Origin of the sequence: Streptomyces sp. NPDC046805, assembly GCF_040645355.1 — a bacterium.
Lineage (GTDB): Bacteria > Actinomycetota > Actinomycetes > Streptomycetales > Streptomycetaceae > Streptomyces.
This window is the reverse complement of record NZ_JBEYYC010000003.1, coordinates 113,251-328,604: the sequence shown is the minus strand read 5'-3', so window position 1 is coordinate 328,604 and position 215,354 is coordinate 113,251. Positions and strand designations below refer to the sequence as shown.

202 protein-coding genes, 2 tRNA genes and 2 pseudogenes (1 of these 206 running past the window's edge) are annotated in these 215,354 nt (G+C 70.7%); 92 read left to right on the top strand and 114 right to left on the bottom strand.

What is annotated here, in order from left to right; genetic code table 11:
* Positions 1-895: hypothetical protein (locus tag ABZ910_RS06045; protein ID WP_361359906.1), on the bottom strand; the 895-nt coding region annotated here is incomplete at its 3' end.
* 1,106 nt (positions 896-2,001) lie between these two features.
* Here ABZ910_RS06045 and ABZ910_RS06040 point away from each other — a divergent pair.
* Positions 2,002-2,946, top strand: a complete 945-nt coding sequence (locus ABZ910_RS06040; protein ID WP_361359903.1) for a 5,10-methylenetetrahydrofolate reductase — start codon at positions 2,002-2,004, stop codon at positions 2,944-2,946.
* A 48-nt stretch (positions 2,947-2,994) separates the two neighbouring features.
* On the opposite strand, the gene ABZ910_RS06035 is transcribed toward ABZ910_RS06040, so the two are convergent.
* The gene (locus ABZ910_RS06035; protein ID WP_361359900.1) at positions 2,995-4,248 is read right to left on the bottom strand and encodes an IS256 family transposase; all 1,254 of its coding nucleotides are present in this window, start codon (positions 4,246-4,248) and stop codon (positions 2,995-2,997) included.
* A 1,466-nt stretch (positions 4,249-5,714) separates the two neighbouring features.
* Positions 5,715-6,695: an AraC family transcriptional regulator gene (locus ABZ910_RS06030; RefSeq protein ID WP_361359897.1), complete on the bottom strand. Its 981-nt coding sequence runs from the start codon at positions 6,693-6,695 to the stop codon at positions 5,715-5,717.
* A 524-nt stretch (positions 6,696-7,219) separates the two neighbouring features.
* Here ABZ910_RS06030 and ABZ910_RS06025 point away from each other — a divergent pair.
* Together ABZ910_RS06025 and ABZ910_RS06020 are read left to right on the top strand one after the other, a co-directional pair.
* Entirely contained in the window at positions 7,220-8,440 is a 1,221-nt protein-coding gene (locus tag ABZ910_RS06025; protein WP_361359894.1) for a styrene monooxygenase/indole monooxygenase family protein, read from the top strand.
* Between the two features lie 77 nt (positions 8,441-8,517).
* Entirely contained in the window at positions 8,518-10,239 is a 1,722-nt protein-coding gene (locus ABZ910_RS06020; RefSeq protein WP_361359891.1) for a styrene monooxygenase/indole monooxygenase family protein, read from the top strand.
* 54 nt (positions 10,240-10,293) lie between these two features.
* Here ABZ910_RS06020 and ABZ910_RS06015 read toward each other — a convergent pair whose 3' ends face one another.
* Both ABZ910_RS06015 and ABZ910_RS06010 read right to left on the bottom strand, forming a co-directional pair.
* Positions 10,294-10,905 carry a hypothetical protein gene (locus tag ABZ910_RS06015; RefSeq protein ID WP_361359888.1) on the bottom strand — a complete coding sequence of 204 codons (612 nt, stop codon included), beginning with the start codon at positions 10,903-10,905 and terminating at the stop codon, positions 10,294-10,296.
* A gap of 33 nt (positions 10,906-10,938) precedes the next feature.
* On the bottom strand, positions 10,939-11,433 hold the full coding sequence (locus ABZ910_RS06010; protein WP_361359885.1) for a hypothetical protein: 495 nt from the start codon (positions 11,431-11,433) through the stop codon (positions 10,939-10,941).
* Positions 11,434-11,648: 215 nt separating this feature from the next.
* Between ABZ910_RS06010 and ABZ910_RS06005 the strand changes: the two genes are divergently transcribed.
* The 4 genes from ABZ910_RS06005 to ABZ910_RS05990 all read left to right on the top strand — a co-directional run bounded on the left by ABZ910_RS06005 (position 11,649) and on the right by ABZ910_RS05990 (position 14,185).
* A complete protein-coding gene (locus tag ABZ910_RS06005) occupies positions 11,649-11,975 on the top strand; it encodes a hypothetical protein (RefSeq protein WP_361359882.1) in 327 nt (108 codons plus the stop codon).
* A gap of 21 nt (positions 11,976-11,996) precedes the next feature.
* Positions 11,997-13,118: a PE-PGRS family protein gene (locus ABZ910_RS06000; protein ID WP_361359879.1), complete on the top strand. Its 1,122-nt coding sequence runs from the start codon at positions 11,997-11,999 to the stop codon at positions 13,116-13,118.
* Positions 13,119-13,214: 96 nt separating this feature from the next.
* A complete protein-coding gene (locus ABZ910_RS05995; protein WP_361359876.1) occupies positions 13,215-13,604 on the top strand; it encodes a hypothetical protein in 390 nt (129 codons plus the stop codon).
* A 140-nt stretch (positions 13,605-13,744) separates the two neighbouring features.
* Entirely contained in the window at positions 13,745-14,185 is a 441-nt protein-coding gene (locus tag ABZ910_RS05990) for a hypothetical protein (protein ID WP_361359873.1), read from the top strand.
* Here ABZ910_RS05990 and ABZ910_RS05985 read toward each other — a convergent pair.
* The gene (locus tag ABZ910_RS05985; protein WP_361359993.1) at positions 14,175-14,636 is read right to left on the bottom strand and encodes an ATP-binding protein; all 462 of its coding nucleotides are present in this window, start codon (positions 14,634-14,636) and stop codon (positions 14,175-14,177) included. The genes ABZ910_RS05990 and ABZ910_RS05985 overlap by 11 nt on opposite strands.
* A 143-nt stretch (positions 14,637-14,779) precedes the next feature.
* Here ABZ910_RS05985 and ABZ910_RS05980 point away from each other — a divergent pair, with 143 nt between their 5' ends.
* A complete protein-coding gene (locus ABZ910_RS05980) occupies positions 14,780-15,700 on the top strand; it encodes a helix-turn-helix transcriptional regulator (protein ID WP_361359990.1) in 921 nt (306 codons plus the stop codon).
* Positions 15,654-15,794 carry a DUF397 domain-containing protein gene (locus ABZ910_RS05975; RefSeq protein WP_361359870.1) on the top strand — a complete coding sequence of 47 codons (141 nt, stop codon included), beginning with the start codon at positions 15,654-15,656 and terminating at the stop codon, positions 15,792-15,794. Before ABZ910_RS05980 ends, ABZ910_RS05975 begins: the two co-directional genes overlap by 47 nt.
* A 140-nt stretch (positions 15,795-15,934) precedes the next feature.
* Here the strand turns inward: ABZ910_RS05975 and ABZ910_RS05970 are convergent, their stop codons facing one another.
* The 6 genes from ABZ910_RS05970 to ABZ910_RS05945 all read right to left on the bottom strand — a co-directional run bounded on the left by ABZ910_RS05970 (position 15,935) and on the right by ABZ910_RS05945 (position 24,026).
* Positions 15,935-17,320 carry a glycosyltransferase gene (locus ABZ910_RS05970; protein WP_361359867.1) on the bottom strand — a complete coding sequence of 462 codons (1,386 nt, stop codon included), beginning with the start codon at positions 17,318-17,320 and terminating at the stop codon, positions 15,935-15,937.
* 314 nt (positions 17,321-17,634) lie between these two features.
* Positions 17,635-18,894 (bottom strand): nucleotide sugar dehydrogenase, encoded by a 1,260-nt coding sequence (locus ABZ910_RS05965; RefSeq protein ID WP_361359987.1) that lies wholly within the window; start codon positions 18,892-18,894, stop codon positions 17,635-17,637.
* Between the two features lie 687 nt (positions 18,895-19,581).
* Entirely contained in the window at positions 19,582-20,895 is a 1,314-nt protein-coding gene (locus ABZ910_RS05960; RefSeq protein WP_361359864.1) for a hypothetical protein, read from the bottom strand.
* A 117-nt stretch (positions 20,896-21,012) separates the two neighbouring features.
* Positions 21,013-22,080: a glycerophosphodiester phosphodiesterase family protein gene (locus ABZ910_RS05955; protein WP_361359861.1), complete on the bottom strand. Its 1,068-nt coding sequence runs from the start codon at positions 22,078-22,080 to the stop codon at positions 21,013-21,015.
* Positions 22,081-22,194: 114 nt separating this feature from the next.
* The gene (locus ABZ910_RS05950; protein ID WP_361359858.1) at positions 22,195-22,980 is read right to left on the bottom strand and encodes a TIGR03943 family protein; all 786 of its coding nucleotides are present in this window, start codon (positions 22,978-22,980) and stop codon (positions 22,195-22,197) included.
* Complete coding sequence (locus tag ABZ910_RS05945) at positions 22,977-24,026, bottom strand: permease (protein WP_361359855.1); 1,050 nt, start codon at positions 24,024-24,026, stop codon at positions 22,977-22,979. Before ABZ910_RS05945 ends, ABZ910_RS05950 begins: the two co-directional genes overlap by 4 nt.
* A gap of 160 nt (positions 24,027-24,186) precedes the next feature.
* Here ABZ910_RS05945 and ABZ910_RS05940 point away from each other — a divergent pair, with 160 nt between their 5' ends.
* Positions 24,187-26,136, top strand: coding sequence for an NAD-binding protein (locus tag ABZ910_RS05940; protein ID WP_361359852.1), 1,950 nt, complete (start codon positions 24,187-24,189; stop codon positions 26,134-26,136).
* A gap of 301 nt (positions 26,137-26,437) precedes the next feature.
* Here ABZ910_RS05940 and ABZ910_RS05935 read toward each other — a convergent pair whose 3' ends face one another.
* Positions 26,438-28,318 (bottom strand): prolyl oligopeptidase family serine peptidase, encoded by a 1,881-nt coding sequence (locus ABZ910_RS05935; RefSeq protein ID WP_361359984.1) that lies wholly within the window; start codon positions 28,316-28,318, stop codon positions 26,438-26,440.
* Positions 28,319-28,478: 160 nt separating this feature from the next.
* On the opposite strand from ABZ910_RS05935, the gene ABZ910_RS05930 reads away from it, so the two are divergent.
* Positions 28,479-29,306 (top strand): SURF1 family protein, encoded by an 828-nt coding sequence (locus tag ABZ910_RS05930; protein ID WP_361359849.1) that lies wholly within the window; start codon positions 28,479-28,481, stop codon positions 29,304-29,306.
* Positions 29,307-29,421: 115 nt separating this feature from the next.
* Here ABZ910_RS05930 and ABZ910_RS05925 read toward each other — a convergent pair whose 3' ends face one another.
* The 4 genes from ABZ910_RS05925 to ABZ910_RS05910 all read right to left on the bottom strand — a co-directional run bounded on the left by ABZ910_RS05925 (position 29,422) and on the right by ABZ910_RS05910 (position 34,059).
* Positions 29,422-30,471, bottom strand: coding sequence for a hypothetical protein (locus tag ABZ910_RS05925; RefSeq protein WP_361359846.1), 1,050 nt, complete (start codon positions 30,469-30,471; stop codon positions 29,422-29,424).
* A gap of 113 nt (positions 30,472-30,584) precedes the next feature.
* Positions 30,585-31,160: a SigE family RNA polymerase sigma factor gene (locus ABZ910_RS05920; RefSeq protein WP_361359981.1), complete on the bottom strand. Its 576-nt coding sequence runs from the start codon at positions 31,158-31,160 to the stop codon at positions 30,585-30,587.
* Positions 31,161-31,696: 536 nt separating this feature from the next.
* Positions 31,697-32,782: an aspartate-semialdehyde dehydrogenase gene (locus ABZ910_RS05915; RefSeq protein ID WP_361359843.1), complete on the bottom strand. Its 1,086-nt coding sequence runs from the start codon at positions 32,780-32,782 to the stop codon at positions 31,697-31,699.
* Positions 32,782-34,059, bottom strand: a complete 1,278-nt coding sequence (locus tag ABZ910_RS05910) for an aspartate kinase (RefSeq protein ID WP_361359840.1) — start codon at positions 34,057-34,059, stop codon at positions 32,782-32,784. Before ABZ910_RS05910 ends, ABZ910_RS05915 begins: the two co-directional genes overlap by 1 nt.
* Before the next feature lie 238 nt (positions 34,060-34,297).
* Here ABZ910_RS05910 and ABZ910_RS05905 point away from each other — a divergent pair, with 238 nt between their 5' ends.
* Entirely contained in the window at positions 34,298-35,014 is a 717-nt protein-coding gene (locus ABZ910_RS05905; RefSeq protein ID WP_361359837.1) for a sulfite exporter TauE/SafE family protein, read from the top strand.
* Between the two features lie 24 nt (positions 35,015-35,038).
* On the opposite strand, the gene ABZ910_RS05900 is transcribed toward ABZ910_RS05905, so the two are convergent.
* The 5 genes from ABZ910_RS05900 to ABZ910_RS05880 form a co-directional block, all read right to left on the bottom strand.
* Positions 35,039-35,221, bottom strand: a complete 183-nt coding sequence (locus tag ABZ910_RS05900) for a DUF397 domain-containing protein (protein WP_361359834.1) — start codon at positions 35,219-35,221, stop codon at positions 35,039-35,041.
* Positions 35,214-36,026 carry a helix-turn-helix transcriptional regulator gene (locus ABZ910_RS05895; RefSeq protein WP_361359831.1) on the bottom strand — a complete coding sequence of 271 codons (813 nt, stop codon included), beginning with the start codon at positions 36,024-36,026 and terminating at the stop codon, positions 35,214-35,216. Before ABZ910_RS05895 ends, ABZ910_RS05900 begins: the two co-directional genes overlap by 8 nt.
* A gap of 90 nt (positions 36,027-36,116) precedes the next feature.
* Positions 36,117-36,776, bottom strand: a complete 660-nt coding sequence (locus tag ABZ910_RS05890) for a DUF5063 domain-containing protein (RefSeq protein WP_361359828.1) — start codon at positions 36,774-36,776, stop codon at positions 36,117-36,119.
* Positions 36,769-37,368 (bottom strand): recombination mediator RecR, encoded by a 600-nt coding sequence (gene recR, locus ABZ910_RS05885; protein ID WP_361359825.1) that lies wholly within the window; start codon positions 37,366-37,368, stop codon positions 36,769-36,771. Before recR ends, ABZ910_RS05890 begins: the two co-directional genes overlap by 8 nt.
* Positions 37,369-37,461: 93 nt before the next feature.
* On the bottom strand, positions 37,462-37,794 hold the full coding sequence (locus tag ABZ910_RS05880; RefSeq protein WP_361359822.1) for a YbaB/EbfC family nucleoid-associated protein: 333 nt from the start codon (positions 37,792-37,794) through the stop codon (positions 37,462-37,464).
* A 253-nt stretch (positions 37,795-38,047) separates the two neighbouring features.
* On the opposite strand from ABZ910_RS05880, the gene ABZ910_RS05875 reads away from it, so the two are divergent.
* The gene (locus tag ABZ910_RS05875; protein ID WP_361359819.1) at positions 38,048-38,797 is read left to right on the top strand and encodes an SLATT domain-containing protein; all 750 of its coding nucleotides are present in this window, start codon (positions 38,048-38,050) and stop codon (positions 38,795-38,797) included.
* 72 nt (positions 38,798-38,869) lie between these two features.
* Here the strand turns inward: ABZ910_RS05875 and ABZ910_RS05870 are convergent, their stop codons facing one another.
* Positions 38,870-40,273 (bottom strand): M20/M25/M40 family metallo-hydrolase, encoded by a 1,404-nt coding sequence (locus ABZ910_RS05870; protein ID WP_361359816.1) that lies wholly within the window; start codon positions 40,271-40,273, stop codon positions 38,870-38,872.
* 103 nt (positions 40,274-40,376) lie between these two features.
* A complete protein-coding gene (locus ABZ910_RS05865; RefSeq protein ID WP_361359813.1) occupies positions 40,377-42,251 on the bottom strand; it encodes a serine/threonine-protein kinase in 1,875 nt (624 codons plus the stop codon).
* A 181-nt stretch (positions 42,252-42,432) separates the two neighbouring features.
* Between ABZ910_RS05865 and ABZ910_RS05860 the strand changes: the two genes are divergently transcribed.
* The 3 genes from ABZ910_RS05860 (at position 42,433) to ABZ910_RS05850 (ending at position 45,562) form a co-directional block, all read left to right on the top strand.
* Positions 42,433-43,788 carry an aspartate aminotransferase family protein gene (locus ABZ910_RS05860; protein ID WP_361359810.1) on the top strand — a complete coding sequence of 452 codons (1,356 nt, stop codon included), beginning with the start codon at positions 42,433-42,435 and terminating at the stop codon, positions 43,786-43,788.
* A 249-nt stretch (positions 43,789-44,037) separates the two neighbouring features.
* Positions 44,038-44,730, top strand: a complete 693-nt coding sequence (locus tag ABZ910_RS05855) for a GntR family transcriptional regulator (protein WP_361359807.1) — start codon at positions 44,038-44,040, stop codon at positions 44,728-44,730.
* 181 nt (positions 44,731-44,911) lie between these two features.
* Positions 44,912-45,562, top strand: a complete 651-nt coding sequence (locus tag ABZ910_RS05850; protein WP_361359804.1) for a hypothetical protein — start codon at positions 44,912-44,914, stop codon at positions 45,560-45,562.
* A gap of 3 nt (positions 45,563-45,565) precedes the next feature.
* Here the strand turns inward: ABZ910_RS05850 and ABZ910_RS05845 are convergent, their stop codons facing one another.
* Both ABZ910_RS05845 and ABZ910_RS05840 read right to left on the bottom strand, forming a co-directional pair.
* On the bottom strand, positions 45,566-45,865 hold the full coding sequence (locus tag ABZ910_RS05845; RefSeq protein ID WP_361359801.1) for a hypothetical protein: 300 nt from the start codon (positions 45,863-45,865) through the stop codon (positions 45,566-45,568).
* 175 nt (positions 45,866-46,040) lie between these two features.
* On the bottom strand, positions 46,041-47,324 hold the full coding sequence (locus tag ABZ910_RS05840; RefSeq protein WP_361359799.1) for an adenylosuccinate synthase: 1,284 nt from the start codon (positions 47,322-47,324) through the stop codon (positions 46,041-46,043).
* Between the two features lie 196 nt (positions 47,325-47,520).
* Here ABZ910_RS05840 and ABZ910_RS05835 point away from each other — a divergent pair, with 196 nt between their 5' ends.
* Positions 47,521-48,384 (top strand): diacylglycerol kinase family protein, encoded by an 864-nt coding sequence (locus ABZ910_RS05835; protein ID WP_361359796.1) that lies wholly within the window; start codon positions 47,521-47,523, stop codon positions 48,382-48,384.
* Here ABZ910_RS05835 and ABZ910_RS05830 read toward each other — a convergent pair.
* The gene (locus ABZ910_RS05830) at positions 48,376-48,975 is read right to left on the bottom strand and encodes a Uma2 family endonuclease (RefSeq protein ID WP_361359793.1); all 600 of its coding nucleotides are present in this window, start codon (positions 48,973-48,975) and stop codon (positions 48,376-48,378) included. The two genes, ABZ910_RS05835 and ABZ910_RS05830, sit on opposite strands and share 9 nt — an antisense overlap.
* A 74-nt stretch (positions 48,976-49,049) precedes the next feature.
* A complete protein-coding gene (locus ABZ910_RS05825) occupies positions 49,050-49,541 on the bottom strand; it encodes a MarR family transcriptional regulator (protein WP_361359790.1) in 492 nt (163 codons plus the stop codon).
* Between the two features lie 73 nt (positions 49,542-49,614).
* Between ABZ910_RS05825 and ABZ910_RS05820 the strand changes: the two genes are divergently transcribed.
* Both ABZ910_RS05820 and ABZ910_RS05815 read left to right on the top strand, forming a co-directional pair.
* The gene (locus ABZ910_RS05820) at positions 49,615-50,535 is read left to right on the top strand and encodes an ABC transporter ATP-binding protein (RefSeq protein ID WP_361359787.1); all 921 of its coding nucleotides are present in this window, start codon (positions 49,615-49,617) and stop codon (positions 50,533-50,535) included.
* The gene (locus ABZ910_RS05815; RefSeq protein ID WP_361359784.1) at positions 50,532-52,145 is read left to right on the top strand and encodes an ABC transporter permease; all 1,614 of its coding nucleotides are present in this window, start codon (positions 50,532-50,534) and stop codon (positions 52,143-52,145) included. Before ABZ910_RS05820 ends, ABZ910_RS05815 begins: the two co-directional genes overlap by 4 nt.
* 9 nt (positions 52,146-52,154) lie before the next feature.
* Here ABZ910_RS05815 and ABZ910_RS05810 read toward each other — a convergent pair whose 3' ends face one another.
* From ABZ910_RS05810 to ABZ910_RS05750, 13 genes are all read right to left on the bottom strand, one after another.
* Positions 52,155-53,375, bottom strand: a complete 1,221-nt coding sequence (locus tag ABZ910_RS05810) for a cytochrome P450 (RefSeq protein ID WP_361359781.1) — start codon at positions 53,373-53,375, stop codon at positions 52,155-52,157.
* 31 nt (positions 53,376-53,406) lie between these two features.
* Positions 53,407-54,303, bottom strand: coding sequence for an alpha/beta hydrolase (locus ABZ910_RS05805; protein WP_361359778.1), 897 nt, complete (start codon positions 54,301-54,303; stop codon positions 53,407-53,409).
* 85 nt (positions 54,304-54,388) lie between these two features.
* A complete protein-coding gene (kynU, locus tag ABZ910_RS05800) occupies positions 54,389-55,594 on the bottom strand; it encodes a kynureninase (protein WP_361359775.1) in 1,206 nt (401 codons plus the stop codon).
* Positions 55,587-56,435: a tryptophan 2,3-dioxygenase family protein gene (locus tag ABZ910_RS05795; protein ID WP_361359772.1), complete on the bottom strand. Its 849-nt coding sequence runs from the start codon at positions 56,433-56,435 to the stop codon at positions 55,587-55,589. Before ABZ910_RS05795 ends, kynU begins: the two co-directional genes overlap by 8 nt.
* A 145-nt stretch (positions 56,436-56,580) precedes the next feature.
* Positions 56,581-56,994: a DUF3151 domain-containing protein gene (locus ABZ910_RS05790; protein ID WP_361359769.1), complete on the bottom strand. Its 414-nt coding sequence runs from the start codon at positions 56,992-56,994 to the stop codon at positions 56,581-56,583.
* A gap of 12 nt (positions 56,995-57,006) precedes the next feature.
* Complete coding sequence (locus ABZ910_RS05785) at positions 57,007-58,521, bottom strand: MFS transporter (protein ID WP_361359766.1); 1,515 nt, start codon at positions 58,519-58,521, stop codon at positions 57,007-57,009.
* A gap of 101 nt (positions 58,522-58,622) precedes the next feature.
* Positions 58,623-59,654 (bottom strand): class II fructose-bisphosphate aldolase, encoded by a 1,032-nt coding sequence (gene fbaA / locus ABZ910_RS05780; protein WP_361359763.1) that lies wholly within the window; start codon positions 59,652-59,654, stop codon positions 58,623-58,625.
* 145 nt (positions 59,655-59,799) lie between these two features.
* The gene (gene pyrE / locus ABZ910_RS05775) at positions 59,800-60,348 is read right to left on the bottom strand and encodes an orotate phosphoribosyltransferase (RefSeq protein WP_361359760.1); all 549 of its coding nucleotides are present in this window, start codon (positions 60,346-60,348) and stop codon (positions 59,800-59,802) included.
* A 10-nt stretch (positions 60,349-60,358) separates the two neighbouring features.
* Complete coding sequence (locus ABZ910_RS05770; protein WP_361359757.1) at positions 60,359-61,156, bottom strand: aldose 1-epimerase; 798 nt, start codon at positions 61,154-61,156, stop codon at positions 60,359-60,361.
* A 67-nt stretch (positions 61,157-61,223) separates the two neighbouring features.
* Positions 61,224-62,045, bottom strand: coding sequence for an SRPBCC domain-containing protein (locus ABZ910_RS05765; protein WP_361359754.1), 822 nt, complete (start codon positions 62,043-62,045; stop codon positions 61,224-61,226).
* A gap of 60 nt (positions 62,046-62,105) precedes the next feature.
* Positions 62,106-63,746 carry a polyamine aminopropyltransferase gene (locus ABZ910_RS05760; RefSeq protein WP_361359751.1) on the bottom strand — a complete coding sequence of 547 codons (1,641 nt, stop codon included), beginning with the start codon at positions 63,744-63,746 and terminating at the stop codon, positions 62,106-62,108.
* A 155-nt stretch (positions 63,747-63,901) separates the two neighbouring features.
* Positions 63,902-64,423, bottom strand: coding sequence for a DUF2617 family protein (locus ABZ910_RS05755; protein ID WP_361359748.1), 522 nt, complete (start codon positions 64,421-64,423; stop codon positions 63,902-63,904).
* Positions 64,424-64,791: 368 nt separating this feature from the next.
* Positions 64,792-65,100, bottom strand: a complete 309-nt coding sequence (locus ABZ910_RS05750; RefSeq protein ID WP_361359746.1) for a hypothetical protein — start codon at positions 65,098-65,100, stop codon at positions 64,792-64,794.
* A 127-nt stretch (positions 65,101-65,227) separates the two neighbouring features.
* Here ABZ910_RS05750 and ABZ910_RS05745 point away from each other — a divergent pair, with 127 nt between their 5' ends.
* The gene (locus ABZ910_RS05745; protein ID WP_361359743.1) at positions 65,228-66,430 is read left to right on the top strand and encodes a pyridoxal phosphate-dependent aminotransferase; all 1,203 of its coding nucleotides are present in this window, start codon (positions 65,228-65,230) and stop codon (positions 66,428-66,430) included.
* Positions 66,431-66,564: 134 nt separating this feature from the next.
* Positions 66,565-67,695, top strand: a complete 1,131-nt coding sequence (locus ABZ910_RS05740; protein ID WP_361359978.1) for a hypothetical protein — start codon at positions 66,565-66,567, stop codon at positions 67,693-67,695.
* Positions 67,696-67,704: 9 nt separating this feature from the next.
* On the opposite strand, the gene ABZ910_RS05735 is transcribed toward ABZ910_RS05740, so the two are convergent.
* Positions 67,705-68,238 (bottom strand): YbjN domain-containing protein, encoded by a 534-nt coding sequence (locus tag ABZ910_RS05735; protein WP_361359740.1) that lies wholly within the window; start codon positions 68,236-68,238, stop codon positions 67,705-67,707.
* Positions 68,239-68,424: 186 nt separating this feature from the next.
* Positions 68,425-71,022, bottom strand: a complete 2,598-nt coding sequence (gene clpB, locus ABZ910_RS05730) for an ATP-dependent chaperone ClpB (protein ID WP_361359737.1) — start codon at positions 71,020-71,022, stop codon at positions 68,425-68,427.
* A gap of 133 nt (positions 71,023-71,155) precedes the next feature.
* Between clpB and ABZ910_RS05725 the strand changes: the two genes are divergently transcribed.
* The gene (locus ABZ910_RS05725; RefSeq protein WP_361359734.1) at positions 71,156-71,578 is read left to right on the top strand and encodes a TIGR03618 family F420-dependent PPOX class oxidoreductase; all 423 of its coding nucleotides are present in this window, start codon (positions 71,156-71,158) and stop codon (positions 71,576-71,578) included.
* Between the two features lie 150 nt (positions 71,579-71,728).
* On the opposite strand, the gene ABZ910_RS05720 is transcribed toward ABZ910_RS05725, so the two are convergent.
* Entirely contained in the window at positions 71,729-72,064 is a 336-nt protein-coding gene (locus ABZ910_RS05720; protein ID WP_361359731.1) for a hypothetical protein, read from the bottom strand.
* 314 nt (positions 72,065-72,378) lie between these two features.
* On the opposite strand from ABZ910_RS05720, the gene ABZ910_RS05715 reads away from it, so the two are divergent.
* Both ABZ910_RS05715 and ABZ910_RS05710 read left to right on the top strand, forming a co-directional pair.
* Complete coding sequence (locus tag ABZ910_RS05715) at positions 72,379-73,389, top strand: helix-turn-helix transcriptional regulator (protein WP_361359728.1); 1,011 nt, start codon at positions 72,379-72,381, stop codon at positions 73,387-73,389.
* A 93-nt stretch (positions 73,390-73,482) separates the two neighbouring features.
* A pseudogene (locus ABZ910_RS05710) lies at positions 73,483-73,788 on the top strand (helix-turn-helix transcriptional regulator); the annotation flags it as partial.
* Here ABZ910_RS05710 and ABZ910_RS05705 read toward each other — a convergent pair.
* The 7 genes from ABZ910_RS05705 to ABZ910_RS05675 form a co-directional block, all read right to left on the bottom strand.
* Complete coding sequence (locus ABZ910_RS05705) at positions 73,739-74,833, bottom strand: helix-turn-helix transcriptional regulator (RefSeq protein ID WP_361359725.1); 1,095 nt, start codon at positions 74,831-74,833, stop codon at positions 73,739-73,741. The pseudogene ABZ910_RS05710 and the gene ABZ910_RS05705 overlap by 50 nt on opposite strands.
* Positions 74,834-75,004: 171 nt before the next feature.
* Entirely contained in the window at positions 75,005-76,111 is a 1,107-nt protein-coding gene (locus ABZ910_RS05700) for a substrate-binding domain-containing protein (protein WP_361359722.1), read from the bottom strand.
* Between the two features lie 308 nt (positions 76,112-76,419).
* Positions 76,420-76,872, bottom strand: a complete 453-nt coding sequence (locus ABZ910_RS05695; RefSeq protein ID WP_361359719.1) for a helix-turn-helix domain-containing protein — start codon at positions 76,870-76,872, stop codon at positions 76,420-76,422.
* Between the two features lie 5 nt (positions 76,873-76,877).
* Complete coding sequence (gene dnaJ / locus ABZ910_RS05690; RefSeq protein ID WP_361359716.1) at positions 76,878-78,047, bottom strand: molecular chaperone DnaJ; 1,170 nt, start codon at positions 78,045-78,047, stop codon at positions 76,878-76,880.
* A gap of 33 nt (positions 78,048-78,080) precedes the next feature.
* A complete protein-coding gene (grpE, locus tag ABZ910_RS05685; RefSeq protein ID WP_361359713.1) occupies positions 78,081-78,743 on the bottom strand; it encodes a nucleotide exchange factor GrpE in 663 nt (220 codons plus the stop codon).
* The gene (gene dnaK / locus ABZ910_RS05680; RefSeq protein WP_361359710.1) at positions 78,740-80,578 is read right to left on the bottom strand and encodes a molecular chaperone DnaK; all 1,839 of its coding nucleotides are present in this window, start codon (positions 80,576-80,578) and stop codon (positions 78,740-78,742) included. The genes grpE and dnaK overlap by 4 nt, the downstream gene beginning before the upstream one ends.
* Positions 80,579-80,672: 94 nt before the next feature.
* Positions 80,673-81,704: an MraY family glycosyltransferase gene (locus ABZ910_RS05675; protein ID WP_361359707.1), complete on the bottom strand. Its 1,032-nt coding sequence runs from the start codon at positions 81,702-81,704 to the stop codon at positions 80,673-80,675.
* A gap of 321 nt (positions 81,705-82,025) precedes the next feature.
* Between ABZ910_RS05675 and ABZ910_RS05670 the strand changes: the two genes are divergently transcribed.
* Complete coding sequence (locus ABZ910_RS05670; protein ID WP_361359704.1) at positions 82,026-84,314, top strand: (Fe-S)-binding protein; 2,289 nt, start codon at positions 82,026-82,028, stop codon at positions 84,312-84,314.
* Between the two features lie 202 nt (positions 84,315-84,516).
* Here the strand turns inward: ABZ910_RS05670 and ABZ910_RS05665 are convergent, their stop codons facing one another.
* From ABZ910_RS05665 to ABZ910_RS05655, 3 genes are read right to left on the bottom strand one after another with little or no spacing between them, the layout of a single operon-like run.
* A complete protein-coding gene (locus ABZ910_RS05665) occupies positions 84,517-84,930 on the bottom strand; it encodes a DUF3592 domain-containing protein (RefSeq protein ID WP_361359702.1) in 414 nt (137 codons plus the stop codon).
* 52 nt (positions 84,931-84,982) lie between these two features.
* A complete protein-coding gene (locus ABZ910_RS05660) occupies positions 84,983-85,510 on the bottom strand; it encodes a hypothetical protein (RefSeq protein WP_361359700.1) in 528 nt (175 codons plus the stop codon).
* Positions 85,511-85,549: 39 nt separating this feature from the next.
* The gene (locus tag ABZ910_RS05655) at positions 85,550-85,984 is read right to left on the bottom strand and encodes a helix-turn-helix transcriptional regulator (RefSeq protein WP_361359697.1); all 435 of its coding nucleotides are present in this window, start codon (positions 85,982-85,984) and stop codon (positions 85,550-85,552) included.
* A gap of 289 nt (positions 85,985-86,273) precedes the next feature.
* On the opposite strand from ABZ910_RS05655, the gene ABZ910_RS05650 reads away from it, so the two are divergent.
* The 7 genes from ABZ910_RS05650 (at position 86,274) to ABZ910_RS05620 (ending at position 89,301) form a co-directional block, all read left to right on the top strand.
* A complete protein-coding gene (locus ABZ910_RS05650) occupies positions 86,274-86,495 on the top strand; it encodes a WhiB family transcriptional regulator (RefSeq protein WP_361359694.1) in 222 nt (73 codons plus the stop codon).
* Positions 86,492-87,088, top strand: coding sequence for a hypothetical protein (locus ABZ910_RS05645; RefSeq protein ID WP_361359691.1), 597 nt, complete (start codon positions 86,492-86,494; stop codon positions 87,086-87,088). The genes ABZ910_RS05650 and ABZ910_RS05645 overlap by 4 nt, the downstream gene beginning before the upstream one ends.
* On the top strand, positions 87,085-87,273 hold the full coding sequence (locus ABZ910_RS05640; RefSeq protein ID WP_361359688.1) for a helix-turn-helix domain-containing protein: 189 nt from the start codon (positions 87,085-87,087) through the stop codon (positions 87,271-87,273). Before ABZ910_RS05645 ends, ABZ910_RS05640 begins: the two co-directional genes overlap by 4 nt.
* A gap of 291 nt (positions 87,274-87,564) precedes the next feature.
* Entirely contained in the window at positions 87,565-87,900 is a 336-nt protein-coding gene (locus tag ABZ910_RS05635; RefSeq protein WP_361359975.1) for a hypothetical protein, read from the top strand.
* Positions 87,901-87,927: 27 nt separating this feature from the next.
* Positions 87,928-88,524 carry a phage tail protein gene (locus ABZ910_RS05630; RefSeq protein ID WP_361359685.1) on the top strand — a complete coding sequence of 199 codons (597 nt, stop codon included), beginning with the start codon at positions 87,928-87,930 and terminating at the stop codon, positions 88,522-88,524.
* Between the two features lie 85 nt (positions 88,525-88,609).
* The gene (locus ABZ910_RS05625; RefSeq protein WP_361359682.1) at positions 88,610-88,900 is read left to right on the top strand and encodes a hypothetical protein; all 291 of its coding nucleotides are present in this window, start codon (positions 88,610-88,612) and stop codon (positions 88,898-88,900) included.
* Between the two features lie 65 nt (positions 88,901-88,965).
* A complete protein-coding gene (locus tag ABZ910_RS05620) occupies positions 88,966-89,301 on the top strand; it encodes a hypothetical protein (RefSeq protein WP_361359679.1) in 336 nt (111 codons plus the stop codon).
* Positions 89,302-89,326: 25 nt separating this feature from the next.
* On the opposite strand, the gene ABZ910_RS05615 is transcribed toward ABZ910_RS05620, so the two are convergent.
* From ABZ910_RS05615 to ABZ910_RS05605, 3 genes are all read right to left on the bottom strand, one after another.
* On the bottom strand, positions 89,327-89,575 hold the full coding sequence (locus ABZ910_RS05615; RefSeq protein ID WP_361359676.1) for a hypothetical protein: 249 nt from the start codon (positions 89,573-89,575) through the stop codon (positions 89,327-89,329).
* 67 nt (positions 89,576-89,642) lie between these two features.
* Positions 89,643-90,041 (bottom strand): DUF3592 domain-containing protein, encoded by a 399-nt coding sequence (locus tag ABZ910_RS05610; RefSeq protein ID WP_361359673.1) that lies wholly within the window; start codon positions 90,039-90,041, stop codon positions 89,643-89,645.
* A gap of 199 nt (positions 90,042-90,240) precedes the next feature.
* On the bottom strand, positions 90,241-90,633 hold the full coding sequence (locus tag ABZ910_RS05605; protein ID WP_361359670.1) for a DUF3592 domain-containing protein: 393 nt from the start codon (positions 90,631-90,633) through the stop codon (positions 90,241-90,243).
* A gap of 55 nt (positions 90,634-90,688) precedes the next feature.
* Here ABZ910_RS05605 and ABZ910_RS05600 point away from each other — a divergent pair, with 55 nt between their 5' ends.
* The 11 genes from ABZ910_RS05600 (at position 90,689) to ABZ910_RS05550 (ending at position 102,074) form a co-directional block, all read left to right on the top strand.
* A complete protein-coding gene (locus ABZ910_RS05600) occupies positions 90,689-91,321 on the top strand; it encodes a hypothetical protein (protein ID WP_361359667.1) in 633 nt (210 codons plus the stop codon).
* A gap of 94 nt (positions 91,322-91,415) precedes the next feature.
* Complete coding sequence (locus ABZ910_RS05595) at positions 91,416-92,270, top strand: hypothetical protein (RefSeq protein ID WP_361359664.1); 855 nt, start codon at positions 91,416-91,418, stop codon at positions 92,268-92,270.
* Positions 92,271-92,348: 78 nt separating this feature from the next.
* Positions 92,349-93,173, top strand: a complete 825-nt coding sequence (locus ABZ910_RS05590; RefSeq protein ID WP_361359662.1) for a hypothetical protein — start codon at positions 92,349-92,351, stop codon at positions 93,171-93,173.
* Positions 93,160-95,562 carry a hypothetical protein gene (locus ABZ910_RS05585; RefSeq protein WP_361359659.1) on the top strand — a complete coding sequence of 801 codons (2,403 nt, stop codon included), beginning with the start codon at positions 93,160-93,162 and terminating at the stop codon, positions 95,560-95,562. Before ABZ910_RS05590 ends, ABZ910_RS05585 begins: the two co-directional genes overlap by 14 nt.
* Positions 95,555-95,740 (top strand): hypothetical protein, encoded by a 186-nt coding sequence (locus ABZ910_RS05580; protein WP_361359656.1) that lies wholly within the window; start codon positions 95,555-95,557, stop codon positions 95,738-95,740. Before ABZ910_RS05585 ends, ABZ910_RS05580 begins: the two co-directional genes overlap by 8 nt.
* A gap of 64 nt (positions 95,741-95,804) precedes the next feature.
* Positions 95,805-96,455 (top strand): hypothetical protein, encoded by a 651-nt coding sequence (locus tag ABZ910_RS05575; protein WP_361359654.1) that lies wholly within the window; start codon positions 95,805-95,807, stop codon positions 96,453-96,455.
* Between the two features lie 75 nt (positions 96,456-96,530).
* Positions 96,531-97,400, top strand: a complete 870-nt coding sequence (locus ABZ910_RS05570; protein WP_361359651.1) for a peptidoglycan-binding protein — start codon at positions 96,531-96,533, stop codon at positions 97,398-97,400.
* Between the two features lie 103 nt (positions 97,401-97,503).
* The gene (locus ABZ910_RS05565) at positions 97,504-97,758 is read left to right on the top strand and encodes a hypothetical protein (RefSeq protein ID WP_361359648.1); all 255 of its coding nucleotides are present in this window, start codon (positions 97,504-97,506) and stop codon (positions 97,756-97,758) included.
* A 230-nt stretch (positions 97,759-97,988) separates the two neighbouring features.
* Positions 97,989-99,482 carry an FG-GAP and VCBS repeat-containing protein gene (locus ABZ910_RS05560; RefSeq protein WP_361359646.1) on the top strand — a complete coding sequence of 498 codons (1,494 nt, stop codon included), beginning with the start codon at positions 97,989-97,991 and terminating at the stop codon, positions 99,480-99,482.
* 102 nt (positions 99,483-99,584) lie between these two features.
* Positions 99,585-100,940 carry an FG-GAP and VCBS repeat-containing protein gene (locus tag ABZ910_RS05555; protein WP_361359643.1) on the top strand — a complete coding sequence of 452 codons (1,356 nt, stop codon included), beginning with the start codon at positions 99,585-99,587 and terminating at the stop codon, positions 100,938-100,940.
* A 243-nt stretch (positions 100,941-101,183) separates the two neighbouring features.
* Positions 101,184-102,074 carry a Yip1 family protein gene (locus tag ABZ910_RS05550; RefSeq protein WP_361359640.1) on the top strand — a complete coding sequence of 297 codons (891 nt, stop codon included), beginning with the start codon at positions 101,184-101,186 and terminating at the stop codon, positions 102,072-102,074.
* A gap of 365 nt (positions 102,075-102,439) precedes the next feature.
* Here the strand turns inward: ABZ910_RS05550 and ABZ910_RS05545 are convergent, their stop codons facing one another.
* Entirely contained in the window at positions 102,440-102,937 is a 498-nt protein-coding gene (locus tag ABZ910_RS05545; RefSeq protein ID WP_361359972.1) for a phosphoribosyltransferase, read from the bottom strand.
* A gap of 17 nt (positions 102,938-102,954) precedes the next feature.
* Positions 102,955-103,530, bottom strand: coding sequence for a dCTP deaminase (gene dcd / locus ABZ910_RS05540; RefSeq protein WP_018547797.1), 576 nt, complete (start codon positions 103,528-103,530; stop codon positions 102,955-102,957).
* A gap of 573 nt (positions 103,531-104,103) precedes the next feature.
* Here dcd and ABZ910_RS05535 point away from each other — a divergent pair.
* Positions 104,104-104,177 (top strand) — tRNA-Gly (locus tag ABZ910_RS05535).
* A 792-nt stretch (positions 104,178-104,969) separates the two neighbouring features.
* On the opposite strand, the gene ABZ910_RS05530 is transcribed toward ABZ910_RS05535, so the two are convergent.
* Positions 104,970-105,602: a type III effector protein gene (locus ABZ910_RS05530; RefSeq protein WP_361359637.1), complete on the bottom strand. Its 633-nt coding sequence runs from the start codon at positions 105,600-105,602 to the stop codon at positions 104,970-104,972.
* A 127-nt stretch (positions 105,603-105,729) separates the two neighbouring features.
* On the opposite strand from ABZ910_RS05530, the gene ABZ910_RS05525 reads away from it, so the two are divergent.
* From ABZ910_RS05525 to ABZ910_RS05500, 6 genes are all read left to right on the top strand, one after another.
* Complete coding sequence (locus ABZ910_RS05525) at positions 105,730-106,161, top strand: Hsp20/alpha crystallin family protein (RefSeq protein ID WP_093906005.1); 432 nt, start codon at positions 105,730-105,732, stop codon at positions 106,159-106,161.
* Between the two features lie 99 nt (positions 106,162-106,260).
* On the top strand, positions 106,261-106,665 hold the full coding sequence (locus ABZ910_RS05520) for a DUF2267 domain-containing protein (RefSeq protein WP_361359633.1): 405 nt from the start codon (positions 106,261-106,263) through the stop codon (positions 106,663-106,665).
* A 519-nt stretch (positions 106,666-107,184) separates the two neighbouring features.
* Positions 107,185-107,388, top strand: coding sequence for a cold-shock protein (locus ABZ910_RS05515; RefSeq protein ID WP_285556824.1), 204 nt, complete (start codon positions 107,185-107,187; stop codon positions 107,386-107,388).
* A gap of 181 nt (positions 107,389-107,569) precedes the next feature.
* Complete coding sequence (locus ABZ910_RS05510; RefSeq protein WP_361359630.1) at positions 107,570-109,060, top strand: DEAD/DEAH box helicase; 1,491 nt, start codon at positions 107,570-107,572, stop codon at positions 109,058-109,060.
* Positions 109,061-109,189: 129 nt separating this feature from the next.
* Positions 109,190-109,510: a CBS domain-containing protein gene (locus tag ABZ910_RS05505; RefSeq protein WP_361359969.1), complete on the top strand. Its 321-nt coding sequence runs from the start codon at positions 109,190-109,192 to the stop codon at positions 109,508-109,510.
* A gap of 61 nt (positions 109,511-109,571) precedes the next feature.
* A complete protein-coding gene (locus tag ABZ910_RS05500) occupies positions 109,572-109,892 on the top strand; it encodes an SCO5918 family protein (protein ID WP_361359627.1) in 321 nt (106 codons plus the stop codon).
* Between the two features lie 126 nt (positions 109,893-110,018).
* Here ABZ910_RS05500 and ABZ910_RS05495 read toward each other — a convergent pair whose 3' ends face one another.
* Positions 110,019-110,393, bottom strand: coding sequence for a hypothetical protein (locus ABZ910_RS05495; protein ID WP_361359624.1), 375 nt, complete (start codon positions 110,391-110,393; stop codon positions 110,019-110,021).
* A 598-nt stretch (positions 110,394-110,991) separates the two neighbouring features.
* Here ABZ910_RS05495 and ABZ910_RS05490 point away from each other — a divergent pair.
* Entirely contained in the window at positions 110,992-111,342 is a 351-nt protein-coding gene (locus ABZ910_RS05490; RefSeq protein WP_361359622.1) for a MerR family transcriptional regulator, read from the top strand.
* 281 nt (positions 111,343-111,623) lie between these two features.
* Here the strand turns inward: ABZ910_RS05490 and ABZ910_RS05485 are convergent, their stop codons facing one another.
* Positions 111,624-113,798, bottom strand: a complete 2,175-nt coding sequence (locus ABZ910_RS05485) for an acyltransferase family protein (protein WP_361359619.1) — start codon at positions 113,796-113,798, stop codon at positions 111,624-111,626.
* Between the two features lie 294 nt (positions 113,799-114,092).
* Here ABZ910_RS05485 and ABZ910_RS05480 point away from each other — a divergent pair, with 294 nt between their 5' ends.
* Complete coding sequence (locus ABZ910_RS05480; RefSeq protein ID WP_361359616.1) at positions 114,093-114,413, top strand: GYD domain-containing protein; 321 nt, start codon at positions 114,093-114,095, stop codon at positions 114,411-114,413.
* A gap of 31 nt (positions 114,414-114,444) precedes the next feature.
* Here the strand turns inward: ABZ910_RS05480 and ABZ910_RS05475 are convergent, their stop codons facing one another.
* Positions 114,445-114,924: a MarR family transcriptional regulator gene (locus ABZ910_RS05475; protein ID WP_361359966.1), complete on the bottom strand. Its 480-nt coding sequence runs from the start codon at positions 114,922-114,924 to the stop codon at positions 114,445-114,447.
* 554 nt (positions 114,925-115,478) lie between these two features.
* Here ABZ910_RS05475 and ABZ910_RS05470 point away from each other — a divergent pair.
* Positions 115,479-116,102: pseudogene (locus ABZ910_RS05470) on the top strand (molybdopterin-dependent oxidoreductase); the annotation flags it as partial.
* A gap of 315 nt (positions 116,103-116,417) precedes the next feature.
* The gene (locus tag ABZ910_RS05465; protein WP_361359613.1) at positions 116,418-118,016 is read left to right on the top strand and encodes a M48 family metallopeptidase; all 1,599 of its coding nucleotides are present in this window, start codon (positions 116,418-116,420) and stop codon (positions 118,014-118,016) included.
* Positions 118,017-118,041: 25 nt separating this feature from the next.
* On the opposite strand, the gene ABZ910_RS05460 is transcribed toward ABZ910_RS05465, so the two are convergent.
* Entirely contained in the window at positions 118,042-118,833 is a 792-nt protein-coding gene (locus ABZ910_RS05460; protein WP_361359610.1) for a hypothetical protein, read from the bottom strand.
* 208 nt (positions 118,834-119,041) lie between these two features.
* Between ABZ910_RS05460 and ABZ910_RS05455 the strand changes: the two genes are divergently transcribed.
* The 4 genes from ABZ910_RS05455 to ABZ910_RS05440 all read left to right on the top strand — a co-directional run bounded on the left by ABZ910_RS05455 (position 119,042) and on the right by ABZ910_RS05440 (position 124,410).
* Positions 119,042-119,656: a DUF1326 domain-containing protein gene (locus ABZ910_RS05455; RefSeq protein ID WP_361359608.1), complete on the top strand. Its 615-nt coding sequence runs from the start codon at positions 119,042-119,044 to the stop codon at positions 119,654-119,656.
* Positions 119,653-120,432, top strand: a complete 780-nt coding sequence (locus ABZ910_RS05450) for a DUF2182 domain-containing protein (RefSeq protein ID WP_361359605.1) — start codon at positions 119,653-119,655, stop codon at positions 120,430-120,432. Before ABZ910_RS05455 ends, ABZ910_RS05450 begins: the two co-directional genes overlap by 4 nt.
* Before the next feature lie 221 nt (positions 120,433-120,653).
* Complete coding sequence (locus tag ABZ910_RS05445; RefSeq protein WP_361359602.1) at positions 120,654-122,186, top strand: M1 family metallopeptidase; 1,533 nt, start codon at positions 120,654-120,656, stop codon at positions 122,184-122,186.
* A gap of 235 nt (positions 122,187-122,421) precedes the next feature.
* Positions 122,422-124,410 (top strand): peptidoglycan recognition family protein, encoded by a 1,989-nt coding sequence (locus ABZ910_RS05440; protein ID WP_361359599.1) that lies wholly within the window; start codon positions 122,422-122,424, stop codon positions 124,408-124,410.
* 72 nt (positions 124,411-124,482) lie between these two features.
* On the opposite strand, the gene ABZ910_RS05435 is transcribed toward ABZ910_RS05440, so the two are convergent.
* Entirely contained in the window at positions 124,483-125,430 is a 948-nt protein-coding gene (locus tag ABZ910_RS05435; protein ID WP_361359596.1) for an MIP/aquaporin family protein, read from the bottom strand.
* 163 nt (positions 125,431-125,593) lie between these two features.
* Positions 125,594-126,301 carry a DUF4328 domain-containing protein gene (locus ABZ910_RS05430; RefSeq protein ID WP_361359593.1) on the bottom strand — a complete coding sequence of 236 codons (708 nt, stop codon included), beginning with the start codon at positions 126,299-126,301 and terminating at the stop codon, positions 125,594-125,596.
* A gap of 101 nt (positions 126,302-126,402) precedes the next feature.
* On the opposite strand from ABZ910_RS05430, the gene ABZ910_RS05425 reads away from it, so the two are divergent.
* Positions 126,403-127,032, top strand: a complete 630-nt coding sequence (locus ABZ910_RS05425; protein ID WP_361359590.1) for a LysE family translocator — start codon at positions 126,403-126,405, stop codon at positions 127,030-127,032.
* 63 nt (positions 127,033-127,095) lie between these two features.
* Here the strand turns inward: ABZ910_RS05425 and ABZ910_RS05420 are convergent, their stop codons facing one another.
* Positions 127,096-127,521 carry a hypothetical protein gene (locus tag ABZ910_RS05420; RefSeq protein WP_361359587.1) on the bottom strand — a complete coding sequence of 142 codons (426 nt, stop codon included), beginning with the start codon at positions 127,519-127,521 and terminating at the stop codon, positions 127,096-127,098.
* A gap of 237 nt (positions 127,522-127,758) precedes the next feature.
* Between ABZ910_RS05420 and ABZ910_RS05415 the strand changes: the two genes are divergently transcribed.
* Positions 127,759-128,256, top strand: coding sequence for an FxLYD domain-containing protein (locus ABZ910_RS05415; protein ID WP_361359584.1), 498 nt, complete (start codon positions 127,759-127,761; stop codon positions 128,254-128,256).
* 36 nt (positions 128,257-128,292) lie between these two features.
* Here ABZ910_RS05415 and ABZ910_RS05410 read toward each other — a convergent pair whose 3' ends face one another.
* Both ABZ910_RS05410 and ABZ910_RS05405 read right to left on the bottom strand, forming a co-directional pair.
* Positions 128,293-128,979 carry a DUF6445 family protein gene (locus ABZ910_RS05410; protein ID WP_361359581.1) on the bottom strand — a complete coding sequence of 229 codons (687 nt, stop codon included), beginning with the start codon at positions 128,977-128,979 and terminating at the stop codon, positions 128,293-128,295.
* Between the two features lie 396 nt (positions 128,980-129,375).
* Positions 129,376-130,140 carry a hypothetical protein gene (locus tag ABZ910_RS05405; protein ID WP_361359578.1) on the bottom strand — a complete coding sequence of 255 codons (765 nt, stop codon included), beginning with the start codon at positions 130,138-130,140 and terminating at the stop codon, positions 129,376-129,378.
* A 245-nt stretch (positions 130,141-130,385) separates the two neighbouring features.
* On the opposite strand from ABZ910_RS05405, the gene ABZ910_RS05400 reads away from it, so the two are divergent.
* A complete protein-coding gene (locus ABZ910_RS05400) occupies positions 130,386-131,369 on the top strand; it encodes a nucleoside hydrolase (protein WP_361359575.1) in 984 nt (327 codons plus the stop codon).
* A 53-nt stretch (positions 131,370-131,422) separates the two neighbouring features.
* Positions 131,423-133,075 carry a glycoside hydrolase family 13 protein gene (locus ABZ910_RS05395; RefSeq protein WP_361359572.1) on the top strand — a complete coding sequence of 551 codons (1,653 nt, stop codon included), beginning with the start codon at positions 131,423-131,425 and terminating at the stop codon, positions 133,073-133,075.
* A 24-nt stretch (positions 133,076-133,099) separates the two neighbouring features.
* Here the strand turns inward: ABZ910_RS05395 and ABZ910_RS05390 are convergent, their stop codons facing one another.
* The 3 genes from ABZ910_RS05390 to ABZ910_RS05380 all read right to left on the bottom strand — a co-directional run bounded on the left by ABZ910_RS05390 (position 133,100) and on the right by ABZ910_RS05380 (position 136,321).
* Positions 133,100-133,789 (bottom strand): DUF4142 domain-containing protein, encoded by a 690-nt coding sequence (locus tag ABZ910_RS05390; RefSeq protein ID WP_361359963.1) that lies wholly within the window; start codon positions 133,787-133,789, stop codon positions 133,100-133,102.
* 163 nt (positions 133,790-133,952) lie between these two features.
* Positions 133,953-135,014 carry a hypothetical protein gene (locus ABZ910_RS05385; protein ID WP_361359569.1) on the bottom strand — a complete coding sequence of 354 codons (1,062 nt, stop codon included), beginning with the start codon at positions 135,012-135,014 and terminating at the stop codon, positions 133,953-133,955.
* A 146-nt stretch (positions 135,015-135,160) separates the two neighbouring features.
* Complete coding sequence (locus ABZ910_RS05380) at positions 135,161-136,321, bottom strand: PP2C family protein-serine/threonine phosphatase (protein ID WP_361359566.1); 1,161 nt, start codon at positions 136,319-136,321, stop codon at positions 135,161-135,163.
* A gap of 114 nt (positions 136,322-136,435) precedes the next feature.
* Between ABZ910_RS05380 and ABZ910_RS05375 the strand changes: the two genes are divergently transcribed.
* From ABZ910_RS05375 to metG, 6 genes are all read left to right on the top strand, one after another.
* Positions 136,436-136,879, top strand: a complete 444-nt coding sequence (locus tag ABZ910_RS05375; protein WP_361359563.1) for a hypothetical protein — start codon at positions 136,436-136,438, stop codon at positions 136,877-136,879.
* 312 nt (positions 136,880-137,191) lie between these two features.
* On the top strand, positions 137,192-138,112 hold the full coding sequence (locus ABZ910_RS05370; RefSeq protein ID WP_361359560.1) for a hypothetical protein: 921 nt from the start codon (positions 137,192-137,194) through the stop codon (positions 138,110-138,112).
* Between the two features lie 211 nt (positions 138,113-138,323).
* A complete protein-coding gene (locus ABZ910_RS05365; protein ID WP_361359960.1) occupies positions 138,324-139,250 on the top strand; it encodes an endonuclease/exonuclease/phosphatase family protein in 927 nt (308 codons plus the stop codon).
* Between the two features lie 48 nt (positions 139,251-139,298).
* A complete protein-coding gene (locus ABZ910_RS05360; protein ID WP_361359557.1) occupies positions 139,299-141,254 on the top strand; it encodes an FUSC family protein in 1,956 nt (651 codons plus the stop codon).
* A gap of 130 nt (positions 141,255-141,384) precedes the next feature.
* Positions 141,385-143,544: a VWA domain-containing protein gene (locus ABZ910_RS05355; protein ID WP_361359554.1), complete on the top strand. Its 2,160-nt coding sequence runs from the start codon at positions 141,385-141,387 to the stop codon at positions 143,542-143,544.
* Positions 143,545-143,687: 143 nt separating this feature from the next.
* Entirely contained in the window at positions 143,688-145,304 is a 1,617-nt protein-coding gene (metG, locus tag ABZ910_RS05350; RefSeq protein ID WP_361359551.1) for a methionine--tRNA ligase, read from the top strand.
* Positions 145,305-145,394: 90 nt separating this feature from the next.
* Here the strand turns inward: metG and ABZ910_RS05345 are convergent, their stop codons facing one another.
* A complete protein-coding gene (locus ABZ910_RS05345; RefSeq protein WP_361359548.1) occupies positions 145,395-145,745 on the bottom strand; it encodes a DoxX family protein in 351 nt (116 codons plus the stop codon).
* 87 nt (positions 145,746-145,832) lie between these two features.
* Between ABZ910_RS05345 and ABZ910_RS05340 the strand changes: the two genes are divergently transcribed.
* Positions 145,833-146,501, top strand: a complete 669-nt coding sequence (locus ABZ910_RS05340) for a hypothetical protein (RefSeq protein ID WP_361359545.1) — start codon at positions 145,833-145,835, stop codon at positions 146,499-146,501.
* 119 nt (positions 146,502-146,620) lie between these two features.
* Here ABZ910_RS05340 and ABZ910_RS05335 read toward each other — a convergent pair whose 3' ends face one another.
* The 7 genes from ABZ910_RS05335 to ABZ910_RS05305 all read right to left on the bottom strand — a co-directional run bounded on the left by ABZ910_RS05335 (position 146,621) and on the right by ABZ910_RS05305 (position 155,629).
* On the bottom strand, positions 146,621-149,269 hold the full coding sequence (locus ABZ910_RS05335) for an Ig-like domain-containing protein (RefSeq protein WP_361359542.1): 2,649 nt from the start codon (positions 149,267-149,269) through the stop codon (positions 146,621-146,623).
* 294 nt (positions 149,270-149,563) lie between these two features.
* The gene (locus ABZ910_RS05330; RefSeq protein ID WP_361359539.1) at positions 149,564-149,965 is read right to left on the bottom strand and encodes a hypothetical protein; all 402 of its coding nucleotides are present in this window, start codon (positions 149,963-149,965) and stop codon (positions 149,564-149,566) included.
* A gap of 128 nt (positions 149,966-150,093) precedes the next feature.
* Entirely contained in the window at positions 150,094-151,857 is a 1,764-nt protein-coding gene (gene aspS / locus ABZ910_RS05325) for an aspartate--tRNA ligase (RefSeq protein ID WP_361359536.1), read from the bottom strand.
* A 116-nt stretch (positions 151,858-151,973) separates the two neighbouring features.
* On the bottom strand, positions 151,974-153,005 hold the full coding sequence (locus tag ABZ910_RS05320; RefSeq protein WP_361359533.1) for an AI-2E family transporter: 1,032 nt from the start codon (positions 153,003-153,005) through the stop codon (positions 151,974-151,976).
* 172 nt (positions 153,006-153,177) lie between these two features.
* Complete coding sequence (locus tag ABZ910_RS05315) at positions 153,178-154,155, bottom strand: pirin family protein (RefSeq protein ID WP_361359530.1); 978 nt, start codon at positions 154,153-154,155, stop codon at positions 153,178-153,180.
* A 118-nt stretch (positions 154,156-154,273) separates the two neighbouring features.
* Positions 154,274-155,122, bottom strand: coding sequence for a hypothetical protein (locus ABZ910_RS05310; RefSeq protein ID WP_361359527.1), 849 nt, complete (start codon positions 155,120-155,122; stop codon positions 154,274-154,276).
* Between the two features lie 39 nt (positions 155,123-155,161).
* Positions 155,162-155,629: an SseB family protein gene (locus ABZ910_RS05305; RefSeq protein WP_361359523.1), complete on the bottom strand. Its 468-nt coding sequence runs from the start codon at positions 155,627-155,629 to the stop codon at positions 155,162-155,164.
* A 243-nt stretch (positions 155,630-155,872) separates the two neighbouring features.
* On the opposite strand from ABZ910_RS05305, the gene ABZ910_RS05300 reads away from it, so the two are divergent.
* The 3 genes from ABZ910_RS05300 to ABZ910_RS05290 all read left to right on the top strand — a co-directional run bounded on the left by ABZ910_RS05300 (position 155,873) and on the right by ABZ910_RS05290 (position 159,477).
* Entirely contained in the window at positions 155,873-157,699 is a 1,827-nt protein-coding gene (locus ABZ910_RS05300) for an acyl-CoA dehydrogenase (RefSeq protein WP_361359520.1), read from the top strand.
* Positions 157,700-157,788: 89 nt separating this feature from the next.
* On the top strand, positions 157,789-159,117 hold the full coding sequence (locus ABZ910_RS05295) for a M18 family aminopeptidase (RefSeq protein WP_361359518.1): 1,329 nt from the start codon (positions 157,789-157,791) through the stop codon (positions 159,115-159,117).
* 99 nt (positions 159,118-159,216) lie between these two features.
* Positions 159,217-159,477, top strand: coding sequence for a DUF6458 family protein (locus ABZ910_RS05290; RefSeq protein ID WP_361359515.1), 261 nt, complete (start codon positions 159,217-159,219; stop codon positions 159,475-159,477).
* On the opposite strand, the gene ABZ910_RS05285 is transcribed toward ABZ910_RS05290, so the two are convergent.
* Positions 159,465-161,306 (bottom strand): thioredoxin-like domain-containing protein, encoded by a 1,842-nt coding sequence (locus ABZ910_RS05285; protein WP_361359512.1) that lies wholly within the window; start codon positions 161,304-161,306, stop codon positions 159,465-159,467. The genes ABZ910_RS05290 and ABZ910_RS05285 overlap by 13 nt on opposite strands.
* 89 nt (positions 161,307-161,395) lie before the next feature.
* On the opposite strand from ABZ910_RS05285, the gene ABZ910_RS05280 reads away from it, so the two are divergent.
* Positions 161,396-161,890: an LURP-one-related family protein gene (locus ABZ910_RS05280; RefSeq protein ID WP_361359509.1), complete on the top strand. Its 495-nt coding sequence runs from the start codon at positions 161,396-161,398 to the stop codon at positions 161,888-161,890.
* 18 nt (positions 161,891-161,908) lie between these two features.
* On the opposite strand, the gene ABZ910_RS05275 is transcribed toward ABZ910_RS05280, so the two are convergent.
* A complete protein-coding gene (locus ABZ910_RS05275) occupies positions 161,909-162,706 on the bottom strand; it encodes a carbon-nitrogen family hydrolase (RefSeq protein WP_361359506.1) in 798 nt (265 codons plus the stop codon).
* 220 nt (positions 162,707-162,926) lie between these two features.
* On the opposite strand from ABZ910_RS05275, the gene ABZ910_RS05270 reads away from it, so the two are divergent.
* Positions 162,927-163,751, top strand: coding sequence for a maleylpyruvate isomerase family mycothiol-dependent enzyme (locus tag ABZ910_RS05270; protein ID WP_361359504.1), 825 nt, complete (start codon positions 162,927-162,929; stop codon positions 163,749-163,751).
* A 57-nt stretch (positions 163,752-163,808) separates the two neighbouring features.
* Here the strand turns inward: ABZ910_RS05270 and ABZ910_RS05265 are convergent, their stop codons facing one another.
* Both ABZ910_RS05265 and ABZ910_RS05260 read right to left on the bottom strand, forming a co-directional pair.
* The gene (locus ABZ910_RS05265; RefSeq protein WP_361359501.1) at positions 163,809-165,104 is read right to left on the bottom strand and encodes an MFS transporter; all 1,296 of its coding nucleotides are present in this window, start codon (positions 165,102-165,104) and stop codon (positions 163,809-163,811) included.
* Positions 165,101-165,796, bottom strand: a complete 696-nt coding sequence (locus tag ABZ910_RS05260) for a GntR family transcriptional regulator (RefSeq protein ID WP_361359498.1) — start codon at positions 165,794-165,796, stop codon at positions 165,101-165,103. Before ABZ910_RS05260 ends, ABZ910_RS05265 begins: the two co-directional genes overlap by 4 nt.
* A 239-nt stretch (positions 165,797-166,035) precedes the next feature.
* Here ABZ910_RS05260 and ABZ910_RS05255 point away from each other — a divergent pair, with 239 nt between their 5' ends.
* The gene (locus ABZ910_RS05255; protein ID WP_361359495.1) at positions 166,036-166,938 is read left to right on the top strand and encodes a D-alanyl-D-alanine carboxypeptidase; all 903 of its coding nucleotides are present in this window, start codon (positions 166,036-166,038) and stop codon (positions 166,936-166,938) included.
* A gap of 83 nt (positions 166,939-167,021) precedes the next feature.
* Here ABZ910_RS05255 and ABZ910_RS05250 read toward each other — a convergent pair whose 3' ends face one another.
* From ABZ910_RS05250 to pdhA (ABZ910_RS05240), 3 genes are read right to left on the bottom strand one after another with little or no spacing between them, the layout of a single operon-like run.
* Positions 167,022-168,413 carry a dihydrolipoamide acetyltransferase family protein gene (locus ABZ910_RS05250; RefSeq protein WP_361359492.1) on the bottom strand — a complete coding sequence of 464 codons (1,392 nt, stop codon included), beginning with the start codon at positions 168,411-168,413 and terminating at the stop codon, positions 167,022-167,024.
* Between the two features lie 10 nt (positions 168,414-168,423).
* Complete coding sequence (locus ABZ910_RS05245) at positions 168,424-169,434, bottom strand: alpha-ketoacid dehydrogenase subunit beta (protein WP_361359489.1); 1,011 nt, start codon at positions 169,432-169,434, stop codon at positions 168,424-168,426.
* Positions 169,435-169,436: 2 nt separating this feature from the next.
* Positions 169,437-170,633, bottom strand: a complete 1,197-nt coding sequence (gene pdhA / locus ABZ910_RS05240) for a pyruvate dehydrogenase (acetyl-transferring) E1 component subunit alpha (protein WP_361359487.1) — start codon at positions 170,631-170,633, stop codon at positions 169,437-169,439.
* Between the two features lie 525 nt (positions 170,634-171,158).
* Here pdhA (ABZ910_RS05240) and ABZ910_RS05235 point away from each other — a divergent pair.
* Positions 171,159-172,175, top strand: coding sequence for a phosphotransferase (locus ABZ910_RS05235; RefSeq protein WP_361359957.1), 1,017 nt, complete (start codon positions 171,159-171,161; stop codon positions 172,173-172,175).
* A 140-nt stretch (positions 172,176-172,315) separates the two neighbouring features.
* Here ABZ910_RS05235 and ABZ910_RS05230 read toward each other — a convergent pair whose 3' ends face one another.
* A complete protein-coding gene (locus ABZ910_RS05230) occupies positions 172,316-173,878 on the bottom strand; it encodes a protein kinase (protein WP_361359484.1) in 1,563 nt (520 codons plus the stop codon).
* 487 nt (positions 173,879-174,365) lie between these two features.
* Positions 174,366-174,899 (bottom strand): bacterial proteasome activator family protein, encoded by a 534-nt coding sequence (locus ABZ910_RS05225; RefSeq protein WP_361359481.1) that lies wholly within the window; start codon positions 174,897-174,899, stop codon positions 174,366-174,368.
* Between the two features lie 177 nt (positions 174,900-175,076).
* Here ABZ910_RS05225 and ABZ910_RS05220 point away from each other — a divergent pair, with 177 nt between their 5' ends.
* Positions 175,077-175,748: a hypothetical protein gene (locus tag ABZ910_RS05220; protein WP_361359478.1), complete on the top strand. Its 672-nt coding sequence runs from the start codon at positions 175,077-175,079 to the stop codon at positions 175,746-175,748.
* 33 nt (positions 175,749-175,781) lie between these two features.
* Here the strand turns inward: ABZ910_RS05220 and ABZ910_RS05215 are convergent, their stop codons facing one another.
* The 6 genes from ABZ910_RS05215 to pdhA (ABZ910_RS05190) are packed head-to-tail and all read right to left on the bottom strand — an operon-like array spanning position 175,782 to position 182,608.
* A complete protein-coding gene (locus tag ABZ910_RS05215) occupies positions 175,782-176,762 on the bottom strand; it encodes an NAD(P)H-quinone oxidoreductase (RefSeq protein WP_361359475.1) in 981 nt (326 codons plus the stop codon).
* A gap of 43 nt (positions 176,763-176,805) precedes the next feature.
* Positions 176,806-178,161 carry a molybdopterin molybdotransferase MoeA gene (locus ABZ910_RS05210; RefSeq protein WP_361359473.1) on the bottom strand — a complete coding sequence of 452 codons (1,356 nt, stop codon included), beginning with the start codon at positions 178,159-178,161 and terminating at the stop codon, positions 176,806-176,808.
* Entirely contained in the window at positions 178,158-179,066 is a 909-nt protein-coding gene (locus ABZ910_RS05205) for an NTP transferase domain-containing protein (protein ID WP_361359470.1), read from the bottom strand. The genes ABZ910_RS05210 and ABZ910_RS05205 overlap by 4 nt, the downstream gene beginning before the upstream one ends.
* Positions 179,067-179,103: 37 nt before the next feature.
* The gene (locus ABZ910_RS05200; RefSeq protein ID WP_361359467.1) at positions 179,104-180,471 is read right to left on the bottom strand and encodes a dihydrolipoamide acetyltransferase family protein; all 1,368 of its coding nucleotides are present in this window, start codon (positions 180,469-180,471) and stop codon (positions 179,104-179,106) included.
* Entirely contained in the window at positions 180,471-181,475 is a 1,005-nt protein-coding gene (locus ABZ910_RS05195; protein WP_361359464.1) for an alpha-ketoacid dehydrogenase subunit beta, read from the bottom strand. The genes ABZ910_RS05200 and ABZ910_RS05195 overlap by 1 nt, the downstream gene beginning before the upstream one ends.
* Entirely contained in the window at positions 181,472-182,608 is a 1,137-nt protein-coding gene (gene pdhA / locus ABZ910_RS05190; RefSeq protein ID WP_361359462.1) for a pyruvate dehydrogenase (acetyl-transferring) E1 component subunit alpha, read from the bottom strand. The genes ABZ910_RS05195 and pdhA (ABZ910_RS05190) overlap by 4 nt, the downstream gene beginning before the upstream one ends.
* 190 nt (positions 182,609-182,798) lie before the next feature.
* Here pdhA (ABZ910_RS05190) and ABZ910_RS05185 point away from each other — a divergent pair, with 190 nt between their 5' ends.
* Positions 182,799-183,284, top strand: coding sequence for an Lrp/AsnC family transcriptional regulator (locus ABZ910_RS05185; protein ID WP_361359954.1), 486 nt, complete (start codon positions 182,799-182,801; stop codon positions 183,282-183,284).
* A gap of 22 nt (positions 183,285-183,306) precedes the next feature.
* Here the strand turns inward: ABZ910_RS05185 and ABZ910_RS05180 are convergent, their stop codons facing one another.
* A complete protein-coding gene (locus tag ABZ910_RS05180; RefSeq protein ID WP_361359459.1) occupies positions 183,307-183,894 on the bottom strand; it encodes a TetR/AcrR family transcriptional regulator in 588 nt (195 codons plus the stop codon).
* Positions 183,891-185,405, bottom strand: a complete 1,515-nt coding sequence (locus ABZ910_RS05175; protein ID WP_361359457.1) for a 3-hydroxyacyl-CoA dehydrogenase — start codon at positions 185,403-185,405, stop codon at positions 183,891-183,893. The genes ABZ910_RS05180 and ABZ910_RS05175 overlap by 4 nt, the downstream gene beginning before the upstream one ends.
* Positions 185,406-185,565: 160 nt before the next feature.
* Between ABZ910_RS05175 and paaN the strand changes: the two genes are divergently transcribed.
* The gene (gene paaN / locus ABZ910_RS05170; RefSeq protein ID WP_361359454.1) at positions 185,566-187,257 is read left to right on the top strand and encodes a phenylacetic acid degradation protein PaaN; all 1,692 of its coding nucleotides are present in this window, start codon (positions 185,566-185,568) and stop codon (positions 187,255-187,257) included.
* Between the two features lie 10 nt (positions 187,258-187,267).
* On the opposite strand, the gene ABZ910_RS05165 is transcribed toward paaN, so the two are convergent.
* The 3 genes from ABZ910_RS05165 to ABZ910_RS05155 are packed head-to-tail and all read right to left on the bottom strand — an operon-like array spanning position 187,268 to position 190,016.
* A complete protein-coding gene (locus ABZ910_RS05165; RefSeq protein ID WP_361359452.1) occupies positions 187,268-188,023 on the bottom strand; it encodes a TrmH family RNA methyltransferase in 756 nt (251 codons plus the stop codon).
* Positions 188,020-189,228, bottom strand: a complete 1,209-nt coding sequence (locus ABZ910_RS05160; RefSeq protein ID WP_361359449.1) for an HTTM domain-containing protein — start codon at positions 189,226-189,228, stop codon at positions 188,020-188,022. Before ABZ910_RS05160 ends, ABZ910_RS05165 begins: the two co-directional genes overlap by 4 nt.
* Complete coding sequence (locus ABZ910_RS05155; RefSeq protein WP_361359446.1) at positions 189,225-190,016, bottom strand: DUF5819 family protein; 792 nt, start codon at positions 190,014-190,016, stop codon at positions 189,225-189,227. The genes ABZ910_RS05160 and ABZ910_RS05155 overlap by 4 nt, the downstream gene beginning before the upstream one ends.
* Before the next feature lie 298 nt (positions 190,017-190,314).
* On the opposite strand from ABZ910_RS05155, the gene paaA reads away from it, so the two are divergent.
* Genes paaA through ABZ910_RS05130 form a run of 5 tightly spaced genes read left to right on the top strand, consistent with a single transcriptional unit; the run spans position 190,315 to position 193,970 of the window.
* Positions 190,315-191,367 (top strand): 1,2-phenylacetyl-CoA epoxidase subunit PaaA, encoded by a 1,053-nt coding sequence (paaA, locus tag ABZ910_RS05150; protein ID WP_361359443.1) that lies wholly within the window; start codon positions 190,315-190,317, stop codon positions 191,365-191,367.
* Positions 191,364-191,651, top strand: coding sequence for a 1,2-phenylacetyl-CoA epoxidase subunit PaaB (gene paaB / locus ABZ910_RS05145; RefSeq protein ID WP_361359440.1), 288 nt, complete (start codon positions 191,364-191,366; stop codon positions 191,649-191,651). The genes paaA and paaB overlap by 4 nt, the downstream gene beginning before the upstream one ends.
* Positions 191,648-192,373 (top strand): 1,2-phenylacetyl-CoA epoxidase subunit PaaC, encoded by a 726-nt coding sequence (gene paaC / locus ABZ910_RS05140; RefSeq protein WP_361359437.1) that lies wholly within the window; start codon positions 191,648-191,650, stop codon positions 192,371-192,373. The genes paaB and paaC overlap by 4 nt, the downstream gene beginning before the upstream one ends.
* Positions 192,367-192,897, top strand: a complete 531-nt coding sequence (paaD, locus tag ABZ910_RS05135; RefSeq protein ID WP_361359434.1) for a 1,2-phenylacetyl-CoA epoxidase subunit PaaD — start codon at positions 192,367-192,369, stop codon at positions 192,895-192,897. Before paaC ends, paaD begins: the two co-directional genes overlap by 7 nt.
* Positions 192,897-193,970 carry a 2Fe-2S iron-sulfur cluster-binding protein gene (locus ABZ910_RS05130; protein WP_361359431.1) on the top strand — a complete coding sequence of 358 codons (1,074 nt, stop codon included), beginning with the start codon at positions 192,897-192,899 and terminating at the stop codon, positions 193,968-193,970. The genes paaD and ABZ910_RS05130 overlap by 1 nt, the downstream gene beginning before the upstream one ends.
* A 113-nt stretch (positions 193,971-194,083) precedes the next feature.
* Here the strand turns inward: ABZ910_RS05130 and ABZ910_RS05125 are convergent, their stop codons facing one another.
* The 4 genes from ABZ910_RS05125 to ABZ910_RS05110 form a co-directional block, all read right to left on the bottom strand.
* On the bottom strand, positions 194,084-194,413 hold the full coding sequence (locus ABZ910_RS05125) for a rhodanese-like domain-containing protein (RefSeq protein ID WP_361359951.1): 330 nt from the start codon (positions 194,411-194,413) through the stop codon (positions 194,084-194,086).
* 106 nt (positions 194,414-194,519) lie between these two features.
* The gene (locus tag ABZ910_RS05120; RefSeq protein WP_361359428.1) at positions 194,520-195,332 is read right to left on the bottom strand and encodes a hypothetical protein; all 813 of its coding nucleotides are present in this window, start codon (positions 195,330-195,332) and stop codon (positions 194,520-194,522) included.
* Between the two features lie 138 nt (positions 195,333-195,470).
* The gene (locus tag ABZ910_RS05115) at positions 195,471-196,904 is read right to left on the bottom strand and encodes a DUF2252 domain-containing protein (RefSeq protein ID WP_361359948.1); all 1,434 of its coding nucleotides are present in this window, start codon (positions 196,902-196,904) and stop codon (positions 195,471-195,473) included.
* Positions 196,905-197,226: 322 nt separating this feature from the next.
* Positions 197,227-197,310, bottom strand: a tRNA-Leu gene (locus ABZ910_RS05110).
* Positions 197,311-197,833: 523 nt separating this feature from the next.
* Between ABZ910_RS05110 and ABZ910_RS05105 the strand changes: the two genes are divergently transcribed.
* The 6 genes from ABZ910_RS05105 to pknB all read left to right on the top strand — a co-directional run bounded on the left by ABZ910_RS05105 (position 197,834) and on the right by pknB (position 205,989).
* Entirely contained in the window at positions 197,834-198,670 is an 837-nt protein-coding gene (locus tag ABZ910_RS05105; RefSeq protein ID WP_361359425.1) for a DUF3662 and FHA domain-containing protein, read from the top strand.
* Between the two features lie 10 nt (positions 198,671-198,680).
* Positions 198,681-199,211 carry an FHA domain-containing protein gene (locus ABZ910_RS05100; RefSeq protein WP_361359422.1) on the top strand — a complete coding sequence of 177 codons (531 nt, stop codon included), beginning with the start codon at positions 198,681-198,683 and terminating at the stop codon, positions 199,209-199,211.
* 132 nt (positions 199,212-199,343) lie between these two features.
* On the top strand, positions 199,344-200,882 hold the full coding sequence (locus tag ABZ910_RS05095) for a Stp1/IreP family PP2C-type Ser/Thr phosphatase (RefSeq protein WP_361359419.1): 1,539 nt from the start codon (positions 199,344-199,346) through the stop codon (positions 200,880-200,882).
* 27 nt (positions 200,883-200,909) lie between these two features.
* Positions 200,910-202,346: an FtsW/RodA/SpoVE family cell cycle protein gene (locus tag ABZ910_RS05090; RefSeq protein ID WP_361359417.1), complete on the top strand. Its 1,437-nt coding sequence runs from the start codon at positions 200,910-200,912 to the stop codon at positions 202,344-202,346.
* Entirely contained in the window at positions 202,343-203,824 is a 1,482-nt protein-coding gene (locus ABZ910_RS05085) for a penicillin-binding protein 2 (protein WP_361359414.1), read from the top strand. Before ABZ910_RS05090 ends, ABZ910_RS05085 begins: the two co-directional genes overlap by 4 nt.
* A gap of 170 nt (positions 203,825-203,994) precedes the next feature.
* On the top strand, positions 203,995-205,989 hold the full coding sequence (gene pknB / locus ABZ910_RS05080; protein WP_361359411.1) for a Stk1 family PASTA domain-containing Ser/Thr kinase: 1,995 nt from the start codon (positions 203,995-203,997) through the stop codon (positions 205,987-205,989).
* Between the two features lie 137 nt (positions 205,990-206,126).
* Here pknB and ABZ910_RS05075 read toward each other — a convergent pair whose 3' ends face one another.
* From ABZ910_RS05075 to ABZ910_RS05055, 5 genes are all read right to left on the bottom strand, one after another.
* Complete coding sequence (locus tag ABZ910_RS05075; protein WP_361359408.1) at positions 206,127-206,873, bottom strand: class E sortase; 747 nt, start codon at positions 206,871-206,873, stop codon at positions 206,127-206,129.
* A 13-nt stretch (positions 206,874-206,886) separates the two neighbouring features.
* A complete protein-coding gene (locus ABZ910_RS05070) occupies positions 206,887-208,056 on the bottom strand; it encodes a class E sortase (protein ID WP_361359405.1) in 1,170 nt (389 codons plus the stop codon).
* On the bottom strand, positions 208,053-208,691 hold the full coding sequence (locus ABZ910_RS05065) for an aminodeoxychorismate/anthranilate synthase component II (RefSeq protein WP_361359402.1): 639 nt from the start codon (positions 208,689-208,691) through the stop codon (positions 208,053-208,055). The genes ABZ910_RS05070 and ABZ910_RS05065 overlap by 4 nt, the downstream gene beginning before the upstream one ends.
* Positions 208,688-208,849 (bottom strand): hypothetical protein, encoded by a 162-nt coding sequence (locus tag ABZ910_RS05060; protein ID WP_361359400.1) that lies wholly within the window; start codon positions 208,847-208,849, stop codon positions 208,688-208,690. Before ABZ910_RS05060 ends, ABZ910_RS05065 begins: the two co-directional genes overlap by 4 nt.
* Positions 208,850-209,129: 280 nt before the next feature.
* Positions 209,130-209,918, bottom strand: a complete 789-nt coding sequence (locus ABZ910_RS05055) for a DUF881 domain-containing protein (protein WP_361359397.1) — start codon at positions 209,916-209,918, stop codon at positions 209,130-209,132.
* A gap of 140 nt (positions 209,919-210,058) precedes the next feature.
* On the opposite strand from ABZ910_RS05055, the gene crgA reads away from it, so the two are divergent.
* Positions 210,059-210,313, top strand: a complete 255-nt coding sequence (crgA, locus tag ABZ910_RS05050; RefSeq protein ID WP_361359394.1) for a cell division protein CrgA — start codon at positions 210,059-210,061, stop codon at positions 210,311-210,313.
* 270 nt (positions 210,314-210,583) lie between these two features.
* On the opposite strand, the gene ABZ910_RS05045 is transcribed toward crgA, so the two are convergent.
* Positions 210,584-211,507 (bottom strand): rhomboid family intramembrane serine protease, encoded by a 924-nt coding sequence (locus ABZ910_RS05045; RefSeq protein ID WP_361359391.1) that lies wholly within the window; start codon positions 211,505-211,507, stop codon positions 210,584-210,586.
* A 161-nt stretch (positions 211,508-211,668) separates the two neighbouring features.
* Positions 211,669-212,202 carry a peptidylprolyl isomerase gene (locus ABZ910_RS05040; RefSeq protein ID WP_361359388.1) on the bottom strand — a complete coding sequence of 178 codons (534 nt, stop codon included), beginning with the start codon at positions 212,200-212,202 and terminating at the stop codon, positions 211,669-211,671.
* Positions 212,203-212,535: 333 nt separating this feature from the next.
* On the opposite strand from ABZ910_RS05040, the gene ABZ910_RS05035 reads away from it, so the two are divergent.
* On the top strand, positions 212,536-213,249 hold the full coding sequence (locus ABZ910_RS05035) for a DUF5324 family protein (protein WP_361359385.1): 714 nt from the start codon (positions 212,536-212,538) through the stop codon (positions 213,247-213,249).
* A 112-nt stretch (positions 213,250-213,361) separates the two neighbouring features.
* On the opposite strand, the gene ABZ910_RS05030 is transcribed toward ABZ910_RS05035, so the two are convergent.
* The 3 genes in view from ABZ910_RS05030 to pcaB are tightly spaced (at most 2 nt apart) and all read right to left on the bottom strand, a layout consistent with a single transcriptional unit that may run on beyond the window.
* Positions 213,362-214,540: a 4-hydroxybenzoate 3-monooxygenase gene (locus tag ABZ910_RS05030; protein ID WP_361359383.1), complete on the bottom strand. Its 1,179-nt coding sequence runs from the start codon at positions 214,538-214,540 to the stop codon at positions 213,362-213,364.
* A complete protein-coding gene (pcaD, locus tag ABZ910_RS05025) occupies positions 214,540-215,337 on the bottom strand; it encodes a 3-oxoadipate enol-lactonase (protein WP_361359380.1) in 798 nt (265 codons plus the stop codon). The genes ABZ910_RS05030 and pcaD overlap by 1 nt, the downstream gene beginning before the upstream one ends.
* A 2-nt stretch (positions 215,338-215,339) precedes the next feature.
* A protein-coding gene (pcaB, locus tag ABZ910_RS05020; protein ID WP_361359377.1) for a 3-carboxy-cis,cis-muconate cycloisomerase crosses the window boundary here: on the bottom strand, positions 215,340-215,354 show its end. The gene runs 1,329 nt beyond the window's last position; 15 of the gene's 1,344 nt are visible here — the last part of the coding sequence; its start codon lies beyond the right edge, outside the window; its stop codon occupies positions 215,340-215,342.

Here is a 215,354-nt window from a genome sequence, read left to right as displayed (position 1 = left end):
TCGTACCGCCGTTGCCGGTGCCGGTCGTACCGCCGTTGCCGGTGCCGGTCGTACCGCCGTTGCCGGTGCCGGTCGTACCGCCGTTGCCGGTGCCGGTCGTGCCGCCGTTGCCGGTGCCGGTCGTGCCGCCGTTGCCGGTACCGGTCGTGCCGGTGGTGCCGGTACCGGTCGTGCCGGTGGTGCCGGTACCGGTCGTGCCGGTGGTGCCGGTACCGGTCGTGCCGGTGCCGGTCGTGCCGGTGGTGGTGGTGGTGGTGCTACTGCTGCTACTACTGCTGCTGCTACTACTACTGCTACTACTGCCGGTGCTGTTGCTGCTGCCGCCATGCCGGACGTTGCAGTAGAAAGTGCCGTGCCACCAGTGTCCACCGCGGCCGTAGCACTTGTATGGCTTCCAGCCGGAGCCGCTACTGCTGCTACTACTGCTACTACTGCTGCTGCTACTGGTGGTGGTACTGGTGCTGGTGCCGGTGCCGTTAGGGCTGGTGCCGGTGCCGTTAGGGCTGGTGCCGGTGCCGTTAGGGCTGGTGCCGGTGCCGTTAGGGCTGGTGCCGGTGCCGTTAGGGCTTGTGCCGGTGCCGTTAGGGCTTGTGCCGGTGCCATTGGGGCTGGTGCCGGTGCCATTGGGGCTGGTGCCGGTGCCATTGGGGCTGGTGCCGCCAGTGCCGGTGCCGCCGGTGCCGGTGCCGCCGGTGTCGCCGGTGCCGCCGGTGTCGCCGGTGCCGCCGGTGTCGCCGGTGTCGTCCTGGACCGCTGTCTGATGGGCCGTCGCGGCCGCGGGTGACTGTGGGGCCGCTATGGCTGCGGTAGCTCCTGCGGAAATGAGGAATGCGCTGCTGACACAGGAAGCAGCACAGATAAATCGGGGGAGTCGCCCCCGGGCAGTGGTGGTCATGATGACTCCGTGAGCACGTGGGCTTGCACTGGGTGCGATTCGCTTTGCCGCTTAGGGCCGACCTATTGAAGAGGCGACAACTCGGCTGTGGATCCCTCCAGTTCCTTCCTATGCCAATTTTCCTCCTATCTGGACTCCTCTGCATATGGAGCTCTTGCGGAAATGGGTGCGCTGCTGACACAGGAAGCACAGGGGGGCGGTGGCGGACCGGTCACCGTCAGCCCGGCCGGAGTTGGGTCGCTCGCCGTACTCGGCCCTGTTCTTCATATAGCTACGGCCAGGTGGCGAGTAACGCTGGATGACGTTCCGGGCTGTCGTTTCTCGTTTCCCCTAGACGCTCGTCTCGTTGAGCTTCCGCGGGAACACCAAGGAGGACCAAGAACGGCTGGCCAGATGGCTGGCCGCTGAGCTGTGCCCGATGGAGCCGTCACGGGACCGCGACGGGCGGAAAAACCGCGGATTCGTGGCGACTTCACCATTCAGTACGATGTCCGGGCTGGAATTTGGCTATGCAACCCCATGAGGATCGCCATCGCGGGCCTCGGATTGCCTGGCGAGACGTTCAGACGCGGGCGCCCGGTCCTCACCCGATGAGTCTGCGCCCCAGCTGTCGGCATCGTGAGGAATGCTGCCCTCTCCAGGCTCTGCCCACCGCGTATGTCACGCAAGTGCTGACGGCCCCTCGAACACGGCATGAGAGACCCACAGGGTCTCCCTCCGACCGCGCCTACTCGGCCCCTAGCGACCGGGCCTACGCGAACGCGTCCACCACGGCTTGGCACTGCGTCCCGGCCTGGTGGACCAGGCGCAGCCGCTCCAGAAGCGCTGACAATGAGATCCTTGCATTTCTGGTTCAGGATGACCTCTGTTATTCGCCCTTCCTCCGCGCATGCGGCTTTGACAGGCAGTCAGGCCTTCGGGTGGGGGGCCAAACAGAGCAGCCGAACGACGATCATCTCGGACTGAACTAGACGCTGTTGGGAGCAATTGTCAAATTCTGTGGATCTGGTCCGCGCGGCCGGACGTCAGTTGGTTCAGAACCGAGTCCGGTCTCACAGGGTGGTGTTCGCCTGCCGTATGGCGGATGAGCTGCTAACTTCCGCGTCATGGCGAAACAGAGCGACGGCACAGATCTACGAAGCCGGGTGGCCGATGCCGACAGCGGTGTCCTGTTGTTCGGCATTACGCCGCCCCGCCTGAGCAATACTCCCGAGCGGATCCGGGAGATCACCGCAGCCACCCTGGCACGGTTGGAGTCTCTCGATGTCGACGGTCTGGCGCTGTACGACATCGACGATGAGAGCGACCGTAATCCGGCGCAGCGGCCGTTTCCGTACCTGCCGACCATCGACCCTGCCGTGTATCACGCGGACTATCTCGGCAAGTGGAACCGCCCGGTGGTCGTCTACCGGTGCGTCGGCAAGTACTCCCAGACGGAGCTGCGGACCTGGCTGCGGACGGCCGACGCCGACCGGCTGCTCGGCGTCTTCGTCGGTGCGTCCTCGAAGGGGAAGGCGGTGCGGACCGGCCTGTCCGAGGCGCAGGACCTGCGCCGCGATGTCCGCCCAGACCTGCTGCTCGGTGGTGTGGCCATCACCGAACGCCCCGAGGAGCATCTGCGGCTCGTCGCCAAGCAGGTGGCCGGATGCGCGTACTTCATCTCGCAGGTCATCTACAGCGCCGACGCGGCGAAAAGCATGGTCTCCGACTACTACTACGCCTGCCGCGAGCGGGACCTCGAACCGAGGCCCGTCCTGTTCACGCTCTCGGTGTGCGGCTCGGTGAAGACGCTGGCGTTCCTCCAATGGCTCGGCGTCGATGTCCCGCGCTGGCTGGAGAACTCCCTGCGCCATGCGGACGACACCCTGGCCGAGTCATACCAGCACTGCTTGGCGAACGCCCGGGACCTGATCGCCTTCTGCCGCAAGCTCGGCATGCCGTTCGGCTTCCTCGTGGAGAGCGTGTCCATCCGCAAGGTCGAGATCGACGCCTCGGTCGCCCTGGCCCACGAGCTCAGCAGGCTGCTCAGACGAGGTACACCCTCGGTGTGAAGCCGGGCACGAACGTGCGGCTGTCGAATCCCGCGATCGGGACGCGGCTCAGGCCGCGCTGGCGTTCTCCCGTTCGACGAGGACGCCGCGCTTGAAGCGGGCTCCGGCTCGCACGAGGGTGACCAGGTGCGGCGCATTGACCGCGCGCCAGCGTTCCTGGGCGGACTCGATCAGCTTGAACGTCATCGCCAGAGCGGCCGACCGCGACCCGGCACCACGGGTGACCTTGGTGCGCAGCCGCACAGTGGAGAAGGTCGACTCGATCGGGTTCGTGGTACGCAGGTGGATCCAGTGCTCGGCCGGGTAGTCGTAGAACGCCAGCAGCACGTCCTCGTCGTCGACGAGCTTCGCCACGGACTTGGGAAACTTCGCGCCATACTGCTTCGCGAACGCCTTGACGGCGGTCCTGGCTTGGTCTTTGTCCTCGGCAGTGTAGATGTCTGTGATCGCGTTCTTCGCCGCCGGCTGCGCCGACTTCGGGAGTGCGTCCAGGACATTTGCCGTTTTGTGCACCCAGCATCTCTGCTCGCGCGTTTCGGGGAACACCTCGCGCAGCGCCTTCCAGAAGCCCAGCGCGCCGTCGCCGATGGCCAGTACCGGGGCGCGCATGCCGCGCCGGGCGCAGTCGCGCAGCAGGTTCGCCCAGGACTCGCCGGACTCCCGGTAGCCCTCGTCCAGGGCTATCAGCTCCTTGCTGCCGTCGGCTCGAACGCCGACCATGACCAGCACGCATGCCTTGGCCTCGTCCAGACGCACCTTCAGGTGCACGCCGTCGGCCCACACGTAGACGAAGTCGGTCTTCGACAGGTCCCGTTTCTGGAACGCTTTGTGATCGTCGCTCCATTGCGCGGTCAGCCGCGACACGGTCGCCGACGACAGCCCTGCGGCCGAGCCGAGGAACTGTTCCAGTGCCGGGACGAAGTCGCCGGTGGACAGGCCGTGCAGGTACAGCAGCGGCAGCACCTCCGATATCTTCGGGGTCTTGCGGGCCCACGGCGGCAGGATCGCCGAGGAGAACCGTTTGCGCTCCCCGGTCTCGGCATCGATTCGCCGGTCGTTCACTCGCGGCGCTTTGACCTGCACCGGGCCGGCCGAGGTGGCTATCGTCCGCTCTGCATGGAAACCGTTGCGCACGACCAGACGGCGACCACGCTCGTCACGCTGGTCGGCCAGGTCAGCGAGATAGCCGTTGACCTCCGCTTCCAGCGCGGCAGCCAGCATCCGCCGGGCGCCCTCCCGGACGATCTCGTCGATCAGGAAGCGGTCCGGCGTCGTTCCGGCGGCATCAACTACGGTAAGCATGGGCGTGCCCTCCCAGCCGACGCGCCAACGCCGGCCTACTCAGTGACCTTCGAATCGATCACTCGGGAGGATGCGCCCTCACCGAGCCGATCCACAGGTTCTGAGCATTGCTCCGCTGTTGGACGGCGAGCGTGCGTGTCAGGAGTTCACGTCATCGGCATGCGTGCCCGGATCGCGCTCGGGACGAAAAGGTCGTGGGTTCAAATCCCGCCACCCCGACAGCCCCAACACCAGGTGGGCCTCCTCCTAGTCGCTAGTAGGCGGCCCACCTGTTTGGTCTGCGTGTCCAACTGCGTGACTATCGATCCCTGAGTGACTACGGCCGCTGTGGATCAGCGCCGAAGATGCCGTCCACGACCACGGCACCGCTCTGGGCCGAACTCACTGCTCTCAGTGCGGAGGCGGTGGGATTTGAACCCATGGTGACATCGCTGCCACGACGGTTTTCAAGACCGGCCGCATTCACACGTCCAGACGCGCGTTGACCTGCGCCTCAGGCGCCCCGAGCCACATCGGCCGACCGATGGCGGCCAGAGGATGGCCGCAGGGAGCCGCGCGGTTCTCACGTACGCCCCGAACCGATGCGTCGGAGGTAGGAAAAACCAGTGCGGCTGCCCAAGCAGGACTGCAAGGTCAAGTCGCCGGCAAACAGGCCCGCACCCGAACCGCCCTGCCGGTTGATGACCCGGTGTCCGTAAACCCGGTATTTCGCCACGGAGGTCGGGCCCGTCACCGTGACGGTCGTGCCCACCGGCAACGTGGCGAACCGCTGAAATCCACAGTAGTTGTGGCCGACCAGGACCGCCGTACCGCGAGAATCGGCACCCGGCATGGGCCCATTCCACAGCACGGCGTACTGGCACCTATCGACAGCCCCCTGGCCTCCCTCCTTCACCACCCGAGACCACTTTCCGATGTGAATCACCGTCTGCGCAGTCCGCGTGTGACCCGTTCGCACGGCCGGCCTGCGTGAAGCCTGCCGCGTCTTGCGCGTCTTGGATGCGGCAGGGGCAACCCGTCGCGGGGGCTGACGCACAGTGGGTGCGCGGTAGAGAACTGCTGGAGGTAGGGGGCGTGGCTTCTCCTGAACTTTCCGACCCGCCTTGCCGCTGCACTGCAGCCCCGCAGTGAGGCTCTTCGTACAGGGCACGCTGCCGACGAAGTGAAGGCTCTGCGCGGTCGCTGGGGTGATGGCGGCCGTGGTGGCCACGACTGTCAGCAACGCAGTGCTGAAAAAACGTCGCATGGGATCTCCGTTGCTCCGTGATTTCACGGACGAGAGGACTTTCGCCGTCGCCGTCGGGCGTCGGTGCGTCATCCGTGCCACGTTGTGATCTTCAGCGTCCGCACATTGCGACGTGCGGAGTACGAACAGACACCACGAGAGCTATAAGACCTATAATCCGCCCGCCGCAACGCATTGCCGGTTGCCCCGGCCGGCCGCCCCCAGCCACGGCCGAATGCCCCTACGACCGCAGCGTCTCCGAAGGCGACTCCCCGAACTGCTTGCGGTACGCGAGTGAGAAGCGGCCCGGGTGCAGGAAGCCCCAGCGGGATGCGACGGCGGTAACGGTCGTGGCGCCCGGGTCGGAGGCCAGGAGTTCCTTGCGTATGCGGTCCAGGCGGACCTCGCGCAGGTACGCGAGCGGTGTCGTGTCGAGGTGCCGGCGGAAGCCTTCCTGGAGGGCCCGTACGCCGACGCCGACGCAGTCCGCGATGTCCGCGACCGCGAGCGGCTCGGCGGCGTGTGCCTCGATGATCTCCATGGCGCGACGAACCGTGGGTGGTGCGACGCGCGGCTGCTCGCCGAGCAGCGCCGGCGTGTAGTTGTGGGGCTGGGCCATCAACAGCTGGGTCATGAGGAGCGATTCAAGTTGTTTGGTCACGAGGGGCTGGCTTGTCATGCCGCCAGGCCCCTCCGCCTCCCGGCGCATGAGGTCGACGATGTTGAGCCAGGAGCGGGAGCCCGGTGTGGTGAGGTCCATGCCGAGCGAGAAGAAGATCGGGCGGCGCACGGTGCGGCCGAGCAGGCTGCCCAGGTGCGATTCCAGGGACGCTCGGTCGAACCACACGATCAGCTGCGGGTTGCCACTGCCCCAGCGCATGTCCAACTTGCCGGTCGGAGAGGGGACGGAAGCGAGTTCGGGGGAGGAGATGATCTCCTCGCGGCCGCAGGTGATCTCGGCGTAACCGGCGAGCGGGATCTGGACGAGGAAAAAGCTCTCCAGGTCGCCCGGCGTGATCCGGACTTCCGTTCCGTAATCGAGGTAATACAGACCTGTCTGATCAAAGGGTGCACCGTGCAGCCGGGCGTCGAGCGTCGCCGAGCGCTGCGTGATGTGCAGCTCATGCGGGCAGAAGGCGCGGCCGACCTCGGCCCGCGCCTCCCAAATGTCCGCTGTATGAAACCTCTGGTGGTTTGCGAGGGGGTGCTCTTCAGCGGGCATGTAAACCTCCACCGCCGAGATGCGCGATCAGGACAGCAACCCGCGTGATCCGGATAGCGCAGATGATCTTTCCATACCAGAGTTGATTCCCTGCCGCCTCGTACCCAAGAAGGAACCAGGGAATCAACGATGCAGGGAGTGCCGGGCCGGACTGCGCTCGTCACGGGAGCTGAGCCCCGCCCAGCGGACAGCCCGTCGCATGCGCGCCGCGCGTGCCACGCACGACCCGAGGGCCGTCGAGGCCGCACCCCCGCACGTCGCGGCACCGTTGCCTCCGCCGCCCCGGCTCACCGAGTCGGCCAGGCCTCTTCAGCCGGCCGGGTGACCCGAGACCCATTCCCCGGTCCTACGGGTGAGCCGCCTTCCCGCGGCCGGCCATCGGCCCCCTTCCCACGGGCCGCCGTATGCCACGCATCCGAACCCCCCACTCGTTGACGCCGCCACGTCGCCGAAACGCTGTAGCAGCGCACCGCGCCGCACAGCACCTCCCGATACCGCACAACCCAACCCCCGGAGGTCCCCCCATGCGCAAGATCACCATCGTCGGAGCCGGCCAGGCCGGTCTCCAGCTCGGAATCGGTCTGCTCGGCCACGGTTACGACGTCACCATCGTGTCCAACCGCACCGGAGACCAGATCCGCGAGGGCCGGGTCATGTCCAGCCAGGCCATGTTCGGCACCGCGCTGGCCCATGAGCGCAACCTCGGCCTCGACTTCTGGGGCGACGCCTGCCCGCCGATCGCCGGGCTCGGCGTGAACATCTCCGACGGCCAGGGCGGCCGGGCACTCTCCTTCGACGCCCGCCTCGAGGCCACCGCCCGCTCCGTCGACCAGCGCGTCAAGATGCCGCTCTGGATGGGCGAGTTCACGCGCCGCGGCGGCCGTCTGGAGATCCACGAGGCCGGCATCGAGGACCTGGAGCGCTACGCCGTCGAGTCCGACCTGGTGATCGTCGCGGCCGGCAAGGGCGACATCGCCGGACTGTTCCCGCGGGACGCCCAGCGTTCCCCGTACGACGCTCCGCAGCGCGCGCTGGCCCTGGCGTACGTCACCGGCATGGCGCCGCTGCCCGACCGCCCCGGCGTCAGCTTCAACGTCATCCCCGGTGTGGGCGAGTACTTCACCATGCCCAGCCTCACCACCACCGGCCCCTGCGACATCATGTTCTTCGAGGGCATCCCGGGCGGTCCGCTCGACTGCTTCGACTGGCTGACCCCCGACCAGCAGCTGGCGAAGTTCCAGGAGCTGCTGCGGGCGTACGTCCCGTGGGAGGCCGAGCGCTGCACCAACATCGCGCTCACCGACTACAACGGCACCCTCGCGGGCCGCTTCGCGCCGACCGTCCGCAAGCCCGTCGCCACGCTGCCCTCCGGCGCGCAGGTGCTCGGCCTCGCCGACGTCGTCGTCCTCAACGACCCGATCACCGGCCAGGGGTCCAACAACGCCTCGAAGTGCGCGGCCTCCTACCTCGCCACCATCCTGGACCACGGCCAGCGCCCGTACGACGCCGCGTTCATGGAGCTGGCCTTCGGCCGCTTCTGGGACAACGCGCAGTACGCCACGACCTGGACCAACGCGATGCTCGGCGCCCCGCCGCAGCACGTCCTGGAGCTCTTCGGCGCGGCGAGCGCCAACTCCCGTGTCGCCGCCCGCTTCGTCAACGGCTTCGACGACCCGCGTGACTTCTTCAACTGGTTCATGGACCCGGTCGCGGCGAAGAACTACCTGACGGAGATCAGCGCCTGAGCGGCACCAGGAGTAAGCACACACGCACCTGACGGCGCGTCAGCGATACGTACGTAACGAGAGCAGGACAGCAGGACATGAGAAGGATCGCGGTGATCGGCGCCGGGCAAGCGGGTGCTCAACTCGCCCTGGGACTCCAGGCGCACGGCTACGACGTCACCCTGGTCACCGACCGCGGCCCCGACGACATACGTCGCGGCCCGGTCATGTCCAGCCAGTGCATGTTCGACACCGCGCTGCAGAGCGAGCGCGAACTCGGCCTGCACCACTGGGAGGACCGCGCCCCGGACATCTCCGGCATCGCGCTCTCTCTCATCGGTCCGCACGGCACTCCGGACGTATCCTGGCGCGCGCCGCTGGAAGGCCCCGCCCACTCCGTCGACCAGCGGGTCAAGTGCGCCGCCTGGATAGAGCAGTTCGCGGACGGCCCCGGCGAGATCATGCTGCACGAGGCGGGCGTCAACGACCTCGAGTGGTACGCCCGTACGCACGATCTCGTCGTGGTCTCCACGGGCAAGGGCGAGCTGAGCCGCCTCTTCCCGCGCAACTCCGAACTCTCCCCGTACGACCGGCCGCGCCGTGCGCTGGCTCTGACGTACGTCACGGGTACGGCACCGCGGGAGGAGGAGGCCGCCGTCCGCCTTCGCCTGATTCCAGGCGTCGGCGAGTACTTCTCCTTCCCCGCCCTCACCACCACCGGCCCCTGCGAGATCATGGTCTTCGAGGGCGTCCCGGGCGGCCCGATGGACTGCTGGGACGACATCCACAAGCCCGAGGACCACCTCACGCGCTCACTGGAGATCCTCCACCGGTACTTCCCCGACGAGTACGAGCGCTGCCGGCACGCCAGGCTCACCGACGAGGGCGGCGTGCTGCGCGGCAGGTTCACTCCGACCGTCCGGCATCCCGTCGCCCGTCTGCCCTCGGGTCGGCACGTCCTCGGCATGGCCGACGCCGTCGTCCTCAACGACCCCATCACCGGCCAGGGTTCGAACAACGCGGCCCAGGCCGCGACCCACTACCTCGACAGCATCCTCCGCCACGGCGCCGCCGAATTCACCCCGCAGTGGATGCAGCGCACCTTCGACAACTTCTGGCGCGGCTGGGCTCAATGGTCCGTCGGCTGGACCAACTCGCTCCTGACCGACCTGAGTCCCCACCACCTCGACCTCATGACAGCGGCGGCCGAGATCCCCTCGGTCGCGGGCGCCCTCGCCGCCGGATTCGACGACCCGCGCACCCTCTACCGCTGGTGGTTCGACGAGGCCGAGGCGCACCGCTTCCTCGCCGAGAAGCGCGCCCAGCACGCCGTCCGCTTCGACGGCCGTGAACTGCGCCGCGCGCTGGGCCAGTACGCCACCGGCGTGACCGTGGTGACGGCCCGCGCGCCCGACGGCCGCAACGTCGGCATGACCGCGAACTCCTTCACGTCCGTGTCCTTGGACCCGCCCCTCATCCTGTGGTGCCCCGGCAAGAACAGCCCGAGCCTCCCGGACTTCACCGACGCGTCGCACTTCGCCGTCCACGTACTGGCCGCCGACCAGCACCACCTCTCGCGCCAGTTCGCCACCCCGGCCGACGACAAGTTCCGGGGTACCCCCACCACTCCCGGCATCGCCGGCACCCCCCTCCTGGACGGCGCGGTCGCCCGCTTCCAGTGCCGCACCGTCCAGCGCCTCGACGCCGGCGACCACATCATCTTCCTCGGCGAGGTCGAGCAGTACGAGTCCGACGGCGGCGCCCCTCTGGTGTTCCACTCGGGGTACTACCACGTGGCGACGAAGCATCCGGATCTGTGAACGATCCCGCGGATCTGCCCCCGTACCCCTGGGGCGCGGGGGCCGAGGTCCGCGTCACACGAAGAACGTCACCAGCAGGCTGACGACGAAGCCGATCACGCCCGCCGCCAGCAGGACGTAGACGGTGCGGAGCAGGCCCTGGCTCGCCGCCCGCTGGGAGCGGGTGACGTCGGCGGCGCCGCCGTAGGCGAAGCCGGTGGCCACGCCGAAAAGGCCGAGGGCAAGAGGGATCAGGGCGCCGAACCACCACACGCAGCCCACGGCGACGGCGCCGACCCAGCCCTGGTCCTGCTGGTAGGAGGTGTCGCCGGTCTTGCGGGCGTCGAGGACGTCGCCGTGCTTGTAGAGGGCATCGCTCCTGAGCTCGGCGTTGAGGTCCTTGGCGGAGCCGTCGGTGGCGGTGAAGGCGCCGTAGCACCACCTGGTCTTGGTCCGCTTGCGCGCGTGTCTGCTCGACGTGCTCGAGTACTTGTAGTTGATGGAGCAGGTCTCGACGGTGAGCTTGCCCGGTATGGACGTGGCGTAGGTGTAGGGGCCGAGGAAGGCGCCGAGGGCCAGGAGGACGACGCCGACGAGGATCAGGCCCGCGCCGATGAGGCGGCCGCGGCTCGCCCGCTCTCCCGGTGCGGCGGCGGTCGTCGCGGCGTTCCCTTGTGCTTGTGCCATGGAGGGTGACTCCTCAGAGTGCGGATACGGACATCACAGGGCGAGCGCGCAGACCAGCGCCGCCAGGACACCCAGGGCGAAGAGGCCGCCCACGAGGGGGCCGGTGACGGTCGGGGCCGGCAGGCGCTTCCAGGAGGCGGCGAAGCCGGGGCCACCCCGGGAACCGAAGCCGGTGAGAAGGCAGTAGATCCCGGCTGCCAGCAACGACAGACACATCGCGAGAATTGCGGCGTCGTCTCCGGGGTCCCGGTCCTGCGGCTGCTCGAAAGTGCCGTCTACTTGGACGACGGGGATTTTCACGCCGGATTCAAAGCGTGAGGAAGTAGCCACTTCCACATCTCGGTAGGTGGGATTTCCGCCTTGCGCGGTCCAGCTTCCGGTGCAGCTGAACTGCAGTTCCGTGGAACGCCGATGCCTGCCGTAGTGGGTTTTCGTGTGCGCATCACACGAAGAAACGGTGAAGGCCCCCTCGGTGCCCTCGCCGGCGAGTTCACTGCGTAGTTCCGGAATGGTGACCGCGGCGATCACCGCGGCCAGGAGAAGCAGTCCCAGTCCGAGGAGCCTCCCCGCCCACAGACTCGCCGTAGCGCCGTAACGCTGCTGTGCTGTCAACACTGTTGGAGCTCCCCCTGGGCAATTTGACGATCTTTTGGCCGGCAGCCGTCACCGGGTCGCGCGCGAGGAGTCTAAGGTATCGACCTGTCGTGCAATATGAATTGCGACAAGGGGAGCCAGGGGGAGCGATGGCGTTCGACGCCTTTAACGTGGACACGGCTGTACTCCGGCAGCAGGGGCGAAATTTCGCCGACCTGGGGGGCGATTTCTCGAATGCTTCCAAACGGCACCAGAACGCCCTCGAAGAGCTCGGAGAGCCGTGGGAGGACGCGGACTTCGGAGAGATCTTCGGCCAGGTCTACACGCCGATTCGCGACGGAATCCTCGCATCGATGGACAGCCTCGCCGAACGGCTCCAGCACATCGGGCACAACCTGCAGGACATGGCGGGTAACTACGACGCGTCGGACGCGTCGAACAGCGGCCTGATGAACCGGATTTCCGGCCAACTTTAAACAATTTACGGGGCTATTGGCATGGCACTCACACTGCCCAGCGAGCTCGTCTGGGTGCTCGACCTCCTCGGGTACAGCTGGCCCGAGGCCGACGAAGAGGCACTGCACGAGGTCGCCGAGGCCTGGCGGAGTTTCGGTACGGAACTCGAACAGATCCAGGTGCGGGGCGAAGGCCTCGCCGGCATCGTCGTCTCCAGCAACGCCGGCTCGGCCGTCGACGGCTTCAGCAAGGCCTGGAGCGCCTACACCGGCGCGAACGGCCAGGACAGCTACCTCCCGGACGCGCAGACCGCGTGCGAGGTGATCGCCCTCGCCTTCGACGGGGCCGCGGTGGCGGTCCTCACGGCGAAGCTGGCCGTGATCGCCCAACTCGTCGCCCTGGCACTGGAGATCATCGCGGCACAGGCGTCTGCTCCCTTCACCTTCGGACTGTCGGAGATCGGCGGGCTGGGCGCGACGCAGGCGACGCGACTGATCGTCCGCGAGCTGCTGGACAAGCTCAAGAGGGAGGTCATGGAGGCGATCACCAAGGCCATGGAGCACGCTTCCATGGACGCCCTCAAGAAGATCGCCAAGGAGCAGCTCGAAAAGGTCACCAAGGAGGCGGTCAAGGAGCAGGCGAAGAAGTTCGCCAAGGAGAAGGCCAAGGAGATCGTCCAGGAAAAGGTGGTCGACGCCGCCAAGGACAAGGCCCGCGAGGCCGCTGTCGGCATGGTGCAGAACGTCGGCCAGCAGGGCATCGAGACCTATTTCGACGCACGGTCCGGCATCGACCTCGGCGAGACGGCGGACGTCGGCAAGAAGGCGGCCGGCGAGTACGTGGACGGCCTCAAGAACGAGGTCACCGGGGGCGAGGGATCGGCCCTCGCCGACTACGCGGACCCGAACACGTACGTGGACTCCGCGACGGAGGCCGCGAGCGGGGCGGTCGAGGACCGTGCACAGCGCGGTGTCGACGCACTGTCCGGGCAGGGCGGAGGCGACACCACGGGTGCGTCCGACTCGTCCGACTCGTCCAACGCGGCCTCATCCAACACGTCTGGGTCCTCCGGCTCGTCCGGCTCGTCCCACGCGGCAACAGGCCGCAGGAACAGAGGGACTTCGGGGGGCATGGACGAGTGGGCTCGTAACGAGTTCGGGTGACCTCCCTTTCCCCGGCTGATTCTCACTGCCCTCAACTCCTGAATTCCTCATCGCCTCAACACCCACCGCCGCCCACAGGAAGGACGTGCCCGACCCATGACCGCGGACCGGGAGATCCAGGACGAAGAACTCATGGGGATCGCCCAGGACCCCGAGCAGGCCTTGCGGCTGCGTCGCTCCCTGCGCACCATCGCCCAGGCGACATCGCTCGACCCGGTCCTGCGCGACATGGCGGGCGCGGTGCTGGGCGGGCGAGTCGACATCAAGGACGCCTTCCAGGACCCGCACTACACCGAGGCCGTGTACCAGCGGCTCCACGAGATGCGCCGGGCGGCCGACGACCAGACGTACGCGGAACGCCAGCGCTCCAAGGCCCAGTTCACGGAATGGGACGCGCGACAGCAGGCGGAACTGGACCGCGAACGTGCCGAGCGGGACGCGCCCGTGCACATCTCCGACCGCAAAGGGCGTACGGCCCAGCGCTGAGGCTCGAAGAAGTCGCACGCAGGCGAGTTACGGCAGGCAGTACAACCAGCACGCCTGCTGAGGAGTCGTACGCGACGTGTCTGCTGCGACAGCAGGCGCGCACACGCCTGACTGTACGACCGCAAACCCTGAGGACGATCATGAACAACAGAAGGACGCGGCAGCTGCTCGACGCCGTCACCCCCCTCCTCGCCGGTGGCGAGCAGGTGGATCTCACGGGGATGGCGAACGTCGGTTCCGTCTCCGTGAAGCGTCAGATCCTCACCACCGCGGTGGTCGGCGCCCTGACGGCCGGGACGGTCATAGCCACCGTCCAGCCGCGCCCGACGTACTGGGTGCTCACGGACCAGCGCCTGCTGTTCTTCGACGGCAAGACCGCCACGGGCAAGCCGGGCAAGCTGATGGTGACCGTGCCGCGCGAGCTCGTCACCGCGGCCCCGCTGAGCAAGGCGCTGCTCGGTCTCGGCCTGAAGACCGTGCTGACCGTCCAGGGGCAGGAGAAGGGCCTGAAGATGGTGTTCCCGCCCGCCGCCAAGTCCGCCGGCCGCGACTTCGCCACGCGCATTCCCGTCACGGCCTGACACCGGCGTCGGTCACCACTTCCGCCCAGACCGTCTTGCCCACGGGGTGACGAGGGGTCGAGCCCCAGCGCTCGGCCAGAACGTCCACCAGGAGTAAGCCGCGGCCGGACTCGCCGTCGGGGTACGACGTGGGTTGGGCGGCCGGTAGCCGTTTCGTGGCGGCGGCGTCCGCGACCTCGATGCGGATCAGGTCTCCCATCTCATCGCGGGCGAGCCGGAGGCCGAAGTCGCGGCCCGGGACGCTGCCGTGCTGCACGGCGTTCGCCGCCAGTTCGCCCACGATGAGTGCCACCGTGCAGGACGCGTCCGACGCGGCCGGGTGGCCCCATTCCTCCATGCACCGCACCGCCGAGCGTCGGGCTTGCCGTGCGCCTTGGCGTGAGGAGGCGAACTGGGCGGTGAACACGTGGTGTTGTTCACCCGGTGGGGTCTTCGTCGTTTCTGTCAGCACGGCCTGTCCGTCCACGAGTCGTCACGTTCCGTACTCAAGAGTCGTCCGGTCGCCCTACTCTCGAAAGGGGACGCAGCCTTACCTTTGACCTCGTAAGGAACGGACGTGACGCCTTGGCCAAGGGAATTGAGCCCAGCTCGTCTATGGCGGCACTGTTCGGCTCACGGGTGCGCAGACTTCGTACGGAAGCCGGGTTGACTCAGGCCGAGCTGGGCGCGAAGACGCACGTAGTAAGCACCCGCATCACGCAGATCGAGCGGGCCTCGGGCGCGAAGCCCACGCTGGAACTGGCCCGCGCGCTCGACGCCGCCCTCGGTGCGGACGACTTACTGGTCGAGCTGTGGCCGTATGTGTATCGGGAGATGTTTCCGGACTGGGCGCGGATGTTCATGGCGTACTCGGAACGGGCCGTGTCCATCCGGCAGTACGCGGCGAGCGTCGTGCCCGGCCTGCTGCAAACCCCGGCGTACGCACGGGCCCTGCTGAGCCAAGGCTTGACGCTCAGCAGTGACGAGCAGCTGGAGGAGCGGCTCGCCGCCCGGCTCGAACGGCAGAAGCGGCTCCTGGCACCGGACCGGCCCGAGTTGTGGGTCGTCCTCGACGAGGCAGTGTTGAGGCGCCCGTTCGGCGGTGGTGACGTCGTGGTGCGGGAGCAGTTCGAGCGGCTGATCGGTGCGGCGGAGGATCACCATGCCGTCGTGCAGGTGCTTCCGTTCGAGCAGATTGAACATGGCGTCGTGGATGTCTCGTTGACCGTTCTCACGATGCCGGACGGCTCGGAGGTCGCCTATATGGAGGGCGCTCACTTCGGCCAACTCACTGAGGAATTGGAGGAGGTCAGGCGGATCTCGCTGACCTACGATCGGCTGAGGGCAGCAGCCCTGCCCCCGAACATGTCCCTGGACATGATCCGATCCGTGATGGAGGGCAATCACCGTGGAGCGAATGTCCCGTCCCGAGCTGAACGGCGCCGTCTGGCGCAAGAGCAGCTACAGCAATCAGGAGGGTGGCGACTGCGTGGAGGTGGCCGACGGGATTCCCGGCGGGGTCGTACCCGTTCGTGACAGCAAGGCGCCGGACGGTCCTGTGATGACCGTCGCCGCCGCCTCCTGGGCAGTGTTCGTCAGTGAGTTGAAGGGCATCCACGGCCGCATCTGAACGCGCCGGATGCCGGTCGCGAGCCGTCTTCCGGGGCCGCCGGTCCCTTGCCCGCGAGGGGCCGGTGGGCCGCCGGCCTCCCTCAAGGGCCACTGACATGACGCCGCCCCGGGCACGGGGATGGCCCGGGGCGGAGTGGTTCAGCGGGGCTGGGCTGCTGGAGACCGGAACTGCCGCATCTGCAGCGTCGAATCATCGAGCGGGTCGTACGCCTTGGCGTACACCGGCTCGGGTGCCGGGGCGACAACCTCGACGGGCGCCGCCTGGATGCGGTGCTTCCCCCGAGCGCCATGGGCGTTGCCTCTGGTGACCCAGCCCCGGTCCCTCAGCTTGAAGACCGCCCAGTACTTGGCCGGGTAGATCACCAAGACCTTGACGACAATCTCCACCGGCGTCGCCCACAGCCACATCACCAGCTTTGCCATCCAGTGCATCCGGGGGCGCCGGATCATGTACTGGAGCGTCTCCACATACCGGATGGCCAGGTACGAGCCGAAGGCGATGGCCACGTACTCGGGCTTCGTCCGGAAGAACGCTCCGCTGAGCGTCATGGTGAGCAGCACCGGCAACATGATCCACTGAGTGACCGCCAGGAGCGGGAAGAACAGCTTCTTCCACTCCAGGTTGACCACCGCGAACGGCAGGGCCTGCCAGGCCGACTTACCCCACCTCAGGCGCTGCTTGTAGAGCCCTCTGAGGGTCTCCGGCATGGCCGAGTGGACCACCGCGTCGTTGACCACTACCACGTCGCCCCGCAAGAGCGCGTACATCGTCAGGCGGCGGTCGTCGCCGTTGGTTCCGGACTTCACGTAGTCGGCGAGATTGTCGAAGACCACGGGAGCCCGGTAGAGGGCCAGAGCCCCCGACGTGGTCTCCACAGCCCCCAGGGCCGAACGAGACGAGCGGATCATCAGGCACGAGGTGCCGATGTTCAGGTCGGAGATACGAGTGATCCAGTTGTCCCGGTAGTTCCGGGTCAGGATCAGGCCGGTGGCCGCCATGACCTTCGGCTTGCTCATGGCCCGCATGAGCATCTCCAATGCGTCGTCCCCCGGCACCGAGTCCGAGTCCACGGTGAGGATGAAATCCCAGTCCTCACGACGTAGCTTCTGCAGAACTCCGGCCTGCGCATAGCGCTTCCCGCCGTTGGCCTGACGGTGCCAGACCAACTTGGGATGTGCGAAGGGCTGGACCCGGTGCCTGACCGATCCGTCGTCCATCACGTGGATCTCATCGACCGGATACGTCTGCCGAAGCAGGGCGCCGATGGCCGCCCTCAGAAGATGGGGCTCTTCCTCGAAGGCCGGGACGATCGCCACTACGCGCCCCTGAGCCACGGGGAGCTTCGACCAGACCCCGTTGATCTCCAGCGAGCTGATGTAGAACACGATCAGCGCTGCGTCGAAGAGGTAGAGCCCCGTCAAGAACTTCCTGTCCGTATCGCCCAGGGCGAGGTGGTAGGTGGCCGCCCAAGCAGCCACCCCCACCGCGCCGAGGACGCAGGCCGCAAGCCTGCTGACCTTCACTGGTAGCGAGACCCTCTCTTCGCGACCCGGTAAATCACGGCTCCGCCGAAGACCAGCGTGGCTATCGCAGCAATGGTCCACTCGAAAGCAACAGTCGTCCCGAAGAGCGCCACAGTGGCCCCAGTGCTGGCCAGCGTTCCACGTCCGTACATGTTCCCCTCCCCTCTGAGCGTCAGAGACGCTCGATGTCGTTTCCCGAGGACATGACGCCCCGGGGTGTCCAGCACGTACCTCGCCTCGGCAGTGATGCGCTGGAGGTCAAATGCGTCGTGGGGCGCGACTGGCCGCCGCCACGGCTGTGGTTCCTCTGTCCTCTAGAGCCGCTCGACGTGCGGAGCGGGCGCCATGACGCCACGGGTGTCCAGCACGTAGGCGGCCTCGGCAGCGAGCTGGGTGAGGTCGAATTCGCCGTGCGGGGTCAGCAGGACGACGGCGTCGAAGTCGGCAACGCTCATGCCGCTTCCCGAAGTGGCAAAGGGAATGTCCCTGCGCCCGCCGTCGGCCAGGAAGGGATCGACGACGGTGACGTCCGCGCCCATGGCGCGCAGCCGGTCGATGACCTGGACAGCCGGCGACTGGCGGGCGTCGGACGTGTCCGGCTTGTACGCGGCGCCGAGGGCGAGGACGCGAGCCCCGTGCACGCTGCGGCGGAAGCGGCGGTTGAGGGCGTCCTGCAGGCGGCGCACCACGTAGTCGGGCTGGCTCTCGTTGATGTCCTGGGCCAGCTCGATGAGCCGGAAAGTCTGTCCGTGGCGTGCCTTGACGTGGTGGCTGAGGTACACGGGGTCGATGGGCAGGCAGTGCCCGCCGACGCCGGGGCCGGGCAGGAACTTGGTGAAGCCGAACGGCTTGGTCGCGGCCAGCTCAAGGGTGTGCCACACATCCACGCCGAGGGTGTGCGCCATCCGGGAGAGCTCGTTGACCAGGGCGATGTTGACGTGCCGGTAGGTGTTCTCGAACACCTTGGCCAGCTCGGCCTCTTCCAACCCGGAGGCCGGCACGGTGACGTCGGTGACCGAGTCGTAGAAGTCCTTCACGCGCAGCAGGCAGGCATCGGTGAGCCCGGCGACGATCTTGGGCGTGTTCTCCAGGCGCCAGTCCGCGTTGCCGGGATCGATGCGCTCGGGGCTGAACCCGACGTGGAAATCGCGCCCCGCGATGAGGCCCGAGCCCTCCTCCAGCAGGGGTATGAGCACGTCGCGAGTGGTGCCCGGATGCGTGGTCGACTCGAGCACCACGGTGGCCCCCGGCTCCAGCCATCTGGCCAGCACTTCGCCGGCGTCCCGTACGCACGTGAGGTCCGGGGCGCGATCGGTCAGCGGTGTCGGCACGGTGATGACCGCGACGTCGAATCCCTTGAGGTCCTTCGGGTCCGAGCTGGGCGTGTACGCGCCCGATCTCAGCACCTGCTGCAGACGGGCGGAGTCGATGTCCTCGATGTAGGACGATCCGGCGGCCAGGCTCTCGCAGCGGTTCCGGTCAGGCTCGTAGCCGGTCACGGTGTGCCCGGTCTCGGCGGCCCGTAAGGCCAGGGGCAGGCCGACATAGCCCTGCCCGAGCACGCAAACGTGCATGGTCATTTCCCTCCCCTTGGCCAGCCCGCGAGCACGCGCGGACTGGAAAACGGCGCCCCTGAAGTACGGCTGCCTGTTCCTGAAGCAGGCAGCCGCGGCGTCGGGCACTGCATGTACTGAATGAAGCGGTGCCGGAAGCGGCGCGCCGAACCCCCCGTCGGGTTACAGCAGGCGCCCTCGTCGAGCCACCGTGGTGCTACTGATCTGTCCGGGCCACCTGCCCGAACATGCGCGAGGCGCGCTCAGCGACCTTCACGCTTCCCCCTCATTTATGAAGCTTAAAGGTTCAACAAGGGTGCCGCCGCCAAGAATCCACCCTTGTTACCAATTCGGTACTCCTGAATCATCCTCAAGATCCGAATATGGCACCGATGCACCGACCTGTCCTTTTAACTCAGGCCACAGGGGCATCAGTTGTCCCACTTTTCGGCTGGACGTCCAGGCGCCTCCGCGAGGTTCACGCGCCTCCGCGGCGCCCGCTCGCGACGGCTAGACGGACGTGAATTGATCTTCACAAGTTCCCCCCATTCGTGCCGGGCTGAAACTTTAATCATTTCCTGCCAATCGCAAGACTGATTGCGCCCATCGCGGTCAGGCGGACGGATGCACACCGGGAGGAGGCGCGTGCGCCCTTGCGCGCCCCCTGTACCACCGGCAGCACGCAGAGCGGAGGGGCCAGAGGGGACCTCAGGCTGTCGTTGCCTCGACACGGTCGTCCTCGGCCAGGAAGTCCACGATGGCCAGCGCGAACAGCAGGACCAGGGCCACGCCGACGACGACCCAGCCCGTCGGATAGCTCCACAGGAGGTACACCACTACGGCCGCGACGACCAGGATCCACGTGATCCAGTGGCGGTGGCGGTGGACGAACGGGCCCACCGGCCCGGTGCGCATGCCCAGGCTGTCCGCCGTGGAGCGGACGGCCCGGATGCCCGAGCGCCACAGCCGCCGTACGACCACCGCGTAGCGGCCCGGGCCGGACAGCCAGGCCGCGAGGGCGATCACCACGCCCAGCGTCAGCACCGTCCGCACCGACGTGCGCAGGAAGCGGATCAGGGTGTCGTAGACCACCTTGGCGGCCGGCTGCGAGACGTTCGCCGGAAGGTGGTCGAGGTAGACGGCGCGGAAGACGGTCAGGCCGAAGCCGAGGACGAGCGCGGCGGCGGCGAAGCCCAGGGACGCGGCGACCAGTGCCCGGCGGCGCCGGACCGAGAGCAGCACGCCCGCGGCGGCCAGCAGGACCGCGATGACGGGCAGCCAGTTGCCGGCCAGTTGCAGCAGGCGGAAGTACGTCTTGATCCGGCCGATGTCGTCCGACCTGACGACGGTGATGTTGGTGTGGATCTCCGGGATCTTTGCCGCGACCGTCAGGCCGGCGTCGACCAGGCGCATCTTGACCTGGTCGATGACCGGGGCGAGGTCGATGCTCACCGTGTTCTGGTTGAGCACCACCGCCCCGCCGCCCTTGCCGGTCAGCGCCTTGTCCATGGTGACGTGGATTCTGCGGTTGGCGTCGACCCAGAACTTCTGGAAGCGGTCGGAGGCCACCACTTCCTGCGTCTTGTCCTTCACGAAGCCGCCGACGGCGCCCTCCAGCGCCCCGCCCAGCTTGCCGAGCGCCTTCTCCAGGCGGGGGCGGTCCTTCGGGGCGACCCCCTCCAGCAGGCGCGACAGGTCGAGGTGGTTCGTCACGACGTCGGAGACGCGGGTGGCGACGGCCGCCTGGACGGCGGGGTCGGCGGACAGCGGGGCGACCGTCTCCACGTAGCGGTCCGTGTCGCCGATCACGTCGGCCGCCCACGCCGCCACCAGGCCCGGCGGGACCAGGACACAGCCGATGACGATGAGCAGCGCGGCCAGGGCGGACCGCGCCCGGTGGCGGGGAGCGCGGTGTGCCTTCTCGGGCTGCGCCTCCTCCAACGCCCGGACGCGCGCCTTCAGTTCTTCGAGGTCATCCCCTTCCGGGACTTCGTCCGCGCCGGAGGCAGGGCGGTCCGACATGGCCGTCCTCCTCGCTCACCGGTGCGGCCGGTGATGCCAGCACACCCCGGTCCTACGGCGGTGGCGAGCCGAGGCGGTCCGTTGGGATGAACGCGGCCCGTGGGGATGCCCGATCGGTCAGCGCGGCTCGTACGCCTTCGGCAGTCGCATGCCGCGATCGGCCATGATCTGCCGGACGTGGTTGGGGTAGTTGGTGATGATGCCGTCGACGCCCATGTCCATGAGCGCCTCCACGGTCGCCGGGTCGTCACAGGTCCAGGGGATGACCTTCAGGCCCCGTGCGTGTGCCTCGGACACCATCGTCTTGTCGGGGTAGAAGCGGAAGTCCGGGTCGCCGATCTTGCCGTTCTGCGGGAAGCCGTAGTTGGGGGACAGCGCCTTGACGCCGGGAATGGCGGACGCCGCCTTCACGAAGTCGCCGTCGTAGTCGTCCGCGTCGATCCCGCCGAGCCACGGAGAGGCGCCGGGCTTGCCGACCTGGAGGAAGTCGTAGTTCGTCAGCGCCACCAGCGGCCACTTCGGCGCGAGCTTGTGCATCTCCTTCAGCGCGCCCCAGTCGAAGGACTGGATGGTGACCTGGTCCTCGATCCCCGACTTGTGGATCTCCTCGTAGACCCGGCGGACGAACAGTTCGCGCGGCGCGGTCTGTTCGGGCGCGCCCGCCTCGACCTTCGTCTCGATGTTGAGCTTGACCTGCTTGGCGTCGTAGCGCTTGACCAGGTTCAGGACGTCCTTGAGCTCCACCATCCGGAAGCCCTTGACGACCTCCTGCTCCGGGAAACCGGGAAGCTGCTGGTATCCGCAGTCCAGAGTCTTGATCTGGGCCAGCGTCAGGTCCTTGATGTACTTCCCGACGTACGGGTACATCGGGTCGCCCGCCGTGACCGGCGCGGTGTCACGGCACTTCTGGGCGCTGATCTGCCGGTCGTGGTTGACGACGACCTTCTGGTCCTTGGTGATGTGGGTGTCCAGCTCCAGCGTGGTGACGCCGAGACGCAGCGCCTTGGCGAAGCCCTCCAGGGACTCCTCCGTCGTCATGCCGATGCCGCCGCGGTGGGCCTGCAGGTCGAAGTGGGTCTGCTGCGGCGGCACGTCGGAGCCGTCCGCCGTGGACGCGTGGGCGACGGCCGGGAAGGCGAGCGCCGGCACGAGAGCCAGGCTTGCCAGGACATGGCGCGGTGACATCGAAACCTCAATTCCGTTCGTTCTCTTGCCCCGCGGACGCTAATGCCGCGTCTGCCCACCTCGACGGCCTCCACCTGATGGCATCGTGAACGCTGGGGGAAACCTCCCGGGTTCTCAGTTGTTCCACGTCTCGTCGTACGGGTCGTGCGGCGTCGCCACCGGCTCGGCCGCGGTGACGCGGAGGTACGGGATCGGGCCGTGGTTGACGGGGTCCCGGGTCACCCTCGCCGTGTAGGTGCCCGTCACGGTCAGCCAGGCGTCCGGCCTGAGGACCGGCGGGATCCTTCCGGCGAGGGCGACCTTCACCGGCTGGGCGTCCGCGGCACAGCAGTTGAGGGCCATGCGGACCAGGTAGGGGGTGCCGGACCCGTCCACGGCGACGAAGCCGGTGATCCGCACGCTGCGGCCGTCCAGGGAGCGGCCGTGGTCGTAGACCGCGCGGCCCGCGTAGTCGACCAGGTTGAGCGGTACGGGATCGCCGGCGGGCAGTTTCGTGTAGCCGTACGGCTGTTGCAGGGCCGTACCGGCGCGCATCGCGCTGTACGAGCCGAGAGCTGGCGGGGCGACCAGGATCAGGGCGAGGAGGGGGAGGACGAGGAGCCACGCGACGCGGGGTTCGGCATGGGCGTGGGCGTGGGCGTGAGCATGGGTATCGGCATCGGCATCGGTATGGGCATCGGCATGCGGGTGCCCGTCGGCGGGCTGCCGCTTCTTCCGGTGTGCGGTCCTCCACTCGTACCAGGCCGTCGCCAGCGCCGTCACGATCAGGAGCGCGCCCGCGAGCAGGATCAGCGGGCGCAGGCCCGCCTTGACGTAGCGCAGGTAGAGGTCGGTGAGGCCCGCGTGCAGCAGGGCCGCGCCGACCAGGAACAGGATCGCCGCCTGAGCCTGCCGGTTCACAGCAGCACCGCCCCGGTCAGGACCGCGCCCGCGATGGCCAGCGCGAAGGTGGCGGGGGCGAAGCGCAGGGCGAAGCCGCGGCCGAAGGTGCCCGCCTGCATCGCGAACAGCTTCAGGTCGATCATCGGGCCGACCACCAGGAACGCCAGCTTGGCCGTCGGCGAGAACTGGGTCAGCGAGGCCGCCACGAAGGCGTCCGCCTCCGAGCAGATCGACAGCACGACGGCGAGGATCGCGAGCGCCAGGACCGAGAACGCCGGGTTGCCCGCCGCCGTACGCAGCCAGCTCGCCGGGGCCACCGCCTTCAGCGTCGCCGCGGCCATCGCGCCGAGAACCAGGAAACCGCCCGCGTGCATCAGGTCGTGCCGTACCGACCCCCAGAACGCCTCCCCCTTGCCCTGGCCCTCGTGCACCGCGTGCCGTGGCGGGCGCAGCCAGTCGGTACGGCCGGCGCGCTGCCACAACCAGCCCATCGCGCACGCCACCAGCAGGCTCGCGGCGAACCGGGCCAGCACCATGACCGGTTGGCGCGGGAAGGCGACCGCCGTCGCCGTCAGGACGATCGGGTTGATCGCCGGGGCGGAGAGGAGGAAGGCGATCGCCGCGGCCGGGGTGACACCCCGCCGTACCAGGGCCCCGGCGACCGGCACGGACGCGCACTCGCAGCCCGGGAGCACCGCGCCCGCCAGTCCGGCGACCGGTACGGCCAGGGCCGGGCGCGCGGGCAGCGCGCGGGCGAAGAACGACGGCGGAACGAACACGGCGATCGCCGCCGAGAGCAGCACGCCGAGCGCGAGGAAGGGCAGCGCCTGGACGACCACCGCGACGAACACCGTCATCCAGCTCTGCATCACCGGTGTGGACAGTGCCCCGCGGATCGGGCCCTGCGCGACCACCACCAGGAGCAGCAACAGGGTCAGGGCGAGAGGGGAGTTGAGGTGCCAGCCGTCCTGACCGCCGCCCCGGCGGCCGGGGGGCTTGTCGTGGGGTGCGTCGTGGGGTGCGTCGGATGCGGTCCCCGGTGGGGCTTCCTCGGTGATGGCCACGGGTGGGGTACCTCCGGCGTACGTGTCTCCCTCCCCTTCCATACGGCGGTCAGGGCAACGGTGTTCAGCCGGTCCTGGCACCAACTGGCCCGATGAGGCAGGCTTTTCACTCGTGGGGAGCGTTCCGAACCAAGGTGGGTACAGTTCCGGGCACGCGCACATGGTGGTGTGCGGCGACGACGGTCTCGCGCACCGGCTGTCAGCCGAGTTGCGCGGAGTGTACGGCGAGCACGTGACGCTCGTCGTACCGGCGTCCGCGCGTACGGCACAGCCGCCGGTGGTCGGGCGGGCGAGAGCGGCCTCGGCCGCGCTGCTGGACCGGGTGGTGAACGCGGCGGTCGGGCGGCCTGCCGGCAGCGGCAATGACAACGGCAACAACAGCGGTCAGGGGAACGGCAGTTCCGGTGGGGGTGACGGTCGCGCGGCCGGCGCCGAGCGGGTGCTGGAGGCCCTTGAGCCGACCGAGGCCGTGCTCTCCGAGGCGGGGGTGGAGCGGGCCGTCTCGCTGGCGCTCGTGTACGAAGACGACGAGACCAACATCCGTGCCGCCCTCACCGCCCGCCGCCTGAACCCCAGACTGCGGCTCGTCCTGCGGCTCTACAACCGGCGGTTGGGCCAACACATCGAGGACCTCCTCGACCAGGCATCGGCGTTGGCTATCGGAGGCGGCGAGGACGGCGACGGCGGGGCGGGGTCCTCCGGGGCGGGCGGCGACGACGCGTCGACGACCGTGCTGTCCGATGCCGACACCGCCGCGCCCGCGCTGGCCGCGACCGCGCTCGCCGGTACCAGCAAGGTCGTCCAGACGGACGAGCTGCTGCTGCGCGCGGTGGAACGGCCGCCCGCCTGGTCGGGACGGTTCGCCGCCCCCGGACTGCGCACGCTCGCGCTCCTCTCGGCGACCAGCAGCGACCCCGCCGGGGCCGACGGGTCCGAAGCCAGCGGGGAGCACGGACCGCGGCTGCTCCCCGACGACTCGGAGGTCGCCGCCGCCACGGGGCGCGGAGCCGTCGTACTGGAGCAGGTGTCGTACGCCGCCGGGCCGCCGTTGCCCGCGGGGCGCGCCGGGGGCGTGCCGTCGTTCGCCTCGTTCGCCTCGCTGTTCTCGCGGCGGCTGCGGTGGTCGCTGGCCGGGAGCGTGGGGTGTGTGGTCGCGCTGGCCGTGGCCCTGTCGCTGGTGGCGGGGATCCACCCGCTGCGGGCGTTCTATCTGACGCTGCTGGATCTGTTCGCGATCGACGATCCGGCCATCGGGCAGTCCGCCGGGCGGCAGATCCTCCAACTGCTGTCCGGGCTGGCCGGGTTGCTGTTGCTGCCGGTGCTGCTGGCCGCGGTGCTGGAGGCGCTCGGGACCTTCCGGACCGCGTCCGCACTGCGGAAGCCGCCGCGCGGGCTGGGCGGGCACGTGGTGCTGCTCGGGCTGGGCAAGATCGGTACGCGGGTGCTGACGCGGCTGCGGGAGCTGCACATTCCGGTGGTGTGCGTGGAGGCGGACGCGGAGGCGCGGGGGCTGGCGACGGCGCGGCGGCTGGGCGTGCCGGTGATTCTCGGGGACGTGACGCAGGAGGGGGTCCTGGAGGCCGCCAAGATCCAGCGGGCGCATGCGCTGCTGGCGGTGACGAGCGCGGACACGACGAATCTGGAGGCGGTGCTGTACGCACGGTCCGTGCGGCCGGATCTGCGGGTGGTGCTACGGCTGTACGACGACGACTTCGCGACCGCCGTGTACCGGACCCTGCGGGCCGCGCATCCGCGTGCGCTGACCCGGAGCCGGAGTGTCACGCATCTGGCGGCGCCGTCCTTCGCCGGGGCCATGCTGGGGCGGCAGATCCTCGGGGCGATTCCCGTCGAGCGGCGCGTGCTGCTGTTCGCGGCCGTGGATGTGGGCAGACATCCGCAGCTGGAGGGGCGGACCGTGGCCGAGGCGTTCCGGGCCGGGGCCTGGCGGGTGCTGGCGCTGGAGGGGCGGCAGGAACTGGCGCCGGACCATGTGCTGTGTGACGGGGACAGGGTGGTGGTCGCGGCTACGCGGCGGGGGTTGGCGGTGCTGCTGCGAGGCTCCGCCGGGGGCAGGGTCTCGCCCACCCGCCCGCCCGACTCGGTGGGTTGAAAGTCACCCAACCCCTGGGGCTCCGCCCCAGACCCGGGCGGGGACTCCGTCCCCTGCACCCAGCCCTCGCCCACCCGACTCGGTCGGATGAGAGTGCCCCAATCCCTGGGGCTCCGCCCCAGACCCCGGCGGGGACTGCGTCCCCTGCGCCCCTCGCGGGGCTCCGCCCCTGCACCCGTCGGGGGTCCAACCCCCACCCCGTCTGGCCTCGCCGCCGTACACCTCGGGCACCCCGGCACCTCCACCCCCTAGCCCAAAGGGCCGGGGTGGAGGGACAGGGCGCCCTCAGAGGGTCCCCGGGCTATCCGCCCAAGTGACGGTTCGCGAAGTCCAGTTCCAGTTTCACCTGCTTGATTCGTTCCTCCACCACCAGGGAACCGTGCCCGGCGTCGTAGCGGTACACCTCGTGGGGTGCGCCCCTGGATTCCAGGCGCTTGACGTAGTTGTCGATCTGGCGGATGGGGCAGCGGGGGTCGTTGACGCCCGCTGAGATGTAGACCGGGGCCTTGACGTCGTCCACGTACGTGAGGGGGGAGGACGCTCGGAAGCGGTCGGGGACTTCCTCCGGGGTGCCGCCCAGGAGGGTGCGGTCCATCGCCTTCAGAGCCTCCATCTCGTCGTGGTACGCCGTGACGTAGTCGGCGACGGGGACCACCGCGATGCCCAGGGTCCAGGCGGCCGGCTGGGTGCCGATGCCGAGGAGGGTGAGGTAGCCGCCCCAGGAGGCGCCGGTGAGGATCAGGCGGTCGGGGTCCGCGAGGCCGGAGGCGATCGCCCAGTCGCGGACCGCGGCCACGTCCTCCAGCTCGATCAGGCCCACCCGGTGCTTCAGGGCGTCCGTCCACGCCCTGCCGTAGCCCGTCGAGCCGCGGTAGTTGACCCGCACCACCGCGTAGCCGTGGTCCACCCAGGCCGCCGGGCCGGCCGCGAAGGAGTCGCTGTCGTGCCAGGTCGGGCCGCCGTGCAGGTCGAAGACCGTGGGGAGAGGGCCCGTCGCCCCGGCCGGCTTCTGGATCAGGGCGTGGATGCGACCGCCGGGGCCCTCCACCCACACGTCCTCCACCACGACCGACGGCGGGCACTTCATCCCCGGCGGATCCAGGACCACCCGTCCGGTCGTCGAGCGGACCGTCGGCGGCTCGGCGGCCGAGGACCAGAGGAACTCCACGCTGCCGTCGGGGCGCGCCGTCGCGCCGGACACCGAACCCGGCGGGGTCGGGATGCTCGTCAGCTCGCCGGTCTCCAGGTCGTAGCGGAACAGCTCGCTGCGGGCCTCGAAGGCGTGGGCGATGAGGAGGGCCGTGCCGTCCGGGTACCACTCGGCGCTCACGTCGCCCTGGAGGGCCAGCTCCAGGTCCGTCTGCTCCGCCGTCGCCACGTCCCAGATCAGGGGCTCCCAGCGGCCCCGCCTCTGGTGGCCGATGAGCAGGCGCGTGTCGCCGTCGACCGGGGCGAAGCCCAGCACCTCCAGGCCCAGCTCCCGCGTGCCGCCCTCGGTGTCGTCCAGCTCGGCGACCGTCGTGCCGTCCAGGCGCAGGACGCACAGCGCGGAGTGCATCGCGTCGCCGTGCTCCGTGTGCTCGATCGCGATCAGCGAGCCGTCGTGGGAGAGGTCGCCGACGCCCGCCGACTCACGGTGGCGGTAGATCTCCACCGGGGTCGCGCCGCCGCCCGGGCGCGTGACGTGGATGGTCGTACCCTCCTCGTCCGTGGAGCGGCCGACGATCGCCGTACGGCCGTCCCGGGACAGGGCCAGGCCCGCGGGGTAGGAAGGCTCCAGGCCCGGCGTCGCGAGCTCGTCCCGGCCCCGCTCGTCGCCCTTGCCGCCCTTGCCTCTCTCCCGGCCCGCGAACGGCTGGCGGCGCCACACGCCGAACTCGTCGCCGTCCTTGTCGTCGAACCACCAGATCCACTCGCCGTCGGGCGACAGCAGGCCGTCCGTCGTGCCGTTCGGCCGGGCCGTCGCCTGGCGCTGCTCTCCCGTCGCGCGGTCCCAGGCGTACAGCTCGTACGTCCCCGTCGCGTTCGACACGAACAGGGAGCGGTCCGGTGCGTCCTGCGCCCAGTCCGGCAGCGACACCCGCGGCGCGCGGAAGCGCTTCTCCCAGTCCGGCCAGTTCTCGGACCCGCCGCGCCCGCCGTGGCCACCGTGCCCGCTGTGCCCGCCGTGCCCGTCCTGCATCTTGCTCTCGCTCATCGCCCCAGTCATGGCCCCATAGTGCCTGGCCCTGCCGACATCTCGCTGGCGAGCATCCTCAGCCTGTGGATAACTCCCCCGTCACCGCCACATCGCCCCCACCCCCGGCCCGAGCGCTCCGCGCGAGCCCCGTACCTTGGACGGTGTGTACCGGTTTCTGCTGACACCCCGCTGGTGGGGCATCAACGTCTTCGTGCTGCTCGCCATCCCCTTCTGCATCTTCATGGGGTCGTGGCAGCTGAGCCGGTTCGAGGCCCGGGTGCAGGATCACCGGAGCGCGACCGAGCAGGCCGCGTCGGCCCGGAGCGAGGCGGCCCGGCCGCTGGCCGAGCTGCTGCCCGTCGACCAGCGCACGTCGGGCCGGCGGGCCACCGCGACCGGCCGGTACGGCAAGCAGCTCCTCGTCCCCGACCGGCAACTGGACGGCAAGCGCGGCTTCTACGTGCTGACGCTGCTGCGCACCGGCTCCGGCCAGGCGCTACCCGTGGTGCGGGGCTGGCTGCCCGGCACCGCGGACCCGGCGAAGGTGCCCGCCCCGCCCTCCGGCGAGGTCACCGTCACGGGGGCGCTGCAGGCGTCCGAGACCCCGGGGGACAACGGCGTCGACGCCCGCAGCGGGCTGCCGTCGGGACAGACGTCGGCGATCAGCTCGGCCTCACTCGTGAACCTCGTGCCGTACCGGGTGTACGACGCCTGGATCACGCTCGGCAAGGGCGACTCGGGGATGACCGCCGTGCCTGCGAGCGCGCCCACGGGCACCGGGCTGGACCTCAAGGCGTTCCAGAACCTCGGCTACACCGGTGAGTGGTTCGTCTTCGCCGGCTTCGTGGTCTTCATGTGGTTCCGGCTGGTGCGCCGGGAGGCGGAGTTCGCCCGGGACGCGGCGCTCGGGATCGTGCCGGACGAGGCGAACGTGTCCCCCCAGGAGGTCCCCTCCGGTCAGGGGAACGTGTCCGACCCGGCCGGCGCCTGAGGCGGCGGTTCCCCTCCTCCTCAGGCGCCGGCGGCCGACACGGTCCACAGCCTTACGACCCAGCGGCCCTACGACCCGGCGGCCCTGCGCCTCGGCAGAGCCCTACGCTCCGGCCCTACGCCCCCGCCAGCACGCCGGTCCAGTACACGGTCCCCGCGCACGCGTTGGGCACCGTCGTCGACACCCCCGGTGAGCCTGCCGCCGGGGTGTGGGACACCAGGATGCTGCCGTCGGCCGTGCCCTCCTCGGTGACGAGCTGGGGAGCGGGGCCCGACGTGCTGCCGCTCGCGTCGGTGCCGGTGCCACCCGCACCGGCGTCCGCGGGCGGGCTGGGGTCGGTCGGCGGGTCGGTGGTGCCCGTGCCGCCGTCGCTGCCGTCGCCGCTCGGCGGGCAGGTGGCCGAGGGCACGAAGGCGAACTTCTCCTCGTAGGCCGAACCGGGCAGCAGCACCAGGCCGGTGGCCTCCAGGGACGGGTCGGGCAGGCCGGCCGCGGCGTCCCCGGAGACATGGCGGGCCGTGCCGATCGCGGCGGGGTCGGCGGCCCCCTGGGCCATGGCGCTCACGGTGCCCACGCCGCCGACGGTGCAGCCGGTGGCGGAGATGTTGGTGACCCGGAAGGTGCCGTAGACGATGCCCGCGGTGTCGGGGGCGGCGACCGTCGCGGTGGCTGAGCCCAACTGCTCGGCCGTGCACACGGGGACGCTCGCGCCCGTGGAGGCCGAGGGTCCGCTCCCGCCGGTCGCACCGGTGACCGTACCGCCGCTCTTGCCCTTGTCGGCGTCCTTCTTGCCGTGCTTGCCCTTCTTGGCGGACTGGCCGCCGGAGCCGGCCGTGGCGCCGGCGCCGCCGTCCGGGTTCTTCTGGCCGGTGCCGCCCTGGGCCTGGGAGGCCTCGCCCGCGATGGACGTGTTGGGGTCGGAGCCGGCGGAGTTGGAGACGTGGACGAGGGCCGGGATCGCGGTGCCGATGAACAGGGCCGCGGCCGCCATGCCGATGGCCGCCTGTCGCTTGCGCGCCCGCCGGGCGGGGACCGCCCGGCGGAGGTGGTCCAATGTGCCGTCGCTCGGTTCGATGTCGTCGACCGCCGTGTGCAGCATCCGGCGCAGGGCGAGCTCGTCCGAGTCGAGCTCCTCGGGGCCCATTTCGTCGCGGCCGTGGTTCACAGTTCCGTTCCCAGCGTGCGATGGCGTGTGCTCTTGCTCGTGCCCGTCTGTCGGCTCGTGCCAGGCATAGGGCTCATGGCGTTCATGGGAACCGCCGTCCGGGGCGCGGTCGCTCATGCGGACGCCCCCATCGCCACGCGCAGCGCCGCGACGCCGCGCGAGCCGTACGCCTTCACCGAGCCCAGCGATATCCCGAGCGACTCGGCCACCTGGGCCTCGGTCATGTCCGCGAAGTAGCGCAGGACCAGGACCTCGCGCTGGCGGCGCTGGAGGCCCTTCATGGCCTTGATGAGGTCGCGGCGCTCCAGCTGGTCGTACGCGCCCTCCTCCGCGCTCGCCATGTCCGGCATCGGCTTGGAGAGCAGCTTCAGGCCGAGGATGCGGCGGCGCAGCGTGGAGCGCGAGAGGTTGACGACCGTCTGGCGCAGGTAGGCGAGGGTCTTCTCCGGGTCCCGGACGCGTTTGCGGGCCGAGTGGACGCGAATGAAGGCCTCCTGGACGACGTCCTCGCAGGAGGCGGTGTCGTCGAGGAGCAGCGCGGCGAGACCGAGCAGCGAGCGGTAGTGCGCCCGGTAGGTCTCGGTGAGGTGGTCGACGGTCGTGCCGGCCGCCGTGGTCTCCTCGGCGTCGTCACGCTGACTGGGAATGCGGGCGGGCCGCGCAGCGGGCATGGGCGCGATCACCGGCATGCCGCCGGACGCACCGGGCACGCGCGGGCGGAGCGCCGGCCGGGGCGGCCGGAGGGCCGTGCCGCGGGTCGGTTGGGGTATCCCCGGCTCGAAGAGCTTGGGGGAGAGTTCAAGTACCTCTGCCACGCCAGTTGGACACGCTGCACCCCCCTGGGGTTGTACGCGCCGGGCATCACTTTTGCGTCAGGTGCCGCAGCCCGCTGCGTTTCCGTGTCCGGCATCACATCCGACGGTGCCTCACGTGCCGTCATGCGTCCCGCTCTTCCCTTATGTCCCATGTGAAGGGCGCCATGTCCCCCACGAAAAGGGCGCCCTCACGCCCCCGAAGGACGATCGCAAAGACGCTCCCCGCCATCCGCGCGGTTGCGGAGGGCGGGGAGCAAAATCTTGCGGTGCCGAGGGGTCCTTGATCAAGTGATCTTGATCATGCCCTGGTCACCTTTCAAACGATCGTCCGCCGTAGATCCTACAAATGGAGCGGATTCCGGACACGATATTTTGCGCCGACGTGAGGCGGGACACCAACTCGGCCGCCCTCACGCCCACTCGGCGGCCACCAGCTCGGCGATCTGCGCGGTGTTGAGCGCGGCCCCCTTGCGCAGGTTGTCGCCGCACACGAAGAGTTCGAGCGCCGTGGGATCGTCGAGCGCCCGGCGCACCCGGCCGACCCAGGTCGGGTCGGTGCCCACCACGTCCGCCGGAGTGGGGAACTCACCGGCCTCCGGGTTGTCGAACAGCACGACACCGGGCGCGGTCGCGAGGATCTCGCGGGCGCCGTCGACGGTGACCTCGCCCTGGAAGCGGGCGTGGACGGTGAGGGAGTGCGTGGTGACGACCGGGACGCGCACACAGGTCACGGCGACCGGAAGGTCGGGCAGTCCGAGGATCTTGCGGGACTCGTCCCGCACCTTCATCTCCTCCGACGACCAGCCGTCCTCCCTCAGCGACCCGGCCCACGGCACGACGTTCAGCGCGACCGGCTCCAGGAACGGCCCGGTCCGCTCCCCCACGACCCGCCGTACGTCGCCGGGGCTGGTCCCCAGCTCCGTACCGGCCACCAGGGACAGCTGGTCCCGCAGCGTCTCCACGCCGGCGCGCCCGGCCCCGCTCACCGCCTGGTACGACGACACCACCAGCTCGCGCAGCCCGAACTCGGCGTGCAGCGCGCCCAGGGCGACGATCATCGACAGGGTCGTGCAGTTGGGGTTGGCGATGATCCCGTGCGGCCGTACCCGGGCCGTGTGCGGATTGACCTCGGGCACCACGAGGGGCACCTCCGGGTCCATCCGGAAGGCGCCGGAGTTGTCGACCACCACCGCGCCCTTGGCGGCGGCGATGGGCGCCCACTCGGCGGAGACCTCGTCCGGTACGTCGAACAGGGCGACGTCGACCCCCTCGAAGGCCTCCTCGGACAGGGCCGTCACCTCGACCTCCTCGCCGCGCACGGCCAGCTTGCGGCCGGCCGAGCGCGGGGAGGCGATCAGGCGGATCTCGCCCCAGATGTCCGCGCGCTGGGACAGGATCTGGAGCATGACCGAGCCGACCGCGCCGGTCGCCCCCACGACCGCGAGCGTCGGGCGGGCGGTCGGCGCTTTCGGCGCGGTCGGCGCGGTCAGGGCCATCAGCGGCCGGTGCCTCCGTAGACGACGGCCTCGTCGCTGTCGGAGTCCAGCCCGAAGGCGGTGTGCACGGCGCGGACGGCCTCGTGCACGTCGTCGGCGCGCGTGACGACCGAGATACGGATCTCGGAGGTGGAGATCAGCTCGATGTTCACGCCCGCGTCGGACAGCGCCTCGAAGAAGGCGGCGGTGACGCCCGGGTTGGTCTTCATGCCCGCGCCGACCAGCGAGATCTTCCCGATCTGGTCGTCGTATCGCAGCGAGTCGAAGCCGATGCCGCCCCTGCTCTTCTCCAGGGCGTCGATGGCCTTGCGGCCCTCGGTCTTCGGCAGGGTGAACGAGATGTCCGTCAGACCGGTGGAGGCGGCGGACACGTTCTGCACGACCATGTCGATGTTGATCTGGGCGTCGGCGATGGCGCGGAAGATCGCGGCGGCCTCGCCCGGCTTGTCCGGCACACCGACGACCGTGACCTTGGCCTCGGAGGTGTCGTGCGCGACACCGGAGATGATGGCCTGCTCCACCTTCTTGTCCCCTTGCTCGATCGGCTCACTGCTGACCCACGTGCCCTTGAGCCCACTGAAGGACGAGCGGACGTGGATCGGGATGTTGTAGCGGCGGGCGTACTCCACACAGCGGTGGAGCAGCACCTTGGAGCCGGAGGCCGCGAGCTCCAGCATGTCCTCGAAGGAGATCCAGTCGATCTTCTTCGCCTTCTTCACCACGCGCGGGTCGGCGGTGAACACGCCGTCGACGTCGGTGTAGATCTCGCAGACCTCGGCGTCGAGGGCGGCGGCGAGCGCCACCGCGGTGGTGTCGGAGCCGCCGCGGCCGAGGGTGGTGATGTCCTTCTTGTCCTGGCTGACGCCCTGGAAACCGGCGACGATGGCGATGTTGCCCTCGTCCAGCGCGGTCCGGATGCGTCCCGGCGTCACATCGATGATCCGGGCCTTGTTGTGGACCGAGTCGGTGATGACACCTGCCTGGCTGCCGGTGAAGGACTGGGCCTCGTGGCCCAGGTTTTTGATGGCCATGGCCAGCAGGGCCATGGAGATCCGCTCCCCGGCGGTCAGCAGCATGTCGAATTCACGCCCGGCAGGCATCGGGGATACCTGCGCGGCGAGATCGATCAGCTCGTCCGTCGTGTCGCCCATCGCGGAGACCACGACAACCACCTGGTTGCCGTTCTTCTTGGCTTCCACGATCCGCTTGGCGACGCGCTTGATGCCCTCGGCATCGGCTACGGAGGAGCCTCCGTACTTCTGCACGACAAGGCCCACGTGCGCTCCTCGCTCAGTCCGTCTCTTCACCCGCGTATACGACGGTGTACCGCAGGTCGGCTCAGTCTACCGAGCGGCGGTATCTCACCTCTTGGGTGTCGCATGGTGAGATGTCCGTCCGCTGCCGTCGAGATACCCCCTGCCCAATGTCACGCAAGTGATGGCTGTGCATTAAGTTTCAACAATTATTCGCGACCGAGGGTGTACGCACGCGGACCAAGGGTGTAGGCAGCGGACCATGACAGAGATGCTGCTGGCCGGCGCGGTGCTCCTCGGCGCGAGCGTGCAGTGGCTGACCGGGATGGGCTTCGCCCTGGTCGCCGTACCGGCGCTGATCCTGCTGCTCGGGCCCACCGAGGCGGTCGTGCTCGCCAACATCGCGGGCGGGGCGATCAGCGTGGTGGGACTGACGGGCGGCTGGCGGCGGGTACGGCCGGGGGCGATGGTGCCGCTGTGCGCGGCGGCGGCGTGCACGGTCCCGGCGGGCGCCTGGCTGACGCACCACCTCTCCGTCTCCACGCTGATGCTCACCATGGGCGCCCTGGTGACGGTGGCCGTGCTGCTGATCATGTACGGCGCCCGGGTCCCGGCGCTGCGCGGCCGCGGCGGCGCGGTGACCGCCGGCGCGATCGGCGGCTTCATGAACGCGGCGGCGGGGGTGGGCGGCCCGCCCATCTCCCTGTACGCCGTCAACGCGGGCTGGACGGCACGGGAGTTCGTGCCGAACGCGCAGTTCTACAGCGTCGTCGTGAACACCTTCTCGATCGCGGCCAACGGCCTGCCCCACCTGAACATCGTCCGCTGGGCGGCCGTCGCCGCCGCACTGGTGACGGGCGCGGCGATCGGCAGGGCGGTCGCCGGCCGGCTGTCTGAGAGCCGGGCACGTCTCCTGCTCCTGGCGCTCGCCCTGACGGGCGGCCTGAGCACGCTGGCGAAAGGGCTCTGGGGGCTGTGAGGCCGCCGCCTCGCCGCCCGAGACTCAGGCCCCGGGCCGAACTGCGGCGACGAACGCCGCCCAGGCCGGGGCGGGGATGCGGAGTTCGGGGCCCGCGGGGGCCTTGGAGTCACGGACGTGGATGGCGGTGGAGAGGGCTACCTCGACGCAGTTGCCGCCCTCGTCGTCGCTGTAACTCGACTTGAACCACTTCAACTGGTCACTCACGACTGACCACCATCCGCTCGATGAAATCGGCCGACTCGTCGGGGCTGAGAGCCTGTGTGCGGATCATGCTAAGCCGCTCGGTCACCCGGCTGACAACCCCTGGATCGGCCGAAAGCTGGCTCGCGAACTGGCCCTCGCTGAAAGCGAATCGCTCGTGGTCACGCGTCTCCAGAAGAACCATGGGCCCCAGCAGGGAAGAAGGCACCATCCGCTCGAAGGGAAGCACCTGCACCACCACATTGCGCAGACGGGCAACGTCCAGCAAGTGCCGCAACTGCTCGGCGTCCACCTGGGAGTTGCGCAGCACCGCCTCGTAGAGAACGAAGCTCAACCCCACCGGCGGTTTCCGGTCGGTGAGGATGGACTGCCGCTCCATGCGGGCCGCGATCCGTTCCTCCACCGTCTCCTCGTCCAGGGGCGGCACCCGGTTGTCGATGAGCGCCCGCGCGTACCCCCGTGTCTGCAACAGGCCGGGGACGAGCGTGACTTCGTACGACCAAAGACTGATCGCCTCCCGCTCTCGCTCCATGAAGTCCTGCGCCCGCGCAGGGAACCGCTCCCGGTTGACGAACTCCTTCGCCGCGCTCAACATCCCCTGCGCCCCGCACAGTTCGTCCGCCACGTCCAGGACGCGCGACGTCGGCCTGCGCACGCCGCGCTCCATCGACGCGATCGTCTCCGAGGAGTAGTTGGCGGCGGACGCGAGCTTCTCGCGGCTGACGTCCGCCCTCGTGCGCCAGCGTTTCAGCTGGTCGCCGCCGTAACGCCAGGCCATCGGCGGCTGGTTGTTGTAGTCGACCGACATGGCGGCCACCTCCGGCCAGTACGCAACGGAGCCCCTCGTTCACTACTGAGCGTAGAGAGACGAGAGGCCCGGCGTGACCGGAATGGGGTTTTACTTCCCCTGGTGCATCCCCAGCGGACCCGCGATCTCCTCGGCCATGACCTTGCCGGCCTCGGCCTCCAGGGTCTCGTCGCCCATGCCCTGGTCGGTGTCCAGGCCGTCCAGTTCCTCCAGGGGCTGGTCCAGGCGGACGTGGGCCAGCACGGAGTGGAGCGCGCGCAGGGTCGCGGAGGCCGTGGAGCCCCAGTTGGAGAAGTAGGAGAACTGCCACCACCACAGGGCCTCGACGGTGCGGCCCGCACGGTAGTGGGCCATGCCGTGGCGCAGGTCGGTGATGACGTCGGCCAGGTCGTCGGAGATACGGGCCGGGACGGGCGCCGTACGGGGCTCGTAGGGGTCGAAGACCTCCGAGTAGATGTCCACCGGGTCCAGCAGGCGGGCGAGGTTCTCGCGGAGTTCGTCGACGTCCGCCTCCGGGCCCAGGTCGGGCTCGTAGCGCTCGTCGGGGACGATGTCCTCGTGCGCACCCAGGCGGCCGCCGGCCAGGAGGAGCTGGGAGACCTCCAGGAGGAGGAAGGGGACGGTCGAGCCGGGCTCGTCGCCCCTCGCCACCTCCGTGACGGCCACCAGGAAGCTCTCGATCTGGTCCGCGATCTGGACCGCGAAATCGTCCGGGTTCTGCGTCGTGGCATGCAGCGTGGCGTCAGACATCTAGGAGTCGTCTCCCCTCGAAGGCCCGGCCGAGGGTGACCTCGTCGGCGTATTCCAGGTCGCCACCCACCGGGAGGCCGCTGGCCAGGCGGGTGACCTTCAGGCCCATGGGCTTGATCATGCGGGCGAGGTACGTCGCCGTCGCCTCGCCTTCGAGATTGGGGTCCGTGGCCAGGATCAGCTCGGTGACCGTACCGTCGGCCAGGCGGGCGAGGAGCTCCCGTATGCGCAGGTCGTCCGGGCCGACGCCCTCGATGGGGCTGATCGCGCCGCCGAGCACGTGGTAGCGGCCCCGGAACTCCCGGGTGCGCTCGATCGCGACGACGTCCTTCGGCTCCTCGACCACGCAGATGACCGAGGGGTCGCGGCGGGCGTCGCGGCACACCCCGCACAGCTCCTCCTGCGCGACGTTGCCGCAGGTCGCGCAGAAGCGGACCTTGGCCTTCACCTCAAGAAGCGCCTGGGCCAGGCGCCGTACGTCCGTCGGCTCCGCCTGCAGGATGTGGAAGGCGATCCGCTGCGCGCTCTTGGGACCGACGCCGGGCAGCCGCCCCAGCTCGTCGATGAGGTCCTGAACCACGCCTTCGTACAACGGACTGCCTTTCCTTGTGTCTATCGGTACGTACGGTAGTTGGCCGCCGCCTGTCCTAGGAAGGCGTGACGGGTGCCCGGTGGGCGACGAACATCAGAACGGCAGGCCCGAGCCGCCCATACCCTGGGCCAGCGGGCCCAGCTTCTGCTCCTGGAGGGTCTGGGCGTTCTCGTTGGCCGCCTGGACCGCCGCGACGATCAGGTCGGTGAGGGTGTCCGTGTCCTCCGGGTCGACCACCTTCGGGTCGACCTTCAGCGCGCGCAGCTCACCGACGCCGGTCACGGTCGCCGTCACCAGGCCGCCGCCCGCCTGCCCCTCGACGTCCGTGTTCGCCAGTTCCTCCCGGGCCCTGGCGAGGTCCTGCTGCATCTTCTGGGCCTGCTGCAGCAGCTGCTGCATGTTGGGCTGGCCGCCACCGGGAATCATGATCAGCTCCTGGTCCGGTTCTTGGGAGTTGTCGCTCTGCTGTGCATGAGCCTACGTGGTCGACGAAGCCACCGCCCTGCCACTCTTTCGAGTGAGAACCTCCAGGACCCTATACCTGATCAAGGGCCCCTTCTGGGCGAAATGGCAGTGAAAGCTACTTCTTCGCCACCCATTGGGCGGTAGTAAGGGTGCCGCGCATCAGCATCCAATGTCACGGAACGTGACGGGTCGCGAGTCAGGTAGGGAGTGCCGGGTGGGTCAGCCGGAGATGCAGCCCGAGGGTCCGCCTCAGGACGGGCGGGGCGAGGGCGCGGCCGGGCTGCGTCCGGAGGATCTGACCGGGCGGGCGCTTCCGCTCGGCGACTGGGCGGAGCCGGCCGAACGCCTCGACGAGCTGTACCGGTGGGTGGAGCGGGGCGCGCTGGACACGGCGGCCTGGTATCTCACGGACCGGGTGTGGAAGCGGCGGGGCGCCCGGGCGCTGCGCGCGGGGGCGGCGTCGGGCGCGGTGGCGGGCGGCGCGCTGCCGTTGCTGGACCTGACCGGGGCGATCGGCGGGGCCGCGCCCTGGGGATACCTCGCGCTGCTGCTCGCGGTGGCGTGCATGGCCGTCGACCGGTTCTTCGGGGTGACGTCCGGGTGGATAAGGGACGTGGCGACCGCGCAGGCGATCCAACGGCGGCTCCAGGTGCTCCAGTTCGACTGGGCGTCGGAGAGCGTGCGGGAGGTCCTGGGACCGACGGAGGGCACGGCGAGCGAGGCCGCGGAGCGGTGTCTGAGCGTGCTGCGGCGGTTCTCGGAGGACATGACGGAGCTGGTGCGCGCGGAGACGGCCGACTGGATGGTGGAGTTCCGGACGGGGTCGGCCCCGCTCGGCATCCAGAGCGGGGTGACCGCCGGGCCCCGCCCGGACACGGCAAGCACGTTCGGGCGCTTCCCGCTGCCGCCGGGAGCGGGCGCCCGGCCGAACATGCCGCGGCAGCGGCCACCGGAGCCGCGGTAGCGACGGTCGATCCGCGGTGGCGACCGCCGATCCGCGGTGGCGACCGTCGATCCGAGCCTGTGGCCCGGTGGTCTAGGACTGCGGCGCCGGGAACGCCACCGGGCTCCGCTCCCCCGCCCTGTTCACCGCCCGCACGCCGAAGAAGACGTTGTCCTTGGACAGATCGATCTCGTACGTCGTCACGTCGCCCACCGGGATGACATGGGTCCACTCGGGAGCCGTCGTCTCGCGCCACACGACCTCGTAGCCCGCGAGGTCGGGCTCGGTGCCGCGGGTCCACCGCAGCCGGGTGGAGTTGGTCAGCAGGGAGGTGTCGATCTTCGCGTCGCGCGGGGTGCCCGGTGCCTGGGCCAGCGTCCACAGGGCCGCCGCGTTGACCCGGGCGACCCGTGCCACGAACGGGAAGTCGCAGAACTCGGGCAGGTCGCCGAACTGCTTGCCGTCGGCGTCGACCCGTACGTCCTGGTGCTGGTGGGCGAAGTTCTCGGCCGGCTCGGTGAACCGGGCGGCCGGGTAGGCGCGCTCGAGGAAGGGGATGTGGTCGCCGCCCCGGCGGTAGCGGTCGCGGCGGTAGACGACGCGGACGTGCATCCGCGTCGCGTCGTTCTCGGCGACGTCGCGGACGAAGCGGGCCAGCTGGCGCGAGGGCGAGTCGTTCTCACCGCCCACCGACTGGCGTATCGCCGCCTGCTCGGGGGTCTCCGAGGTGGGCACGCCCTCCGCGAACAGCCGGATCGTGTACGGGTCCCGGGTGCCGTCGTCGGCCGTGCTGCTGCCGACGATGTCGTTGGTGAACATGCCCTGGACGTCCGCGCCGGCCGACTTGAACTGCTCCGCCATGTGCGTGGAGCCGTACAGCCCCTGCTCCTCCCCCGCCACCGCCGCGCACACGATCGTCGACGCGGGCCGGCGCTTCGCCAGCACCCGCGCGATCTCCATCGACACGGCGACGCCCGACGCGTCGTCGTCCGCTCCCGGCGCGTCCGAGGTGGAGTCCATGGGGTCCGTGCACCGCGAGTCGTAGTGGCCCGAGACGACGTACACGCGCTCCGGCGTGACCGACCCGCGCAGGGTGGCGACGACGTTGGTGATGCGGGTGGCCGTCGGGACACGGTTCGCCGGCTCCTGGATGTACGACTGGAGCTCCACCGTCATGCGGCCGCCCGACTCGGCGGCGTACGAGCGGAGTTCGGCCGCGATCCAGTCGCGCGCCGCGCCGACCCCGCGTACCGGGTCGTCCTGCGACGAGAGCGTGTGCCGCGTACCGAAGGAGACGAGCTTGCGGACGGTCGCCTCGATGCGCGCGGGGTCGATCTCCTTGAGCAGGGCGCGGAGTTCGTGGGAGGGCTCCTGGGCCGTCGCGGGCGGCTCCCCACCACCGGACACCTCACCGGCCGCGGCCGGGCGTCCCAGTGCGACGGCCCCCGCGCCCGCCGCCGCCGTCGCGGTCAGAATCGTTCTCCTGCTGGGGCGCATGAGTCCTCCCGGGGGCGGTGCGAGCCATGGGTGCCGAATCCCGGGTCGTAATAGTTGTGTACGTGACAATCTCTGGCAAGGGTGCGGACAGGCTTTCCGAACGTCAGCCGCCCTTCGTGTACGTCAACACCTCACCGGACGTCTTGTTCACGCGGCGCAGACGGCCACCCGGCAGGAGGGTGACCTCGGTCGCCTCGCCGGGAGCGCAGGACGACTTCGGCTCGCCGGTGGTGACCGCGGACGGCCCGATCTTCAACGGGCCGTGGCTGCCCGGGCGTTGGGCGAGCTTCGCACGGAACACGCAGTGGTAGCGGCCGTCGCCGGCAGGCCCGTCGGCGACGAGCGTCAGGACCGCGTCGCCCACCTTCCCCTGCTCGATGGTCAGTTCACGGGTGTTGTGGCCGCCCGCGTTGTCGATCGACGTTTTCCACTCCCCCAGGTACGCCGCCGGGACGGCACCGGCAGCCGGCGGCGCGGTCCTGGGAGAGGGCCGGGGGGAGGTGGGGGCCTGGGCCGGGGACGGCCCGGAGGTCGTCCCGGTTCCGCTGCCGCCCTGGTCGTCGCCGCTGCGGCTGCTCGTCAGCACCGCGTACACCGAGCCGCCCGCGCCGAGCGCGACGACCAGCGCGACCGCGACGAGCAACAGCGTGGAGCGGCCGTTGCCGCGCGGGGGTTCCTGGGCCGGGAGCCCGGTCCGGTCACCGGCCTGCTGCGGGTGGCCGTACGCGGGAGGGGGCGGGGACACCGCGGCCGGGAGTGGCTGCCGTAGGCCCATCGCGGGCAGGCCGTCCACCGCGGCGCCGTGGCCGAACGCTCCCGGCGGTCTCGGCGGGCTCGGCCGCCCCTGCGGATGCGGGGCCGCGGGCCGGGCCGGCGCGGAGGCGTCGTCGGCGGCGGGGGCGTGTTCGAGCGAGGCGGAGGAGGCGTACGCGTGATCCCGCACCCCACCGGGAGCCCTTGCCTCGACCACACCACCGACCGCCTGTCCCGCCTCTCCCGCCTCGTCCGTGTCCTCCGTTTCCGCCGTGTCCGCCGTGTCCGCCGTGTCCTCTGCGGTCTCCGAATCCGGCAACCGCACCGCATGCCGCCCCAGTTGGGCCACCAGCGCCCCCGGCAGCCACGGTTCCTTCGAGCGGCCGTCGGACAGCGTGCCCTCCGCTCGCGTCACGTCCAGGATGCGCGCCAGGCTCGGGCGGGCGGCCGGGTCCTTGCGCAGGCAGTCGCGTACGAGGTCGGTCAGGCCCCAGGGGAGGCCCTCCAGGTCGGGTTCCTCCTGGGCTATGCGGAACATCAGGGCGCGAACCCCGCTGTCGGCGGTGCCGAAGGGGAGCGTGCCGGTCGCGGCGTAGGCGAGCACGGAGCCGAGGCTGAAGACGTCGCAGGCGGGGGTGATCCGATCGCCGCGCACCTGCTCGGGCGCCATGAAGCCGGGCGAGCCGAGCAGTGAGCCGGTGCCGGTGAGACCGGTGAGGCCGTCCCCGGTCAGGGGCTCCAGCGCCCGCGCGATCCCGAAGTCGATGACCCGCGGACCGTCGACGGTCACCAGCACGTTGGACGGCTTGAGGTCGCGGTGGACGATCCCGGCGGCATGGATGTCCTGGAGCGCGCGCGCGAGCCCGGCCGCGAGAATCCGTACCGACTGCTCGGGCAGGGCGCCGTGGTCGTGCCCGACGACCTGCTGGAGGCTGGGCCCGGCGACGTACCCGGTGGCGACCCAGGGCACGGCCGCCTCGGTGTCCGCGTCGAGCACGGGCGCCGTCCAGTGACCGCCGACCTTCCGCGCTGCCCGCACCTCCTGCCGGAACCGCGCCCGGAACTCCTCCCGCGCGGCGAGCTCCTCGCGGACCAGCTTGACCGCGACGGTACGGCCCCGGTCGGACCGGGCGAGGTACACCTGCCCCATCCCGCCCGCGCCGAGCCGCGCCAGCAGCCGGTACGCCCCGACCCTGCGCGGATCCCCGGATCCCAGCTCCGCCATGGCTGCGCCCGCCTTCCCCCTGTGTGTGGCGGCCGAGAATAGTGCCCGACGTGAGGGGAGTCGCAGGGGGTGGTGCCCACGGTTCCGCAAACCCGCATCGACAACCTGTCGCGCCAACCCGCCGACCACCGAACAGGACGCCGATGTCGCGTCCGTATCCCGGACATTTACGCTCGGCCGCATGACCCCTCAGCCCAACCCCGAAGCCGGCGCCGCGGTGAAGGCCGCCGACCGCGCCCATGTGTTCCACTCCTGGTCCGCGCAGGAGCTCATCGACCCGCTCGCCGTCGCCGGCGCGGACGGGTCGTACTTCTGGGACTACGACGGCAAGCGGTATCTGGACTTCACCAGCGGGCTCGTCTTCACCAACATCGGATACCAGCACCCGAAGGTCGTCGCCGCGATCCAGGAGCAGGCGGCGAACATGACGACGTTCGCGCCCGCGTTCGCCGTCGAGGCGCGGTCGGAGGCGGCCCGGCTGATCGCCGAGCGGACGCCCGGCGACCTGGACAAGATCTTCTTCACCAACGGCGGCGCCGACGCCGTCGAGCACGCCGTGCGGATGGCCCGGCTGCACACGGGCCGCCCGAAGGTGCTGTCGGCGTACCGCTCGTACCACGGCGGCACGCAGCAGGCCGTGAACATCACCGGCGACCCGCGCCGCTGGGCCTCGGACAACGGCTCCGCGGGCACCGTCCACTTCTGGGCGCCCTTCCTCTACCGCTCGCGCTTCTACGCCGAGACCGAGGAGCAGGAGTGCGCGCGGGCGCTGGAGCACCTGGAGACGACGATCGCCTTCGAGGGGCCCGGCACCATCGCCGCGATCATCCTGGAGACGATCCCGGGCACGGCGGGGATCATGATGCCGCCGCCGGGCTATCTCGCGGGCGTGCGGGAGCTGTGCGACAAGCACGGGATCGTCTTCGTCCTCGACGAGGTCATGGCCGGGTTCGGGCGCACCGGTGAGTGGTTCGCGGCCGACCTGTTCGACGTCGTGCCCGACCTGATGACCTTCGCCAAGGGCGTGAACTCGGGGTACGTGCCGCTCGGCGGTGTCGCCATCTCCGGGAAGATCGCGGAGACCTTCGGCAAGCGCCCGTACCCGGGCGGACTGACGTACTCCGGTCATCCGCTGGCCTGCGCGGCCGCCGTCGCCACGATCAACGTGATGGCGGAGGAGGGCATCGTCGAGAACGCGGCCAAGCTGGGCGCGACCGTCGTCGAGCCGGGGCTGCGGGAGCTGGCGGAGCGGCACCCGAGCGTCGGCGAGGTGCGCGGCGTCGGCATGTTCTGGGCGCTGGAGCTGGTCAGGAACCGGGAGACCAGGGAGCCGCTGGTGCCGTACAACGCGGCGGGCGAGGCGAACGCGCCGATGGGGGCGTTCGCGGCCGCCGCCAAGCAGCAGGGGCTGTGGCCGTTCGTCAACATGAACCGGACGCACGTGGTGCCCCCGCTCAACGTGACCGAGGCCGAACTGGCGGAGGGCTTCGCGGCCCTGGACGCCGCGCTGTCCGTCGCCGACGAGTACACGGAGTAACCAGGCGCCCGGAGTCGGGGCGCGACGGAGGAGACGCGCCGGGCTCGCCGCCGGATCGGACGGGCCCGACGCAACTCCAGGTCCTCGGCGCACGGCTGACGCACAGCCACATGGGCGGCGCATCTCGGGGGCTTCCCGGCGCCGCCCCCGCGTGCGGACGCAACGCCGGGAAGCCGAACGCGTAAGGTGACCTGTTTGAAGACATCAACACGAGTCCGTCACCCGCCCGCGTGAGGAGAGGCCACGACCATGCCCGGCAATGGCGCTGTGACCCGCAGTACCCTGCGCCAGCAGATCGCGGACGCGCTCCGCGACGAGGTGCTGGCCGGGCGGCTCCAGCCGGGGTGCGCGTTCACCGTGAAGGAGATCGGGGATCTGTACGGCGTCTCGGCGACCCCGGTCCGCGAGGCGCTGGTCGACCTGTCGGCGCAGGGCATCCTGGAGGCCGACCAGCACCGCGGCTTCCGGGTCCCGGAGTACTCGGCCCGGGACTACCGGGGCATGATCGAGGCTCGCCGCCTGGTCACCGACGGCATGTTCCAGGCCCTCATCGACGGCCACGAGACCTTCCACGACCCCAAGAGCCCCCGTATCGAGGCGGCCCTCACCACGGTACGGCGGCGCGGCGAGGAGGCGCAGCGCGCGGCGGGCGCCGGTGACCTCACCATCCTGATCGGCTACGACCTGCGCTTCTGGCGTGAGCTCAGCGCGCTGTTCGGCAACCCCTACCTCGCCGACTTCCTGCACCGGCTGCGCCTGCGGTCGTGGGTGTGCGCGGTGCAGCACCTGCGCCGGCTGCCGGACCTGCGCGGCCACCTGTGGTCCGGCCACACCGAACTGGTCGACGCCCTCGCGCGCCGCGACGCCGTGGCCGCCCGCGCGATCGTCGCCGCGGCCAACGAGCACTCCCTCGCCCTCATCGAGCGCCTCGGCGCCGAATGACCCCGCATGACGCGCATGAACGGCGGATGAACGGCAGGCCGGGGCGGCGGTCCGGCACCCGTACGAGGAGGTGCAAGGGGGCACAAGCGGGGCACAAAGGGGGGCTGACTCGGCGCCTCAGCGACTACTCTTCCTTGACACCGTGCCCTGCGCGCCTGCGTGCCGATGCGAGGAGCTCTCTTTGGCCTGTGACCTCTGGCTGGTACCACTCGTCGACGTGTTGTGCCACACCCCCGACAACCCGTTCGCCGAGGAACTCGCGCAGTACAACGCGGTGCTCGCCGAGGCGGGGCTCCCGCCTGTGCCGGTGTACCAGTACATGCCGGGCCTGTCCGGCGAGGTCGCCCCGGTGGCCGGATTCGACTACGACGCACTGCACTTCCTGCGCCGGGTGTACCTGCTGCAGATGTGCGGACTGCAGGTGACGCCGGTGGACGAACTCGGCGGAGACTACGAGCAGTTGCTGGAGATGTTCGAGTCGACGGCCCAGCAGTCGCACCTGGTCTGGCACTACGACCACGCGGGCGCCTACGTCCCCGTCGACTTCCCGAACCCACTGTCCAGCGACGAACTCCTCGCGGGCGGCGGCCCGTTGGGTTCCTCCCACGCCCTGCTCAGGGAGCTGGAGGCGGTGGCGCCGTCGATCGGCATCGACCCGTCCAACCCGCCCGCCGCCCCCGAACCACCGCTCGGCCCCACGGAGTTGGAGGAGCCGGCCGTCCCGGCGCCGTACGACCCGAGCCCCTTCGCCCGCGAGCGGCACGTGTGGCTGGGGCTGCACGCCGCGGCGACGCGCAGCCTGGCGCAGGGGTCGATGATCGTGTTCAGCTGACCGTCAGGTCAGCCGGCTGATGCGGCCGAAGCCCTGCTGCAGGTCGTCCACGTTCATGACCGGGGTGACCTCGATCTCGGCGTTCAGCTGGGTGAAGAACGGTTCGGCCAAGGGCGGCAGCTCCGAGCTGTCCTTCAGGTCGAGGAACAGCAGCACCGTCCGCCGGCCCCCGAGGGACCCGAAGTAGGCGGCCTCGGGCTTGACGCGGTCGACGATCGACTTCATCAGCTCGGCCATCTGGTCCTCGCGGACGATGTCGTTCGCCTTCTCCGTGTCCAGCATCGCCTTGAACATCACGCGCATGCCGTCTCACCCTCTCACTGAGCCCCGAACCGTTCCGGATTCTTCCGGTCACATGCGCTTCGTACGGTTCCATACGGCCCGTCGGCAGGAGCCCCTGACACGCGAACCGCCCCCGTCGGCAGCAGCCGTACGGGGGCGGTTCGCGTGCGGGTTCGCGGATGGGACGATCCGCGGACTACAGGAACGAGTTGATCTCGATCGTCTCGTCGCGGCCCGGGCCCACGCCGATCGCGGAGATCGGGGCGCCGGACATCTCCTCCAGCGCCTTGACGTAGTTCTGGGCGTTCTTCGGGAGGTCGGCGAAGGTCTTGGCCTTCGTGATGTCCTCCGACCAGCCGGGGAGGTTCTCGTAGACCGGCTTCGCGTGGTGGAAGTCGGTCTGGGAGTACGGGAGCTCCTCGACGCGCTTGCCGTCGATCTCGTACGCGACGCAGACCGGGATCTCCTCCCAGCCGGTCAGGACGTCCAGCTTGGTGAGGAAGAAGTCCGTCAGGCCGTTCACACGGGTCGCGTAGCGGGCGATCACCGCGTCGAACCAGCCGCAGCGGCGGTCGCGGCCGGTGGTCACACCCCGCTCGCCGCCGATGCGACGCAGCGCCTCGCCGTCCTCGTCGAACAGCTCGGTCGGGAACGGACCGGCGCCGACGCGGGTGGTGTACGCCTTCAGGATGCCGATGACCCGGCTGATCTTCGTCGGGCCGACGCCCGCGCCGGTGCACGCACCGCCCGCGGTGGGGTTGCTGGACGTCACGAAGGGGTACGTGCCGTGGTCGATGTCCAGGAGCGTGCCCTGGCCGCCCTCGAAGAGGACGACCTTGTCGTCCTCCAGGGCCTGGTTGAGGACCAGCACCGTGTCGGCGACGTACGGCTTGATCTGCTCGGCGTAGCCCAGCAGCTCCTCGACCACCTGGTCGGCGGCGATGGCGCGCCGGTTGTAGAGCTTGGTGAGGACCTGGTTCTTGACGTCGAGGGCCGCCTCGACCTTCTGCTGCAGGATCGACTCGTCGTAGAGGTCCTGCACGCGGATGCCGACGCGGTTGATCTTGTCCGCGTACGTCGGGCCGATGCCGCGCCCGGTCGTCCCGATCTTCCGCTTTCCGAGGAAGCGTTCCGTCACCTTGTCGACGGTGACGTTGTACGGGGTGATGACGTGCGCGTTACCGCTGATGAGGAGCTTGGACGTGTCGACGCCGCGCTCGTTCAGACCGCTCAGCTCGGAGAGCAGGACCGACGGGTCGACGACGACACCGTTGCCGATGACCGGCGTACATCCAGGTGACAGGATTCCGGAAGGGAGTAGGTGCAGTGCGTACTTCTGGTCGCCGACGACCACCGTGTGGCCGGCGTTGTTGCCACCCTGATAGCGCACTACATAGTCGACGGAACCACCGAGCAGGTCCGTCGCCTTTCCCTTGCCTTCGTCACCCCACTGAGCACCGAGCAGCACAAGTGCGGGCACGCGCGTACACCCCTTCCGGGCGGGGCATGTCCAAGGTCAGGGGCGTACGCGGAGGGTCCACCGCCGCGTGCCGCCGCGACCGTCATTGGCCGCCAACCGTCGGACCGGATGCCCCGGAATAGACGAAGCCCCTGGCGCAATAGCGCAAGGGGCTCTTGCACAAAGATGCTACCCGAGGAAGCGAGGCAGGACCGAGGTGGCGACCTTCGCGACGTCCGATCAGCTGCTGGTGGTCATCGATCCGGCTGCCCGCTCCACGGACGGCGAGTCCGTACGGATCGCGAAAGACGTGCTCAGCGCGGGTGCGGCCACGAAAGTGTGCCTGCCGGACGGCCCCGAGGAATTCGCCCGGGCGCTGCGGCGCAGAGGCTCGCGGCGCCCGGTGGTGGTCGGGGACGACCACGCCCTGATCCGCGCGGTCTCGCTGCTGCACCGGCAGCGGGAACTGTCCGGATGCGCACTGTCGGTCGTCCCGGTCGGAGGCGCGCACGCCCTGGCGACGACCCTCGGGGTGCCGACGGGAGCGGTGGCGGCGGCGCGGGCGGTGCTGGACGGGGTCGAGCGCCGGATGGACCTCCTGGTCGACGACAGCGACGGGGTGGTGCTGGCGGCGCTGGGCATCCCGCCGCTTCCCGTGCGGGAGACCCAGCCGGCGGAACCGGTGACCGTTGCCGCCCCCGGGCGTCCGTGGCTGCGGTCGACGTACCAGTCCCTGGTCCGCACCCTGGCGGCGCGCCCGTCCCGTCTCGCGACGACCGTGCCCGCACCCGGGCCCGCGAGGCTGCGGGTGGAGGTCGACGGCGTGACGCTCGTGGACCTGGACCAGCCGGTGGAGGGCGTCTCGGTGACCCCCGGCTCCGCCGGCCTGGCCGAGGTCGAGGTCCGCCCGGCACCGCTCGCAAACACCGACTCCCCGCTCCTGCGGGCCACGGGCCGCACGGTCACGGTGACCGGCGCGGACTTCCGCTACCGCGCGGACGCGGCGGTGTCGGGACCGGTCCGCAGACGGACGTGGCGGCTGGTGGAGGGCGCGTGGGGGCTCACGGTGCCGTCACCGTGAGCCGGGCGCTTCGAAGCCTGAGGTGTCGAGGGTGCAGTCGAAGGGCTTCGGGATATGGAGCTTCTCGCCGAACGGCTTCGTGCAGCGTGACTCATACCCCTTGGCCGAGGGCGTCCAGAACACGGTCACCTGCTCCTCCTGCATGTCGAGGAGGAGATAGACCGGGACACCACCCCTTCCGTACACGGCGACCTTGTCGGTCAGATCGTCGTCCCGGGTGGCGGCGGACGTCAGTTCAGCGACGAACGAGAGAGCCTCACCGTCCAGACGGTTGCTGGCCGTCTCGAAGATTCGCCGCGGAGCTGCATGAATGTCCGGTCCGTACGCGCGCTCGTCCTGTGGGAAGACGTACAGGAACGGCCCGCTACTGATGACGTGCCCTTCAGGCAGAGACGAATGGAGCTGTTGGCACACCAGCCCCATCACACGGAGGTAGTACCCCTTCGACCACGGCGACAAGACGATGCTCCCCCTGATGATCTCGGCCTTGTAGCCCACAGGCGCGACAACCTCATCGAGGTCGTCCAGCAGCGCCTCGAAGCTGCGGGACTCGGTGCCGCTTATCGTCGGTCGCTCAGTCATCAACGTCATGATGCGCCCTCCCTCCGACGCAGACCAGCCACAACTCAGCGTAGCCGTCCATACGCAATGGCGTGATCTGTTTGTCAGTCCCGGCCGAAGGCCCTCTCCCGGTGCGCCCGCCAGCGCTCCATCATGGCCGCGACCTCGCTGTCGATGAACTCGAAGAAGGCGAGCGTCTCGGCCATGCGGCGGCCCGCCGGGGTGTCCGCGCCCAGGCTGGTGACGCCCTGACGCAGCGCGCCTTCCCAGCGCTTGATGACGGCTTCGCGGTTGGTGAGTGCCTCGTACCACTGGTTGCCGTGCACCCGGTAGCGCTCCCGCCGCGAGCCGGGCTCCCGCTCGCGCGCGACCATGTGCTGCTGGGCCAGGTAGCGCACGGCTCCGGAGACGGCGGCCGGGCTGACCTGGAGCAGTTCGCTCAGTTCGGCGGAGGTCAGTGAGCCGGAGTCGGACGCCAGCAGGGCCGCGAACACGCGCGCCGGCATCCGCTGCATCCCGGCCTCGACAAGCTGCGCCGCGAAGCCCTCCACGAACGTCGAGACCGCGTCCGGATCCCGCCCGGCTGTTTCCGTCATACCGTCAGCCTACCCGAGGTTTACACGGTTCCTTAACTTCACAAATTTCTGAACGAAGCGTACGTTCTGAATCATGACGAAGGCAATCAGCGTCCTGGGGCTGCACAAGTCCTTCGGCCGCACCCACGCACTGGACGGCCTCGACCTGGACGTCGAGACCGGCGAGGTCCACGGCTTCCTCGGCCCCAACGGTGCCGGGAAGTCCACCACCATCCGGGTCCTGCTCGGCCTGCTGCGCGCCGACTCGGGCGCCGCGCAGGTGCTCGGCCGCGACCCGTGGGCGGGCGCCGTGGAGGTGCACCGCCGGATCGCCTACGTGCCCGGCGACGTCACCCTGTGGCGCAACCTCTCCGGCGGCGAGGTCATCGACCTGTACGGCCGGCTGCGCGGGGGCCTCGACCAGCGGCGCCGGGCGGACCTGGTCGAGCGCTTCGAACTCGATCCCGCCAAGAAGGGCCGCACTTACTCCAAGGGCAACCGGCAGAAGGTCGCCCTCGTCGCCGCGTTCGCCTCGGACGTGGACCTGCTGATCCTGGACGAGCCGACGTCGGGCCTCGACCCGCTGATGGAGGAGGTCTTCCAGTCCTGCGTCGAGGAGGAACGGGACCGCGGGCGGACCGTCCTGCTGTCCTCGCACATCCTCAGCGAGGTGGAGGAGCTGTGCGACCGGGTCAGCATCATCCGCAAGGGGCGCACCGTCGAGAGCGGCTCCCTGGCCGACCTGCGCCATCTGACCCGGACCAGCGTGAGCGCCGAACTGGCCGGTCCTCCCGACGGGTTGACGCAGCTGCCCGGCGTCCACGACCTCGACGTACAGGGCCACCGGGTCAGGCTGCAGGTCGACACCGACAAGCTCAACGACGTCCTGCGCTCGCTGAGCGCGTCGGGCGTGCGCTCCCTGACGTCGACACCGCCGACGCTGGAGGAGCTGTTCCTGCGGCACTACCAGGACGCGGGTGCCGACACCGCCGAGGCCCGCGAGGTGGCGCGATGACCGCGCCCGCCGTCTCCGTGGCCGCCGCATCACCAGGCCGCGCCCGCCAACTCGCCGGTACCGGCGCCCTGGTGCGCTTCGCGCTGCGCCGCGACCGGACGACGCTCCCGGTCTGGATCGCGGTGAACCTGCTGATGGTCCTCTCCATGCCGAAGTCGCTGCAGGCCCTCTACGGCACCGCTGCCCAACGCGCGGACCTGCGGCGCCAGATGAGCGCCAACGCCTCCCTGCGCGCCCTGGTCGGCCCGGTCTTCGACGACTCGCTGGGCGCGCTGACGGCCTGGCGCGTCGGTGTCTACGCGGGCGCGCTGGCCGCGGTCATGAGCCTGCTCGTCGTCGTACGGCACACCCGGGACGAGGAGGAGAGCGGACGGCAGGAGCTGGTGTCGTCCGCGGCGGTGGGGCGCCGGGCCCCGCTGACCGCGGCGCTGCTCACGGCCGCGGTCGCGAACGCCGTCCTGGCGCTGCTGATCACGGCGGGCCTGGCGGGACAGGGCGCCGCCGGGGCACTGGCCTTCGGCCTCGGCATCGGGGGCGTCGGCATGGTCTTCGCGACGATGGCGGCGATCGTGGCCCAGCTGACGGAGAGCGCGCGGCTCGCCCGCGGGCTGACCGCGGGCGTGCTCGGTGCCGCCTTCGTGCTGCGCGCGGGCGGCGACTCGGCCAAGGACGACGGGTCGTCGGTGCTGACCTGGCTGTCCCCGCTGGGCTGGCTGGAGAACGTACGGGCGTTCGCGGCCGAACGCTGGTGGGTGCTGCCGCTCTTCGCGGCGGCCACCGCCGTGCAGGCGGCCGTCGCGTACGCGCTCGCCGGACGCCGTGACATCGGCAGGGGTTTCCTGGCGACCAGGCCGGGCCCCGCCCGGGGACGGCTGCGGTCGGCGGGCGCGCTGGCCTGGCGGCTCCAGCGCGGCAGCCTGCTCGGCTGGTCGATCGGCTTCTTCCTCGCCGGGGTGGTGTACGGCGGGCTGACGGAGGGCGCGGCCGACCTGGTCGGCGGCAACGCGCAGGCCCGCGCGATGTTCGAGCGCATGGGCGGCCACTCCGGCGTGACGGACGCCTTCCTCGCCTCGATGACCGGGCTCATGGGCCTGATCGCCGCGCTGTACGTCGTCGCGTCCGTGCTGCGCCTCAGCGGCGAGGAGACCTCCGGCCGGGCGGAACCCGTCCTGGCGACCGCCGTGGGCCGCCCGCGCTGGGCCGCGGGACATCTGGCCCTCGCCTTCGGCGGGACGGTGCTCCTCATGCTGCTCACCGGGCTGGGCTTCGCCGCCGGCTACGGCAGGGAGGCCGGCCCGATCCTCGGCGCCTGCCTGGTGCAGGTGCCCGCGGTGTGGGTGGTCGGCGGCGTGGCGGTGCTGCTGTACGGCGTGCTGCCCCGGGCCGCGGGCGCCGCCTGGGCAGTCGCCGGTGCGGTGCTGCTGATCGGCTGGGTCGGCCCCGCGCTGGACGTCCCTCAGGGCGTGCTGGACGTGTCGCCCTTCGGGCATCTGCCGAAGCTGCCCGGCGGGGCGATGGAGTGGCGGCCGGTCCTCGTCCTCACGGCCCTGGCCGTGGCCCTGGTGGGCGCGGGGCTGGCGGGGCTGCGGCGGCGGGACCTGACCACCTGAGTTCCGCCTTCACCCCACCGCCACGCTCAGTCCCGCCAGCCCCCGGATCACGAAGTTCGGCTTGCGCTCCGGCTCTGCCGCCAGGGTCAGGGCCGGGGCCCGGTCGAGCAACGCGCCCAGGGACGCGGCCAGTTCGATACGGGCCAGGGGTGCGCCGATGCAGTAGTGGATGCCCGCGCTGAAGGAGAGGTGCGGGTTGTCCTCGCGGCGCAGATCCAGCCGGTCGGGATCGGCGAACACGGCCGGGTCGTGGTTGGCGGACCCGAACAGCATCGCGATCTCCGCTCCCCTCGGGATCACCGTGCCGTCGATCTCGATGTCGTCCAGGACCCAGCGCTCGAAGAGCTGGAGCGGGGTGTCGTAGCGCATCAACTCCTCGACGGCGGACGGGATCAGGGAGTGGTCGGCGCGCAGCGCGGCCAGTTGCCCCGGGTTGCGGAAGAGCGCCCACCAGCCGTTGACCGTCGCGTTCACCGTGGCCTCGTGGCCGGCGTTCAGGAGCAGGACGGCGGTCGAGATCATCTCCTGCTCGGTCAGCCGGTCGCCCTCGTCGTGGGCCGCGATCAGACCGGAGATCAGGTCCTCGCCGGGCTCCTCGCGGCGGGCGGCGATGAGCTCCCTGAGGTACTGCGAGAACTCGGCCGACGCCCGCACCGCCCTCGCCGCCGTCTCGTCGGACGGGTTCAGCTCGTACATCCCGCAGATGTCCGCCGACCACGGCCGCAGGTGGGCCCGGTCGGACTCCGGGATGCCCAGCATCTGCGCGATCACGGCCACCGGCAGCGGCTCGGCCACGTCCGTCAGCAGATCGCCGCCGCCCGCCTCCACCAGCGCCGACACCAGGTCGTCCGCCAGCGCGTGGACGTACGGCTTCAGACGCTCCACCGTGCGCGGAGTGAACGCCTTCGACACCAGGCGCCGGATGCGGGTGTGGTCCGGCGGTTCCAGGTCGAGCATGCCGTGGTCGTTGAGGACGTGGAACGGCTCGTGCTCCGGCGGGGGCGCGGTGCGCCCGAAGTCCTCGTGCGTGAAGCGGTGCCGGTAGGTCCGCCCGAGCCGCCGGTCGCGCAGCAGGGCCGCGACGTCCGCGTGGTGCGGGACGAGCCACTGGTCGGTCGGCGCGTAGTGGAGCACACGGCCGCGCGCCCGCAGCTCGGCATAGGCCGGGTAGGGGTCGGCGAGGAACCCCGGGTCCCAGGGGTCGAAGGCGAGGTCCGCAAGCGCTGCCATGCAGCGGACGTTAGCCCGCGCGGGCGCCGCCTCACCAGGCCAGCTGCGCGATCTCCTCCGCCACCACCGCGCAGGCGTCCGCCGCCGGGTCGATCAGCGGGAAGTGGCCGACCTCCTCCAGGAGCGTCAGGCCCACCACCTCGCCCGCCTTCGCCGCCGCCTCCGCATACGCGTCGGCGACCGCCTCCGGCACGGTCAGGTCCGCACGGCCCTGGACGAGGGTGGTCGCGATGCCGGTGGGGAGCAGCAGGGCGGGATCGGCGTACGGGCAGCGCTCGGTGAACCGCTCGTCGCCGCCGAGGAGTTGCAGGGCGGCGTGCCCGCACACCTCCAGCTTCTCCGCGACCGTGAAGTCGGCGATCGGAGCCAGGGCGACCACGCCGCGAAGGGCGGCGGGCGCGGGGGTGCGCCAGGGGGCGTCGGCGGGCAGGACGTGGCGGGCCGCCGCCCACAGGGCCAGGTGGCCGCCCGCCGAGTGACCGGTGAGCACCGTGCGGCCCGGGTCGGCCTGCGGGAGCGCCTCCCGGACCAGCGCGGGCAGCGCGTCCAGCGCGGCCGCGACGTCGTCGAAGGTGTCCGGCCAGCGGCCCGCGACCGGGCCCGCGCCGCCTTGGGCCGGGAGCACGCCGCCGCGCCGGTACTCGACGTTGGCGACGGCGAAGCCCCGGCGGGCCAGATGGTCCGCGAACGGGGTGAGGTGCCGGCGGTCGTACGGCGCCCGCCAGGCGCCGCCGTGCAGGGCCACCACCAAGGGGGCGAGCGACGCCGCCGACGGTGACTCCGTACCGTCCCCACGCGGGGCGTAGAAGTCGATCACCTGGTCCGGATGGTCGCCGTACGACGCGGTGGCGTCCGGTTCGACGGGAGGGTGCGAGAACGCCGACTCCTCCTCGGCGGCGGCCCGGGCTGCTGCGGCGTCGTCCGGCATGCTCCAACCTCTCAGCGACGTGACGGGGGCGGTGCGGGTTCGGCGGCCCGGATGTGCGTTCGGCGACCGTCGGCGGCCCCGTACGCTACCGGCTCAGCGTTTCCCCCAATACCCTCGCGGCCCGCTCCGTATCGGCGAAGCCGACGTACAGCGGGGTGAAGCCGAAGCGGAGGACGTCGGGGGCACGGTAGTCACCGACCACGCCCCGCTCGATCAGCCGCTTCATCACCTCACCGGCGTCCGGACAGCGCAGCGCCACCTGGCTGCCCCGCTCCTCATGGGCGGCCGGCGTCAGGGACTCGACCGAGCCGTCCGGTACGTACGCCTCCACGCACTCCAGGAAGAAGTCCGTCAGCGCGAGGGACTTGGCGCGCACCGCCTCGATCGTCACCCCGTCCCAGACCTCCAGCGCCGCCTCCAGGGCGAGCATGGACAGGATGTCCGGCGTGCCGACCCGGCCGCGCAGGGCGCCCGCCGCCGGTTCGTACGACGTCCGCATGCCGAAGGGATCCACGTGGGAGTTCCAGCCCGGCAGCGGCGAGTCGAAGGCGTCCTGCCGGGACCGCCGTACATACAGGTACGCCGGTGAACCCGGGCCGCCGTTCAGGTACTTGTACGTGCAGCCGACCGCCAGGTCCACGCCGTGCTCGTCCAGGCCCACCGGGAGCGCGCCGGCGCTGTGGCACAGGTCCCAGACCGCCACCGCGCCCGCCGCACGGACGGCGGCGGTGAGGGCGGGGAGGTCGCGGAGACGGCCGGTGCGGTAGTCGACGTGGTTGAGCAGCACCGCCGCCGTACGCCCGCCCAGCGCCCCCGGCACCTCAGCCGGCGTGACCGGCCGCAGCGTGCACCCCGTCATCCGCGCCGCCGACTCGGCGATGTAGCCGTCGGTGGGAAACGTCGTCGCGTCGACCAGGATCTCGTCGCGCCCCTCGCCGGCCATCCGCACGGCGGCCACAAGTGCCTTGAAGACGTTGACGCTTGTCGAGTCGCCCACCACGATCTCGCCCGGCGCCGCGCCGACCAGCGGGGCGATCCGGTCGCCGATCCGCTCGGGCGCCGTCCACCAGCCGCTCTCGTCCCAGGAGCGGATGCGCAGCTCGCCCCACTGGCGGCGGACGACGTCCTCGACCCGGCCGGGGACGTGCGCGGGCAGCGCGCCCAGCGAGTTGCCGTCCAGGTAGACCACGTCGTCGAGGGCGAACTCGGCGCGTTTGGGGGCCAGTTCGTCGGCGGCGTCCAGCTTCTCTGCCTTCTCGGCCGTCTCTGCCTTCTCCGTCGACTCAGACATGGGACCTCGCCGTCCACAGCTCGGGGAACACGTTCTTCCGTGCGCGCTTCTCCAGCCAGGCCACCCCGGCCGAGCCGCCCGTGCCGGGCTTCGCGCCCATCGCGCGGCGCGTGGCGACGAGATGGTCGTTGCGCCATCGCCAGACCAGCTCGGCCACGTCGGTCAACGCCTCGCCCAGCCGGGCGAGTTCGGCGTGCTGGTCACCGGAGTAGACGGCCGCCCAGGCCGCCTCGACGGCCTCCGAGGGCTCGTACCGCAGCGACACGTCCCGGCGCAGGACGGTCTCGGGAATCTCCTGGCCGCGGCGCGCGAGGAGCCGTACCGCCTCGTCGTACAGGCTCGGCTCGTGCAGGGCCTTCTCCAGCTCGGCGTGGGCGCGCGGCGCGCCGCGGTGCGGGACGAGCATCGACGCCGACTTCTCGCCTAGCAGGAACTCCATGCGCCGGTACATCGCCGACTGGAAGCCGGAGCCCTCGCCGAGGGCGGAGCGGTAGGAGTTGAACTGGGCCGGAGTGAGCTGCGCGAGCGGCTTCCAGGAGGCGTTCAGCGCCTCCAGCTCCCGTACGGACCGCTTCAGGGCGTCGATCGCCGTCGGCACGTCGTCCGCCCGCAGCGCACCGGCCGCCGTCTCCCACTCGTGCACGAGGACCGTGAACCACAGCTCCATGACCTGGGTGGTGACCAGGAAGACCAGCTCCCCGGGGTCGTCGGAGAGGGTGTGCTGGAGGTGGGTGAGCACATCCGCCCGGACGTAGTCCTCGTACGGCGTGGTGCCCGCGAAGTCGAGATGCGGAGTCTCGGGCTCAACGGCCTCGTAAGGGGGGCGAGCCTGGTGGGACATCGCTGTCTCCTGCTGTACTCCGGGTAGCGGTCCGCCCCTGCCGATGCCGGCACGGGGGCCCCGGTCCCCATCGGCATCGTCCGCGATCACCCTGGATACGGCAAGGCCCGCCTGCCGCCAGACGGGCCACACCGCGTGCGCCCGGTCAGCCCAAGGTCTGGGCCGCCGACGGCGAGGAGTCCTTCAGGAACTGCGAGCAGCGCTCGTACTCCTCCTGCTCGCCGATCGCCTGCGCGGCGCGGGCGAGGGCGTGCAGGGCGCGCAGGAAGCCGCGGTTGGGCTCGTGCTCCCACGGCACCGGTCCGTGGCCCTTCCAGCCGTTGCGGCGCAGGGCGTCCAGGCCCCGGTGGTAGCCCGTGCGGGCGTAGGCGTACGACTCGACGACCGAGCCCCGCTCGAACGCGTCGTCGGCCAGCTGGGCCCAGGCGAGCGAGGAGGTCGGGTGCTGGGCGGCGACCTCGGCGGGCGCCGTGCCGTTCGCGAGGAGCTCGCGCGGCCCCGGGTCGTCGGGCAGGTGGGTCGGGGGCGGCCCCCCGAGGAGGTTTTCGTGAAGGGTCATGCGTTCAGTCTGTCACCGGGGGCCGCCGCCGTCGGACTCACCGGTGCCGGCCCCGCCCACACCCGCACGTCCGGGCCGGGCCGGTTCCCCCTCCAGCGGGGGCGTCGTCAGGCTGCCGTGGGTGCGGCACTCCGGACGGCGGCAGCCGGGCGCCAGGCGACGCACCGTCGCGAAGGCCAGCACGGACCCGGCCACCAGCACGCCCGCGCAGATCGGCATGGCCCGGTCGAACGCGGCGTCGAAGGCGACGGCCGAGCGGTAGGCCTCCGGGCCCATCCCGGTCAGCAGCGGCAGCGCGGCCACCGCGATCAGGCCGGCGGCGCGGGCGGCCGCGTTGTTGATGCCGCTGGCCAGGCCCGCCTGCGCGGTGTCCACGGAGGCGAGGACGGTGGCGGTCAGCGGCGCCACCAGCGTGACCATGCCCGCGCCCATCACCACCAGGGCGGGCAGCACGTCGGCGAGATAGTTCGCGTGCTGTCCCACCCGCAGCATGAGCAGCATCCCGCCCGCGCACAGCAGCGGGCCGACGGTGAGCGGGATCCGGGGGCCGATGCGGGAGGCCAGGGCGCCCGAGCGGGCCGAGAACAGCAGCATCATCACGGTCGTCGGCAGCAGGGCCGTCCCGGCCTGGAGGGCCGAGTACCCGGCGAAGACCTGGAGCTGGAGCGCGGTGAGGAAGAAGAAGCCGCCGAAGGCCGCGTAGACGCAGAGGGTGACGAGGTTGACCGCCGTGAACTGGCGGGAGGCGAAGATGTCGAGCGGCATCATCGGGTGGGGGCGGTGCTTCTCGACGTACACGAAGGCGACGCCCGCCAGGACCCCGGCCACCGCCGTGACCGGTACGGCGACCGAGCCGCTGCGGGCCTCGATCAGCGCGTACGTCACCAGGGCGAGCGCCAGGGCGCCCAGCACCGCGCCCAGCACGTCGAAGCGGCCGCGGCTGTAGGGGTCCGAGGACTCGGGGACGTGGCGCAGGGCGATGGGCGCGCAGAGGAGGGCCAGCGGGACGTTGAGCAGGAACACCCAGCGCCAGCCCGGGCCGTCCACCAGCCAGCCGCCCAGGAACGGGCCGACGGCGGCCCCGACGCCCCCGAACCCCGACCACAGCCCGACGGCCTTGGCCCGGTCGTCCGGATGGAAGGACGCCTGGATCAGGGCGAGGGAGCCCGGGGTCAGCAGCGCGCCGCCGATGCCCTGCAGCGCGCGGGCGCCGATCAGCACACCGTCGGTCGGGGCCAGCCCGCACAGCAGCGAGGCGGCCGCGAACCAGACGACCCCGATCACGAAGATCTTGCGCCGGCCGTAGTGGTCGCCGAGCGATCCGCCGAGCAGGATCAGCCCGGCCAGCGTCAGCATGTACGCGTTGACCATCCACTGCAGGGCGGCCAGGCTCGCGTGGAGGTCGCGGCCGATGGTGGGCAGCGCGACGTTGACGACGGTCGAGTCCAGCAGGGCCATGCTGGAGCCGAGCACCGTGGTGAGCAGGATCCACTTGCCCTGCCGTGAGACGAGCCGGACATCGGGCATGCCCCCAGATATACCGGGGATCCCCCGGGCACGCAGTGAGCCCGGCGCGATCGCGCCGGGCTCACCGGAAAACGCTCCGGGAGTACGTCCCGGGGAGTGTCTTACTTGATCTTCGTGCCGGCCGAGCGCAGGTTGCGCGCGGCCTCGACGACGCGCTGGGCCATGCTCGCCTCGGCGAGCTTGCCCCAGGTGCGCGGGTCGTAGGCCTTCTTGGAGCCGACCTCGCCGTCGACCTTCAGGACGCCGTCGTAGTTGCGGAACATGTGGTCGGCGACCGGACGCGTGAAGGCGTACTGCGTGTCGGTGTCGATGTTCATCTTGACGACGCCGTTCTCCAGCGCGGTCGCGATCTCCTCCTCCGAGGAGCCGGAGCCGCCGTGGAAGACGAAGTCGAACGGCTTGCTGCCCGCCGGCAGGCCGAACTTGGCGGCGACGCCCTCGTTCAGCTCCTTCAGCAGGTCGGGGCGGAGCACGACGTTGCCCGGCTTGTACACGCCGTGCACGTTGCCGAAGGACGCGGCGAGCAGGTAGCGGCCCTTGTCGCCGAGGCCGAGGGCCTCCGCCGTACGGATCGCGTCCTCGGCCGTCGTGTAGAGGGAGTCGTTGATCTCGTGGGATACACCGTCCTCCTCGCCACCGGTCGGGGTGATCTCCACCTCGAGGACGATCCGGGCGGCGTCGGCGCGCGCCAGGAGTTCCTGCGCGATGGCGAGGTTGTCGGCGAGGGTCTCGGCGGAGCCGTCCCACATGTGGGACTGGAAGAGCGGGTTGCCGCCGGCCTTCACGCGCTCCTCGGAGACCGCGAGCAGCGGACGGACGTAACCGTCCAGCTTGTCCTTCGGGCAGTGGTCCGTGTGCAGGGCGATCGTCACCGGGTACTTCTCGGCGACGATGTGCGCGAACTCGGCGAGGGCCACCGCGCCGGTGACCATGTCCTTGCTGTACTGGCCGCCCAGGAACTCGGCGCCGCCCGTCGAGATCTGGATGATGCCGTCGCTCTCCGCCTCGGCGAAGCCGCGCAGCGCCGCGTTCAGGGTCTGGCTGGAGGTGACGTTGATGGCCGGGTAGGCGAACCTGCCTGCCTTCGCCCGGTCGAGCATCTCGCGGTAGACCTCAGGGGTTGCGATGGGCATCTGTCCGCTCCTTGAGTGTGCAGGTTGGCATATGCGTACTAGGCCCCGACCCAGACCTTGGGGGTGACGTCATCGTCGTCCCCATCTTTCCAGACATGCGCCGATGCTCCAGAGCCCCCTGCCGGAAGGTCGCGGCGCCCGTACGTCAGTCCAGCCCGAGGTCTTCCTTCGAGAACGCGAACACGTAGGGAACCCCGGCCTGTTCGGCGATCGCCTCGGCGGCGCCCGTCGCCCTGTCCACGATCGTGGCCACCGCGACGACCTCCGCGCCGGCCTCGCGCAGCGCCTCGACCGCGGTCAGCACCGAACCGCCCGTGGTCGAGGTGTCCTCCACGGCCAGCACGCGCCGGCCCTTGACCTCGGCGCCCTCGATACGGCGCTGCAGGCCGTGCGCCTTGCCCGCCTTGCGGACGACGAAGGCGTCCAGCACCTTCCCGCGCGCGGCGGAAGCATGCAGCATGGCGGTCGCGACCGGGTCGGCGCCGAGGGTGAGGCCGCCGACGGCGTCGAAGTCGAACTCGTCGGTCAGGTCGAGCATGACCTGACCGACCAGCGGGGCGGCCTCGCCGTCGAGGGTGATGCGGCGGAGGTCGACGTAGTAGTCGGCTTCCTTGCCCGACGACAGGGTCACCTTGCCGTGCACCACGGCCTTGTCCTTGATCTGCTGCAGCAGCGCGCCGCGTACGTCCGTCATGCCGCCCAGCTTAGAGGCGGCGCCAGCTCCAGGTGGTGGTGGCCTCCAGCGGTTCGAGCGGGGTGACCAGGCGCGGGAGGGTGTTCAGCCCGTTGGGCGGACCGGTCTGCGGCTCGACGCACACGGCGGCGTCCTGCTCGTCGTACACGACCACCCACTCCTCGCGGCTTCCCACCTTCAGCTCCAGCTGCCCCGGCCAGGTGACCGTGACGTCGACACCGCCGGGCATCCCGAAGCAGTCGTCCCAGGGACCGGGCTTCGGCTCGATGCGCCGCCCGGTGGGCAGATGGTCCTCCCCGCGCTCCTCCTGCCAGGCGGGGCTGAAGTCGAGCAGCGCGTCCTCGGCGTCCTCGCCGCCGAGGTTCCGGTTGAACCACGGGTGCCAGCCGATCTGCGCCGGGAAGGACGAGTCGTACGCCTCCACGGACATGGTCAGCGTCAGGCTGTCCTCGGCCAGGCGGACGACCTGGGTGACGCGGCCGGGGTAGGGCCAGGGCTCGACCAGGTCGTACGTGATCACGGCCTCGTCGTCACCGACGCGGGCGGTGCGCCAGGCGCCGTCGCGGGCCGTGCCGTGGATGGCGTGCGGCGGGGAGTTGAGCGGCATCCGGTGGACGGTGCCGCCGTTCATGAAGCGCCCGTCCCGGATCCGGCCGCACCAGGGGACCATCGGGAAGCAGCCGAAGCGCTCGCCCTGCCGCAGCAGTTCGAGGCCGCCGATCCGGAGCCCTTCGATACGACCGCCGTTCCCCGGGCCCACGCGCACTTCCGCGTCGCCCGCGGTCAGCGTGATGTGTTCGTTACTCACGCAAGCGACCCTACTGGGCCGATCAAGAGGGCGGTCGGCGGACGGGGCGGCGCGCACCGATCGGCGGTCAGTGACGCCTGCGTAGCGCCCGGCCCACCACGATCGCCGACGCCACCACGAGCGCGGCGGCCGGCGCCGCCCAGCGGAGGGTGGTGTTCGCGGCGACGGTCTGCGGAGCCGGTACGGGGGCGTAGCGCCCGCGCGGTGGAGCGTGGTCCACCTCCTCCGCGCTGCGGCCGATCATCGTCCGCCGCGCGTGCGCCGCCTCGGCCGGCGGCTCGGCGGCAGCGGCGAACCCCTCGGGGACACCGTCGTCGACCGCGGGGTCGAGGGAGGGCGGGGGAACCTCGGTGTCGAAGACGGAGGCGCGCGCTTCGGGCGCGGCTTCCGGCTCGGGCTCGGACCCGGAGTCGCCTCGAGCGGCGGCCTCCGTCTCCGTCTCGGCCTCCGACGCCGGTTCCGTCTCTCCCGGTGCCGTCGCGAGGGCCTCCACGAAGCGGTGCAGAAGGCGGGTCGTGGCCGAGGTCACCGACTCCGGGCGCAGTTCCGTGATCCGGCCGTCGGCGGAGGCCGTGCCGTCGACGGTGACCGCGGCGCCGTCCTCGGTGTCACGGAGGCGGAGGGTGAGGGCGAGCTTGACCGAGCCGGTGCCGCGGGCCTCGACCGCGTCGGCCTCGAGGGCGTACGAGCCGTCCTTCCGCGCCGAGACGCGCAACGAACCGCGGTAGGTGATGGAGTGGCTGCCGATGCGCACCTTCAGGCGCCCGGTACCGGGTTCGGCCCCGGCGTCCTGCTGGAGTCCGGGAACCGCCCGGGCGACCCGCGCGGGGTCGGCGAGCGCCTCCCTCAGCCGCTCGGCCGCAACCGGAACGAAAACCTCGTGCTCCATGTCCGCTGAGCCTACCCAGGAGCGGCGGATCCACACCCGCTCGTACACGACGTCGATGGCTCAGTAACGCGGATGCGCCAGCGTCGACGGCGGCAGTCCCGCGAACCGTGTGCGAGCCACTGCGCGGGCGTCCGCCGTGAGGGCCGACCGGCTCAGCGAGCACAGCCGCGGCTCGCGCGGATCCAGGTGCAGCAGGGGTGCGGACGGGCCTGCCGAGGCCAGGATGAAGCCCCAGTCGTGGGGTGTGCGGGAGGCGCCGGCGGAGCGGTCGGGCCCGAGGAGGAAGCCGGAGTCCTGGCCGGGGACGCGGTAGGGCGCGACGGCGAGGCCCGCCGCGCGCAGCGTCGACGCCACCGTCCAGAAGACCCGGGGCCGGGTCGAGACCGCTCCCGCGTGCACCACCAGCCGCCCGCCCGGCCGCAGCACGCGGCGGGTCAGGCCGTAGAACTCCTGCGAGTACAGCTTCGTGCTGGCGGTGATGCCCGGGTCGGGCAGGTCCGCGATCACCACGTCGTACGCCGACGAGCTCGCCCCGCGCAGCCAGCGGAACGCGTCCGCCGTGGTGACGTGGACGCGCGGGTCGTCGTACACATGGCCGTTGAGGGCGGCCAGTCCCGGGTCGCTGCGGGCCAGGTTCACCAGGCCGGCGTCGAGTTCGACGACGTCGACGCGCCGCACGCCCGTGTGCCGCAGCACCTCCCGGGCCGCCAGCCCGTCCCCGCCGCCGAGGATCAGCACGCGCGCGTGGGGGCCGGCCATCGCGGGGTGGACGAGCGCCTCGTGGTAGCGGCGCTCGTCGTGGCCGCCGACCCGCAGCCGGCCGTCCAGGTACAGGTCGAGGGGGCGGCCGCGGGTGCCTCCGGTGAGGACGACCTCCTGGACGTCGGTCTGGAGGGCCACGCGGACGTCGTCGCCGTACACGGCCTGCCGTGCGGCCCGCTCGAAGTCGCCGACGAGTACGGCGGCCGAGGCGAGGATGCCGAGCACGGTGACGTTGGCGACCAGCAGCAGCCAGCGGGCCCGGCGGGTCATGTCGTACCGGAACAGGCCGAGGACGAGGGCGCCGCCGGCCACGACGTTGACGGTGCCGGTGAGCAGCGCGCCGGTCAACTGGCCCAGGAACGGCAGCAGAAAGAAGGGAAAGGCGAGACCGCCGACGAGCGCGCCGACGTAGTCCGCCGCGAACAGGTCGGCCACCGCGCCGCCCGCGTCCTGGCGGCGGACGCGCTGGATCAGCTCCATCAGCAACGGCACCTCCGCGCCGATGAGCAGACCGATGGCGAGGGAGAAGGCGACGAGGAGCCAGCGGGGGCCGTCGGCCCACAGGCCGCCCCAGCCGCCGGTCCAGGCGAAGACGGCGTACAGCGCCATCGCACTGCAGCCGCCGATGAGGGCGAGGGCCGCCTCGAGGGCGCCGAAGCCGGCGGCCGCGTGCCGGCGCAGCCGCTTCGCGGCGAGGGAGCCGATCCCCATCGCGAAGACCATGACGGAGAGCACCACGGAGGCCTGGGTGACCGAGTCGCCGATCAAGTACGAGGCGAGGGCGACGAGTTCGAGTTCGTACACGAGCCCGCAGGCCGCGCAGACGAAGGCGACCGCGAGCACCAGCAGCCGTCCGGTCCCCGCTCGGACGGGCAACCGCGAGGGACCGCCCAAGGGCGGCGGGGCACCCGGGAGGACGGGGGCGTGCGGATCGATCACGCTGCGACGTTACGTCACACACCGGGCACGCTTCGTCACCCACACGTGTGGAACTACCGGTGGTTGACGGGCCGGGCGTTTATTTCACCCCACCCGAGCCGCACCTGCCACCATGTCCCGTACGCCCCACGGGAGTTGCCGATCCCGGGCCTGCCCTAGCCGCGCTGAGCCGCCACCCGCACCCCGACCCGCGTGCGCGTCGCCACCAACTGCCCGTCCTCCGGGTACGCGTGCCAGGTGCGCCAGTGCACCTGGCTCTCCTGACGCTGGGCGAGCATCGCCGTGAAGGCGTGGGGGCTGCCGGGGAAGACGCCGGCGAGGCCGTGCGGGTGGTCCGAGACGAGGGCCAGCAACTCCTGGGCGCGGGCGGCGAAGGAGCCGGGCGTCAGGAGCTCCACGCGCGCCGCGAACTCGTACTCCCAGTCCCCGACCCGCTTGGCCACTCCCAGCGGCAGGGGCGTGCTGGAGCCCGGGATGCACGCCACCGTCTCCGAACAGTCGCCCCGCTCCTCCTCCAGGAGCACCTGGTGGGACGCGCCGAGCAGTCGCAACTGCAGCTTGGCCCCGGCCAGTTCGAGGTCGAGCGTGGCCAGGGCGGGGAGCGGCTCGCGCCCCAGGGCCCAGGCGAGATCCGCGGCGCTTGTATCGGTATAGGAGGTTTTCAGGGTCGTGAGCATGGGTCGGCTCCGCTAGCACGCAAAGAAGAAGAGGGAGTTGGGTCCGGCGCACCTCGGCCGACGACAGGAGATCGGCCGCGTCCGCCCGGCCGGCCCAGCCGGGGAGAAGGTGTCTGCAGGACGTCCAACAAGGGGCTGCGTTGGTGATTTAGAGGGAATCATGAACTGTGGCGCCGCCACAGCGTTTTTACCCAACTTCGCCGGGTTTCCATCCCTCAGAGGGCTCCACAGTTCAACTGTTCAACCACGGCGTGCGCCGGGCGCGGGTTCATGCGCAAACGCGCCCGCCGGACATCCGTTCCCGGCGGGCGCCCGGGGCGCGCCCGGCTGCGGTTCCCCCTGTGTCCTCGGAGCTCAACTGCCCTGTGTCAGCTGCCTCCACCGCATCCGCCGCCACCGCCACCACACCCGCCGCCGCCGCAGGACGAGCCGCCGCACGAATGACCGCCGCCGCAGGAGTGGTGACCGCCCGAGTGGTGCCCGCCCGAGTGGTGCCCGCCGAGCGACGATCCGCCGTCTCCCCCGTCGGCCCACCAGCTGCCGCCTCCTGCGCCGATCCCGCCGCGCACCCCGCCGCCCCGGCCGCTCGCCCGCTTGGCGCCGACCACGTTCGCGACGGTCAGGACGATCCCGAGGCATATGAGCCCCACCAGTATCAGCATCAACACGGTGCCCATGTCGTCACCTTCTTCCCGCCCCCCGAAGCGGCCCCCCGTGGGCGCCTCGTCCGTGGCGTGAACGGCAGATGCCCGCCCGTCTCATCTGTCAAAGCGGAGTTGAGGAACTCCAGAGCTTGGGCGCAGGATGGCCCGCATGACCGCCAGCGCACGTCCTCTCCTCAACCGCCGGCTCGCCGAGTTCGGGACGACGATCTTCGCCGAGATGTCCGCCCTGGCCCTGCGCACCGGATCGATCAACCTCGGGCAGGGCTTCCCCGACACGGACGGTCCCGAGGAGGTCCGGGAGGCGGCCGTGCGCGCGCTGCGCGACGGGCGCGGCAACCAGTACCCGCCGGGCCCGGGCGTCCCCGAGCTGCGCACCGCGATCGCAGCGCACCAGCAGCGCCGCTACGGGCTGCCGTACGACCCCGACACCGAGGTGCTGGTGACGGCGGGCGCCACCGAGGCGATCGCCGCCGCGCTGCTGGCCCTGCTGGAGCCCGGCGACGAGGTGATCGCCTTCGAGCCGTACTACGACTCGTACGCCGCCGGCATCGCGATGGCGGGCGGCAGGCGCGTACCGGTGACCCTCCGCCCGCACATCGACGCCGACGGGGTCGCGAGCTTCCGCCTCGACCTCGACGAGCTGCGCGCGGCGGTGACCGACCGCACCCGGCTGCTGCTGATCAACACCCCGCACAACCCGACCGGCACGGTCCTCACCCGCGAGGAGCTGGCCGCGATCGCCGAGCTGGCGGTGGAACGGGATCTGCTGGTGGTCACGGACGAGGTGTACGAGCACCTGGTCTTCGACGACGCCGAGCACCTGCCGCTGGCCACGTTCCCCGGGATGCGCGAGCGCACGGTGACCATCGGGTCGGCGGGCAAGACCTTCTCGTTCACGGGGTGGAAGGTCGGCTGGGTGACGGCCACGCCCGAGCTGGTCGGGGCGGTCCGCTCGGCGAAGCAGTTCCTGACGTATGTGGCGTCGGGGCCGTTCCAGTACGCGGTGGCCGAGGCGCTGTCCCTCCCCGACACGTACTTCTCCGCCTTCCGCGCGGACATGCTGGCCCGGCGCGACCTGCTGGCGTCGGGGCTGGCGGAGGCGGGCTTCAGGGTGTTCCGGCCCGCGGGCACGTACTTCATCACCACCGACATCCGCCCCCTCGGCGAGAGCGGCTTCGCCTTCTGCCGGGCCCTGCCCGAGCGGGCCGGGGTGGTGGCCATCCCGAACGCGGTGTTCTACGACCACCGGGACGAGGGCGCCCCGTTCGTCCGCTTCGCCTTCTGCAAGCAGACGGCCGTACTGGAGGAAGCGGCCACACGTCTGAAGAGCCTGATGGGCTGAGCGGCCTAGTCGGCGCGGGGCACGGTCCCATAATCACCGGGTACGACCCACTCGTCCCGCAATATGCCCATGTGAACCATGTCAGCACGCCCGTAACCTCCCCTGCCCTGCCTGCACCGGACACCGACGCCGGGATCCGGCCGCTCCGGCTGCGGATCCCGGCCGCGGTCACGGCGGTCGGCCTGTTCGTCGCGGCCCGGATCGCCGGCGTGGCCGTGCTCGCCGTCGCCGCCCGGGCCGACGGCAAGCACCCGCTCACCCTGCTCGCCCGGTCCTGGGACTCGCTCTGGTACCTGGGAATCGCCATCCACGGCTATGGCGCCACCTTCTACAAGCCCGGCTTCGCCCTCAGCAACCTCGCCTTCTTCCCGCTCTATCCCGGCCTGATCCGCGCCGTCACCGCCGTGGCCCCGCTGGATGCGGGCGCGGCGGCACTCGCGCTGTCATGGGTCGCGGCCGTCGTGGCCGCCTGCGGGATCTACGCCGTCGGCACCCGGGTGCACGGCCGCGCCGTCGGCGGCGCCCTGGTGCTGCTGTGGGGGCTGCTGCCGCACTCGGTCGTCCTGTCGACGGCATACACCGAACCGCTGCTCACCGCCTTCGCCGCCTGGTCGCTGTACGCCGTGCTCACCGGGCACTGGGTGCGGGCGGGCCTGCTGGCCACGCTGGCCGGGCTGTCCCGGCCCAACGGGTTCGCGGTGGCGCTGGCGGTGCTCGCAGTCGCGGCGGTGGAGATCCGGGCCGCCCGCGGACGGGTTTCCCCCAGGCTGTGGACGGGCGCCGCGCTCGCGCCCCTGGGCTGGTGGGGCTATGTGCTGTGGGTCGGCCGGCGCCAGGGCGACCTGCTCGGCGGGTACTTCGCGGTACAGGGAGGCTGGGGCTCCCGCTTCGACCTCGGCCTCGGGTCGCTGCACTTCGCCAAGCACCTGCTGACGGACGGGGACGGGTTCTACTTCTACGTGGCCTACGTGCTGATGGGAGTGGCCGCGCTGCTGTTCGTGCTGCTCCTGCGCGACCGCCCGCCGCTCGCCCTGCTCGTCTACAGCGGCGTCCTGCTGCTCGTGGCCCTCGGCGGTTCGAGCTACCACCAGTGCAAGCCCCGCTTCCTGCTGGCCGCGTTCCCGCTGCTGCTCCCCGCGGCCCAGGCCCTGGTGCGTATGGCGAGAGCCCAGCCCTGGCGCGCGGCTCTGGTGGCCTGCGCCCTGGCCGGGCTCTCGTTCAGCTACGGCGCGTACCTCGTGGTGTTCGCCGACGCGCCGCTGTGAGCGGGCGGGCTACTGCTCCTCGCCGCCCTCGGGGCCGTCCGCCTCGTCGACGTCCTGCTCGAGGCCGAGCTGCTCGACGAGCCACTTGTCGAACTCGATCGCGGCCCGCACCCAGCTGACCGTGGAGGAGACGAAGTGGTTGAGGTCGACGCCCGTGCCGATCAGCATCTGGGCCTCACCGATGAGGCGGACGGTGCCGTCGTCGTGGGTGTGGGTGTACACCTTGGGCCACAGGGTCCGCCGGTTCCAGTCGTCGATGGACTCCAGCAGCTGCGGCTTCTCGTCGATCTTGTGGGGCCGGTCGTAGAAGGTCCGCACCGAGAAGACCGCCTGCTCCGCGTCCCCGCGGAACATGAAGTACGTACGGAACTGCTCCCACGGCGCCGCGAGGTCACCCTCTTCGTCGACGACGTACTTGAGCTCCATCTGGTCGAGGAGCTGCTTCACGAGGTCCTGATCCGGGACGACGGGGCCCGTCGGTCCTTGGGGCTCGGGCTCGGGCTGGCCCCCGAAGTTCGGAATCGAGGACGGGTCGATGGACATACTTGGAGACTCCTACGATCGTCTGGCTCGTCCGGCCGTCGCTGAGGCCAGACGTATACGTCCCACCCTCTCTCTCTTGGCCGGTGACCGGCAACCTCCGCCACGGCGATGCGCGCCCCCGACCGCACAGTTGCGTGGCCCCGGGACGGATGTCCCGGGGCCACGCAGGTGAGGACCGCTTCCGGACTACAGCGTCTTGCCCGTCGCCGGCCCGACGATCAGACCGTCGCCGACGGCGTCCACGCAGACCGTGTCGCCGTCCTTGACCTCGCCGGAGAGGATCTCCCTGGCGAGACGGTCGCCGATGGCCGTCTGGACGAGGCGGCGCAGCGGGCGCGCGCCGTACGCCGGGTCGTTGCCCTCCTCCGCCAGCCAGGCCAGGGCCTCGGGCGTGACGTCCAGGGTGAGCCGCCGCTCGGACAGCCGCTTGGCCAGCCGGTCGATCTGGAGCCGCGCGATCCGGGACAGCTCGTCCTTGTCCAGGGCCGAGAAGACCACCAGATCGTCGAGTCGGTTGAGGAACTCGGGCTTGAAGGAGGTCCGGACGACCTCCAGCACCTGCGCCTTCTTCACCTCTTCACTGGTCGCCGGCTCGACGAGGAACTGGCTGCCCAGGTTCGACGTCAGCACGAGGATCGTGTTGCGGAAGTCGACCGTACGGCCCTGTCCGTCCGTCAACCTCCCGTCGTCCAGGACCTGCAGGAGGATGTCGAAGACCTCGGGGTGCGCCTTCTCCACCTCGTCCAGCAGCACGACGCTGTACGGGCGCCGCCGCACGGCCTCGGTCAGCTGGCCGCCCTCCTCGTAGCCGACGTAGCCGGGAGGCGCGCCGACCAGCCGGGCCACGCTGTGCTTCTCGCCGTACTCCGACATGTCGATGCGGACCATGGCCCGCTCGTCGTCGAAGAGGAAGTCGGCGAGCGCCTTGGCGAGTTCGGTCTTGCCGACACCGGTCGGGCCGAGGAACAGGAACGATCCGGTGGGCCGGTCGGGGTCGGCGACCCCGGCGCGCGACCGCCGTACCGCATCGCTCACGGCCCGTACGGCCTCGGTCTGCCCGATGAGCCGGCGCCCGAGCTCGTCCTCCATGCGCAGCAGCTTCTGCGTCTCGCCCTCCATCAGGCGGCCGGCTGGGATGCCGGTCCAGGAGGCGACCACGTCGGCGATGTCGTCCGAGCCGACCTCGTCCTTGACCATCGTGTCGCGGGCGGCCTCCTCCTCGGCCTCCGAGGCGGCCTCCAGCTCCTTCTCCAGCTGGGGGATCTCGCCGTAGAGCACCTTGGAGGCGGAGTCGAAGTCGCCGTCGCGCTGAGCGCGTTCGGCCTGCCCGCGCAGGTCGTCGAGCCGCTCCTTCAGCTCACCGACCCGGTTGAGGGACTGCTTCTCCTTCTCCCAGCGGGCGGTCAGGCCCCGCAGCTCCTCCTCCCGGTCGGCGAGGTCGCGGCGCAGCTTCTCCAGCCGCTCCTTGCTGGCGGCGTCGGTCTCCTTGTCGAGGGCCAGCTCCTCCATCTTCAACCGGTCGACGGCGCGCTGGAGTTCGTCGATCTCGACGGGGGACGAGTCGATCTCCATACGCAGCCGGGACGCGGCCTCGTCGACGAGGTCGATGGCCTTGTCGGGCAGGAAGCGGGAGGTGATGTACCGGTCGGACAGGGTCGCGGCCGCCACCAGCGCGCTGTCGGCGATCTGCACCTTGTGGTGCGCCTCGTAGCGCCCCTTCAGACCGCGCAGGATCGCGATGGTGTCCTCGACCGTCGGCTCGGCGACCAGCACCTGCTGGAAGCGCCGCTCAAGCGCGGGGTCCTTCTCGATCCGCTCGCGGTACTCGTCCAGGGTCGTGGCACCGACCATGCGCAGCTCACCGCGCGCGAGCATCGGCTTGAGCATGTTGCCCGCGTCCATGGCGGAGTCGCCGCCGGCACCGGCGCCCACGACCGTGTGCAGCTCGTCGATGAAGGTGATGATCTGCCCCTCGGAGTCCTTGATCTCCGCGAGCACGGTCTTCAGCCGCTCCTCGAACTCACCGCGGTACTTGGCCCCGGCCACCATCGCGCCGAGGTCGAGCGCGACGAGTCGCTTGTCCTTCAGCGACTCGGGCACGTCGCCCTTGACGATCCGCTGGGCAAGCCCCTCGACGACGGCGGTCTTGCCGACACCGGGCTCACCGATGAGCACCGGGTTGTTCTTGGTACGGCGGCTGAGCACCTGCACCACGCGCCGGATCTCGTGGTCCCGTCCGATGACGGGGTCGAGCTTGCCCTCCCGCGCGGCGGCGGTGAAGTCGGTACCGAACTTCTCGAGGGCCTTGTACTGCCCTTCCGGGTCTGCGGTGGTCACCCGGCGTCCTCCCCTGGCCTTCTGAAAGGCCTCTTGCAACTTCCCGGCGTCGGCCCCCTGCTCCGCGAGCACCTCGCCGGCCGCGCCGCCCTTCGCGGCGATGCCCATGAGCAGGTGCTCGGTGGAGAGGTACTCGTCACCGAGTTCCTTGGCCCGCGCCTGCGCGTCCGCGATGACGGCGAGCAGCTCCCGGCTGGGCTGCGGCGGCGCGACCGTGGACCCGGTCACGCTCGGCAGCCCGGCGAGCACGCGCTCGGCCCCCGAGCGTACGGCGGCCTGGTCCGCGTCGACGGCCGCCAGCAGGTCGGTGATGTTCTCGTTGTCCTGCCCCTGGAGCAGGGACAGGAGCAGGTGAGCGGGGGTCAGGTCCGGGTGCCCCTCGGTCACGGCCCGGTTGCTTGCCGTGTTGATCGCGTCCCGGCTCCTGTTGGTCAACTCGGCGTCCACTTATCCGTTCTCCTCCTCGGCGTCACTACACCATTGCCGCTGAGCCATTTCTGACTCAACCCAAGTTCACAAAGTTGAGTCTACTCCGCTCAAGGTCGTTCCCGCGACACCTTTGGCGTTAGGTTTCGAGCTCATGACCACACATTCCGGATATGCCGTGAACCCGGGCGCACCTGATGCGCCGTACGCCGCCTTCTGGCGGGAACGGCACCTGTGCACGCTCACGACACTGCGACCCGACGGCGGCCCGCACGTCGTACCGGTGGGAGTGACCTACGACCCCGAGGCGCGACTGGCCCGGATCATCACGAACAAGACGAGCGCGAAGGCGGCCAACGTCCTGGCGGCCGGCCCGGCGGGCGCCCGCGCCGCCGTCTGCCAGGTGGACGGCCGCCGCTGGGCGACCCTGGAGGGCCGGGCCTGGGTCCAGACCGACCCGGCCCGGATCGCGGAGGCGGAACGGCGCTACGCCGAGCGCTACGAGCGGACACCCTCGCCGAACCCGTCACGCGTGGTGATCGAGATCGAGGTGGAGCGGGCCATGGGGCGCGCCTGAGCCCGCGAGAGCGGATTTCGGCCACCATGGGAAGCCGCCGATACGCGGAGATGCCCGGCAAAACTGCAGCGGCGTCACCGTGTTCAGGTCACGGTGACGCCGCTGCCGGGGGGAAGCACCTGAGCGATCTGTTACGACGGGGGAATCGCGTCAGGCACTGCGGGGGGTGGCCGAGATGGTCCTCAAGTCCGAGACCTTCGCTCCCGTGAGCAGATGATCCCGTTGGTCCAGGTTCACAAAGATCATTCCATACCGGATGGCGCACCGCACGGGCTTCGGCGCCCCACGCGGCTTACGCAGACACCGGTACGCCCGCACGTCGTCGTCCTCGTCCCGCGTGACGACGACCGGCTCACCGAAGACGGTCACCATCAGCGAGTCACCACTGTGGGGGATGGCGGTGACCAGGTCGATGAAGTGCCAGCCGGAGCGGTAGGCGGTGGCCATCTCGCGGCGGAAGGATCGGTCGTCGGGGGGAGTGGTCACGTCAGCTCACAACTCCTGCTGTGCCGGCTGCCACCGCATCGGCATCGATAGACATGGACACCGACGGCCAGCTGGTGTTTGCCCGAGCGTCCTCCCTCACGTGCGAGAAGCTCGACAATGCACCAATGGCCACGGCAACGGAGAAGGCGGCGACAAGCACCGAGCGAAGCAATTTCCTGCTCATAGTCAGCTTCGTCCTCACTTGAAGGTCCCCTTTCCCCCGCCAGGTATGACGATGGCTCATTCAGGCACGTCATGGCCACACAATCGATGCATCATGTTCCTGCATGTTCAGGACCCTGGGGGGTGGAAGTATGACAACGAATCACACGAAAGCGGCACACCCCCACGCGGTGACGGAGCTGTGCGAAGAAGGTGGCCGCATCTACACCGTGGCGCTGCGCACAGGACGCGTCGCACGCGCGGACACCGCGACCGCACCCTGCTTGATGGAACTCGCCCTGCTCCACCCGGACCCCGACGACCCGAACTGGCTGCGTCCGGTCCCCCCGGCGGTCGCTCTGGCGCAGCGGCTCAGCCCGATTGAGCGCGAGATAACCGAACGTCGACGGCTGTCGATCCAACTCGCCGATGCCTTTGAGCCGTTCATGACTCTCAGTGCACAGGTCTTGGCAACCAGCGACTCGATCACCATCCTCGAGGGCAGCGATCGGATCAATGCGGCACTCAACCTGGCCACGGAGGAGTGCCAGACGGAGGTACGCACGGTACAGCCGAACGATCGCATCTCCGACCGGAGCGTGCTGCGAGGGCTGGAGCGCGACAGACCGCTGATCGAACGCGGCGTGAAGGTCCGCACCCTGTACCAGCACACCGCCCGCTACAACCCGGAAAAACTGGCCTATGCCGCCGACCTCGCCGACGGCAAGGTGGAGTACCGCACCATCGACGAGCTTGTGGAGCGCCTCATCATCTGCGACGAGACCGTCGCGTTCATCCCTATACGCGACGACCAGCAGGTGGCGCTGGAACTGCGCCAGGCCGGCCTGGTTCGCTATCTGACCAAAGTCTTCGAGTTCATGTGGAGCCGCGCCGTCCCGCTGAACATGAACGGGCCCTACGAGGCCACCCCCGACGGCATCACCGAGATCCAGCACTCCATCGCCAAGCTCCTGGTGGAGGGCCACGTAGACGAGGCGATTGCGCGCCGCCTGGGCATGAACGTACGCACCTGCCGCGCCCACATAGCCAAGCTGGCACAAATCCTGGGCAGCGGCAGCCGGGCCCAACTCGGCTATCTCATCGCCCAGTCGGGAATCCTGAACCAGCACTCCTCGGTCCGGGTACAGCACCGCCACCACTAACCGCCGGGGGGAGGCACCACCGTGAACTCGATACCGCACCCGGAGCACAGCGTCGAGGAACTGTGTGCCGCGGGGACGAAGCTGTACGAACAAGCCCTGCTCAAGTACTTCGTCAAAACCTTCGACCGGCTCTGGCGCCTTGCCACCCCCATGTACGCCGAGGCCGTGGAGCCCCCCGACCTCAACGGCATCACCCCCCGCCAACACGCCATCGCCTCCCTCCTCGTCGAAGGCCATACCGACGCCGTCATAGCGGAGCGTCTCGGGATGAACGTGCGTACCGCCCGCGTCCACATCGCCAAGCTCGCCGACACCCTCGGCAGTGAGAGCCGTGCCCAGCTCGGCTATCTCATCGCACGCTCGGGAATCCTGGACCGGAAACCTGATCCGGAAAGCTGACCGCGGCCATCCCGCCCCGGTCGCCCGTGTCGCTCGTGTCTCCCGTACCGTCCGTGTGCGCGGGCCCGTCCAGCCCCACCTGGGCTATCCGCACGCCCAGTTGGGTACGGCTCGCCGCTCCGAGGGTCTCCGACAGGCGGGCGATGTGGGCGCGGCACGTACGGACGCTGATGCCGAGGCGTTCCGCGATCACCGCGTCCTGGTGGCCCTCCGCCAGCAGGGCCGCGATGGACTGCTCGCGGTGGGAGATGCCCTCGATGCCGGTGTCGGGGAGCGGCGCGGTCAGGGGGAGCGCCAGGCGCCACAGGCGCTCGAAGACGGTCACCAGGTAGGCGACCAGGGCCGGGTGGCGTAGTTCCAGGGCCATCGTGTGGTCGTCGTTGGCGGGGACGAAGGCCACCGTGCGGTCGAAGAGGATCAGCCGGTCGATCACCTCGTCCAGGGTGCGGGCCTCGACCGCGTCACCCATCAACTCCAGGTAGTTGAGCAGACCTTGGCCGTGCCGGGCCACGTGCGTGTACAGGTCGCGCATGCGCACGCCCCGGGCGCGCAGCGCCAGCGCGCGGGGCAGCCCCTCGGTGAGCTCGGCCTCGCGCCGGATGCCGCCGGGCTGCACGGTCAGCACCTCGCTCGTGCACGCCTCGGTCGCCTCGTCCATCGCGGCCTGGATACGGGACAGCCCGTCCAGGACGCGGATCGCGCTGCCCTCGGCCGCGGCGGGCGCCGAGGACTGCAGCTGCCGGCCCAGACCGGCGTACCACTCGAAGGCGGCCACCGCCGTTCCCACCCGCCGCTGGCTGTCGCGGACTTCGTCGTACACGCCGCGCAGCAACCGGGTCATGACCTCCTGCGGCGAGGTCGGCACCAGCCAGTCCATGTCGTCGGGGTCCGGGTGCAGCAGGGCCAGTTCCAGCAGGCAGGGCACCGGCTCGGCGTCCGTGCGCGGCACGCGTCCCCTGCGTACGGCGCGGGAGTACACGCGGTCTGCCGCACCGCACAGCCGATCGGCGCCGTGTGGATGCTCCTGAGTCGCGCGCCCGGTCATCGACCATTTCACCCCCGGTGTGCTGCCACTTCCGCAGCGCAACTATGCGCGGCCCGACCGGCCTCCGCAACACGGCTCTCCACGCCGCGTCTTCCGGAGCGCACCGGTTTCGACCGCTTGCCCACCTCCTCTCCCATCTCGTTCCGGCTCCGTACCGGGCTGTCGCGCGGGTTACTTGAGGCCGATCATCGCGCAGGCCGCCCGGTACCTGGGGGTGCAGATGTCGGAGACCTTGTAGATGCCGTCCGCGACGACGGTGTCCTTGATGTTGTGCTTCGTCAGGGCCGACACCTGCACGAGCTGCGCCGGGATGCCCTTGTTCGTGGGGCTGTTCACCTTGTCCTGGGTCAGCGCGTCGAACTGGATGTCCTTGCCCTGGACCTTGGCGACGGCCATCTCGGCGGCGGACTGAGCCTCGTCCGGGTAGGACTTGTAGACGCTCATGTACTGCTCGCCGGTGACGATCCGCTGCACCGCGTCCAGTTCGGCGTCCTGGCCGGTGATCGGCGGCAGGTGGGTCACGCCGGCGGCCTTGAGGGCCTTGATGACGCCGCCCGCCATGCCGTCGTTGGCGGCGTAGACGCCGGCGATGTTGGCCTTGCCGATCTGGTTGATCGCCTGGGTCATGTTGGCCGCGGCGTTCTCCGGCTTCCAGTCCTTGGTGTCGTACCTGGCCGCGATGGTCACCTTGCCGTTCAGCTCGGACAGCGCGCCCTGCTTGAACTGCTTGGCGTTCGGGTCGGTGAGCGAGCCGTTCATCATGACGATCCGGTCGTGGAGGCCGCTCTCCGAGCCCAGCGCGTCCAGCAGCGAGCGGCCCTGGACCTCGCCGACGAGTTCGTTGTCGAAGGAGATGTACGCGTCGATGGGACCCTCGGCCAGCCGGTCGTAGGCGATGACCGGGATGCCCGCGTCCTTGGCCTTCTGCACCGAGCCCGCGATGGCGTGCGAGTCGACCGCGTCGACCAGGATGACGTCGACCCGCCGGTCGATCATCTTCTGCATCTGCCGGGCCTGCGTGGCCGCGCTCGCATCGGCGTTGGCGTACTCCACCTTGCCCCGCTTCGCGGTGAGTTCGGCGACCTTGTCTCTGATGATGGGGTAGTCGAATCTCGCGTACCGCGTGTTCGCCGTCTCCGGCAGGAGCAGACCCACCGTGATGTCGTCGCCCTTGGTGGGGCCCGCGTCGCTCGCGCCCCCCGCCGCGTCCAGTACGCCACAGCCGGCGAGCGAAAGGATCATCGTGGATGCTGCCACAGATATGGCGATACGACGCATTTGGAGGCTCACTTCAGGTGCGTAAGGGACGTGGACGCTTCATTGCGGTCCAGGTGACTGAAAAGCCAACGCGGCATGAACACCTGGCGTCAAGGGAAACTACTTAACGAGTCCGCAACACCACACTCCGCAGGCCTGTGAAGGTTGAGTACAAGCTCCTCCAAACGCCCTTTACGGTCCCCTCACCAAAGGGGCGTTCACGAGGGGGCAAAGAGCCGGCCTGCCGACTCCCCCTCAACTCCCGTCCCGGGAACACGAAACGGGGCCGGGAGGATCACCTCCCGGCCCCGCTCACATGGGTGCGCCGCTCAGTCCGAGGACTGCTGCCGCTTCGGCCGCCACACCACCAGCGCGCTGGTCTGCTGGACCTCCTGGTACGGAACCAGGTCGCGTCGGTACGAGGCGTGGACGGCGGCCTCGCGCTGCTGCATGGCGGCCGCCGCGCCGTCCAGGGCCGACTCCAGCTCCGCCACGCGGGACTGGAGGGCGGCGACCTGGTTCTCCAGTTCGATGATGCGCTTGATCCCGGCCAGGTTGATGCCCTCGTCCTGCGACAACGCCTGCACCTGGCGGAGCAGTTCGATGTCACGGGCCGAGTAGCGCCGCCCCCGGCCGGCGGTGCGGTCGGGGGAGACCAGGCCCAGCCGGTCGTACTGGCGCAGCGTCTGCGGGTGCAGGCCGGAGAGCTGGGCCGCCACCGAGATGACGTAGACCGGGGTCTCCTCGGTCAGTTCATACGGGTTACGTCGACGGCCGTCCATCACTCTCAAGCTCCCTTCGCGGCCTCGAACAGCTCCGCCCGCGGGTCCTCACCGGCGGTCGCCTCGCGGTACGCCTCAAGCGCATCACGAGCCTTCCCCGAGAGGTCCTTGGGCACGCTCACCTCGACGGTGACCAGAAGGTCGCCGCGGGTACCGTCCTTGCGCACCGCGCCCTTGCCCCGCGCCCGCATGGTGCGGCCGTTGGGCGTGCCCGCGGGCAGCTTGAGAGTGACCGCGGGGCCGCCGAGGGTCGGGACACGGACCTCGCCGCCGAGAGCCGCCTCGGCGAACGTCACCGGGACGGTGACGGTGAGGTTGTCGTCCTTGCGGCCGAACACCGGGTGCGCGCCGACGTGCACGACGACGTAGAGGTCGCCCGCCGGGCCGCCCCGCTCGCCGGGCGCGCCCTTGCCGCGCAGCCGGATCCGCTGCCCGTCCGTCACCCCCGCGGGGATACGGACCTGCATGGTCCGGGACGACTTGGCGCGGCCGCTGCCCTTGCACTCCGGGCAGGGATGCTCGGCGATCAGACCGCGGCCCTTGCAGTCGGGACAGGGGTCGGTGAGGGAGAAGCCTCCGCCCGAGCCCCGTGCCACCTGGCCGGTGCCGACGCAGGTCGGGCACACGCGCGGCGTGCCGTTCTTGTCGCCGGTGCCGGAGCAGGCCTTGCACGGCGACTGCGAGGACATCCGCAGCGGGACCGTGGCGCCCTCGATGGCCTCCGTGAAGCTCAGCGTGACCTCGGACTCGATGTCCTGGCCGCGCCGGGGCTGCGTCCGCGTACCCGCGCCGCCTCCCCGGTTGAACAGGCCCCCGAAGACGTCACCGAGGCCGCCGCCGAAGCCTCCGCCCTGGGCTTCCGCGCCTCCGAAGAGGTCGCCCAGGTCGAAGTTGAAGCCGCCGCCGCCCGCGCCCGGCCCCGGGCGGAACCCGCCGTTGCCGAAGAGGGCGCGCGCCTCGTCGTACTCCTTGCGCTTCTTGGGGTCGCCGAGGACGTCGTTCGCCTCGGAGATCTCCTTGAAGCGCTCCTCGGCCTTGACGTTGCCCTTGTTGGCGTCCGGGTGGTTCTCGCGGGCGAGCTTCCGGTACGCCTTCTTGATCTCGGCCTCGGTGGCGTCCTTGGGGACGCCGAGGACCTTGTAGAAGTCCTTCTCGATGAAGTCCTTGGTGCTCATCCTCGACGCCCCTCCTTCCTGTCAGTGTTTACGTCAGCCCTCCTCCGGGCCACCGTTCTCCTTGTCGTCGGCTGCGCCGTTCTCCTCGGCCTCCTCGGCCTTGCCCGCCTGGGCACCGGGCTGGGGCTCGGCGACGGCCACCCGCGCGGGGCGGATGGTGCGCTCGCCGATGCGGTACCCGGGCTGAAGAATCGCCACGCACGTCGTCTCGGTGACGTCCGGCGCGTACGAGTGCATCAGGGCCTCGTGGATCGTCGGGTCGAACGGCTCGCCCTCCTTGCCGAACTGCTGCAGCCCCATCTTCGCCGCGACGGTCTCCGTCGACTCGGCGACGGACTTGAATCCGCCGACGAGCTCGCCGTGCTCCCGCGCGCGGCCGATGTCGTCGAGCACGGGCAGGAGCTCGGTCAGGAGGTTCGCGACGGCGATCTCCTTGACCGTGATCCGGTCGCGCTCGACACGGCGGCGGTAGTTCTGGAACTCGGCCTGGAGGCGCTGGACGTCGGCGGTGCGCTCGCTGAGTGCGGTACGCACCTGGTCCAGCTGGGCGACCAGGCCGGCGATCTGGCTGGCGTCCCCGGCCGGGGCCGCCGCCTCCTCCGAAGAGGGGGAGGCGGCCTGCGGCTCGGCGTCCTCGGGGGTGGCGCCGGAGGGGACGTCGGGCTTCTCGTCGAAGCCCGGGGTCTCCTCCGTCACGCGGCACCGTCCTTGCGCTCGTCGTCCACGATCTCGGCGTCCACGACGTCGTCGTCGGCCTTGGCGCCACCGTCGGCGGCACCCTCGGGACCGCCTGCGGCCTGCGCGTCGGCGTACATGGCCTGGCCCACCTTCTGGGAGACGGCGGCGACCTTCTCCGTGGCGGTGCGGATCTCGGCGCTGTCCTCGCCCTTGAGCGCGGTCTTCAGCTCCTCGACGGCGGACTCGACCTCGGTCTTGATGTCAGCCGGGACCTTGTCCTCGTTGTCCTTGAGGAACTTCTCGGTCTGGTAGACGAGCTGCTCGCCCTGGTTGCGGCTCTCGGCGGCCTCGCGGCGGCGGTGGTCCTCCTCCGCGTACTGCTCGGCCTCCTGGCGCATCCGGTCGACCTCGTCCTTCGGCAGCGAGGAGCCGCCGGTGACGGTCATCTTCTGCTCCTTGCCGGTACCGAGGTCCTTCGCCGTGACGTGCATGATGCCGTTGGCGTCGATGTCGAAGGCGACCTCGATCTGCGGGACGCCGCGCGGGGCCGGCGGCAGACCGGTCAGCTCGAACATCCCGAGCTTCTTGTTGTACGCCGCGATCTCGCGCTCGCCCTGGTAGACCTGGATCTGCACGGACGGCTGGTTGTCCTCGGCCGTCGTGAAGATCTCGGACCGCTTGGTCGGGATCGTGGTGTTGCGCTCGATGAGCTTGGTCATGATGCCGCCCTTGGTCTCGATACCGAGGGACAGCGGGGTGACGTCGAGAAGCAGGACGTCCTTGACCTCGCCCTTGAGGACACCGGCCTGGAGGACGGCGCCGATGGCGACGACCTCGTCCGGGTTCACGCCCTTGTTGGCGTCCTTGCCGCCGGTCAGCTCCTTGACGAGCTCGGCGACGGCGGGCATACGGGTGGAGCCACCGACGAGAACGACGTGGTCGATCTCGGACAGGTTGATGCCGGCGTCCTTGATGACGTTGTGGAACGGCGTCTTGCAGCGCTCCAGCAGGTCGGCCGTCAGCTGCTGGAACTGGGCGCGCGTGAGCTTCTCGTCCAGGTGCAGCGGGCCCTCGGCGGACGCGGTGATGTAGGGCAGGTTGATCGAGGTCTCGGTGGACGAGGACAGCTCGATCTTGGCCTTCTCGGCGGCCTCGCGCAGACGCTGCAGGGCCATCTTGTCCTTGGACAGGTCCACGCCGTGACCGGACTGGAACTGCTTGACCAGGTAGTCGACGATGCGCTGGTCCCAGTCGTCACCACCGAGGTGGTTGTCACCGTTGGTGGCCTTCACCTCGACGACGCCGTCGCCGATCTCCAGGAGGGACACGTCGAAGGTGCCGCCACCGAGGTCGAAGACGAGGATGATCTGCTCGTCCTTGTCGAGGCCGTAGGCCAGCGCGGCGGCGGTCGGCTCGTTGACGATGCGCAGGACGTTCAGACCGGCGATCTCACCGGCCTCCTTGGTCGCCTGACGCTCGGAGTCGTTGAAGTACGCCGGGACGGTGATGACCGCGTCCGTGACCTTCTCGCCCAGGTAGGACTCGGCGTCCCGCTTCAGCTTCTGCAGGATGAAGGCGGAGATCTGCTGGGGGTTGAAGTCCTTCCCGTCCAGGTTGATCTTCCAGTCGGTGCCCATGTGGCGCTTGACGGAGCGGATGGTCCGGTCCACGTTGGTGACCGCCTGGCGCTTGGCGACCTCGCCGACAAGCACCTCACCGTTCTTCGCGAAGGCGACGACGGACGGCGTGGTCCTGGCACCCTCGGCGTTGGTGATGACGGTGGGCTCGCCGCCTTCGAGAACGCTGACGACGGAGTTAGTCGTGCCCAGGTCGATGCCGACCGCACGTGCCATGGTGATTTCCTCCAGCTGACTTGAGTGGAACGGACTCAAGTGTGCACGAGGATCACCGCGCGGTCAACAGACTTGAGTGACATTGACTCAAGTCTTATCCGTTCCGCACACGCAACGAGCCCGTGGCCTGCGCAGACGCGATACGTCGGGCCCGAACAGAGCCGCCGTACACCGGAATTCGCAGCAGGAGCAGTACGACGACGAGCGCGGCGCCCGCCACCCAGAACAGGGCGCCCTCCCCCGCCAGCCCGGCCTCCGCGAGCACCCCGACGAGCACCCCGGAGAAGGACCCGATGGCCAGCAGCACGGTAGCCCCTTGCGGGGTGAGCCCGAGCCGCCGCAGCCGGTGCGCGAGATGGTCGTGCCCGCCGCGCAGCAACGGCCGCCGGGCCGTGGCCCGCGAGAGGACCACGAGCAGCACGTCCGCACTCGCGACGGCGGTGAGCGCGAACAGCACGGCCGCACTGGACCCGAGCCCGTACCCGGCCCGCGTGAAGACGGCGGCCGAGGCGATCAGGAACCCCGTGAACAGCGACCCGCAGGCCCCGAGTCCCACGCGCGCGGGATGCCAGTTGTGCATGAGGAACCCGGTGAGCGCGGCGGCGAACACACTGAGCAGAACGGCGAGTCCGTCCATCACCTCGGCGGCGGCACAGGCCCCGACCCCGAAGGCGGTGATGACCCCGACGGTCCCCGCGAGCCCGTCGGCGTGATCGAGCGCCCGGAAGGCGAGGGCGACGAACACGACCCAGACCACGGCCAGCATCCCGGCGGCCACCCCGGTCTCCTCGTACGGCACGACGCACGCCGCCGCCACCGCCGTACCGGCGACGAGCACCCGCGCCCGCAGCCGCCACACGTCGGCGACCAGCCCGAGCCCGCTGACGGCACCGCCCGCGACGAGCAGCCTGCCGACCCCTTCACCGAGCGGCGCCACCCCCGTCCACTCCCCGACCCCGGCAACCAGGCAGGTCACGAGCACGACGGCCGCGCCGCCGACCAGCGGCAGGGGCTGCGGGCGGCGCCGGTCGACGATTCCGATCCGTCGGCCGGGCCGGCGCAGCAGTGCCGCGAGCGCGGCGGCGAGCAGGAGGGCTGCGATGGCGGCGATGATCCCGTAGAGCACGGCACTAAATTAGGCGTGAATGGAGCAATTCGGTACGAATAACACGATCAGATTGCCTGCCGATTTCCCCACCGGATTCCGGAGCGACCCACAGGGCAGTCGTTCCGGGGTGGTTCTCGGCCGGTTCCGGCGGCGGCTCCCGGCCCGGCCCTCGGGCGGGCTCCGGGGCGGGCTGCCAGGGCCCCTCAGCGACCCAGATCACCCCGCGCCTGACTACAGTGCGAGGAAAGATACGGGTAGTCTCAGACGGACTGCATAAGTTACCGCTTAGTAATTTCGAGGTCTCCCTCGAAAAGACCCTCGCAGGCCCGAGGAGCCCCCATGCAACTCGCCGCGATCATCGTGTCGCTGGTCCTGACCGTGGTCGGTGTTGCGCTGCTCGCACGCGCCATCGGCCAGTTCGTCCGGTATTTCAGACTAGGCCAACCCGTCCCCGCGGGCAGCCGGTCCGACAACCCCTACGCGCGCAGCGTGACGCTGGTGCGGGAGTTCCTCGGCCACACCCGGATGAACCGGTGGGGCATCGTGGGCTTCGCCCACTGGTTCGTGGCCATCGGCTTCCTGACGCTGCCGCCGACCCTCGCCCAGGCGTTCGGCCAGCTGTTCAAGGCCGACTGGGTGCTGCCGGTGCTCGGCGACTTCCTGCCGTTCGAGCTGTACGTCGAGTTCATCGGCGTGATGACCACCCTGGGCATCCTCGTGCTCATGGCGATCCGCCTGATGAACCTGCCCTCGCGCCCGGGCCGCAAGTCCCGCTTCGCGGGCTCCAAGGCGGGCCAGGCGTACTTCGTCGAGTACGTCATCCTCACGATCGGCCTGGCGATCTACACGCTGCGCGGCCTCGAGGGCGCGCTGCACCACGTGGGCCACTACGAGGCCTCGTACTTCGCGTCGTACCCGCTGGTCCTCGCCTTCAAGAGCCTGAGCGTGCCGGCGCTGCAGAACCTGGTCTACTTCACCGCCATGGTGAAGATCGGCACCTCGTTCATCTGGATGATCGTGGTCTCGCTGAACACCAACATGGGTGTGGCCTGGCACCGCTTCCTCGCCTTCCCGAACATCTGGTTCAAGCGCAACGCGACCGGTGAGACGGCGCTGGGCGCCCTCCAGCCGATGACGTCGGGCGGCGAGCCGATCGACTTCACCGACCCGGGCGAGGACGACGTCTTCGGCGTCTCCCAGGTCGAGCAGTTCTCCTGGAAGGGCCTGCTGGACTTCTCCACCTGCACCGAGTGCGGTCGCTGCCAGTCGCAGTGCCCCGCCTGGAACACGGGCAAGCCGCTCTCCCCGAAGCTCCTCATCATGTCGCTGCGCGACCACGCGCACGCCAAGGCGCCGTACCTGCTCGCGGGCGGCGGCAAGACGATGGAGGGCGACGAGAAGGCGTCCGAGGAGCAGCTGAAGGACGTCCCGGCGGCGGCGCTGGCCGAGGCCGAGCGCCCGCTGATCGGCACCGCCGAGGAGAACGGCGTCATCGACCCGGACGTCCTGTGGTCCTGCACCACCTGCGGCGCCTGCGTCGAGCAGTGCCCGGTCGACATCGAGCACGTCGACCACATCGTCGACATGCGCCGCTACCAGGTGATGATCGAGTCCGCGTTCCCGTCCGAGGCGGGCACGATGCTCAAGAACCTGGAGAAGAAGGGCAACCCCTGGGGCCTGGCCAAGAAGCAGCGCCTGGAGTGGACCAAGGAGGTCGACTTCGAGATCCCGGTCGTCGGCAAGGACATCGAGGACCTGTCCGAGGTCGAGTACCTGTACTGGGTCGGCTGCGCCGGCGCCCTGGAGGACCGCGCCAAGAAGACCACCAAGGCCTTCGCGGAGCTGCTGCACATCGCGGGCGTCAAGTTCGCGATCATGGGCGGCGACGAGAAGTGCACCGGTGACTCCGCCCGCCGCCTCGGCAACGAGCCCCTGTTCCAGGAGCTCGGCATGGAGAACGTCGCCTCGCTGAACATGGCGTTCGGCGAGGACGGCGAGGACGAGTCGACGAAGAAGCCGAAGTCGGCCAAGAAGATCGTCGCCACCTGCCCGCACTGCCTCAACACCCTCGGCAACGAGTACCCGCAGATCGGCGGCGACTACGAGGTCATCCACCACACCCAGCTGCTCCAGCACCTGGTGGACGAGGGCAAGCTGATCCCGGTGACCCCGGTCGAGGGCATCATCACGTACCACGACCCGTGCTACCTGGGCCGCCACAACAAGATCTACACGCCCCCGCGCGAGATCATCGCCAGCGTCCCGGGCCTCCGGAACGAGGAGATGCACCGCCACAAGGAGCGCGGCTTCTGCTGCGGCGCCGGTGGCGCCCGGATGTGGATGGAAGAGCGCATCGGCAAGCGCATCAACAACGAGCGCGTCGACGAAGCTCTCTCCCTCAACCCGGACATCGTCTCCACGGCCTGCCCGTTCTGCCTCGTCATGCTGACCGACTCGGTCAACGGCAAGAAGAACGACGGCAAGGCGAAGGAGTCCATCCAGGTCGTGGACGTGGCCCAGCTGCTGCTGGACTCGGTCAAGACCCCGGTCACGGACGAAGGCGACGACGAGCCCCCGGCGGACGACGCGGCATCGGAGAACACCCCGGAGCCGGAGCCGGTGAAGTAACGGCCCCCACGGCGCCTTCCTTACGGAACACGACGCCCCCTGCTCGGTCCGACGAGCAGGGGGCGTCGTCGTACGTTCAGTCGTGGATGCTGCCGACCGAGGTGAAGACGTACACCAGCAGAACGGCCCGCCAGCCCAGGAAGCAGCCCACGTTCAGCGCGGCCCGCACGGTCTGGACCGGCACCGACCAGGCCGCACGCGGTCAAAGGTGCACGGCGACCACCACGAGGATCACGGCCGGGATCAGCATGTACACCACCAGGCCCGCTTCTGCCCATTTCAGCGGGTACAGCCGAGCTCTTGCCGGTCTCCGCCGGTCGTAGACGACGCGGATTTCACCACTGTCCGGCAGGGGGGAGGTCCTGCCCTTCTTGGCGGCTTTCTGTGCCCTGCGGTACAGGTCCGAAGTGAGAATCACTTGGGAACCGCCATGGTGATCCTCGAAGAGGAGCAGATATCCGTGACGCCCTCCGGTCCAGTCCTCGCGACTTCCGGTGATCACCACCGTTTCGCCCCTGCGTTTCAGCATCCAGAGCGCCCACGGCCAGTAAAGGCCAAAGGACATGCACGCAGCGGCCATGACGAGCAGAATCCACTGAACAACGAGAGTGTCCACGGCTCGAACGTATCCCCACTCGCCGAGGACAGAACCCGGGCTGTCGTCCCCCTCACCCCCCGTCCTCGGGCCCGCGCACCGTGTCCGCGTCCTCGTCACGCCCCCTTGCGTGCTCGCCCCCGTTCTCGCGTGCCCGGCGCCGGTGTGGCATCAGTTCGCGTACGCGGGAGTCGCCGGCGCCGACTATGGGGAGGGGGTGGGTCGGCGCGTTCGTGTCGGGGCGGGGGAAGTCGAGCAGGCGGCCCGCGGCGGACAGGGGGTCGGGGTCGGCCGGATGCTCGGACGGGCCCGGCGGAGCCGTCGGTTCGGCGGGGTCGGGGGACTCGGCGGCGGGGCGGATCGCCTGCGCGTGTTCCTCCCAACCAGTGCGATACCACCGTAAGTTGGCGCGCTGCACCTCCTCGTCGGTGAGGATGCGTACGGCCTCGGGGCCCGCCTTCCTGACCTTCTGGCCCAGTTCGATCAGGAGGTCACCCAGTAGTTGAGTCAGCCGGTTCCCCGCGGGACCCTGGCCATCGGTGCCGTGGGCGTCGTAGATGTCGTAGGTGTCACGGTCCGGGTCGTCCCCCTCGCGGTCCATGCGCGCACTCCTTCCCGCCCCTCACCTGCGGCTCCTCCCCTAAGAGCCCTCCGGCAGGAACTGTCTGGCCACCTTCACGAACAGGCCCCGCAGGTCCTCAGGGATTCCCATTCTCCGAGCCGCCTCCTCGGGACTGATCCGCGCACCGGCCCCGCCGCCCCCGCCCAACTCCGGCTCCAGCGGCAGGTCTTGCTCGGACAGTCGTCCGGAGCGGATCAGCATGTCTCGCAGCGGCACCCCGAGCACCACAGCCAGGCGCCGCATCGTTTCCAGGTCCGGCATGCTCTGCCGCTGCAGCAGCCGCGTCACGGCGGCCCGGTGCACCCCGGCGTCGTCGGCCAGTCTGGACTTGCCGCCACCGCGCGGTCCGTCGATGACGTAACCGCGGCCGCGCATGAGGCTCTCCACCCACGCGGCGAACTCCTCGAGTCCGCCGGCGCGCTCCAGGCGTTCCGTACGTTGGCTGGACTCCATGGCCCCGCACTCCCCTCGACGGGGAGAAGCCTACCGCGCGCACGCGCACCGTAAATGTGCGCACACGCACGCAAGGTTTTCCTCATGTCCGCCACCCACCTTCGAATGCATGTTCGCACGACCGCCTCAACTACGCACGTCTCCATGGCGATTGACATGGAGTGAACCTCCCCCCTCTTTCCGCACACCACCCTCTCTAAACACTTGCGCTCGCGCTCGCACGATGTCACGCTGACGAACAGCTGGCATATGTCGAACACACGTTCCTATCGAACGGGAGGCAGTGCACATGACCAGCGAGCTTGACTGGCGCAGGGCTGCAGCCTGCGTCAATCTCCCCCAGCGCTACGTGTTCACCCGTAGCGCTTCCGACGCCAAACATGCGTTGCGCGCATGCAACAAGTGCCCTATCCGGCGCGAATGTGAGGCCGTCGTCGACCCGGCACACACCTGGTTCGACGGCGTCAGCGGCGGTCGGTTGTGGCGCAATGGGCGGGTGGTCGCCGTATGAGCCGCCCGGACTGCGCCTGCAACACCGACACCGACACCGACACCGACACCGACACCGACCGTACGACCCTCGGGCAGGGGCACGACATCACCGTCTGGATCAGCTCCCTGCTGCACCGGTTCCCCCAACTCGTCGCCGAGCTGGCCCCCTTGGCCCGGGGCGGGCCGCGCGAGAGGCGCGGGAGTGGAGCCGTCGAGGGCCCCACCGCCCCCGTACGCCTGCACATCTCCGACGTCGTCCGGGACATCACCGACGGGGTGGTCGAACTCGAGGAGGCCGTACGCGAACGACTCGGCCTACGCCCCGTACGTCCGGCCCCCGTACCGGTGCGACTGCGCCGCATCGCCGGGCTGCTGGAGCGGATCGCGGCCGACCCCGTGCTCGCCGCACACGCCGAGGACGAGACCCGGCGCATGGCCGCACGCTGCGCCCGCGCACTCGGCGACCCCGAGCAGATGGTCCGCCTGCCCGGCCGCTGCCCGGTCTGCGACTGCGTGTCACTGCGGGCGTTTCCCGAGCGGGCGCAGGTGCGGTGCGTGAATCCGGCCTGCGGCCGCGTACTGGATCCGGAGCGAGAGGGCGAACGACCGTGAACTCCCCGCTCATCACCGTCGAGTTGGCCGCCGCGGAAGCCGGTGTCACGCCTGCGGCCATTCGCAAGTGGGTGCAGCGCGGGCATCTGCGACCCGCCGACAAGCAGGGCAGGAAGCAGTTGTACCGACTGGAGGACGTGTTCGCGGCCGAGCGGGCGACGTACCGCTCCCGCGGCAGCCGTTAGCCCCTCGCACCTGCGTACGTCGTCAGTCCCTCGTGCGTACGTCACCAGGCCCCGCCGCTCACTGCGGTGGGGCCTTTGACATGCGACAACTCGGCCTGATGGTACGTCAGTTGCGGGATCCGAGCCCTGGCGTCACACTCGAAGCAGCGGCAGAGCTGCGCCCACTTCCGGGGCGACGGGCCTGCCGCTTTTTGCTGCCCTCGTCTCCCCGAAGGGAGCGTCCATGTGGCGATCCTGAACTTCCCCGACGCCGAGCGGCTCGTCGTCGACTTCCTGACGGCACGGACCGAGATGACCGGGACCACGGTCGACAACCGTCCGCCCGCCGGGTTCGACGGCACCCAGCAGGTCGTCCTCGTCTCCCGCGCCGGCGGCGCCTGGATCGACGACCTCCACCTCGACCGGCCGCTCATCGACCTGGAGGTCTACGGGCCGGACAAGACCACCGCGCTCGTCACGGCCAACGCGGCCCGCGCCTGTGCGCTGGAACTGGTCGGCACGCAGTACGGCACCGCGCTCGTCACGGACGTCGACGAGGCGGACGGGCCGCGCTGGCTGCCGGACTACAACCGGCCGGCCGGCAACCGCTACCTGGCCACGCTCCGGCTGTCGATCCGGCCCGCGTAACACCTCCGCCCCCTCTCTGGAGTACACATGGCAGGCTTCAAGAACACCGAGATCCGCATCGCCGGCACCGGCAACGTCTGGTGGGCCCCGGCCGGCACCGCGTCACCGAAGGAGACCACCGCACTGGCCGCCCCGTGGGTGAACCTCGGCTTCACCTCGTCCGACGGGGTCAAGTTCAACAAGAAGGACAAGAACGACCCGGTCGACACCTGGCAGTCGATGGCCCCGGCCCGCTTCATGCTCTCCGACCGGGACCTGACCCTGAAGTTCCAGCTGCTGCAGATCAACAAGGACACGTTCCCGTTCTACATGGGCCTTCCGTCGTCCTCGATCACGACCTCGGGGTCCACCACGGAGGCCACCGCGCAGAAGATCGACATCACCGGCGCCCCGGGCGGCCAGGACCAGCGGGCCCTGGCCATCGACTTCGCGGACAACAACGGCACCAAGGACCTGCGGTACCGCCTGGTGATCCCGTACGGCGCCGTGTCCGAGGTGGAGGAGCTGTCGCTGAGCCGCACCGGTTCGGTCAAGCTCGGCGTCACCTTCACCGCACTGTCGGGCGACGACCCGACCAAGCCGCTGGCGACCTGGCTGGTGAACGACCCGGCGGCGCTGGCCTGAAGCGCCCCCGCCCCCAAGGTGCCCGGCGTGCGCACGCTCGTGCGCACGCCGGGCACCGCCCCTCCCCTCGGACAAGGAGCCCCACATGGCCGCATTCGACGTCAACGCCGCCCGTGCCCAGCGTCTGGAGGCGCTCGGCCACGACTGGTCCTTCGAGCTGGACGGCGACACCTTCACCCTGCCGACCGAGCTCACCCGCGCCACCGCGCACAAGCTGCGCGATCTCGACGACAACGACGTGGACGGGCTACTCCGACTCCTTCTCGGAGAGCCGCAGTTCGCCCGCTTCGAGCAGCACGACGTCACCATGCAGGACATCGCCGCGATCCTGGAGACCTACGGCAAGGAGACGGGGCTGGGCCTGGGGGAAGGCTGAGCCTCGGCGAGCTGGTCGACGAGCACGCCGAGGCCATCGAGGCCGACCTGCTCCGCCACTACGGCGTGGACCTGCTCGACTGGCACCGCGGCCGGCTCTCCTCGCGCCGGCTCGCGGTGCTCGTCAAGCACATGCCGCGCGACAGCGCCGTCGCCCGGGAACTTCACGGCGAAGCCGCGGACTGGGCAGTCACCGAGCATCTGCTTGCGCATGTGGTCGACCAACTCGCCGAGGCGAACTGGATGTTCGCGACGGTCAACGCAGACGAGGACAGCGACCCCCTCGACTACCCAGAGCCCGTCCATCGCCCCGGGCAGCCACACGAACCGGAGCAGCACACCGCGAGCACGCCGGGGAACTCTTTCCCGCCTCCGGAGGAAGTCCAGCGGTTCCTCGCATAAGACCGCGTTGCCGCGACACACCCGGCTACAGGCCCCACACGACGTAGCCGATGCCAAAGAGCAGGACCCCCAAAGCCACGGCGATCAACCCATTTCGTTTCACCATTGCTGCGGTTTCGATATTCCCTTCCGCTTTGTCGTGGCGCACCTGCCTCAAGAAGACGAGGCCCACGATAAAGCTGACCCCTCCAATTCCACCCAGGATAACCGTTACGGCTCTGGCCACCATGAGGGCAGTGCCTACTTCACGTGCAGCGATCACGAAATCCTCCACCTCGATAGCCCCCTGAGGAAAACACTCGCCAAAGATGGCGCCGGCGCGCCGCCGGGAGGGGCAGGCGTCAGAGGTACGAGAGGCCGGTCAGCACAAGCACCACCGTCGCGATGCCGCCGACGATCCACGGCACGAGTCCACGGCCCAATTCCGACGTCATCAGCGCATACCAGGGGTGTTTGGGGTCGTAAACGACGTCCACTCGCTGGCCGATTCCGGCAGGCGGAAACCTGTAATTCTGGGTCGTGCAGTAGTACTGCGTGCCGTCGACCTCGTACTGAAGGCGCAGGGCCACCGCGCCCTCCTTGTTCCGCGATTGATCGATGCACAGAGCGCGAACGGCAACACCTCGGCGTCGAAGCCCTCCGTCACGCCAGATGGCCAGAATCGACCCGCCCAGAGCGGGGATTCCAAGAATAAGAATGCCCGGACCGTATTCACGTAGACCGTCGAGCAAGTTGCTCACCCCTCCAACGTCGCCGGTGCCTCGGCGGTCACGAACCCTAGGGCATTCAGAGGCCGACAACCAGCGCGCCACCTGCGCAATGTCGGCTGCACGGTGCCGCTGTTCAGGACGGAAAAGGCGTCGACTCCATCGAGTCCGCAGGAGATGACCCGGTCCCTCGCCTGAGACGGCGCCATCGGCCCAAGCGCCACCAGGTGCGTCACCCCAGCGCCTGGAACCCGCCGGCTGTCGCTGCGATCGACGCCGCCACGACGAACACGTACTGCGCGACGCGGTACTGTCCGATGGACTGCCCGCGGTCCTCCAGCAGGACGGCACGTCTCGGATGGTCCGGATCGTAGAGGACCTGCGCCACTTCCCCCACCTCGACCAAAGGGCCCCCCGGGCGACTCACCGCCGCCGCCCTGATCCGTCGTCCGTCCTCGAGTCGGAAGAAGCAGTAGGACGTCGCTTCCCCGTCCTGCCAGCTGACCCACTCGCACACGGCCTCGGCCAACGCCCCGTGCTCGTTCAGCCAGTACACGCGCCGGACTCTGCCGCGAGCCCACAGCGCACCCCACACGAAGACCGCGAACAGCCACCAGGCCGTCATGCCCAACCCCTCCATCCCATGAGCGTCGATCAGGCGCCCAGCAAGGAGGACACCCATGCCCGTCCCGCCGATCCCGCCGATCTCGCCGGTCCCGCCGCCCCCCGCGATACCCCCCGAGCTCGTTCACAAACTGCTGGAGCAGGCAAAGAATAGTGCCGTCGAGGTCGCCAAGACTGTTTTCGCGAACCTCCAGTTGCATAAGGCCGGTGGAATCCAGGCAACCACCGCGTCAGGCCAGGCCTTCAAATTCGACCCTTCTTTGATCAAGTACGACGAGAAGGGGCTGACCATTGCCGGAGTGACCGTCAAAGGAGTTCCGTCCGTTCAGAGCCTCATGAAGCCCCTCGTTGAACCCATGCTCCAACGTTTCAACCTGATGAAGGTCGAAGAACCCAAAGCTGCGCAGAAGGACCTCCACACACTGGCTACAAAGGTCACTTCCGTGGAGCGGTCGGCCTCGACCGCCTCCCGCAAGGCTCACGACGCCGGTGACTCCGTACAGCGCCTCCACCGGACCATGAGCCAGAAACTGGATGGGATCAAGATCCGCATGATCGAGCAGGCCGACCAGGTCCGGAAAACGGGACATGAAGTCGACTCACTCAGAACGGGCGCACGTCACACGATCACGGAAATGGACACCCTGCTCGATCTGATGACAGACCTGGAACATCGCATAGGCCACTGAGGAGGAAACCCTCATGTCCCTCGTACAGAGTCTGAAGGGCGCTACCGGGGCTGTCCGTCAATTCGCCTCCGCGTCCCGCAGCGCTCACGGTTCCGTGAGGCAGCTCAAGGATTCGACGGCCCAGGTGGGCGGCGGAGTCACCAAAGCGAATGCCGCTACCGGCAAGTTCAAGTCCTCCCTCGACCACCTCAAGTCCTCCTCCAACAACGCCAAGAACGCCCTCCGCGACGTCAAGCGTCAGTCCGACGCCGTCGAGCGATCCGTCGGCAGGGCCGGTAAGAACGCCGACCGGGGTGGGCGGTCGATGGGCGGCCTGGGCCGGGGGCTCAAGGGGGCCTCGCTCGCGCAGAAGGGGCTCAACCTGGCCATGGCGGCCAACCCCTTCGGCCTGGTGATGGCCATCCTCGCGCCGCTCATCTCGCAGTTCATCAACATGGACAAGGTCACCGCCCTCGTCGCCAAGGGCGTGAAGTGGGCCTTCAGCCACATCCTCGGGGCCATCAGGAGCCACGCCGGGCCCATCAAGTCCGTCCTGAAGGGCATCATCAACGCCTTCACCGCCCTGCCCCGCGCCTACATCAGCGGCATCAACGCCATGATCAGCGCGCTGAACCGGGTCCACGTCAAGATCCCCGGCTGGGTACCGGTCATCGGCGGCAAGGAATTCCGGATCAACATCCCGCAGATCCCCAACATCCCCACCCTCGCCACCGGCGGCATCGTGCCCGCCCGCACCGGCGGTACCCTCGCGGTGCTCGGTGAGGCCGGCGAGCCCGAGGCCGTCATCCCGCTGTCGAAGCTCGACCGGGTGCTGGGGCCGGGTGGCGGGATCGGCCGCCTGACCGCCGCGGTGGAGCGGCTCGCCGAGCGGCCGGTCGTCGTCCAGGTCGACGCGCAGACCATCGCCCGCGCCGTGTTCCTGGGGCAGCGGCAGCTCGCCCGGCGGTAGCCCGTCGACCGCCACCCTCCCCCTTCGCCGATAGCCCCTCACACAGCCAAGGAACCCACACAGCCAAGGAGTTCCCCCATGGGCAATCTCTGGATCGGCCCGCCCGGCGACCTCTACGAGATCGACCAGGCGGCCAAGTCCTTCGAGCGCGCCGCCGACCTCGGTGTCACCGAGTTCAAGGCGCTCTCCGGCCGTGTCACCCTCACCCGCAACACCACGCCGGTACGGCGCATCAAGCTGAACTGGGACATGCTGCCGCCCCCCACCGCGCGCGTACTCGACCGGCTCGCCCGGCGCGTGGACGGCAGTGCCCCGCTGCTGCTGATCGACCCCGCGGCCGGCAACGTGCTGGAGGCCGCGCAGGCCGGTGGCAAGGGGCCCAGCGGGAGTACGGGGCTGGCGCAGTGGTTCAAGGTGTCCACCAACGGAACCGTCGTCGAGACCGCGCCCGGGGTCTTCGCCTTCACCGCTGCCGACGCCACCAGCAGCGTCGCCTGGCGGTGCGGGCCGTGGTCCGGCAACTTCCCCACCGCCGCCGGACTGCGTGTCTCCTTCCGCGCCCCGACCGCGATCGCCGCGCTCGGCACGGCCGCCGTCGGCATCGACTTCAAGAAGGCCGACGGCACCGTCCTCAGCACCGCCTCCGCGACCGGCCCGTTCGTGGCGGCGACCGTGCCCGCGGGCGCCACCCACCTGACGCCGACCGCGAAGCCCGGCACCGCGGGCACCTACTCCCTCGCCGGCGCCTGTCTGACGTACGGAGGCGACACCGCGGAGGACGACGTGCCCGGCGACGGGCTGCCCCAGATGGCCGTCACCGGCTACTCGGACACCCCGGGGAGCCCGCTGCCGTACCGGAACGTCGGCGTCGATCTTGTGGAGGTGTCCGGTGCAGCGAGCTGACCAGGCGACCAAGACCGCGCTCGCGGCAGGCGAGCGCACCGTCACGCACACCACCCGGCTCGGCGGCCGGGACGTCTCCGACCAGGTGCAGTCCTGGCAGGTCGAGCGTTCGTACGCGACCGATCTGCCCGCCGCTATGCGCGCCTTCTCGGGCAGCTCGGCCGCCCAGTTCACCGTGCAGCTCGGCGGCGACGGCACTCAGACGGCGCCCGCGCTGTACTCGCCGTGGGCGCCCCGCGTCACCGGTGACATCGCGCGCCCCGGCCAGAGCGTCGTGCACGATGCGGGCGTGGGCGGAGCTCCCCTGCCCGCGTTCCGCGGCACCCTGCGCAACCGCAGCGCCGCGTCCGGAGCCGACGCCGTGCAGCTCACCGCCCTCGACGGGGCCGAACGGCTGCGCGCGCCCGCCGAACTCCCGCGGCCGTACACGGGGTTGTACTGGGGACGGACTCTCGGCACCGCGACGTGGTGCGTGGACGAACTGCTGCGCCAGGCCGGGCTGCTGACCTCGCCGCCGCCCCGCGCGGAGGACTTCGTCGCCGGGCAGCCGCTGAGCCTGGTGCACGCCACGCTGCACGGCGGCTTCGCGACACCGTTCGGCATGCCGGAGGACCTGCCGGACCCCCGCCACTACACCTGGTCGCGCGCGGGCGCCCCGTTCGAGATGGCGCTGGTGCCCAAGGGGCTGCCGCCGGGCGAGAGCGGGGTGACGGCGTCCTGGTTCCCCCGCAGCCGGGTCACCGTGCCGGGCAGCCGCCTGTTCGTCGAGGCGTGGGTGAACAACGCGATCGGCATCGGCGACACCGTCCGCCTCGACGTGGAGCTGAACCGCACCGGAAACGCCGTCGGGACGCTGTCCCTGGTGCTCGACTTCGTCAAGGGGCAGGTCGTCATCTGGTCGCTCAGCTCCGACTCCACCCCCGGCAGCGGGCTGGTGTGGAGCGACAACGGCACCAAGATGAAGACACAGCGGGGCCTCTGGCACATGGGCGCGTTCCTCGATCTGACCACGGTCAACAAGGACCCCAACAAAGGGGACAGCGCCCTGCCCGTCGTCACCCCGATCGTCACGGCCCCCGACGGCACGACCTGGACCGGCGTCACAGGCTCGTTCACGCTCGCCAACGGGCCGCAACCGGTCGCCGAGCTGCGCAAGGTGCGCCTGATCACCACCATGGCGACCGAGAACGTACAGGTGACCAGCGGCCTGACGGCCGTCCCGACGCCGAGCGCCTTCGCGCAGTCCGGTACGTGGACCAAGACCGCCGAACTCGACGACGCGATCCTGCCGTTGCGCACCATCCCCAAGGTGTCGGGCTCGCAGTGGGAGGCGATCGGACAGATCGCCAAGGCCGCCATGTCGACGGCCGAACTCGACGAGCGCGGACACTTCCGGTGGCGCAACTTCACCCGGTTCGCCACCACTCCGACGGATCCGGACCTCACGCTGACGTCCGTCCGGGACATCGCCGCCCTGACCGTCACCGAGGAGATCGACGCCTGCCGCAACTTCTGCGTGCAGCCCGCCAAGGACTGGGGCGCGGTCGTGCTGGCCGACGCCGACGCGGTCGTCGACACACTGGTGCGGGAGATCCCCGGCAACGGCACGCTCACCGTCTCGTACACCTTCGGCGAGGACGAGCTGGACATCGGACCGCCGGACACGGCCGACGACAAGACGCCCACCCCCGGCTCCAGCTTCCGGGTCGCCGCCACGCGCGCGGCCGGGGCCACGGCGGTCAAGGGCGCCGTGGACGCGATGGTGCGCCGCGAGGACGGCACGATCGTGCTGCGCCTGACCAACCGCACCACACAGACCCTGTACACCGTCACGACGAACGGCGAGCCGTCCATCCGCATCGTGCCGCTGCGGCCCACCACCGACCCGGTGGAACGACAGGCGGTGTCGTACGTCCCCGACTCGACGAGCGAACGCTGGTACGGACGCCAGGAGTTCTACGGCGACACCAGCGACTGGGTGCAGGACCTCACCGCGGCACACCAGCTCGCTGACGCGATGCGGGCCGCCGGGGAGTACCCGGTGCCGGTCTTCGGCGACGTCCAGGTGCTGTACGACCCGCGCATCCAACTCGGTGACGTCGTACGGCTCGTGGACACTGCGGGGTCCACGCTCGACACGCTCGCCTGGGTCGTGGGCATCACCACCGCCGCCGGCCAGGACGGCGCGATGCAGCAGACCCTGAGCCTGCGCGGCGTCCGCGCGAACGACGTGCCGCAGGACGCCGGCCTCACCCCGGACGTGCCCGCGCTGCCCACACCGGCCGCGCCCGTCACGTACGCCGACGTCACGCGCACGTACGCCACCCTCGCGGCCCTGCTCGCCGCCGAACCGACCTGGAACGACGTGAAGGAGACCGCTCTTGTCTGAGAACCCGCCGGAGCCGCAGCCCGCACCGGTACCGGTGCAGCCGCCGCCCGAGCTGCTGGAGGAGATGGCCGAGGCGGCCACGCCCGGACCCGATCCCGACGAAGCCCCACCGCCCGCCGACGACGGCCTGCTGACGGTCGTCGTCGACGGCCCCGTGCAGTCGGCGCTCACCGCCTAGCTCGACGCACCGACTCTCCCTATCTCTCCCCAGCGCTCACCAACTCGCCGTCCGAGGAGCCCGCATGACCATCCAGTACACCCCGTTGAGCAGCCTGCCCTACCCGCAGGCGACCGATCCCGCCGACCTTCCCGCCCACCTCAAGGCGCTCGCCGACGCGCTCGACGGCCGTACCGTGCTGCGCTTCGCGGACGCCGCCGCCCGCGACGCCAAGGTGACCGCGCCCGTGGCCGGCATGCTCGCCTGGATCGGCACACCGGGCCGGCTGATGTACTACACGGGCTCGGCCTGGGTGCCGGCCGCACCGACACCGGCTTACAAGATCAACGTCGACGCCGGCGACACGACCTCGACGACCTACGTGGAGACGCTGAACAACGCGGTCGGCGACCCGATGGCCGCCTCCTTCACCGCGCCCGCGTCCGGTCAGGTCCTCGTCACCGTCGGCGGATACCTGTGGTCGTCGGCGTCCGGCAGCTCGTCGTACATGTCGGCCAACATCCGCAACTCCGCGAACACCGTGGTGCTGGCGGCCGACGACAACCGGGCCGCCCTGGTCAACAGCACCTCCAAGGCGTCGGTGTCGTCGCAGTTCCTGGTCACGGCCCTGACCCCGGGCTCCGCGTACACCGGGACGCCCGCCTACCGCTCGGGCGCGACCACCAACACCGCGAACTTCGACAGCCGGTTCATCCGGATCGACTCCATTCCGTAAGCGCCCCTCATCCCGTAAGCGCCCCTCAAGGGCCTCGTCGCGGCCCGCCAAGGGCCGCCCAGGAGGTGCCTGTCCATGGCAACACCCCTGTCCGCCGACGCCTTCGTCCGCGCCCTGCGCGACGAGGGCGTCACCGTTCGCGAGCACGGCAACTGGCAGACCCACAACCGCAACCACAAGGGACCCTGGGGGCCCGTCCACGGAGTCATGCTGCACCACACCGCCGGCATCGACAGCCTCCGCCTGTGCCTCGACGGCACCGCGGTGCTGCCCGGCCCGCTGTGCATCGGCCTCGTCGCCAAGGACGGGACCGTGCACCTGGTGGGCTACGGCCGTACGAACCACGCCGGCTCCGGCTCGACGGCGGTGCTGGCCGCCGTGCGCGCCGACAGCCCCGCACTCCCGCCACCCGGCCCGGACGCCGTCGACGGCAACAGCTGCTTCTACGGCTTCGAGATCGAGAACCTCGGCAACGGCCGCGACCCCTACCCCACCGCCCAACTCACCGCCGTGAAGCGCCTGTCGGCGGCCGTCTGCCGGGCCCACGACTGGCGCGCGGCGAGCGTGATCGGCCACAAGGAGTGGACGCGCCGCAAGATCGACCCGTCGTTCTCGATGCCCACCATGCGCACGCGGGTCGAGGCCCGGCTGGGCATCCGCCCCGTCCCGCGCCCGTCCTCGACGTCATCGACCGCGTACGAACCCTTCCCGGGCGCCGCCTACTTCACGATCGGGCGCCGCAGTCCGCTGATCACGGCGGTCGGCCGACGCCTGGTCGCCGAGGGCTGCGGCTACTACGCCGTCGGGCCCGGCCCGGTGTGGGGCACGGCGGACGTCCGCTCGTACGCCGCCTGGCAGCGCAGACTCGGCTACACGGGCAGTGCGGCCGACGGCATTCCGGGGCGCGTGAGCTGGGAACGGCTGCGTGTGCCCCGCATGGGATGAGGAGGGGACCCATGAGCGCTCACGGGACGAGGCCGTCGGCCCGCAGCGTGCCGACGATCGCGGAGAGGGAAGCGGAGGAGGAGGAAGCGGAGGAGGACACGTCATGACCGCGCGGGAGACCGAGGACATGGTGCTGGAACTGGAACGGCTACGACGCTCCGTCGACGTCGGCTTCGCCACCACCCGCGGCGACCTGGCCCTGTTCCTCCAGCGCGCCGACCAGACGGACAAGACCCTCATCGACCACGAGGACCGCCTCGACGCCCTGGAGCGCAGCCGATGGCCCCTGCCCTCGCTGGCGGCCGTGACATCGTGCACCGCGCTGGCGGTCACGTTGTGGACCACGGTCGCCAGGTGAGGTGGCGGGGCGACGAAGCCGAGTTTCGGCGCCTCGCCATCGACCCACCCCACCTCATGGCCCGCGAGAAATCGCCGAACTCACGTACAACCCTTACCCCTTCCTGACCGTCTCCTGATCGCGGACCGCACCGCGAACCCCCGGACAACCCTGGGTGAACGCGAGCGGTCCTCCCACCATCGACAGGGGATGTCCGCCAGACGTCCCCCGCATGCCCAGGAGAACCCCGCATGCACAAGCACCGCCAGCACCACGTGAGACTCGCCCTTGCGACGGCCACCGCTGCCGCGCTGACGGGAGGGCTGCTCACGTTCTCGGCCGCGACGGCGACCGCCGCGGACTCGTTCAGGACGGCGAAGGCCGACTTCAACGGCGACGGCATCGGCGACGTCGTCGCCTCCGCGCCCGGCGCCTACGTCAGCGGCCACGCCAACGCCGGCCAGGTCGTCGCGCTCTACGGCACCACCACCGGCGTATCGGCCGCCAAGCGCACCACGATCAGCCAGAACACCACCGGCGTCCCGGGCACCGCCGAGACCGGCGACTTCTTCGGCGGCGAGACGGCGTACGCCGACTTCAACGGCGACGGGTACGACGACCTCGCCGTGGGCACCCCGGACGAGAAGGTGGGCACCGACACCAACGGCGGCGGCCTCGCCATCCTCTGGGGTTCCGCCAAGGGCCTCACCGGAGCGGGCGTCGACGTCCCGGACCCGGCCCCCTCCTCGCACGACTTCTGGGGCAAGGACCTCGCGGCCGGCGACTTCGACGGCGACGGCAAGGCCGACCTGGCCGTCGGCAGCTCGTCCGCCACGATCTACGTCTACAAGGGCGGCTTCACCACCTCGGGCACGCCCGGTGGCCGTACGACCATCAAGCCCCCGATCCAGTCGGGCACGAACGACAACCCCTTCGGCCCGATGAGCCTCACCGCCGGTGACATCAACGGCGACGGCATGACGGACCTGGTGGTCGACGGCTTCGAGACCCAGACCTCCTACGGCTGGAACACCAACTACTACGTGCCCGGCACGGCGAGCGGCCTGAGCGTCGCGTCCGCCAAGGCCCTCAAGCCCGGCATCATCACCGCCATCGGCGACATCAACGGCGACGGCTACGGCGACATCGTCAGCGGCGCCGGCTGGGACGGCACCACCGAGGACGGCACGCCCGTGCCCGACTCCTCCAACGGCGGCCAGGTGAACATCACCTACGGCTCCGTGTCCGGGCCCGCCTCGACCTCCGGTGTCAACCAGAACACGGGCAGCGTGCCCGGCGCGTCGGAGACCGGCGACAGCTTCGGCTGGGACCTCGACCTCGGCGACATCAACGGCGACGGCTACCAGGACCTCGTCGTCAGCGCCCCGAAGGAGGACATCGGCGGCGTCAGCAACACCGGCATGGTCACCGTCCTGTACGGCTCGGCGACCGGCGTGAACACCGCCTCCGGCGAGCAGGCCTTCGCCCAGAGCACGGCGGGTGTCCCCGGCGCCGACGAGAAGAGCGACCTGTTCGGCGCGGACGTGAAGCTCGACGACGTCACCGGCGACGGCAAGGCGGACCTGATCGTCGGCTCGTACGAGAACAGCTCCGACGGCGCGGTCACCTACCTGCCCTCCAACGGCACGAAGATCACGACGTCCGGCTCCCGGGCCGTCTCGCCCAGTACCTCGGGCGTCTCGACGTCGGGCACGCCGCAGTTCGGCGGCCTGTTCGCCGACTGAGCGCTCCGCTCCGCGGGGCCGGGCCGTGTCCGTCACACCGTGACGACCGGCCCGGCCCGCCGCACACCCGCCCCGTCCCGCCCCGAAGAAAGCCCCCTCCCCATGCGCAGAGCCACCCCGGCGGCGGTCGCCGCCGCACTCCTCGCCGCCGGACTCAGCCCCCTGGCACTGACCACCCCGGCCGCCGCGACCACCGCCAAGTACGCCGACGACTTCAACGGCGACGGCTACCGCGACTACGCCACTCCCTGGCAGGGCGACAGCAAGGGCGGCGGCATCCTGGTCACCTTCGGCACGGCCGACGGCCCGGGCACCACCACGCAGTTCATCAGCCAGTCGAGCCCCGGAGTACCCGGCGCCGACGAGGCGGACGACATGTTCGGCGACGTCCGCACCGCCGCCGACTTCAACGCCGACGGGTACGGCGACCTCGCGGTGGCCGCCCGCGGAGAGGACGTCGACGGGCGCAAGGACCAGGGCGCGGTCACCGTCCTGTGGGGCAGCGCGAGCGGTCTGTCCGGCGGCACGGTCATCCCGAACAAGGCGCCCGCGCAGTCGTACGGCTACATGGGCGACGACCTGGCCGCCGGCGACTTCAACGGCGACGGTCACAAGGACCTGGCCGTCGTCAACGCGTCGAAGACCTACGTCTACCGCGGCGCCATCACCCGTACCGGCGTCCACGGCTCGGTCTCGACCCTGGACAAGGAGACGTCGAGCTTCTCCTCCACGGCCCTGATCGCGGGCAACGTGAACGGCGACTCCAAGACCGACCTCGTCATCGTCGGGGACGTCTGGTCACCCGACGGCGAGACCGCGGACGCCTGGTTCGTCAAGGGCGGCTCGACCCTCACCTCCGGGCCGACGCTGCACGTCAACCCGACCGGTGACGGGGGCGGCGACGGCGTCATCGCCGACTTCGACAAGGACGGCTACGGCGACGTCGCCATCGGCACCCCCGCCTACTCCGGCCACAAGGGCCGCGTCTCCCTCTGGTACGGCTCCTCGACCGGCCCGGCGACCAGCGCGCGCATCAGCCAGTCCACCAGCGGCGTCTCCGGAACGCCGGAGACCGACGACTCGTTCGGCGAGAGCATCTCCGCCGGCGACGTCAACGGCGACGGCTACAAGGACCTGGCGATCGGCGCGTACGGGGAGACGATCGACGGAGTGGAGTACGCGGGCATCGTCCACGTACTGCGCGGCCGGTCGTCCGGCGTCACCGGCACGGGTTCGCAGACCTTCGCCCGCAACACGGCAGGCGTCCCAGGGGCGTTGGGGACGGACGACATGCTCGGCTACGTGACCCGCCTGCGCGACACGAACCGCGACGGCTACGCGGACCTCTACGTGAGCGGCAACGCCGGCTCCCTCCGCTTCCCCGGCTCGGCATCGGGGACCACGACGACCGGGGTGACGTCCGTGGAGAGCGCGATCATCGAGGGGATGGTCCAGTAGCGGGACGCAGGTGACTGTGATCGCCGGCTGGCCGGTGCCCGGAGTGTGCGTGGTTTGTTCGGCGACCGTGGTGCCGTCCCAGGTGAAGTCGGAGTGAGTTCGACCACAACCCGAGAACGCCCCCGGCTCACCCCGAGAACGCCCCTGGACGACCCCCTAGGGGATGTCACAGGTCGGCCGCAAACACCGCGTAGGAGCCCTACCCCGACACGTCACTCTCCGGGACCAGGTACGTTCGATTACGTGGCTGGATTCAGGAACGGACGGGGCGGCCGGAACGAGCGCGCCCCGCAAGCGCGACCGCAACACCCCCCGCACGGACAGCAGGCGCCGCAGGGACCGTCGTACGGCTATCCCTCGGCTCCTCAGCCGTACCCGCAGAGACAGGCCGGTGGCTATCCGGGCGGAGGCGGCGACGAGCCGGAGTACTTCGGCGCCGGTTACGGCGACGGCCGCGGACGCCCGGGCCAGGGCGGTGCCCCGGACCCGTACGCGGCCGACAACCCTGGGCACACCCGGGCGTTCTCGATCAACGAGGACCAGTACGGCGGCCAGGGCGGCCCCTACCCGCCGGCCCCGGCCGGCCCGATCGGCCCGCGCCTGCACTGGAAGGACCTGCTGCGGGGCATCGTGCTGGCCCCGAACCAGACCTTCCTCCAGATGCGCGACTACACGATGTGGGGCCCGGCCCTCATCGTGACGTTCATCTACGGCCTCCTCGCCGTCTTCGGCTTCGAAGGCGCACGCGAGGACGCGATCGGCGCCACGATCTCCAACGCGATCCCGATCGTCCTGATCACGGCCGTGGCCATGGTGCTCAGCGCCTTCGTCATGAGCGTCGTCACCCACACCCTGGCGCGCCAGCTGGGCGGCGACGGCGCCTGGCAGCCCACGGTGGGCCTGTCCATGCTGATCATGTCCATCACGGATGCCCCCCGCCTGGTCTTCGCGATGTTCCTCGGCGGCGACGCGGACCTCGTCAAGATCGTGGGCTGGGCGACCTGGGTGGCCGCGGGCGCTTTGCTGACGATGATGGTCAGCCGCTCCCACGACCTGCCGTGGCCGAAGGCCCTGGGCGCGTCCGCGATCCAGCTGGTCGCCCTGCTGTCGATCGTGAAGCTGGGAACGTTCTGAGAACCGACTCGCGATGAGGTGCCCCCTGGGATCCGGCTGACGCCGGCCAGGGGGCGCCGTTGTCACAGGGGCAGGTAACGGGCCGTTGCAGCGGTGGGCGGTCGGTCTGCCTTCAGGCCAGGCCCGGGCATCACCCCCGTGGACGCCCAGGCCACCGCCCCGTACGTCACACATGGCCGCCGTGCGTCACCCGTCGCGCCCCGCGGGAGCGCCGTACAGCGCACGGCTCCCCGAAAGGGATGTCCCCTCCGGCCACACGCTCATGCACGTCTGCCCGACATCCCCACGGCTTCTCCAACTGATGTGCTGATCACCGCATTTGAAGCCCCGGAATCGGCGCCGCCTCCCCCGTGCGGCCACCGTGCCTAGGCGTCCAGAACCTGCCCGGCCCGCTTGATCACAGGTCCGTCGACACTCCACGGGAAGTTGATCCAGTCATCGGTCCGCCTCCACACGTACTCGCACTTCACGAGGGAGTGGGACTTCTCGTAGATCACGGCGGACCGGACCTCGGCCACGGTGTCGAGGCAGAAGTCGCGCACCAGCTTGAGCGTCTTGCCGGTGTCGGCGACGTCGTCGGTGATCAGGACCTTCTTGTCGGAGAAGTCGATCACGTTGGGGACAGGCGCGAGCATGACCGGCATCTCGAGCGTGGTGCCCACACCGGTGTAGAACTCCACGTTCACCAGGTGGATGTTCTTGCAGTCGAGGGCGTAGGCGAGGCCACCGGCGACGAAGACGCCGCCGCGCGCGATGGAGAGCACTATGTCGGGCTCGTAGCCGTCGTCGGCGATGGTCTGCGCGAGCTCGCGTACGGCGACGCCGAACTGCTCGTAGGTGAGGTTCTCCCGTATGTCCGTCACGGGCTCCGTCACGTCACTCACACCTGCGTCCTGTGGAAGTTGAGGTAGGAGCGGGAGGCGGTGGGCCCGCGCTGCCCCTGGTACCGGGAGCCGTACCGCTCACTGCCGTACGGGTGCTCGGCCGGCGAGGAGAGCCGGAACATGCACAGCTGCCCGATCTTCATGCCCGGCCAGAGCTTGATCGGCAGCGTGGCGAGGTTGGACAGCTCCAGCGTGACGTGGCCGGAGAAGCCGGGGTCGATGAAACCGGCGGTGGAGTGCGTGACGAGCCCGAGCCGACCGAGGGAGCTCTTGCCCTCCAGCCGCGAGGCGAGGTCGTCGGGCAGCGTGATGACCTCGTACGTCGAGGCGAGCACGAACTCTCCGGGGTGGAGGATGAACGGCTCGTCGCCCTCCGGCTCCACGAGCCGGGTCAGGTCGGTCTGCTCGACGGAGGGGTCGATGTGCGGGTACCGGTGATTCTCGAACACCCGGAAGTAGCGGTCCAGCCGCACGTCGATGCTCGACGGCTGCACCATGGATTCGTCGTAGGGATCGATCCGCACCCGCCCGGCGTCGATCTCGGCCCGGATGTCCTTGTCTGAGAGAAGCACGCCCCGAGGATACGCAAGGCGCGCGGAGCCGTGACAATCGTGACGACTCCGCGCGCCGGTGACGGTGCTGCTGTCAGCTGCCTCGGCCGCTGTCCTGCGCTTCCGCTTTCGCGCGCGCTACCGCTTTCGCGCTACCGCTTCTCGAGAGCGTCCACGTGCGCGACGGGTACGGCACTGCGAAGCCGCGCACACCGTGGACACCGGACAAGCCGACCGGGGCCGAGCCGCTCGGCCCGCTGCATCGGGAACGAAGCGGTGCTGAACACGTGCCCTTCGGCACAACGGACGACGGTGCGTTCCATCAAGTCCCAGAGTCCCTTCCCCAAGAGCCTCGTCTGGCCAACTGCCCTGACGACAAAAGCCACGTTACGGGATCAAAGAGACGACTCTCGCAGCGGCACTCCGACCCCGCCCGGGCCTTCCCCCGCATCCCCACCGTACGCCCCAACTCCGTTACCCCGCAGCCGGATCCCTCCCCTGAAACACACTCAGACCCCGCGGCTTCGACGCCGGGGGTCCGGGATGGGGTAGAGTGAGCGAGCGTTCAGACTCCGACCCAGGTCGGCGTCTTACGCGGGTGTAGTTTAATGGTAGAACATCAGCTTCCCAAGCTGAGAGCGCGAGTTCGATTCTCGTCACCCGCTCCAGATTGAAACCCCAGGTCAGCGGCCTGGGGTTTATTCGTTGTCTAGTCCAATTTGGGGGTGGCGTGCCCTCTGCGTGCCCCAAGTCGAGGTGAGGCGATCTCTCAAGGGGCACACGGGCGCCAATATCGGCGACCCGCCCTCGCCCATCTCATAGGGCGAGACGCATTTCGTATGACCTGCGCCACAAGGCGGCGAATGGTGACGAAGTCACTTACGCAAAGGCCGACTTGTGGGCTGGCACGCAGCCGTCGACTATCCGGACTGCACTTCGGTCGTTCCGCAGCGGCAGCGTGAGCGGGTGGTTCACAATGCGCCACGCCCACCAGATACGACCGTTCTCGAAGACATAGAACGTCATCGCGTTGCGGGCGCCCCACGAAGAAGGGGACGCCTCGCAAGCTCCCCCAGGAGATCGGTCGAGGGGTCTGCTGGAAAATGATCTACCCGCTCGTGAAGAGGCTGGCCGCGAACGGGGTTCCCGTCACGGTCGGAGCGGGCGACGATCATCGGGCGGGGCCTTCTGACGGGCAGCGCAGTTCCCTTGAACGGGGCCCGCACCCGAAGGTGCAGGACAGGGGCGACCCCATCGCCGCCCTCGTCGCGGCCCCGACCACCAGGCCGACGAGTGACACCGGTCCGCGTCCCGCGTGCTGGAGTTGAGCCAGGATCCACTCGGCCGCACTCAGTGCCGTGACCGCAGGTTCGCCGGGTTGGCGGTTGGAGCGGTTGGACGGGCGGCGAACCGCTCCGTTCCGCGGGTTTCGCGCCCGCCTTGGGGGCAAGTGGTGGGGTTCAGGGGGGTGTGAGGGTGTCGAGCCGGGCGGCGAGGTCGGGGTGGGTGGTGGTCAGGTGGGGACGGGCAGCGGTCAGGGGGGCGATGAGGTCGGCGGGGTCGTCGTGGGCGAGGGCCGCGTGGAGCTCACCGAGCGGGCGGCGGGCGGCCGGGGGAAGGTCGGTGAGGGCGGTGATCTGGCCGGCGATGCGGCGCAGGTCGGCTGCGTTGTGGCGGGCCCAGGTGGCGGTGGTGCGTTCGGCGGCGCGGCGTTCGCGGGTGGCCTGGACGCGTTGTTCGCCGGTGGTTCCGGCGGGGCCGGGGCGGCCGCGCAGGTAGCGGCGTTCGGCGGCCTGGCGGCTGGCGACGCCGAGGGGGTGGGCGAGGTCGGCCCAGCTGGCTCCCGCGTCGCGGGCGGTTTCGATCAGGCCGGTCTCCCATCCGGCGAGCTCCTCGCGCACCTGCCGCAGCAGCATCAGGGAGGCCAGCGCCTGCTCCGGCCCGGGGCCGGGCGCATCCGGGAGGTCCGGGGACTCTCGCTGGGCGTCGCGCAGGGCGTCGTCTATGGCGTTAAGGGCCGCCGCGGCGGCGAGGAACGACGCTGGACTGTGGGCATTCGTGCTGGTCGTGGACGGCTGGTCGGCTGCGGTCACGGGCACCTCCCTCAGATTGTCATCAGGTAGACGACATCGTGTTTGTCATCCATCGGATGACATGTTACAACGGTGTCAGTGAGCGCATTGGCAGCAACTGCCTGAACCTGCTGGAGGTGTTTTCACGATGTTGATGCGCACTGACCCCTTCCGTGAGCTGGACCGGCTGGCGCAGCAGCTGATGGGCCCGGGCACCTGGTCCCGCCCGTCGGCGATGCCGATGGATGCCTACCGCGAGGGCGACGAGTATGTGGTGGCCTTCGACCTTCCGGGCGTCACCGCGGACGCGATCGATATCGACGTCGAGCGGAACATGCTCACCGTCAAGGCCGAGCGGCGGCCGGTGGCGAAGACCGACGACGTGCAGATGGAACTGTCCGAGCGGCCGCTGGGTGTCTTCTCCCGCCAGATCGTGCTCGCCGACACCCTCGACACCGAGCACATCCAGGCCGACTACGACGCGGGCGTGCTCACTCTGCGCATCCCGATCGCCGAGCGCGCCAAGCCCCGCAAGATCTCCATCGGCGTCGGCTCCGGCCGCAAGGAGATCTCCGGCTGACACCGGCCGGATGGTGCGGAGGACGGGCACCTGATCTCCCCCTCACCCCGCCCTCCGCACCCCTCTCGGGCAAGCCGAAGAAGAGGGGTGGCGGCTGAGATGACTCTGCGACGCGAAGCGTTCCTCGGCCACGTGACCGAACGCGGCGAGTACGACACTCTGGAGGAAGCCGAGCGCGCGGCCCGTGTGGTACTCGCCCTGCTCGGCGCGCATCTGGTCGGCGACGTCCGCGCCCGGCTGGCGGCGCGCCTGCCTGAGGCGTTCGCCCTGATCCTGCTCAACCCGCTGCAGAGCGCCGAGCCGCTGCCCCCGGAGCGGTTCGTCCGCGCAACCGCCGCGTGGATCGAGGGCGCCACCGAGCAGACCGCGGCCTGGGACGTCAGCGCAGTGCTGTCCACCGTCGCCGACGCCGCCGGCGAGGACCTGATGGACCAAATCCTGCTCCAGCTCCCGGCCGGCTATGACCTGCTGTTCGGCCGCGCCGAACTCACCCCGGCCGCGTAGACCTCGAGGCTCGCGAGGAGTAGGCCGTCGCCTTCCTGGCGGGAACGAGCCGGTGCGAACACGGGACTCATCTCACCCGACGCTACTCCCCGTGCCCCCGGACCTCCGGGATCCACCTGACCGACGCGGCCCTGATCCCTTTGTTGCGGTATCGGAGTCTCGGGCGCGTTCGCCATCCGCTGACGACGGTGGCAGCGGCACCTGTCCCGTCGAGGGAGGTCAGAGCGCTGTGGGCGGAAGTCGCGACAGGAAAGCCACGCCCACGGAGAGCAATATCTGTGCCCGTGAAATGAGAAATAGGTGCGGGGTACGGCGAGTAATAGGTGCGGGGTACGGCGAGTATTCCTCGACCGCCCGGCGGAGCGGAATTGTCCACCGTACAAAGCCGGTCGCACCGTGCTACTGTCGGACCCAGTTGCAAGTGTGGTTGCCAGAAGGTTTTTCCGACGGCTGATCATCACGGCGACACGGAATGCGCACAGGGCGTATTCCCGTACACCGCCTCCGAAGGAGAAACACATGGCTACTGGCACCGTGAAGTGGTTCAACGCGGAAAAGGGCTTCGGCTTCATCGAGCAGGACGGCGACGGCGCCGACGTCTTCGCCCACTACTCGAACATCGCCACCCAGGGCTTCCGCGAGCTGCTGGAAGGCCAGAAGGTGTCGTTCGACATCGCGCAGGGCCAGAAGGGCCCGACGGCCGAGAACATCGTTCCCGCCTGACGCACCGGCACTGACGCATACTTCGCAGCTGGGGCCCGCACCTTGGGGTGCGGGCCCCAGCTCGCTTCATTCCCAGGGTGATTCGCCCCTGTCATTTTCGGCCCGTTCTCGCGATTCTCTGCGCCGCTCATTTCTACTGCGGAAATCCCTTGATACGTGCCCGCATCGAGGAAGGTTCCGCATGAACCGCACCCGCTCCACAGGCGCACGGACCACTCGCACATACGACCGCTTCGGAGGAAGTGCCGCCGCGGGCCGCTCGGGCGTTCCGCGCCGCTCCAGCAGTTACGGAAACCGACAGCCCGCGGGGGGCGAGTTCACGCTTCCGAAGACGGCCACGCCCGCGTTGCCCGCTGTCGAGTCGTTCGCCGATCTCGCCATGCCGGCGCCGCTGCTGACCACGCTCGGCCATGAAGGCGTGACCGTGCCGTTCCCGATCCAGGCGGCGACCCTGCCGAACTCCCTGGTCGGCCGTGACGTACTCGGTCGCGGCCGCACCGGGTCGGGCAAGACCCTCGCCTTCGGCCTCGCAGTACTGGCCCGTACGGCGGGCCGGCGCGCCGAGCCGCGTCGGCCGCTGGCCCTGATTCTCGTCCCCACCCGTGAGCTGGCCCAGCAGGTCACCGACGCGCTCGCTCCCTATGCCCGCTCCGTGAGCCTGAGGCTCGCCACCGTCGTCGGCGGAATGTCCATCGGCAGGCAGGCCGGTGCGCTGCGGGCCGGCGCGGAGGTGGTCGTCGCGACGCCCGGTCGACTCAAGGACCTCATCGACCGAGGCGACTGCCGACTCGCCGACGTCGACGTCACGGTGCTCGACGAGGCCGACCAGATGACCGACATGGGCTTCATGCCCCAGGTCACCGCCCTGCTCGGCCAAGTGCGCCCCGAGGGCCAGCGGATGTTGTTCTCGGCCACCCTGGACCGCAACGTCGACCTGTTGGTCCGCCGCTACCTGATCGACCCGGTGGTGCACTCCGTCGACCCCTCGGCCGGTGCCGTCACCACGATGGAGCACCACGTACTCCACGTGCACGACGCGGACAAGCACCGCATGACCACCGAGATCGCGGCCCGGGACGGCCGGGTCATCATGTTCCTGGACACCAAGCACGCCGTGGACCACCTGACGAAGCACCTGCTGAACAGCGGTGTCCGCGCCGCGGCCCTGCACGGTGGCCGGTCCCAGCCGCAGCGCACCCGGACCCTGGCGCAGTTCAAGGACGGTCACGTCACCGTCCTGGTGGCCACCAACGTCGCGGCCCGCGGCATCCACATCGACAGCCTCGACCTGGTCGTCAACGTGGATCCGCCCAGCGACCACAAGGACTATCTGCACCGTGGCGGCCGTACGGCCCGCGCCGGGGAGTCCGGCAGCGTCGTCACCCTGGTGACCCCCGGCCAACGCCGCGGCATGACCCGGCTGATGGCCTCGGCCGGCATCAGCCCGCGCGTCACCCCGGTCCGCTCGGGCGACGCGGAGCTGAGCCGCATCACAGGCGCCCAAGCGCCCTCCGGGGTCCCTGTGGTCATCACCGCGCCTGTCGTGGAACGCACACGCCGCGCGTCTTCGCCGTCCCGGGACCGCCAGGGCCGCACCGGCCAGGGCCGACCCGTCGGCGCGAGGCCGGGCCGCCGGGCACAGCGGCGGCCCGGCAACAACTCGGCTGCCTAGGCCGGCGCAGGCCCAAAGCCCCTCTGGTCTCTCGGGAGACGCAGTGGCCTCCGGGGCCGCAAGGGCCACCAAGCCGACCATCCCTCACCGAAGGAGACACCTTTGACGCCAGCGCGGACGCAGTACGGCATGCCGCACCCCGCCCCCGTGACCTCGGTCGAGGTCATCGAAGGGCACGGGCCTCGGGTATGTGACGACATGACCGTCGAGGTGGCGCTGGCCGTCATGGCGAGTGCCCGGGTCGAGTACCTGACCGTGTGCGACGGGGACGACCAGAGCACAGCTCTGATCACCCGGGTCCGGCTCGCCGTTCTCCGTGACAGTTCCACGTACACGGACCGGATCCGTCTGCGGGACGTCCTCGACGGATCGCTGCCCTCGCCCGGCGGCCGCTCGGGCGGCGTCGGCGGGTACGGCCGGGTTCCGGGCGTACCCGCCCTCTCGTGCTGATCCGTCTCGCCCCAGGCGGCCCGTTCTCCTTCTCCCCGCGACTTCTCCCCTGTGAGGCATCATGCGCTGTGTCATCGCCCGGTACCCGTTCGACCTGACCAGGACCGGGGTGCTGGCCTCGATGAAGGCCGTCAGGCCCGAGCTCGTCACGGGGGCGTCCGTGACCATCGGCCGCCGCCGCTACCCCGTCAAGCAGGTGGGCCAGGTCATCACGCGACAGGACCCTCGTGACTTCACCGTCGGCGAAGTCGTGCGGGCCATGACGCGTCTCGGCTTCACCTGCCACGACCGCCCCGAGGGCGCGCCCGTGGGCGAGGGTGGACCCACTCTCCTCCAAACCGCGTCCGCACTGCTCGGCGGCGACGGCCCCGTGGCCGTATGAGGACGGGCGGGAGACCGCCCTCAGGATCCCCGGTGGGGCCCTGCCGACGCGCGTCGGCAGGGCCCCACCGCTGTGTCGCCGTCCGCTCGGAAAGCGCCGGCCGGGCAACGGGGCAGAGGCAGCGTCTCACCGGTCGAAGTGGATGAGATCTCCTACGGTCCATGCACTGACGTCCTTGATCGCGACTCGGTACATGCCACCCGTCGCCGGGATCCCGAGGCTGCCCTGCAGGATCCGGGCGAGATGAAAGTGCAGATGCGTGGGCGCCTCGTCGCGACCGGACCGGTTCCCTCCCGGTCGGCGGGCGAAGACGTCCGAGAAAGGGCCGAGACGGTCCGAGTCCTTCAGGACCTCCGCCGCCCGCTCCCTCCACACGGCCTCGGGAGCCAGCCGGCCGGTGATGACGGCGCCGCCGACGACCACGGTCAGCGACATCTGATTGCTTCCCTCGGACTCCACCGCGGTGGAGATGGCGACGAGCAGCTCATCAGGGTTCGACATGACAGCAGTCGCGGGACAGAAGTGGTTGCGCGGGAGGCGGCTTCGCCAACCGGTGAGGGCCGATCAGGGCAGGATTCTTCCTCCTCCAGAAGAGTGAAACCTGCTCTCGCTGGAGTAGATTTTCGCTGCTGACATGGATACGCTTCTTCTCGTAGACACGGTCAACGAGACCCGCCAGACACGAACTGGCGGGTGGCTGAATACGAAGTACGCAGGTCAGTGCGGCTCTCGAGCCTCGAAGCCAGAGTGTTCCCAGAACGGTGACGGGACTGAGAGCCGCACTGGGCGGCTCGCATGTCGAGGAGCTGCCAACAGCAGTACCGGTTCACTCAGTGGTTGGCTCAGAGAGGAACGGAGGAGCAGGCGCCATCAGGATCGCCCGGACCCGAGAAGCACTCGGCCCGGGTACCGCAAGACCCCGGAATGGATGGTGGTCCCCGGTCAAGCAGCTGCGATCCCCCGCTCCGCCCTGCCGGGCCGGGTAGCGGAAACAGAAGGTCGGCACAGCAGTAGGGCCGACAGATGGTGTTGAATTTCCTTCGGGGCCCTGGTGCCGTACGGCACCAGGGCCCCTCGACGCGTTGCACAGCGAGGTGACATGACATCGGACAACCCCCTCAATGATCGTCTGGACGACGACGACTACCCCGCGTACACGATGGGCCGGGCAGCCGAGATGCTCGGCGCCACCCCGGCCTTCCTCCGAGCCATCGGTGAGGCTCGTCTGATCACTCCGCTCCGCTCGGAGGGAGGACATCGCCGGTACTCCCGCTACCAACTGCGGATCGCCGCGCGCGCCCGGGAGCTCGTCGACAAGGGGACTCCGATCGAGGCCGCGTGCCGCATCGTCATCCTCGAGGACCAGCTCGAGGAAGCGCAGCGGATCAACGCCGAGTACCGCCGTGCCGCCACCGAATCGGCGGGCCGTGCCGGCTCCGACTCCGCCTGAACACGCGGGCGCGTGCCGTGTCCGGAACGCCGTCTTGCGGTCGACGGAGACAGCGGCGCCAAGCGCAGAGCCCGTTCACGCAAGCGCTTCGGCCGGCGTCCTTCGACGCCGTGCCCACAGCGTGCCCATAAGAGCGGACAACCAGGGCCACCAGCGGTACCAACCGGCCCGTGCAACGGCGCAGGCGTATCCCATCCCCGCAGGTCAGCCGCCATGCGACGGTCCAAGCGCGGTCGCTTCCCAAGCTGAGAGCGCGAGTTCGATTCTCGTCACCCGCCCCCTCACGAACGGTCCAGCGAGCGGGCGAGGACCGGGGCCAGGGCCTCGGCGTAGGACTCGGAGAGGTGGCTGTCGTCGCGGTAGACGGCTGTGTTGCCGACGATCACCGGGCAGGCGCCGGTGCTGCGGGCGCAGACCCAGGGTTCGGGGTCGATGACCGTGGCGCCGGTCGCGGCGGCGGCCTTGCGGACGGCGGTGTGGCGGGTCGGGTCGTGGATCGCGTCCGGCAGGTGGTTCGCGCAGGCGCCCAGGTACAGGGAGTTGTCGGCGGCGCAGTCGACGGGGTCACCCTTGGGCCATGGAGTGTCGAGTACGGCGGCTACGTGGGTGCCGGAAGTGGTGAGGGACCGGAAGGTGTGCTCGAAGCCGACCCTCCACTGGTGGAGGGGGGCGCCGGCCGGGTGGGCGGGGTCGCCCGCGTCCGAGGACGAGACGACGACCAGGGCCGGGTGCAGGGCTTTGATCTTCGCGACGGCGTGGGAGCGCCAGGTGTCGCAGGCCTTGTACGGCTTGTGGTCGTGGACGGTCGTCACGTCGGCGGCCTTGCAGGAGGCCTTCGTCAGCGAGACCAGCTTCCAGCCGCGCGCGGTCGCGAGCCGCTGCAGGGGCGGGAACCACTGGGCCGCGTGGGAGTCGCCGAAGAGGACGACGGTACGGGAGGACGCGCGGTCGCCGTAGACGCAGGGTGGGGTCGCGGTGCTGTCGTAGTCGACGTGGCAGCCGTCCCGGTAGACCGCGGACTGGGTGGCCTTCACCTTCGGCAGGGCCGGGGCGAGGTTGCTCGGAAGGCTGGTGGGGGACGACGCCAGGAGGCCGGCCAGCCGTGCCTGCGGGGCGGGCGCGTCGGCCAGCGTCTTCGCCAGGGCGGGCGCCGGGCCGCCGACCTCGATCGTCGGCGGGACCGCCGCCGCCGTCAGCGACAGCACGGTGACCCCCGCCGACAGCCCGAGCCCGAGCGCCAGAGCCCGGCGCGGCCGCCTCCGGAACGCCCGGTGGAAACGGACCGGGTTCTCGACAAGGCGCAGCGTCAGCCACGCCAGACCCAGCGCCACCGCGCACAGCCCGAGCGCGAGCGGTACCTCGGCGGTGCCGTCCGTACGGCCCAGCGCCACCGGGGCTATGACCAGCAGCGGCCAGTGCCACAGGTACCAGCCGTACGAGAGCCCGCCCAGCCACACCAGCGGGCGCCGCCCGAGCAGCCGTCCCGCCCCGTGCGGGGCCGGCACGCAGCCGCCGGCCAGGACGAGCGCGGTGCCGAGGACCGGCAGGAGGGCGCGGTAGCCCGGGAAGGGTGTTTGGTCGTCGTACCAGACTGCCGCCAGGGTGACGCAGGCCAGACCGAGCCAGGTCAGCGGGCCCGCGAGGGTGGCGGGCAGCCGCAGTTCCAGCTGGGGCGCGGCCAGCGCCAGCAGCGCTCCGGCGCCGAGTTCCCAGCCGCGGGTGGGCGAGCCGAAGTACGCCCAGGGTGCCGAGTGGTTCGTGACGACGACGCTGACCGCGAGCGACCCGAGGCACAGCACCGCGAGCGGCAGCGCGATCAGGAGACGCCGGCCGCGGGTGGCCCGCCAGGTGAGCAGCAGGAGCAGCGGCCACACCAGGTAGAACTGCTCCTCCACGGCGAGCGACCAGAAGTGCTGGAACGGCGATGGCGGGCTGTTCTGGGCGAGATAGTCCGTGCCGGTCGCCGCCAGGCGGAAATTGACGGCGTACAACGCACTCGAGAGGGCATCGCCCGCGTACTCGGCGAGCCGTGCCTTCGACAGGAACAACCACGACCCGGCCAGCGTGACGGCGATGACCAGGGACGACGCGGGCAGCAGCCGCAACGCCCGGCGGGCGTAGAAGGCGCGGACCGACACGCGGCCGGTGGTGGCGAGTTCGCGCAGCAGCAGGGACGTGATGAGGAAGCCGGAGATCACGAAGAAGACGTCGACGCCGACGTAACCGCCGCTGACCTGCGTCACTCCGGCGTGGGAGAGCACGACGAGCCCCACGGCCACCGCGCGCAGCCCCTGGATGTCGAGCCGCAGGGAGTGGCCGCCTCCGCGGTCTTCGCGGCCTCCGCGGCCTTCGCTCGATGCGGATCCGCCGCTCGATGCGGATCCACCCTCCGGCGCGGTTGTCCCGCCTGCTGGGGCGGTGCGGACCTCGGCGGGCGCGGTCGCGGTGCTCGGCATCGGGGAGGAACTCCTTGCGGGGCTGACATGGATCGCGCCTGTACTGTCGGACCGCTGCTCGGAGTTCAGGTGACCATCGCCTCAACACCGCGCGAATTCCCAGCGTTTACCTGTGTCCCAGGCGGCACGAAGACGTCCGGCGCCCCCTGACGGGTTCCGGGAGGCCCGGAACGAGTCGTAGCTGCCAACGAGTGAATCCGGGCCTTCGGTCAGTGGCGGGCGACGCGACAGCGGGAAGGCCATTCCCCGTACATTCTCCGCATATCGAACAAACGACGGTCAGGGAGCGCCCCCATGCCCAAGTTCCTCATCCAGGCCACCTACACAGCCGAGGGCACCAAAGGTCTGCTCAAGGAAGGCGCGAGTGGCCGTCGCGCCGCCGTCGAGCAGGTCGTCACCGGCCTCGGCGGGAAGGTCGAGGCCATGTACTTCGCCTTCGGGGAGGACGACACCGTGCTCATCGTCGACCTCCCCGACCCGGCCTCCATGGCCGCCGTCAGCCTCGCCGTCAAGGCCAGCGGTTCCCTTCACACCCGGGCCACCCCTCTCCTCAGCATCGACGAGATCGACGAGGCCGCCCGCCGGGAGGTCGCCTTCCGCGCCCCCGGCGCATAGGTCCGCATAGGCCAAAGGGCGGGACTGCCCGTCACGGCGCCGGATTGAGCGGGTCGCCGACGAGGCCGGCCAGACGGTCGGCCTCGGTCGACGGGTCAAAGGCACCGTCGAGATCGACGGTCTGCGCCGCGGCGGTCAGGGCCCTGAGGGCCGGGACGAGGCCGGCGCGCTCTCGGGCGGGGAGGCGCTCGACCAACGTACGGATCGCCGTGCGCCGGTGACTGAGGACCTGGTCGACCAGGTCCTGGCCCGTGGGCGTCAGCCGCAGGACGACCTCGCGGCGGTTGTCCGGGTTGGCGCGGCGGTCGATGAGCCCGATGGACTCGAGGCGCTCCACCATGCGCAGGGCCGTCGAAGGGTTGACCCCCAAGGTGGCGGCCATCGCGGCGAGCTTGATCGGGCCGCAGGCGTGCAGGGCCACGAGCGAGCGCAGCTGAGGCAGCGTCAGGGGGACGTCGACCGCGGCCAGGGCGCGGGCGGACAGGGCGACGATCAGCCGGGACGCGGCCATCACCGCGCGGGTGACGTCCTCGGCCTCGCGGTCCGGGCCCTCCTCGCCCGCCCGAAGGCCCGAGGCGGACCACTCCTGGTCGCCGCCCTCGTGCGGTCGGCCCTTGGACATCTCGTTCCTCTTCCCCTCTCCCTCGCTCCGGTCCGTTCCCGTCCGGCAAACCTGGAGTCGTGCGGGCGCGGAGGTTCCGGCGCCGAGGTGATGGTCATGGAGAACGAGCCGATACGCGAAGCCTATTCGGTTCGCTCCCTCCCATCCCGAACCTCTCTGACGGCACCTCGGCACCGGCCCGTCGTCGTCACCGGCGGACGCGCATACGGATGCCGGGATACCGAGATGCCGTACACAACCATTGCAAAGCGCAAGGAAAGCTCCGGACAAGCAACATCAACCCCCTGACGTGTCAGGACTTCGTAGCGTGACGGTGCTCGACGCTGGCTGAAGCGGAACGTCGACCCGGTGGCCGCACCTCGCCATCGGGCCGGCGTGCTTTGCCGACGGCACAGGGAGTGAGCACAGTGGGACGGCGTGGCGCCCGGCGGGAAGCGGAACGAGTGGCGGCGCTGGCCGCCGATCAACTGCTGCGCGCGGGACGGATACTGCGCCGGACCACGACCACGCCCGACCTGCGGGCGGTCTTCCGTGCCGACCAGGGGGTCAACGACGCGCCCTACCGGGAGCGTTGGGCACACGACAAGGTGGTGCGGTCCACCCATGGCGTCAACTGCACGGGCTCGTGCTCGTGGAAGGTGTACGTCAAGGACGGGCTGATCACCTGGGAGACCCAGGAGACGGACTATCCGTCCACCGGGCCCGACCGGCCGGAGTACGAGCCGCGCGGCTGCCCTCGGGGCGCGTCCTTCTCCTGGTACACCTACTCACCGACCCGCGTGCGCCACCCCCATGTGCGCGGCGTCCTCCTGGAGATGTACCGCGAGGCCCGCGCACGGCTCGGCGATCCCGTGGCCGCGTGGGCCGACGTCACCGGCGACCCCGGCCGGCGCCGGCGCTACCAGTCCGTGCGGGGCAAGGGCGGTCTCGTGCGCGTCGGTTGGGACGAGGCCCTGGAGATCGCGGCCGCCGCGCATGTGCACACCATCGCCGTCCACGGGCCGGACCGGCTGGCCGGGTTCTCGCCGATCCCGGCGATGTCGATGGCCTCGCACGCGGTGGGCGCCCTCGACCTGCTGGCCCAGGGTCTCGCCGCCCATCACAGCCCCTACGCCGACGTCGTCGACGCCGTCCGGGCCACCCTCCCCGCCGCACCGCCGGCGGCCGCAACCCCGCACGCGCCCCCCGGCCCGGTGCCGTACCCCCTGCGGCACGCACCGGACGAGGAAGGAGTCCGCCGCTGATGACGCATCTGCACATCGCGCTGTGGGGCGTGCTGCCTCCTCGGCGCGCCGGTCCGGCCGTTCTAGAATCCGATCTCCGCCGTACGCCGTGCGCACCGTCGGGCGCTCGTTCGGTGGGTCCTGTGGGGGGACCTTTCGATGACTGCTTCGCTGCGTGCCGTGCGCGCCCTCCTGCTGCTGGGCGGCTTCTACCTGCTCGGTGTGCTGCTGCTGACGGCCGTCCTCGTGGCCGACTGGCTCCTGCTCACGAACCCTCTGGTGACGTGGTCCGGCTATCTGATGCTCGGCGTGGTGTTCGCCTCCGTCATGCTGGCGATCCCGGTGCTGCGGGGCATGGTCGCGTTCCTGCGGGCCGGACGGCGGCTCCTGGGGCCTGACGGACACCCGGCCGCTCCGGAGGAGCAGCCGGCGCTGTGGGCCGAGGTGCGCAAGGCCGCGGAGACGGCCGGCACGCGTGCCCCGGACGAGCTGTTCCTCGACGCCGACGTCAACGCGGCGGTCGCCGAACAGGCCCGCCTGCTGGGACTGCGGCCCGGGCGACGACGCCTGTACCTGGGCGTTCCGCTGCTGGCCGGGCTCACCGTGCCGGAGCTGCGCGCCGTACTGGCGCACGAGTTCGGCCACTTCGGCAACCATGACACCCGTCTCGCCGGTGTCGTCATGCGCGGGCGGGTGGCGGTCCTGCACACCGTGGACGCCTTCCGCGTGCACAGCAGCGGGGCCCATGTCGCCATCGGAAACCTCTACGTGCGCTACGCCCGCTTCCTCCTGTCGGCCACCCGGTCCGTCGGCCGCCGCCAGGAACTGGCGGCCGACGAACTGTCGGCCCGGCACGCCGGCCGGGACACGACGGCGGCCGTGCTGCGGCGGTTCCCCGTGCTCGACGCCGCGCACGACCACTACGTCGAGGCGTACGCCAGGCTGGGCGTGCCCGCGAAGGCGCTTCCGCCGGTCGGTGAGCTCCACGGCGGCTTCCTGCGCCTGCTGGCCGCGCGGAGCCCGGAGGCTCTGACCGCGCTCGCCGCGGCCCGGCGACCGCGGCGACCGTCTCCCTACGACTCCCACCCGCCGATGTCCGAGCGGGTGGCTCTGGTCGAGGCGCTGCCGGACGACGGCATGCCCCATGACCCGGGGGCAGCGCCCGCCTGGTCCCTCCTCCGGGACCCGGACGGCGTGCTGGCCGCGCTGGAGTCGTCCACGCTGCCGGCGGTGGTGGCGGGGATGCGCCGGCTGGACTGGCCGGAGCTCGTCATGGCGCGGTCCGTGGCCGACGCGGCGAGGTGGGCCGAGCCCCTGCGCACGGCGGTCCGCAGGGCGCTGCGCGCCGCCGCCCCGCCCTCCGCGCCCGGCGGCCCGGACGGGGAGGGCGGCCGGTCCGACCCGCCGGAGCTGGGCGACGTGCTGGACGCGATCGACGCGGGACTGCTGTGGATGGAGGTGGCGGACCGGATGCCCAAACCCGCGCAGGCCTCCCGGCTGACCGGGCTGTCGGCCCGTAACTTCATCCGGCCCGCGGTGTGGGACGGGCTGGCCGGGCTGGTGTACCTGCACCTTGTGGCAGGGAACCTGGCCCGGCCGGACATCGCCTGGTCGGGGACGGCCGGGCTCGCGCTGCCCGAGGAATGGGAGACGGGGATGGACGCCGCGATCGACGCCGCGGTCGACGACACCCCCGACACCGCGGCCCTGCGGCGTCTGCTGGCAGGGAGCTGCCGAAGCGGCCGGGCCGTCGGCTGATCTCCCGCTCTCCCCGACCCCGGCGTCACGCCACGGGGCCGCTGCGGACGTCCTTGCGTGAGAAGGCCAGGTAGCCGACGAAGCCGAGGATCGCGAGCGTCCAGGACAGGGTGACCGGGCCGAGGCCCAGGCCCAGGCCGCCCCGGCTCGTGCCGACGGCCATCCAGTCGGCGACGGAGGCGCCGAGGGGGCGGGTGATGACGTACGCGGACCAGAAGGCGGTGACCGCGTTCAGTCCGATCCAGCGGTGGGCGACGGCCGGGACGGCGATCGCGGCGGCGTACAGGGCGATGGAGCCGAGGTAGCCGAGGCCGATCGTGGCGGTGAGGTCGCCGGCGGCGGTGCCGAGGGCGAACGTGGCCAGGACCGCGGACCAGTAGAAGGCCTCGCGGCGGCGGGTGCGGATGCTGTGGATGGACAGGGTCCCCTCGACCCGGAACCAGAGCGCGAACACGGCGGCCAGCACGGCCAGGAAGCACGGGGCCGAGACGGCGTACGTCACACCGAGGCCGACGTGGAGTACGTCGGCGGCCATCGTGCCGAACACGCTGACCGCGACGATCGCCGTCCAGTAGATCCAGGCGACGTACCGGCGGACGGCGAACTGCACCACCAGGGCGACCACCAGCACGACACCGCCGAGGACGACCGCGGGGACCGGACCGAACACGTGGGCCAGGAAGTCGGAGGCGGCCTCACCCATGCCGGTGGTCAGCACCTTGATGATCCAGAAGTAGACGGTGACCTCGGGCACCTTGCTCGCCGCGCTCCGTACGGGCGCCGTATGTCGAATGGGGGTGAGTAGATCTGTCGTCATGCCATGCACGATTGCATGATCAAAACCGCCTACCACAGGCCTCTTTGCCAGAGTTTTGGCGCCTCTGGTGCTGACGTTGCCCAAAACCCGTCCGGGTCTGAACACAACCTGAACACGGCGCCTTTGCGCTGGTCAGTGGCCTGTTGGTCGTGGTACGGCGGCCGAAGCGGGCCTGTCCTAGCCTGGGAGTAAAGGCGGGAGAAATGACATGACTTGGCACCTGAACGGGACATACCTGGAAAGTTGTAACTGCGACACCGTGTGTCCGTGCACCACCTCGGGCCTCACCGCGCCGGCCGACGACGAGCGCTGCCAGGTGACCTTCGCGTTCCATGTCGACAGCGGCGAGGTCGACGGCGTGGACGTGTCGGACCGCAGTGTCGTCATCTTCGCCGACGCGCCCCGCGTGATGGCGGAGGGCGACTGGAAGGTGGCGCTGTACGTCGACGGGTCGGCCGACGACGCACAGGCGGACGCGCTGGGAAAGGTCTTCTCCGGGCAGGCAGGCGGCCCGATGGCCGTGCTCACACCCCTCATCGGCGAGGTCCTCGGCGTCGAACGCACCCCCATCGACTACCACGACGACGGACGCCGCCACGCGGTGCGGGTGGGGGACGTCATCGACATCGAGGTCGAGGACCAAGTGGCCCCGCAGTTCGGCGCGGACGGCCCGGTGATGGAGGTGACGGGCGTGTTCCACCCGGCCAACAGCACGCTCACGGTCGCCCGGTCGAACCGGGCCACGGGCCGGGACGTCCACGGCCGCACCTGGGACTTCACCGGCCACAACGGGCATTCGGCACCGTTCTCGTGGTCGGCGTGAGTAAAACGCCGAGAACATCGGGAACCTCGGCATCGGTCGCCGTCCGCCACACGGCGCTCTGCACCGGGCTGTTGCTGGTCGCGGCGGCCGCCGCATGGGCCTGGGTGGTGCTGCGGTGGGGCGGCACGGGATCCGGGGCGATGGTCGAGCCCCCGCTTCCCTTCCTCGGCACCTGGACGGTGATGATGGCGGCGATGATGCTGCCCGGCACGGCACCCGTCGCCTCGCTGTACGCCCGGACGGTCACCGTCCACCGGGCGCCGCGCACGCTCGCGTTCGCCGTCGGCTACGTGCTGGTGTGGGCCGCGGCCGGGATCCCGGCGTACGCCCTGGCCGTCGGCACGGCAGAGGTCGCGACCCGGCATCCCGCGGCGGGAACCACGGTGGCCGCCGCCATCTTCGCGATCAACGGCGTCTACCAGCTCACCCCGCTCAAGGACCGCTGCCTCACCACGTGCCGCTCACCGATCGGGCATCTGCTCCGTTACGCCTCCTACCGCGGCCCCTTGCGCGATCTGCGGGCGGGGGCGCACCACGGTGCGTACTGCCTGGGGTGCTGCTGGTCGCTGATGCTGCTGCTCGCCGCGTTCGGCGTGATGAACGTGTGGGCCATGGTGGGCCTGGCCCTCGTCGTCGTCGCCGAGAAGCAGCTGCCAGGGGGGCTCCGCATCGCCCGAGTCGTCGGCATCGTCTCGCTCGCGCTCGCGGTCGCGGTGTTCTGGATGCCCGCGCTGGCGCCCGGCCTCACCGGCGGTGGCGACATGACCGAGATGTGACAGCGGGCATTTAGCGATATAAGCAGCTCTTGGTGACATAGTTCCGCCATGGAGATCACGACCGTCGGCAGCCGCGTCGGTCGCGCAGGGGCGCGGCGCGTGGCGCTCCTGGGCTGTCAGGTGCGCTTGGGCCGCAAGGTGGCCCGCCGGGTCCGCACGGGCCGGGAGATGCGCGAAGTCCGCCGGGCCCACAGGGGCCGCAACGCTCGCCGGTCCCCACGGTGAAGGCCGCGCCCGCGCGCCGCCCCCCGCGCCCCACCGCCCGCCTGGCCCTCACCCTCGCCGCTGCCGCGGCCGTCGGCGTCGTCGGCACCCTGACCCACGAACGGCACCGCACGCCCCCCGGCCCCGCCCGCCCCGGCCCCTCCGCCGCCGCTCCGGTGCACGCCACCCCCGGCTCCCCGGGCATCGGTGACCCGCTCATGCCGCTCGACGGCAACGGGGGTTACACGGTCCGCCACTACACGCTGGACTTCGACTGGCGGGCGCCGCGCACGGCCTTCGACGCCGGAGTCACCATCAGCGCCACCGCCACCCAGGCCCTGTCCCGGTTCGACCTCGACTTCGCGGGCAACACGCTGCGCACGGTCACCGTCGACGGCGTACCCGCGAAGGCCGTACGCGAGGGGGACGAACTCGTCGTCACTCCGGCGAAGCCGATCCCGCACGGCGCCGCGTTCACCGTGCGGGTCGCCTACCTCGCCGACCCGACGCAACACCGGCACCGCGACGACGCGATCCAGGACTACGGCTGGATGCCCACGGCCGACGGCACCGTGCTCAGTCCGCAGCCCGACGGCGCCAAGATGATCTTCCCGGTGGACGACCACCCCAGCCTGCGGGCTCCGATCACCTTCCATGTCACCACGCCACCCGGCCTCAGCGCGGTGGCCAACGGCCGGCTCGTCGAGCGGAGGCGGCGCCCCGACGGACGGGTGCGGTGGACGTACGACTCCGAGCAGCCGATCGCGGCCCAGCTGGTCCAGCTGGCCATCGGAAGGTTCACGTTCGTCGACAGCACCGGCCCGCGCGGGCTGCCCGTACGGGACGTGGTGCCGACGGGTGATCTGGTCGGCGACACCGAGGCGTACCGTGCGCTCACCTCCGAGCATCTGGCGTGGCTCGAACGGCGGCTCGGCCCCTACCCGTTCCACCGCTACGGCGTCCTGGTCGGCGACACCGACCTGTCGGTCGCGCTGGAGACGCAGTCGCTGTCCGTCGTACCGAGCGCCGACCTGCTGGGCGACCGGGTCGACGCCGAACGCAACCTCGTGCACGAGCTCACCCACCACTGGACCGGCGACAGCGTCGCCATCCGGCGCTGGTCCGACCTGTGGCTGAGTGAGGGTCACGCCCGGTTCTACGAAAGGCTCTATTCCGACGAGCACGGCGGCAGAAGCATCGAGGACGCGATGCGGTCGGCGTACGCACAGCACGAGCAGTGGCGCCGCGACGACGGGGCGCCCGCCGAGCCCGCCGAGGACACCCTGTTCCGGCAGATGCGCTACGACGGCTCGGCCCTGGTGCTCTACGCCCTGCGGGAGAAGGTGGGCGAGCAGGCCTTCGAGCGCATCGAGCGGGCCTGGGTGACGACGTATCAGGGCCGTGTCGCCGGCACCCGGGACTTCATCGCGCTCGCCTCGAAGGTCGCCGGCCGGGACCTGACGCCGTTTCTGACGCCATGGCTGTACGGGGCACACACCCCGCCGATGCCGGGTCACCCCGACTGGCAAGTGGACCCCGTCGTGAACTGAAAGCCAGCCGACACGCCGTCAGAGGGCATGCACTGCGGCCGACCGGGTGGCCTGTGCCGGACCACTGGTCCACGCCGGTGACGGTTGGCGCGACGTGGCGCCCGGGGCACGGAAACGTACGAGGGGTGGGCGTGACGCGAGGGGCAACCCTTCTCCGCTGGTTGAACCCTGTCCGAGCCCTGGCTGGATCCCGGCCGAATCCTGGTTCCGACGAGCATGGTTGGAGACGCCCGCGATGAGAAGACCTGTCGCCCCCCGTATCCGCAGCGCCGTACGCGGGCACCGCTGGATGATCGGCGTAACGGCGTCGGCGGCGCTGCTGCTGCCCCTGCTGCTCGGACCGTCCGACGACGACGTGGCGCCCGACGAGCGCCTGGAGCACGACTTCACCTCCGCCGCGGACGAGTACCACGTCCCGCACAGCGTGCTCATGGCCGTCGCCTACCAGCAGTCGCGCTGGGACTCCCACATCGGCGTCCCGAGCGTCAGCGGCGGCTACGGCCCGATGCACCTGGTGGACACGCGCGCGGCCGGAATCCGGGACGACGGCGCCCAGGCGCTCGCGGGAGCGCCCGCGGGAGCGCCCACGGCGAACGGGGGCAAGGCCGCGCTCCCCCCGGCCGAGCGGCCGACCGACCTGCGCCGGGCCGCCCGTCTGATCGGCACCCCGGCGGCACGCCTGCGCACCGACACCACCGCCAACGTGCGCGGCGGCGCGGCCCTGCTGGCGGCGACACAAAGACAGCTCGGCAAGCAGCTCAGCGCGGACCCGGCGGACTGGTGGGAGACGGTGGCGCGGTTCGCCGGCGCGGAGGACAACGAGTCGGCGGCGACGTACGCGAACGACGTCTTCACGACGATCCGTCAGGGTGCCACGCGCACCACCGACACGGGCCAGCACATCACCCTCACCGCCAGCCCGGGCGTGCGCCCGCACACCGTGATGCTGCGGGACACCCAGCGGCCGAAGCAGGTCGAGTGCCCCCCGGAGCTCACCTGCTCCTGGCTCAGCTCGCCGCACGTCAAGATCGACGACGAGGCGTACGGCAACCACGACCTGGCCGACCGGCCCAGGGACCAGAAGATCGAGTACATCGTCATCCACGACACCGAGGCGACCCTGAGCTCCATGCTCCAGACCATCCAGGTGCCGACGGAGCCGTCCTGGCACTACTCGATCCGCTCCAAGGACGGCCACGTCACCCAGCACGTCAGGACCAAGGACGAGGCCTGGCACTCCGGCAGCCAGTTCGTGAACGACCGCTCGATCGGCGTCGAGCATGAAGGTTTCCTCAAGCAGCCCGACGCCTGGTACTCGGAGCGGATGTACCGCGCCTCGGCCCGCCTGGTGCGCTACCTGGCGAAGAAGTACGACATCCCGCTCGACCGGCAGCACATCATCGGCCACGACAACGTGCCCGCCCCGACCGCCTCCACCATCCCCGGGATGCACGAGGACCCCGGCCCCTTCTGGGACTGGCGGCACTACTTCGACCTCCTCGGCGCGCCCCTGCGCGCCACGGCCGGCGCGGACAGCGACATGGTGACCGTGCTGCCGGACTACAAGACCCACAGCCCGGTGTTCACCGGCTGCGTCAAGGAGGGTGAGCGGTGTGCGACGCACGGCTCCAGCGCCGTCCGCCTGCACACCGAGCCGGCCGACGACGCCCCGCTGATCCAGGACCCGGGCAGGCATCCGGAAGGCGACGACTCCACGGACGGCGTGAGCGACCTGGGATCGCGGGTCTCCGCGGGCCAGCAGTTCGCGGTGGCCGACCGCAGCGGCGACTGGACGGCCATCTGGTTCCAGGGCGAGAAGGCCTGGTTCAAGAACCCGAAGAACCGTCCGACGGCCGTCGGCGCCTCCGGCCGGATGGTGACGCCGAAGGAGGGCCTGGACGAGATCCCGGTGTTCGGGCGTCCGCTGCCGGAGGAGAGCGCCTACCCGGAGGGCATCGCGGTGCAGTACGAGTCACCGCTGCCGTACGAACTCGGCGAGGGCCAGCGGTACGTGACGGGCGGCAGCCTGGTCGGCTCCTACACCGACCGGTCGGCCTTCGACACCACACCGAGCCCGGTGGTGGACGGCACGGAGGAGTACTACGAGATCCAGCTCGGCCACCGGCTCGCCTACGTCCGGGCGAGCGACGTGGACGTGGTGAACTCCCAGGGCTCCCCGGTCGCGGCGGCGCCCACGAAGACCGGGCGGACCGCACGGCCCTGATCTCCGGCCCGAAGATCCGGACCTGAGCCGGCCCCCCTGCTCCTCCTGTCCCTCCTGCCCCTCCTGTTCCCCCTATTCCTCCTGAGTGGTCGTCACCGGCCTGGTCCGGCCGGGCTCCGGGAGTTCGCCCTGGCGGGCGCGGACGTACAGGACGTCGCCGATGAACAGGTCGTACACCAGCACCCCGACCACCCCGCCGATCAGCGGGCCGACGAGGGGGATCCAGAAGTAGTTGCTGAACGACCCGGGTTCGGTGCCCGGAAAGGCCAGTGACTTCCAGCCGACGAGCCAGGTGACCAGGCGCGGACCGAAGTCACGGGCCGGGTTGATGGCGTATCCCGCGTTCGCCCCGAAGGACATGCCGATGGCGGCGACCGCGAACCCGATCAGCAGCGGGCCGAGGTTCGACTGCACCGCCAGGTTGTGCAGGTCGATGAGGGCCACGACGAACATGACCAGGAAGGCGGTGCCGACGATCTGGTCGATCAGCGGCCCCCAGATGCCACCGTGGAAGTACGACGCCGGGAAGGTGGCGAAGATCGAGAACGTGGCCAGCGTGTGCCCGCCCGTCTTCGGCGCCTTCACGGCCTGCTCGTACGCGTTGATCGCGTCGTGGTAGACGCCGTAGACCAGCGCCGCTCCGACGAAGGCACCCGCGAACTGCGCCACCCAGTACGGCAGGACCTTGGCCCAGGGGAACTTGCGCCGCACGGCGAACGCCAGCGTCACCGCCGGGTTGATGTGCGCGCCGCTGACCCCGCCGGCCACGTAGATACCGAAGACCACGGCCAGGGCCCAGCCCCAGGTGATCAGCAGCCAGTCGCCGGCGGCGAGGAAGATCGTCGTGGGCCCCTCGGTACGGCCCGAACCCGGCAGCGCCACGACCGCGGTCGCGACCACACCGCAGCCGAAGGAGGTCAGGACGAACGTCCCGAGGAACTCGGCCAGGCATTCGCCGAGCAGACCCCCACGGCTTCTGAGCCGTGAGGGCGAGATCAGGGGAGCGATTTCCACTGCCATCGTGACCCCCTTGAGGGTGCAGACCGGTGAACTTCACCATCCCGGTGAACATCACCATCGTGTGGCGCACAAATGAGGTTCCGCCACCGCAGTCACGGCAGGCAGATCTGTTGACCGCAGGCACAGCTGTCAACAGCAGCCCCTGCGGTCACCGGCGCGGCTGTCACGCCGCCTCGGGCCCCTGGAGGTCGGGTGCCGGGGCCGTCCAGGTCGCCGCCCGCTCCTGCTGCGCCGCGGTGACGGCGCGGACGACGAAGACCGCGGCCACGGCGGCGCCCACGACGGCCGCGTCGTACGCGAGCAGCAGCCACACGCCCGAGTAGGCACGCGCGACGAGTTCGTCGGGGGAGTCGGTGTGCCCGGCTCCGATCCCGACGCCGACCCCGCTCCCCAGGCCGACCAGCCACAGGGCCCACCACACGTTCAGCGCGGTCGGCAGCCGCCTGCCCGGCGCGCTCGCCCGGTAGGCGTCCGCGACGAGCCCGCGCGGCACCCACAGGTTCGCGATCGGCAGGACCCAGCCCAGGTAGACCCAGAACCCCGGGTACCGCGGCCGCTCGCGCGACAGGGCCACCCCGTTGTCCCGGACCCGCCACAGCCACGCCACGAACACGAAGCCGCACAGCAGCACGACGCCATGGCTGACGGCCGTGACGACGTGGTACGCGTTCTCGAGCGCGGTCAGCGGGCGGTGCCAGCCGCCGCCCTGGTCCGGCGGCCCCGACGCCGGCTGTCCCGCCATGGCCAGCCGGACCTCCCACACCGCCCGGGCCGCCCAGGCGGCACCGGCGAGGATCAGGGCGGCGACCGAGCAGTCGGCGGCTCGCCGCACCGGTCGCAGGAGAGGATGGCGCGCTATGTGATCGTCCACGCGGGCATCCTGCCCCAACCGGCGCCGGAGGAAGGGCGGGAGGCGGAAGAAGAGCGGGAAAGGGTATTGCGGGCGCCTGGGCGGCCCCGGATGCTGACCCGATGCTGACTTCCTTCGCCGCGTTCGTCGGAGCGGCCTTCCTGATCGCGATGGTTCCGGGGCCGAGTACGGCCGTGATCCTGCGCCGGGCGGTGGTGAACGGCCGCGGCACCGGCATGGCCACGGTCCTCGGCAACGAGTGCGGGGTCCTGCTGTGGGGCCTCGCCGCGGCCTTCGGGCTCTCCGCCGTGCTGCTGGCCTCCCAGGTCGCCTACGACGCGATGCGCATCTTCGGCGCCGCGGTGCTGGTGTGGATGGGGGCACGCGCACTGTGGCAGGCGCGGCGGAGCGGCGGTACTGGCACGGACGAGGAGGCGGAGGAGGCTCCCGCCGTGTCCCGCCGCCGGGCCTGCCGGCAAGGTCTGGTCACCAACTTCGCGAACCCCAAGGCGGGTGTGTTCGCGGTGTCCTTCCTGCCGCAGTTCGTGCCCCACGGCGCCCCGGTCCTGCCGATGCTGATCGCCTTCTCGGTGATCTGGGCCGTCGTCGACCTGATCTGGTACGTGCCGCTGGTGTGGCTCGCCGGGCGGGCCCGGGGCCTGCTGCGCCGGCAGTCCGTCAGGCGCCGTATGGAGCAGATATCCGGGACGGTCCTGGTCGCCCTGGGGCTGCGCCTGGCCCTCCAGCCGTAGGGAGGGCCTTCGGCCGGAGGGCGGCGCCTGCGCGGGGGACCGGCTTTGCGCGCCTTACGCGCTTTACACGGTGGATCCGGGCGCGGGCCGGTACACCGCCAGGGCCCAGATGATGAAGACGTCGATGGCGATCATGATGAACGACCAGATCGGCGCGTACGGCAGGAACAGGAACTGGGCGATGAGGCTCAGGGACGCGAGGACGATGCCGAGGACCCGTGCCCAGTCGAAGCCCTTGAGGATGCCCGCGCCGACGACGACGGCGATGACGCCCACGATCAGCACGATGATGCCCCAGCCGGTGAGGCTGACCTTGTAGACGTAGATGCCGATGCGGGCCCACACATCGTCCGCGGCGATCGCGGATATGCCCTGGAAGATGTGGAGAATGCCGTTGACCAGCAGGAGGACGCCGGCGAAGACGGCCCCGCCGGTCGCCCAGTCGTTGCGGTGGTCATGCGGCTGGATCGGTTGCGTCTGCTGTGCCATGGCGTGCCTCCGCGGGTCCCGTGCGCGGACCGTGCCGCGCCGTGCCGGTCAGTGACGTGTCGCGTTTACGACGATCCGGCTCGGGCCGGGCCCGCACCACGGGGATTAGGCCATTCGGGTGATGTCGGCATGCGGCCTCGCGGCTTCGGCTCTTGACTGGGGCGAGGACCGAAGCGTGGGACCGCGGTGCACGACGGACGCGCACGGCGGACGCGCGGAACGTGGAGGCGGAGCGGAATGGCCGGTTACCGAATGCGCGCGGCGACGGCCGCGACCGTGGCCGCGCTCGCGGCACTCCTGGGGCTGAGCGGCTGCTCCGACAACAACACCCCGTCGTCCTCCGCCGCCAGCAAGGCGGCGTCGGCGGCGTCGGCCGCCTCCTCGCTCGCCTCGAAGGCCGGAGAATCGGCCGCGTCGGCGAGCGCGGAGGCGCGGCGGCGCCTCGACGAGGTGAAGAACGGCGTCAACGCCAAGGGCGAGGTCGCGCTGGGCACACCGGGCACCGGCTCCGGCGGACATGCCACCGTCGAGGTCACGGCCCACAACACGGCACGCTCGACCAAGTCCTTCGCCGTACAGGTCGATTTCACGGACGCGAGCGGCAACCTCCTCGACGCGACCGTCGTCACGGTCAAGGACGTACCGGCCGGCGGCAAGGCCAAGGCCACCGCCAGCAGCACGCGCAAGCTGTCGGGCGAGGTGAAGACGGACGTGGCGCGGGCGCTCCGGTACTGATCCCGACTCCCGGGTGTCGCACGGGGGTTTACGCCCTCAGGCCATCCAGAAGAAGACCGCCGTCATCCGCTTCTCCTCCAGTGTCCGGCCGGAGTAACCGGTCGCGCTGTGCACCAGGTTGGCGTTGTAGAGCAGCAGGCGGTTGCACTTGTGCGGGACCCGTACGTCCTCCTCGAACGCGTCCGGCGCCACGAAACGCGTCCCCAGGGCCTCGACGAGGTTGTTGTGCGGGGCCTGGACGACATTGCCGCCGAGGCGCCCGCCGGGCAGCGACTGCCGGAAGAAGCTCGTCCCGCAGTCCTTGGGCACGCCGGGGTTGAGATAGAGCACGGCGGCGTACCGGCACAGGGCGCGCGAGTCGGTGTGCGGGCGCGGCTCGCTCTCCCCCTCGCCCACGACCTGGACGCAGTTGTGGTTGAGGGTGCCGCCGCCGGGCGCCCGCTGCACCCACAGCTCCTTGGCTCCCGTCGCCTTCTTCACCAGCCGCTCGACACGGGCGAGTTCACCCGGCTCCAGCCCCGGCATGGCCCGCAGCCCCGGCCAGCTCTCCTGCGTGTACGGGTACCCCTCGACCCAGTCGTCCTTGGCGAGACACCGCTCGCGTACGGCGTCCACGTCGGACAGAGCGTCGTCCAGGACCCAGTAGTCGCGGCCCTTGGTGGGCTTGCGGTAGGGCAGGACGGGAAGCGCGGTGGGGACCCTGGGGGGCGGCTGTGGGGGCATGTGACCCAACGTAGGTCGGGGCTTCATCTGCTCTCGCCCACCAACTGGTCAACATTTCATCAACCGTTGTACGGGACCTGCGGCACGCCCTGGGATGCCGGTCTGCCCGGACCTTCGGCCGCTCGCGCCGGGCTCACGTTCGCCGCCGTGATCAGGGCGACCGCGGCCACCACGGCTGCGATCAGGCCCCTGGCGGTGGGGGTCCCCCCGAGGGAACGGAGTCGGGAGCGGGGAACTGCGGCGGTCCGTCCGTAGCGTGCGGCGGTGCGTCCGAGCACGGCAACCTCGCAACAACAGCGACGTGTTCAGCATGCCTTGATGCGCCGCTCAACCTAGGGGCTCCGCAAGCCCACCGGCAAGGGGAACAGGGGGCGTCGGAGGCGGCCGAGGGCGGAATCAGGCCTGGGCCCGGCCCGTCTCCCGGACCTGGGTCAGGCGCCGGATGCCGAGTTCGAGGGCCTGGCGGGGGACGTCCGCGGGCGGTGTGCCGAGGGCGCCGTCGGTCAGGACGATCGTGTCGTCACCGACGCGCACGGCCGCGACGTCCAGCGTGAGCGTGACGGGTGCGCCGTCCTCGGTCATGTCCTCCAGACCCTTCACCGTGACCCGCAGGGCCTCGCGCGCGTCCCCGAACCGCGGCAGCGCGATCTCGGTGACCTGGACGTCCTGCCGGCCCACGGCGGTCGTGGCCGCCGTGAACTGGGCGCACGTCTGCGGCAGCGTCTTCAGCCAGGCCAGCGTGCGGTCCACGTCCGCCGGGCGCCGGGTGGCGACCTGGTAGCGGAGCTGGGCTTGGTCGTCGCCGTCGTCGAGCGCGGTCACGGCGTACGTCCCGGGCGGCTCGCCGAACAGCTCGTCGGCGTACAGCCCGTCGAGGAGCTGCTGGCAGGCGGGGGCGTCGGTGGACGCCTTGAGCAGCGTGTCCCGCCAGGTCGCGGCCCCGCCGGTCGGCCCCCACGGCACCCCGAGATCGGCCTCGGTGATCAGCGCGGCCCGTGCCTGTGCCTCGGTGAGGGCGGCGGAGTGCCCCGTGGTCTCGGGAGCCGCGGAGACCGCGCCCGCCGGACGGTCCGGCCCAGAGCCCAGACACCCGGAGACACCGAGCAGGACGGCGAAGGCACCGGCGGAAACGGTGAGGAGGCGGGCCTGGGGGAGGGACATGGCGGGAGGCCTCCTGATGCGGTGCCGACGGCGGTGGCGGTGGCGGTGGCGATCTACGCCCTTACAGCATCACCGCGCGGGCCAGGCCACCAGCGCGGCGGGCCGTCCGGGTGAGAGACACCGGGAGCCGCCGAAACCGCCCTCCGCGGCGGGCCGCCGCATAAGGTCGGCCGGGGGACACCAGGGGAGAGAAGACCAGGGAAGAGTCGCAAGGGACCGAGGGACCGGAGCTAAGGAGCCCCGCAGTGACCGACCGGACGAGCATCCCCGTGATCATCGACTGCGACACCGGCGTCGACGACGCCCTGGCGCTGCTCCTCGCCGTACGCCACCCCGCACTGGACCTGCGCGCCGTCACCTGTGTCGCCGGGAACACGGACGTGGACGGGGTGGTCCGCAACACCCTCACCGTGCTGGAACAGGCGGGCGCGCCTGCCATCCCCGTCGCCCGCGGTGCCGAACGGCCGCTGGTCGAACCGCCCCGCTCCGCCCGGCACGTGCACGGCGAGGACGGGATGGGCGACCTCGGCCTGCCCGCGCCGAACCGCGCACCGGCCGACGTGGACGCGGTCACCCTGCTGCGCCGCGAGATCCTCGCCTCGCCGCGACCGGTCACCCTGATCCCGACCGCCCCGCCCACCAACATCGCGCTGCTGCTGCGCACCCACCCCGAGATCACCCGCAACATCGAGCGGATCGTGTTCATGGGCGGCGCGGCGGCCACCGGGAACGCCACACCGGTCGCCGAGTTCAACGTCTGGCACGATCCGGAGGCGGCCGCGATCCTGCTCACCGCGGGGGTGCCGATCACCATGTACGGGCTCGACGTGTTCACGCGGGTCGCCGTGCCGGGAGCGGACGTACGACGGCTGCGCGCGAGCACGGAACCGGGCGCCCGGCTGGCCGGCGAGCTGCTGGCCCACCGCCCTGCCTCCCCCGAACCCGACGGAGACGACCAGGCCGGCGGACTCGGCGACGCCGGTGCCGTGTGCGCGGTCGCCGACCCGGCCGGACTCACGACCCGTCCGCTGCCCGTCGAGGTCTGCCTCGCCCCCGGCCCGGCGCGCGGCCAGACGATCGTCGACCGGCGGCCGCGCCCCGGCGAGTCGGAGATCCACGAGGGCGGACGCGAACGGCCGCTCGTCGACGTGGCGTTGGACGTCGACGTGGAGCGGTACGTGAGGCTCTATCTGGAGACGGTGGCTGGACAGCGGGGCCACGAGGGGTAGGTGTCCGTCTGTCCTGCGGGGCGTGTCCTCGAAGTCGTTGAAAAGGAGTGCGCGTGACCGACCTCTCGTCCAGGAACCCCGACTGGTGGCGGCAGGCCGTCGTCTACCAGGTCTATCCGCGCAGCTTCGCCGACGCCGACGGCGACGGGCTGGGCGACATCAAGGGCATCACCGAACGCCTGACGCACCTGAGCACGCTCGGCGTCGACGCCCTGTGGCTCAGCCCGTTCTACCCCTCCGCGCTCGCCGACGGCGGCTACGACGTGGCCGACCACCGCGACGTCGACCCGCGCCTGGGCACCCTGGACGACTTCGACGCGATGGTCGCCGAGGCGCACCGCCTGGGCCTGAAGGTGATCGTCGACATCGTGCCCAACCACACCTCGGACCAGCACCCCTGGTTCCAGGAGGCGCTGCGGGCGGGGCCCGGCTCACCGGCCCGCGACCGCTACGTCTTCCACGCGGGGCGGGGCGTGAACGGTGAACTCCCGCCCACCGACTGGCCGTCGGTGTTCGGCGGCAGCGCCTGGCGCCGGGTCCCGGACGGCGACTGGTACCTGCACCTGTTCGCCGCCGAGCAGCCCGACCTCGACTGGGACAACGAGGAGGTCCGCGCCGACTTCCGCACCACGCTGCGCTTCTGGTCCGACCGGGGCGTCGACGGCTTCCGCGTCGACGTGGCGCACGGCCTGGCCAAGGACCTCACCGAGCCGCTCCGGGACATCGGCGACCTGGCCGCCACCGGCGAGGACGCGCTCGACCACGTGGCGCCCGGCACGCATCCGTACTGGGACCGCGACGAGGTTCACGAGATCTACCGCGACTGGCGCAAGGTCTTCGACGCCTACTCCCCGCCGCGCACCGCGGTCGCCGAGGCCTGGGTGCCCGGAGCCCGCACCGCGCTGTACGCCCGCCCGGACGAACTGGCCCAGGCCTTCAACTTCCCCTATCTGCAAGCACACTGGGACGCGGACGAGCTGCGCGGGACGATCACCGACGCCCTGTCCGCGGCCCGCACCGCCGGGGCCTCCGCCACCTGGGTGCTCTCCAACCACGACGTCATCCGCCACGCATCCCGCCTCATGCTGCCGCCCGGCACGGACGACAACGCCTGGCTGCTGTCCGAAGGCCGCGTGCCGCGGATCGACGAGGAGGCCGGCCTGCGCCGGGCGCGGGCGGCGACGCTGCTCATGCTGGCGCTGCCCGGATCGTCGTACCTCTACCAGGGCGAGGAGCTGGGCCTCCCCGAGGTCGTCGACCTGCCCGCCGCCGCCCTGCAGGACCCGGTCTGGGCGCAGACGGGCCACACCCGCAAGGGGCGCGACGGCTGCCGGGTGCCGCTGCCGTGGACGACGAGCGGTCCGTCGTACGGCTTCGGGGCGGGCGGCGCGTGGCTGCCGCAGCCGGCGCCCTTCGCGTCGTACGCCGTCGAGGCCCAGGCGGGTACGGTGGGCTCGACCCTGGAGCTCTACCGCACGGCCCTGCGCCTGCGCCGCAAGCTGCTGGAGGGCGAGCGGCTGACGTGGGCCGAGGACGGCCTGCCCGGCATCCTGCACTTCGCGCGCTCGGAGGGCTGGCGGTGCGTCACGAACCTGTCGGACGCGCCGGTGCCGCTCCCGTCGGGCGAGGTGCTCCTGAGCAGCGCGCCGCTGCCGGAGCCGGGCGGCAGCCTGCCGGCGGACACGACCGTGTGGCTGGGAGCCTGACCGCGCGGCCGCCGTCCGCGGCCCTCACCCCACCGTCGGGGTGGGCGAGGTCCCCGAGCCCGCCGGCGGGGTGAGGACCACCTCTGGCTGGCCCGGGGGCGGCGGGGGCGGGGTCAGGTCCGAGGTCGGCAGTTTCGGCGGGGTGGTCTGCTGGAACAGGGTCTGGTCGAAATCGACCAGACCCGTCTTCTCCATGACCGAGATGTGGTCGAGAACCGTGTTGTTGGCCTGGTCCGCCAACGCCCGCACCAGTGTGTTCTTGGTGGTGGACCGGATCTTCGCGACCGTGTTGAAGATCGAACCGTGCGTCATGCGCAGGATGTTGGCGAAGTCCTTGTCGAACTGCTTGCCCTGGTCCGCGGCCAGCGTCCTGACGAAGCCCTGCTGCTGCGGGCTCGCCACGTTGGGGAGGGTGACGTTGAGCATGGGGGCGATCCGGCGGCAGGTGGCGTCCAGCGCCGCGTGCCCGGCGATCAGATGCCGTCCCGCGGTGAGGACGGCCTTGGAGGTCCCCTTCTTCAGCGCCATCTGCCCCACGGGGTACTCCCACAGCCCCGCCGCCCGCACCTTGACCACGAAGTCCCGGTCCCCCTCGGTCAGCGGTCCCCACTGGGTCTGGGCGATGACCCGCGACTGGTCCGTCGACACGGTGGTCAGGCCGAGCATGCTCGGGTAGGCGAGTGCCGCGAGGGTCACGGTCAACGCACCGCCCACGAACAGAGTCCCCAACGCGTTCCGCGAAAAGCGCACCGTGCCTCCTGCCCGGTCGTGAATCCCGCCCACGGGCGGTTCGGCCACACACCAGTACGGATACGGCAGCCGGATCACTCAGGTGATCCGGTAAAGAGTCGGCCGGGTCGAGTGCCGGCGGCCGGACTCAGCTCTGCGTGTGGAGCTGGCGCAGCTGCCGCTGGACATGACCCAGGGCGCCCTGCTTCCGCCCCGGCACCCGCAGCCTCAACTCCGCGAGCGCGGAGCCGAGTTCGCGGGCGCTCGCCGTGTCCTGGATGAGCCCCCACTGGTGGTGGGCCCGGTCCACGGCCGACTCCACGGGGGGCGCGTCCGCGGCCTGCCCCGCGGCCAGCCGGGCCCCGGCCACCGTCAGCCAGGTGCGGCAGCTGCGCACCGGATCACCTGCGAACATCGCGAGATCCGCCCGGACTTCGGCCCAGTGCAGCGCGTCCTCGGAGCCCGGTCCGTGCGCGCGCACCGCGGCCTGCTCCCACTGCGCGGCCAGCGAGTCGGCCTCGGCGTGCCGCCCGGCCTGCACGGCACCGGCGATCACCGCGTGCGGGTCACCGGCGCCCGGCGCCCGCGCGGCCAGCAGGATGTTCGTGGCCGCCTCGGCCGCGATCCGGCCGAGCACCTGCTGGTGCAGCTCCTCCGGCGGCGGCCGGTGCCCGCTGCGCAGCATCGTCGCCACCGTCTTCATGTACGACGGCACGGCGGGGCCGCGGCGGGCGGGAGGCGGCGGCGCGATCCGGCCGTAGACGGCGTTGTCGCGGCCCGAGTCGAGGGGATGCGCCCGCAGATGGTCCCAGGCCTCGGCGTCGGCATGCAGGTCGACCACGAGCGTGGTCGCGCCGGCCGGGCGCAGCCGCAGCTCCTCGCGGATCCAGTGCCAGGGGAACGCCGTGTAGCGGACGGTCGCCGGGGTGGTGCGGGCCAGCGCCAGATGGGGAAGACGCTGTCTGCGGTCGAGCTGGAGCTGCCCGGTGACGAAGACGGTGAGCGGTCCGGGCACGGCCGCGGCGGCACGCAGCCGGGTGAGGACGGCCTGCGGCTCGACGGGGTCGGCGAGTTCGACCACGTTGGCGGTGTCGGTGCCGGAGAGCACGGCCGGGGAGACGGCCGCGAGGACGGGAAGCACGGAGGCCGCGTCCACCAGTCGCCCCCGGCCCGCCGGCGACGCGGCCAGCAGCAGCACGGTCCCGGGCATCGGCCCTCCCCCTGTCGGTCCTGTGGATCCGGTGGATCCCGTCGGATCGGCCGGTCGCAGGGGTCCCTCCGGTCTCCCGTCGGCCCCGTCGATCACGTCGATCCCGTACGGCAGCACCGTAACCGCTGCCGTCGCCGACGTGGGCGTCAGGCCTGGGAACGGCCACGTACGGGGTCGTCGGCCATCAGCCGCCGTACCGCGAAGACCGTGGTGTCGTCGGTGAGACGACCGCCGCAGTGGGCGAGCGTGCCGTCCCGTACGAAGGTCACGAGCCGCCGGGGCTCGGCCGTGCGCGGGTCCGCCGCGACCGCCCGCGCCACCTCGCGAGCCAGCGGATAGAAGTCCCCGGCCGCGTTCCGGGACTCCGTCACCCCGTCGGTCACCAGGAGCAGGGTCTCGGCGGCGGCCAGCGGCAGGCGGTGCGCCGCCGGGCAGGCGCTGTCCGTGAGCTCGCCGAGGCCGAGCGGGAGACCCTCGCCGACCGGCAGCGGGCGCACACCGCAGGGGGCGACCGCGAGCGGCGGTTCATGGCCGAAGTTGACGATCTCGACCGTGGCCCGGTCGTCGGGGCGGAAGCCGACCAGGACGGCCGTGGCGAAGCGGTCGCAGTCGTCGTCGCCGACGAGGGCGACGAGGTCGCGGTGGCGCAGCATGCGGATCTCCAGGCGGCGCGCGACGGTCGTCAGGTCCGGCTCGTGATAGCCGGCCTCCCGGAAGGTGCTGAGCAGCGCGGCCGCGGCCTCCACCGCGCCCAGGCCCTTGCCCTGGACGTCGCCCAGGAGAACGCGGGTGCCGTGCGGGCCGGGCTGGACGTCGTAGAAGTCGCCGCCCATGCGGGCCTCGGTGTCCGCGGCGAGATAGACGGCCGCCTGGTCCAGGCCGCCCCCGCGCGCCGGCAGCGGACGCAGGACGGTACGGCGGGTGGTGTCGGCGATGTCCCGCATGTGCAGCATGCGGCGCTCACGGCGCAGCCGCAGCGCGCAGGCCAGCACGGCCAGGACCCCGCCGACGGCGACCAGGATGAAGTCGGGCAGCCCGGCCCGGTACTGGTGGGGCCAGATGGTGTCCACGGCGACGTACATGACGATCGAGAGCACACAGAACGCGGTCGTCGTCCCCACCCCGCAGAGCGCGGCGGCGAGTGCGGGCACGACGACGATCCAGGAGACGATCCGGAACTTCTCGCTGGTGTTGATGTCGACCAGACCGATCCCGACGAGCAGCAGCAGCGGAAACACCCACGCGACGCTGTGCCCCCGCACCCGCAGCAGCGGACCGTACCGCCACGGGGAGTCGTCGTCGGTCACGCACCCCAGCGAAGCACGGCGTGACCCGGCCCGCATCCGGGCACCCGACTTGCCAGGCCCCCGCCCCAGGTGTGCTCTGGAGGCGGGGAGAGTCGAGGAGAGAGGAGTGCTCTCATGGCTCAAGCGGCACCCGCGACGGGTGGTGGTGCGACCCGGCGCGGCCCTCTGCCCGACGTCTTCAGCGAGCGCACCCACGCCGTCGCCCGGGTGGTGTGGCCCGTCTTCCTCGGGCTCGTCTACGGCTACTGGGCCGCGGCCAACAGCCGCGACGGCGGCCCCATCACCGGCTGGAACCTGCTGCTCGGCTTCGTGTCCGCGTTCGTGTTCGCGGCCCTGTACATGGTCCTCCAGGCGCTGGGCCCCCACATGAGGCGCGAGGTGCACGCGGTGGTGTGGTCCGCCTTCGCGGGCATCGCCTTCGGCTTCCTGTTCAGCCAGACCGGCGCCGCCGTGCTGCGCTGCGCGGGCACGGCGCTGGCCGTCGCGGTGGGCTTCTTCCTTGTGCTGTTCTACCGCTACTACACGCACGAGGACGCGGAGGGCCACCGGGTCGAGTGACGCGGGCGCACGCGTGGGCCCCGGCACGCATGCCGGGGCCCACGCGCTCCCCTGTTCCCTCCTTCACCAACCGCCGAGCCCGCTCCACAGACTCGACGGCGTTCACACGCCCCTCGAAGCCCACAAGAACCTTCAGAACCAGGAAACACCCGTTCGGGTGAACCCTCCACCGGAGAGCGAACGGCCCGGCTGTCGAGGCGAGGCCCAGGAGACCGACCGGGTGACACCCGTCCGGCTGGTTTTCCGCCGTATCTCGCCCCGAATGCAGTCGTGCCGCTCGCACGCCCCGCGCCGAGCCCCTTGGCTGGAAGAGTGCCCTCACGCCTCCGGAGCGCCGCCGCCGCGGCGCTGATCGCCCTGTCCTGCCTCCTCGTGCCGTTCGGCGCACTGGCGGCCTGGGCGGCGTACGGGCTCGCCGACACCGGGCGGTACGTCACGACGATGGCGCCGCTCGCCGCCGACCCGGACGTACGCAACGCCGTCGCGGACACCGTCGGCGCCGACATCATGCGCGAGGTCGGCCACCGGGTCGACACCGGCCCGATGCGGGGCACCATGGGCCCCTTCGTGCACGACGCGGTGCACTCCTTCACCCAGACCCGGGCCTTCCGACTCGCCTGGGACGCGGGCAACCGGATCACGCACGACGCCGTACTGCGCGCGCTGCGCGCCGAGGACGCCGCGGACGCGCTTCACGAGCAGCCGGTCACCGTCGACCTCGCCCCCGTCGCCGCCCAGGTCAAGGCCCAACTCACCCAGGACCATGTGCCGCTCGCGGCCCGCATCCCGGTCGAGCACACCGCCGTCGCCGTGCTTCCGGCCCGGGAGCTGGCCCTGCTCCGGAAGGGGTTCGACGTGCTCGAGATCGCCGGTTTCTGGCTTCCCGTGGCGTCCGTCGTCTTCGCCGTCGCCGGGATCGCCCTCGCCGTCCAGCGCCGCCGCGCGGTTACCGCGACCGCCCTCGGCACCGCCCTGGGCGGCGCGCTGCTCGGCCTCTTCGTCGCCGTCGGCCGCCGCCTCACTCTCGCCGGCCTGCCCGCCGGCGTCCCCCACCCGGCCGCGGGCGTGGTCTACGACGCCCTCACGGCCACCCTGCGCACGGTCTCCTGGCTGCTGCTGGGCCTCGGCCTCACCGTCGCCCTGATCACCTGGCTCACCCGGTACGTCCGCGTCCTGCGCCTGGCCCGGCGCCGCCGCGCGTCCGCGCCCCCGCCCCCGCGCGCAGGGGTGTGAGCGGGCGCGGACGTCGTGAACGGATACGGAAGTACGGCATCCCGGACGGTCCCGTACGCCCCTGCACTTCCGTACCCTCGTGCCCGTGACCTACCAGCCCGTCCGGGGTTCGGGACCGTCAAAGACGCCCGGGCCATGGCCGTACGACCCGAGCGGGTACCCGGGCGGCGTCGGCCCCGCACGACCCAGGCGAACCGGACGCGGACTCGGCATCGGGTGCGCCGCGCTGCTGCTCGCCGGGGTCAGTGTCATCGTCGGCTGCCGGGCGGCCGGCACCGACGGCAGCACACCCGTCCCTCAGTTGCTCGCCTTCCTGCCCTGGCTGCTGGTGCCGACCGGCGCGGCCCTGCTGTGCGCGCTGCTGGCCCGCTGGTGGACGGGGCTGGTGTGGGGCGTGGCCGCCCTCGGGCTGCTCGCCTGGTTCATCGAGCCGTACGGCAGGATCTCGGAGCCCACCGGCGCCGGCCTGGCCGACGTGCGGGTGCTGACCTCCAACATGGAGTTCGGGCGCGCGACCGCCTCCCTCGTGCCGGAGATCCGGCGCCACCGGCCCGACGTGGTGTTCGTGGAGGAGTGCGCGTACGCCTGCCAGGCCACGCTGGAACGGGACTTCACCGGTACCTATCCGCATCGGCAGGCGGTCAGGGCGGGCGGTTCGCGGGGCTCGCTCATCCTCAGCCGCCATCCGCTCCACGGCACCGCCGGAGTCCCCGGCACCATGGGCATGCCCGGCGCCGTCGCCGACGTGCGCGGACACGACGTACGGTTCCAACTCGCGCACCCCGTGCCCCCGCTGCCCGGTCAGCTCGGCCTCTGGCGCCGGGAACTGGGCCGGCTGCGCGACTTCGCCGCCGCCGACCGGCGGACCCCGACGGTCCTGGCCGGGGACTTCAACGCCTCGCAGGACCACGCCGCCTTCCGCCGCGTCCTCGACACCGGGCTGTACGACGCCGCCCGCCTCGCCGGACGCGACCGCACCCCGAGCTGGCCGGCCCGCACCGCCCGCGTCATCGGCGCCCAGATCGACCACGTCCTGGTGTCCCCGGACTTCTCCGCGCGGCACGCCCGCTTTCTGCGCCTCGCCGACACCGACCACCGCGCGCTGCTCGTCGATCTCACGCTCCACCAGCGCACATGACATCTCCACGCCCGAAGCCGTTCACCAGGGACCAGTCATAATGGGCGTATGCCCCGCGAGTTCCCCATCGGCCTCACTCCTCCCGACTGGCTGATCCGGAACCTCCAGCCCCAGCCGGCGCCGCCGCCCAACTGGTCCGCCATGGTCCGCGCGGGCATCGCCATGGCACTGCCGCTCGCCATCGGACTCGCGGTGGGACAGCCGGCGTACGGCGCGCTGGCCTCCATGGGCGCCATGAGCGGCGTCATCAGCGACACCGCCGACGCCTACCGGCTGCGCCTGCTCCACATCGCGATCCCGCAGATCTTCGGCGCCGTCGGCGTCACCCTCGGGTATCTCGTCTACGGCCACGGCTGGTTCGCGGTCGCCGTCGTCACCGGCGTCGCGCTCGTCTCCGGGATGATCTCGACGATCGGCGCGGTGGCCTCCGTGTCGGGGCTGGTCCTGCTCCTGAACTGCGTGGTGGGCGCGGGACTTCCGCTGCCCGGCCCCTGGTGGCTGGCCATGGCGCTACTGACCGGCGGCGGCCTCCTCGTCCTGCTGCTCGCCCTGCTCGCCTGGCCCTTGCGGTCCGGGGTGCCGGAGCGGGTGGCGGTCGCGAACACGTACCGGACGGTGGCCGCGCTGCTCGCCGCGTCCGGTCCCGGCCGGGCGGAGGAGTACGACACCGCCCGCCGCGCCGTCACCCAGTCCCTGAACCGCTCGTACGACCTCATCTTCGGCCGGCGCACCCGCCACCACGGTCGCAGCCCCGAACTGACGCGTCTGCTGGCTCAGTTGAACGTGATCACCCATGTCGTCGAGGCGGCCCCCGTCGCCCACCTCGCCGGCACGACGCTCCCGCGGGAGATCCCCGAGGCGGTCCTGCGGCTCGCCGATGCCGTGGCGACCGGCTCCACGGTCCCGGTACAACCGGACCTCCCGGTCCCCACCACCGAGACGGGCCGGGCCGTCGACCACGCCCTGCGTCACGCCGCCGAGGTCGTCGCCGCTCCCGACGTCGACCCCCACGGTGTCGACGACCGCCTGGGCACCCCGGCCGCGCTGAGCATCCGCACCGCGCGCGCGGCCCGCGCCGTCATGCTCTCCGCCAACTCCTGGCGCTACGGCGTACGGCTGGCCCTGTGCATCGGCCTGGCCCAGGTGCTCGTCTCGATCGCCCCGGTCCAACGCTCCTACTGGGTCGCCCTCACCATCACCTTCGTCCTCAAGCCCGACTTCGGCTCGGTCTTCTCCCGGGCCCTGATGCGGGCCCTGGGCACGGTGGCCGGCCTGGCGATCGCGGCGGCGGTCCTCACGGAGGTGCCGCGGGGCTGGTGGGACGTACCGATGATGATGGTCCTCGCCGCGCTGATCCCGGCGTTGACGCCGCGGGGCTACGGCTTCCAGACGGCCGCGATCACCCCGGCGATCCTGCTCCTCGCGGACATCATCAACCACCAGGGCATAGGACTGCTGCTGCCCCGCCTGGTGGACTCGCTCATCGGCTGCGCGATCGCGCTCGTCGCGGGCTATCTGCTGTGGCCGGAGAGCTGGCACACCCGCGTCGGCGACCGGCTGGCGGACGCGGTGGACGACAGCGCGGACTACGTCGAGTCCGCGTTCAAGGAGGAAGGAGAAGGCACCGACCCGGCGACCCGCGCCCAGATGCGCCGGCGCCTCTACCGCGACCTCTCCGTCATCCGCACCGAGTTCCAGCGCGCCCTGACCGAACCCCCGCCCACCGGCCGCCGCGCGACCGCCTGGTGGCCCCTCGTCGTCGCCGTGGAACGCATCGTCGACGCGACGACGGCGGCCGGGGTCCGGGTACGCCACGGCGCCCCGCCCCCGTCCCCGTCGGAGATCACCCACCTGGTGCGCCAGCTAAGGGAGTTGTCGGACGGCGTACGCCAGTCCACGACCCTGACCCCCCTCCGCACCGACCTCACCGGCCCCGCGGACAGCGTCCTGGAACCCGTCCGCCAGGAGGTCGCAGCGGCCCGCGCGATCGCGTTGCCGCACTGACCTGGACGACGGACACGTACGGCCCCCGCCCCCGCTCCCCTTCCCAAGATCGCCACTTGGGGCGGCTAACCTTACGTGTCCGCCCTGGCCAGGGTTTGACGGGCATCAACTCACGCGAAGGGTTGCGCACATGGGCATTCTCACTCTCCTGCGGAACGCGTTCGGCCGATCACGCAGAGCGCGCACCGCCGCCGAAGCCGAGGGTGCGGAACAAGTTCCTTCGCAGGACACCCCCACCCCAACACCCCCTGCGGACAAGGCCGCCCAGTCGGCCTCTCCACACGGGCCGAGAGTCCCTTCACAGGAGACTTCGCACGAGCCGAGGGTCGCTTCGCGGGAGACTTCGCGGGAAGCGGAGCCGCGGGTTCCTTCACAGGAGGCGTCGCGGGAAGCGGAGCCGCGCGTTCCTTCACAGGAGGCGTCCCGGGAGGCTGAGCCGCAGGTCCCCTCGCAGGAGACGGAGTCGTCGGACCCGTCCCAGGAGGAGGAGCCGACGGCCCCGTCCCGGGAAGCCGAACCGACGATCCCCACGCCGTCCCCGGAACCGAAGCCGACGCCGACCGCTCAGGTCCCCGAGCCCCGAAACGAGCACGAGCTGGTCTCGGCAGCCTTCGGCAACGTGACGGTGCCGAAGCCGGCTGCGCCGGTGGAGCAGACGGAGTCGGCCGGCGCTGCGCTGACCGAGCCGGCTGCGTCGGTCGAGGCAACGTCGGTCGAGCAGGAGCCGGTCGTCGAGACGCCCGCCGAGCAGGAAGCGGCGGTGACGGAGCCCGGGCTGGAGACGGTGGCCGAGGCGACGCCGGAGACGGTGGATGCCGCTGCCGAGCCGGAGGCTGAAGTCGCCCCGGAGGCCGTCGACACCTCCGCCGAGCCGGAGACCGACGCCACCTCGGAGGCAGTGGACGCCCCTGCCGACCCGGAGACGGCTGCCGAAACGACGCCGGAGGCGCTCGACGCCCTGGCCGAGCCGGAGACCGATGCCACCCCCGAGGGCACGGAAACGCCGGTCGCGGCGGAGCCGGAAGCGGTGGAAACGCCTGTCGCGACGGAGCCCGTCATCGAGCCGACGTCTGAGCCCGAGCCCGCCGCCGAGCCCGCTGCTGAACAGGAGCCGGTCACCGAGGAGCCCGGCGAGCGGGAAGCGGCGACCGAGACCGCCACGGAAACCAAGCCCGAGCCCGAGCTCCTCGCCGAACCCGAGCCGGAACTTGTCACCGAGCCGACCGCTGTGACTCCGGCAGATGCCGAACCGGCCGACGAGACGCAGCCGGAGCCGGAGGCACCCGAGGCAGCCGCCGAGATCGTCACGGAAACCGAGCCCGAGCCGCAGCCGGAACCGGTCGTCGAGCCGGAGCCCGAGGCGGAGCCGACGGCGGAAATCGACACCGCCCCCGAGCCGGAGCCGCAGCCCGCGCTGATCGACGAGCCCGAGCCGGACACGGCCAACGCCGCAGACGCGACGGACACGACCGACGCGGCGGACGCGGCGGACGCCGAAGCCCACCCCCAGCCGGCAGCCGCCCAGGCGAACGCACCGGAGGCCGCCGACGGCGAGGCAGCCCCACAAGAGGCACCCGCAGCCGACGACGCAGGCCGCACGGGTGGTGCGGGTGGGGACGCGGCCGCCGAAGGCGAAGCCGAGGCGGCTCAGCCCGCCGTCCCCGCCTCCCTCCGTACCGCCTACAGCGCCGCCACCCCCGCCCTCGCCCAGGCCGACCTCACCGGCACCCGAGCGAAGCTCTACCTCGTGCTCGACCGCTCCGCGAGCATGCGCCCGTACTACAAGGACGGCTCCGCGCAGGCCCTCGCCGAGCAGACGCTCGCCCTCGCCGCGCACCTCGACACCGAGGCCACGGTCCACGTCGTCTTCTTCTCCACGGAAGTGGACGGCACCGCCGACCTCACCCTCACCGATCACGAGAACAAGATCGACGAGGTCCACGCCACCCTCGGCCGTATGGGCCGTACGAGCTACCACGCCGCCGTGGAAGCCGTACTCGCCCACCACGACAAGACCACGGAGGGCACGGCCCCCGTCCTCGTCGTCTTCCAGACCGACGGCGCCCCCGACGCCAAGACCCCCGCCACCCAGGCCCTCACCGAGGCCGCGAAGACCCACCCCTCCGTCTTCTTCTCCTTCGTCGCCTTCGGGGAGTACGACAACAAGGCCTTCGACTACCTCCGCAAGCTGAAGACGGACAACACGTCCTTCTTCCACGCGGGCCCGACCCCCCGCGAGCTCACGGACGCGGAGCTCTACGAAGGCGTCCTGGCGGCCTGGCGCCCGTAACGACGCCACAGCACGACGAGACGCAACCACACGGGGGCGGGCGGAACCTCCGCCCGCCCCCGTCCGTCGCTCCGTCCATCACCCCGTCCACCCCCCGAAACGCATGTGAGTCGATCTCCGCGGGACCAGTAGGATTTCGACCTATGGCGGCCACTGGATCCGAGAAGCAGGGTGAGAAGGCGTACTACGTCTCCACCCCCATTTACTACGTCAACGACGCTCCTCACCTGGGCCACGCCTATACGACCGTCGCAGGCGACGTGCTCTCCCGCTGGCACCGTCAGCGCGGCGAGAAGGTGTGGTACCTCACCGGCACGGACGAGCACGGTCAGAAGATCATGCGCACGGCCGAAGCGAACGGGGTCACCCCCCAGGAGTGGGCCGACAAGCTCGTCGACGAGGCCTGGCGCCCCCTCTGGGAGCACCTGGAGATCGCGAACGACGACTTCATCCGCACCACGCAGAAGCGCCACACGGACCGCGTCCAGGAGTTCGTGCAGGACCTGTACGACAAGGGCGAGATCTACAAGGGCGGCTACGAGGGCCCGTACTGCGTCGGCTGCGAGGAGTACAAGCTCCCGGGCGAGCTGGTCGACGGCGAAGGCGAATTCGCAGGTCAGAAGCTGTGCCCGATCCACAAGAAGCCGGTGGAGATCCTCAGCGAGGAGAACTACTTCTTCAAGCTGAGCGAGTACGGCGAGAAGCTCCTCGCCCACTACGAGGCCAACCCCGGCTTCATCCAGCCGGAGTCCGCGCGCAACGAGGTCGTGAACTTCGTCCGCCGGGGCCTGCAGGACCTCTCCATCTCCCGCTCGACCTTCGACTGGGGCATCCCGATCCCGTGGGACGCCAAGCACGTGATCTACGTGTGGGTCGACGCGCTCCTGAACTACGCCACGGCGGTCGGCTACAACGAGAACCAGGAGAAGTTCGACTCGACCTTCCCGGCCAATGTCCACCTGGTCGGCAAGGACATCCTCCGCTTCCACGCGGTGATCTGGCCGGCGATGCTGATGGCGCAGGGCCTGCCCCTGCCCGGCAAGATCGCCGCGAACGGCTGGCTGATGGTCGGCGGCGAGAAGATGTCGAAGTCGAACCTCACCGGCATCAAGCCGCAGGACCTCACCTCCCACTTCGGTGTGGACGCGTACCGCTGGTACTTCCTGCGCGCGATCGCCTTCGGCCAGGACGGCTCGTTCTCCTGGGAGGACTTCTCCGCCCGCTACACGAGCGAGCTGGCGAACGACTACGGCAACCTGGCGTCCCGCGTCGCGGCGATGGTCGGCAAGTACTTCGGCGGCGCGCTGCCCGAGGCCACGGCCGACGGCGAGGCCGAGAAGGCGATCCACGACGGCCTGGCGAAGGCGACCGCGGAGGCGGACCGCCGCATCGGCGACGAGCTCGACTTCCAGGGCGGCATCCTGGCCGTCTTCGACTTCGTCAAGCAGGTCAACGGCTACATCACGGAGCAGGAGCCGTGGAAGGTCGCCAAGGACGACAGCCCGGAGGGCAAGGCCCGCCTGGCGACGATCCTCTACACGGCGGCCGAGTCCCTCCGCGCGGTGGCCGTACTGCTGAACCCGGTCATGCCGGAGACCTCCCAGAAGCTCTGGGACTCCCTGGGTGCGGAGGCGTCCCTCGGCTCCCTGGCCGACCAGAGGGTCCAGGAGGCCGGCGAGTGGGGCAGGCTCCCGGCCGGCTCGACGGTGACGAAGGGCGCGGTCCTCTTCCCGCGTCTCGAGGAGAAGCCGAGCGCGTAACGCGTCCGCGTATACACGCACGCCGAGGCCCGGAACCGCCTGCGACAGGCCGGTTCCGGGCCTCGGCCGTTGTGTCGTGTCGGCAGATGCTCAGCCCGCCACCGCCCCGAGGACAAGCGCGGCGACTACCGGAACGGCATAGACGAGCGGGGCCGGAATGTGCGCGTAGTACCGAGCCCGCGCCACGGTGATGACAGCACCGGCGAAGTAGAGCACCAGCCCCACCCCCGCCATCACCCCGATCAACGGCACGAACAGCCCGGCCACCAGCCCGACGGCACCCGCGACCTTGGCCAGCCCGAGCCAGGTCCACCACGAGCGCGGTACCCGGTAGTCGCTGAGCCCCTGGACGATCCACGGGACGCGCAGAAGCAGGACGATGCCCGAGAAACCGGCCATCAGAGCGGCGAGGACGGTGACGACGACGTAGGCGGTGTGCATGCGAGGCTCCCCACGGGTTCGGTGCCGGACACACCACTGACGCCTCAAACCGAGCGCGTGTGACAGAAGGCCCGGAAAATGCGCCGAGTGAACCTCCCCGAACCCCACCGCCGCCTCCTCACCGACGTCCTCGCCGCGGCCGCCCCGCTGTCCCTGGCCGGCGGCTACGCCCTCCAGGCCCACGGACTGCTCGAACGCCCGCACGCGAACGTGGACTTCGCGACGGAGAGCGCCGAGCCGATGCCCCACCTCGCGGCAGCCCTGCGCGACGCGCTCATCTCCCGGGGCCGCGAGGTGACCCTCCGGGACGCGGACCCCCTCTCCGCCCACCTGTCGGTCACGGACCCGGAATCCGGCACGGCGTCCCTCCTCGGCCTCCACAAGGAGACCCTCTGGAGCCCGCCCGTCCTGACCCCGTACGGCCCGACGCTCTGCCTGGAGGACGCGGTGGGCACGAAGATCCGCGCCCTGTACGACCGCGGCCTGCCGGTCGACCTGATCGACGCAAGGGCGGCCTCGTCCCGCTTCACCCACCAGGACCTTGAGGAACTGGGCCGCCGCCACGCCAGGGACGACTTCGACCTCCCCACCCTCCAGACCCGCCTGGAGGGCACGGACACCTACGCGGACGCGGCCTTCACGACGTACGGCCTGACGAACGAGGAGACCACCGCTCTACGGGCCTGGGCCCAGACCTGGTCGACGGACATCGCGGAGCGCTTGCTGGAGGAGGGGACGTCTCCGGCGGAGGACTGACGGTCCTCATGCGTCCTCGCACAGCCGCTGGGGGCCAACTCGGGCACATGCGCCGTCCGGCCAGGCCCTCAGGGCCTGGCCGGACGTGGTGCTTGGTGCGTGGTGCTACGGGCCGGGGTTCAGAGTGCCGCGCACTGGCCCGAGCGGCCTCCGGTCACCGTGTTGGGAACACCGCGGTTGGTCGGCGGGGGGACGTTGCCCGAGCAGAACAGCGTGCCCTGGATCGTGTTGCCCACGATGCCGACGCTGCTGTCCACCGGGAACGGCCCGGCGCCTGTCGTGCCGATCACCTGAAGCGCACCGCCGATGACATTGACGACGACCTCGGCGCCGGCACGGTTGTTGGTGAGGTGAACGCTGCCCGTGATGTGGTTGCCCGAGCAGTGATCATCACCGGGGTCCCCGATGACGACGAAGCCCGTGGCTCCGATGACGTGCACCTCTCCGGCGAGCCGGCTGCCACAGAGGCCGAACAGCGTGCCGTTCAGGGACTGGACACTGCCTCCGATGGTCGAGTTGCTGATGAACATCGCGCCGCCCGAAACACCGAGAACCGAGCCATCGACCTGGGCATTGATGACGCAGGTGCTCCCAGGGGTCGCGGTGACGGAGTCGACCCGGCCGGTGATGGTCCGCGTACAGGTGACCCTCTGGGTGAAGTGCTCGGTGGCGGCTGCCTTGTAGTTGGCGTCGCCGCCGTAGTCGGCGGTGATGGCGTGGGTGCCGGGCAGCAGGTTGGACGAGGAGACGTGCACCTGGCTGCAGTGGGTGCCGCCGCCCGGGGTCAGGGTCGGTGTGCCGAGCACGGTGGTGCCGTCCTTGATGGTGACGGTTCCGGTCGGCGGTGAGTTCGGGTTGGTGCTGGCGGGACCCGGGCAGACGGTGTCGGTGAAGGTCACGGGGTGACCGAACCCGGACGAACTCCCGCTGGAGGAGAGGGTCGTGACCACCGGGGCCTTGTTGACCTGTTGGATCAGCGAGGAGGCCGTACTCCCCTTGAAGTTGGCGTTGCCGCTGTAGGCGGCATCCACGGTGTGTGGTCCCGGACTCAGCGTGGAGATCGCGCTGGATGTCGCCTTGCCGGTGGTCGTGTCGACCGCGACGGGGGCGCCGAGGGCATTGCCGTCCACCTTGAAGCTCACCGTGCCGCCGTCGGGCACGGGCTTGACGGTCGCGGTGAAGGTCACCGGCTGGCCGTACACCGACGGGTTGGCGGAGGAGGCCAGGGTCGTCCGGGTGCCCTGCGGGACGCTGAAGAACATCGCGTGGATCGGCGGTGTCGAGGTCGGGTTCGCGCCGTTGGTGTTGCCCGGAAACGTGCCGTAGAAGGTGTTGCCGACCGACTTGAGCTGCTGGTAGTCGCCGAGCACGCGCTGCCGGGCACAGGTCAGGTTGGGCGGGTTGGGGTTGGGCGGCTGCGGCCTGGTGTCGCAGCCGGTCCGGTCCTGCTCCGGCGAGGAGAACGTCTGGAGCACGGTGTCGGTGAACGTGGCGCCGTGGTCCGTACTGCGGGCGAGGTGCGCGCTGAAGACGGGGAAGCCGGCGGTGTTGTTGCCGTCGGAGGTGGTGTAGAGGACGCCGATGGTTCCGTCGTCGAGCACCGCGACCGACGGCAGTGCGGCGTTCGTCGACGTGGAGACGTTGGTGGCCGTGCCGACGTTGAGGCCGCCGGATCCGTTGGCCGTGAGGCGGCTGATCTTGAGCTGGTTGTTGCCCGAGACGTTCTGGCCGTAGACGACGTACACGTCACCGTTGCTGGGGTCGACGGCCGCGTGGTCCACGCCGCCGAGCAGCGCGTTCACACTGCCGAACTTGTACCCGAGGCCCTGGTCGCTGTCGACCTTGGCCACGACGATGCCGTCGTTGTCGCCGGTGCCGGTGCCGCCCAGCCTCCAGTGCGCCCCGCCGTCGGTCGACCGGTTGAGCCGGTACGTGACGTTGACCGGCTGGTTCTTCAGGACGCTGTTGGTCTGGTTGGTTCCGGTCGACTGCTGGTACAGCGCGTACATGGTGCCGTTGCGCGGGTCCTTGGCCAGCCGCAGGCCCCCGTTGGTGGCGAGCGGGCTCATCGTGCCCGCCTTGCTGTCCGCGGAGACGTTGGCCGTGTTCGCACCGCGGTAGACGGCCACGCGCGCGTCCGGGGAGCCGCCGAAGTCCTGGAAGGCGGTATAGGTGTTGTCCTGGCTCGCCGTGGTGTTGTCACGGTTGACCAGCAGCCACGGCTGGTCGACGTTGGTGCGGGCGCCGCTGCTGGCACCGCCCGGGCTGTCCTTCCAGGTCCAGGCCGAGGTGTTGGTGGGGTCGGTCGTCGAACCGGTCGCCACGCGCAGCGAGTTGCACTCCGGAACAGGGGGTGGGCCCGCGGAGGGGGCGTTGCACACGAGGAACGCGCCGTAGAGCCTGCCGTCCCGCCCGTAGTCGATGGTCTGGTCGTACGGGCCGTTCGGCGCACCCGTCACAGCCGGCGTCGGGATGGTGGTCCGCTCCGACCAACTGATGCCGCCGTCGGTGGAGTAGAGCAGATCCGCGTTGCCGTTCTGCCAGAACTGGCCGTTGAACCGGGTGATCGCGATCTGGTCGGGGTTGGCGGGGTTGATCGCGATGGACGGTTCGTTGCCGCCCCCGCTGCTCGCCGAGGCCGACGCGTCGATGACGAACGCCCCGGACAGGCCCGGCACCCGCCGCGATTTCGCGGGCGCCCGGCGCCCGCTTCCCTCGCGGACGGTGAGATCCGGCGGGCTGCTGTTGAGGTCCTGATGCCGGCGCACCGGCGCCGGAGGTGGAGTCGCGGCCCAGGCCTGGGCCGGCACGCTCACAGGAGCGGCCAGTCCCAACGCGACGGCGGCGGTGAGTAGTCGTCTGAGCGCTGAAGATGATCGCCCGGGTACGGGCGACGGCGGAACGCTGTCCACGAGCGAATCCCCTCATCGAGAGATACGAGCCGCTCAGCAGCGTGGCTGCCCCCGGGAACAGGGCATGGTCAGACGCGACGACAGCCATTCCTTTGCCCGGACAATTCCACCCCATGGTCGAACGGAGCCCGCCGCTCGGACCGTCCGACGTCAGTGCGCGCTGGGGATGGTGAGCGTCACCGACACCGTCGCACCCGCGCGTACCTCGACCTGGCGGCCGATGCCGAAGATGTCCTCGGTGATCCGGTAGCCCCCGGGCGACAGACTGAAGGAGAACGCCCCGTCCGGCGGCGCGGTCACCGTGCTCGCCACTACCTGTCCGCGCAGGTCACGAGCCCGTACCGGATCCCCGTTCACCGGCACCGACGCGTTGTCCGCGACAGGCGCCGCACCGGATCGCGGATCCCGCCCGGGCGGCCGTACGACCACACCCCGCACCTCGCCGTGCACCCGCTGCGGCCCATACGCCGGTGACACCGACGCCGCCACAACCACCACCGCCGCCGTACCGCACAACGCCAGGGCAGCGCGCCTGCACAGCCCACCCGCCATCTCTCGTACACCTCCGCCTCCAGCGTGACTCCGAAGGGGCGGGCGCGCGCGGGCGGGCGGGCGGGAAACGAACGCGCCCGGAACCCCGCAGTCGGGGTTCCGGGCCCGTCGGCCGGACAGCCGTCGAACTACTTCGGCTGCGGCTTCCGCACGTTCAGGTGCAGCTCGCGCAGGCGCGTCTCGTCCAGCTCCGTCGGGGCGCCCATCATCAGGTCCTGGGCGTTGCCGTTGAGCGGGAAGGCGATGGTCTCGCGGATGTTGGGCTCGTCGGCGAGGAGCATCACGATGCGGTCGACGCCCGGGGCGATGCCGCCGTGCGGCGGGGCGCCGAAGCGGAAGGCGCGGAGCATGCCCGCGAACTTCTCCTCCACCGTGTCACGGTCGTAGCCGGCGATCTCGAAGGCCTTGAGCATGATCTCGGGCTCGTGGTTCCGGATCGCGCCGGAGGACAGCTCGACGCCGTTGCAGACGATGTCGTACTGCCAGCCCAGGATGTCCAGCGGGTCCTGGGTCTCCAGGGCCTCCAGGCCGCCCTGCGGCATGGAGAACGGGTTGTGCGAGAAGTCGATCTTGCCGGTCTCCTCGTCCCGCTCGTACATCGGGAAGTCGACGATCCAGCAGAAGCGGAAGACGCCCTCCTCGAAGTGGCCGGCACGGCGAGCGGCCTCGACGCGGACCGCACCCATGATCTTCGAGACCTCGTCGAAGTCGCCCGCGCCGAAGAAGACCGCGTGGCCGGGGGCCAGCGACAGGCGCTTGGTCAGCTCGGCGACGTTCTCCTCGGTGAGGAACTTCGCGATCGGGCCGGTGAGGGAACCGTCCTCGCCCACGCGGACCCAGGCCAGGCCCTTCGCGCCCTGCGCGACCGCGAAGTCACCGAGCTGGTCGAAGAACTTGCGCGGCTGGGACGCGACGTCCGGCACCGGCAGGGCGCGCACGTGCTTGCCCGCGAACGCCTTGAACTCCGAGCCCTCGAAGATGTCGGTGATGTCGACCAGTTCGAGCTTGGCGCGCAGATCCGGCTTGTCGGAGCCGTACTTGAGCATCGCCTCGCGGAACGGGATGCGGGGGAAGGGAGAGGTGACGTGGCGGCCGCCGCCGAACTCCTCGAAGAGTTCGGTCATCAGCTTCTCGATCGGCTGGAAGACGTCCTCCTGCTCGACGAAGCTCATCTCGACGTCGAGCTGGTAGAACTCGCCCGGCGAGCGGTCGGCGCGGGCGTCCTCGTCGCGGAAGCAGGGCGCGATCTGGAAGTAGCGGTCGAAGCCGGAGATCATCAGCAGCTGCTTGAACTGCTGCGGCGCCTGCGGCAGGGCATAGAACTTGCCGGGGTGGACGCGCGAGGGGACGACGTAGTCGCGCGCGCCCTCGGGGGAGGTGGCGGACAGGATCGGCGTCGCCATCTCGTTGAAGCCCATCACGGACATCTTCTGGCGCATCGCGGAGATGACCGCCGTACGCAGCATGATGTTGCGGTGCATGCGCTCGCGGCGCAGGTCCAGGAAGCGGTACTCCAGGCGCCGCTCCTCGTTGACGCCGTCCTCGGCGTTGATCGTGAAGGGGAGGGGGGCGGCCGCGCCCAGCACCTCGACCTCGCCGACCTCGACCTCGATCTCGCCGGTGGGCAGCTCCGCGTTGACATTGTCCGTGCCGCGGGAGACGACCTTGCCGTCGATGCGGACGACCGTCTCCTTGGACAGCTTGTCCAGCGCCTCGTACGCGGGCGTGCCCGGGCGGGCGACGAGCTGCGTGATGCCGTGGTGATCGCGCAGATCGATGAAGAGGATGCCGCCCAGGTCGCGCCGATTGTGCAGCCAGCCACTCAGCCGGACGTCGGTGTCGACGTCAGAGGCGCGGAGCTCGCCGCAGGTGTGGGACCTGTACCGATGCATCGTCGTTCATCCAGTCTTCGCGGATCGGGGGCTGTTTCACGTGAAACTCCCCCCAGCGTACCGGGCACCCCACGCTCGGCTCCCCACCATTAACGCCGTGGTACGTACGGCGGCGGTCACCGGGCCGCGTACCGGGCCCTCAGCTCGTGCGCGATCCCGAAGGCGGCCGCCGTCAGCGGGACCGAGAGCAGCATGCCCACGATGCCGGCGACCGACGCCCCCGCGGTGATCGCCAGCATCACGACCGCCGGGTGCATCTGCACCGTCCGGCTCTGGATCATCGGCTGGAGCACATGCCCCTCCAGCAACTGCACGGCGATCACCACCCCGAGCACCCACAGCGCGATCACGAAGCCCCGGTCGGCCAGCGCGACCAGCACGGACACCGAACCGGAGAGGAAGGCGCCGAGGTAGGGGATGTAGGCGGCGACGAAGACGAGCGCGCCGAGGCCGACCGCGCCGGGCACCCGCAGGATGAGCAGGCCGATGGTGATGCAGATGGCGTCGATGAGCGCGATGAGGGTGGTCCCGCGCATGAACCCCTCGACGGCCGCGAAGGCCCGCCGTCCCATGGCCTCCACGGTGTCGGCGGTACCGGGCGGCGCGACGGATCTGAGCGCCTGCGCGGCGCCGTCGGAGTCGCGCAGGAAGAAGAAGACGAGCAGCAGCGCCAGTACGGCCATGGCGATGCCCTCGCCGACCACGCTCACCCCGGAGATGACGTTGGAGGCGGCGGTCCCGCCGAACTTGCCGAGCAGATCCTTGGAATGGGTCGCGAGGTCGTCGAGCGAGGTACCGGCCGCCCCGAAGCGCTCGGCGACCGACTTCGCGGCCTGCCGCAGCGAGGAGAGGATCTGGTCCCCGGTGTCGATCAGCGCGGCGACGACGATGTAGACGGCCCCGCCGACCACGGCGACGACCGCGACACAGGTGAGCCCGGCGGCCAGCGACCGGTTCACCCCGGCCTGGACCAGCCGCCGGTGCAGGGGCCCGAGCAGCGCCGTCCCGAGGAGGGCGAGCAGCACGGGGATCACCGCCGTACGCAACTCCACGCACAGCCGGACCCCGACGTACACGACCCCGGCGACGAGCAGGATCACCACGCACCAGGCGGCGAGCCGGCGGACGGGGTCGGGGAGCAGCTGCACCCGTCCAGCGGATCACAGGCGGGGCGGGCTGTCCTGCGCGGAAGCCCGCCCGGGTGACGCGACGTCAGATACGGCAGCCGAGCACCGAGCGCCGGGCTCCGACTGCCGTGTGTGTGGGGTGGCGGTGGTGTCGTCGTCGACCTGCCGCCACCCCACGTCTTCAGGGCCCGGGTCAGGCCGCCGGGCCGCCCTCGGTCATCCCGTGCACCGCGGGGATGCTGCCGAGCCGGCCCTTCTGGAAGTCCTCGAAGGCCTGCTGGAGCTCCTCGCGGGTGTTCATCACGAAGGGGCCGTAGTGGGCCATGGGCTCGCGGATGGGGCGTCCGCCGAGCAGGACGACCTCCATGTCCGGCGTGTGGGAGTCCTGCTTCTCGTCCGCGCGGACGGTCAACGAGGAGCCGTTGCCGAAGACGGCGGTCTGGCCCAGGTGGATCGGGCGGCGCTCGGTGCCGACGGAGCCGCGGCCCGCCAGGACGTACGCGAGGCCGTTGAAGTCCTCGCGCCAGGGCAGGGTGAGCTCCGCGCCCGGCGCCAGCGTCGCGTGGATCATCGTGATCGGCGTGTGCGTGATGCCGGGACCGGCGTGGCCGTCCAGCTCACCGGCGATGACCCGCAGGAGCGCGCCGCCGTCGGGGGTGGTCAGCAGCTGCACGTTGCCGCCGCGGATGTCCTGATAGCGCGGGGCCATCATCTTGTCCTTGGCCGGCAGGTTCACCCACAGCTGCAGGCCGTGGAAGAGGCCGCCGGACATCACCAGGGACTCCGGCGGGGCCTCGATGTGCAGCAGGCCCGAACCGGCGGTCATCCACTGGGTGTCACCGTTGGTGATGGTGCCACCGCCGCCGTTGCTGTCCTGGTGGTCGAAGGTCCCGTCGATGATGTAGGTGACGGTCTCGAAGCCACGGTGCGGGTGCCAGGGGGTGCCCTTGGGCTCGCCCGGGGCGTACTCCACCTCACCCATCTGGTCCATCATGATGAACGGGTCGAGGTAGCGGTAGTTGATCCCGGCGAACGCCCGGCGCACCGGAAAGCCCTCGCCCTCGAAACCGCTCGGGGCGGTCGTCACGGTGAGCACGGGGCGCGCCACGGCGTCGGCCGACGCGGCCACGCGGGGCAGGGTCAGCGGGTTCTCGACAGTCACTGCAGGCATGGTCGGTACCTCCTTGTGGACCGAGTTTAGTTGACTGTTGAACTTTCTGCCACCCGTAACAGAAAGAGCCCGGAGGGAATTCCCTCCGGGCCCACGGGCCGCCGTCACGCACGGACCGTCATCGGAACAGGGGCGCCACGGCTCCCCAGGCCACCACCGCCGCGACCCCCAGTACCGCCACTCCGAGCAGGAAGAACACCAGGCTCCCGATGAGCTGCACCGTGGTGCCACGGCCCACCTTGTTGACCTCGTCCGGGCCCTCGGGGTCGTACACGATCTCGACCCGTTCCGCGCCGCCCTCCGAGCCGGTGCGCTCACGTGTCTCGCCCCGCGCGTCGACGTAGGTGTAGACGTGCTGCATCACGGTCCCGTTTTGGCCAGTGGACGGAAACGACGACGTCAACCGCCCTTCCACCGTGATCCCCCGGGTGCGCAGCACCCAGGTGTCGCGCAGGAACTCCCAGCCGCCCCGCGCGGCCAAGAACCCGGCGAATCCCACCGGGAGACTGAACAGCCAGTACAGGAGAGGATTCACGCCCACGCCGACCAGCAGCACGCAGGCCATCAGCAGACAGCCGATCCATGCGGTCCGCCGCAGCCGGCCTTTCCGGTCCGGCTTCGGCGTCGGCCGCTCCAGCGGCTCCTCCGACACCAGACCCGCCCCGTCGCGCCGCGCCTCGCCGGCGTCCCGTACGGGCAGCGCCCGGCGCACGGCCTCGGCGAACTCGCGCACGGCCGGTGCGCTGCGGGAGACGAGGGTGTACGTCACCGGGTCCGAGCCCACCGCCGTCAGCACGACGGTCAGCTCACGCCCCTTGGCGCCGCCCGCCTCCGCCCGCTCGATCGCCGCCACCGGTATCCGGCGGCGCACTCCCGCCGCGTCCAGCAGCAGCTCGCCGGAACGCAGCCGGGCAACGGAACGCAGCCGGCCGTGCAGGACCAACGGCGAGGTGTCGGTCGGGGCCACGCGGACACCGTAGGGGGCCCGGTGGCCGGAGGGAACCGGTCAGCCGCCGTACATCCGGCGCATCGCGAACTCGACCATCTGCTCGACCGCCTTGGCGTCGAAGACCATGCGGTGCTCGCCCTCCATGTCGAGGACGAAGCCGTACCCGGTCGGCAGCAGGTCGATCACCTCGGCGCCGGTGATCACGAAGTACTTGGACTCCTTGCCCGCGTACCGGCGCAGCTCCTTGAGCGAGGTGAACATCGGGATCACCGGCTGCTGGGTGTTGTGCAGGGCGAGGAAGCCCGGGTTGTCACCGCGGGGGCAGTAGACCTTGGACGTGGCGAACACCTGCTGGAAGTCCTCGGGCGTCACCTGGCCGGTGGTGAAGGCGCGCACCGCGTCCGCGAGCGACGGCGCGGACGGCTCCGGGTAGAGCGGCGACTGCTGGCCGTACCCACCGGGACCGCCGGCCGGCTGCTGCTGCGAGGCGTACTGCTGCTGAGCGCTCTGGTCGTAGCCGTACATGCGCGCAAGCGTACCGAGACCGGGCCGCCCGCCGGCGCCCGTATACAGAGGCCGCCCGCACCACCCGAATCACCCGTGTCCGGAGGCCGCCCGCACCCCGCCCGAGTAGAGCCCGCTCACACTTGCGGGCCCGGGGTTGCGTCTTATTACCGACGGGTAGCATCATCCCAATAGCTACTTGTTGGTACGTGAACCAGTTGCGAGGAGTCAGTGCCTCGCCGAGTCCTAAACGGAGCCGTCACCATGGGGCACTACAAGTCCAACCTCCGCGACATCGAGTTCAACCTCTTCGAAGTGCTCGGGCGCGACACGCTGTACGGCACCGGCCCGTTCGCCGACATGGACGTGGACACCGCCAAGAGCGTCCTCGAAGAGCTGAAGCGTCTGGCGGAGAACGAGCTGGCCGAGTCCTTCGCGGACGCCGACCGCAACCCGCCCGTCTTCGACCCCGAGACGAACACCGCGCCGATCCCCGAATCCTTCAAGAAGAGCTACAAGGCCTTCATGGACTCGGAGTACTGGCGCCTGGGCATGCCCGAGGAGATCGGCGGTACGACGGCTCCCCCGTCGCTGATCTGGGCGTACGCGGAGCTGGTCCTCGGCTCGAACCCGGCCGTGTGGATGTACTCCTCCGGCCCGGCGTTCGCCCGCATCCTCTTCGACGAGGGCACCGAGGAGCAGAAGAAGATCGCCCAGATCGCGGTCGAGAAGACCTGGGGCTCCACCATGGTGCTCACCGAGCCCGACGCGGGTTCGGACGTCGGCGCCGGCCGCACCAAGGCCGTCCAGCAGGAGGACGGCTCCTGGCACATCGAGGGCGTCAAGCGCTTCATCACGTCCGGTGAGCACGACATGGAGGAGAACATCCTCCACTATGTGCTGGCGCGTCCCGAGGGTGCCGGTCCGGGCACCAAGGGCCTGTCCCTCTTCCTCGTCCCGAAGTACCTCTTCGACTTCGAGACCGGCGAGCTGGGCGAGCGCAACGGCGTCTACGCCACCAACGTCGAGCACAAGATGGGCCTCAAGGCCTCCAACACCTGCGAGATGACCTTCGGCGACCGCCACCCGGCCAAGGGCTGGCTGATCGGTGACAAGCACGAGGGCATCCGCCAGATGTTCCGCATCATCGAGTTCGCCCGCATGATGGTCGGCACGAAGGCGATCTCGACCCTGTCGACCGGCTACCTCAACGCGCTTGAGTACGCCAAGGAGCGCGTCCAGGGTCCGGACCTCGCGCAGTTCATGGACAAGGCCGCGCCCAAGGTCACCATCACGCACCACCCCGACGTGCGCCGCTCGCTGATGACGCAGAAGGCGTACGCGGAGGGCATGCGCTCCCTCGTCCTCTACACCGCCTCGGTCCAGGACGCGATCGCGGTCAAGGAGGCGAACGGCGAGGACTCCTCCACCGAGCACGCGCTGAACGACCTGCTCCTGCCGATCGTCAAGGGCTACGGCTCCGAGAAGGGCTACGAGCAGCTCGCCCAGTCGCTGCAGACCTTCGGCGGCTCCGGCTTCCTGCAGGAGTACCCGATCGAGCAGTACATCCGCGACGCCAAGATCGACACCCTCTACGAGGGCACCACGGCGATCCAGGGCCAGGACTACTTCTTCCGGAAGATCGTCCGCAACCAGGGCGCCGCGCTGAACTCCCTCGCCGAGGACATCAAGAAGTTCCTGGCGCTCGGCACCGGCGGCGAGGAGCTGGCGGGCGCCCGCGAGCACCTGGCCAAGGCGGCCGTGGAGCTGGAGGCGATCGTCGGCCTGATGCTGACCGACCTCGCGGCCACCGAGCAGGACGTCAAGAACATCTACAAGGTGGGCCTCAACACCACCGGCCTGCTGCTGGCCTCCGGTGACGTGATCGTCGGCTACCTGCTGCTCAAGGGTGCCGCCGTGGCCGCCGAGAAGCTCCCGACGGCCTCCACCAAGGACAAGGCGTTCTACACCGGCAAGATAGCGGCGGCGAAGTTCTTCGCGGCCAACGTCCTGCCCGGCGTCACCCTGGCCCGCAAGCTCTCGGAGAACGTCGACCTGGACCTGATGGAGATCGACGAGGCCGCCTTCTAGCAGGCGTCCCGCTCGGCCCGAGCGATGTGTACGCGGGCCCGCTTCCCGGCAGGGGGAGCGGGCCCGCGTACGTCGTTAAGGTGAAACCCATGAGCGCACCCTCCCGCTTCGACCGCGGGCACACCGACGACCTGATGTCCTTCCTCGCGGCCAGCCCGACCCCGTACCACGCCGTGGCGAACGCCGCCGAACGGCTGGAGAAGGCCGGCTTCCGGCAGGTCGCGGAGACGGACGCCTGGGACGGGACCAGCGGCGGCAAGTACGTCCTGCGCGGCGGCGCGATCGTGGCCTGGTACGTCCCGGAGGGCGCCGCGCCGCACACCCCGTTCCGGATCGTCGGCGCGCACACCGACTCCCCCAACCTGCGGGTCAAGCCGCTGCCGGACAGCGGGGCGCACGGCTGGCGCCAGGTCGCCGTGGAGATCTACGGCGGACCGCTGCTCAACTCCTGGCTCGACCGCGACCTCGGCCTCGCGGGCCGCCTGACCCTGCGTGGGGGCACCTCCCAGGCTTTCGGCACTGGGGGAGGCTCGACCCGCCTGGTGAACATCGACCGGCCCCTGCTCCGGATTCCGCAGCTCGCCATCCACCTCGACCGGTCGGTGACCGCGGACGGCCTCAAGCTCGACAAGCAGCGGCACATGCAGCCGGTCTGGGGCCTGGGTGACGACGTGCGCGACGGCGACCTGATCGCGTTCCTGGAGGAGGAGTGCGGGCTCCCGGCGGGCGAGGTCGCCGGCTGGGACCTGATGGCGCACTCGGTGGAGGCACCGGCCTACCTCGGCCGGGACCGCGAACTGGTCGCGGGCCCGCGCATGGACAACCTGCTGTCGGTGCACGCGGGCACGGCGGCCCTCGCGGCGGTCGCGACCTCCGGCACCGCGCTGCCGTACATTCCGGTCCTCGCCGCCTTCGACCACGAGGAGAACGGCTCCCAGTCGGACACCGGCGCGGACGGTCCGCTGCTCGGCTCGGTCATGGAGCGCTCGGTGTTCGCGCGGGGCGGGTCGTACGAGGACCGGGCGAGGGCCTTCGCTGGCACCGTCTGCCTGTCCTCCGACACGGGCCACGCCGTCCACCCCAACTACGCCGAGCGGCACGACCCGACACACCACCCGCGCGTCAACGGCGGTCCGATCCTGAAGGTCAACGTCAACAACCGCTACGCGACGGACGGTTCGGGCCGCGCGGTCTTCGCCGCCGCCTGCGAGAGGGCCGACGTCCCCTTCCAGTCCTTCGTCTCCAACAACTCCATGCCGTGCGGCACGACGATCGGCCCCATCACGGCGGCCCGGCACGGCATCAGGACCGTAGACATCGGTGTCGCGATCCTGTCGATGCACAGCGCGCGTGAGCTGTGCGGCGCGGACGACCCCTATCTGCTGGCGAACGCCCTGACGGCGTTCCTGGAGGGCTGAGCGCGCCGAGTCCCCCGCATGCCCGCCACCGTCCGGGGTACCCGGTCACGACCGGAACCAGCGAAGCCGACAGAACCACCGGACGGGGAGGCGAAATTCATGGGGCTCGGCGGATGCATCCTTCTCATGGCCGCGGGAGCCATCCTCGCGTTCGCAACCGACTGGCACATGCCAGGTGTCAACGTCCACCTGGTGGGCGTCATCCTGATGCTGGTCGGGCTGATCGGTGTCGCCGCCTTCAGCGGCATCGCCCGGCGCAGGCGAGTGGTGGTGCCGCCGCCCACGACCGTGGTCGAGGACGAGCGGCACCACCGTCACCACCACGGCGGTGACGGCTACAGCGACGGCTACGGCGTCTGAGCGTCGTCCATGCCGGCGAGGACCAGCGGCAGCCGGATCACACCGCCCTCCGTGATCCGCACCGGAACACCCCAGTCCTGCTGGTGGACATGGCATGCGGGGTACTCGTTGGCCGGGTCGTCGTCGCACGACGCCGCCATGGCCGACACGTGCAGGACCCCTTCCGTCAGCGCCGGGTCGAGCTCCAGGGTGCGGGAGAGGTCCGTGTCGGCGCCCTCGCCCTTCAGGAGCAGCTCGGGCGGCGTGGAGGAGACCAGCAGACGGGTCGAGGGGCCGTACCGCGTGTCCAGCTTCTGGCCGGCCGGCGCCTGGAAGATGACGTCCAACCGGAGGGAGCCGGGGGCGACTTCGGTCGCGGCGCGCTGGGTGCGGTGGGCGACCGACTCGACGCGTACGGCCTCCTCCGGCAGGCGCAGCCGGGTCAGACGATGACGGGCCGACTCGACGACCACGATGTCGCCGCCGACCAGTACGGCGTCGCTGGGCTCCCGCAAGTCCGTGGCGAGGGTGGTCACTTCGCCGGTCGCGGGGTCGTAGCGGCGCAGGGCGTGGTTGTAGGTGTCGGCGACCGCGACCGAGCCGTCCGGGAGCGCCGTCACCCCCAACGGGTGCTGGAACAGCGCCTGTTCGGCCGCGCCGTCGCGGTGGCCGAAGTCGAACAGCCCCGTGCCGACGGCGGTGTGGACGTGACCGTCGAGGTCCACCCAGCGCAGCGCGGAGGTCTCGGAGTCGGCGAGCCAGAGCCGGTCGGCACTCGCCGCGAGCCCGGACGGCTGCGCGAACCAGGCCTCGCCGCCGGGTCCGTCGACGAGCCCCTCGTTGGTCGTACCGGCCGCGACACCGACGGTGCCCGCCTCCGGGTCGTACGCCCACAGCTGGTGCACACCGGCCATGGCGATCCACACCTTGCCGCCGAAGACGGCCACGTCCCACGGCGAGGACAGGTCGATCTCGCGGGCCGGACCGTCGGTCGGGGATCCCTGCCACCACTGCCGGCCGGTGCCCGCGAGGGTGGTCACCGCACCGGTTTCGAGGTCGAGCCGCCGGAGGGCGTGGTTCACGGTGTCGGCGACGACCACGGAGGAGTCGTCGAGGACGGCGAGGCCCTGCGGCTCGTTGAAGGAGGCCTCCTCGGCATCTCCGTCGGCGAAGCCGCGCGCGCCGGAGCCGATGCGCCGTACGACGCTCTCCCCGTCCTCGGCGAGCTCGACCAGCTGGTGCCGGGTGGTGTCGCTGACCAGGAAGTTCCCGCTGGGCAGCATGAGGGCCTTGCCCGGGAAGCGCAGGGCGGTCGGCTCGGGCTCCGGCGCCACGTACGGCCCGTCGCCGCGGCGCAGCGTGCCCTTCGCCTCGTGCTCGGCCTCCAGCTCCTCCACGAGCCGCTCGATGGCGTGCGCATGCCCCTCACCGGCGTGCTGTGCGACGACGTACCCCTCCGGGTCGATCACGACGAGCGTCGGCCAGGCGCGGACGGCGTACTGCTTCCAGGTCGCGAGCTCGGGGTCGTCCAGCACCGGGTGCTCGACGTTGTACCGCTCGACCGCGTCGACCACGGCCTGGTGCTCGGCCTCGTGCACGAACTTCGGCGAGTGCACGCCGATGACGACGACCGTGTCCCGGTGCTTCTCCTCCAGCTCGCGCAGCTCGTCGAGGACGTGGAGGCAGTTGATGCAGCAAAACGTCCAGAAATCGACGATAACGATGCGTCCCCGCAGGTCGGCAAGGGTGTACTGCTTGCCACCCGTGTTCAGCCAGCCGCCCTTGCCGATCAGCTCGGGGGCACGGACGCGGGTACGGCGGGGAGCCGGGGCCGGGGAAGTGTCGCTCATGGATCAAGGGTGCCACTCGTCGCCGACATCCCGATATCGGCCCTTGCCGGGGCGTGACGGCCACCCCGCCCCGGGGAACGGGTAACCCCATGAGATTCCTCGTACGCGACCGGCTCCTCGGCTTCGGTGACGACTACTGGATCGAGGACGAGCACGGCACCAAGGTCTTCCTCGTCGACGGCAAGGCCATGCGGCTGCGGGACACCTTCGAGCTCAAGGACACGCGCGGGCGCGTCCTGATCGACATCCACCAGAAGATGTTCGCCCTGCGGGACACCATGGTGATCGAGCGGGACGGCGAAGCCCTGGCGACCATCAGGCGCAAGCGGCTGTCCCTGCTGCGCAACCACTACCGGGTGTCCCTGGCGGACGGCACCGAGCTGGACGTCAGCGGCAAGATCCTCGACCGCGAGTTCGCCATCGAGTACGACGGGGAGCTGCTGGCCGTGATCTCGCGGCGCTGGCTGCACGTGCGCGAGACGTACGGCCTCGATGTCGTACGGGACGACGCCGATCCGGCGCTGCTGATCGCGGTGGCCGTGTGCGTGATCCATCTCGCGGAGAAGGAGCACGAGGAGGACTGACGCCTGCCCCCCTCCTCGCTACCGCCGGGGCGGCTCCAGGCCCAGCATCCGGTCCTTCAGCGCCGGGAACTGCTCCCGGGTCGCGGCGACCTTCGACGGATCGAAGTCGACCGTGAGGATCTGCTCGGCGGGGCCCGCCTCGGCCAGCACCTCGCCCCAGGGATCGACCACGATCGAGTGACCCGCCTGGGGAACTCCCGCGTGCGTCCCGGCCGTTCCACACGCGAGCACGAACGCCTGGTTCTCGACCGCCCGCGCCTGGGCCAGGAGCGTCCAGTGCGCGCGGCGGCGCTCGGGCCAGCCCGCCGGGACCACCAGGGTCTCGGCGCCGACGTCGACGAGTGAGCGGAAGAGTTCAGGGAAGCGGAGGTCGTAGCAGGTGGCCACGCCGAGGGTCGTCTCGGGCAGCGGGACCGTCACCAGGTCCTGGCCCGCGCCCATCAGCACGGCCTCGCCCTTGTCGAAGCCGAAGCGGTGGATCTTGCGGTAGGCCGCGGCCAGATCGCCGGAGGGGGAGAAGATGAGAGACGTGTTGTAGAGGGGACCGTCCGGGTCCCGCTCGGGGATGGAGCCCGCGTGCAACCACACGCCCGCGTCGCTCGCCGCCTTCGCCATCGCCTCGTACGTCGGACCGTCGAGGGGCTCGGCCTCGCTCGCGAACTCCCGGTAAGCGAAGGCCCCGGTCGTCCACAGCTCGGGCAGCACGACGAGATCGGCGTCACCGGCCTGCTCCCGCACCAGCGACGCCACGCGCCGCCGACGGGATTCGACCGATTCGCCCTCGTCTACGGCGATCTGGATCAGCGAGGCGCGCACACTACCACCGTCCTGGCATTCGAACTGCCCATACGGGCCTACGATCGTCACACGAAAGCACTGCCGGGGTGACACACAGCGGCGTAGCTTGGGGGTCTCCCTTGCTCGAGCGTAGTCGAGAGCGTGGGGGAGTTTCGAGACGCCCGCCGACCGCCATCGCCTCCCGCTGACAACACCGTCACAACCTGCCCGAGTTTCGACCGCCGAGGGGTCCCGTTCCGTGAGTCTGCATCCCACCCTCCAGCCCTACGCCGACGCCTGGACCCACTCCATCGAAGCGATATCCGAACTGGTGCAGCCGCTGGCGGAGGGCGAGTGGAACCAGCGGACCCCCTGCCCGGGCTGGTCCGTCCGTGACGTCGTCTCGCACGTCATCGGCCTCGACTGCGAGATGCTCGGCGACCCGCGTCCCATCCACACGCTGCCGCGCGACCTCTACCACGTCACCAACGACCACCAGCGCTACATGGAGATGCAGGTCGACGTGCGCCGCCACCACACGGCGCCGGAGATGACGGCCGAGCTGGAGTACACGGTCATCCGCCGCAACCGCCAGTTGCGCAATGAGTCCCGCGATCCCGGCACCAAGGTGCGCGGCTCGCTCGGCGCCGAGCTCACGCTCGAGGAGGCGATGCGTATGCGCGCCTTCGACGTGTGGGTGCACGAGCAGGATCTGCGCGCAGCCCTGGGCCGGCCCGGCAACCTCGACTCGCCGGGTGCGCACGTCGTCCGGGACATGCTGCTCGACGCGCTGCCGCGCATCGTCGCCAAGGAGGGGAACGCTCCGCGCAGTTCGGCGATCGTCTTCGACGTGCACGGGCCCGTGGAGTTCCTGCGCACCATCCGCGTCGACATCCAGGGCCGCGGCACGCTGGAGACCGCCCCCGCCCTCGGCCCGGCGGCCTCCTTCACCCTCGACTGGGAGACGTACGTCCGCCTGGCCTGCGGGCGGGTGGCGCCGGAGGCCGTCGCGGACCGCGTGAAGGCGGAGGGCGACCCGGACGTGACGGCGGCGATCCTGCGGAACTTCACCGTGACGCCGTAGGGGCAGGGCGTGCCCGGTGACGCGACAGCCGCTTCCGGGCATGCGCGCGGCGCCGGTTCACGCGGGAACGTGCACCGTCTCCACCCGGCTGGCGACCAGCCGTTCCCGCTCCCGCCGGGCCGCGCGCCGGCGCAGCCGCAGGATCTGGCTCACGCCCAGCGCCTCCACGACGAACACCGTCGAGAAGGCGACGGTGTAGTTGTCGCCGGTGGCGTCCAGCAGGACGCCGATCGCGAACAGGGTCGTCATCGAGGCGATGAACCCACCCATGTTGGTGATGCCGGACGCCGTGCCCTGCCGCTCCGGCGGGTTGGCCGGGCGGGCGAAGTCGAAGCCGAGCATGGAGGCGGGGCCGCACGCGCCCAGCACCGTGCACAGCACCACCAGCAGCCACATCGGTGCGTGGTCGCCGGGGTAGAAGAGGGCCGCCGCCCACGCGGTGGCGGTCGTCGCGACCGTGGCGAGCGCCAGCGGGAGCCGGGCCGCGTGGTGCCGGGCGACGATCTGGCCGTACACCAGGCCGACGACCATGTTGGACAGCACGACGAGGGTGAGCAGTTCGCCGGCCGTGGCGCGGCTGAGGCCCTGCGCCTCGACCAGGAACGGCAGGCCCCACAGCAGCAGGAACACCATCGCCGGGAACTGGGTGCTGAAGTGCACCCACAGGCCCAGCCGTGTCCCCGGCTCCCGCCAGGCGGCGGCGATCTGCCGGCGGACGTAGGCCGCGCCCTGGTGCGGGAACGGCTCCGGTTCGTAGCCCTCGGGGTGGTCCTTGAGGAAGAGGAACACGAGGACGAGCACCAGCACTCCGGCGAGCGCGCTGCCGCCGAACGCCGCGGTCCAGCCGACGCCGTGCAGCATCCGGGCCAGCACCAGCGTGGAGATGAGGTTGCCCGCCATGCCGACCAGGCCGGCGAGCTGTCCGACCAGCGGGCCGCGCCGCGCCGGGAACCAGCGCGTGCCCAGCCGCAGCACGCTGATGAACGTCATCGCGTCCCCGCACCCGAGCAGCGCGCGCGAGGCGAGCGCCGTGCCGTACGACGGCGAGAAGGCGAAGCCGAGCTGACCGGCCGTGAAGAGCACGGCCCCCATGGTCAGCACCTTCTTGGTGCCGAGCCGGTCGACCAGCAGGCCGACGGGTATCTGCATGCCCGCGTAGACGAGGAGCTGGAGGATCGAGAAGGTCGACAGGGCCGAGGCGTTGATGTGGAAGCGCTCCACCGCGTCGAGCCCGGCGACGCCCAGGGACGTACGGAAGATGACGGCGACGAAGTAGACGGCGACGCCTGTGCTCCAGACCGCGACGGCGCGCCGGCCGCCCGGGGGGTCGCCGGGAAGGCTCGTGTTGTTCATCGGATCTCGCCCCGCGCCAGGTTGGAGAACCAGCTCACGTGCCGGTGCACGATGGCGACGGCCGCCTCCGTGTCCCCGGAGCGCAGCGCCTGGAGGATCTCCTCGTGCTCGCTGAGCGTCTTGGCGATCCGGTCGGGGTGGGAGTGCATGATGGCGACGCCCATCCGCAGCTGGCGGTCGCGGAGCTGGTCGTAGAGGCGGGAGAGGATCTCGTTGCCGCCGCTGCGCACGATCTCGGCGTGGAAGCGGCGGTCGGTGACCGCGGCCGCGGCGAAGTCCCCCGCGGCGGCCTGCTCCTTCTGCCGGGCGAGCAGTTCCGCGAGGCGCTCGAGAAGCCCCGGCGGCGCGGGTACTGCCTTGCGCGCGGCGTGCTCCTCCACCAGCAGCCGGGTCTCCACGACGTCGGCGATCTCCTGCGCCGAGACGGGCAGCACCAGGGCGCCCTTCTTCGGGTAGAGCCGGATCAGCCCTTCCACCTCGAGCCGGAGCAGCGCCTCGCGCACCGGGGTGCGGGAGACCCCGACGGCCTCGGCCAGTTCGCCCTCGGTGAGGAGCGTGCCGCCCTCGTAACGGCGGCTCAGGACGCCCTGTTTGACGTGGTCGTAGACGCGGTCGGCGGCGGGGGGCTGCTTGGTGGGATGGGGACGGGCCGTCTCCACGGGAGTGGCCGGAGCGGGCGGCGCTGAAGGCATGTGCACATCATAGATACAACACGTACGCATGACGGGGAGCCGTCCACGATCCGGACCGGGCCCCGACTGCCCCTCGCAGCCCGCCTGTAGCACACATCACACCCGCGCCCGGTGAACCAGTTGGAAATTCACTGCAACCTTCCACACCCCTTGTGTGTCTCACACGTGCGGCCCCATTCGCTTGCTTCACTCAACTCGGCCGCATCCCAGAGGCATTCAACGTATTCGGGGTACCTCACTTGAAAACCGGCATCAAGGGCATCCGCATCCGCCGAGCCATCGCCGTCGCCGCCACGTCCGGCGCGGTGCTCGCGACCGGAGCCCTCACCGCGGCGCCCGCGCAGGCCCTCACCTCGCCGTCGATCGTGGCCGCGGGCGGCTACGTCATGAACAACGCGACCGGCACGTCGCTGTACACCAAGGCAGCGGACACCCGTCGTTCCACCGGCTCCACCACGAAGATCATGACCGCCAAGGTCGTGCTGGCCCAGCCGAACCTCAACCTGGACGCCAAGGTCACGATCCCTAAGGGCGCCAGCGACTACATCGTCGCCAACAACGCCTCCACGGCTCACCTGATCGTCGGCGACAAGGTCACCGTCCGCCAGTTGCTGTACGGCCTGATGCTGCCGTCCGGCTGCGACGCCGCCTACGTCCTCGCGGACAAGTTCGGCACGGGCACCACCCGTTCCGCCCGCCAGAAGTCGTTCATCGGCAAGATGAACTCCGCCGCCGCGGCCCTGAAGCTGCCGAACACGCACTTCGACTCGTTCGACGGCATCGGCCACGGCACCAACTACTCGACGCCGCGCGACCTGACGAAGATCGCCAGCAGCGCGATGAAGAACACCATGTTCCGCACGATCGTCAAGACGAAGTCCTACACGGCGAAGACGATCACCTCGAGCGGCAGCACCCGCACGATGTCGCCGTGGACCAACACGAACACGCTGCTCAGCAGCTACAGCGGCACCATCGGCGTGAAGACCGGCTCGGGCCCCGAGGCCAAGTACTGCCTGGTCTTCGCCGCGACCCGCAACAGCAAGACGGTCATCGGCACCGTCCTCGCCTCGACGTCCGTCTCCCAGCGCAGCACGGACGCGACGAAGCTCCTGAACTACGGTTTCGCGAAGCTGGGCTGACCTCCGCGCGCCCGCACTCGCTGACGTGAAAGGGGGCCCGCCGCTCGAAGCGGCCGGGCCCCCATTTCTGTGCCGTCAGGCTCCTACGCCCAGGTGATCAGCCGCTTCGGCTGCTCCAGGATCGCCGCCACGTCGGCCAGCACCTTGGAGCCCAGCTCGCCGTCGACCAGGCGGTGGTCGAAGCTCAGGGCCAGGGTGGTGACCTGGCGCGGCTTCACCTTGCCCTTGTGGACCCACGGCTGGAGCCTGATCGCGCCGACCGCGAGGATCGCGGACTCGCCGGGGGGAAGGATCGGCGTGCCGGTGTCGACGCCGAAGACGCCGACGTTGGTGATGGTGACCGTGCCGCCCTGCATCGCGGCGGGGCTCGTCTTGCCCTCGCGTGCCGTGGCCACCAACTCACCGAGCGATTCCGCGAGTTGCGGCAGCGTCTTGGCGTGCGCGTCCTTGATGTTCGGGACGATCAGGCCACGCGGGGTGGCGGCGGCGATGCCCAGGTTGACGTAGTGCTTGAGCACGATCTCCTGGTTCGCCTCGTCCCAGGACGCGTTGATGTCCGGGTTGCGCTTGATGGCGACCAGCAGGGCCTTGGCGATCAGCAGCAGCGGGTTCACCCGCAGCCCCTGCATCTCCTTGTCCTGCTTGAGCTCCTCCACGAGCTTCATCGTGCGCGTCACGTCCACGGTCACGAACTCCGTGACGTGCGGCGCCGTGAACGCCGAGCCGATCATGGCCTGGGCGGTCGCCTTGCGGACGCCCTTGACCGGGATGCGGGTCTCCCGTGCGGCGTCGTACGTCGCCACCGGCGCGGCCGGGACCGCGGCGGTCGCGGGCGCCGCTGCCACCGGCTCGGGGGCGGCCTCGGCCGGGGCGACCGCCGCGTGCACGTCCTCGCGCGTGATGATGCCGTCCGGGCCCGACGGGGTCACCGCCGCCAGGTCGACACCGAGGTCCTTCGCCAGCTTGCGCACCGGCGGCTTGGCCAGCGGGCGCGGGCCCGCGGCGGTGGCGCCGTGGCCGTTCAGCTCGCTCTGGACCGCCTGGGTGGCCTCCGGGGCGGCGGCCTCGGCGCTCTTGCGCGGGCGGCGCTTGGTCGCGGACGTGGACACGCCGTAGCCGACCAGGACCGGCTGACGGCCCTCCTTCTTCGGCTCCTCCGGCTCGGCCTGCTCGGCGGCCGGCTGGGCCTCGGCGGGCGCCGGCGCGGCCGCGCCGCCCGACACGTCCACCGCGATGATGGACGTGCCCACGTCCACCGTGGTGCCCTCGGGGAAGTGCAGCTCGCGGACCACGCCGTCGTACGGGATGGGCAGTTCGACGGCCGCCTTGGCGGTCTCGACCTCGCACACCACCTGGCCGTCGGTGACCGTGTCACCGGGCTGGACGTACCACTTGAGGATCTCGGCCTCGGTGAGTCCCTCGCCCACGTCGGGCATCTTGAACTCGCGCACGGACGCTTCCGTCATCGTCGTCACGAACCTCTCCTCAGTACGCCAGCGAGCGGTCGACGGCGTCGAGCACGCGGTCCAGGTCCGGCAGATACTCCTCCTCCAGGCGCGCCGGCGGGTACGGCGCGTGGTAGCCGCCGACGCGCAGCACCGGGGCCTCCAGGTGGTAGAAGCAGCGCTCCGTGATCCGGGCGGCGATCTCCGCGCCCGAGCCGAAGAACACCGGCGCCTCGTGCACCACGACCAGGCGGCCGGTCTTCTCGACCGAGGCCTGGACGGCGTCGAAGTCGAGCGGCGAGACCGAACGCAGGTCGAGGACCTCCAGCGACTTGCCCTCCTCGGCGGCCGCGGCGGCGACCTCCTGGCAGAGCTTCACCATCGGGCCGTACGCGGCGAGGGTCAGGTCGGTGCCCTCGCGCACCACACGCGCCTTGTGCAGCGGGTCCGGGATGGCCTCGGTGTTGACCTCGCCCTTGTCCCAGTAGCGCCGCTTGGGCTCGAAGTAGATCACCGGGTCGTCGCTCTGGATGGCCTGCTGCATCATCCAGTACGCGTCGGACGCGTTGGACGGAGAGACGACCTTCAGGCCCGCCACGTGCGCGAACAGGGCCTCGGGGGACTCGGAGTGGTGCTCGACCGCACCGATGCCGCCGCCGTAGGGGATGCGGATGACGACCGGCATCTTGACCTTGCCCAGCGAGCGCGCGTGCATCTTCGCGAGCTGGGTGACGATCTGGTCGTACGCCGGGAAGACGAAGCCGTCGAACTGGATCTCCACCACCGGGCGGTAGCCGCGCAAGGCCAGGCCGATCGCGGTGCCGACGATGCCCGACTCGGCGAGCGGGGTGTCGATGACGCGGCTGTCGCCGAAGTCCTTCTGCAGGCCGTCGGTGACCCGGAAGACGCCGCCGAGCTTGCCGACGTCCTCACCCATGACGAGGACCTTGGGGTCCGACTCCAGCGCGCGCCGCAGCGACTCGTTGATCGCCTTGGCCAGCGGCATGTTCTTCGATGTCGCAGCCTTGATGGTCGCGGTCTCCGTTGTCATGATCAGACCCCCTCGGAGTCCGCGAACGACGCCTGGTAGGCGGCGAACTGGGCTCGCTCCTCGTCGACGAGCGCATGCCCGTCCGCGTACACGTTCTCGAAGATGGCGAAGTCGTCCGGGTCCGGCATGGCGCGGACCACTTCGCGCACTCGTTTGCCCAACGCCTCGGACTCGGCCTCGAGTTCCTCGAAGAATCCCTCGTCCGCGTGGTTCGAGGCCTCGAGGAACCGGCGAAGGCGCAGGATCGGGTCCTTCGCCTCCCAGGCGGCCCTCTCGTCGTCGTGGCGGTAACGGGTGGGGTCGTCGGAGGTGGTGTGGGCGCCCATGCGGTAGGTGTACGCCTCGACCAGCGTCGGGCCCTCGCCGCGGCGGGCGCGCTCCAGCGCCCACTTGGTGACCGCGAGGCAGGCCAGCACGTCGTTGCCGTCCACGCGCACGCCGGGGAAGCCGAAGCCCTGGGCGCGCTGGTAGAGCGGCACGCGGGTCTGCTTCTCGGTCGGCTCGGAGATCGCCCACTGGTTGTTCTGGCAGAAGAACACCACGGGGGCGTTGTAGACCGCGGAGAACGTGAACGCCTCGGCCACGTCGCCCTGGCTGGAGGCGCCGTCGCCGAAGTAGGCGATGACCGCCGAGTCCGCGCCGTCCTTGGCCACGCCCATCGCGTAGCCCGTCGCGTGCAGCGCCTGGGAGCCGATGACGATCGTGTAGAGGTGGAAGTTGTTGCTGTTGGGGTCCCAGCCGCCGTTGTTCACACCGCGGAACATGCCGAGCAGGTTGGTCGGGTCGACCCCGCGGCACCAGGCGACGCCGTGCTCGCGGTAGGTCGGGAAGACGTAGTCGTCCTCGCGCGTGGCCCGTCCTGAGCCGATCTGCGCGGCCTCCTGGCCCAGCAGCGAGGCCCACAGGCCCAGCTCGCCCTGGCGCTGCAGCGCGGTGGCCTCGGCGTCGAAGCGCCGGGTGAGCACCATGTCGCGGTACAGGCCGCGGAGGTCTTCGGGGGTGATCCCGGCGACGTACTCGGCGTACTCCGCGTACTCGGGGTGCTCGACGCGCTCGCCCTCGGGCGTCAGCAGCTGGACGAGCTCGGGATCGGCGTTCTTCTTCTGAGGGGTGCGGGTGGTGCGCTTGGTGCCGGTGGTGCCGGCCTTGCCTGCGGCGCTGCGTCGCGGCTTGCGCGCGGCACTGCTGTCCACGGTCACGTGTGCTCCTCCGTCGGTCCGGCCCCCGGGGTTGCCGGGTGGCCAGTGCGGCTCACCTGTTCCGACACCCGTGCACGGGGTGGGTGCCACTAGGCCGGGAACAGGCGTGACAGGTGCCCCGGCGAGCGCCCTGCAATCACGTTACCCAGTGCTCCACATTTCTGTGAAACCCCGCCTGACCTGGGTTTTTGCTTGGATTTCCAAGTAAATCGCCGCGATCCGGAAGGTTCCTGGTCACAGCCTCGCAGGAGGCCGGAGCTACGGCACGTTATCCCGGGCACCCAGGTCACGGGAAGAGTTCCGTGTGAGACAGCCCTCATTCATGAGGGCTGAAAAATCACCGTATTCCGGTGGTGCGAATTCCGGCCACGGGTCGAAGAGTACGAACATCGCGACAGAGTTCGCGATCGGGCGGTGCGTGACCGAAAGCGACCACTGGCGACGTAGTGTGACAACCCCCAGCTCACGGGGCCTTCCGCGTGCCCTACGATCTGGCGCGTGCCGCGCTCCTGTTTACCGCCCGTCGTGCTCCACACGCCCCCTCTGCGCTCCCTGCTCAGCCTGTACGCCGCCGGTTCCGCCCTCACGTGCGAGCCCGTCGAGCAGGGCCTCCTCAACCGCGGCTACCACCTGCGCACCACCCGCGGCCACTACTTCCTCAAGCACCACTTCGACCCGGACACCGCCGACCCCGCCGCGATCGAACGCCGGCACCGGGCCACCCGGCGCCTGGCCGACCTCGGCGTCCCGGTGGCCCCGCCGCTCGCGCGCCGCGACGGCCGCACGGTCGCCGTCGTCGGCGGCCACGCCTATGCCCTGCACCCCTGGATCGACGGCCGGCACCGGCACGGCGGACAGCTCACGCCGGGGCAGTGCGCGCGGCTGGGGGCGCTGCTGGGCGCCGTCCACGCCTGCCTGGAGCACGTGATGCCGCCCAAGGGGCGCACGCGCCCCGCGACGAGCCCCCACCCCGTGGAGAGCGCCGACCCCGCCGACACCTTCGCCCTCATCGACGACCTGCTCGCCCACGTACGCCGCCACCGCCCGCCCGACGTCTTCGACGAACTGGCGCGCCACCGCCTGCTGGAGCGGCGCACGCTCCTCGAACAGCACGCCCACCGCAGGCCGCCGCGCGGCGGCTCGGTGGGCTGGGTGCACGGGGACTTCCACCCGTTCAACCTGCTCTACCGGGGCGATGCGCCCGCCGCGATCGTCGACTGGGACCGGCTCGGTGTGCAGCCGCGCGCGGAAGAGGCCGTACGCGCCGCCGCGATCTTCTTCGTACGGCCCACGGGAGCGCTCGACCTGCCGAAGGTACGGGCGTACGCGCGCGCGTACCGGCGCGCGGCGGGCACCCCGCCCTCGGAGCTCACGGCGGCCGTGCACCGGGTGTGGTGGGAGCGGCTCAACGACTTCTGGATGCTGCGCTGGCACTACGAGCGCCGCGACACCCGCGCGGACTCACAGTTCCCGGCTGCCTCGGCCCTCGCGGTGTGGTGGACGCGGGAGTACGACGCCGTGTGTGAGGCCTTCGCGCGATGAGCCGGGAACAGTACATGCCGATGCCGGTGCCCCGGAATCGGCGCGTGGCGGTGCGCCGCGAAGGGTCAGGAAACACCACGCGCGCGTGGAGCACCACAGTGCTCTCACGCGCGCGGGAAGGGCGTTTCGGTCGGGGCGGGTCACCCGATGCCCGGAACTCCCGAGGTGCCCCCATTCGTGCCGGTCGGCGGCTGGGACGCCGGGTTCGAGGGCTGCGGCTGCGACGAGGACCCCGGATCGGTCGGCTGCTGGGTGGTCGCCGGATCGGTCGGCTGGTCGGTCGGCTGGCTGGGCGCCGTCTCGGAGGGGGTGTACGACGGAGTGGGATCCGGCGTGTAGTCGGAGCCGGAGCCCGTGCCCGAGGTGTCCTCCGTGGCCGTGTCGGTGGCCTCGTCGGTCGCCTCGTCGGTCGGGCTCTCGGTGGCCGTCTTGTCCTTCGCGGGCTTCGTGTGGGCCGGCGGCTTCTTGGGACCGTTGTGGTGGTTGCCGCCACCGGTGTTGTTCAGCGCCAGCGCCACACCCGCCACGACGGCGACCACCGCGAGGACGGCGAGGATCCACAGCTTGCCGCGACCGCTGCCCCTGTTGCCGTGCCCCTCGAAGCCGCCGTTGTCGCCGTACCGGTCGGGCAGGATCGGCTGCGGGATCTGCGTGGTGCCTGAGGCGCCCATGGGGTGCTGCATGGCGGTCGTCCCCGCGAAACCGGCCGCCGGGGTGTGCCGGCCGCCGTGCGCGTCGACCGGGCCGGTGTTCCAGGTGCCGGTGTGGCCACCCTGGTCGTACAGCATCTGCAGGCCGTACTGGATCAGGCCGCGCATCTCCTCGGCCGTCTGGAAGCGGTCGTCCGGCTCCTTGGCCAGCGAGCGCATGACAAGCCCGTCGAGCTCCGGCGGCGCGGCGTCCGCGACCTGCGACGGCGGCACCGGCATGTCCTGGACGTGCTGGTAGACCACCGACAGCGGGGTCTCACCGGTGAACGGGGGCCGCAACGCGAGGAGTTCGTAGAGCAGGCAGCCGGTCGCGTACAGGTCGGAGCGGTGGTCGACGGCCTTGCCGAGCGCCTGCTCGGGCGACAGGTACTGCGGGGTACCCATGACCATGCCGGTCTGCGTCATGGTCGACTGCACGCCGTGCAGGGCGCGGGCGATGCCGAAGTCCATCACCTTGACGGCGCCGTGGTCGGTGATGATGACGTTGGCCGGCTTGATGTCGCGGTGCACGATGCCGTGCTGGTGCGAGTACGCGAGCGCCTCGAGCACGCCGGAGACGATGATCAGGGCCTGCTCGGGCCCGGGCGCCTCGGCGTCGATCAGCAGATCACGGATGGTGCGGCCCTCGACGAGCTCCATCACGATGTACGGCACCGACTGGCCGTTGATGTGGTCCTCGCCGGAGTCGTACACGGCGACGATGGCATGGTGGTTCAGACCGGCCACCGACTGGGCCTCACGCGTGAAGCGCGCCTTGGAGACAGGGTCCTCGGCCAGGTCGGAGCGGAGCAGCTTGACCGCCACCGTGCGGCCGAGCCGCACGTCCTCGGCCGCGAACACCTCGGCCATGCCACCCCGGCCGAGCTTCCGGGTCAACCGGTACCGGCCGTCGCCGACGAGCCCTCCGTTACCCCACATCTCCGGCGTGTCTGACATACCGCCGCCAGCCGCCTCGGGGTCGGACGGGCCCTGGGCGCGCTGCGTCTGTGCCATCGGTCCTCGCCGTCGTTTCTGCCCGCGGTGAGCGCGGTGTTGTCACGGTCTCCGTCGGCCACGCTACAGCCTCCGCGCAAGCCCCCGGTCCGGTATCCGTATCGGAACCGGCCTCGGACGGACCGGCCATAAAACCCGGAGCGCATGCCGTCGTGCAAGTTATGTGGAGCAGGCGTACGCCCTCTGTAACGCTTCCGCGCTACTTCTTTCGCGTACGGTCACGGAACGGGCACCGGGCTTGACGTGTCCGTGCCCTCGGGCAGACTGGGCCGCGGCAGCGAATTCGATCAAGGTGAATGCCCGACGACCAGGCGGACAACGCGGGAAATCGCGTGCCGCGCGTCGTGGCGAAGCTCACGCGCACCGACCTCGCCGCGACCTTCGACGCCCTTGTGCGCCGACCCCGTCCCGGAACACGGCCAGGGCTCGGCAGCCGCTGCTGCCGAGCCCTGGATACTGACGGGATTCATCCCCGGGTACGGGGGTCTTACAGATACGGCCCGCCCGTGCGGCCCGCCTTGTGACCGTCGGCGTCCTCGTGACTCACGCCCGGCGGGAGGGCGCGGCGCATCTGCTCCAGCTGGGCCCGGGCGGCCATCTGCTGGGCGAACAGCGTCGTCTGGATCCCGTGGAAGAGACCCTCCAGCCAGCCCACCAACTGGGCCTGCGCGATCCTCAGTTCGGCATCGCTCGGAGTGGCCCCGTCCGTGAAGGGGAGGGAGAGCCGCTCCAGCTCCTCGACGAGCTCCGGGGCAAGACCGTCCTCCAGCTCCTTCACCGAGCTGCGATGGATCTCCTTGAGCCGGGCCCGGCTCGCCTCGTCCAGGGGAGCGGCGCGCACCTCCTCCAGCAGTTGCTTGATCATGCTGCCGATCCGCATGACCTTGGCGGGCTGCTCCACCTGCTCCGTCACCGGGATCTCGCGGGAGTCGTCGTCTCCGCCGCCGAGCGCCATGCCGTCCTGGCCCACGACCAGAACCTGGGGGTTCTCGGGCGACCTCTCGTTCCTCGGCATCTCCATGCCGCCATTCTCTCGCACACCTCCACCTCATCATCGGGGCGCCCCCGACGGGGGCCGTTCCACCGATGACGACAAGGTTCGACCCGTCGGGGGAATCCGGAATGCCGGAACCGTGGCCGAATGTGAACCTGGTGTGCATTGGTCTTGGCAAGTGGGCTCCGGGAAGGGGTCGGCAACGTGACTCCATGGCTGCGCTTCACGACTCCATGGCAACGCTTCGCACTCCGCGGGACGGGACTGCTGATCGTCCTGACGGCCGGCCTTCCGGCGTCCGGCGCCGCCGCCGCGCCGGGCGCCCCTTCGACACCGCCCGGTTCCGCAACCCCCTCCGGCACCCCTGCCTCCCCCTCGGCCTCGGACTCGCCCGCCACCTCTGGCTCTGGCTCCTCCGCCGCCCCGGGCTCCATGGCCGCCGCGTCGACCTCCCCCTCCGCCTCGGACTCGCCCGCCGAGGCTCCCTCGGGTTCCGCCGCCGCCTCGGCCGCCGCCGACCCCTCCCGGGCCGGAAGCCGGGCGGGAGAGGGGCGGGAGCGACCGGGCCGACCGGACGGCCCCGCGGCCGTGGTCGAGGGCGAGGACGACGACACGTCTCAGGAAGGCACCGACCACGGCGACGAAGAGGACAGCGGCGCCGGAACCGGCGAGGGCGACCGAAGCCCGGCCGCCTCCCTGCCGCCCCCGGAGGCGACCCCGCTTCCCTCCATGGGCCCCGCGGGCCGGGATGTCGCGCGGGACGGCGACACCTCCGCCGAGCCGGTCCTGCGCATCCTGCCGGTGGGCAGCGGCCTGGTCCTCGTCGGCCTGGGCCTCGGGCTGGCCTTCATCGGGCTACGGGTGCGCAGGGGTTAGGACCTCCCTACGGCGGAACGGGGTGAGGACCTCCTACGGCGCGACCAGCAGCACCTTGCCCTTGTGGCCGCTCGCCTCCAGCACCCGGTGCGCCTCCGCCGCCTCCGTCATCGGCAGTTCGCGGTCGACGACCGGGTGTACGTGACCGGCGTCGATCAGCGGCCACACATGCTCGCGTACGGCCGCGACGATGGCCGCCTTCTCGGCGAGCGGACGGGCACGCAGCGAGGTCGCGGTGATGGCGCCGCGCTTACCGAGGAGCATGCCGAGATTCAGCTCCCCCTTGGCCCCGCCCTGCAGGCCGATGATCGCGAGGCGCCCGTTGACGGCGAGGGCCTGCACATTGCGGTCCAGGTACTTGGCACCCATGTTGTCGAGGATGACGTCGGCGCCCGCACCGTCCGTGGCCCGCATGATCTCGGTGACGAAGTCCTGCTCCCGGTAGTTGATCAGGATGTCCGCGCCCAGTTCGGCGCAGTAGTCGAGCTTCTCCTGGGTGCCGGCCGTGACGGCGACCTTCGCGCCGATCGCCTTGGCGAGCTGGATCGCCATGGTGCCGATACCGCTGGAGCCGCCGTGCACCAGCAGCGTCTCGCCGGGACGCAGGTGGGCGATCATGAAGACGTTCGACCAGACCGTGCACACCACCTCGGGCAGCGCCGCGGCCTGCACAAGGCTGACGCCCTTGGGCACGGGCAGCAGTTGGCCCGCCGGAACGACGACCTTCTCGCCGTATCCGCCGCCCGCCAGCAGCGCGCACACCTCGTCGCCCACGGCCCAGCCCGAGACCCCGGGACCGATCGCGGCGATGCGGCCGGAGCACTCCAGGCCGGGGTAGGGAGAGGCGCCGGGCGGTGGGTCGTAGAAGCCCTGACGCTGCATGATGTCGGCGCGGTTGACGGCGCTGGCCACCACGTCGACCAGCACCTCCCCCTCGCCGGGCACGGGATCGGGGACCTCGTCCCACGTCAGTACCTCGGGCCCACCAGGTTCGGAAATCGTGATCGCATGCATGACGGCGACGCTACTCCGGGCCATGAGTCATGGCTCGGACGTTTCACGTGAAACACACCCCAATTCCGGCAGCCGCCCACGGAAGATCGATCAGCTCCGCCTCCGCACCCTGCCGGGTTCCGCCCGGCGGTACGACGGCGAGCGCGTCCGCAGCGGCAATGCCGCGCAGCATCGCCGGACCGTTGTAGTGCAGCGGGACCGCATGGTCGCCGCGCAGCACGACGGGGGCCAGCCGGGTGTCGTGCGGATGCCCGTGCACCTCGTCCCGCAGGGGCAGCGTGTACGGCTCGGGGGCCGGCCGGGCCGCCAGGGTGCGCAGCAGCGGCTCGGCGAGCGTGAACAGGCCGGAGACGGCCGCGAGCGGGTTACCGGGCAGGCCGACGAGGTGCTGGTTCTCCTTCAGGCGGGCCAGCAGCATGGGGTGGCCCGGGCGCACCTGGACGCCGTCGACGAGGAGTTCGGCGCCGACGCGCTGCAGGGTGGGGTGGACGTGGTCGACCGGTCCGGCCGCGGTGCCTCCGGTGGTGACGATGAGGTCGGCGCCGGACGACGTGACGGCCTTGTGCAGCGCCTTGGCGTCGTCTCCGAGCCGCCGCACCGCGATGACCTCGGCGCCGAGCGCGCGCAGCCAGGACGGCAGCATCGGGCCGAGCGCATCGCGGATCAGCCCGTCGCGCGGCAGCCCCTCGGTGAGCAACTCGTCGCCGAGGACGAGGACTTCGACGCGGGGCCGGGGGATGACGGTGACGGTGTCGTATCCGGCGGCCGCGGCGAGGCCCAGCACCGCGGGGGTGACGAGGGTGCCGACGGGCAGCAGTTGGTCCCCGGTACGGCACTCCTGGCCGCGTGGGCGGATGTCCTGACCGTGGCGCACTTCGCTGGTCGGGTGCAGGCGCCCCTTGTCGTCGATGTGCCCGTGCTCGCTGCGCAGGACGGCGGTCGTGTCGCCCGGGATACGGGCGCCGGTCGCGATGCGCACCGCCTCGCCGTCGGTCAGCGGCTCGGGCTGCGCGTGCCCGGCCAGGGCTCCCTGGTCGCGTACGTCCCAGGGCGCGGGACCGCCGACCGCCCAGCCGTCCATCGCGGACGTGTCGAAGGAGGGCAGGTCGGTGAGGGCGTCGAGGGGAGAGGCCAGGACCAGGCCGAGGGCGTCGTCCAGGGGCACGGTGACCGGGGCGCGCCGGGCACCGGAGCGGGCGGCACGCGCGGCGATCTCGCGGGCCCGCGGCCAGGGGGTGGCCTGGTGCCGCTCGGGCGTGGGGCCGCCCGCGGGGGCGGGCGCGTGGCCGCGGGAGTCGCTGTGACTCTTCGGTTCCCTCACGAGGGCGAGTGCCTCCTCGACATCGAGGTCCTCGGTGTCCTCGGCGGGCGCGTCGGTCCGGATGCCGCGGGGGGTCATCCGGCGTCCGGGCCCGGGGCGGGCTGGTCGGCGGTCCGGGGGGAGCTGTCCTCTTCCTCCCAGCGCAGCGCCAGCGCGGCGGTCTTGCCGGAGGCCTCGGTGACGGCCTCGGGGCCTCCCTTGCCCTGCGCGGCCGCGTAGCCGACCAGGAAGGTGGTCAGCGGGGCGGCGGGCCGGGCGACGTTGTGGGCGACATCGCGCGCGACGTCGAGCAGGACGCCCGTGTCGACGTCCAGGTCGATGCCGAGCTCGTTCTTGACTGCGGAGATCCATTCATCCAACACATGCCCATGCTCCCTGATGCGTGCCCTTGCGGCCGCGATGTCGTCCCAGGTGTCGCAGTCGAAGGACGCGAGTGCGTCCGGGAGGCGGGTGAGGCCGAGCGCGCCGGTCAGCCGGCGCAGGGGCAGTCCGGTGAGCCCCCCGTGCTCCTGGGCGAGCGCCGCCAGCTCGCGGCGCAGCGCGGTCGTGCGGTACGCGGCCACCAGCGGCTGGTCGCGGCCGTCCGGGTCGGAGAGCAGCACGCCCTCGGCGCCGGTCGTGTCGAGGGCGGTCAACAGCCGCTCCACCGTGGTCCGGTCGAGGAACGGCAGGTCGGCGGAGAGTACGACGGCGTACTCCGCCGTGGTGTGCCGCAGCCCGGCGTCGAGCGCCGCGACCGGTCCGGCGCCGGGCGGGTCCTCACGCGCCCACAGCACCGGCCGGGCGGTGGGCCGGGGGGCGGCCACGACCACCGTGGTGCGGGCATCGGAACAGGCCGCCAGCACCCGGTCGAGCAGCGGCCGCCCGCCGACCCGCACACCCGGTTTGTCGACCCCGCCGAGCCGGCGGGCCGCACCGCCGGCCAGGACGATGGCGTCGTACGGCACAGGTTCTTGCGAGGTGGCGGAGTCGTAGGCAGTCACCCTCCGAGTATCGCCCCGGAGGGATCAGTGCCGTACGTCACAGCGTCCGCAGCAGCACCGCCGGCTGTTCCACGCAGTCCGCCACATACCGCAGGAAGCCCCCTGCCGTGCCGCCGTCGCACACCCGGTGGTCGAAGGTGAGCGACAGCTGGACGACCTGCCGCACGGCCAGCTCGCCCTCGTGCACCCAGGGCTTGGGGACGATGCGGCCGACGCCGAGCATGGCCGCCTCGGGGTGGTTGATGATCGGCGTGGAGCCGTCGACACCGAACACGCCGTAGTTGTTCAACGTGAAGGTGCCGCCGGTGAGTTCGCCCGGCGTGAGCGTTCCGGCCCGCGCGGCCTCGGTCAGCCGCGCGAACTCCGCCGTCAGCCCCTCGGCGCCCTGCGCGTGCGCGTCGCGGACGACCGGTACGACCAGGCCGCGCTCGGTCTGGGCGGCGAACCCGAGGTGGACGTGGTCGAGCTGGACGACCTCACGGGCCTCCATGTCGACGGTGGAGTTGAGCTCGGGGAAGCGGGCGAGGGCGGCCGTGCAGATCCGGGCGAGCAGCGCGAGGAGGGACACCTTGGGGCCGCCCGCCGCGTTCATCGCCGCCCGCGCGCGCATGAGCTCGGTCGCGTCGGCGTCCACCCAGCAGGTCGCGTCCGGGATCTCCCGGCGGCTGCGGGAGAGCTTGTCGGCGACGGCACCGCGGATGCCCTTGAGCGGGGTGCGGACGCCGGCGGGCGCGGCCGCCGTCATGCTCACGGCCGTCGTTCGGCCGGAACCGGCCGTCTCCACCCGCATCGCACCCTCGACGTCCGCCCGCAGGATCAGCCCGTCGGGGCCCGAGCCGGTGAGGCGGCGCAGGTCCACGCCGTTCTCGCGGGCGAGACGGCGGACGAGGGGGGAGATCACGGGAACAGGGCCGTCGTGGGCCGCCTCCGCGCGCGCGGGGGCGTTGCCGACCGCCGTCGCCGCGCCACCCGGTCCGGTGGCCACGGCCGCCCAGGACTCGTTGTTCCGCGCGGGCGCCGTGTCCGCGCCCGTCGTCCCGTTCGCCGTCGGCGGCGCGAGCGGCGTCGGGCGTACGCGGCGCCTGCGCGCCGGTGCTTCCGATGTGCCGTATCCGACCAGTACGTTCCCCGAGCCCCCGGCCTCGCCGTCGGTGGCCGCCGGGCCCACCGCCACGGTCAGCAGGGGCGCGCCGACGGGCAGTTCCGTGCCCTCCTCGCCGAAGCGGGCGGTGACCACGCCGCCGTACGGGCAGGGGACCTCGACCATCGCCTTGGCCGTCTCGACCTCGACGACAGGCTGGTCGACGGCGACCACGTCACCGACCCGCACCAGCCAGCGGACGATCTCCGCCTCCGTGAGCCCCTCGCCGAGGTCGGGAAGCCTGAACTCCAGCACCTGTGCCATCAGCTCTCGGCCTCCCACTGCAGACGCGCGACGGCGTCCAGGATCCGGTCGACGCCGGGCAGATGGTGGCGCTCCAGCATCGGCGGCGGATAGGGGATGTCGAACGCGGCCACGCGCAGCACCGGCGCCTCCAGGTGATGGAAGCAGCGCTCCGTGACGCGGGCGGCGATCTCCCCGCCCGGGCCGCCGAAGCCGCCCGACTCGTGCACGACGACCGCGCGTCCGGTCCGCCGCACCGAGGCGCAGACCGTCTCGTCGTCGAACGGCACCAGCGAGCGCAGGTCGACGACTTCGAGGTCCCAGCCCTCCGCCTGGGCCGCCTCGGCGGCTTCGAGGCAGACCGGCACGGACGGCCCGTACGTGATGAGCGTGGCGCTGCGGCCCGTGCGCCGCACCACCGCGCGGCCTATCGGCTCGACGGTGGTCGGGTGCTCGGGGTTCCAGGAGTCCTTCGACCAGTACAGCCGCTTGGGTTCGAGGAAGACGACCGGGTCGTCGGAGGCGATGGACGCGCGCAGCAGCCCGTAGGCGTCGGCGATCGTCGCGGGCGTGACGACATGGAGCCCCGGAGTCGCCATGTAGTACGCCTCGGACGAGTCGCTGTGGTGCTCGACGCCGCCGATGCCGCCGCCGTAGGGCACGCGGATGGTGATCGGCAGGGACACCGCGCCGCGCGTGCGGTTGCGCATGCGGGAGACATGGCTGATCAACTGCTCGAACGCGGGGTACGCGAAGGCGTCGAACTGCATCTCCACGACGGGGCGCAGCCCGTACATCGCCATGCCCACGGCCGCGCCGAGGATGCCGGCCTCGGCCAGCGGGGTGTCCGTGCAGCGGTCCTCGCCGAACTCCTCGGCGAGGCCGTCGGTGACCCGGAAGACGCCACCGAGGGTGCCGACGTCCTCGCCCATGACGTGCACGGCGGGGTCGTCGGCCATCGCGTCGCGCAGCGCACGCGTGAGGGCCTGCGCCATGGTGGCGGGCTTGACGGCCACGGTGGTCATCGGTGGCCGCCTTCCTGCTCGGCCTCCAGCTCGGCCCGCAACAGGGCGCGCTGCTCCCGCAGTTGCGGGGTGGGCTCGGCGTACACGTGGGAGAACAGGTCCATGGGGTCGAGTTCCGGGTCCTGGTTCATGCGCTCGCGCAGGTCCGCGGCCATCGTCTCGGCGTCGTCGCGCGCGGCCCGGATGCCGTCCTCGTCGATGAGGCCGCGGCCGGTCAGCTCCCGCTCCAGGAGCCGGATCGGGTCGTGCTCGCGCCAGGCCTCGACCTCGGCGTCGCCGCGGTAGCGGGTGGCGTCGTCGGCGTTGGTGTGGGCGTCGACGCGGTAGGTCACCGCCTCGACGAGCGTGGGACCGCCGCCTTCGCGCGCACGGCGCACGGCGTCGCTGAGGACCTCGTGCACGGCGGCCGCGTCGTTGCCGTCGACGAGCCGGCCCGGCATGCCGTACCCGACGGCCTTGTGGGCCAGGGAGGGCGCCGCGGTCTGCTTGGCGAGCGGCACGGAGATCGCGTAGCCGTTGTTCTGGACCAGGAAGACGACCGGGGCCTGCCAGACGGCGGCGAAGTTCAGCGCCTCGTGGAAGTCGCCCTCACTGGTGCCGCCGTCGCCGACCAGGGCGAGCGCGACCACGTCGTCGCCCTTGAGGCGGGCGGCGTGCGCGAGGCCGACGGCGTGCGGGAGCTGGGTGGCGAGCGGGGTGCTCAGGGGCGCCACGCGGTGTGCGTACGGGTCGTAGCCGGTGTGCCAGTCGCCGCGCAGGAGGGTCAGGGCCTCCACGGGGTCCACTCCGCGGGCGACGACGGCGAGGGTGTCGCGGTAGCTGGGGAAGAGCCAGTCGCGCTCCTCCAGAGCCAGCGCGGCCGCGACCTCGCAGGCCTCCTGGCCGGTGCTGGAGGGATAGACGGCGAGACGGCCCTGCTTGGTGAGGGCGGTGGCCTGAGCGTTGTACCGACGGCCGCGCACCAGCTGGGCGTACAGCAGACGCAGCAGCTCCGGATCGGCCTTCGCGGCCGCCTCCGTGCCGAGGACGCGATACGGCTCCGGGTCGGGCAGCAGCGGCGTGGGGTCGGTGCGGGGCTGCCAGGCGGGCGGCGGCGATGGCCGGTACCCGTCCCGCTGCTCCAGGACCGTCATGACGGCACCTCCTCGTGGGAGTGGCTACGGGAGGCGCGTCGCCTGTGACCCGCCTCACCTACCGATTGTTCGGTCGCCGGCACATTTTGGCTACAGGCCCCGTCAGGCTGTGGACAATCGGTTCTCCACAACCTGAAATGAACGCAGTACGTCCATGGTAGGAAGGCGGGGGGACATGGCACCTGAACAAATGGCCGAGGGCCCCGGGGACGGCATCGTGCTGCCGCCCCCGCGCCCGCTGGACGCCATCGATCAGGACATCCTGCAGATACTCCAGGCGGACGGCCGCTCCTCGATACGGTCGGTCGCCGAGCGTGTCCACGTCTCCCGCGCCAACGCGTACGCGCGTATCAACCGCCTCATCGAGGACGGCGTCATCCGCGGCTTCGGGGCCCGCGTCGACCACGAGCGCGCGGGCCAGGGCACCTCGGCGTACATCACCCTGAAGATCGTGCAGAACACCTGGCGCACGGTGCGCGAGCAGCTGCGGCAGCTGCCCGGCGCCTCCCACATCGCCCTGGTGGGCGGCGACTTCGATGTGCTGCTCCTGGTGCACACGCCGGACAACAGGGCGCTGCGCGAGCTGGTGCTGACCCGGCTCCAGGCGATCCCTGAGGTGCTCAGCACCCGCACACTGCTGGTGTTCGAGGAGGAGGACCTGGACCCGGACAGCTGAGGCCGGTCCCGGTCGTTTCCGGTCAGTCGCGGCGCAGCCCCGAGAACGCCAGCCGCACCACCGCGTCCGCCACCTCACCCTCGCTCGCGCCGCGTCCGTCGGGCCGGTACCACTCCACGATCGAGTTGATCATCCCGAAGACGAGCCGGGTCACCAGCCGCACCTCCACGTCGCCGCGTACGTCCCCCTCGGCGGCCGCCGCCTTCAGCAGCTCGGCCACCCGGTGGTCGAAGTCGCGGCGCCGCTCCAAGGCCCAGCGCTCGGTGCCCGTGTTGCCGCGGACCCGCAACAACAGGGTCACATACGGCAGTTCGGATATGAGCACCTCGACCATGCGCCGCACGACGTACTCCAGGCGGTCCACGGCCCGCCCCACGCGCGCGTGCTCCTCGTCGAGGATGCCGAAGAGCCCGTCCAGCGCCCGGCTGACGGCACGGCGCAGCAACTCCTCCTTGCCGGCGACGTGATGGTAGATCGACGACTTGGAGATGCCGGCCGCCTTGGAGAGGTGCTCCATGGACGTGCCGTCGTAGCCCCGCTCGTTGAAGACCTGGACGGCTACGGAGAGCAGCGTCTCGGGGGTGTACGTGTCGCGCTTGGCGGTGGTCATGAGGTGCCCTCCCGCTTTTCGGTGGCGTACGCGTGGCGGTACAGCGCGAGGGACGGCGCGTAGCGGCCCGAGGGATCGCGCAGGTGCAGGTCGTCCAGGAGGTCGTAGGCCCAGCTGCGGCCGAGCTTGCGGCTCCATTCGAAGGGCCCGAGCGGGTAGTTGACGCCCAGGCGCATCGCGGTGTCGATGTCCTCCTCGGTGGCGACGCCCTTGGCGACGGCGTCGTGCGCCAGGTCGACGATCCGGGCGACCGTCCGCGCGACGATCATGCCGGGCACGTCGCCGATGACGCTGACGTCCTTGCCGAGCGCCTGGAAGAGGCCGATGGCCTCCCTGAGGGTCTGCGACGCGGTGTCCTGGGAGGCGGACAGGGCGATGCGGGTGGCCCTGCGGTAGTCGAGCGCGAGGTCGAAGTAGACGACGTCGCGGAACTCGACCGACGTCTGGCCGTCGGCGAGCGCCAGCTGGCCGCCGCCGGGCAGCACCAGGCGGGTGCCGTGGTCCTCATCCTCCCGGCGGACCTCGATGCCCGCCTCGCGGATCAGCCCGACCAGTTCGGCCGCCGGGCCGAGGTCGCCCTCGACGACGACGTACGCGGGCGCGGGCGCCTGTTCGGCGGTGTGCGGCTCGGGGCGCTCGGCCCCGTCGGCGTAGTCGTACCAGCCGTGCCCGGACTTGCGGCCCAGCCGGCCGGACTCGACGAGCCGGCGCTGGGCGAGGGAGGGCGTGAAGCGGACGTCCTGGAAGAAGGACTGCCACACCGAGTGCGTCACGGACTCGTTGACGTCCTGCCCGATGAGGTCGGTCAGCTCGAAGGCGCCCATCCGGAAGCCGCCGCACTCGCGCAGCACCGCGTCGATGGTGACCGGCTCGGCGGCCTGGGCCTCGTGGACGGCGAAGGCCTCGGCGTAGAACGGCCGGGCCATGCGGTTGACGATGAAGCCGGGGGTGTCCGCGCAGGCGACGGGCGTCTTCCCCCAGGCGCGGGCGGTCTCGTACACGCGCGTGGCCGAGGCGACGTCGGTGGCGAACCCGGAGACGACCTCGACCAGCGGCAGCAGCGGGGCCGGGTTGAAGAAGTGCAGGCCCACGAAGCGGGAGGCGTTGCGCAGGGCGCCCCCGATGGCCGTCACCGACAGGGACGAGGTGTTGGTGGCGAGCAGGCAGTCGTCGCCGACGACCTCCTCCAGCGCGCGGAAGAGCTCCTGTTTGACGTCCAGCCGCTCCAGGACGGCCTCGACGACCAGCGCGCAGTCGGCGAGCTCGGCGAGGCTCTCGACGGGCGTGAGGCGCGCCCGGGCCGCGTCCCGTTCCACGCCGGTGAGCCGGTCCTTCTCGACGAGCCGGTCGAGGCGGGCACCGATCGCCGCAGCCGCTTCCGAGGCGCGCCCGGGTACGGCGTCGCACAGCCGGACGGGATGGCCCGCGACCAGGGCGACCTGGGCGATGCCCTGGCCCATGGTGCCGGTGCCGACGACGGCCACGGGGCTGCTGAGGGCGAGTGCTGTCATGGGCGCGATCCTCCCGCACGGGGTTTTCCACAGATGCGGCGGACCCCCTTGTCCCGACCGATCGTTCGGTTACTCTAACTCTGACTGGCTGTTCCTGCCCATGTTTCTGCCCAGGTCATGAGCTCGACGAAGAGCGCATGAGATGAGGAGTTGGTCCGCCATGGCCGCCGAACTGACCACCCACGAGCTGATCGCCAAGCACCGGCCCACTCTCGACCAGGCGCTGGAGGCGATCCGCACGCGCGCGTACTGGTCCCCGCACCCCGAGCACCCGAAGGCGTACGGCGAGCACGGCAGCCTGGACGCGGCCGCGGGCAAGGCCGCCTTCGACGCCCTCCTGGGCACCCGCCTCGACCTCGGCCAGCCCGGCACGGACGACTGGGTGGGCGACGAAGTGTCGCCGTACGGGCTGGAGTTGGGCGTCACCTACCCGCACGCGGACATCGACACGCTGCTGCCCGCCATGAAGGCCGGACAGCGCGCGTGGCGGGACGCGGGCGCGGAGACGCGGGCCGTGGTCTGCCTGGAGATCCTCAAGCGCATCAGCGACCGGACGCACGAGTTCGCGCACGCCGTCATGCACACCAGCGGCCAGGCGTTCATGATGGCGTTCCAGGCCGGCGGCCCGCACGCGCAGGACCGGGGCCTGGAGGCGGTGGCGTACGCGTACGTGGAGCAGGTCCGCACCCCCGACACCGCGGAGTGGACCAAGCCCCAGGGCAAGCGCGAGCCGCTGGCGCTGACCAAGCAGTTCACGCCGGTTCCCCGCGGCATCGCGCTGGTCATCGGCTGCAACACCTTCCCGACCTGGAACGGCTACCCGGGCCTGTTCGCCTCCCTCGCCACCGGCAACGCGGTCCTGGTGAAGCCCCACCCGCGCGCGGTGCTGCCGCTCGCGCTCACCGTGCAGGTCGCGCGCGAGGTGCTGGCGGAGGTGGGCTTCGACCCGAACCTGGTGGCCCTGGCCGCCGAGCGGGACGGCGAGGGCATCGCCAAGACGCTCGCGACCCGCCCGGAGATCAGGATCATCGACTACACGGGCTCGACCGCGTTCGGCGACTGGCTGGAGGCACACGCCCGCCAGGCGCAGGTCTACACGGAGAAGGCCGGCGTCAACACGGTGCTGGTGGAGTCCACCGACGACTACAAGGGGATGCTCTCCAACCTGGCGTTCTCGCTGTCCCTGTACAGCGGCCAGATGTGCACCACCCCGCAGAACCTGCTGATCCCCCGCGACGGCATCCGCACCGACGAGGGCCCCAAGACCTTCGACGAGGTGATCACCGACCTCGCCCGCGCGGTCGACGGTCTCCTCGGCGACGACGCGCGCGCGAACGCCCTGCTCGGCGCGATCGTCAACCCGGACGTCAAGGCCCGCCTGCAGGCCGCCGCCGGACTGGGCGAAGTCGCGCTCGCCTCCCGCGAGATCACCAACCCGGACTTCCCCCGGGCGATCGTCCGCACCCCGGTCATCGTGAAGCTGGACGGCGCCAAGCCGGACGACGAGGCCGCCTACATGAGCGAGTGCTTCGGGCCGGTCTCCTTCGCCGTCGCGGTCGACTCGGCGGCCGACGCGGTGGAGCTGCTGCGTCGCACGGTCCGCGACAAGGGTGCGATGACCGTCGGCGCGTACACGACCGACGACGAGGTCGAGCAGGCGATCCAGGAGGCGTGCCTGGAGGAGGCCGCCCAGCTGTCGCTCAACCTCACCGGCGGGGTGTACGTCAACCAGACCGCCGCCTTCTCCGACTTCCACGGCTCGGGCGGCAACCCGGCGGCCAACGCGGCGCTCTGCGACGGCGCGTTCGTGGCGAACCGCTTCCGCGTGGTCGAGGTGCGCCGGGAGGCGTGAACCAAGAGGCCTAGGAAGCAGCGGGTGCGCCCCCGGTGGCGCTCCAGTGGTACAGCGTCATGGCCACACTGGTGGCGAGGTTGTAGCTGGAGACCTGGGGGCGCATCGGCAGCGCCACCAAGTGATCGGCACGCGCGCGCAGTTCGGCGGACAGCCCGCTGCGCTCCGAGCCGAAGGCCAGCACGGCGTCGTCCGGCAGCTTCATGCCGCGGATGTCCTCGCCCTCCGGGTCCAGGGCGAACAGCGGGCCGGACGGCAGCTCGTCGACGGACAGCCGCTCCACGGCGGTCGCGAAGTGCAGGCCCGCCCCGCCGCGCACGACGGTGGGATGCCAGGGGTCGAGCGTGCCGGTGGTGACGACCCCGGTCGCCCCGAAGCCGGCGGCCAGCCGGATCACGGCTCCCGCGTTGCCGAGGTTGCGCGGATGGTCCAGGACCACGACCGGCGCGGTGCGCGGCGTGTGGCCCAGCCTCTCCAGGTTGGCCTCGCGCAGGGGACGTACCGCCAGGGCGGCCACGGCGGTGGGATGGGGGCGCGGCACGAGGGAGGCGTACACCGGCTCCGGCACCTCGGCCAGGAGCGCGTCCAGCGCGTCGCGCACGTCCGGGGCCAGCTCCTCGGCGAGGGCGAGCGCCGCCCGGCGGTCCGTGGTGACCGCCACCGGCACCTCGGCCCCGAAGCGCAGCGCGTGCTTGAGCGCGTGGAAGCCGTCGAGCAGCACGGCGGAGCCGGCGCGCTGTCGCCAGAGGGGCACGGGGTCGGTCATGCCGGGAAGCCTACGCGGGCGCGCTCGCCGTCCTCCGGGGAGCGGGGCTGCGGCAGTGTACGGCGACCGGGCACCGGCAGCCGCTCACGCACGCGTGCCACCCAGAGGCCGAGCCGGCGCAGGAACGACGTCGGCAGGAACACCGCGTCCGCCGCGATCATCGCCAGCGAGAAGAACGGCAGCCCCAGCACGACCGCGATCACGGCGTGCTCGGTCATCATCGCGGCCAGCAGGACGTTCTTGACCCGCCGGTTGAACAGCGTGAACGGGAAGGCGACCTGGACCATGACCGTCCCGTACGTCATCAGCATGACCAGGGTGCCGCTGGAGGACAGCAGGTCGGCGAGCGCGGGCCAGGGCGAGAAGGAGTCGAGGTGGAGCGGGTAGTAGACCGCGGTGCCGTCCTGCCAGCGCGAGCCCTGGATCTTGTACCAGCCGGCCGTCGCGTAGATCAGGCACGCCTCGGCCGTGATCACGAGCAGGGCGCCGTTGTGGACGACGTTGGCGACGACGTCCAGCAGGATCCGTGGCTCGCCGGAGCGCGCCCGGTGTCCGACCACCCACCACAGTCCCAGCGCTGCCCACACCGTCCACAGGAGCACGGGCACCAGCCGCCCGTCGCCGAGCCGGCCCATCAGGGTCACGGCACCCAGCGCCGCCCCGAACACCGCCCACAGCACCGGTCCGACGCGGTCGGCGACCCGCACTCCACGCGCGCGTGCCGCCTCGGCGAGCGCCGCCCGCCGCGCGTCCAGGGACCACACCTGGCCGCAGCGCGTGAACACCAGGTAGATGCACATCAGGTGCAGGACGTTGTCGCCGCCGTCGCCCATGAAGACACTGCGGTTCTGCAGGGACAGCACGCCGATCATGAACAGCACGGACGACGTGCGGGTACGCCAGCCCAGCAGCAGCAGGACGCTCGAGACGAGAGCCAGCGCGTAGAGCGTCTCGAACCAGACCTGTCCGTCGAACCACAGCAGGGCCGTGAACGCGCCGTTGTCCGCGGTCAGCTGCCCTGCAAGCTCGCGGCTCCAGGGGCCGTCAGGGCCGTAGAGCTCCTGGCGGTGGGGGAACTCGCGCAGCAGGAAGAGCAGCCACGTCCCGGCGAAGCCGATGCGGACCACGGCGGTCTGGTACGGGGCGAGCGCCGATTCGGTGACGCGGGCGATGCCGCGGGAGAGGGTCAGGGCGAGGCGGTTCACCGTACGCCCCCCGACGCCTCGTCCGGCGTGACCGTCCACCAGGGCAGCATGCGGTAGGTCGGCTTGCCGGAGACCCGCTCGTGGCTCCACTCGGGGGGCGGCACGTTGGTGGTCTGCGAGCGGACCTGGACCCTCTGCATGACGCCGTCCCGGCTCATTCCGTCCTCTCGCAGGCGCATCACCACGATCCGCCGCATGTACTGCTCCGAGAGCGCGCCGCGCAGCCCCACGGGCCGGTTGTCACCGCCGTGCGTGGCGACGAGGAACTCCCAGGCCCGGCGCAGCTCGTTCTGCCGGGTGTGGCTGGGCAGCAGGCTGCCGTCGACGGCCTCGCCGTCCAGGGCGGACAGGTCGGTCCAGCCGGTGGTCTCGGCGCCGCCGCCGGTGGTCCGGAGCTGCGCGCGGACCTGCACCGAGATGTTCTGCTGCAGCGGATTGGGCGCGAACAGCCGCCAGTTCTGCTCGAACTCCGGGTAGACCCAGTCCTCGATCGCCTTGCCGTGCTGCTTGGTCACCGTGTTCGGCGGCGCCACGCTCAGGAACACCATCCCCAGGTGCACACAGACGGCGACCGCGACGCCCGCGAGCGCCAGGGCCGCCCCGGCCTGATACCGGAAGGACAGCGCGGCGATGCCCGAACGGGCGGCGGTCGCTTCCGGAGGACGGGCCCCCTCCGGCTCGTCCGGACCCGGCGGGACGTGAGGTGCGTGGGTGGCCTGCGAAACATGCGATGTGGGTGCGGCCTGTGGGACATGTGGTGCGTTCGAGTCTTTGTCGTACGCGTCCATTCCGCCCCGTTTCCGTTCCCGGTCTCGACCCCGCCTCGTCTTGCGGCGGCCCCGCCACCGGGCGCCTGCATGGCCGGCGAGCACCGTGTCTCGGCGCTCCCACGGAACGGTACTCAGCCCCGCCCGACGGGCGCAGCCCCGGGGGGGGAAGCGCGAGGCGCGCCCGTTGTCCACAGGCTGCCGCGACGGTTGTCCACAGCGGTTGACACCTCACGGCGGCTCACCCACCATTGAATCGCACGGACCGAACGATCGGTCGGCTCCGTGTCCCGACAGAGCCCGAGGTCAGGGGGACCGGATGGCCACAGCAGCCGCGCACCGCACGGTCGGCACGGAGGCGTACGACGCCCAGGACACCGCCGTCATTGCGGCGTACGAGACCGCCTTCGACGCCGCCGTGGCCGCGGACGAGCGCATCGAGCCCCGCGACTGGATGCCCGACTCCTATCGCGCGACGCTGGTCCGGCAGATCGCCCAGCACGCCCACTCCGAGATCATCGGCATGCAGCCGGAGGCGAACTGGATCACGCGCGCGCCCTCGCTGCGCCGCAAGGCCATCCTCATGGCCAAGGTCCAGGACGAGGCGGGCCACGGCCTCTATCTGTACAGCGCCGCCGAAACCCTCGGCACCGGCCGCGACGAGCTGCTCGACAAGCTGCACAGCGGCCGCCAGAAGTACTCCTCGATCTTCAACTACCCCACGCTGACCTGGGCGGACGTCGGCGCGATCGGCTGGCTCGTGGACGGCGCCGCGATCACCAACCAGGTGCCCCTGTGCCGCTGCTCCTACGGGCCGTACGCGCGCGCGATGGTCCGCATCTGCAAGGAGGAGTCCTTCCACCAGCGCCAGGGGTACGAGCTGCTGCTGGCCCTGAGCCGCGGCACGCCGGAGCAGCACGCCATGGCGCAGGACGCGGTGAACCGCTGGTGGTGGCCGTCCCTGATGATGTTCGGCCCGCCCGACGACGCCTCCCAGCACTCGGCGCAGTCGATGGCCTGGAAGATCAAGCGCCACTCGAACGACGAGCTGCGCCAGCGCTTCGTGGACATCTGCGTCCCCCAGGCGGAGTCCCTCGGCCTCTCCCTCCCCGACCCGGACCTGCGCTGGAACGAGGAGCGCGGGCACTACGACTTCGGCGCGATCGACTGGACGGAGTTCTGGGAGGTCCTCAAGGGCAGCGGCCCGTGCAACGAACAGCGCATCACCCAGCGCCGCCGGGCACACGACGAGGGCGCATGGGTTCGGGAAGCGGCCGCGGCGTACGCGGCCAAGCACACCAGCGGGACAGGCACCGCCGGGACAGGCACCGCCGGGACAGGCTCCGGTGGCGAAGGAGGCGCGCAGGCATGACGAACACCGACTGGCCCCTGTGGGAGGTCTTCGTGCGCTCCCGACGCGGCCTCTCCCACACCCACGCCGGCAGCCTGCACGCCCCGGACGCGGAGCTCGCCCTGCGCAACGCCCGCGACCTGTACACCCGGCGCGGCGAGGGCGTCTCGATCTGGGTCGTCCCCGCGTCCTCGATCACCGCGTCGTCGCCCGACGAGAAGGACCCCTTCTTCGAGCCGGCCGCCGACAAGCCCTACCGCCACCCGACCTTCTACGACATCCCGGAGGGGGTGAAGCACCTGTGACCGCGGCCGTTCCCACCACCACCGCCGCCGCGCTCGCCCTCGGCGACGACGCCCTGGTGCTCTCCCACCGGCTGGGGGAGTGGGCGGGCCACGCCCCCGTCCTGGAGGAGGAGGTCGCGCTCGCCAACATCGCGCTGGACCTGCTCGGCCAGGCCCGGGTGCTGCTGTCGATGGTGGGCGACGAGGACGAGCTGGCCTACCTGCGCGAGGAGCGGGCCTTCCGCAACCTCCAGCTGGTCGAGCAGCCCAACGGCGACTTCGCGCACACGATCGCCCGCCAGCTGTACTTCTCCACCTATCAGCAGCTGCTGTACACGGAACTGGCGGCAGAAGACGGCCCGTTCGCCCCGCTCGCCGCGAAGGCCGTCAAGGAAGTGGCCTACCACCGCGACCACGCCGAGCAGTGGACGCTGCGGCTCGGCGACGGCACGGACGTCAGCCACGACCGGATGGCGTCGGCCTGCGCGGATCTGTGGCGCTTCACCGGCGAGATGTTCCAGCCGGTGGAGGGCCTGGACATCGACTGGGCGGCCCTGGAGGCGGCCTGGCTGGAGTCGGTCGGGGACGTGCTGGTGCGGGCCACGCTGACGGTTCCCGAGGGGCCGCGGACCGGGGCCTGGTCGGCGGGCGCCGGCCGACAGGGGCTGCACACCGAGCCGTTCGGCCGGATGCTCGCCGAGATGCAGCATCTGCACCGCAGCCACCCGGGGGCGTCATGGTGACGACGATCACGCCGCTGGAGGCGGAGCTCCTGGAGCTGGCCGGTTCGGTGCCCGACCCCGAACTGCCCGTGCTCACGCTGGAGGAGCTCGGTGTGCTGCGCGCGGTGCACGTGCGGGGCACGGACGCGGTCGAGGTCGAGCTGACCCCGACCTACACCGGCTGCCCGGCCGTCGAGGCGATGTCCCTGGACATAGAGCGGGTGCTGCGCGAGCACGGCATGCGCGAGGTGACCGTGCGCACGGTGCTCACGCCCGCCTGGTCGACCGACGACATCACGGACGAAGGGCGGCGCAAGTTGCGGGAGTTCGGCATCGCTCCCCCGCGCACTCAGCGGGATTCCGGACCGGTTCCACTCGCGCTGGGCGCGACGCGGACGCTCACCGGCGCACCCGACCCGGTCCGCTGCCCGCACTGCGGCTCGGCCGACACCGAAATGCTCAGCCGGTTCTCCTCCACCGCGTGCAAGGCGCTGCGACGCTGCCTCGCCTGCCGCGAACCCTTCGACCACTTCAAGGAGTTGTGATGGCCCGCTTCCACCCGCTCCCCGTGGCCGCGGTCGACCGGCTCACCGACGACTCCGTCGCCCTCACCTTCGCCGTCCCCCCGGAGCTGCGCGAGGAGTACCGGCACGCACCCGGCCAGCACCTCGCCCTGCGACGCAAGGCCGACGGGGCGAACGGCACGGAGATACGGCGGACTTACTCGATCTGCTCACCGGCGCCCGCGCCCGGCGACGACGGCCCGCGCACCCTGCGGGTCGGCGTGCGCCTCGTCGAGGGCGGCGCCTTCTCGACGTACGCGCTGAAGGAGGTCGGCGTCGGCGACGAGGTGGAGGTGATGACTCCCGCCGGGCGCTTCACCCTCGACCCCGCACCCGGGGTGTACGCGGCGATCGTCGGCGGCAGCGGCATCACCCCGGTGCTGTCGATCGTCTCGACCCTGCTGGCGCGCGAACCCGAGGCCCGGTTCTGCCTGATACGCAGCGACCGTACGGCCGCCTCGACGATGTTCCTGGAGGAGGTCGCCGATCTGAAGGACCGCTACCCCGAGCGGCTTCAGCTGGTGACCGTGCTCTCCCGGGAGGAGCAGCAGGCAGGCCTGCCGTCCGGGCGGCTGGACCGGGAGCGGCTGACGGAGCTGCTGCCCGCGCTGCTGCCGGTGGACGGTGTGGCGGGATGGTTCCTGTGCGGCCCGTTCGGGCTGGTGCAGGGCGCGGAACGGGCGCTGCGGGGCCTCGGCGTGGACCGGTCCCGGATCCACGAGGAGATCTTCCACGTGGACGCCGGAGCGGTTCCGGCGACGGCCACCACGGCCCCCGCGCACAGCACCGTGACCGCCCGGCTCGACGGCCGCGGCGGGACCTGGCCCGTCCAGGACGGGGAGTCGCTGCTGGAGACGGTCCTGCGCAACCGGCCCGACGCGCCCTACGCCTGCAAGGGCGGCGTGTGCGGGACGTGCCGGGCCTTCCTGGTCTCGGGCGAGGTGCGCATGGACCGCAACTTCGCGCTGGAGGCGGAGGAGACCGAGGCGGGATACGTACTGGCCTGCCAGTCGCATCCGGTGACCGAAAAGGTGGAGCTGGACTTCGACCGCTGACGCCGCCTTCATCGGCGCGGCGGTGGACACACCAACGCTCCGGCCCTGCGAGGCCGCAGGCTCACTGCGGCCTCGTCGCGCGTCCTGCGGGCCTTGCCGGGCTCACCGCGGGATCAGAGGACGTGGCCCGGCTGTCCCTCGTCGGTGACGACGGGGCGGCCCGCGGCCTGCCAGACCTGCATGCCGCCGTCGACGTTCACGGCGTCGATGCCCTGCTGGACCAGGTACATCGTGACCTGGGCCGAGCGGCCGCCGGAGCGGCAGATCACATGCACCCGGGCATCCTGCGGGGCGGCCTCGGTCAGCTCGCCGTACCGGGCCACGAAGTCACTGATGGGGATGTGCAGCGCCTGCGCGGCGTGACCGGCCTGCCACTCGTCGTCCTCGCGGACGTCCAGCAGGAAGTCGCCGTCCTTGAGGTCCGCGACCTCGACCGTGGGCACACCAGCTCCGAAACTCATGAGTCCGACGCTACCCGACCGCGGGCCGGAGGCCACCACCGAAACCGCCCCCGGCCGGTGCCACGACCGGCCCGCAGCCGGCCTCCGGCTAGCCGTGGCCCAGCAGTTCTGCCAGTTCCGTCTCGCGCCCGAGCACATCGGCCCGGAGCCGCTCGGCGATCTCGTCCAGGAGGCTGTCGGGGTCGTCGGGGGCCATGCGGATCATCGATGCGATCGCGCTCTCCTCCAGTTCCCGGGCGACCATGTTGAGGAGTTCCTTGCGCTGGGACAGCCACTCGAGGCGGGCGTAGAGCTCCTCGCTGTGGCTCGGGGGCCGCTCGGCGAGCACCGGGCCCGCGGCCCACTCCTCGGCCAGCTCCCGCAGCTCCGCCGCATCGCCCCGGGCGTAGGCGGCGTTGACGCGGGTGATGAAGTCCTCGCGCCGCTGCCGCTCGTTCTCCTGCTGGGCCAGGTCGGGGTGCGCCTTGCGGGCCAGCTCGCGGTAGAGCCTGCGCGCCTCCTCGCTCGGGCGCACGCGCTGCGGGGGCCGCACCGGCTGGTCCGTGAGCATCGCGGTGGCCTCCGGGAACAGGCCGTAGCCGTCCATCCAGCCGTGGAGCAGTTCCTCCACGCCGGGGATCGGCATGACCCGGGCGCGCGCCTCCTGAGCGGCGCGAATGTCCTCGGGATCTCCGCTGCGCGCGGCACGGGCCTCGGCGATCTGCGCCTCAAGCTCCTCGAGCCGGGCGTACATCGGGCCGAGCTTCTGCTCGTGCAGCCGCGAGAAGTTCTCCACCTCGACGCGGAAGGTCTCCACCGCGATCTCGTACTCGATCAGCGCCTGCTCGGCGGCCCGCACGGCCCGCTCCAGCCGCTCCTCGGGCCGGGGCGCCTGGGCCTGCTCAGCTTCGGGGGTCGTCACCCGCCCAGCGTAGGCCACGGCCGCGTCGGCCGGCCCGGCCCGTTCGTACGGGTTCCCGGCCTCCGCACAGTCTCCGCACGGCCCGTCCGTCCTCACCGTGCCATCCGCCGGCCCGCGTGGGCCGTCCCACCTGGGCCGTCACACGCCCATCTCCGCCGCGATCCGGCCCGACCGCACCGCCGCCACCAGTTCGGCGTGGTCCGCCTCCGTGCAGTCGGCGTAGGTGACCGCGAACGCGGCTATCGCCTCGTCCAGTTCCTCGTTCTTGCCGCAGTACCCGGCGATCAGACGCGGGTCGGCGCTGTGGGAGTGGGCGCGGGCCAGCAGGGCGCCGGTCATCCGGCCGTAGTCGTCGACCTGGTCGGCGGCGAGGGCGGCGGGGTCGACGCTGCCCTTGCGGTTGCGGAACTGCCGTACCTGGAAGGGGCGGCCGTCGACCGTCGTCCACCCCAGCAGGATGTCGCTGACCACCTGCATGCGCTTCTGGCCCAGGACCACGCGCCGGCCCTCGTGATCGACGGGCGGGGCGTCGAAACCGGCCGTCGACAGGTGCGGGAGCAGCGCCGAGGGGCGGGCCTCCTTGACCTGGAGGACCAGGGGCTCGCCGCGATGGTCCAGGAGCAGCACGACATAGGACCGCGTGCCCACGCTGCCGGTGCCGACCACGCGGAACGCCACGTCGTGCACTGCGTGCCGGGCGAGCAGCGGGAGGCGGTCCTCGGACAGGGTCGTGACGTACTGCTCCAGGGACGTCGCGACCGCCGCCGCCTCCGCATCCGGGACGCGGCGCAGCACCGGCCGGGCGTCAACGAAGCGGCGGCCGCCGTCTTCGGCGATCTCGGTCGACTTGGCCGCGAACCGCCCGCTGGTGTTGGCGCGGGCCTTCTCCGAGACGCGCTCCAGGGTGCCGAGCAGGTCGTGGGCGTCGGTGTGGGAGACGAGTTCCTCGTCCGCGATGGCGTTCCAGGCGTCCAGCACCGGCAGTTTGGCGAGCAGGCGCATCGTGCGCCGGTACGCCCCCACCGCGTCGCGCGCGGCGGCGCGACAGGCGTCCTCTTCGGCCCCCGCCTCCCGGCCGGCCAGCACCAGCGAGGCGGCAAGGCGCTTGAGGTCCCACTCCCAGGGACCGTGCACGGTCTCGTCGAAGTCGTTCAGGTCGATGACCAGGCCGCCGCGGGCGTCGCCGTACAGGCCGAAGTTGGCCGCGTGCGCGTCGCCGCAGAGCTGGGTGCCGATCCTGGTCATGGGGGTGCGTGCCAGGTCGTACGCCATGAGACCGGCCGAGCCGCGCAGGAAGGCGAAGGGCGTCGCCGCCATCCTGCCCACCCGTATCGGGGTGAGCGCGGGTATGCGGCCGTGGTTCGACTCCTCCACCGCGCTCACCGCGTCCGGCCGGGAGGCGTCCAGGTCGAAGGCGCTGTGCGTGCGGCGCGGGACGCTCTCCCGCAGCGCCTTGCCCTCCTCCTTGGGCGACCCCTGAGCCGGCCACCGGGCGAACCCGCGCACCGGAGGCAGCCTGCGCGCCGTCGCGTCCGATGTCCGGGCCGCCGCCCTCGCGGCCGTCTCCACCACTCCCGCACCGGCCTCGGTCACCAGGACCGCCTCCCCCGCACCCGTACCCGCACGAACATCAACTCGTGCCGACCGTACAGGCGATGACCGAAGCGCGTCAGACCCTGTGGACAACTCCGCGCCTGTGGAAACCGCAGCGCTCAGACCATCGCCAACTGCCGTTCCGTCGCCCCCTGTACACGCGCCGCTCGGTGATATACCTCACGCGCCGGTCCCCCGTCGCCCATTGGCCCCGGCCGTGCGATGACTCACATCCGCGGGTACAACGCGAGACGGGCCCCTGCCGTGACTTCCGTCACGGCAGAGACCCGTCTCGTCTCTGTGCGCGAGGGGGGAGTTGAACCCCCACGCCCTTGCGGGCACTGGAACCTGAATCCAGCGCGTCTGCCTATTCCGCCACCCGCGCATTGGGTGTGTCTTCCAGGCTTTCCCCTTGGGGGCGGCGCCTTCCGACATCGAGAACATTAGCACGCCTGGCAGGGTGGGTTCACATCCCTTGATTCCGGCCGACCCCGGCTCCCGCGGGCGTCCGGACCTGCCACGTACCTGCCGCTGACCTGCCCGTACCTTCCTCTCGCACCGGCCCCCGCACCCGACCGCGTATGCGACCGTGTGGACCGGGTACGTGGTGGTCTGCGTATCAAGTGGTGTCGTTCACGTATCCCAAGTGGTGTCGTTCACGTATCAACCTCGTACCGGTAACCGCCATCTCCCCAGGGGGCGGCCCAGGACCGCCGCCGGGTGCGGGACACTGGTCTTCACGCGCCTCTACGATCCTGGCAGCGGGCGTTCGAAGGGGAGCCGCCAGGGAACCGGCTTAATGCCGGACGCGTGGATACGATCAGTAAGCAGTACCAGGAAGTACCGAGCGGACCGGCACGGCTACGCAGCACGGCACAGCAGTACGGCAACGATGGAGGAGGTGCCCCATGGGAGTCCTGAAGAAGTTCGAGCAACGTCTCGAAGGTCTGGTCAACGGCACCTTCGCCAAGGTGTTCAAGTCCGAGGTCCAGCCCGTCGAGATCGCCGGAGCGCTCCAGCGGGAGTGCGACAACAACGCGACCATCTGGAACCGCGACCGGACCGTCGTACCCAACGACTTCATCGTGGAGCTGAGCACGCCGGACCACGAGCGCCTCAGCCCCTACGCCGGCCAGCTCAGCGACGAGCTCGCCGGGATGGTGCGCGACTACGCCAAGCAGCAGCGCTACACCTTCATGGGAACGATCAAGGTCACCCTGGAGAAGGCCGACGACCTGGACACCGGCCTGTACCGGGTGCGCAGCCGCACCCTCGCCTCCTCCAGCAGCCAGCAGGCCCCGCAGTCCGGCTCCGGCGGCTACGGCTACCCCCCGGCGGCCACGCCCGCCGGGGCGCCCCCGATGCCGTCCTCGCCGCCGCCCGGCGCCCGGCCCGGGGGTTACGGTTACCCACCGGCGTCCGGCCAGCCGTCCCCGTCCGCGGGCGGCGCGGCGAGCGGCGGACGCACCCGCCACTGGATCGAGATCAACGGCACCCGCCACCAGATCTCCCGCGCGACCCTGGTGCTGGGCCGCAGCACCGAGGCCGACGTGCGGATCGACGACCCCGGCGTCTCCCGCCGGCACTGCGAGATCCGGACCGGAACGCCCTCGACGATCCAGGATCTCGGGTCCACCAACGGCATCGTGGTGGACGGGCAGCACACCACCCGCGCTACGCTCCGCGACGGCTCGCGGATCGTCGTGGGCAGCACCACCATCATTTACCGGCAAGCCGAAGGGTGAAGCGGGGGCAATGTCAGAGCTGACCCTCACGGTCATGCGGCTGGGTTTCCTGGCCGTACTGTGGCTGTTCGTGATCGTGGCCGTGCAGGTCATCCGCAGCGACCTGTTCGGCACGCGTGTCACGCAGCGTGTCGCCCAGCGCGGGTCGCAGCGCGGCTCCCGCAGGGAGGCCGCGCGACCTCAGCAGGCCGCAGCGCCCCCGCAGCAGCGCAGCCAGCAGGGCGGCGGCGGCCGTCAGCGGCGCAACGCCCCCACCAAGCTGGTGGTGAGCGAAGGCACCCTCACCGGCACCACCGTCGCGCTGCAGGGGCAGACCATCACCCTGGGCCGCGCGCACGACTCCACGATCGTGCTGGACGACGACTACGCCTCCAGCCGGCATGCCAGGATCTACCCCGACCGCGACGGCCAGTGGATCGTCGAGGACCTCGGATCCACCAATGGCACGTACCTGGACCGGTCCCGGCTGACGACCCCCACGCCGATCCCGCCGGGAGCGCCGATCCGCATCGGCAAGACCGTCATCGAGCTGCGGAAGTAGTACGCATATGAGCGAGCGGAGCGAGCACGCAACGGTGGACCGCACACCGGTCTCCGGCGCGCTCCCGACCGGAGGGTGGGCAGTGTGGCTCGACACGACCGGCTGCATTCGGAGCCGACGGGCGAGGTGCGCATGAGTCTGTCACTGCGCTTCGCCGCCGGATCGCACGACGGCATGATCCGGGAGCACAACGAGGACTCCGGTTACGCCGGTCCCCGGCTGTTGGCCATCGCCGACGGCATGGGCGGCCAGGCGGCCGGCGAGGTCGCCTCCTCCGAGGTGATCTCCACGCTGGTCACGCTTGACGACGACGTGCCCGGCTCCGACATCCTCACCTCCCTCGGCGTCGCCGTGCAGCGTGCCAACGACCAACTGCGCGCCATGGTCGAGGAGGACCCGCAGCTGGAGGGCATGGGCACCACGCTCACCGCCCTGCTGTGGACCGGGCAGCGGCTCGGTCTCGTCCACGTCGGCGACTCGCGCGCGTACCTGCTGCGCGACGGCGTCCTCAGCCAGATCACGCAGGACCACACCTGGGTGCAGCGCCTCGTCGACGAGGGCCGTATCACCGAGGAAGAGGCCACCACCCACCCGCAGCGCTCCCTTCTCATGCGGGCGCTGGGCAGCAGCGACCATGTCGAGCCCGACCTGTCGATCCGCGAGGTCCGGGCCGGCGACCGCTACCTGATCTGCTCCGACGGACTGTCCGGCGTCGTCTCCCACCAGACGATGGAGGAGACGCTCGCCAGCTACCAGGGCCCCCAGGAGACCGTGCACGAGCTGATCCAGCTCGCGCTGCGCGGCGGCGGCCCCGACAACATCACCGTCATCGTCGCCGACGTCCTCGACCTGGACACCGGTGACACCCTCGCCGGCCAGCTGTCCGACACCCCCGTGGTGGTCGGCGCGGTCGCCGAGAACCAGCTCCACGCGCACGACGGCGGCATCATGCAGACGCCCGCCGGCCGTGCCTCGCACCTCGGCCGGCACGGCCACGGCGGCGGCGAGTTCGGCCCGCCCGGCAGCGGCGAGGGCGACGGCTACCACCCGGACGGCAGCTTCGGCGACTACTCCGACGAGGACTTCGTCAAGCCGCGCCGGGGCCGCAAGTGGTTCAAGCGCACCTTCTTCGGCGTCCTCGCCCTCGCCGTCGTCGGCGGCGGTCTGTACAGCGGTTACCGCTGGACGCAGACCCAGTACTACGTCGGCGCCAAGGAGGAGCACGTCGCGCTCTACCGCGGCATCAGCCAGGACCTGGCCTGGGTGTCGCTGTCGGACGTGGAGAAGGACCACCCCGAGATCGAACTCAAGTACCTGCCGACGTACCAGCAGAAGCAGGTCAAGGCCACGATCACGGAGGGCGGCCTGAGCGACGCCCGGTCGAAGATCGAGGAGCTGTCCGTGCAGGCCTCCGCCTGCCAGAAGGAGCAGCAGCGCCAGTCCGCCGAGCGCGGAGGCAGCGCCAAGACGGGCCAGGGCCAGGCCGGGGGGACCACGGGAACCACCCGTACCTCCCTCGCGTCCAAGGCATCACCGACGCCCAACCCGTCGGCCTCGACGCCCGCTTCGAAGTCTCCGTCCACGACCCCGTCCACGACCGCCAACCCCAGCCCCGGCCCCACCCTCTCGGAGGATGAGCAGAAGGTCGTCTCGCTGTGCGGTAAGCAGTAGGCAAGCCGTGAGAGGCCCCGTCACACGATGAGCAGTACTACCAACACGTCGTCGCACCACACGTCCACGATCGGCTCCATCGGCACGCCGAGCCGCCGCAACACCGAGCTCGCGCTGCTGGTGTTCGCCGTCGCCATCCCGGTGTTCGCCTACGCCAACGTGGGCCTGGCCATCAACGACACGGTGCCCGCGGGCCTGCTGGGCTACGGCCTGGGCCTCGGCCTCCTGGCCGCCGTCGCCCATCTCGTCGTACGGAAGTTCGCCCCGTACGCGGACCCGTTGCTGCTGCCCCTGGCCACGCTGCTGAACGGGCTCGGTCTGGTCGTCATCTGGCGGCTCGACCAGTCCAAGCTGCTGCAGTCCATCGACGTGGCCGGCGGCAAGGCGACCAACCAGCTGATGTACACCGCGATGGGCATCGCGCTGTTCGTGGCGGTCCTGATCTTCCTCAAGGACCACCGCACGCTGCAGCGCTACACCTACATCTCGATGGTCGGCGCGCTGGTTCTGCTGCTGCTTCCGCTGGTCCCGGGCCTCGGCCTCAACGTCTACGGCGCCAAGATCTGGATCTCCGTCGGCGGATTCACCATCCAGCCCGGCGAGTTCGCCAAGATCGTCCTGGCCGTCTTCTTCGCCGGCTACCTGATGGTCAAGCGCGACGCCCTGGCGCTCGCCAGCCGCCGCTTCATGGGCCTGTACCTGCCGCGCGGCCGCGACCTCGGCCCGATCCTGGTCGTCTGGGCGATCTCGATCCTGATCCTGGTCTTCGAGACGGACCTCGGCACGTCGCTGCTGTTCTTCGGAATGTTCGTCATCATGCTGTACGTCGCCACCGAGCGGACCAGCTGGATCGTCTTCGGTCTGCTGATGTCCGCGGCCGGCGCCGTCGGCGTGGCGAGCTTCGAGCCGCACGTGAAGATGCGTGTCCAGTCGTGGCTCGACCCGATGAAGGAGTTCCAGCTCTCCCGCCAGGGCGTCCCCGGCCACTCCGAGCAGGCCATGCAGGCCCTGTGGGCGTTCGGCTCCGGCGGCACCCTCGGCACCGGCCTCGGCCAGGGCCACTCCGAGCTCATCCGCTTCGCCGCCAACTCCGACTTCATCCTCGCCACCTTCGGCGAGGAGCTCGGTCTGGCCGGCCTGATGGCCCTCCTGCTGATCTACGGCCTGATCGTGGAACGCGGCGTGCGCACCTCCCTCGCCGCCCGCGACCCGTTCGGCAAGCTGCTCGCCATCGGCCTCTCCGGCGCCTTCGCCCTGCAGGTGTTCGTCGTCGCCGGCGGCGTGATGGGCCTGATCCCGCTGACCGGTATGACGATGCCGTTCCTGGCGTACGGCGGCTCCTCCGTCATCGCCAACTGGGCACTGATCGGCATCCTGATCCGCATCAGCGACACCGCGCGCCGACCGGCGCCGGCCCCCGCCTCGAACCCTGACGCCGAGATGACCCAGGTGGTCCGCCCGTGAACAAGCCCCTGCGCCGAATCGCGATCTTCTGCGGTCTCCTCGTCCTCACGCTGCTCATCCGCGACAACTGGCTCCAGTACGTCAAGGCCGACAGCCTCAAGACGGACGGCGACAACCGCCGTGTCACCATCGCCCGTTACTCCACCCCGCGCGGCGACATCATCGTCGACGGCAATCCGATCACCGGGTCCACCGAGACGAGCAAGACCGGCCTGAACGACCTGAAGTACAAGCGCACCTACAAGAACGGCGCGATGTGGTCGCCGGTCACCGGATACGCCTCCCAGGCCTTCGGTGCCAACCAGCTGGAGTCCATCGACGACGGCATCCTCACCGGCACCGACGACCGGCTCTTCTTCCGCAACACCCTCGACATGGTCACGGGCAAGCCGAAGCAGGGCGGCAACGTCGTCACCACCCTGAACGCGGCCGCGCAGAAGGCCGCGTACGACGGCCTGAAGGCCCGCGGCAAGGGCGCCGCCGTCGCCATCGATCCGTCCACCGGAAAGATCCTGGCGCTGGCCTCCTACCCGTCGTACGACCCCTCCTCCTTCTCGGGCGCGTCCGACAAGGACGCCGAGGCCTGGAAGAAGCTGCAGAAGAAGTACGACCCCAACGACCCGACGCTGAACCGGGCGCTGCGCGAGACCTACCCGCCGGGCTCCACCTTCAAGGTGGTCACGGCGGCGGCCGCGCTCGAGAACGGGCTGTACCACTCCGCGGACGAGAAGACCCAGTCGCCGCTGCCCTGGATCATGCCGGGCACCACCACGCCGCTGAAGAACGAGGGCAACATCCCTTGTGAGAACGCGACGATGCGGGTGGCGCTGCAGTACTCCTGCAACAGCGTCTTCGGCAAGATCGGCTCCGACCTCGGCAACGACAAGATGCTCGCCGAGGCGAAGAAGTTCGGCTTCGACAAGGAGCAGTTCACTCCGATCCGCTCCAACTCCTCGGTGTTCTCCGGTGACATGAACCATGCGGAGACCGCGCTGTCCTCGATCGGCCAGTTCAACACCGCCGCGACGCCCCTTCAGATGGCCATGGTGGCCTCCGCGGTGGCCAACGACGGCAAGCTGATGAAGCCGTACATGGTCGACAAGCTGCAGTCGTCGAACCTCGACACCGTCGCGCAGACCGACCCGCAGGAGCTCAGCCGGCCGCTGTCCTCCAACAACGCCCAGGTTCTGCAGTCGATGATGGAGACGGTCGTCAAGCAGGGCACCGGCAAGAACGCGCAGATCCCCGGCGTCACCGTCGGCGGCAAGACCGGTACCGCCCAGCACGGCGTCGCCAACAGCAAGAACCCGTACGCCTGGTTCCTCTCCTACGCCAAGCTCCCCGACGGCAGCTCGCCGGTCGCGGTGGCCGTGGTGGTCGAGGACGACCAGGCCAACCGTGACGACATCTCCGGCGGCGGCCTCGCGGCGCCGATCGCGAAGAGCGTGATGGAGGCAGTCATCAACTCCAAGAAGTGACCCTGCTCACGCCCCCTTCACATCGGTGCACGTTGCGATACCGGTCCGGTATCGGGTTACGGGCTTGGCCAGGTCACACAAACAGAGCCGGGTACGGTAGGCCCGGACGGCAGCCTCCGACCGCACACCCCGTGCCGGTCGGGACCGACGGAGAGGGCTGGTAGGTAGCTATGGAAGAGCCGCGTCGCCTCGGCGGCCGGTACGAGCTGGGCCATGTGCTCGGCCGCGGTGGCATGGCCGAGGTGTACCTCGCACATGACACTCGCCTCGGCCGCACAGTGGCAGTGAAGACGCTCCGCGCGGATCTCGCGCGCGACCCGTCCTTCCAGGCCCGGTTCCGCCGGGAGGCCCAGTCGGCCGCCTCGCTCAACCATCCCGCGATCGTCGCGGTCTACGACACGGGTGAGGACTACATCGACGGGGTCTCGATCCCGTACATCGTGATGGAGTACGTCGACGGCTCCACACTCCGTGAGCTTCTTCACAGCGGCCGCAAGCTGCTGCCCGAGCGGTCCATGGAGATGACGATCGGCATCCTCCAGGGCCTGGAGTACGCCCACCGCAACGGCATCGTCCACCGCGACATCAAGCCGGCCAACGTGATGCTCACGCGCAACGGCCAGGTCAAGGTGATGGACTTCGGCATCGCCCGCGCCATGGGCGACGCCGGCATGACGATGACGCAGACCGCGGCCGTCATCGGCACCGCCCAGTACCTCTCGCCGGAGCAGGCCAAGGGCGAGCAGGTCGACGCGCGGTCCGACCTGTACTCGGCCGGCTGCCTGCTCTACGAGCTGCTGACGGTACGGCCGCCCTTCGTGGGCGACTCCCCGGTGGCCGTGGCCTACCAGCACGTGCGCGAGGAGCCGCAGGCGCCCAGCGTCTTCGACCCCGAGATCACGTCCGAGATGGACGCCATCGTCCTGAAGGCACTGGTCAAGGACCCGAACTACCGCTACCAGTCCGCCGACGAGATGCGCCAGGACATCGAGGCCTGCCTCGACGGCCAGCCGGTCGGCGCGACGGCGGCCATGGGCTCGGTCGGCTACGGCGGCTACCCGAACGACCAGCCGACCACCGCGCTGCGCGCGGACGGCGGCGCGGGCGCGGGTGCCGGCGCCACCACGATGCTGCCCCCGATGAACCCGGACGACGGCGGCTTCGACTACGACGACCGCCCCGCCCGCCGCCGCCAGCCGAAGAAGAACAACCGCTCGACGATCCTTCTCGTGGTCGCCGGCATCCTGGTCCTGATCGGGGCGATCCTGATCGGCAAGGGAGTGTTCAGCGGGAACGGCGGCATCGGCAACGACACGGTCCAAGCGCCGAACTTCATCGGGCAGACCCTTCAGACGGCCAGGAGCCAGGCCAAGAACGTCGACCTGAAGGTGACCGCTACCCACAAGCCCTGCGAGGACCAGCCCAAGGGCAAGGTCTGCAAGCAGAACCCGAATTCCGGCACCACCGTCAAGAAGCAGTCCACCATCAAACTGGTGGTCTCCACGGGCGCGCCGAAGGTGGCCGTGCCGGACGTGGAGGGCCTGAGCTACGACAAGGCCGCGTCCCAGCTGAAGGCCAAGGGCTTCGACGTCCAGAAGCGGACCGAGGTCTCCGACCAGAACCCGGGCGTCGTCCTCAATCAGGACCCGACGGGCGACACGGAGCGCGAGAAGGGCTCCACGGTCACGCTGACGGTCGCCAAGGCCCAGCCGAAGTCGACCGTGCCCGATGTCACCGGCAAGACGTGTGACGAAGCCAAGGCCCAGATGCAGGCCAACGGCCTGGCCGGCAACTGCGTCAACGTGCCCACCACCGACCCGAACCAGAACGGCAAGGTCGTTAAGACCGACCCGGCAGCGAACTCGCAGGTCGACAAGGGTTCGACGGTGAACATCAGCGTCGGCCAGGGGGCGGCCCAGCAGACCCCGGTTCCGCAGGTCACCGGGATGCCCCTGAAGCAGGCCAAGCAGACCCTGAAGCAGGCCGGGTTCAACAACATCCAGATCGCCGGCAACCAGGACGACAACGCGTTGGTCGCCCAGCAGAACCCGCCGGCCAACACCCCGAGCGACCCCAACTCGCCGGTCCAGCTGACGACCGTCGGCGGCGGCGGTGGCGGCGGCAACGGTGGCAACGGCGGATTCTTCGGCGGCCAGCACGGCTGACGTTCCGCACATACGAGTGGGCCCCTGCCGGGACTTTCCGGCAGGGGCCCACTCGTTCGTTCACGTCGTCGCGGGAGTCCCGGTCAGTGCGGTTCGCTGACAGTTCCCTGTCAGCTCGGTTCCCCGGCAGTTCCCCGTCAGCGCAGTTCCTTCGGCGGCGTCCGCGCGCTGTCCACCTTGTCCACCCGGACCAGCTCGCCCCACACCACGTAGCGGTAGCGGCTCGTGTACACCGGCGTGCACGTCGTCAGCGTGATGAAGTGGCCCGGCTTCTTCTTTCCGGACTCCTTCGGGACCCGGGCGACGACCTTGACGTTGAACTTCGAGGTCACCGGAAGGATGTCGTACACCTTGTAGACGTACCACTTGTCCTTCGTCTCGAAGACGATCGGATCGCCCTTGCGCACCTTGTCGATGTTGTGGAACTTGGCTCCGTGTCCGTCGCGGTGGGCGGCGAGGGTGAAGTTGCCCTCCTTGCCGGACATGGGGAGCGTCGCCTTGATCGGCTCGGTGTAGTAGCCGGCCACGCCCTCGTTCAGGACGTTCGTCGAGGTGCCCTTCTCGACCAGGACGTCGCCGTTGTGCATCGAGGGCACGTGCAGGAAGCCGATGCCGTTCTTGGTGTCCAGCGCGCCGGGGCCGGTGTCCTCGGCCCAGTTGTGACGGACCTTGTCGGCCTGTTTGTGCGCCGTACGGTCGGCGACGACGTTCGTCCACCACAGGGAGTAGACGACGAACAGGCCGAGCACCAGGCCCGCTGTGATGAGGAGCTCACCGAAGACGCTGATCGCCGAGGCGATCCGGCCGGTACCCCGGCGTCGCGGTGCGGGCGCCGTGTCCGGCGCATGGTTGTGCCCTGCGGTGTCGTCCGCGGTCGCTGCCACTGTTCATCTGCCTTTACTCGACTAGCGCATCCGGCTTGCCCTTGCTGCGCGGACGTTCCTCGACCATCTTGCCCCAGACGATCAACCGGTACTTGCTGGTGAACTCCGGAGTGCAGGTGGTCAGCGTGATGTAGCGGCCCGGTGCGGTGAAACCCGACCCCCTGGGGATCGGGTTCAGCACACTCGTGTTGCTCGGCGGCGTCACCGGCAGCATCGACGTCACCTTGTACACGAAGTACTTGGACTGCGTCTCGACGACGACCGCGTCGCCGGGCTGGAGTCTGTTGATGTAGCGGAACGGCTCGCCGTGGGTGTTGCGGTGGGCCGCCAGGCCGAAGTTGCCCGTCTTGGCGTCCGGCATCGCCGTCTTCAGCGGGGACTCGCCGTAGTGACCGACCATGCCCTTGTCGAGGACCCGCTTGTTGCTGACGCCCTCGGCGATCGGCACCACCACGTCCAGCTTGGGGATGTGCAGGATGGCGAAGCCCTGCCCCGGCAGGAAGGCCCCCGGCGCCCGTTTCCCGCTCGCCCAGTCGTTCTGGAGGCTGTGCGTCTCGTCACCTGCCTGCGCCTGTGCCCGGACGTTCGTCCACCACAACTGGTAGGTGACGAGCAGCAGCATCAGCACGCCGGTGGTGATGAACACCTCACCGATCGCACGGCTCGCGACGACGGCCGGGCTCGGCTTGCGCAGCCGCGCCCGGCGTCGGGCCTCCACGCGGGAGAGCGGCGCCTGCGGCTTCGCCTCCTCCGCGGCCGACTCCCGCTCCCGTCCCCCGCTGTGCCGCCCGCCGCCGCGCCGCTTGGCGGCCTTTCTGCGCGCCGCTCGGCCACCCGACGCGGGTCGAGTACCGGAAGCGGCGGACGAGGCCCCGGAAGATGATGCGAACTCCCCGGTGGCGGGCGCCGGTTCGGCGATCCGCAGGGCGACCGTCTCGTCGTCGCGCGGTGGCTGGTACGGATCCTTCGTGGGCTGGTACGCCCCTTCCTGGGGCTGGTACGGCTGCTCCGTCGAGGACTGGTACGGATCTGCCGCGGGCTGGTGCGGCTCCTCGTACGTCCCCTCCTGGTACGCCGCCCGGTAGCCGCCCTCCGCGTGCCACTCCCCATGCGCGCCGGAAGCCTCGTACGACTGATCCCCGTACGAGGCATCGGTCTCGCGCTCCGGGCGCAGCGCGGTCACGCCGTGGCCCTGCCCACCACCGGGGCAAGCCCCGCCGACCTCGCCACCGCGTCCTGGTCTCCGCACTCCACCAGCCAGTTGGCCAGCATCCGGTGGCCGTGCTCGGTCAGCACCGACTCCGGATGGAACTGCACGCCTTCGACGGGGAGTTCGCGGTGGCGCAGGCCCATGATGATGCCGTCGTGCGTGCGGGCCGTGACCTCCAGCTCGGGCGGAACCGTTGCCGGTTCGGCGGCCAGCGAGTGGTATCTCGTCGCCGTGAAGGGAGAGGGCAGGCCGGCGAAGACGCCCTTGCCCTCGTGTTCGACCAGCGAGGTCTTGCCGTGCAGCAGCTCGGGTGCACGGTCCACCACACCGCCGTACGCCACCTGCATCGACTGCATGCCCAGACAGACGCCGAAGACCGGGACACCGGTGGCAGCGCAGTGGCGCACCATCTCGACGCAGACGCCTGCCTGCTCGGGCGTGCCGGGACCCGGCGACAGCAGCACGCCGTCGAAGCCGTCCTGGGCGTGTGCCGTCGACACCTCGTCGTTGCGCAGCACCTCGCACTCGGCGCCCAGCTGGTACAGGTACTGGACCAGGTTGAAGACGAAGCTGTCGTAGTTGTCGACGACGAGAATCCGCGCACTCACTGGTTGTCCACCGTCACATCGTTGAAGGGCAGCAGCGGCTCAGCCCAAGGAAAGACGTACTGGAAGAGGACGTAGACCACGGCCATGACCAGCACGAGTGAGATCAGTGCCCTCACCCACACGTTGCCCGGCAGATGCCGCCAGATCCAGCCGTACATGCCGTCCCTTCCGTCGCGCCACGGCACCCGAACTCACGCCGTACGGCACCAGACTAACGGCGCGGAGCCCCCGGTTCGCCTGCCTCCACGGGGTGTGCGGAGTCCGGGGGCGTCCAGGCGCCTGCAACTGGACTTACGGGACGCAGGGTCGATCACTTCAACGGGGGCGGGCCCTGTTTTGCCGGGCCCTTTGTCGATCTTTGTCGGGACCTTTGTCGGACCGGTACGCGCCGGCACCCTCGGGGCCGGGCTTGTTCCACGTGAAACCGAGCCGAGGCAGCTATTCCGCGGGCTTCGCGTAGTGCAGATCCACCGTGCCCGAGTAGCCGGGCAGCGCCATGGTGCCGTCGTCGGTGACCTTCCAGCCGAGGCCATAGACGTTGACGTAGACCATGTAGTTCTGGATGGCGGGCGAGTCCGCGAGCGCCTGCTTCAGCTTCACGGGGTCACCGACCGCGGTGATCTTGTACGGCGGTGAGTAGACGCGGCCCTGGAGGATCAGGGTGTTGCCCACGCAGCGCACCGCGCTGGTGGAGATCAGCCGCTGGTCCATCACCTTGATGCCCTTGGCGCCGCCCTGCCACAGGGCGTTCACCACGGCCTGCAGGTCCTGCTGGTGGATGACGAGGTAGTCGGGCTGGGGTTCGGGGTAGCCGGGGAGCTTGGCGGTGGCGTTCGGCGGGGCGTCGTTGAGTGTGACGGTGACCGCCTGGCCGGCGACCTTCCGGGTGCCCGCGCTCTGCTCCAGCCCGGTGAGCTTCTCGTCCTGGGCCTTGGTGCTCTTGTCGTCGCCCTCGGCCAGCGACTCCACGTTGCCGCGCAGTGTCGCGTTGGACTCGTCCAGCCCCTTGTTCTTGCGGCTGCGTTCCTGAATGAGATCGGAAAGCTTCAGCAAGGAGGCATCCGTGCGGATATCGGTGCCCTTGGCGGTATTGAAGCTGGTGAAGAAAATGAGCCCCGCGAGGGCGAACACGGCCACCGTGAGGATCCGCATCGGCGGCAGGCCGGCCCTGCGGGCAGGGGTGGAACCCATTGATCCCGAACCGGGGGAGTCGGCAGAATTGCTCAACGTACCCTTATCTCCTTCGGCGCCGCGGAAGCACTACGCTAACGGACGCCCGGGGGAGTGCTCAGCGTCCCCTTGTACGCTGCTCCGGACGGACCCAGTTACCTGCGCGGCCACGCAGCGCATCGACAGGAGAGACCCTCGTGCCGAAGTCACGTATCCGCAAGAAGGCCGACTACACGCCGCCTCCGGCCAAGCAGGCGGCCAGCATCAAGCTGGACACCCGCGCCTGGGTCGCGCCCGTCATGCTGGCCATGTTCCTCATCGGCCTGGCCTGGATCGTCGTCTTCTATGTGACGGACGGTTCACTGCCTGTCGACTCACTGGACAACTGGAACATCGTGGTCGGTTTCGGCTTCATCGCCGCCGGATTCGGTGTCTCCACGCAGTGGAAGTAACAGCCACTTTCCGGTGAACGCAGCTCTGCCCAGGGGTATCCGCTGAGTTATCCACAGCTTGGGCCGATTTCCACAGACGACCTGGGGAAAAGAACGACGATCTGTGGATAACCAGTCGGCCGTTGACACCGATACGACTGACACACCGGCATCCGGAAATCGGCTCACCCCCTGCCCGACCTGCGGAAACACACCTGAGCGGCAGGGGGCACAGCTGTTCACCCACACTGTGCACAAGATCGGCCACGAACTGTGGACAACGGTTCGGTATCAGCTGAGCTGAGCCGTCCTGAGCACCGTCAGGACCACGACGACGGCGAGCACCAGGGCACAGGTGCCGTACTGGATCAGCGCGCGTCGCTCGCGCGGGGCGTGGACCATCGCGTACCCGGTGATGACACCCGCGACGAGGCCGCCGATGTGCGCCTGCCAGGCGATGCCGGGCACCCCGAAGGTGATGATCAGGTTGATCACCAGCAGGGCGATGACCGGGCGCATGTCGTAGTTGAGCCGGCGCAGCAGCACGGCCGTGGCACCGAAGAGCCCGAAGATCGCTCCCGAGGCACCCAACGAGGGCTGGTTGGGAGCGGCGAGCAGATAGCTGAGCGCGCCGCCGGCCAGTCCCGAGATGAAGTAGAGCGCGAGGTAGCGGGCACGGCCCAGGGCGGCTTCCAGGGGGCCGCCGATCCACCACAGGCTGAGCATGTTGAACAGGATGTGGAGGTAGCCGCCGTGCAGGAACATCGCGGTCAGCATCCGGTAGTACTGACCCTCCGCGACGCCCTCCAGCCCGTGGAGCTGCGGGACGTAGGCCCGGCCGATCAGGGCGAAGTGGTCGGTGAAGGTGTCGCCGAGGGACAGCTGCACCAGGAAGAGGGCCAGGTTGAGGCCGATCAGCACCTTGGTGACCCGCCGCGGGTCAGCCGCCACGGTGCCGCCCGCGATCGTGCGGGGCTGGGCCGCGGCCGGCGGGGGAGCCGCGCCGAAGCCCTCGCCGCTCCCGGCTCCGCCCGGGCGTGAGGCACCGCCGCGGACGCAGTCCGGGCACTGGAAGCCCACGGAGGCGCTGACCATGCACTCGGGGCAGATCGGGCGCTCGCAGCGCGTGCAGCGGATGCCCGTCTCGCGGTCCGGGTGCCGGTAGCACCCGGGCAGGCTGTGGGCGTCCCGCGCGCTGCTTGCGGCCTGGTCCATGAGGTCGTGTCCCCTCGGTCGGTCGTGGAAGTACACCGCCCCGCTCATCCTTACGGACGAGCGGGGCTTTTGGTTCCCTCCGGGAAAAAACGGCAGTCCGCGCCGGGAGATCCGGCTGTGTTCTCTGGGTGGAAGAGGGAATCCGCAGGGCAGCCGTAGAGTCAGCCCTCGCGCTTCTCGATGGTGACCGACTCGATGACGACGTCGTTGACCGGACGGTCGTTGGGGCGGCTGGTCGGCACGGCGGCGATGGCGTCGACGACCTTCTGGCTGGCCGGGTCGACGACCTCGCCGAAGATGGTGTGCTTGCGGTTCAGCCAGGTCGTCGGGCCGAGCGTGATGAAGAACTGCGAGCCGTTGGTGCCGGGGCCGGCGTTGGCCATGGCGAGCAGGTAGGGCTTGTTGAAGGAGAGGTCGGGGTGGAACTCGTCCTCGAACTCGTAGCCGGGGCCGCCGATGCCGGTGCCCAGCGGGTCACCGCCCTGGATCATGAAGCCGCTGATCACCCGGTGGAAGACCGTGCCGTCGTAGAGCTTGTCCTTGCTCGTCGCGCCGGTCGCCGGGTGCTTCCACTCGCGCTCGCCCTGGGCGAGTTCCACGAAGTTCTTGACCGTCTTCGGCGCGTGGTTCGGGAACAGCCGGACCTCGATGGTGCCGTGGTTGGTCTTCAGGGTGGCGTACAGCTGCTCGGCCACGATCTGCCTTCCGTTGGCTTCGATAACCTCCCGATCCTCGCACGGTCCCCCCTGCACGTCGCCCGTCCGCCGTCCGCGGGCACACATCTGCACGAATCGCTTGCGGAAAAGCGGTTGAGTCCTCTCGCGACGGGAGCGAGGTCCCGCGATCCGTGGCATTGTCATCGACAAGCTCCTGTTGCCCGGAATTCGTTGTTCATCCGCCCTTGCTCGCGATCGAGCGCATCAGCACCCGTATGCCCGCCCTCACATGCCGAGGCGCGTGCCGACATGCATGATCCGTAAAAGGGTGGAAAGTCGAAATACCGTACGCCACCAAGGAGGAGGAAAGCCGTGACCCGCATTGACAGCGTGCGCGCCGCGACCGACTCGGCGAAGGACAGCGTGCTGCACGCCGCGGAAGTGGTGGCGCCCTACGCCGACACGGCCAAGGTGCGTGCCTCGCACTACGCGCAGGAGGCACGCGTGCGGCTTGCGCCCATGGTGTCTCAGGCCGCCGAACAGGCCCGCGTCCAGTACGACGCCCGTCTCGCCCCTCGCCTGGAACATGCGCTGACGCATGTGCCACCGAAGGTCGACCAGGCCGCACACGAAGCCGCCGTCCGCACTCGCCACGCCGCGCGCCAGGCCGCCGACTACTCGCGGCCGAGGATCGAGCACGCGGTGGCCGCGACGGGGCCGGCCCGTGACGAGGCCGCGGCGTGGGGCTCTGCCGCGATGGCCGCGCTGCGCGGCCAGGTCTCGCCCCAGGAGATCCAGAAGCTGGCCCGCAAGCACGAACGGCGCGCGAAGACCGGCCGTGCCGTCAAGGTGCTGGCCGTACTGGGCGTGCTGACCGGCGGTGCCATCGCCCTTTGGAAGTGGTGGGACAAGCAGGCCAACCCCGACTGGCTGGTCGAACCGCCCGCCGCGACGGAAGTGAACGAAACGACCGAGACGAGCCGGCTGAGCGTGGTGGACGACGCCCTCGGCACGTCCGCCCTCGACGCCGAGATGCAGGCCAAGGAGGACGAGAAGCGGGGCTCGCGGGACGACGACCGCCGCTGACATCCGACGGCGTCACACGGCTGCGGGACAGGACACCTGAGCGTGTCGGGTCTCGCAGCCGTGTTTCACGTGAAACATCCCGGCCGCGGGCCGGGCCGCCCCGCTCCCGTGCTCACAGCGACAGCCCCGTGTAGTTCTCCGCCAGTTCGGCCGCCGCATGCGGTGACGACGCCACCCGCTCCAGCTGCGACAGCTGCAGCCGTGTCTCGAACGGCGACTGCGCCGGAGCAGCGTGCAGCGTCGTCGTCATGAAGTGGGAGAAGTGCTCCGCTCGCCAGACCCGTCGCAGACACGTGTCGGAATACGCGTCCAGCAGCTCGGTCGAGCCCGTCCGGCGCCACTCGATCAGCGCCCGGGCCAGCACGATCACGTCGGCCGCCGCCAGGTTCAGCCCTTTGGCTCCGGTCGGCGGCACGATGTGGGCCGCGTCGCCCGCCAGGAAGAGCCGACCGTGGCTCATGGGCTCGGTGACGTGACTGCGCATCGGCAGCACCGCCTTCGACGTGACCGGCCCCCGCTCCAGCCTCCACCGGGGGTCGGCGTCGAGCGCGAACCGCGCGTCCAGCTCGTCCCAGATCCGCGCGTCGGACCAGGACGCGGGATCGGTGTCGTTCGGCACCTGGAGATAGAGCCGGGTCACCGACGCCGAGCGCATGCTGGCCAGCGCGAAGCCGCGCTCCGAGTGGGCGTAGATCAACTCCTCGTACACGGGCGGCGCTTCGGCCAGGATGCCGAGCCAGGAGTAGGGGTACGTCCGCTCGTACGCGGTCCGCAGAGACGCGGGAAGCGCATGCCGGACCACGCCGTGGAAACCGTCGCAGCCGATGACGTACGCACAGGTCAGTGTCTGCTCGCGGCCCTCGTGCACATAGCGGATCGCCGGGCTGTCGCCGTCGGCGCCCTCGACCGACCTCACCTCGGCGTCGAACAGCAGCGGGCCGCCGTCGGCGAGCTGGAGGGCTATGAGGTCCTTGACCACCTCGGTCTGGGCGTACACCATCACGCCTCGTCCGCCGGAGAGGGACGGGAAGTCGACGCGGTGCGCTCGGCGCCCGAAGCGCAGTTCTATGCCGTGGTGAGGCATGCCCTCGCGGTCCATCCGCTGGCCGGCTCCGGCGGAGCGGAGGGCGTCCACGGTGGCCTGTTCGAGGATTCCGGCCCGCTGGCGCTGCTCGACGTACGCGCGGTCGCGGCGCTCCAGGACGACGCTGTCGACACCCGCGTTGTGCAGCAGCCGCGCCAGAAGCAGCCCCGCGGGGCCGCCGCCGACGATGCCGACGGTGGTGTGCATCAACGCTCCTTCTCCTGTTGGTGCTGCGCGAGGTCCTCTTGGTGCTGCGCGAGGTGTCCCTGCAGGGCGGCCAGCACCGCGTGCGGGCGTTCCACGTTCGCGAGGTGTGCGGCGTGGGGCAGTTCGACGAGGTGGGCACCGCGGATGCCGGCGGCGAGTTCGCGGGCATGGGCGGGCGGGGTCGCCACGTCATCGAGGCCCGCGATCACGAGCGTGGGGGCGGTGATCGTGGCCAGGTCGACGCGGAGGTCGACGGCCGCGAGGACCTCGCAGCAGGCCGCGTACGCCTCGGGGTCCGCGCTGCGCTGGTCGGCCACGAGGGTGTCGTACTCCGTGAACCCGGACGTGAACCAGCGGGCCGGGGCGGTCTCGGCGAGCGGGCCCAGCCCCTGTGTGCGGGCCAGCTCGGCGCGCTCCCGCCAGGGGCCGGGCTCTCCGAAGCGGGCCGAGGAGCAGAGCAGCGCCAATGACTCCACCCGCTCCGGGTGGTGCGCGGCGAGCCAGGTGCCGACGGCGCCGCCGATGGAGATGCCGGCGTAGGCGAAGGTCCGGGCGCCGAGCGCGTCCGCGAGGTCGAGGACGAGCCGGCCGAGGTCGGCGACGGTCGCCCCGGCGGGCAGCAGGCCGGGAGCCGATCCCCCGTGCCCTGGAAGGTCCCAGCGGATGACGCGGTGCCTCTCGGCGAGGGCGGGGGCCTGGGGCTCCCAGACGCGTACGGACGTACCGAGGGACGGCCCGAGGAGGAGCACGGGTGCGTCCTTCGGCCCCTCGTCGCGGTGGTGGAGCAGTCGGGTCATCGTCAGTCCTGTCGTTG

Bases quoted from the DNA above. Each gene is read 5' to 3' on its own strand.
- ABZ910_RS06040 (WP_361359903.1), top strand. From the start codon at position 2,002: ATGGCGAAACAGAGCGACGGCACAGATCTACGAAGCCGGGTGGCCGAT.
- ABZ910_RS06035 (WP_361359900.1), bottom strand. From the start codon at position 4,248: ATGCTTACCGTAGTTGATGCCGCCGGAACGACGCCGGACCGCTTCCTG.
- ABZ910_RS06030 (WP_361359897.1), bottom strand. From the start codon at position 6,695: ATGCCCGCTGAAGAGCACCCCCTCGCAAACCACCAGAGGTTTCATACA.
- ABZ910_RS06025 (WP_361359894.1), top strand. From the start codon at position 7,220: ATGCGCAAGATCACCATCGTCGGAGCCGGCCAGGCCGGTCTCCAGCTC.
- ABZ910_RS06020 (WP_361359891.1), top strand. From the start codon at position 8,518: ATGAGAAGGATCGCGGTGATCGGCGCCGGGCAAGCGGGTGCTCAACTC.
- ABZ910_RS06015 (WP_361359888.1), bottom strand. From the start codon at position 10,905: ATGGCACAAGCACAAGGGAACGCCGCGACGACCGCCGCCGCACCGGGA.
- ABZ910_RS06005 (WP_361359882.1), top strand. From the start codon at position 11,649: ATGGCGTTCGACGCCTTTAACGTGGACACGGCTGTACTCCGGCAGCAG.
- ABZ910_RS06000 (WP_361359879.1), top strand. From the start codon at position 11,997: ATGGCACTCACACTGCCCAGCGAGCTCGTCTGGGTGCTCGACCTCCTC.
- ABZ910_RS05995 (WP_361359876.1), top strand. From the start codon at position 13,215: ATGACCGCGGACCGGGAGATCCAGGACGAAGAACTCATGGGGATCGCC.
- ABZ910_RS05990 (WP_361359873.1), top strand. From the start codon at position 13,745: ATGAACAACAGAAGGACGCGGCAGCTGCTCGACGCCGTCACCCCCCTC.
- ABZ910_RS05980 (WP_361359990.1), top strand. From the start codon at position 14,780: ATGGCGGCACTGTTCGGCTCACGGGTGCGCAGACTTCGTACGGAAGCC.
- ABZ910_RS05965 (WP_361359987.1), bottom strand. From the start codon at position 18,894: ATGCACGTTTGCGTGCTCGGGCAGGGCTATGTCGGCCTGCCCCTGGCC.
- ABZ910_RS05960 (WP_361359864.1), bottom strand. From the start codon at position 20,895: ATGTCGGACCGCCCTGCCTCCGGCGCGGACGAAGTCCCGGAAGGGGAT.
- ABZ910_RS05955 (WP_361359861.1), bottom strand. From the start codon at position 22,080: ATGTCACCGCGCCATGTCCTGGCAAGCCTGGCTCTCGTGCCGGCGCTC.
- ABZ910_RS05940 (WP_361359852.1), top strand. From the start codon at position 24,187: ATGGTGGTGTGCGGCGACGACGGTCTCGCGCACCGGCTGTCAGCCGAG.
- ABZ910_RS05935 (WP_361359984.1), bottom strand. From the start codon at position 28,318: ATGCAGGACGGGCACGGCGGGCACAGCGGGCACGGTGGCCACGGCGGG.
- ABZ910_RS05920 (WP_361359981.1), bottom strand. From the start codon at position 31,160: ATGCCGGTGATCGCGCCCATGCCCGCTGCGCGGCCCGCCCGCATTCCC.
- ABZ910_RS05915 (WP_361359843.1), bottom strand. From the start codon at position 32,782: ATGGCCCTGACCGCGCCGACCGCGCCGAAAGCGCCGACCGCCCGCCCG.
- ABZ910_RS05905 (WP_361359837.1), top strand. From the start codon at position 34,298: ATGACAGAGATGCTGCTGGCCGGCGCGGTGCTCCTCGGCGCGAGCGTG.
- ABZ910_RS05895 (WP_361359831.1), bottom strand. From the start codon at position 36,026: ATGTCGGTCGACTACAACAACCAGCCGCCGATGGCCTGGCGTTACGGC.
- ABZ910_RS05890 (WP_361359828.1), bottom strand. From the start codon at position 36,776: ATGTCTGACGCCACGCTGCATGCCACGACGCAGAACCCGGACGATTTC.
- ABZ910_RS05880 (WP_361359822.1), bottom strand. From the start codon at position 37,794: ATGATTCCCGGTGGCGGCCAGCCCAACATGCAGCAGCTGCTGCAGCAG.
- ABZ910_RS05870 (WP_361359816.1), bottom strand. From the start codon at position 40,273: ATGCGCCCCAGCAGGAGAACGATTCTGACCGCGACGGCGGCGGCGGGC.
- ABZ910_RS05865 (WP_361359813.1), bottom strand. From the start codon at position 42,251: ATGGCGGAGCTGGGATCCGGGGATCCGCGCAGGGTCGGGGCGTACCGG.
- ABZ910_RS05860 (WP_361359810.1), top strand. From the start codon at position 42,433: ATGACCCCTCAGCCCAACCCCGAAGCCGGCGCCGCGGTGAAGGCCGCC.
- ABZ910_RS05855 (WP_361359807.1), top strand. From the start codon at position 44,038: ATGCCCGGCAATGGCGCTGTGACCCGCAGTACCCTGCGCCAGCAGATC.
- ABZ910_RS05845 (WP_361359801.1), bottom strand. From the start codon at position 45,865: ATGCGCGTGATGTTCAAGGCGATGCTGGACACGGAGAAGGCGAACGAC.
- ABZ910_RS05830 (WP_361359793.1), bottom strand. From the start codon at position 48,975: ATGACGTTGATGACTGAGCGACCGACGATAAGCGGCACCGAGTCCCGC.
- ABZ910_RS05825 (WP_361359790.1), bottom strand. From the start codon at position 49,541: ATGACGGAAACAGCCGGGCGGGATCCGGACGCGGTCTCGACGTTCGTG.
- ABZ910_RS05820 (WP_361359787.1), top strand. From the start codon at position 49,615: ATGACGAAGGCAATCAGCGTCCTGGGGCTGCACAAGTCCTTCGGCCGC.
- ABZ910_RS05815 (WP_361359784.1), top strand. From the start codon at position 50,532: ATGACCGCGCCCGCCGTCTCCGTGGCCGCCGCATCACCAGGCCGCGCC.
- ABZ910_RS05810 (WP_361359781.1), bottom strand. From the start codon at position 53,375: ATGGCAGCGCTTGCGGACCTCGCCTTCGACCCCTGGGACCCGGGGTTC.
- ABZ910_RS05805 (WP_361359778.1), bottom strand. From the start codon at position 54,303: ATGCCGGACGACGCCGCAGCAGCCCGGGCCGCCGCCGAGGAGGAGTCG.
- kynU (WP_361359775.1), bottom strand. From the start codon at position 55,594: ATGTCTGAGTCGACGGAGAAGGCAGAGACGGCCGAGAAGGCAGAGAAG.
- ABZ910_RS05795 (WP_361359772.1), bottom strand. From the start codon at position 56,435: ATGTCCCACCAGGCTCGCCCCCCTTACGAGGCCGTTGAGCCCGAGACT.
- ABZ910_RS05790 (WP_361359769.1), bottom strand. From the start codon at position 56,994: ATGACCCTTCACGAAAACCTCCTCGGGGGGCCGCCCCCGACCCACCTG.
- ABZ910_RS05785 (WP_361359766.1), bottom strand. From the start codon at position 58,521: ATGCCCGATGTCCGGCTCGTCTCACGGCAGGGCAAGTGGATCCTGCTC.
- fbaA (WP_361359763.1), bottom strand. From the start codon at position 59,654: ATGCCCATCGCAACCCCTGAGGTCTACCGCGAGATGCTCGACCGGGCG.
- pyrE (WP_361359760.1), bottom strand. From the start codon at position 60,348: ATGACGGACGTACGCGGCGCGCTGCTGCAGCAGATCAAGGACAAGGCC.
- ABZ910_RS05765 (WP_361359754.1), bottom strand. From the start codon at position 62,045: ATGGAGCACGAGGTTTTCGTTCCGGTTGCGGCCGAGCGGCTGAGGGAG.
- ABZ910_RS05755 (WP_361359748.1), bottom strand. From the start codon at position 64,423: ATGCTCACGACCCTGAAAACCTCCTATACCGATACAAGCGCCGCGGAT.
- ABZ910_RS05750 (WP_361359746.1), bottom strand. From the start codon at position 65,100: ATGGGCACCGTGTTGATGCTGATACTGGTGGGGCTCATATGCCTCGGG.
- ABZ910_RS05745 (WP_361359743.1), top strand. From the start codon at position 65,228: ATGGCCCGCATGACCGCCAGCGCACGTCCTCTCCTCAACCGCCGGCTC.
- ABZ910_RS05735 (WP_361359740.1), bottom strand. From the start codon at position 68,238: ATGTCCATCGACCCGTCCTCGATTCCGAACTTCGGGGGCCAGCCCGAG.
- ABZ910_RS05725 (WP_361359734.1), top strand. From the start codon at position 71,156: ATGACCACACATTCCGGATATGCCGTGAACCCGGGCGCACCTGATGCG.
- ABZ910_RS05715 (WP_361359728.1), top strand. From the start codon at position 72,379: ATGACAACGAATCACACGAAAGCGGCACACCCCCACGCGGTGACGGAG.
- ABZ910_RS05705 (WP_361359725.1), bottom strand. From the start codon at position 74,833: ATGACCGGGCGCGCGACTCAGGAGCATCCACACGGCGCCGATCGGCTG.
- ABZ910_RS05700 (WP_361359722.1), bottom strand. From the start codon at position 76,111: ATGCGTCGTATCGCCATATCTGTGGCAGCATCCACGATGATCCTTTCG.
- ABZ910_RS05695 (WP_361359719.1), bottom strand. From the start codon at position 76,872: ATGGACGGCCGTCGACGTAACCCGTATGAACTGACCGAGGAGACCCCG.
- dnaJ (WP_361359716.1), bottom strand. From the start codon at position 78,047: ATGAGCACCAAGGACTTCATCGAGAAGGACTTCTACAAGGTCCTCGGC.
- dnaK (WP_361359710.1), bottom strand. From the start codon at position 80,578: ATGGCACGTGCGGTCGGCATCGACCTGGGCACGACTAACTCCGTCGTC.
- ABZ910_RS05670 (WP_361359704.1), top strand. From the start codon at position 82,026: ATGCAACTCGCCGCGATCATCGTGTCGCTGGTCCTGACCGTGGTCGGT.
- ABZ910_RS05660 (WP_361359700.1), bottom strand. From the start codon at position 85,510: ATGGACCGCGAGGGGGACGACCCGGACCGTGACACCTACGACATCTAC.
- ABZ910_RS05655 (WP_361359697.1), bottom strand. From the start codon at position 85,984: ATGGAGTCCAGCCAACGTACGGAACGCCTGGAGCGCGCCGGCGGACTC.
- ABZ910_RS05650 (WP_361359694.1), top strand. From the start codon at position 86,274: ATGACCAGCGAGCTTGACTGGCGCAGGGCTGCAGCCTGCGTCAATCTC.
- ABZ910_RS05645 (WP_361359691.1), top strand. From the start codon at position 86,492: ATGAGCCGCCCGGACTGCGCCTGCAACACCGACACCGACACCGACACC.
- ABZ910_RS05635 (WP_361359975.1), top strand. From the start codon at position 87,565: ATGACCGGGACCACGGTCGACAACCGTCCGCCCGCCGGGTTCGACGGC.
- ABZ910_RS05630 (WP_361359685.1), top strand. From the start codon at position 87,928: ATGGCAGGCTTCAAGAACACCGAGATCCGCATCGCCGGCACCGGCAAC.
- ABZ910_RS05625 (WP_361359682.1), top strand. From the start codon at position 88,610: ATGGCCGCATTCGACGTCAACGCCGCCCGTGCCCAGCGTCTGGAGGCG.
- ABZ910_RS05605 (WP_361359670.1), bottom strand. From the start codon at position 90,633: ATGACGGCCTGGTGGCTGTTCGCGGTCTTCGTGTGGGGTGCGCTGTGG.
- ABZ910_RS05600 (WP_361359667.1), top strand. From the start codon at position 90,689: ATGCCCGTCCCGCCGATCCCGCCGATCTCGCCGGTCCCGCCGCCCCCC.
- ABZ910_RS05590 (WP_361359662.1), top strand. From the start codon at position 92,349: ATGGGCAATCTCTGGATCGGCCCGCCCGGCGACCTCTACGAGATCGAC.
- ABZ910_RS05575 (WP_361359654.1), top strand. From the start codon at position 95,805: ATGACCATCCAGTACACCCCGTTGAGCAGCCTGCCCTACCCGCAGGCG.
- ABZ910_RS05570 (WP_361359651.1), top strand. From the start codon at position 96,531: ATGGCAACACCCCTGTCCGCCGACGCCTTCGTCCGCGCCCTGCGCGAC.
- ABZ910_RS05565 (WP_361359648.1), top strand. From the start codon at position 97,504: ATGACCGCGCGGGAGACCGAGGACATGGTGCTGGAACTGGAACGGCTA.
- ABZ910_RS05560 (WP_361359646.1), top strand. From the start codon at position 97,989: ATGCACAAGCACCGCCAGCACCACGTGAGACTCGCCCTTGCGACGGCC.
- ABZ910_RS05555 (WP_361359643.1), top strand. From the start codon at position 99,585: ATGCGCAGAGCCACCCCGGCGGCGGTCGCCGCCGCACTCCTCGCCGCC.
- ABZ910_RS05525 (WP_093906005.1), top strand. From the start codon at position 105,730: ATGTTGATGCGCACTGACCCCTTCCGTGAGCTGGACCGGCTGGCGCAG.
- ABZ910_RS05520 (WP_361359633.1), top strand. From the start codon at position 106,261: ATGACTCTGCGACGCGAAGCGTTCCTCGGCCACGTGACCGAACGCGGC.
- ABZ910_RS05515 (WP_285556824.1), top strand. From the start codon at position 107,185: ATGGCTACTGGCACCGTGAAGTGGTTCAACGCGGAAAAGGGCTTCGGC.
- ABZ910_RS05510 (WP_361359630.1), top strand. From the start codon at position 107,570: ATGAACCGCACCCGCTCCACAGGCGCACGGACCACTCGCACATACGAC.
- ABZ910_RS05505 (WP_361359969.1), top strand. From the start codon at position 109,190: ATGCCGCACCCCGCCCCCGTGACCTCGGTCGAGGTCATCGAAGGGCAC.
- ABZ910_RS05500 (WP_361359627.1), top strand. From the start codon at position 109,572: ATGCGCTGTGTCATCGCCCGGTACCCGTTCGACCTGACCAGGACCGGG.
- ABZ910_RS05495 (WP_361359624.1), bottom strand. From the start codon at position 110,393: ATGTCGAACCCTGATGAGCTGCTCGTCGCCATCTCCACCGCGGTGGAG.
- ABZ910_RS05490 (WP_361359622.1), top strand. From the start codon at position 110,992: ATGACATCGGACAACCCCCTCAATGATCGTCTGGACGACGACGACTAC.
- ABZ910_RS05485 (WP_361359619.1), bottom strand. From the start codon at position 113,798: ATGCCGAGCACCGCGACCGCGCCCGCCGAGGTCCGCACCGCCCCAGCA.
- ABZ910_RS05480 (WP_361359616.1), top strand. From the start codon at position 114,093: ATGCCCAAGTTCCTCATCCAGGCCACCTACACAGCCGAGGGCACCAAA.
- ABZ910_RS05475 (WP_361359966.1), bottom strand. From the start codon at position 114,924: ATGGCCGCGTCCCGGCTGATCGTCGCCCTGTCCGCCCGCGCCCTGGCC.
- ABZ910_RS05465 (WP_361359613.1), top strand. From the start codon at position 116,418: ATGACTGCTTCGCTGCGTGCCGTGCGCGCCCTCCTGCTGCTGGGCGGC.
- ABZ910_RS05460 (WP_361359610.1), bottom strand. From the start codon at position 118,833: ATGACGACAGATCTACTCACCCCCATTCGACATACGGCGCCCGTACGG.
- ABZ910_RS05455 (WP_361359608.1), top strand. From the start codon at position 119,042: ATGACTTGGCACCTGAACGGGACATACCTGGAAAGTTGTAACTGCGAC.
- ABZ910_RS05440 (WP_361359599.1), top strand. From the start codon at position 122,422: ATGAGAAGACCTGTCGCCCCCCGTATCCGCAGCGCCGTACGCGGGCAC.
- ABZ910_RS05435 (WP_361359596.1), bottom strand. From the start codon at position 125,430: ATGGCAGTGGAAATCGCTCCCCTGATCTCGCCCTCACGGCTCAGAAGC.
- ABZ910_RS05425 (WP_361359590.1), top strand. From the start codon at position 126,403: ATGCTGACTTCCTTCGCCGCGTTCGTCGGAGCGGCCTTCCTGATCGCG.
- ABZ910_RS05420 (WP_361359587.1), bottom strand. From the start codon at position 127,521: ATGGCACAGCAGACGCAACCGATCCAGCCGCATGACCACCGCAACGAC.
- ABZ910_RS05415 (WP_361359584.1), top strand. From the start codon at position 127,759: ATGGCCGGTTACCGAATGCGCGCGGCGACGGCCGCGACCGTGGCCGCG.
- ABZ910_RS05410 (WP_361359581.1), bottom strand. From the start codon at position 128,979: ATGCCCCCACAGCCGCCCCCCAGGGTCCCCACCGCGCTTCCCGTCCTG.
- ABZ910_RS05405 (WP_361359578.1), bottom strand. From the start codon at position 130,140: ATGTCCCTCCCCCAGGCCCGCCTCCTCACCGTTTCCGCCGGTGCCTTC.
- ABZ910_RS05385 (WP_361359569.1), bottom strand. From the start codon at position 135,014: ATGCCCGGGACCGTGCTGCTGCTGGCCGCGTCGCCGGCGGGCCGGGGG.
- ABZ910_RS05375 (WP_361359563.1), top strand. From the start codon at position 136,436: ATGGCTCAAGCGGCACCCGCGACGGGTGGTGGTGCGACCCGGCGCGGC.
- ABZ910_RS05360 (WP_361359557.1), top strand. From the start codon at position 139,299: ATGCCCCGCGAGTTCCCCATCGGCCTCACTCCTCCCGACTGGCTGATC.
- ABZ910_RS05355 (WP_361359554.1), top strand. From the start codon at position 141,385: ATGGGCATTCTCACTCTCCTGCGGAACGCGTTCGGCCGATCACGCAGA.
- metG (WP_361359551.1), top strand. From the start codon at position 143,688: ATGGCGGCCACTGGATCCGAGAAGCAGGGTGAGAAGGCGTACTACGTC.
- ABZ910_RS05345 (WP_361359548.1), bottom strand. From the start codon at position 145,745: ATGCACACCGCCTACGTCGTCGTCACCGTCCTCGCCGCTCTGATGGCC.
- ABZ910_RS05330 (WP_361359539.1), bottom strand. From the start codon at position 149,965: ATGGCGGGTGGGCTGTGCAGGCGCGCTGCCCTGGCGTTGTGCGGTACG.
- aspS (WP_361359536.1), bottom strand. From the start codon at position 151,857: ATGCATCGGTACAGGTCCCACACCTGCGGCGAGCTCCGCGCCTCTGAC.
- ABZ910_RS05315 (WP_361359530.1), bottom strand. From the start codon at position 154,155: ATGCCTGCAGTGACTGTCGAGAACCCGCTGACCCTGCCCCGCGTGGCC.
- ABZ910_RS05305 (WP_361359523.1), bottom strand. From the start codon at position 155,629: ATGTACGGCTACGACCAGAGCGCTCAGCAGCAGTACGCCTCGCAGCAG.
- ABZ910_RS05300 (WP_361359520.1), top strand. From the start codon at position 155,873: ATGGGGCACTACAAGTCCAACCTCCGCGACATCGAGTTCAACCTCTTC.
- ABZ910_RS05295 (WP_361359518.1), top strand. From the start codon at position 157,789: ATGAGCGCACCCTCCCGCTTCGACCGCGGGCACACCGACGACCTGATG.
- ABZ910_RS05290 (WP_361359515.1), top strand. From the start codon at position 159,217: ATGGGGCTCGGCGGATGCATCCTTCTCATGGCCGCGGGAGCCATCCTC.
- ABZ910_RS05285 (WP_361359512.1), bottom strand. From the start codon at position 161,306: ATGAGCGACACTTCCCCGGCCCCGGCTCCCCGCCGTACCCGCGTCCGT.
- ABZ910_RS05280 (WP_361359509.1), top strand. From the start codon at position 161,396: ATGAGATTCCTCGTACGCGACCGGCTCCTCGGCTTCGGTGACGACTAC.
- ABZ910_RS05265 (WP_361359501.1), bottom strand. From the start codon at position 165,104: ATGAACAACACGAGCCTTCCCGGCGACCCCCCGGGCGGCCGGCGCGCC.
- ABZ910_RS05260 (WP_361359498.1), bottom strand. From the start codon at position 165,796: ATGCCTTCAGCGCCGCCCGCTCCGGCCACTCCCGTGGAGACGGCCCGT.
- ABZ910_RS05245 (WP_361359489.1), bottom strand. From the start codon at position 169,434: ATGACAACGGAGACCGCGACCATCAAGGCTGCGACATCGAAGAACATG.
- ABZ910_RS05230 (WP_361359484.1), bottom strand. From the start codon at position 173,878: ATGGCACAGACGCAGCGCGCCCAGGGCCCGTCCGACCCCGAGGCGGCT.
- ABZ910_RS05225 (WP_361359481.1), bottom strand. From the start codon at position 174,899: ATGGAGATGCCGAGGAACGAGAGGTCGCCCGAGAACCCCCAGGTTCTG.
- ABZ910_RS05215 (WP_361359475.1), bottom strand. From the start codon at position 176,762: ATGCATGCGATCACGATTTCCGAACCTGGTGGGCCCGAGGTACTGACG.
- ABZ910_RS05210 (WP_361359473.1), bottom strand. From the start codon at position 178,161: ATGACCCCCCGCGGCATCCGGACCGACGCGCCCGCCGAGGACACCGAG.
- ABZ910_RS05200 (WP_361359467.1), bottom strand. From the start codon at position 180,471: ATGGCACAGGTGCTGGAGTTCAGGCTTCCCGACCTCGGCGAGGGGCTC.
- ABZ910_RS05195 (WP_361359464.1), bottom strand. From the start codon at position 181,475: ATGACCACCGTGGCCGTCAAGCCCGCCACCATGGCGCAGGCCCTCACG.
- pdhA (WP_361359462.1), bottom strand. From the start codon at position 182,608: ATGACGGTCCTGGAGCAGCGGGACGGGTACCGGCCATCGCCGCCGCCC.
- ABZ910_RS05185 (WP_361359954.1), top strand. From the start codon at position 182,799: ATGGCCGAGGGCCCCGGGGACGGCATCGTGCTGCCGCCCCCGCGCCCG.
- ABZ910_RS05180 (WP_361359459.1), bottom strand. From the start codon at position 183,894: ATGACCACCGCCAAGCGCGACACGTACACCCCCGAGACGCTGCTCTCC.
- ABZ910_RS05175 (WP_361359457.1), bottom strand. From the start codon at position 185,405: ATGACAGCACTCGCCCTCAGCAGCCCCGTGGCCGTCGTCGGCACCGGC.
- paaN (WP_361359454.1), top strand. From the start codon at position 185,566: ATGGCCGCCGAACTGACCACCCACGAGCTGATCGCCAAGCACCGGCCC.
- ABZ910_RS05165 (WP_361359452.1), bottom strand. From the start codon at position 188,023: ATGACCGACCCCGTGCCCCTCTGGCGACAGCGCGCCGGCTCCGCCGTG.
- ABZ910_RS05155 (WP_361359446.1), bottom strand. From the start codon at position 190,016: ATGGACGCGTACGACAAAGACTCGAACGCACCACATGTCCCACAGGCC.
- paaA (WP_361359443.1), top strand. From the start codon at position 190,315: ATGGCCACAGCAGCCGCGCACCGCACGGTCGGCACGGAGGCGTACGAC.
- paaB (WP_361359440.1), top strand. From the start codon at position 191,364: ATGACGAACACCGACTGGCCCCTGTGGGAGGTCTTCGTGCGCTCCCGA.
- paaD (WP_361359434.1), top strand. From the start codon at position 192,367: ATGGTGACGACGATCACGCCGCTGGAGGCGGAGCTCCTGGAGCTGGCC.
- ABZ910_RS05130 (WP_361359431.1), top strand. From the start codon at position 192,897: ATGGCCCGCTTCCACCCGCTCCCCGTGGCCGCGGTCGACCGGCTCACC.
- ABZ910_RS05105 (WP_361359425.1), top strand. From the start codon at position 197,834: ATGGGAGTCCTGAAGAAGTTCGAGCAACGTCTCGAAGGTCTGGTCAAC.
- ABZ910_RS05100 (WP_361359422.1), top strand. From the start codon at position 198,681: ATGTCAGAGCTGACCCTCACGGTCATGCGGCTGGGTTTCCTGGCCGTA.
- ABZ910_RS05095 (WP_361359419.1), top strand. From the start codon at position 199,344: ATGAGTCTGTCACTGCGCTTCGCCGCCGGATCGCACGACGGCATGATC.
- ABZ910_RS05090 (WP_361359417.1), top strand. From the start codon at position 200,910: ATGAGCAGTACTACCAACACGTCGTCGCACCACACGTCCACGATCGGC.
- pknB (WP_361359411.1), top strand. From the start codon at position 203,995: ATGGAAGAGCCGCGTCGCCTCGGCGGCCGGTACGAGCTGGGCCATGTG.
- ABZ910_RS05060 (WP_361359400.1), bottom strand. From the start codon at position 208,849: ATGTACGGCTGGATCTGGCGGCATCTGCCGGGCAACGTGTGGGTGAGG.
- ABZ910_RS05045 (WP_361359391.1), bottom strand. From the start codon at position 211,507: ATGGACCAGGCCGCAAGCAGCGCGCGGGACGCCCACAGCCTGCCCGGG.
- ABZ910_RS05030 (WP_361359383.1), bottom strand. From the start codon at position 214,540: ATGCACACCACCGTCGGCATCGTCGGCGGCGGCCCCGCGGGGCTGCTT.
- pcaD (WP_361359380.1), bottom strand. From the start codon at position 215,337: ATGACCCGACTGCTCCACCACCGCGACGAGGGGCCGAAGGACGCACCC.